Here is a 229,152-nt window from a genome sequence, read left to right as displayed (position 1 = left end):
GGGATGGGGCGCGACATGGCGGTGATTTGGCCTGGCTGTGAACCGAAATATTTTCGAGAAGAGGGCTGGACACCAGAATCGCAGAACAGCCGGTCAGGCAAATCAGCCCGTAGCAACCATTAAATACGATCGTCATTCCGGACGATGCGAAGCGGCGATCCGGAATCTCGAGATTCCGGGTCTGGTCCTTCGGACCATCCCGGAACGACGAAGGCTAGATTCAGCCCGTCGGGCAGATTGAGCCGAAGGCGTAATCCGCCAACTCGGCGACTGTAAGGGCGGAATACGCGATCGCTATTCCGCCCTACGATCCGGTTGCATTTTCGGCCCGACTCTCACGGCATCCAGAACCCCGGCAGCGCCTGTTCCAGCCGGCCGCCGACCCGCACCGGCGCGATGCGCAGTGCCAGACCGGTGGCATCGTCGGTCTCGACCGCAACGCCGCTGAGCGTCGCAGCCCCCAGCGCCGGCTCGAACCGCCCGGACGGAATGCCCGAGGTGAAGCGACGCAACGGCTCCTCCTTCTGCATGCCGATAACCGAATCATAATCGCCGGTCATGCCGGCATCGGTCATGTAGCCGGTGCCGCCGGGCAGGATCTGATGATCGGCGGTCGGCACATGGGTATGGGTGCCGACGACGAGGCTGGCGCGGCCGTCGCAGAAAAACCCGATGCCTTGTTTTTCGCTGGTCGCCTCGCCGTGGAAATCCACCACGATCACATCGGCTGCCATGCCCAGCGGACAGGCCTCGATTTCGCGATGGACGGCTTCGAACGGATCGTCGAACGGCGTCATGAAGACGCGGCCGATCGCGTTGACGACGAGCGCGCGCCTGCCGCTTTTGGTGTCGACCAGCGCAGCGCCGCGGCCCGGCGTGCCCTTCGGATAATTCGCCGGACGAACCAGCCGCGGCGCACGCTCGATAAAGACCAGCGCCTCGCGCTGATCCCAGGAATGATTGCCGAGCGTGACGACGTCGGCGCCGGCGTCGAGAAATTCCTGGTAGATCGCCTCGGTGATGCCGAATCCGCCGGCGGCGTTCTCGCCATTGACGACGACGAGATCGAGCGCCCAGTCACGGACCATGCCGGGCAGATGTTCCGCAAGCGCGGTGCGCCCCGCCCTGCCGACGACGTCACCGACGAAAAGAATACGCAAGTCATCCACTCCGGAAATCGAACACTTTCGCTTCCGTTAGCACATAATCCAGCGCCACGTCGTGCGTCAGCGACGGCACGGCTTCGATTTCCTGCACGGCGAAGGCGATGCCGACCGCCGTGACCGCCTTCGACCGGCGCAATTGCGCCAGGCTGCGGTCGTAATATCCGGCGCCATAACCGATGCGGTGCCCGGCGCGATCGAAGGCCGCCAGCGGAACGAGCAGGATGTCAGGGATAACCTCGGCGGCCTCGGGCGGCGGTTCGAGAATGCCGAACGCGCCGCGCACGAGTTCATCACCGGCGGACCAGGCATGAAATCGCAGCGGCTGATCGCGCCCGGCGATCACCGGCAGCGCCAGCGTTGCACCTTCTGTGGCGAGCCTTTGCAGCAGCGGACCTGGATCGATCTCACTGCGGATCGGCGAATAGCCGGCGACAATTGCGCCGCGCGCAAGGGCGAACGGCAGCCCGCGCGCGGCGATGGCCTGCGCCGCAGCGATGCGCTGCGCGCCGCTCAGCACATCGCGTGCTGCGAGGGCGGTTGCACGGAGTTCTGCCTTTGATCGCTCTATCGACAAGGCTGGCATTCCGCGTCACGCTTTGCAGTCGTCACCCGCGTGGCTGGCGAACACGCGGAAACTCGCAGTGAAAGAGAAAAGTGCGAAGCCACAATGGCCGTTGGAGCGCTCGATCCCGGAGTTCCCTACGAAAGTAGGTGGGCACCATATGTCCGGGTCCACGGACCCGGCCAGGGACAGTTCCCTAAAGGATCGATAAGGCCCCGGGGATATATGGCTCCTGACGTGCGATGCAGCCTCGCCGGACCAATGTAACCACGATGAGCGTAATCCGCCAGCGCTAACGCAGCCATCACCCGATTGCGACGCCGCCGCCGATGGTGCGGTTGATCACTTGCGTCGCTTTCTCGATGCGGTCGGCGGCCGCGTTCAGCGCGTTGGCGACCGCGGCCTGCACCGTCTTGGCGCGATCGGCCGAGGCGGTGCGGACGCCGCGCAGAGCTTCGAGCTCCTGCTCCAGGCTGGTGATGCGATGATTGGCGTCGAGCAATTCGTCGCTGGTCATCAGCGCCGCCATCACGGTGAGGCGGGCGTCGCCGATTTCGCCGAACTTGCCGCGCAGCGATCCGATCCGCTCCTCGAACCCTTCCGCGAGGCTCAACAGCCGCGTCTCCTGCCCGGCCTCGCAGGCCATCCGGTATTGCCGGCCGTTGATGGTGACGTTGACATGGCTCATGGACTCTCTCCCGCATCCAGCACGGCGCGGATCGTGCTGATCGCCGCATCGAGCCGTTCGGCGATCTCGCGATTGGCGCGCTCCAGCCGGCGTGTTTTCACCAGCGATCCGTCGAGTTCGTCGGCGAGCCGCGAGCGATCCGAACCCAGCGCCTGAATCCGGCTCGCCAGCTCGTCCTCGTCGCGATCGGCTTCACGCCGCCGCTCAACCGCGCTTTCCAATGCGTCGAGCGCGGCCATCAGCCGCCGCGTCGCGGCGTCAATGTCCGCCGAAAATGGCTCGGCATGGCCGAGGCCGTTGGAGGAACGATCGCTCATGCAGTCAGCGCAGGCCCTCATCATGCGGCCGCGGGGCGACAAAATACCACGGCTCAGCAAGCGGTTAGAGCACGAAATTTACGTGGCAAGCGAGGCCAACGCAACGCCGCTTGCAAACTATGCACCGCAAAGCAACTTTTCGGCCGAGTTAGGCGTTTCATCGCCTTGGACTCCGGGAACACAGGTGCTATCCAGCCCCCGACTTTCCGTGGGCCCCCACGCCCATATCGCAACCAAGCATCTCATTTCAGACGGATTTTCATCATGACGCAGGTCGATCACACCCGTATGGCCAATGCGATCCGCGGGCTCGCGATGGACGCGGTCGAAAAAGCCAATTCGGGACATCCCGGCCTGCCTATGGGCGCGGCCGACATGGCCACCGTGCTGTTCACGCAGTTCCTGAAATATGACGCCGCCAACCCGGCATGGCCCGATCGGGACCGCTTCATCCTGTCCGCCGGCCACGGCTCGATGCTGCTCTATGCGCTGCTCTATCTGACCGGCAATTCCGAGATGACGCTCGACCAGATCAAGCGGTTCCGCCAGCTGGGATCGCTGACGCCGGGACATCCGGAGAACTTCCACACCAAGGGCATCGAAACCACCACGGGGCCGCTCGGCCAGGGCATTGCGACCTCGGTCGGCATGGCGCTGGCGGAGAAGATGCTGGCCGCCGAATTCGGCAAGAAGATCGTCGATCATCGCACCTATGTGCTCTGCTCCGACGGCGACCTGATGGAAGGCATCTCGCAGGAAGCGATCGCGCTGGCCGGGCACTGGAAACTCAACAAGCTGATCGTGCTGTATGACGATAACGGAATTTCGATCGACGGCCCGACCTCGATCTCCGACTCCGTCGACCAGGTGAAGCGCTTCAAATCGGCCGGCTGGGCTGCCGAGTTGATCGACGGCCAGGATCAAAAGGCGATTGCGGCCGCGATCACGCGGGCGCAAAAATCCAGCAAGCCGTCGCTGATCGCCTGCAAGACCACGATCGGCTATGGCGCGCCGACCAGGGCCGGCACCGCGAAGGCCCACGGCGAAGCGCTTGGCGCCGTGGAACTGAAGGGCGCCAAGGAAAAGCTCGGCATCTCGCTCGAGCCGTTCTCGGTGCCCGACGATGTGTTGAAGGCCTGGCGCGAAGCCGGCAGCCGCGGCGCGGCCGCGCGCCAGGAGTGGGAATCCCGCTTCGCGGAATTGGGCAATCGCAAGCGCGCCGAATTTGAACGCCGGCTGCGGCATGAGCGTCCGGCGTCGCTGGCGAAAGCGCTCAAGGCCCACAAGAAAGCTTTGCTTGAGACACCGCAGAATATCGCCACCCGTAAATCGTCCGAATCCGCGATCGACGCGATCGCGGAGGCGATGCCGCTCGAATTCCTCGCCGGTTCGGCCGATCTGACCGGCTCCAACAACAACAAGGCGAAAACGGCAGTCGATTTTTCGGCCAAGACGCCGAAGGGCCGTTTCGTCCATTACGGCATCCGCGAGCACGGCATGGCCGCGGCGCTGAACGGCATCTTCCTGCATGGCGGCTTCGCGCCGAACGGCGCCACCTTCCTGTGCTTTACCGATTACGCCCGCCCGGCGATGCGGCTGGCCGCGCTGATGGGCACCGGCGTCGTCTATGTGATGACGCATGACTCGATCGGCCTCGGCGAGGACGGCCCGACCCATCAGCCGGTCGAACATCTCGCCGCGCTGCGCGCCATCCCCAACATGCGCGTGTTCCGGCCCTGCGACGCGGTCGAGGTGACGGAGTGCTGGGAGCTGGCGCTGAACCGGATCGACGGTCCGACGGTGCTGGTGCTGACCCGCCAGAACCTGCCGCAACTGCGCACCACTGTACCGAACGACAATCCGTGCAGCCACGGCGCCTATGAGCTGGTCGCGGCCCAGGGCGAGGCGAAAGTATCGTTGTTCGCATCCGGCTCCGAAGTGGAGATCGCGGTCGACGCCCAGAAACAGCTCGCCGCGCGCGGCATCGCGTCGCGGGTGGTCTCGGTGCCCGCGCTTGAGCTGCTGCTTTCGCAGCCAGCCGACCAGAAGCAGGCCATCATCGGCAACGCCCCGGTCAAGATCGCGATCGAGGCGGCGGTGCGCTGGGGTTGGGATGCCGTGATCGGCCCGGATGGCGAATTTATCGGCATGCACGGTTTCGGCGCCAGCGCCCCCGCCAAGGACCTGTTCAAGCACTTCGGAATTACCGCCGAGGCCGCGGTTAACGCTGCCCTGAAGCGGCTTGGCTGAACTCTATAGCGTTTTCGAGCGAAAGCCTGCCCCGGACTTGGATAACGGGGCGGATCCCGGTTCGCGTCGAGAAAACGCGTCAAAATCAGGAATCCAAAGCCCGGTTCTGATTCACCCAGAACCGAAAAGGCTTTGGCCCGGCGGTTGAGGTTGCCCGGAAAAAGGGCTACCTAAACCGCATATTATCCGTTCTCGTCCGGCCGAACCGGGCGATCTGCCTTAAAAATCTCCGTGGCGTGCCGTCCGCGGGGTTGGCACCAGCTATGAGAGGAGAAACGCGAGATGGCAGTCCGGGTCGCAATCAACGGGTTTGGCCGTATCGGCCGCAATGTACTGCGGGCTATCGCGGAATCCGGCCGCAAGGATATCGAGGTGGTCGGCATCAACGATCTCGGCCCGGTCGAGACCAACGCCCATCTGTTGCGCTTTGATTCCGTGCATGGCCGCTTCCCCGGCACCGTGACCGTCGAAGGCGACTCGATCAGCGTCGGCAACGGCAAGATCAAGGTCTCCGCCGAACGCGACCCCACCAAGCTGCCCTGGAAAGAGCTCGGCGTCGACATCGCGCTGGAATGCACCGGCATCTTTACCGCAAAGGACAAGGCCGCCGCGCATCTGACCGCCGGCGCCAAGCGCGTGCTGGTCTCCGCGCCCGCCGACGGGGCCGACGCGACCATCGTCTACGGCGTCAACCACGACACGCTGAACAAGGATCATCTGGTCGTTTCCAACGGCTCCTGCACCACCAATTGCCTGGCGCCGGTGGCGAAGGTGCTGAACGACACCGTCGGCATCGAGACCGGCTTCATGACCACGATCCACGCCTATACCGGCGACCAGCCGACGCTCGACACCCTGCACAAGGATCTCTATCGCGGCCGTGCCGCGGCGATGTCGATGATCCCGACTTCCACGGGCGCGGCCAAAGCGATCGGGCTGGTGCTGCCGGAATTGAAAGGCAAGCTCGACGGCGTCTCGATCCGGGTGCCGACGCCGAACGTCTCGGTGATCGATCTCAAGATCGTCGCCAAGCGCGCGACCGACATCAAGGAAATCAACGAGGCGATGAAGCGCGCCAGCGAGCAGCAGCTCAAGGGCATCCTCGGCTACACCACCGCGCCCAACGTCTCGATCGATTTCAACCACGATCCGCACTCCGCCACGTTCCACATGGACCAGACCAAGGTGCAGAACGGCACGCTGGTGCGGGTGATGGCCTGGTACGACAATGAATGGGGTTTTTCCAACCGCATGGGCGATACCGCGGTGGCGATGGGGAAACTGCTGTAGCGGAGCTTCACCTCTCCCATAGGGAGAGGTCGATTTGCGCAGCAAATCGGATGAGGGGTTCAGGTCTTTCGTAAAAGCCGCGCTCCCTCACCCGGCGCTACGCGCCGACCTCTCCCCACTAGGGGAGAGGTGAACCGAGTCCGCGGAAGACGGTCTGTAAATTTGTGGTACCCGCATGAACAAATTCCGCACCCTCGATGACGTCGACGTAAAGGGCAAGCGCGCCCTGCTTCGCGTCGATCTCAACGTGCCGGCCGAAGACGGCCGCATCACCGACAGCACCCGGATCGAGCGCGTCGCGCCCACAATCACCGAGATCGCCGGCAAGGGCGGCAAGGTGATCCTGCTTTCGCATTTCGGCCGGCCCAAGGGCCGCGATCCGAAGGAATCGCTCAAACCCGTCGCCGCGGCGCTGTCGCAGATCATCGGCAGGCCGGTCGCGTTCGCCGATGATTGCATCGGAGAGCCCGCCGAAGCGGCGGTCGCGGCGATGAAGGACGGCGACATTCTCTGCCTGGAGAATACCCGCTTCCATAAGGAAGAAGAAAAGAACGACCCGGCCTTCGTCGCGGCACTGGCCAGGCTCGGCGATATCTGGATCAACGACGCGTTCTCGGCGGCGCACCGCGCGCACGCCTCGACCGAAGGCCTCGGCCACAGACTGCCGGCCTATGCCGGACGCACCATGCAGGCCGAACTCGACGCGCTTGGGAAAGCACTGGAAGCGCCGACCAAGCCGGTGATCGCGGTGATCGGCGGCGCCAAGGTCTCGACCAAGATCGACCTGCTGGAAAACCTCGTCACCAAGGTCGATGCGCTGGTGATCGGCGGCGGCATGGCCAACACCTTCCTGCATGCGCAGGGCGTCAACGTCGGCAAGTCGCTGGCGGAAAAGGATCTCGCCGCGACCGCGCTACGCATTCTCGAAAAGGCGGAGGCTTCGAACTGCGCCATCATCCTGCCGGTCGATGCCGTCGTGGCGTTCCAGTTCGCCGCCAACTCGCCGTCGCACGCCTACGGCCTCGACGCGATCCCGGCCGAAGGCATGATCCTCGACGTCGGCCCGCGCTCGATCGCGCGGATCCATGCGGCGATCGACGACGCCGCGACGCTGGTGTGGAACGGACCACTCGGCGCGTTCGAGATCGCGCCGTTCGACCGCGGCACCGTGCAGGCCGCCAGGCACGCAGCCGAGCGGACCAAAGCAAAGAAGCTGATCTCGGTCGCCGGTGGCGGCGACACCGTGGCGGCGCTGAACCAGGCCGGCGTGGCCGGTGATTTTACCTATGTTTCAACCGCCGGCGGCGCTTTCCTCGAATGGATGGAAGGCAAGCCGCTGCCCGGCGTCGAGGTTTTGAAAGTAAAATAGATTATCGGGCACAGCCCCAACGCGGAGATATGGATTCATGGCTCGCATCACGTTGCGTCAATTGCTTGACCATGCGGCGGAGCACGATTACGGCGTGCCGGCCTTCAACATCAACAACATGGAGCAGGCGCTCGCCATCATGGAGGCGGCCTCCAGCCTCGATGCGCCCGTCATCATCCAGGCCTCGCGCGGCGCCCGCTCCTATGCCAACGACGTGATGCTGCGGCACATGATGGATGCGGTCACCGAAATCTATCCGCAGATTCCGGTCTGCGTGCATCTCGACCACGGCAACGAGCCCGCGACCTGCATGACCGCGATCCAGGCCAGCTTCACCTCGGTGATGATGGACGGCTCGCTGAAGGCGGACGGCAAGACTCCGGGCGACTGGAACTACAATGTCGGCGTCACCAAAACCGTGACCGACATGGCCCATCTCGGCGGCATTTCGGTGGAAGGCGAACTCGGCGTGCTCGGCTCGCTCGAAACCGGCATGGGCGACAAGGAAGACGGCCACGGCGCCGAAGGCAAACTCTCGCACGACCAGTTGCTGACCAACCCCGACGAAGCCGTCAAGTTCGTGAAAGAGACAAAAGTCGACGCGCTGGCGATCGCGATGGGCACCTCGCACGGCGCCTACAAATTCACCCGCAAGCCGGATGGCGACATCCTGGCCATGAACGTCATCGAGGAAATCCACCGCAAGCTGCCCAACACGCATCTGGTGATGCATGGCTCGTCGTCGGTACCGCAGGATTTGCAGGACATCATCAACGCCAATGGCGGCAAGATGAAGCCGACCTGGGGCGTGCCGGTGTCCGAGATCCAGCGCGGCATCAAGAACGGCGTGCGCAAGATCAACATCGATACCGACAACCGGATGGCGATGACCGGCCAGATCCGGAAAGTTCTGAAGGACAATCCGGAAGAGTTCGATCCGCGCAAATATCTCAAGCCGGCGATGGAAGCGATGACCAGGCTGTGCAAGCAGCGGCTTGAGGAATTCAATACCGCGGGCCAGGCCGGCAAGATCAAGAAGGTTCTCACCACGGCGGAAATGGCCAAACGCTACGCCAAGGGCGAACTCGATCCGAAAGTCGCATGAGATCGCCAGAGGCGGGCCTGTTGCCGCCCCTTTTTTGGCCGCAGTCCGGGGGCAACTAGCCGCATTATGGCCACCAAACCGGTTCCGCCGCGCCCCGTGCCGCGGCTTTATCTCGCGACCCCCGTCATGGACGATCCGTCGCCGTTCGCGGCCAGCCTCGCGGGCGCGCTCGCCGGCGCCGATGTCGCGGCGGTGCTGCTGCGGCTGACGGAGACCGACCCGCGCACCATGATCACGCGCATCAAGGCGCTGGCGCCAATGGTGCAGGCGCGCGGCGCGGCGCTGCTGCTCGACGGTCACGTCGAACTGGTCGCCCGCGCCGGCGCCGACGGCGCCCATCTGACCGGCATCGCGGCCCTGGAGGAAGCTTTGCCGGGCCTGAAACCCGACCGGATCGTCGGCGTCGGCGGGCTGGCGACGCGGCACGATTCGATGACCGCGGGCGAAACCGGGGTCGACTACGTGCTGTTCGGCGAGCCTGACGCCGGGGGGCAGCGGCCCTCGATCGAGGCGATCGCCGAACGCCTGCAATGGTGGGCCGAACTGTTCGAGCCGCCCTGTGTCGGGTTTGCCGCCTCGCGCGAGGAGGCTTACGAATTCGCCGCGGCCGGCGCGGACTTCGTCCTGGTCGGCGATTTCATCTGGGCCGATCCGCGCGGCGCGGAAGCGGCGCTATCGGAAGTGGAGCAGGCGATCCGGCAGGCCCACGCCGTCTCATCCGGAAAAGCCGCGGCCGCACAGGGATAGCGGTGGAAATGAAGATCCTGCATCCCATAGCGATCCTTGCCATAGCGATCCGTGCTATGGCGACCCTCGCCTGCGGCCTGACGCTGGCGGCAAGCGGCGCGGCGGCGCAGATCTCGCTGACGCCCCGTGCCGCCGAACCGCCGCCGGCAACCGGCCAGCCCGCGGCCAAGCCGAAAGCGAAGCCGCGCGAGGTCGCCAAGGAGCCGGTCAGGAAGCCGCCACCGGCCCCCGCCGTGGCGCCGAAGCCGGAACCAATTCCGAAGCCGGCCGCGCCCACAACCGCTACGTCCACGCCTGACGATCCCCATGTCGATCTGGTCTACGGCGCGTTCCAGCGCGGGGACTACAAGGCCACGTTCGATCTTGCGACCAAGCGTGTGCAGGAAAAGGGCGATCCGAAAGCCATGACGATGCTCGGCGAGCTCTATTCCAACGGATTTGGTGTCCCGCGCGACACCGCCAAGGCGATCGAATGGTACCGGCGCGCCTGCGACGCCGGCGACCGCGAGGCCATGTTCTCGCTCGCCATGCTTCGCCTGGCCGGACAAGGCGGCCCGGACGGCGGCACGGAGGCGGCGAAATTGCTGGCGTCCTCGGTCAAGCTCGGCAGCATGAAAGCCGCCTATAACCTGGCGCTGCTCTATATCGACGGACAGACCCTGCCGCAGGATCTCAAGCGCGCCGCGGAACTGCTGCGCCAGGCGGCCGACGCCGGTAGTCCGGAAGCGCAATACGCTCTCGCGACCTTCTACAAGGACGGCAACGGGGTACCGAAAGACATCGAAAAATCGGTGCATCTGTTGCAGGCCGCGGCGCTCGGCGGCAATACCGACGCCGAGGTCGAATATGCCATCGCGCTTTTCAACGGCACCGGCACGCTGCAAAACCGTCCCGCCGCGGTGACGCTGCTGCGCAGGGCCGCCAAGGAGGGCAGCCCGATCGCGCAAAACCGGCTCGCCTGGGTGCTGGTGAACGGACAGGGCGCGCCGATGGACAAGATCGAGGGCCTCAAATGGCATCTCGTCGCCAAAACCTCCGGCAAGGGCGACCCGATGCTCGACGAGGCGCTGGGCGATCTGAGCCCCGAAGACCGTGCCAAGGCGGAAGCGGCGGCGCGCAAATGGCTCGGCGCCAAATGATGCACCTTGACGCCGGAGCCACCGCAAGGCACCCAGTCCCTGTTTCACCTCTCCCCGGTGGGAGAGAAGCGCAGTCTCTGCGTTGAACCACCGCACAAGCCGGGATCATGCTGCATTCAGCCCTCATCAACGTCATGGTCAAGGCCGCGCGCCGCGCCGGCCGCAGTCTTTCGCGCGATCTCGGCGAGATCGAAAATCTTCAGGTCTCGCTGAAAGGGCCCGCCAATTTCGTCAGCCTCGCCGACAAGCGCGCCGAGGAGATGCTTTACACCGACCTCGCCAAGGCACGGCCGGGTTACGGCTTCATCGGCGAGGAAGGCGGCAGCCGCGAGGGCACCGACAAGAGCCACACCTGGATCGTCGATCCGCTCGACGGCACCACGAATTTCCTGCACGGCATCCCGCAATTCGCGATCTCGATCGGTCTGCAGCGCGAGGACACGATCATCGCGGGCGTGATCTACAATCCCGCCAATGACGAGCTCTACATCGCCGAGCGCGGCAAGGGCGCCTTCCTCAACGAGCAGCGGCTGCGCGTCGCCGGCCGCCGCAGGCTCGATGAATGCGTGATCGCCTGCGGCCTGCCGCATATCGGGCGCGGTGACCATGAGCTGTCGCGCCGGGAAATGACCGAGATCCAGAACAAGGTCGCAGGCCTTCGCCGCTTCGGCGCCGCTTCGCTGGACATGGCTTTCGTCGCCGCCGGGCGCCTGGACGGCTATTGGGAACGCAATCTGCAACCCTGGGACATGGCGGCCGGCCAGATCATGGTGCGCGAGGCCGGCGGCGTCGTCAGCGGCATCGTCGGCGACGACGATCCGCTCAAGACCGGCGACGTGATCTGCGGCAATGAATTCGTGCATCGCGAACTGGTGAAGATCCTGAAGCCGCTGGGGTAACAGTCCAGCGATATCGTCATGCCCGGACTTGATCCGGGCATCCATCACACTTCACAAACAGCACTTTCGGGATAACGGATTGCCGGGTCAAAGCCCGGCAATGACGAATCATAGCGTTTTCGAGCGAAGTGGATTCCGGTTCGCGTGAAGAAAACGCGTCCGGTTCCGATTCAATCAGAACCGTAAGGCTTTAGTGAACAGCCCGCGCCGGCGGTCCGTACACCTCACCGGCCGGCGTCGCGACGATCTCGCGGTCCGGTGCAAAAAAGCGCTGCACCGAGACAAAGAATACCGGCACCATCAGCAGCGCAAGGACGACGACGGCGATCATGCCGCCCATGACGCCGGTGCCGAGCGCCTGCTGGCTCGCCCCGCCGGCGCCGCTCGCAATCGCCATCGGCAGCACGCCGCAGACGAAGGCAAGCCCCGTCATCAGGATCGGCCGGAACCGGAGGCTGCAGGCCTCCACCGTCGCCTCGATCAGCGGCTTGCCCTGCGCGCGCAGATCCTTGGCGAATTCTATGATGAGGATGGCATCCTTGGCCGCAAGCCCGATGATGGTGATCAGGCCGACGGTGAAATAAACGTCGTTGGGCAGTCCGCGCAGCATCGCTGCCAGCACCGCGCCGGAGATCCCGAGCGGCACCGTCAGCAAGACCGCCAGCGGAATGGTCCAGCTTTCATACAGCGCGGCGAGACAGAGAAACACCACGAGGGCGGAGAGCGCGAGCAGAAACGGCGCCTGCGAGCCGGACAATTTTTCCTGCAACGATTGCCCGGCCCAATCATAGCCGAAACCGCGCGGCAGCCTGCCCGCAAGCCGTTCCATCTCCTTGATCGCGTCGCCCGACGTGTAGCCCGGCGCGGCTTCGCCGCTGATGCGCACGGACGGATAGTAATTGAACCCGACGATCTGGGTCGGCCCTTTCGACCATTCGACCGATGCAAAAGCGGAAAACGGCACCAGCTGCCCGGTCCTGTTCTTCACATTGTAATTCAGGATATCTTCCGCGTTCATGCGGTCGTCGCGATCGGCCTGAACGATGACGCGCTGCATCCGGCCGCGGTTCGGAAAATCGTTGATGTAGTTGGAGCCGAGATTGGTCGAGATCGTGTTGTTGATGTCCTCGAAGGTGACGCCGAACGCACCGGCCTTTTCCCGGTCGATCACAAGATTGACCTGCGGCGCCGTCGGCAGCCCCTCGATATAGACCTTTTGCAGCACCTCGCTCGCATTGGCCTCCGCGACCAGCCGGTCGGCCGCGTTCATCAGCGCCGCATAGCCCTTCTGGCCGCGGTCCTGCAGGCGGAAGCTGAAGCCCGAGGAATTGCCGAGATTGTCGATCGGCGGCGGTTGCAGCGCCGAGATCTTGGCGTCGCGGATCGACGACAATTCGCTGTTGATGTCGGCCACGATCGCGGCGGCGGAATCCTTTGCCGAACGCTCCGACCAGTCCTTCAGCGAAATGAAAGCCTGCGCCGTGTTCATGCCCTGGCCGAGGAAGCTGAAGCCGGTGAGGAACGTGACATTCTCGACGCCTGCGCGCTGCGCCAGATATTTCTCGACTTTTTCGACCGCGGCTTCGGTGCGTGCATAGGAGGAATCCGATGGCGTCTGCACGTCGGTGGTGATGAAGCCCTGGTCATCGACCGGCAGGAACCCGCCGGGCAGGCGGACGAACGCCCAGGTCAATCCGATCAGCAGCGCCGCATAGATCAGCATCAGCCTTCCCGTGCGCTTCAGCGCCCCCCTCACCGTGCGCGAATAACCGTCGCGGCTGGTTTCGAGCAGCCGGTTGAAGGCCCCGAACACGCCTTTGCGGGCGTGGCCGTGGCCCGCGGCCACCGGCTTGAGCAGCGTCGCGCACAGCGCCGGCGTCAGCGACATCGCCATCAAGGCCGAGAAGCCGATCGCCGCCACCATCGTGACCGAGAACTGCCGGTAGATGATGCCGACCGATCCCGGAAAGAACGCCATCGGCACGAACACGGCGACCAGCACCAGCGTGATGCCGATGATGGCGCCCGATATCTGCGACATCGCCTTGCGGGCCGCCTGCTTCGGCGGCAATCCCTCCTCCGCCATGATGCGCTCGACATTCTCGACCACGACGATGGCGTCGTCCACGAGAATGCCGACCGCCAGCACCATGCCGAACATCGTCAGCATGTTGATGGAAAAACCGGCGAGCAGCAGCACGGCGCAGGTGCCGAGCAGCGCGACCGGGACCACGATGGTCGGGATGATGGTGTAGCGGATGTTCTGCAGGAACAGGAACATCACGACGAACACCAGCACCACCGCCTCGACCAGCGTCGACAGCACCTTCTCGATCGATGCCTTGACCACCGGCGTGATGTTGTAGGGGATGTCGTAGGCGATATTGGCCGGAAAGAACCGCGACAATTCCTTCATCTTGGCCTCGACCGCGCCGGCGGTGGCGAGCGCGTTGCCGGTCGGCGACAACAACACCGACAGGCCGGCGGTGGGCTGGCCGTTGAGGCGGGTGTTGAACTGATAGCTGAGCCCGCCGATCTCGATGCGGGCGACGTCGCGCAGCCGCACCGTCGAGCCGTCGGCATTGGCGCGCAGGATGATCGATCCGAATTCATCGGGCGAACCGAGCTGGCCCTTGACCAGCACCAGCGCGGAGATCCGCTGTTGCGGCGTGCTTGGCTCGGCGCCGACGCTGCCGGACGCGACCTGCGCGTTCTGGGCGTTGATCGCTGTGGTCACGTCGTCGGCGGTCAGGCCGTAGCCGACCAGCCTGTCGGGATCGATCCAGATCCGCAGGCTTCGCTCGGTCGAATAAAGCGTGGCGCGGCCGACGCCGGGAATGCGCCGGATTTCGCCGAGCACGTTGCGGATCATGAAATCGCCAAGGCCGACCTCATCGAGGCTGCCGTCGGTCGATCGCAGCGTGATGATCTGCAACACCGCGCTTGAAGCTTCCTCGACCAGGATGCCCTGCTGGATCACGGCGCGCGGCAACCGCGCCTCGACCCGCTTGAGGCGGTTCTGGACCTCGACCGACGCCGCGCCGGTCTCGGTGCTCGGCACGAAATTGGCGGTGATTTCGACCTGCCCGAGCGAGTCGCTGGTGGATTCGAAATTCAGGATGCCGGACGCGCCGTTGAGCTCCTCCTCGATCAGCCGCGTGACGCTGTTGTAGAGGTTTTCCGGCGATGCGCCGGGATAGCTGGTCGAGATCGAGATCGAGGGCGGCGCGATGATCGGATATTGCGCAACCGCCAGCAACGGAATCGAGATCGCGCCGATCAGGCAGATGAACAGCGCGACCACCCAGGCGAAGATCGGCCTGTCAATGAAGAAGCCCGGCATCGGATGTCACCGGCGCGCCGTTTGCCGGGTCGGTCCCGCATCCGCTTCGGGAACGGCATCGGTGGACGCATCCGCTTCGGTCCAGGCCTGCGGCCTGACCTTGTCGCCGGCGGCGAATTTCTGAAAGCCTTCGACCACGACCCTGTCGCCGGCCTTCAGCCCGTCGGTGACGAACCATTGGCCGTCCTGAAGCGATCCGGTGCGAACGGCCTGCGTCGCGACATGATCGTCGTTCTTGACCACGAAGACTTCGCTGCCGCCGCCGCTGTCGCGCTGGATCGCCTGCTCCGGCACGGCGATGGCATCGGTGTCGATGCCCTGCTCGATCCGCACGCGGACATACATGCCCGGCAGCAATTCGCGCTTCGGATTGGGAAACTCGCCGCGCAGCGTCACCTGGCCGGTCTGCGCGTCAACCTTGGCTTCGGAGAACAAAAGCTTGCCGGGAACCGGATAGACCGTACCGTCGTCGAGGACCAGGCGAACCTTCATGGCGTCGGGCGCAATGCGGTCGAGATCGCCGCTTTCGAAGGCGCGCCGCAACTGAACCAGTTCGGAGACCGATTGGGTGAAATCGGCATAGATCGAATCCAGTTGCTGGATCGTGGCGAGATTAGCCGCTTCGTTCTGCACGACCAGCGCGCCTTCGCTGACCAGCGCGGCGCCGATGACGCCATCGATCGGCGCGCGGATCGTCGCATAGTCGAGATTCAGCCTGGCGCGGGCGACATCGGCCTTGCGTCCCTCGACATCGGCTTCGGCCTGGCGCAGGGACGCGACGGCCTTTTCGTTTTCGGCTTCAGGAGTCGTGCGCTGGGCGGTCAGCGTGGCGATCCGGCGGGCATGCTGCGCGGCCTGTTCGAGCACGGCCCGCGCCCTGGCCAGCGCGGCCTCGTTGGACTGGACCTCCACTTCGAACGGCCGGGGATCGACCTGATAGAGCGGATCGCCGGCCTTCACCTCACTGCCCTGGCTGAACATCCGTTTCACGACGATGCCGGAGACGCGCGGGCGCACGTCCGAAACGCGCGTCGGCGCGATGCGTCCCGGAAGTTCGCGCACGACCGCGCGCGGCTGCGGCTTGACGGCGACGACGCTCACGCTGGGCTCGGACGGCTGCGCCGCCGCCGAAGCGGAATTCGGTTCATCGCATCCCGCGAGCAGAGGGACTGCGGCGGCAAGGACCAATGCAATGCATGCCGACTGCGCGCGAAATTCTGACATTGAAACCATCGCCCCCGATTTGCGTTCGACCGAAAATTGAATTCGCGTGACGCGAAAACGTCCGCGCTCATGGTGACGGCAGGATAGGAAGAGCCTGCTGCAACGCAACGCGTGGAGCGGGCGGCGCAATGTCACACGCCTCTATCGCCCTCATCGAACAACGATTTTACCGCCCGCTAAATTGTCGCGGGGACGGGTTCCCTCGCGCAACGCCGCGTCCTGAGGAGCCGCGGACCATTTAAATTCGCAATGATGAGTCGAAGCGCAAGATCGTGAGTCGGCAACGAATCAGTCCACGGCGCTCAATCCCGCAGGCACCAACACCCGTCCGCCCGCAAGACCGAAGCCGGCGGGCGTCCGCTGACGGCACGACTTCCGCCCGGCTTTCATGTTGACGTTCATGACGCGCGCGGAACAATCGGCTTTTTTCCTAGCGCCGCTGTGCCATATTGGTGCCGGAAAGCATTTCTCCCGCAACAGGTGATGATCAGCCAATGCCTTCAGCTCCCCCTTCCCGCTCGGCGATGGAAATCGAACTGACCAAGCTGTCATCGCCCCGGATCTTCCTGGTGCGGATGCTGGTGTTCCTGGTGCTGTGCGCGCTGGTGGCGGTGGTGCTCTACAAGCAGATCGTGACGGCGTTCTTCGCCAATCCCGGCCTGAACGCCCTGATCGGGCTGGTGCTTTTGATCGGCACCATCCTGGCGTTCCGCCAGGTGATCCGGCTCTATCCGGAAGTGGCCTGGGTCAACAATTTCCGCATCGCCGATCCCGGCCTCGCCATCGAGCGGCGCCCGACCTTGCTGGCACCGATGGCGGTGATCCTGGGCGGCGAACGCAGCGGGCGGATGACGATCTCGCAACAGACCATGCGGCATCTTCTGGATTCGATCGCGACCCGGCTCGACGAGGCCCGCGATATCTCCCGCTACATGACCGGCCTCCTGGTGTTCCTCGGGCTGCTCGGCACGTTCTGGGGCCTGATCGAAACGGTCGGCTCGGTCGGCAAGGTGATCGACGGCTTGAAGGTCGGCGGCGACGCCGGCGCGCTGTTCGACACCCTCAAGGAAGGCCTGGCCGCGCCGCTCGGCGGCATGGGCATTTCGTTTTCGTCGTCGCTGTTCGGTCTTGCCGGCTCGCTGATCCTCGGCTTTCTCGACCTGCAATCCAGCCAGGCGCAAAATCGCTTCTATACCGACCTCGAAGACTGGCTCGCCACCACCGTGCGCGAATATTCCGGCAGCGAAACCGCAGCCGGCACCGGCGGCGAACTGCAAGGCGCGCTCGAGCGGTTGCGCTCGGCGGTGGAAGAAAGCGGCGCCAATCGCGGCACCACGACGGCGATGGCCAATCTCGCCGAGGCCATTCAGGGTCTCGTCGCGCATATGCGGACCGAGCAGCAGATGATCCGCGAATGGGCCGACGGCCAGGGCGAGCAGAACCGCGAGATCAAGAAGCTGCTCGAACGGTTGGCGCGCCAGCCGGAGAAGAATTAAACAGCGGAGACTTCCGATGGCCCTAGCACGTACGCGCCGCGGCGAATCCGCGTTCAACTACTGGCCCGGCTTCGTCGACGCGCTGTCGACGCTGGTGCTGTCGATCGTGTTCCTGCTGTCGGTGTTCCTGGTGGTGCAGTTCTTCCTGTCGCAGCAGATCTCCGGCAAGGACAAGGCGCTGGAGCAGCTCAACGCCAAGATCGCGCAGCTCAACGACATGCTGTCGCTCGAAAAGCTCGGCCAGCTCACGCTCGACGACCAGATCTCGCAGCTGCGCGCCGGCCTCGCCTCCGCCGAGGGGGAGCGCGACCGCATCAAGGGCCTGTATGACGGCCTCGCCAATGCCGGCAACGACGCCGCCGGCCGCACCACCGAACTCAACAAGGCGCTGGAATCCGAAAAGGGCGTGTCGGCGCGCGCCCTGGCGCAGATCGAGGTGTTGACCCAGCAGATCAGCGCGCTGCGCCGGCAGCTCGCGGCGCTGGAGGACGCGCTCGACGCCTCGGAGAAGCGCGACAAGGAATCGCAGGGACGGATCGCCGATCTCGGACAACGGCTGAACGTCGCGCTGGCGCAGCGGGTACAGGAACTGTCGCGCTATCGTTCCGAATTCTTCGGCCAGCTTCGCGCCATCCTCGGCAACCGGCCGGATATCCGCATCGTCGGCGACCGCTTCGTGTTCCAGTCCGAGGTGTTTTTCGACACCGGACAGGCGCTGTTGCTGCCCGAGGGCCGCGCCGAGCTCGACAAGGTGGCGGGCGCCTTGATCGATCTCGACAAGCAGATCCCGGGCGAGATCGCCTGGGTGCTGCGGGTCGACGGCCATACCGATTCCAGGCCGATCAACAGCCCGGTGTTCAAGTCGAACTGGGAATTGTCTTCGGCCCGCGCGATCGCGGTGGTGCAATATCTGATCTCGCTCGGCGTACCGGCGCAGCGGCTGGTCGCGGCTGGCTTTGCCGAATTCCAGCCGCTCGACACCGCCCAGACCGACGATGCCTACAAGCGCAACCGCCGCATCGAATTGAAGCTGACGGAACGGTAGTGGCTACGGCATTTCAGCTTCGTCCCTATCGCGCCGGGGATGAAGACGCCGCCATCGCGCTGTGGCAGCGTAGCTGGCAGCAGGCCTATCCCGCGATCGACTTTGCCGCGCGGCTACACTGGTGGCGCGAACGCTGGCGCAACGAACTGGTGCCGAACGCGGCGATCATCGTGGCGGAACAGGCGGGCATGTTGATCGGATTCGTCACCATCGACGCCTCCGGCTATCTCGACCAATTGGTGGCTGCTCCCGAACAGTGGGGCTCGGCGCTCGGCGATGCGCTCGCCGGTGAAGCAAAGCGCCTGTCACCGAAGCGCGTGACGCTGCTCGTCAACAAGGACAACGCCCGTGCCATCCGCTTCTACGAGCGCAACGGCTTTGTGCATGAAGGCGAGGACGTCAACCCGACCTCAGGCCGGCCGGTGCTGCGGATGGCGTGGAAGCCATAACGATTGCAAAGGTTGTCATTGCCGGGCTTGACCCGGCAATCCATCACTTTGAAGAATTTTTTCGAAGAAGAGGGATGCCCGGATCAAGTCCGGGCATGACGATTTGACTTCTAAATCCCCTCGAACTGCAACCGCGCCAGCCGGGCATAGAGTCCGTTGGCGGCGACCAGCGAGGCGTGGGTGCCCTGCTCGACGATGCGGCCGTGCTCCATCACCAGGATCCGGTCGCAGGACAGCACCGTTGCGAGGCGGTGGGCGATCACCAGCGTGGTACGGTGACGCATCAATTCCTCCAGCGCGGTCTGCACCAGCGTTTCGCTTTCGGCATCCAGCGCGGAGGTCGCCTCATCGAGCAGCAACAGCGGCGCGTCGCGCAGGATCGCGCGCGCGATCGCGATGCGCTGGCGCTGGCCGCCGGACAGCGTCACGCCGCGCTCGCCAAGCTGCGCCTCGAAACCGCCTGGCAGGCGGCGAATGAACTCGGTGGCGTGCGCGAGGCCCGCGGCGCGCTCGACCTCGGCGTCGGTGGCATCCGGCCGGCCGAAGCGGATGTTCTCGCGCGCCGTCGCGGCGAAGGCCACGGATTCCTGCGGCACCAGGGCGATGCGGCTGCGCAAATCATGCGGATCGGCCGCCCTGATCGGCACGCCGTCGAGCGTGATCGTGCCCGATGTGGGGTCGTAGAACCGCAGCAGCAGATGAAACAGCGTGCTCTTGCCGGCGCCCGAGGGGCCGACGATCGCCACCTTCTCGCCGGCGCGGACCGAGAACGAAACGCCGTCAACCGCCGAAGTATCGGACCGCGTCGGATAGGCGAAACTGACATTCTCGAACCCGACGTCGCCGCGCGGCGGCACCGGCAGCGCGCGGGGCGAGGCCGGCGCGGTGATCGCGGATTTGACGCGAAGCAGTTCAAACAGCCGCTCGGCCGCGCCCGACGCCGCCGAAACCTCGCTCCACACCTCGCTGAGCTGGCCGAGTGATGCGGCGGCGAACGCCGTATAAAGAACGAACTGGCCGAGCCGGCCCGGCGTGATGGCGCCGTTCAGCACGTCATGCGACCCGGTCCACAGGATCATCACGACGCTGGTAAAGGCGATGAAGATCACGATCGCGGTCAAAAAGCCGCGCGCCTGCGCCGACGTCCGGGCCGCGTCATAGGCCTGTTCGACTTCGCGGCCGAAGCGCGCATTGGCCAGCCGCTCGCCGGTATAGGCCTGCACGGTGCGGATGGCGCCGACCAGCTCGGACGCATAGGCCGAGGCGTCGGCCAGCGTATCCTGGGCGTTGCGCGACAAGCGCCGAACCCAGCGGCCGAACGCCACCAGCGGCAGCACGATCAGCGGAATCGCCAGCAGCACCAGGCCCGAAAGCCTCGGACTCGTGATCACCATCATCGCGGCGGCGCCCACGAACATCAGCAGGTTGCGCAGCGCGATCGAGGCCGAGGCGCCGGCCGCGGATTTGATCTGGGTGGTATCGGCGGTCAACCGCGAGATCAGTTCGCCGCTGCGCGCGGAATCGAAGAAGGAAGGCGACAGCGCGATCAGATGCGCGAACACGTCGCGCCTGAGATCGGCGACGATGCGCTCGCCGATCGTCATGACCAGATAATAGCGCGACGCGCTGGCAAGGGCGAGGATGGCGACCACCGCGATCATCACGCTGAAATAGCTGTTGATCATGGCGATGCCTTCCGGGGTGAACCCGAAATCGATCATCCGCCGCACCGCAACCGGCACCACAAGCGTCGTGATCGCGGCCACCGTGAGCGAGATCAGGGCCAGAATGGCGCGCCAGCGATACCGCGCCATGTAAGGCGCAAGCTCCACCAGCGGACGCAGCCGCGCCCGGCCTTTCACCGCCGATGCCGCCAGATCGGATTCGACGGAGGTTTCGCCGTTGCCGCCGTCCAACCGTTCCACCACGCTCATGAGATCCGACCTGTCGCTTCCGCCCTGTCGCTTCCAGATAGGCTCCGCCGCCAGCGCTGGCAAATCCGTAGAGATACGACATCGAGCCAGGACGAGTTGGCTTGTTTTACCGGCCCGGCTGCGTTATAGACCCGCCCAAATCCGCACACCCTGAGATCTCTTGGACGGGCGCCGGCGCGCCGAAGGATATGCCATGAAAGCCGAAATTCACCCGGATTATCATACAATTACGGTCGTAATGACCGACGGCACCGAGTACCAGACCCGTTCCACCTGGGGCAAGGAAGGCGACAAGCTGAACCTCGATATCGACTCCAAGTCGCATCCGGCCTGGATCGGCGGCTCCCAGCAGCTGCTCGACCGCGGCGGCCGCGTGTCGCGGTTCCAGAAGAAGTTTTCGGGCTTCCTCAAGAAGGATTGATGCGCTCAATCACTTTCTTTTGAGCCCTGCTTTCTTCCGAGCCCACTGCCTTTGAGCCCAACGCAAAACGCCCCTGGTCAGGGGCGTTTTTGTTTGTCCGTGATCTCTTATGAGGCGCCGCTTACTGCTCGAACGCCTCCTTCAGGCGATTGAGCTGCGGCACCAGCGGATTGCCGACCGCCACCTGTTCCGTCATCTGGGCATGCATGGTGCCGTCGAGACGGCGGACCTTGGTCTGCAGCGCCATCGAACGGGCGATCAGATCCTGCAATTGTTGCGGCAGCTTTTCGATCATGTCGGCCGCGCCGGGATCGGCCGCGCTGAGCTTGACCTTGGTCTTTTCGCGATTGGCCTGAGTCAGCGTCATCTCGCCTTCCTTGACCGCACGATGCAGCAGGAGCCACGACGCCAATTGCATCAGGCGCGTGGTCAGCCGCATGCTTTCCGTCGCGTAAGTAAGGCCGACGGCACGGTCGAGCGCCTTGGCCTCGGTGCGGCCGGCCCCGTCGAGATAGGCCGCGGTTTCCTCGACCAGATCCATGCCTTCCCGGAACAAGGCACCAAACGCCGCGGAATTGGCCAGCCGTTCGCTGAACTGCACGAGAGCGGCTTCTCCTTGCGAACGGTCCGACATGGTTAACGCCTCACGCCACTGGTTACGCGACCGGCTTGGGAAGCGCCGGCTTATGATGAACAAATCATTGCGCGGGTGTGGACGAGAGTCCAGACACAAGACTTTTTATGGTTTCCACGAGGTGCGGTTATTCGAAAACCAACGCCCGGACGTCCGGTTTCGACACAATTTGGCGCGGATGCACCGACGCACAAAAAAGAGCCGCCGTTTCCGGCGGCTTTTGAAGTTGATAACAGGGAGGCGTCAAACAGAGTGGACAGGAGCCACTCGGTGTCCAAAGAGGACGCTTCCAGTCATACTCGGGAAAGCTTAACGGCTCGTAAACGAGCGATTTTCTTCAGGCTTTGTTTGCCATGTCGGCCAGTGGCCGAGTGCGGCATTGTCATGGCACGTTGGGGCTCCAACCCTCGCGACGACATCCGCCTGTGGTCATGGATTCCGGATCGCGTTCGCTCGCGCTCACTTGTCCGGGACGAGACATGGAGAGACCGGGTTCGAGAGATCGGGTTCAAATCGCTCACGACTTGAAAAGGCTGTTCGCCGCATCCTTCGAGGCGCGCTTCTTCGCCGCCGCCTGCCGCAGCCGCTCGATCTCCGACATCAACAGCGCGATCCGCTGGTCCAGTTCCTCGACCGACAACAGCGAAAGATCCTGCCCGATCTCGTGGCTGATTTTTTTCCTCGGCCGGTCGTCATCCTCGATCGCCATGCATCGTCCTCCCTTGATCCTCGTCCTGTCCTGATCCTCCGTTGGCCGACCGAGGCGGTTGTCAGCCGCAGCATGGCTGGCTAAGCAGGTAGCTCTTCCCGAATTCCCGCAAGGACAAATCATGGAAAAGCTGCCTTCGCAAATGACCGTCATCGGCATCAGCAAGCCCGGCGGACCGGAAGTGCTGCTGCCCGAAACCCGCGCGGTGCCGGTGCCCGGTCCGGGCGAAATCCTGGTCAAGGTGGCGGCTGCGGGCGTCAACCGGCCCGATGTGGCGCAACGCTCTGGCAGCTACCCGCCGCCGCCGGGCGCCAGCGACCTGCCCGGCCTGGAAATCGCGGGCGAAGTGGTCGCGATCGGCAGCGGCGCCAAGCGGCACAAGATCGGCGACAAGGTGATGTCGCTGGTCGCCGGCGGCGGCTACGCGCAATATTGCATCGCCCAGGACGGCCAGGCGATGGCGGTCCCGCCGTCACTGTCGATGCAGGAGGCCGGCGCGATTGCCGAAACCCTGATGACGGTCTGGCACAATGTGTTCGAACGCGGCGGGCTGAAGGCCGGCGAGACGCTGCTGGTCCATGGCGGCTCCTCCGGCATCGGCACCATGGCGATCCAGCTGGCCAAGGCCTTCGGCGCCAGCGTGATCGTGACCGTCGGCTCCCAGGAAAAAGCCGACGCCTGCCTCAAACTCGGCGCCGACCACGCGATCAACTACAAGACCCAGGACTTCGTCGCCGAGGTCAAGACCATCACCGGCGGCAACGGCGCCAATGTCATCCTCGACATGGTCGGCGGCGATTACATCGACCGCAATTATGACGCGGCCGCGGTCGAAGGACGCGTGGTCCAGATCGCGTTTCTCAATGGCCAGCCCAAGGCCACCGCCAATTTCGCCAAGCTGATGATGAAGCGCCTGCATCACACCGGCTCGACACTGCGTCCCCGTAGTAATGCGGATAAAGCGGCGATGGTCGCGGCCATCGAGGCCAAGGTGATGCCGCTGCTGCGCGAAGGGCGCATCAAACCGCTCATGGACAGTACATTTCCGCTGGAAAAGGCCGCCGACGCGCATCGGCGCATGGAGACCAGCGAACATATTGGCAAAATTGTGTTGCTGACCTGACGCTTGTGAACCAAGCGTTACTGGAAAGCCTTTGTTTTCCCTCGCTTTCATGTCATTTATCGCAGCAACATTGGGCAACCTGCTTCGCCCATCGCGGTCGTTGAAAGCGGAGAACTGACTTTGCGCCTACTCAGGTGCCTTGCGCCGCTTGCGTTGGGCCTCATGATGTTTGCTGCCACGCCGGCGCGTGCGCTTGACGCCGTCAGCGTCCGCAGCGACGCGCCCGCGATCGATCTGACCGGTGTACTGGAGCATCAGCACAGCGACACCGACCGCATCCAGGTTTCGACCGCGCCCGGCACCGACGGCATCGTCCGGCGCATCGAAGTCCGCGCCCGCGAAGGCGGCCAGAACTGGGTGGTGTTCGCGCTCGCCAACAACACCGACGACCAGCTCGATCGCCTGATCGTCGCGCCGCATTACCGCATCGTGTCGTCGGGACTGCTGTGGCCCGATCTCGGACTGTCGCGCATCGCGACCATCACGCCGTCGGCCGGCGACCGTCCCGAACGCCAGGAAAGCCCGACCGCGGACATCTTCCGCATCACCCTCGACCCCGGCGCCGTCATCACCTTCGTCGCGGAATTGCGCACCGACAAGCTGCCGCAGCTCTATCTCTGGGAACCCGACGCCTACAAGGACAAGGTCAACTCCTTCACCCTGTACCAGGGCATCGTGATCGGCATCTCCGGCCTGCTGGCGCTGGTGCTGACCATCCTGTTCGTCGTCAAGGGCAGCATCATGTTTCCCGCCGCAGCGGCGCTGGCCTGGGCGGTGCTGGTCTATATCGGCGTCGATTTCGGCTTCTGGGGCAAGGTGCTCGACATGTCGAACAACGCCGAGCGCGTCTGGCGCGCCGCCGGCGAAGCGATCCTGGCCGCGACGCTGCTGGTGTTCCTGTTCGCCTATCTCAATTTAAGCCGCTGGCACGTACGCTATTCTCACATCACCATCGGCTGGCTGGTGTTTCTCGGATCGCTGGTGGCGCTGGCGCTGTTCGATCCGGCGGTCGCCTCGGGCATCGCGCGGATATCGCTGGTGCTGATCGCCTTCGCCGGCTTCGCCCTGATCGTCTACCTCTCGACCCACGGCTTCGACCGCGCGGTGCTGCTGATCCCAACCTGGTTCCTGCTGGTGGTCTGGGTGGTGGCGGCCGGCATGACCGTCGCCGGCAGCGTGACCAACGACATCGTCGGCCCCGCTCTGCTCGGCGGCCTGGTCCTGATCGTGATGCTGATCGGCTTCACCGTCATGCAGCACGCCTTCGCCGGCGGCGGCGCCACCAATGGCGTGGTCTCCGATGTGGAGCGGCGCGCGCTGGCGCTGACCGGCTCCGGCGACCTGATCTGGGACTGGGATGTCGCCGCCGACAAGGTCTTTACCAGCCCCGAGACCGAAACAATGCTCGGGCTGAAACGCGGCACGCTGGAAGGCCCCGCCGCGAAATGGCTCGAAGTGCTGCATCCGCTCGACCAGGACCGTTTCCGCGCCGCGCTCGACAGCGTGCTCGACCAGCGCCGCGGCCGGCTGGTGCAGGATTTCCGCCTGCGCACGCCCGACGGGCATTTCATGTGGTTTGCGCTGAAGGCCCGGCCCGTGGTCGGCTCCGACGGCGAAGTGTCGCGCGTGGTCGGCACGCTGACCGACGTGACCGACATCAAGAACGCCGAGGAACGCATGCTGCACGATTCGGTGCATGACAACCTCACCGGCCTGCCGAACCGCAAATTGTTCATCGACCGCCTGAACGCGGTGGCCAATTTCGCCAAGACCATGCCCAGCCTGCGGCCGACGCTGATGGTGATCGACCTCGACCGCTTCAAGCAGGTCAACGATTCCGTCGGCATCGCGGTCGGCGACTCCATTCTGCTGACGCTGGCGCGGCGGCTGACCCGCATCCTGAAACCGCAGGACACGCTGGCGCGGCTGGCCGGCGACCAGTTCGGACTGATCCTGATGTCGGAGCAGGATCCGGCGCGCATCACCGCCTTTGCCGAGACCATCCGCAAGACCATCCGCGCGCCGATCGCCTTCAACGACCGCGAGATCTTCCTGACCGCGTCCATCGGACTGGCGCTGAGCGACCCGCAGACGCAGCTCACCGAAGAGATCATCAAGGACGCCGAGCTTGCGATGTATCATTCCAAGCGGATCGGCGGCGACCGCATCGACGTCTACAAGCCGGTGATGCGCTCGCGCAAGACCGACCGGCTGACGCTGGAATCCGAATTGCGCCGTGCCATCGAGCGCGAGGAAATCTCCATCCTGTACCAGCCGATCGTGCGGCTGGAAGACCGTTCGATCGCCGGCTTCGAAGCGCTGGCGCGCTGGGATCATCCGAAGCTGGGGCGGATGTCGCCGTCGGAATTCATCTCCATCGCCGAAGAAATCGGCCTGATCGTCGATCTCGGCATGTTCGTGATGGACCGCACCGCCAGGCAGCTGTCGATCTGGCAGCGCGCGATGCGCTCGCGCGAGCCGATCTTCGCCAGCGTCAACGTTTCCTCGCGGCAATTGCTGCGGCACGATCTGATCCACGACATCCGCACCGTGCTGTCGCGCTCCTCGGTGGCGCGCGGCACGCTGAAGCTTGAATTGACGGAATCGCTGGTGATGGAAAATCCGGAACATGCGGCGCAGATGCTGACACGAATCCGCGAGCTCGGCACCGGATTGTCGCTGGACGATTTCGGCACCGGCCATTCGTCGCTGGCCTACCTGCAACGCTTCCCGTTCGACACCATCAAGATCGACCAGTCATTCGTGCGCACCACCAACCGCGGCACCAGGCCGGTGATCCTGAAATCGATCATCGCGATGGCCCACGACCTCGGCATGGACGTGGTCGCCGAAGGCGCGGAAACCGATTCCGATGCGGTCGAGCTCTATCAGCTCGGCTGCGAATACGCACAGGGCTTTGCCTTCGGCGAACCGATGGACGCCGACGCCGCGATGCGGCTATTGACCGAAGAACGGCTGGAAGCGGCGAGCTAGAGAGAATGCAAGCTGGATAGAATGGTCGTCATTGCCGGGCTTGACCCGGCAATCCATCCCTTTCGAACGATGCATTTTGCGAAGATTGATGGATACGCAGCTCAAGCCCGCGTATGACAACAACGCCCCTACTTCATCCGCTTGAATTTGACGTTCTTGCCGTCGGCCAGGCGCGTGGCGACATAGCCGCCGGCAAGACAGGCCTCGCGCTGCGGCATTTTTTCCTGCGGACTGCGCAACGTGTCCCACCATGACGCCCGCTGCGCGGCCCGCGGCAGCGCAGCGCCGATGATCTCCTCGATCTGATCGAAGCTCAGGACCAATTCCGGCAGGGTCTGCCGTTTCAGATAATCGCGCAGCGCATCATAGTCGTTCACGTGTATTCCCGAACCGTGTCATGAATTAAAAACCATCGCACGCTGTTGCGCAGCATTGGCGCGGTTACAGCAACCTAGCGTTAACCGATTAATGCGCCGCTGTCGTCACTTTAGCCGTCGGCGACGATTCCCGGTGCATAATGCAGGGGGGATCGGGAGCAATCGATGGCGCTTGGACGGCACAACAATACGGGTAGTCGGCTTTCCAGCCGGCCCCGGCGGCTATCCGCCAAATGGCTGATCCTGTCCTCCATCGTGACGGTGATCGGCTTCTCCGTGATCTGCGCCAGCGTCGTATTCGACATGCGGCGCGGCGAAGAAGCGCTGGCCCGCCAGACGCTCGATAACCTTGCATCGAGCATTGACGCCGATATCAGCCGCAATCTGGAGCTTTACGACGTCTCGCTGCGCGCGGTCGCCGGCAGCCTGGTGATGCCCGAACTCAAGGATGTCAGCAAACCGATCCGGCAGTTGATCCTGTTCAACCAGGCCGCGAGCGCGAAACATTTTGGCGCGATCGAGGTGTTCGACCCGGAGGGACGGCTGACGATCGACGCCTCGACGCTCGATCCGCCCGCCGAAGACCGCAGCGACGAGGAATATTTCTCCATTCATCGCGACCATCCCGACGTCGGCCTGTTCATCAGCCGTCCGATGCTGCATCGCGGCTCCTATGCCATCGTGCTGAGCCGGCGCATCACCGGCGCCGACGGGCGCTTTCTCGGCGTGGTCGTGGGTTCGATCCGTTTCAGCTATTTTCACGAGCTGTTCAGCCGGCTCCGGCTCGGTCCGTCCGACAGCATCACCGTGGTGCGCCGCGACGGCACCGTGATCATGCGAACACCGTTCGACCTCGACGTCATCGGCAAGAACATCGGCGACGTGCCCGGCGTGAAGCGAGCGCTGTCCGAACCGAGCGGATCGTATACAGGCCTGAGCGTGCTGGATAGCGAACGGCGGCTGTATGTCTGGCGCGATAGCACCAATCCGCTTGTCGTTATCGTGGGCAAGCCGTGGCGCGACCTGCTGAACCTCTGGCAGGAGGAAGCTGTCCGCATCGGCGCCACCATGACGGCGCTGGTCCTGTTCATGCTGGCCGTGACGCTGTTCCTCGCGCGCGAGATCGGCCGCCGGGCGCAGGCCGAGGACAAGCTCGAGGAACTCGCGACCACCGACGCGCTGACGGGCCTGAAGAACCGGCGCAAGTTCGACGCCACGATCGACGAGGAATGGCGCCGCGCGATCCGCCAGCAGATGCCGCTCGCGCTCCTGATGATCGATGCCGATCATTTCAAGACCTATAACGATACGTTCGGCCATCAGGCCGGCGACCAGGTGCTGATCGGGATTGCTATCTGCATCTCGGATTCGGTGCATCGCGCCGGCGATTGCGTCGCGCGCTATGGCGGCGAGGAGTTCGCCGTGCTGCTGCCGGGGCTCGCGCCCATGGATGCGCTGACGGTGGCCGAAAAAATCCGGCTCAAGGTCCAGCAATGGTCCGATGGCTCGCAGCAGATCAACACCGTCAGCATCGGCGTCGCCAGCATGATTCCCGGCGCCACGACCGACTGGTGCGACCTGGTGCGGGCCGCCGACAAGGCGCTCTACGCCGCCAAGGCCAACGGCCGCAACCAATCGGCGCTGGCCAGCGTTCCCGAGCTGACATTGGCGGCTTGAGCGGCCGGCCGGCGGATAATGACGGATTGAAAATCCGGCCCCGCGCTACTTCTTCAGATATTTCTCCATTGCGGCACGCAGGCCGTCGCGCAGATCGTCGCGCGCCAGACCGAAGGCGATGTTGGCGCGGAGGAAGCCGGCCTTGGAGCCGCAATCATGGCGCTCGCCCTCGAACTCGACGCCGTAAAATTTTTGTTGTTTGGCGAGCCCGATCATCGCGTCGGTGAGCTGGATCTCGCCGCCGGCGCCGCGCTCCTGAGTCGCCAGGATGTTGAAGATTTCCGGCTGCAGGATGTAACGCCCGGTGATCGAAAGATTCGACGGCGCGGTGCCCTTTGCCGGCTTCTCCACCATGCCGTCGACCTCGAATATCCTGCCGTCGCGCTTGCCGACGCCGCAGATGCCGTATTGATGCGTGAGATGGTCCGGTACGGCCTCCACCGCGATCAGATTCGATTTCTCGCCGAGCTTGTTGGCGGCCTCGATCATCTGGGCCAGGCAACCAGGCGCATTCAGCACCAGTTCGTCCGGCAGCACGACCGCGAACGGCTCGTTGCCGATGATGTCGCGCGCGCACCATACCGCGTGGCCCAATCCGTGCGGCGCCTGCTGCCGCGTGAAACTCACGGAACCGGCCTCCGGCTGGTCGCGCGCCAGGATTTCCATCTCGGTCTTCTTGCCGCGCGCCGCCAGCGTGGTGTCGAGCTCGAACATGCGGTCGAAATGATCCTCGATCACGCCCTTGTTGCGGCCGGTGACGAAGACGAAATGCTCGATGCCGGCTTCCTTCGCCTCATCCACGACATATTGGATCAGCGGCTTGTCAACGATGGTCAGCATTTCCTTGGGCATCGCCTTGGTGGCGGGCAAAACGCGGGTGCCGAGACCGGCGACCGGGAAAACGGCTTTACGGATTTTCATGGGATTATCGTTGTGCCTCGAAAAGCGTACGGAAAACGGGTTTAATGGCATGTTGGTAGCCGTTTTACGGCCATGAACAAAGACGCATGTATGGCTCCCTTTGCCGCAGAGTTAAGGCCGGGCGGGGCCGGACGGGACGACTGACAACAAAAAAACGCCTTTGTTAAGCTGGTGGAAACCGCAGCTGGGCCTCCTGAGGGCGGGGGCGTGTCGGGCGGTGCAGGTGGGAACATGACGCGACGGACGGGACGGTTGGCGAACGGGCGGATGGTTGCGGTCACGCTCGCGGCGGCATTGCTGCTTGGCGGCGAGGCGCAAGCGCAATCGTCCGGCGGCGGCCCTTTCAGTTTCCTCAGCAACATCTTCACCGGTTCGGGCTCGAATGGAGCTCAGCCGACGGCCCCCGTCGGCAACGGCGCAACACAGGCCTGGAGCGGCGAGAACGGCGCTTCCGGCCATCCGCTGATGACCGCAAGCGCGATCCGCGACGCGGCTGCGAATTTCGACAACTGCATCGCCTCGATGTGGCCCGACGCCGCGCGCCGGAACATCTCGCAGGAAAGCTTCCAGCGCTTCACCGCGGGGCTTTCGCCCGACCTTCACATCATGGATTTCCTGGATTCGCAGCCGGAATTCACCAAATCGGTCTGGGATTATCTGGATATTCTGGTGAACGACAACCGTCTCGCCAAGGGCCGCGATATCCTCGCCAAATACAAGCCGCAATTCGACGCCGCGGAAACGGCCTATGGTGTCGACCGCCACGTGATCGCGGCGATCTGGGGCATCGAATCCAATTACTCCACCCAGGTCGGCGACCGCAGCGTGCTGCAATCCACCGCGACGCTGGCCTGCATCGGCCGCCGGCAGGCCTATTTCAAGGATGAATTCCTTTCGGCGCTGGAAATCCTGCACCACGGCGATCTGCGGCCTGAACAGTTGCGCGGCTCCTGGGCCGGCGCGTTCGGGCCAACCCAGTTCATGCCGACCGCGTTCAAGCGCTACGCCGTCGATGCCGATGGCGACGGCCGCCGCGACGTGGTCGACGATCCCGCCGACCTGATCGCCTCCACCGCCAACAACCTCAAAAAGGACGGCTGGCAGCCCGGCGAGACCTGGGGCTATGAGGTCGTGGTACCGCCCGGCTTCAACTACATGCTGGCGGACCGCGCCAAGCTGATGACGCTTTCGCAATGGGAACATCTCGGGCTGAAACATGCCGACGGTAAGCCGTTCCTGCATCCGGCCGAGAAGGCCTATCTGCTGGCGCCGGCCGGCGCCGAGGGCCCAGGCTTCCTGATGCTGCAGAATTTCCGGGTCATCATGAAATACAATCCGGCGGAAGCCTATGCGCTGGCGATCGGCCATTTCGCCGACCGCCTGCGCGGCGGCGCGCCGTTCGTGCAGCCCTGGCCGCGGCAGGAACGCGAATTGTCGCGCGCCGAACGGCTGGAACTGCAACAATTGCTGTCCGAACGCGGCTTCTATCGCGGTACTCCCGACGGCCAATTCGGCGGCGAGACCCGGAACGCCCTGCGCGGGTTCCAGGCCTCCATCGGCGCGCCGGCGGACGGATTTGCCTCCGCCGACGTGCTGGAACGGCTCCGGGGCCACTGAATAAGGCCCGCCGGATTAGCGCTCGAATGCGGGGGCCGGTAACCCTGGAACACACGATGTCTGCGCCACGCCCTTGACGGCCGCGCATACGGCCCGATCTATCGTCTGATGGAACCGCCCGCTTACAGCCAGATTCTGTTAGTATAAAAGCACTCAGACCTTCATCGCCGACCGGTGCGCATGGCCAAGCCCAAGCCCTTTCCGCCCAAGCTTCCGACCGGGTTCTCATCCCGGTCCTTTTTCCGGGTGTTCACCGCAAGCGGCCCGCTGATCGCGTTGGCCGTCGCGACGATGGTGCTGCTCGGAGTGGCCGGACCGGCTTCCGCCCAGTTCTTCGGCTTCGGCGGACCATCGCGGCCACAGCCGCGTGGCGGCGGTTTCTTTGGCGGCGGGGGCTGGTTCGGCGGCGATGTGTTTGCGCCATTCCAGCAGCAGGCGCCAAAGCGAACCGTCCGCGAGGATTATTCCAAGGCGCCGCCGCCGGAGAAACACGACACCGTGCCGGAGCGCAACATCCTGGTGCTGGGCGACGCCATGGCCGACTGGCTGGCCTACGGTCTCGAGGACGCCTATGCCGACCAGCCGGATATCGGCGTCCTTCGCCGGCACAAGACGGTTTCCGGCCTGATCAGATATCAGCCCAAGGGCGATCCCGCGGACTGGGCCGCCGCCGCCAAGGGGATTCTCGCCACCGAGAAGCCGGAGGTCATCGTCGTGATGCTCGGGCTCAACGACCGCATGGCGCTCCGCGAACCGGCGGCCGATAAATCCGACGACAAGTCGACCGACAAAAAGAAGAAAGACGCCCGTGCCAAACCCAACGGACCGGCGGATACCGCGGCGAAGCCGGATGACAAAGACAGCGAATTGTCGCCGGAGGATTCCGACAACGGCGATGTGCCGCCGGCCATCGCGCCGGAGAAGAGCGCGCGCTCACCGAACGGCGTCTATGAGTTTCGCGAGGAACGCTGGGTCGAACTCTACAGCAAGAAGATCGAGGAGATGATCGGCGTCCTGAAGTCGAAAGGCGTGCCGGTGGTGTGGGTCGGGCTGCCCGCGATACGCGGCCCCAAGGGCACATCGGATATGCTGTTCCTGGACGCGCTGTATCGGGACGCCGCCGGCAAGGCCGGCATCACCTATGTCGATGTCTGGGACGGCTTCGTCGACGAAGCCGGCCGCTATTTGCAGCAGGGCCCGGACTTCGAGGGCCAGATGCGGCGCCTGCGCTCCTATGACGGCGTGTTCTTCACCCAGGCCGGCGCGCGCAAGCTTGCCCATTATGTCGAGCGCGAGGTGACGCGGCTGCTGGCGGCCCGCTCCGGGCCGATCGCGCTGCCGACCGAGCCGGGAATCCCCGATGCCAATGCACAGCCCGGACAACCGGCGCCGCGCCCGCTGGCGGGCCCGATCCTGCCGCTGGTCGCCTCTTCGGTCAGCAGCGATCAATTGCTCGGCGGCCCCGGCTCGCGGCCGGCCGCGGTGGACGCGCTGGCGGCACGGACGCTGGTGAAGGGCGAGCCGCTGGCTCCGCCGGCCGGCCGCGCCGATGACTTTACCTGGCCGCGCCGCGAGATCGGACGCGAGCCGGCCAAGGAGCCGGCGAAGGGCGAAGCGCCGGTCGCCTCCGTCGCTCCGGATGCGACGACCGCGGCGGCTCCGGCCGTCACGCCGGCGGGGACTCCTGCTGCCGCGACGCCGCCAAAACCAAAGAAGACGCATGGCCCCGCCGCTCAGTCGGGCCCGCCAGACTCGGCGGGGAATTTCTTCGGATTTGGAAATGGGCCGCGCCAGCCGCAAGGACCGCGATCACCGCGTCCTCCGGAGAATGTCGGCCGCGCGGCATCAGCGCCGGACTTCTTTACGCGGTAGCCGGCTTTTTCAAGCGATCGCGGTTTTCCGCAACGACAGATCTCCGCGCGCGGCGGGCTTGTTGCGCGTTGACATCGTTCAACCGGAGAGTAGCTTTTAACGAAACGGAGCGGAACAAACCGCCCGACTCGGCCGGGAGAGACGCCATGCCTGTCGCGATCCGCCAGCTTCATCCGCATTTCGTCGGCGAGGTCAGTGGCGTCGATCTGCGGCAGAAGCTGACGCCGCGGGAGGCCGCCGATATCGAAGCCGGCATGGACCAATATGCCGTGCTGATTTTCCACGGCCAGGACATCACCGACGAACAGCAATTGGCTTTCGCGCGCCATTTCGGCGAGCGCGAAAATGCGCATGGCGGCAATGTGACCAGGAAGGAAGATTACCGGCTCACCTCCGGCCTCAATGACGTCTCCAACCTCGGCAAGGACGGCAGGCCGCTGCCCCGCGACCACCGCACCCATCTGTTCAATCTCGGCAACTGTCTGTGGCATTCCGACAGTTCGTTCCGGCCGATTCCGGCAAAATTCTCGCTGTTGTCGGCGCGCCTCGTGAACCCCAAGGGCGGCAACACCGAATTCGCCGACATGCGCGCGGCCTATGACGCGCTCGACGACGAAACCAGGGGCGAGATCGAGGAGCTGATCTGCGAGCACTCGCTGATATATTCACGGGGATCGCTGGGCTTCCTCGACTACAGCGAGGAAGAGAAGCGGCTTTTCAAGCCGGTGCTGCAACGCCTGGTCCGCACCCATCCGGTGCATGGCCGCAAGTCGCTGTATCTGTCATCGCATGCCGGCGGCATTATCGGGATGACGATGCCGGAAGCGCGGCTGCTGCTACGCGATCTGACCGAACACGCCACGCAGCCGGAATTCGTCTATGTCCACCGATGGACGCTGCACGACCTCGTGATGTGGGACAACCGCCAGACCATGCACCGCGTCCGCCGCTACGACCAATCCCAACCGCGCGACATGCGCCGCGCGACCGTTGCCGGCACCGCGCCGACGGTCGCGCAGCAGGCGGCGGAATAGACATAGACTCGGGCCATAGCGTTTTCGAGCGAAGTGGACACCGGTTCGCGTGAAGAAAACGCATCAAAACAAATATGAGAGCCCGGTTCTGTTCAGTCAGAACCGATAAGGCTCTAAGACGAACGGTGCGGCGACACGTCCGATGTCATACGCGGGCTTGACCTGCGTATCCATCTTCAAAAACGCATCTTTCGAATTGGATGGATTGCCGGGTCAAGCCCGGCAATGACGAGCAAAGCCAAGTGGCCCGAAAGCTACGCGTGCCCCGCATTGGTGGACAGCATGCCCGGATCGACGCCGATCTTGCGCAGCGCCCGGATATATTTTTCCTCGATGTCGCCGCCGAAGATCAGGTCAGGATCGGCGTCGCAATGCAGCCAGCCATTGTGCTGGATTTCATTTTCGAGTTGCCCCGCCGCCCAGCCGGCATAACCCAGCGCCAGGATCGCGTGCTTGGGCCCGACGCCCTTTGCGATCGCCTTGAGAATATCCACGGTGGCGGTCAGGCTGATTCCGTCATCGATGTTCAGCGTCGCGTCGTCGATGTAGAAATCGCTCGAATGCAGCACGAAGCCGCGGCCGGTCTCGACCGGGCCCCCCTTCATCACCCGCATGGTCTCGGCGTTTTCCGGCAGCGTGATCTGGTCGGCCTGGTCGATGATGTCGAGCTGCACCAGCAGGCCGGGAAAATCGATGCTGCCGGCCGGGCGATTGACGATGATGCCCATCGCGCCCTCGGAAGAATGGGCGCAGAGATAAATCACCGACCGCTCGAAACGCGGATCGTCCATGACCGGCATGGCGATCAGAAGCTGGCCATCGAGATAGCCGCAACCCGGCGGATTCTCGCCACGGATGGCGACCTTCCGGCCAGACGTCCTCGGTCTTTTTCCTTCAGGATTCATCCGAAGGCCCTCTTGCTGATTCATATCCTGATATTGGGTGACGGCGCTGTCAATCAAGCACTGGGCCGCCTTTAGTCATACATCACACGCAATTCAGTGGTCTGCGACGCTATCGACCTTTAGAGAATGTCACATGATCACCATAGTTCCCAGGCGCGCCGCACTTGGTTTCATCGCGACGCTGTTGGCGTCTTTGCCGGCGATCGCGGTACACGCCCAGGATGCCTCGCCGTGGCAGGCCGACGGACATTCCGCGGTTCGTCTGCTGGCGGGTTCGCGCAGCGGCTCGGTGCTGCTCGGCGGCATCGCCTTCCAGCTTCAGCCGGGATGGAAAACCTATTGGCGGACTCCCGGCGATTCCGGCGTACCCCCGCGCTTCGACTTTTCCAAGTCCGAAAATATCGAAGCCGTGACCATTCTGTGGCCGGCCCCGACCAAGTTCGACGATGGCGCGGGCGGTCACTCGCTCGGCTATCACAATCAGGTCGTGCTGCCGCTGCGGATCGTCGCGAAAAACACCGACAAGCCGGTGACGCTTCGCGCCGCCATCAATTACGCGGTCTGCGAGAAGCTCTGCATTCCCGTCGAGGCCAATGCCGAACTTCCCTTTACCAGCGTGGCGAGCACCGAGGACAATGCGCTGTTCGCCGCCCTCGACACCGTGCCGAAGCCTGCCAATGTCGGCGATCCCAATCCGCTGACCATCCGCGACGTCAAGCGCGACGGAAAATCAGCCGTACTGGTCGACGTGGTCGCACCGCCGGACGCCAAGGACGTCAATCTGTTCGTCGAAGGACCGACGCCGGAATGGGGATTGCCGGTCCCGAAACTGCTCGAACATGGCCCGCCCGGCATCAAACGTTTCTCCTTCGAGCTCGACGGACTGCCTCCGGGCACGAATCCCGACGGCGCGGCGCTCAAGCTGACGCTGGTCGGCGACGAACATTCCTACGAATTTAATATCAATCTGGAGTAGGCCCATCCCAGATGGGCTCTCCTCTATCGTCATTCCGGGGCGATGCGTCAGCATCGAACCCGGAATCCAGAGGTTCCGGGTTCAGCCCTACAGGGCTGCTCCGGAACGCCGCGCGAGAAGGCACCCAACCGAATCTTAAGGAATCGTTGCTAGGCCGGGCCGTCGCCGCTTCCGGCGGCAGCTCTTCGGAATTTGTTCTGTCGACGTGATGGATGCGCAATCCGCAGCAACTTTGCCGACCGGCGCGATCGCGCGGCTGCGTTCGTTGCTGCGCGGCCTGCTCGACGGGTCGAGCGAAGCGTCGGTAACGAAACGGCTTGCCGGCACCATCTTCATCATCCGTGTCCTGAGCGCCGGCCTTGCCTATCTGTCGCAGATCCTGCTCGCGCGCTGGATGGGCGGTTCGGACTACGGCATCTATGTCTATGTCTGGACCTGGGTGCTGCTGCTCGGCAGCATGATGGATTTCGGCATCTCGGCGTCGGCGCAAAAGATCATTCCGGAATACCGCACCGGCGGCCAGCATGCACTGCTGCGCGGCTTCCTGTCCGGCAGCCGCTGGATGACGTTTTGCGTATCGGGCGCCATCTCGCTCCTCCTGGCCGCAATCGTGAAAAGCCTGTCGCCGTGGATCGGCGGCGGTGAGATCGTGCCGCTCTATGTCGGCTGCCTGACGCTGCCGGCCTTCGTGGTCGCCAATACCCAGGACGGCATCGCACGCTCGCACGACTGGATGCGGCTCGGCCTGATGCCGCAATTCATCGTCCGTCAGGCGCTGATCATCGGATTGACCGCGGGCGCCTTCGCGCTCGGCTTCCACCTCGGCGCCACCGTTGCGATGCTCGCCAGCGCCGCCGCGGTGTGGATCGCCATGATCGGGCAGATGATCGTGCTGAACCGCAGGCTCGGCCGCCATATCGAGCCGGGACCGAAGGCCTATGATATACGCGGCTGGCTCGCGATTTCGCTGCCGATCCTGCTGGTGGAAAGCTTTTATCTGCTGCTCTCCTACACCGACGTGCTGGTGTTGCAGCAATTCCGCTCGCCGGAGGAAGTCGGCGTCTATTTCGCGGTGGTGAAGACGCTGGCGCTGGTGTCCTTTATCCACTACGCGATGTCGGCGACGACGGCGCACCGTTTCGCCGAATATCACGCGCTCGGCGACAAGGAACGGCTGTCCGCCTATGTCGCGTATGCGATCAAATGGACGTTCTGGCCGTCATTGGCCGCGACCGCCGTGCTGCTGGCGCTGGGCAAACCGCTGCTGTGGTTGTTCGGATCGCGATTCGTCGGCGGCTACGACATCATGTTCGTCGCCGCCATCGGCCTGGTGGTCCGCTCCGCGATCGGCCCGGTCGAGCGGCTGTTGAACATGCTCGGCCATCAGAAAATCTGCGCATTGGCCTATGCGCTGGCCTTCGTCATGAATGTCGCGCTCTGCGTCGCGCTGGTGCCGCGTTTCGGCGGTCATGGCGCGGCAGCCGCGACCTCGATCTCGCTGACGTTCGAGACCATGATGCTGTTCTGGATCGTGCGGCAGCGGCTCGGGCTGCACGTGCTGGCGTTCGGGAAGAACTGAGCCTCGCAGCGTCATGCCCGGACTTATTCCGGGCATCCATATTTTCCAATTGCTGCAGAAACGAAGTCGTGGATGGCCGGGTCAAGCCCGGCCATGACGATGTTCGGGCTACTCCGCAGTCCAGCCGCCGTCGATCGACAGGTTGGCGCCGGTGATCTGCGCCGCGTCGTCGCCGCACAGGAACAGGGCCAGCGCGGCGACCTGCTCGGACGTCACGAATTCCTTGGTCGGCTGCGCATCCAGCAGCACGTCCTTGATGACCTGTTCCTTGGTCATGTTGCGCGCCTTCATGGTTTCCGGGATCTGGTGCTCGACCAACGGGGTCCAGACATAGCCCGGGCTGATGCAGTTGCAGGTGATCTTGAAGGTCGCGACTTCCAGCGCCACCGTCTTGGTCAATCCGGCGATGCCGTGCTTGGCCGACACATAGGCCGACTTGAACGGCGAGGCCACCAGCGAATGCGCCGATGCGGTGTTGATGATGCGGCCCCAGCCGCGCTTCTTCATGCCGGGCACGGCGGCGCGGATGCCGTAAAACGCCGACGACAGGTTGATCGCGATGATCGCTTCCCATTTCTCCGGCGGAAATTCCTCGATCGGCGACACGAACTGGATGCCGGCATTGTTGACGAGAATATCGACCGAGCCGAAGGTCTTTTCGCCGAGCGCAACCATTTCGGCGATCTCGGCCGGCTTGGTCATGTCGGCGGGCGAATGCACCGCCTTGACCTTGAAATCGGTCTCGATGCCGGAGCGTTCCTTCTCGATGTCGGCGGGCACGCCCATGCCGTTGAGGACGATATTGGCGCCTGCGCCTGCAAAGGCGCGCGCATAAGCCAGCCCGATGCCGCTGGTCGAACCGGTCACCACCGCAGTCTTGCCTGTCAACGTACCCATCATTTCCGCTCCTGTTTGTCTTCGGGGCTCACGGTACCATCCCCCGTCAGATCGTAAGTCACCATGGTTTCGCCGGTTTGAGGCCGTTCTAGCCATTCTTCATGACGCATTGACAAATGAACGTCGCGAACGCCCGCGCCCCAATGCTCGACCATTCCGAAATGGGAAAAATCATAATCCTTGGAAGAGGATTCGTAATTCTTGCTGCGATAGATCAGATGTACCACCGTGACGGTGTTTTCCTTGGCGGCTTCGCGCAGATAAACCACCGACGGATCGTTTTTCAGATCCTCCGGCAATTTGCCGATCAGCTCGCGCAACGCCTTGCGGGCGTTATGAACCTGCTTGTTCTTGTCGGTGTTCATGCGCGTGCGGCTGGAAAAGCGGATGTCCTTTTCGCGCTCCGCCGCTTCCAGTATCGAGGTCGGCAACGGCCCCCGCGCGCTGAACAGGTCGACCTGGAAAATCAAGAGATCCTCGCTGGTCTCTTCATCCAGCACATAGTCGAGCGGCGTGTTGGAGGCGATGCCGCCGTCCCAATAATGCTCGCCCTCGATCTCGATGGCGGGAAAGCCCGGCGGCAGCGCGCCGGACGCCATGATGTGTTCCGGGCCGATCTTCTTGCCGATCTTCTTGAACTCGATGTTATCAAAATAGGTGAAATTGCCCGTCGTAACGCTGACCGCGCCGACGCTGAGCCGGGTCTTGAGATCGTTGATCCGGTCGAAATCGACCATGCGCTCCAGCGTCTTTTTCAGCGGCGCGGTATCGTAATAGCTCAGGCCTTGCGAACTGCCCTGCGGCCACAGCGGCGCCGGCGGAATGCGCGGGGTGAAGAAGCCGGGAACCCCGAAGGTTGCGATCAGGGCGGCGCTGGCCTCGTTGAAGACCGTGCGCCCGCGGTCGCTTTTCACGATCGGATTCCAGGGCACCGGCGACGACACCAGTTCCCAGAATTCCTTCAGGCGCGCGACGCGTTTTTCCGGCGCATTGCCGGCGATGATCGCGGCGTTGATGGCGCCGATCGAGATCCCGGCGACCCAATCGGGCTCGAAATCAAAATGAGACAGCGCCTGATAGGCGCCGGCCTGATAGGAGCCGAGAGCGCCACCGCCTTGCAGAACAAGCACACGCCGCGCCTTGGCGGGCGTCCTTGCCGGGGCTGGGTCGGAAATATCCGTCATTACTTCCGATTAAATATCCAAAGACAACGTACCGTGGCGACAGTTCTCGCCGGCGTCAATCCGTGAAAAATCACGGGGATCACGCGAAAGTCATCGCTGGTCGGTTGATGCAAGAATGAGCGTCCAGAACACCTTGTATTTGGTATTGGGAGCATAGCTGGCAGCAATGCCCATTTTTGTGACACCGTTTTTAAGCATGTTTTCCCGGTGCGGCGGCGAATCGCGCCAGCCCGAGAAAGCCTCCGCCATGGTGTGGTAGCCGGCCGAGATGTTTTCGACCGCAAGCGTCGCCGGATAGCCGGCCTCGCCCAGCCGCTTGGACAGCGGTGCCCTGACATCGTGATCCATCTTGTTCTTGGCCGCCATCGCCTGTGATTGCGATTCCGCAAGCTGCATCAGCGCGGGATCGATCGTCACGCCGCCGAGGCCGTTATTCTGCCGGTATTGCGAAATCATCGACGCCGCCACCTGCGCATCGAGCTTCGCGCCCGGCTCGGCCATATTGGCATACATCGCCGGCTGTTCGGTGACGGTGTTGTCCGCGGCACAGCCGCCAAGCAAGAGAGTTACGAGAATCGCCGCCGCAGCCCGCATGAACCAGCCCCAAATTGACGGGCCGTTGTTGCATACCAACCATGGCTGAATAGTGAACGCGAGGGGCCGATCTCCCCGCCGTCATTCCGGGACAATGCAGAGCATCGAACCCGGAATCTAGGAATTGTGGCGCGAAATTCCCCGATACGCAATTGCGCATCTGAGGCCTGGTCCTTTCGGAGCATCGCGGAATGACGAATGGTCAATCCTGGGCCGCGAAAATCCGGTAACGGCGGGGTTGCAGGCCGATCAGATCGCCGGCTTGCAGCGCCCGGTCCCGCGGCGCATCGATCTCGATCACCGTTTTGCCTTCGCCGGCGCAAAGCGCGACTTCGGCCCGCTGCACCGGGCCGAAGCTGCGGACATGCGCGACCGTACCCTCCAGCGAACCGCTGCCGGCCGGACCGACCTGCATGTCGTGGCGGCGGATGAACAGTTTCGAGGCCCCGCACGCCGCGCCGTCGGCGGAAATATCCAACAGCGGCCTGCCGCCCAGCCGCACACAGCCCTGGCTGACCTCCACCGGCAGCACGATCGATTCGCCGATGAAGCCGTGGACGAAGGCCGTCGCCGGATTGTCATAGACCTCGCTGGGGGTTCCGATCTGCACGATCCGGCCCCTGTCCATCACCACCACCCGGTTGGCGACTTCCAGCGCTTCTTCCTGGTCATGGGTGACGAAGATCGATGTCACGCTGATTTCCGAATGCAGCGAACGCAACCACTGCCGCAATTCCTTGCGCACCTTGGCGTCGAGCGCGCCGAACGGCTCGTCCAGCAGCAGAATGCGCGGCTCGATCGCCAGCGCGCGGGCCAGCGCGATGCGCTGGCGCTGGCCGCCGGAGAGCTGGTTCGGGTAGCGATCCGACAGCCAGCCGAGCTGCACCAGGTCCAGCAATTCCTTCACCCGCGCGCGAATGCCGGCCTCGTTCTTGCGAATGGCGCGCGGCTGTACGCGCAGCCCGAAGGCGATATTTTCGAATACCGTCATGTGGCGGAACAGCGCGTAATGCTGGAACACGAAGCCGACATGGCGCTCGCCGGCGCCCTGGGCCAGCGCGTTCTCGCCGTTGAACGAAACCTCGCCGGCGTCCGGCCAGTCGAGGCCTGCGATGATCCGCAACAGCGTGGTCTTGCCGGAACCTGACGGCCCCAGCAGCGCCAGCAACTCGCCATCCGCGACCTTGAGATCGACGCCGTCGAGCGCGGTAAACGCGCCGAACTTCTTCACGATATGCTTGAGTTCAATCGTCACGCAGCAACTGTCCTTCGTCCAGACGCCGCTCCAGAACGGTCTTCGCCACCAGCGTCACCAGAGCCAGCATGGCCAGCAGCGAGGCGATCGCGAACGACGATACGAACTGGTACTCGTTATAGAGGATCTCGACCAATAGCGGCATGGTATTGGTCTCGCCGCGAATATGGCCGGAAACGACGGATACCGCGCCAAATTCGCCCATCGCCCGCGCATTGCACAACAGCACGCCATAAAGCAGGCCCCATTTGATATTGGGCAGAGTGACGCGGAAGAAGGTTTGCAGGCCGGACGCGCCAAGCGAGATCGCGGCTTCCTCTTCCTGGGTGCCCTGCTCCTGCATCAGCGGAATCAGCGCCCGCGCCACGAACGGAAACGTCACGAAGATCGTGGCCAGCGTGATGCCGGGCACCGCGAACAACACGTGAATGTCGTGGCCTTGCAGCCACGGCCCGAAATAGCCCTGCGCGCCAAACAGCAGCACGAAGACAAGACCCGAAATCACCGGACTCACCGAGAACGGCAGATCGACCAGCGTGATCAGGAAGGTCTTGCCGGAAAAGTCGAATTTGGCGATCGCCCAGGCCGCCATCACGCCGAACACCAGGTTGGAACCGACCGATATCGTCGCGACCAGGAGCGTCAGCCGGATCGCGGACAGTGCTTCCGGATCGGACAGCGCCGCAACATAGGCGCTGACTCCCCTGGAGAACGCCTGTGCAAACACGACCGCCAGCGGCAGCACGACGAACACGGTGAGAAAGATCAGCGCAGTCGCGATGATGACGATGCGCATCGGTCTCGGCTCGGTACGCAAATCCACCCGCGGCGCGGACACTGTCAATTGTTGCAGGCTCATCCGGGACAGCTCTCAATGCGTGGGGATTCGGGTTTGCGCCCAGCGCTGCAACCGGTTGACCGCAAAGATGATCAGGAACGAGGCCACCAGCATCACCACGGCGATCGCGGTCGCATCCGCATAGCGGAATTCCGACAGCCGGATCACGATCAACAGCGGGGCGATTTCCGAGACGTTCGGCAGATTGCCCGCAATGAAGATCACCGAGCCGTATTCGCCGATCGCGCGGGCAAACGCCAGTGCGAAGCCCGTGAGCAGCGCCGGGATCAGGCTCGGCAGGATCACCCGGAACACCGTGTGCCAGCGGCTAGCGCCGAGGCTCGCCGCCGCCTCCTCGATTTCGGGATCGAGGTCGATCAGCACCGGCTGGACCGTCCGCACCACGAAAGGAATGCCGATGAAGATCATGGCGATGAAAATCCCGATCGGCGTGAACGCGACCTTGATGCCAAGCGCCGCCAGCGGCGCGCCGAGCCATCCCTGCTGCGCGAACAGCGAGCTCAGCGCGACGCCCGCGACCGCGGTCGGCAGCGCGAACGGAATATCGACGATGGCGTCGAACAGGCGGCGGGCCGGAAAGCGGTATCGCACCAGCGCCCAGACGATCACCGTTCCCATCACCAGATTGACGAGGGCGGCGGCGAATGAAAGCCCGAACGATATCTTCAGCGCGTTCAGCGTGCGGCGGCTGGTGACGATGCCCCAGAACTGATCGAGGCTCAGTTCAAACGTCTTGAGGAAGAGACCGGCGAGCGGGATCAGGATGATGACGGAAAGCCATGTCAGCGTCAGTCCCATGGTGAGACCGAACCCCGGCAAGGTGCTGCGTCGTCCGGCCGTTGCGCTCACGACGATTCCCGTTTCCCTGCCCTATCGTCTACCCTGGATCAGTTCTTGTAAATCTGGTCGAAAACACCGCCTTCGCTGAAATGTTCCTTCTGCGCCTTGGTCCAGCCGCCGAATACGTCGTCGATCGTGAACAGTTCGACCTTGGCGAACGATGCCTCGTATTTTTTGGCGATTTCGGGATCGCGTGGCCGGTAGGAGTTGCGCGCCGCAATCTCCTGACCTTCCTTGCCATACCAGTATTTCAAATAGGCCTCGGCGACGGCGCGGGTGCCTTTTTTATCGGCAACCGTATCGACGACCGCCACCGGCGGTTCTGCGAGAATCGACAGCGGCGGCGCCACGATCTCAAACTTGTCCTTACCGAATTCGCGCTGGGCGAGGTAGGCCTCGTTCTCCCATGCCAGCAGCACGTCGCCGACCCCGCGCTCCACGAAGGTGACGGTCGAGCCGCGCGCGCCGGTATCCAGCACCGGCACGTTCTTGTAGACATCGGCGACGAATTGCTTCGCCTTGTCGGCCGAACCGTATTTCTTCAGCGCGTAGCCCCAGGCGGCCAGATAATTCCAGCGCGCGCCGCCGGATGTCTTCGGATTCGGCGTGATGACGCTGACGCCGGGCTTGATCAGATCGTCCCAGTCCTTGATGCCCTTCGGATTGCCCTTGCGCACCAGGAACACGATGGTCGACGTGTAGGGCGAGGCGTTCTGCGGCAGCCGTTTCTGCCAGTCGGCCGCGATCAATCCCTTGGCCGCGATGGCGTCGATGTCATAGGCGAGCGCCAGGGTGACGACATCGGCCTGCAATCCGTCGATCACGGCGCGCGCCTGCGAGCCGGAGCCGCCATGCGACTGCTTGATCTCGACGCTCTTGCCGGTTTCCTTCTGATAGGCGGCCGCGAACGCCTTGTTGAAATCCACATAGAGCTCGCGGGTCGGATCGTAGGACACGTTGAGCAGCGTGATATCCGCGGCGAACGCCGAACCGGCCCACAGCAATCCCGCGACGATGAACAAAATACGGCGCATCATTTCCATCTCCGTCAACTGACGACCGACCTGTCGTCGCACGCGGTGAAACTCGTGGCGAAGCCGCTTCAAGTCAACGAAACCGGATTCCTTTGTTTGCCGCGTCGCAGTGACATTGTTCCAAGAAAGTCTCGCTCTAGGAAATCCGGGCCGTATGGATGCCGCATTCCGTCTTGGCCCGGCCACGCCAGCGGCCGGCGCGCGCATCCTCATCCGGCGCGGCGCGGCTGGTGCAGGGCATGCAGCCGACCGACAGATAGCCTTGGGCCGCGAGCGGATGCGGCGGCAATTTCTCCAGCGCGTAGATCGCAGCCAGCTCTTCGCGCGAGACATTGGCGAACGGGTTGAATTTCAGCCTGGCGCCATCGTTCTCGACCACCGGAATGGCAACGCGGGCCCCGCCCTGAAAACGCTTGCGGCCGTTGATCCAGGCGGCGAACGGCGCCAGAGCGCGCGCCAGCGGCTCGACTTTCCGGATTCGGCAGCAGGCATCGGGATCCGAAAACCACAATTCGCGGTTCGCGTCCTCGCGCGATAGCGTCTCCTCGAGCGGCTTAATCGAACGGACATCGCGCAAGCCGAGTTGCGCGATCAGCGCGTCGCGATAGGCCAGCGTCTCCTCGAACAACTGCCCGGTATCGAGAAAGATCACCGGGATCGCCGGATCGACATCCGCCATCACCTTGAGCAGCGCGGCCGACTCCGTGCCGAATGACGACACCAGCGCCAGCCGCGCTCGGCCGACCGCCTGCAAGGCCGCCGCGATGACTTCCGCGGGCGTGGCGTCGCGCAGCGTATGGTCGAGCGTTTCGGCCGATGGCGAGACCGATGAGCCATCCGCAGGTTCCGGCGACAAATCGGCGGACAGGCTCACTGGCCGGCGCTTTCGGAATGACGCAATTGCATGCGCCGGTTCAGCGCCGTGATCCGGCCATCGCCGGTCGGCTGGTAAAACACCGAATAGCGCTTGGCGGTCGCGGCAAAGGCTTCGGCGTCGCTTTCCTTCTTGACCTCGAAGGTATCGAATCCGGCCCGCAGCATGAACACGAACTGGTCGCGCAACACCTGGCCGGTGGCGCGCAATTCGCCGCGATAGCGATGGCGCTCGCGCAGCAACCGCGCTTGGCTGTAGGCGCGGCCGTCACGGAAGCTCGGGAACACCAGCGCGACGGCAGCGAGCCGGTCGAGATAGGGCACGAGGTCGTCGATATCGCGATTGTTCGGCCAGACCACGCCGGTCTTCCCGGCCCGGCGCAACAGCGTTTCGGGATCTTCGAGGAACCGGGCCGCCGGGATCAGGATCGCGCCGTCGGCCGGCAGTTCGGCACCGTCGGCGACATGGACAAACGGGTCGTCGCTGATCTGTCCGTTCTTAACGAGTGGCATAGACCCGCTCCCTGAAAGGTTCGACGCCGAGGCGCTTGACGGTGTCGATGAACAATTCATCGGGGTTCGCGCGCAGCGCCAGATAGGCCTCGACGATATCCTCGATCACGTCGGCAACCTCGCCATAGCGCACGGCGGGGCCGATCAAGGTGCCGACGACGGCATGTTCGTCGGCACGGCCGCCGATCGTGATCTGGTAGAATTCCTCGCCGTTCTTCTCGACGCCGAGAATGCCGATATGGCCGACATGGTGGTGGCCGCAGGCGTTGATGCAGCCGGAGATATTGATGTGCAGCCGCCCGATCAGATTGGCGGTCTCGTGATTGGCAAAGCGCCGTGTGATCTCCTGCGCGATCGGGATCGAGCGCGCATTGGCGAGCGAGCAATAGTCCAGTCCCGGGCAGGCGATGATGTCGGAAACCAAATTGATGTTCGGGGTCGCGACGCCGATCCTGTCGAGCGCGCGCCACAGCATCGGCAGGTCGCGTTTGGCGACATGCGGCAGCGCCAGATTCTGCTCGTGGCCGACGCGAATCTCGCCAAAGGAATATTTCTCGGCAAGGTCGGCGATCGCATCCATCTGCTCGGCGGTGGCGTCGCCGGGCGGTCCGCCCACCGGCTTCAGCGACAGCGTCACGATCGCATAGCCGGGCACCTTGTGCGGAAACACCGAGTTCTTGCGCCACGCCTCGAACTTCGGGTCATGCGCGGCCTTCTTCAATTCTTCCGGCAAGTTCGGAAGGTTTTCGTACACCGGATAGGTGAAGCGCGAGCGGACCTCCTCGATCACGGCGTCGTCCAGCGCCAGCGCGCCGTCGCGGATCTGCAACCACTCTTGCTCGACCTCTTTCGCGAACTTCTCGATCCCGAGTTCATGCACCAGGATCTTGATGCGCGCCTTGTAGATATTGTCGCGGCGGCCGTACTGGTTGTAGACGCGCAGGATCGCCTCGACATAGCTCAGGAGATCGCGCCCGGCGACGAACGGCTTGATGGTCTTGCCGATGAACGGCGTGCGGCCGAGCCCACCGCCGACCAGCACCTCGAAACCGGTCTCGCCTTGCGCATTCTTGTGCAGGCGCAGGCCGATGTCATGCACCTTGATCGCGGCGCGGTCGTGCTCGGAAGCGGTGATCGCAAATTTGAACTTGCGCGGCAGGAACGAGAATTCCGGATGCAGCGTGGTGTATTGCCGCAGCAATTCCGACCAGATGCGGGGATCCTCGATCTCGCCGGGCGCGACGCCCGCCCACTGGTCGGAGGTGACGTTGCGGGTGTTGTTGCCCGAGGTCTGCATGGCGTGGATGCCGACCTCGGCGAGATCGGCCAGCGCGTCCGGCAGATCGGTCAGCTTGATCCAGTTGAACTGGATGTTCTGCCGCGTGGTGAAATGCCCGTAGCCGCGATCATAGCGCCGCGCCACATGCGCCAGCTGCCGCAACTGCTTCGACGACAGCGTGCCGTAGGGAATCGCCACCCGGAACATATAGGCGTGCAATTGCAGATAGACGCCGTTCTGCAGCCGCAGCATCTTGAATTCGTCCTCGCTCAGTTCGCCGGACAGCCGGCGCCTGACCTGATCGCGGAATTCTGAAACACGCTCATTGATGAGCGTGCGGTCGAGTTCGTCATATGCATACATGTGAGCTAAGCCTTATGCCGGCACTGGAAGGCCGATGGTGAGGCCTTCGGACCGGATCTGTTCACGCAAATTGCCGGGCTCGATCGCGCCGTCATCCCCGATTTCGACCGGCGCGATATAGGCGCCGATGGCGCCGAGATCGTCGGCCGCCGCTTCCGCCAGCAGCGCACGCGCCTCGTCTACCTCACGCACAATCGCCGCTTCGGACAGATCGGTTGTCCAGTTCTTCGCGGCCGTGCGGTAGATCACAACGCCATCCCAGGTGCGGTTCGCGGTCACCACCGACGGCCCCGTGATCTTGATTTTTTGTTGCAGCGGAGAGGTCATTCGGCGGCTTCCAGCATTCTCGAGATCATCTGGTTGAAGTTTTGACGGCTCCACGGCGCGGAATGCGCGACCACGTCGCCGATCACGAGGATCGCGGGCCCGTTGTCGATGCGTTCGACCAGGCCGGGCAATTCGTCCAGCGTTCCAACCGCGGCCTGCGCGTCGAGCCATGTCACGCGCGCGAACACGCCGACCGGCGTTTGCGGCGAGCGGCCCGCGGCGAGCAACCCGGCACGCACCGAGACGGCGGCGGTCATGCCCATATAGACGACCACGGTCATCTTCTCGTCGGTCAGCGTCGACCAATCGACGGCTTCGGCATCCCTGGCCTTATGCGCGGTGAGAAAGGTGATGCGCAGCGCCTCGTGGCGAAATGTCAGCGGCACTTCGAATTGCGCGGCGGCGCCAAGGCCTGCGGTAATTCCCGGCACCACCGAATAGGCAATGCCGGCCTTGCGCAGCGCCTCGATTTCCTCGCCGCCGCGGCCGAAGATAAGGGGATCGCCGCCCTTCAGCCGCACCGCGCGCTGTCCCGATCGCGCCGCCTCGATCAGCAATTTGTTGATCGCCAGCTGGCCGATGCCGGGCTTTCCAACCCGTCGCCCGACTGCGATGCGCGCCGCGTCGCGTCGCGCGCGGTCGAGAATTTCAGGCGAGACCAGTTCATCGTAAAAAACGACGTCGGCATCCTGCAGCGCCCGCAAGGCCTTGATCGTCAACAGGTCCGGATCGCCCGGACCGGCGCCGACCAGCGTCACCCGGCCCTCGGCTTCGCCCGACGCCGTGGCGCCGGCAAAGGTCGACGCATCGCCGATCTCCGTCAGCGCCTGCTCGGCCTCGTTGCCGCGGCCGGCGAGAACCAGCGCGCCGATCGGACCGTCGACCACGCGCTCCCAGAAGCGGCGGCGCAAAGCGAGTTCGGGAATACGCGTGTGAATCTGCTTGCGCCAGCGGCCGATAAAACCGGCGAGATCGCCGATGCGCGCCGGCAGCATCGCCTCGATCCGCTCGCGTACGCGGCGCGCTACCACCGGCGAGGCGCCGCCGGTGCCGATCGCGACCACCACGTCGCCGCGATCGACGATCGCGGGAAAAATGAAGGTCGAATGCGCAAGCTCGTCCATGACATTCACGGGCAGGCCGGCGGCTTTCGCCCGCACCGACATCGCCGGACCGGTCTCGCCGGCGCCCGCGCACACCACCGCGATCACGCCACCAAGATCGGCGCTCAGGGGATCGCCGTCCGCGCATTCGATATGTGCGGCGTCCTTTGCATCCAGCCAACCGAGATCGCGGTTGCCGTCGGTTGCAAACCAGCGGACGCGCGCGCCAGCCGCCGCCAGCAGGCGCAATTTCGTCCGCACCGGATCGCCGGCGCCAACAACCAGCACCGCTCCGCTTTGCAGATCGAGAAATACCGGCAGGAATCGCATGCGCTACTCTCTTCCCCGCTTTCGGGGTTGACTGGAATTATTTTCTATATATCTCTCTTTAAAAGCCTGCAAAGGGAAAATTATTTCTTCTTGATTGCTGCGCAACTGTAGAATTTTCGCCTTCGGAGGCCTCAGTCGATAGATGCATCTTCTCGATAACGATTCAGTCGGAGACCGGTTGCCTGATGCGAACCAGAATGAAGCAAATTCAGCACCATTCACCCCGAGCGAAGGGCGATTGTCCGCGCCTTCGATGGACCATCTCGACGAGCTCGAGGCCCAGAGCATCTACATTCTGCGCGAGGCTTTCGCCCGGCTGAAGAAGCTGGCGCTGCTGTGGTCGCTGGGCAAGGATTCCAACGTCATGATCTGGCTGGCGCGCAAGGCTTTTTTCGGCCGCGTGCCGTTTCCCGCGCTGCATGTCGACACCGGCAAGAAATTTCCGGAGATGTATGCGTTTCGCGATCGCTACGGCAAGGAATGGGAGCTCGATCTCAGGATAGAGCCCTGCCCGCCGATCGACGCCGTCGATCCGACCCTGCCGCCGGCCGCGCGATCCGCCGCTCGCAAGACCGAGGGGCTGAAGCTCGCGCTGACCAAATATGGTTTTGACGGCCTGATCGCCGGCATTCGCCGCGACGAGGAGGCGACCCGCGCCAAGGAGCGCGTGTTCTCGCCGCGCGGTACCGAGGGCGAGTGGGACGTGCGCGACCAGCCGCCGGAATTCTGGGATCAGTTCAACGCCTCGCCGCCGCCGGGCGCGCATCTGCGCATCCATCCGATCCTGCATTGGACCGAGGCCGACATCTGGGCCTACACCAAGCGCGAGAACATCCCGATCATCCCGCTCTATCTGGCCAGGGACGGCAAGCGCTATCGCTCGCTCGGCGATGCCGACATCACCTCTCCGATCGCGTCATCGGCCTCCAGCGTCGATGAAATCCTGACCGAGTTGGCGCTGACAAAGGTGCCCGAACGCGCCGGACGCGCGCTCGATCACGAAACCGAGGACGCCTTCGAGCGGCTGCGCGTCGCCGGCTATCTCTGAACGGCATGAATGACGAATTGAGCAGTGTGATGAGTGCGCCCGTCCCCACCATGATAGCAGCGATGCCGAACGGCACTACCCGGCCGCAGGTCCGCATCGTCATCGTCGGCCATGTCGACCACGGCAAGTCCACTTTAGTAGGCCGCCTGTTGTTCGAGACCGGCAGCCTGCCCGAAGGCAAGCTGGAGATGCTGAAAGAGGTCAGCGCCCGGCGCGGCATGCCGTTCGAATGGTCGTTCCTGCTCGATGCGCTGCAGACCGAGCGCGACCAAGGCATCACTATCGACACCACGCAAATCCGCTTCCGCACCCGCTCCCGCGACGTGGTGCTGATCGACGCGCCCGGTCATGCCGAATTCCTGCGCAACATGATCACCGGCGCTTCGCAGGCGGACGGCGCGGTGCTGATCATCGACGCGCTGGAAGGCGTGCGCGACCAGACCAGACGTCACGGCTATCTGCTGCATCTGCTCGGCGTCAAACAGGTCGTCGTGGTCGTCAACAAGATGGACCGGGTCAGTTTTGCCGCGGCCCGCTTCAAGGAAATCAGCGACGAGATTTCAGCGCATCTGACCGGCCTCGGCGTCACGCCGAAAGCGATCATTCCGATCTCGGCGCGCGACGGCGACGGCGTTGCCGCGCATACGACGAACATTCAATGGTATGACGGACCGACCGTGGTCGAGGCGCTCGACGCGCTGGAACCGGCCCGGCCGCTGGAACAGATGGCGTTACGCCTGCCGGTGCAGGCGATCTACAAATTCGACGACCGCCGCATCGTCGCCGGCCGCATCGAATCCGGACATCTTGCCGCCGGCGACGAGATCGTGATCATGCCCGCGGGTAAGATCGCCAGGATCCGCACCGTCGAAAGCTGGCCGGTTACGCCGCTCACGGGAAAACAGACCGCCGGACGATCGGTCGGCATCACGCTCGACCGCGAGCTCTTCATCGAGCGCGGCGACGTGATCGCGCATGCCGGATCGGGCCCGCGCGATACCAGGCGAATTCGCGCGCGCATTTTCTGGCTGCACGACAAGCCGCTGTCGAAGGGCGATCAGATCCTGATCCGCCTCGGCACAAGGGAAACGCGGGCCACCGTGGTTGCGATCGAGAAGGCCGTCGACCCCGGCAAGCTCGCCAACGAGGAAACGGCGTCGATCGCCCGCAACCATGTCGGCGAAATCGATCTCTCGCTGGCGCAGCCGGTCGCCGCCGATCCGCACCGAGACAATCCGCGCACCGGCCGCCTCGTGATCGAGGTCAATGGCCGGATCGCCGGCGGCGGCCTGGTGCTGTCGGTCGATGCCGGACAGCGCGCCATACCGGTCGATATCGTGCCGGTGGAATCCGCGCTGCGTGCCGACGAGCGTTCGGCGCGCTACCATCATCATGGCGCGGTGGTCTGGCTCACGGGCCTGCCGGCATCGGGAAAATCGACGCTGGCGCGCGCGCTGGAGCGCCGGCTGTTCGGCATCGGCGGCTCGCCGATCCTTCTGGACGGCGACACCCTGCGCGCCGGTCTCAACAACGACCTCGGCTTCGCGCCGAAGGACCGTTCCGAAAACATCCGGCGGCTGGCGGAAGTCGCCACCCATCTCGCCCGCAACGGACATATCGCCATCGTCGCCGCGGTGTCGCCGGCCGCCGAAGATCGCGCCGCGGCGCGCCGCATCGCAGACAGCGCGTTCCGCGAGATCTATGTCGCGACGCCGGCGGAAGTCTGCGAGAGCCGCGATCCCAAGGGGCATTACGCCAAGGCCCGCGCCGGCGTGCTGCCCGCGTTCACCGGCATCGGCAATGACTACCAGCCGCCGCGGGCGAGCGAATTGAGCATCGACACCTCGACCCGCTCGGTTACCGGGGCAATCGAGGAGATCGAGCGGATGCTGATCCGGTCGGGCATCCTGTTCGACGAGCCGGCCGACCTGGCCGCCAATATCTGACTTTTCGGCGCCTATCGGAGACGCGCTCCCTTTTCCCGCTTGCGGGAGAGGTGAAGTGAGTCCGGAGCAGACCATCGCCGCAACGAGCGTCCCGGCTTTACGCCCTTTTGATGGGCATTGAATGTTAAGGGGCATCGAAGGCCCGTCAGGGGCCTTCTCACGGCCTTGGCTTTAGCGGTAAAAGGGATCGAGGCCGCTATTGGCGGCGTTCCCTGTGATTTTGTCCCCTCAAGCTGCGCCTGGCCGCGGTTTCTCGCGAGAAAAGCCCATCATGAAGCGTATCGAAGCTCACGGATTGAAGATCGCCCCGGTTTTGTTCGACTTCATCGCCAAGGAAGCGAGTCCCAAGACCGGGATCACGCCCGACGCGTTCTGGGCCGGCCTTGCGGCCATCCTCCGCGATCTCGGCCCCAAAAATCGCGAACTGCTCGCCTTCCGCGACAATTTGCAGGCAAAAATCGACGACTGGCATCGCGCCCACAAGGGCAAGCCGTTCGACATCAACGCCTATACGGCGTTCCTGAAGGAGATCGGCTATCTCCAGCCGGAGCCTGTGACCCACAAGGTCGAGACGGCGAATGTCGATGAAGAGATCGGCAAGATCTGCGGACCGCAGCTGGTCGTCCCCCTCACCAATGCGCGCTACGCCCTGAACGCCGCGAATGCGCGCTGGGGCAGCCTGTACGACGCTTTCTATGGCACCGACGCGATCCCGCATGAAGCCGGCGAAGGCGGCAAGGGCTACAACAAGGCCCGTGGCGACAAGGTGATCGCCAAGGCCAAGGCCTTGCTCGATTCGGCCGCGCCGCTGGCGACCGGCAGCCACACCGATGTCACTTCCTACAGCGTCATCGCCGGCCAGCTTGCCGTGAAACTGAAGAGCGGCAACGCCACCGCGCTGAAAAATAGCGCACAGTTCGCCGGCTACCTGGGCGACGCGGCGGCGCCTTCCGCGATCCTGCTGGTCAATAACGGCCTGCATATCGAAGTCAGGATCGACCGCAGCCACGTGATCGGCAAGGACGATTCCGCCGGCGTCGCCGACATGGTGATCGAATCCGCGGTCAGCACCATTCTCGACATGGAAGACAGCGTCGCCACGGTCGACGCCGAGGACAAGGTGCTGGTCTATCGCAACACGCTGGGGCTGATGGACGGCACGCTGTCGGCCGATTTCGAGAAGGGCGGCAAGACGCTGACCCGCGCGCTCAATCCCGACCGCGTCTACAGGACGCCGGACGGCAAGGAACTCAAATTGCACGGCCGCAGCCTGCTGTTGATGCGCAATGTCGGCCATCACATGTTCACCGACGCCGTGCTCGACGACAAGGGCGAGGAGATTCCGGAAGGCATCCTGGACGCCGCCGTCTCCGGCCTGCTCGCGATCCACGATCTCAAGGGCGCAGGCAAGACCCGCAACAGCCGCACCGGGTCGGTCTATATCGTCAAGCCGAAGATGCATGGCCCCGACGAGGTGACGCTGACCTGCGAAATGTTCGGCCGCGTCGAGCAGATGCTGGGCTTGCCGGAAAACACCATCAAGGTCGGCATCATGGACGAGGAGCGCCGCACCACTGTCAACCTGAAGGCCTGCATCCAGCGCGCCTCGAAGCGCATCATGTTCATCAACACCGGCTTCCTCGACCGCACCGGCGATGAGATCCATACCTCGATGGAAGCGGGTCCGATGATCCGCAAGAACGACATGAAGAGCCAGCCCTGGATCAAGGCCTATGAGGACTGGAACGTCGATACCGGCTTGGTCGACGGCCTGCCCGGCCATGCCCAGATCGGCAAGGGGATGTGGGCCGCGCCCGACAAGATGGCGGACATGCTGGTGCAGAAGGTCGGTCATCCGCAGGCCGGCGCCACCACCGCCTGGGTGCCGTCGCCGACGGCGGCGACGCTGCACGCGCTGCATTACCACCAGGTCAATGTGCTGGCGCGGCAGCAGGAACTGGAGAAGGGCGGCCCGCGCGCCAAGCTGTCCGACATCCTGACCATTCCGGTGTCGCAATCGAACTGGGCACCCGACGATGTGAAGCAGGAGATCGACAATAATTGCCAGGGCATTCTCGGCTATGTCGTGCGCTGGATCGACCAGGGCGTCGGCTGCTCCAAGGTGCCCGACATCCACGACGTCGGCCTGATGGAAGACCGCGCCACCTTGCGTATCTCGAGCCAGCATCTGGCCAACTGGCTGCATCAGGGCATCATCACCGAAGCCCAGGTGATGGAATCGCTGAAGCGCATGGCGGTCGTGGTCGACGGCCAGAACAAGGGCGATCCGCTCTACCGGCCGATGGCGCCTTCGTTCGACGGCACAGCCTTCAAAGCCGCCTGCGACCTGATCTTCAAGGGACGCGAGCAGCCGAACGGTTATACCGAATTCATCCTGACGGCGCGGCGCCGGGAAGCCAAGGCGGCGGGCTAACCGCCAACCCAGCCGAAGCCACGATGCCGCAGCGCGGAACGTCCCGCGGCGCGGCCCGTTGAAAACCATCTCACCTGAAAAGGAGATGGCGATGGATTGGAATCGGTTTGAAGGAAACTGGAAGCAGTTCAAGGGCGCCGCCAAGGAAAAATGGGGCAAGCTCACCGATGACGACCTCAACGTGATCGAGGGCCGGCGCGAGCAGCTCGAAGGCAAGCTGCAGCAGCGCTACGGCTTCGCCAAGGACCAGATCCGCAGAGATGTCGATGCGTGGTTCAAGACATTGAAATAGATTGCTGGCGAACAAAAAGCCCCGGCCCTTAGCCGGGGCTTTTTGCTGTGGAATAACGCTGCCCTCACGCGCTCGGTTCGCTAGAGCATGATCGGTTCTGATTGAATCAGAACCGAGGCTCCAGATTTTTGTTTTGACGCGTTTTCTTCACGCGAACCGGTATCCACTTCGCTCGAAAACGCTCTAAAACACCGCGATGTATTTCAGCAGCGAGATCACGCCGAGGACAATAACGACCACCCGGCAAATCTGCTTGGCGCGGCCGTCCAGCGGCAGCATGTTGATCAGGTAGAGAATGAGAATAACGACAAGAAATGTGATGAGTACGCTGATAATCATCATTGGCCCCCTGAGCAGGCGATTAACCTGTTGTTAGTGATCGACGGTCTCCTAACGCCCGCGACGCCCGGCCAGTTCCAGCCAGGGAACTTTTTTCCGCAGAAAATACCCCCTATTTTCAATGGTCCATATTTTTATGACAGCCGCGCGCACGGCACCAGGAATCTCTCCGACAACATCACCGGCGTAAAAGCCGATGCGGACGCATCGGCGGCAGCCGCAGCGGACGTCAAGCTTCGCGTCCGAAGCGCTGGAGGCGCAGAGCCAGACTCGGGGCGATCAGGTGACGCAGTTCCTGGGCAATATCCCCACAGCTTAACGAAGTGATTCACCAGCCATCAAGGATGAGTGCCTCCAGACCCTATAAATAAAGCGTTGTGGAGTGAAAATTTACCTTTTTGGCTCTTATTAACCACTCAAACCCGGGGGCTACCCATGCTGAATCGCATCACAGTTTCTGCGTTGCTAAAGTTTGTCATGACCATCATGGCAGCCGGCGTCGTCATCCTTTTGGCCTCCGGAGCATGGGACTCATGGGAGCGGTTGCAAGCCGCCAAGCGCATTTCGGTCATTGCAGACGCTTCGGGGGACGCCTTCCGGGCCATGCATAACCTGCGGACCGACCGGTCCACGACCGCTCGTTCCTTGAACGCCGACGTCCCGATATCCGCCGAAACCGAACAATATCTTCGCGGCCTCCGGGATGGCGAGACTCCGGCGCTGCGGGCAGCGCTTGTCGTGCTGCCGCAGGCAGAGTTCGAGGGCAAGGCTTCGCTGCTTCCCGAATTGCAGCAGCTGAGCCAGAGCCTGTTCGGCCTGCAAACCGAATCCTGGGACCAGATCCACCAGCCCAAGGCGTCACGGCGTCCGTCGCTGGCCAAGGAATATTTCGACAACAACAACGCCCTGATCGCAAACCTGGAAAAGATTTCCGCGGCACTTGCGGCGGCGGTGAATCACCACGATCCGGTGGTCGACCAGCTTCTGGCGATCAAGCAAACGGCATGGTTGCTGCGCTACACCAAGGGCGATATCGCGATCATGCTGTCCAACGCGCTCAACAGCGGCAAGCTTTCGCCGGAACAGCAGAAAGACTATGTGAAGCTTATCGGCGGGACCGAAACCGCGTGGTCCGCACTTGAGCTCTCGGCCTCGGGCATGCAGTTGCCGCCGAGCCTCACCACGGCGTTTGCCGAGGTCAAGGCGGCCTATTTCGACCCGCAGTTTCTGGCGCTCAGCGATCGGCTTGTGAATGCATTGGCCACGGGAGAAAAGCCGGAAATGCCGGCAACCAGCTTTACTCCCCTGATCGTCGGACGCATGAGCAGCGCCGTGAAGCTCGCGGAAAAGGCACTCGACGAGGCCAAGGCCTACACCGATTCACAGATCGCCGCCGCGCAGCAATCGCTGATCCTGCAACTGGTGCTGCTGGCGGGGGCGCTGGGCGTGGCGTTTGTCAGCATGATGGCGGTCAGTCGCCGCGTCATCAGGCCGCTGCACGGGATTCGCGATACGATGCTGAAGGTCGCCGCCGGCGATCTCGCGGTCGATATCGGTTACGCCGACCGGCAGGACGAGATCGGCGCGCTGGCCGGTGCGCTCGAAACCTTCAAGCAACAGGCCGCGGACAAGCTCAAGATCGAAGCCCAGGAGCGCGAGCGCAACGCCGGTGCGGCTGCCCGGCAGCGGGCGATCGAGGCCCTTGTCGGCAAATTCGAAGACCAGGTGCGCCAGACGCTGCAACAGCTCGGTGATGCGTCCGGCCAGATGCGGACGACATCCTCGAGCCTGTCCACCGTCTCGCGTCAGACCAATGAGCGCGTCGAAGTCGCGGAAAAAGCTTCCGGCGAGGCCTCGATGAGTGTCGAGAATGTCGCTTCTGCCTCGGAAGAACTGAGCGCCTCGATCAACGACATCAGCCAGCAGGCGGCCCATGCGGCCGGGATCGCCAGCCGCGCGGTCAATCAGGCGCGGGAGACCGACAGCACGGTGCAGGGACTGGCGAAATCGGCCGGCCGTATCGGCGAGGTGATCGGCCTGATCAACTCCATCGCCGCCCAGACCAATCTGCTGGCCTTGAACGCGACCATCGAAGCCGCCCGAGCCGGCGATGCCGGCCGCGGCTTCGCCGTGGTGGCATCCGAGGTCAAATCGCTGGCGAGCCAGACCGCCAAGGCCACCGAAGACATTTCGGAGCAGATCGCCGACATCCAGAAAGTGGCCAGCGATGCCGTCGACGCCATCAAGGGCATCGGCAACAGCATCGGCGAGGTGAACGAGGTCGCCACCGCGATCGCGGCCGCGGTCCAGCAACAGGGCACCGCCACCCAGGAGATCTCGCGCAGCACCCAGCATGCCGCGCAGGGCACCAAGAACGTCTCCGACAACATCACCGGCGTCAAAGCCGACGCGGACGCATCGGCGGCAGCCGCAGAGAACGTCAGGCTCGCGTCCGAAACACTGGAGGCGCAGAGCCAGGCGCTGGGCGATCAGGTGACGCAGTTCCTGGGCAATATCCGCGCGGCTTAACCCGGCGCTCCATGAGAGCCCGGTTCTGATTGAATCAGAACCGATAAGGCTACTCCCGAGCCACCACCGGCACGTGCCGGTATTTCGCAAGCACGGATGTTGGAACGCGCGAGAAATTCAGCGCCGCCCCGCGCTTGTCCGGATCTCGTTGGACAGCCATCAGCCCGTCAGCGCTGGCGACGATGTCGCCCTTGCGCAATGTCGGATCGCTGCCGATGTCGACATGAGCAAGACCGAACTGGTCCTTGCCGTTGCAGGTGCAGCCCGCAACGATCTCGTTGCGATAGCGAAAGGCATTCGGCAGTTCGGAATATGGCTTGCCGCTCTCGGTCGCTGCCTCGTCGATATTGCTGCCATAGACCACCCTGGTTTCGCTCGCCGGGCAGAAGCTGTTGCACGACGCCGCCCGGCTCTCATTGTCGGATCCCACGATCGGGAAATAGCGCCCATCGCAGCTGCGCACGCAATAGGCCTGGCCGCCTGCATAGCGCGAACGTGTCTGGCCCTGCGGAACAGCGGGACGGCCGTTGCCCTCATTGGCGAAGGGTAATGGAAGCGCGGGCGCATGCGGCTGGCCACCGCCAAATGTATCGAATAACGCGGAGAAAAAATCCCCGGCTTCCGCGGTGCTCGCCGGACACAGAATGCCGGCAAAGCCGCATACGATAGCCGCCGCCCAAAATCCCAGCCGCTTCTCGGATCGACTACGCATGTTCGCCTCCGGAAACCGGTCGCCGGCCTCAATCAACCGGCGAGACCGCAAGGTTCATCGCCTCGCGGCCCGATGGCAGCCTGGTTACCACGGGACGCGCAACGGTGGCGGCACGATCCGGCATCGCCGCCCTCGCCTCGATATGCGGCCCGTTCTTCGGCAGCACCACGACCCTGGCGCCGACTCCGACGCGGCTGAAAAGATCCTCGACATCTTCGTTGGTCAGACGAACACAACCGCTGGAGACGAACTTGCCGATAGTCGAGGGATCGTTGGTGCCGTGAATGCGATATTCGCTGGCACCGAGATACATGGCGCGTGCGCCGAGCGGATTGCCGCGACCGCCGGCCATAAAGCGCGGCAGATAAGGCTGGCGCGCAATCATTTCAGCCGGCGGACGCCAATCCGGCCACTCCGCCTTGCGCGAGATCGTCTGCGTGCCGGACCAGGTAAAGCCCTGGCGGCCGACGCCGATGCCATATCGAATGGCCTGGCCGTGACCGAGCACGTAATAGAGCGTGGTGTCGCCGGTATCGATGATGACGGTGCCGGGCGCTTCGCGGGTGTCGAGATTGACGATCGCGCGCCGCAGCCGCTCGGGCAGAACGTTTGCCGCTCCGCCATCGCCGTCATCGGTCAGCGCCGGCTGATCGGGTGCCATGATGTTGTCTGACGAAAATGCCGGCTGCGGCGCGGCCGAATAGCCGAGCGCCTGCGCGTTTGCCGTACCGGCAAGAGGCGATAGCAACAACGTGCCGGCAAAGACGAACATACCGGCCGCGCGGACCGACGTCCTGCGAGTGGCTGCAAATAATGGCTGTGTCATGAGACGCCCCTGAACGGATGTGCATCACGCCGATGCACAGACCCAACAAACGCGCACCGGCCCCTCACAGTTCCCCCGCGGCGATTCGTAACACCCCCCTGTCAAGCATAAATGGCTTCACGTCTCTGCGACGGAACCTTCCGCGCGCTTGCGGATTGGAGGGAGGCGCAGGCTTTCGCAATATGCGCGTGCCGGCTGCAGCGCCCTCGATCGAGGGAAGGAGAACCCTCGTGCGTGTCCTTCCCAGTCGTGTCCCTTCCAGTGGACGTTTTCTCTCCGACAAGCGGACAAGCACTCCCGCTCCCGACAGCAAAGGCGCTTTGTCGCCTGTTATCCACCGTGCCGATCTCGTTGCGTTTTCGCTCGCCGTGCTCCTCGTCATTTGTGTCATCGCGGTGCTTTACGTCGCCAAGGCGTTCTTTCTTCCGGTCGTGATGGCGTTCGTGGTCGGCACCATGCTGTCGCCGGCCGCAAGCTTCCTCGAGCGATACCGAATTCCGCGTTCCGTCGGCGCCGTCGTGATCGTCAGCGCCGTCGCAGCAGCCGTGACCTTCATGGTGGGCTTGATTTCCTCCCCGCTGATGGAATGGAGCACGCGGCTGCCTGAACTGGCCACGCGGCTAAGGGACAAGCTTCATTTGTTCGATCGCCCGCTGGCGCTCTGGCAGGACCTGCAGAACATGGTTGGCGCGGCACCGACGCTGACCCCGTTTCAGTTGCCGAAGATCGAATGGGTTCAGCCGACGCTGGAATTTCTGTCGCCGACGCTCACGGAATTTCTGCTGTTCTGCGCGACGCTGGTGTTGTTCATCGCGAGCTGGAAGGATCTGCGGCGCACGCTGATCATGACGTTCGGCGGTCAGGAGGACCGGCTGCGGATGCTGCGCATCCTCAACGCAATCGAGGTGCAGCTCGGCAGCTATCTCCTGACCGTGACGATGATCAACACCGGGGTCGGCATCGCAACCGGCCTGGTCTGCGCGCTCACGGGAATGCCCAACCCGGCGGGACTTGGCGCACTTGCCGCCACGTTGAATTTCCTCCCGATCATCGGGCCGGTCGCGACGTTCGTGATCCTGACGGCGGTCGGCGTCATGGCGTTTCCGACGATCGGCGCCGGGCTGATCGCGCCGCTCGCCTTTGCCGGAATCGCCTTCATGGAAGGCCATTTCGTCACGCCGACCATCATCGGCCGCCGGCTCGCGCTGAACGCGCTCGCGGTGTTCATGGCGCTGGCGTTCTGGACATGGCTGTGGGGGCCGATGGGCGGCTTCCTGTCATCGCCGCTTTTGATCGTGGCGCTCATTCTCAAAGAGCATCTGATGCCGGTGGATGCGCCGCAATTTCCAGCGGATTGATCCGGACCTCGCGGCCAAGGAACTTCCGGGAATCCGGCGCGTTTTTCCATAGTCTATCTTCAATCTCCAGGAGCTTTTGATGTCGAGTACGGATGGCGAAATCGGAATGAAAAACATGACGGATAAAGCAACTTATGAACGCCTCGAAAAGGATGTCACAGCCGTGAAAAACGATATCGCCGCCTTGGCCGACCAGATCACAGAAGTACTCAACAGCTTCGCCGGCACGGCCGGCAAGCAGGCGCGCCGCGGTTACAAGCAGGCCCGAGCCAATGTCGATGCGGCGGTCGATGATATGTCCGAGCGCGGCGCCACCGTGATGGGCGCAGCTCAAGATGCGGCGCATTCGATCGAGGAAACGCTGGAAGATGTCGTCGCGCAGCGCCCGCTCGCAACCATAGGCCTGGCGCTTGGGATCGGCTTTTTGATCGGCGCGACATGGCGCAAATAAACACGCCGCAAGCAGAGATGGCGCAAGTAACCGAACCGAAAATGTGCGGCCGATGACCGCACCCTCGCAGTCGATTGCCTGATTCGAGCGGCGGCGCACACGGCGCAGCCGTCCTGTTTTCCAATATCATTTGCACCTTTACACCGGGGCCTGCGATGTTTCAGCGCATGATCGATGATTTCAAGCAAGCGGCGGGCACGGCGATACGGCTGACATCGCTCGCCGCGATGGCGGCGGCGGCCTTGCTGGTCGTGATATGTTTTCTGTGCGCGGCGGCCTTTATCATCGTGCTTCAGAGATATGGCCCGGTCGAAGCCTGCCTGACGGGCGCGGCCATCTTCTTCGTGATCGCGCTGATCACGGCAGGTTATTACATGGCGCGCAAAAGCCGGATCAGGGCTCGGGCCGCCGAGGCCGCGAAATCCGCGACGCGCTCGCCGCTGGCCGACCCGATGCTGGTGGCGGCGGCCATCCAGGTGGTGCGGGCGGTTGGCATCAGGAGGCTTGTTCCACTTTTGGCCGTCGGCGGACTGGCGCTGGGATTGATGGCCGGCCGCGGCAACGCGCGCGCTTCGGATGACGAAGCGCCGAAGGCCTGATCATTCAGAACTCCTGATCGCTCAGGTCACGCAGCGGCCGGGCTGAAGCTGCTTGGCGACCTCGGTCAGGACGCTGACCACCGGCTCGCAAGCGACCACCGGCTTGTCGCCGCCGGACCTGGTCAGGGCGGCGGGACCCGGGGAGAGGCCATGCGCGTCGCCAGCGATCGGCCAACGAACCAGCACCGACGTATCGGAAAGGCCGTTCAGCCGCAGCGAAATCGTCTGTGTCCGCATCGCAGATACCGGCACGCGCATGGCGCGGTCGGTTTTCGTCGCGCGATTGATGCCGGCGGCCGGACTAAGTTCGGCCGATGATTCGGATTGGCTGAGATCGCGACCGGACGCAAATTGAATCGCGCTAATTGCGCTAAATGTCAGCGAAAGAGCAATCGAACCACAAATTCCCTTGGATAGCTGCGACATGACTATTCATCCCTCGCCCCTTGGCAATCGACAATATTTGGCGATCAGCGGGATAACGCGGTGCGGGATGGCGGGGTTCTCTGCGGCGGCTATCACTTAGGCGTGTACAAAAATAATTTGCGTCAGCGAGGGAACGATCCCGGGGAGCTGCGCGTCATCCCGGCAGCCGGTTATTCCCCCCTGCCCCATTGACCGGCGATGTAGGGCGCGGCTGTGGTGATGCCAGCCGCGCTCTACTTTTTTCCCGTGATTATGGCCTTATAAATTTGACCGCCCCACCATCCGCCCCACCTTATTGCAACCCACGTGAGTACCGAAAGGTATCGAGGGGCGCTTGGCGCGGCGATTGAAGTCACGCCCTAACGGGTTGTCTATCGATCATCCATGCATAGGGGGGCGCTAAGTCGACGTGAGGCTATCAGGCAACCTGCTTTAAGCGCTTGGCAATCTTCGCGATGGTCGCACGGCTACAGCCGGTCACACTCTGAATTGAACCCCATGACTGCTTCGAGGCGAGCATTCGCCCGATCGCCGCGTTCCGTTCCACATCTTCCGGACGCCCCTTATAGCGACCTTCGACCTTCGCCTTCGCTTGACCCTGAGCCTGCCGCCGGCGCCGATCGACGTAGTCCTTACGGGCCACGGCTGCGAGCATGTCGAGCAGCATGCCATTGATGGCCTCGAACATGCGGCCTGTAAATTCATCGCCGGCGTTGGTGGCCATCATCCAGGACGTCGGCAGATCCAACGCGACCACGCGCATGCGTCGCGCCGTCAATTCCGCCTTCAGGCGTTCCCAGTCCTCTGCGGTCAAGCGCGAGAGACGGTCAACCTGCTCGACCAGGAGGATGTCGCCGGGGTGAGCGTCGCCGAGAAGCCGGAACAGTTCCGGGCGGGCGAGCATCGCACCGCTTTCATTCTCGACATACCAGGCGGCGATCGTGAGCTTGCGCTCGGCGGCGAAGGACCGGAGCTGGTCCCGGGCACGGTTGGCATCCTGGTCGGAAGTCGACGCCCTCAGATAAGCCCGAACGAACATTTTGACCCCCTCGGTTCATTTTGGATGGTTCATATAAAATCGGTTCATTTAGAATTGTCAAATCGATTTATTGAACCAATCCATAGCCGGTTCGCTAAGGGTGTACCCAAAACAGACCATCGTTTCGGCGGGCATACGACCAAGGCAACTGGGGCGACACGCCACCACCCGGATTCAGGTCTCGGGTTCGAACTGACCATTTTCCCTAAATATTTTTTCGACTGACGATCGTGCGGAGCGGGCATCCCATAGCAGAGCGATGAAAGCCAGTTCGCCAAACTTAGGGGCGCCGGGCGAGACGGCTCGCGGGTAAGAGGAGATCGGCTTGCCGAAAGATCGATTATCGACCCGGCCGCCGTGCCCACGCTGATTCAGGTTTCTTCGTTAACTCTCCCGGTTTATTCGTTTCAGAAGGGGGGAAGTAACGGGGGGCGTTCACCGAAAATGTGCCTACGCTGGTGCCTACTCTGATCTCAAATTGATCGTTACGCTATTGGGCGCGATGATTGAGCTATTTTGACCAGACAGCGCGTCGTCACATCACTAGATTGTAGAGGTGCAGGCTGGCACCGAACTAACTCCAAGAACTTCTCACCCCCTGCATCGGGACCCTGCCCGTTCCGGTGCAGGGTTTTCTTTGACCCGGCCAAACTGAAGCGCGCCGGCGAACTCGGGCCGACGGACGGATTGAAATGTCACAGGGGGCCGACGCCAAAACTGGTATTCGATCGCTTGCCGAAAGCCAGGCCGTGGAAGCGCCGCAAGCGAACGCCTGGTTGATGACGGTCCGTGTCTTATTTTCCCTTGCGATCCCGGCGTTGACTGCTATCGCGGCCTATCTTGCGATCCGATGGGTGACGGGTGTCCATCTCTAACGTAAACGTCCTGGTGGAGCGGTTTCTGACACCTGATTTACCCCGGTTCCATACCAACCCGAGCGGCTCCCGCGGTATCGATTCGGCGTGGAGTTTGGCAATGGCCTCCCGCTTGGAATCGTCAGCTCTGGCCGTACCAGGCCGGCAGCACAAACGGCGGAAACCAAATCTCGACTCAAGCGTAATCCTGGCAGGCTTGCCGCGCGGCGACACCCCCAGTCCCGGTAGCAGGTCATAGGCCCCGGCGTTTCCCCCAAGCGCCGGGGCCATTATGCTTGTGGAACGGTTCGGACGCTTTGCGCCTTAAGGGCTTGGCGGTGCAGCAGAGACTAGAGCCGGTTCGGAGAGCATCCCATTGATCGTTGTGGGTAGATATTCCGTTTGGTTTAAAACACCGATCGGCGAAGGGGCCGGGGTCGTGGAGCTAGGCTCCAACGGAGAACTTAGCGGCGGCGACAGCGCGTTCTCCTACACCGGAAATTGGGAGCGCGACGGCGAGCGCTTCACCGCCACCGTGTTCGCCAAGCGAATTGCCCCTGGACCGCCCGGCGTATTTGGGGTGGACGAAATCGATATAACTGTGGCTGGCCACTCCGATGGTGGCGTGACCGCTTCATGCACCGGCTTTGCAAAGCAGTCGCCGGGTCTGAAGTTGGAGGTCACGCTGATCCGCATGAGCAATTAGCACCACGTCGGGCCAGAAACCGGCCTCTCGTGAGTCGACGCCAGTTTCTGCTGCGCCCACCCTTAGTTGGTTGGATTTTCGTATGAAGGCTTGGAATACACGGGCACGTTGCCGATCTCACGCCCTTCGTCGTTGATTACAGCGACACGGCGGTCAGGATCGTCTTCAGGCTTATTGAGTGAAACGCCTATGGCGAGCACCGTCGCCCTGACGATTGCATCGGTGTCGTCGTCACAAAGAAAACCTGATGCATCAAAAAGCCTGTGGCCGTCCTTAACATCAAAAAAATAGCGGGGCATTTGGCAACCTCTAGTTTGTCAAGCTCCCCCGGACGATAATGTTCCGAACAGGCGGCCTCAATTGGCGGCCTCTTTCGACAGCGGCACAAACGCCATTGAGTCAGAAAATTTCAGACTGCCCCAACCGCGCAGATACATCACGTATTGTAAAGGTAACGTTGGGCGGATAAACCGCGTGCCGTCGCACAACGCATTTTCGCTGGTCAATATCATTCATTCACGCAAATTTCACGAAGCAGGCGGTGCCGTGGTCATCGACAACTTCGCCAGCTTGATCGAGCCCGAGAGGGCACAGGCAGCGCTACCGCGCGGGAGCACGGTAATCAGCCTACCCCATCTCGACTTCGCCGGAGGAGCCGCACCCTCTCGATTCCGTTACACCGCTCGCAACGATACTGGATCATGTCGCTGCCTCCAGCGTCGGGATCACTTTTCTCAATCTTCATCGTCTCTTTGCAGACTATGCAGCTCAAGAGATTGATCAGCGGGCTTTTATCGTCGTTCAAATGACATCCTTGGGCCGTCGACACTGAGCGCGCCGCGATAAGCGCGCACCCGAACGCCTGGAACGCGCTAGCCATTCTTGAGCATCGCCTTAACCTCTTTGACCGGCCACTTTTCGCTGGTCGGCAACACGCGCACACGGCTGTTGTCGCCGTTGTTTAGGAGAGCGTGCGAACTGACGTCGTCGTCGATGTGAACGAGTTTAAGATCGGTCTCTGGTCGCCAATTAAGCGTGACGTCGAGGTCGCCCGGGAACACCCGCCACGTCGATCCGTCGTCCAGTTCGACGATATGGCTTTCGGAGTGGCGGCGAATTTTCACAGCGCGGCTGCCGTGGCTCTTGTCTCCAAGGCCTTGAGATAAATCAGAGCAGAGACCATTGCTTACATTCCTAATTAGAGTCGAACCGTTTTATCTATCGTTTCCTCGTTGCTTTGGAACACAGCGGGGAAGAGCCTATATCTGGCGCCGACGCCAAGCCCCAACCGGAAGTTCATGCCAAGCCAAGGGTCTCATCACCCTCCCTTATCTCAGGCTTGTCGTGCAGAACGGCGTTCAGCAGCGATTGGTGAACTTGGATCGTGCCGTTGTAGTCGATCCAGCCGAGCCTGCGGAATTTGTTCATGAAGAAACTGACGCGGGATCGGGTGGTACCTATCATCTCGGCAAGCGCTTCCTGGTTGAGAGTAACGGGGATGACTGGTGAACTGCCTTCCTTGCCATAATTTGCGAGAAGCAAAAGAAGACGAGCCAGCCGCCTTTCACTCGAATTAAAAAGTTGGTCAATTATGTCACCTTCAATCCTGCTGTTTCTGCTCAGCAGGTGGCCCATAAAGAATTTGGAGAAGGCAGGCTGATTCTCGAGCGCCTCGAACATCGAATCTTTCTCGATGGACGTTAAACGGCAATCTGTCAGCGTCCTCGTCGTTGCCATCCGATGCGCTTGGCCGCTGAGACAGCCCTCACCGAAAAATTGCCCCGTTTCCAAGATCCCAACGATCGCTTCCTTGCCTTGTTCGGAGGTGACCGTGACCTTCACCCGCCCATCCTGGATGTAGAAGACCGAATCCGCGCCCGCCCCCTGGACAAAGATGTTGGTATTTTTCTTATAATCGGAGGTCGATCTCCCGACGCCGATCTGCGCCAGGAACTTGCGAGGATCGCTTTCGACAGGCCTGACAGGCCGCGGTGGTTTCTGCACTGCGCTTTCCTTGGAAAGGGCGGGAGCGCAAAACTCTCAGTCACCGATGAAAGCCGAGAAAGCGGTGCGGTGATTCAACTAATATGCACCGTGCCGCTCCGGAAAGATGGTCAATTTTGCACGTTCCCTACCTACGGGCTGCGGCAAATTGGCTGCTGACGCCAGTCCTTCCCTCCGGCAGGCATGGAAAAGAAGATCCCGCCGGGTGCTCCACTGCGTGTGCCCTTTACGTTGGCGTCCGCAATTCTCCCCGGAGCCAGGCTGCCGTTTCCGGGGATTTCATCGGATCGATAAGATCGACCACACGCTGATGAACATGATCGCAAGCAGGACATTCGAATGTTCGGATGTCAAAGCTCGCGGAGCCGGAGGTGATATGTACCAGCGCGGCCGCTGTTTGGCATCGAGGACACGGCGGACGTTGATAGATACTCATGGTTCGCGCCTTAACTCAGGCGGGAGCTTACAGAACTCTCAGTCACCGGTGTTTGCCGAGGGAGGACGGTGATGTCGTGAGCTTGCGGCAACACCACGCCTGCCGCCAGTCAATATCGCTCGTTTATGGAATGGATGGCGTTACCCGCACCCCTCCTCCATCATTTCCGACACAAGGCGTCGGGCGGCGGCACCTTCCGTAAATCTTGCACATAGTGAGATTGTTGCGCGCCGGATCCGGAGGCGTTCGGTGGTGAAGAGCAAGGACGCCAGGCACCGACGGCGCGCGACGATGCCCGACGGCTACTGAAATTGATCTAAGTATCTGATATTGCGTGAGGTCTGACGCCTCCGACGGCTCCGACGGCTATTCCCCTCTTCATTCTCATCACGACGTGGCTCCTGGGCCCGTCCTGGGCGGCGGCTGCCTCTCCTTGTTCTATAGAACCCCTTTTCTTAAAAAGAATAGGAGCCGTCGAAGCCGTCGAAGCCGTCGGAAACTCAATAACCACAGGGGTTTTTGGAGAAATGGCAAGCCGTCGGGGGTCGTCGGGAGCCGTCGGGCGGACGCAGCGTCTACTACAATCTGCGATCTCCGTCAGGGAGACGGCATGCTGCCGGTCATTTGGATTCGATGAGATTCAGCTCGCCTCTTTCTCGACGGGCGCGCCGCGGACCCGTCTAAGAGTCCTGGGTCCCAAACCTGAGTCCTGTTGAGTCCCCGGACCGCCCGGCTCAGGACGGTTTCCATCCCCAGGGGATTCATCCTGATTCTGATTGGTAATGTTCGGCAGGGATCCTCAGATCCAAACTGGAACGCAAAATTTCCGTCTACCGACCATAGTGATCGCAGCCAAACTTCCAAAGGATTCCATTGGGATTCCTTGCGCGCGCCAAGCGATTCCAAATGATTCCAACGTCGCCACAATTGACCCGTCACTTGCACAATATGCATAGCCGGCGCTGGTCGCCGACGTGGCGGAGCAGAAAGTCTGACAGGGCGCGGGATAGCAGATGTGTTCCAGGCTGGAGGGATGCAGCCCTATCGACCAACGTTGATTTTCGGGGCTACCCTGCCAAGACGGAAGCGGTAGAGCGTGCTCAAGATGCAAATTTGCATCTTGAACTACGCCATAAGTGGCCGCCCGAGCCGCAAAAGCGCAATACGTTGCGTATTTGAAGATGGCCCGCGCGGTCGGGGAGCGAACCGAAGAGCGAGCGGCCTCCAACTGGGGAATTCCCCAGTCTGGCGCGTTTCTCAAATCCTTCGCATGTGCAGGATTTGCCAAGATCCGAAAATATACCCCTAGATACAATTCCGAGGGCGTCTGCCGCTTCCATGGCGGAAGAGCCTGAAACCGGTTCCGTCAGGGAACCGGTTTCCCCGCGCGATCGGTGGTGCGGCAAATTTGCCGGAGCTCCGGCAATCAAAATCCGCAAGCTACTCTTCCCTCCGGCGGGAAGAGTAAGCCGGCGCTTCCAGAGCATCAAAAGCGACACAGGCGTCGGTGGATCAGTTTAATTGTGGCAGCCGGCGGGGATGGAAAACTACCGATTCCGAGCGCATATTCGGGATCATGCAAATATACATGACCCCAACAGACGTTGCACGGGCGCGAGAAATCCTCGCGGCCCAAATCCCGGCGGTCGACCAGTCTGGCGACTTATCCGATAGGGTTGCTTTGGCCATTGCTCAAGGTATTGCCGAAGGGCGTGCGGAGGGCATCAAGCAGGGCGTCCAGATGACGGCGGCATCCAATGATGCCTAAACGGCCCCAACCCTAACCAATTGGCTAAGGCTATCGGTGGGAAGAGCAGAAGGGAGTGATAGCCGCACCTCGCGCTCGCCGAACTTTCATAACGGGCTCTCTCGTTCCAATAGAACCAGGAACGATCCGGTCAACAGAAAAAGATCAATGTCCCGCCACCGAAGTGAGGCTGATTCAGGTTTCTTCGTTACCTCTCCCGGTTTATTCGTTTCAGAAGGGGGAAGTAACGGGGCGCGTTCACCGAAAAAGCGCCTACACCGGTGCCTACCCTGATTTCAAATTAATCGTTGCTGAAAGACGGCAGATCTCGATTCCCATTCAGATTTCGAGTAGTGGCCTCTTGCCCTCGCCCTGTGGTTGCGAAATGATCGCTCCTCGTCTGGGATGGGCTAGGTTTCAGTTTACTTCAACCCCTAGGTGTAAGATGACAAAATTATTTCCACACAGGAAGCTTTTTGCTTTGATATCGCTTGCTGGAGCATTGGCGGCTAACGCCGCCTCGGCGGATACCGTTTCCTTGCCGAATAGTATTGGTGTGGTTCAGCTAAGCTCCCTTGATACGCATTCGTATGGCGACGACACTTGGTCGCCGGCAACGACGGTGACGATCACCGATGGACCGGACAATTTGAGCACTGCTACTGTGTCTCCGGGGAACCAGACTTCTTCCTCTATCCAACCTCCCTATGCTGCGGCAACAGTTGCCAATCCACCGTACACTTCGATCGGGCAACCCGCCGCCTTTCTGACGTATTACTTCGAGGTTTCTGGACCTTCCAATATCGCCGTGCCAGTGGACGCAACTGGCATAATTCAAGCGAGCGGAGTTGGGGGCAATACGGCCAGTGCCTTCATGGAGGTTTATCCAAGCGGTGGACAACACATTGCAACGGTAGCAGCCTGCAGCTTTTCCGCCGGCTGCACCGGCTATAATCCTCAACCAGGTCCTATTAATCAAATTTTCACGCCGGCCACCGGCTTTGATGGAGCGGCGAATTACAGTGTTGATTTCGACGTTGAATCGAACACAGTGTATGAGATTTTGCTCGGAGCGACAGCCCAAGTACACTCAAGCAGCGCCGAGGCTTACGGCTCATCATCTGTAAATGCCACGCTCGCAATCTCTCCGGATTTCGCAGGCTACACTATCGATTTGAGCCAAGGCATCGCGTCTGCTGTTCCGGAGCCCTCCACCTGGGCGATGATGATTTTGGGCTTCTGTGGTCTCGGCTTCATGGCGTATCGCCGCAAGCAGAGCGGGCCGACGCTTCGCCTCGCCTAACCCTGTCAGACATCGATCCAAAGAGCCGCCTCCGGGCGGCTTTTCTTTTGGGCCATTGCTGATTTAATCAAAGCGCCTCAATCCTGCCCCTGTTACTGCCTGACCTGCGCGCGGCATAGCGCCATCGCAAGCATCATCACCAAGCCGCCGATCTGCGGCAGAAGGACCATACCAGCGATGCGCGCCATGGCGACGTCATCCGGCGTGATCGGCAGAAAGCCCCCGGTGAGCCAGCGGGCGAGTTGTGCAGCGGCGTCGGCCTGGGGATCAGCCTTGGTCACCGCCGGCAGACGCCCGTTCTCCACCGCCAGATCCCGCAGCTCGGCATCGATAGCATCCCGGCGCATGGCCTCGCCGCGGGCCTGGCGCAGCGCGAGGAGTGGCGCGCAGACCTCGCCGGATCTCGGCATCGTCACGTCGGTACAGCCCGTCGTTGCCTTCCACACGGCCGAGGCTCCCGGCCGCGCCATCTGGATCTCGGCATCTATCGCCGCTACCGATCGCAGCTCACGGATAGCGAGACGCTCGGCGCGAAGCTGTTCGAGATTTGCGGCGAGCCGCTGAAGGTCCGAAGCCGTCTTCGTCCGGGCTGCGGTCACGTCGGCGATGTTGAGTGATGCGAAACCGACGCTGGCGATCAGTGCGACGGCCACTGTAAGTACCCACAAGCCCGAGGCTATGGCGGCGGCGCCGATCTGTCGATCGAACCACAGTCGCCGACTCACGGCCGGTAGCAGAAGCGCCAGAACGTCTGCAGCGACCGAAAGCCCTGAAAGCAGCTCCGACGCCTCAGCGGTGCGGCCGAGCGTTGCGCCGTACCACGCGTTGATCCTGATCCCGAACCACGCGATCGCCAGGGCGATTGCGGCAAGAACTGCTGAGATGGTCATCCGGATAATGCGTCCACTGGCACTCCCCGTGTCCGACCGTGCGTCCGGACGTCGCTCCCCCAGGTGGACACAAGATGAAACAGGTCCTGACAGTATCGGCGCAAGCTCTTGAGATTTCTCGTTGTCCGCCCTGTCCACCTCCGTGGACAGGGCGTCCGTGGTGGTGGACACCACACGGTCCTCGGCCACAGAGCCGTCCGTTACGGCGGTTATCAGCCAGCGACCACCCGGCGCGCCACTCTTGGTGATCCGGCCCTCCCGTTCCCATCGCTCAAGCCGACGATACACGCGCGTTCGCCCCCATCTCCAGATGCTTGCGAGCTCGGAGACTGAGGCATCGACGCGGCCCGTTGGCTGCTTCTGGAGCCAAACAAGTGCATCTTGATCGCCGAGCGGATGGCCCAAGCCATCAGCCACACCGCCGCTCATTGTGGGTGCCGGAGGCATGTCGATAATCCTAACCGTTAAGCAGGCGGCGGGATGATTTTAATGGTGCGGACCGTGGATCGCATGCGCTCGACCACAAAACCCTTGTTCCGAAGCAGCGGCGCGATGCGATCGATGCGATTGCCGAGCGCTTGTGCAGTCATCGGCCACGTTCTGGCCTTGCGAATGCCCTCGGCGACTCGATTATTGATCTCGGCAAGCAATTCGGTGGGCGTGCCTTCCCATCCCAGTGGATGATCCTCGATGACGAAGTTCCTGATCGCCACCGCGACGCTATCCGCCTCGAACACTGTCTCCGACACGCCTCGGCGGTTTTCGTTGTAGGCGGCAATGAATTCTCCGGCTTCCCAGCCCAGGCCGGATTCCGCGGCGGTGGTCCATTTCACAAAGTCGGCCATGCGCGGCGACCGCTCGAGCTTGACCTTGTCGACATTCCGCAAAGCTGCCGATACCGCATCACACAGGGCGCTAATGATGCGAGGCCGGGCGGCATCAAACTCAGCCAACAGTTCGTCCTCGGGCCTGCGTTCATTCTCTGGGATAGCCTTGAGATGGATCGTAAGAGCGCGGTCGGCGAGGTCTGGCCGGTCCGTCAGGCTGGGGATACCGTTCAAAATGATCGGCCGGGCTGCCTCGAAGATCGCCTCGGCGTTGTCGGTGTGGAGCATGCGCGTGGCAAAGCCGCTTCCGGTCGCGAGGCGGCAGAGCGCATCCGACAACCACGCCGGGACCGCAGAGAGGTTATCAAACGCCAGCACCCAGGAATTGCCAGCAGACACGACAAGATCGCGGTCATCCTTTGGCACCGCCCGGATTGGCGCCGCACTGGGATCGACAAGCGAACGCAGCATGCGACTGACGACAGACTTGCCGGCCCCCTGTTCGCCGTTCAGCACCAAGATCGGATAAGGTCCATAGTGGCGCAGCGCGGCGACTAGCCAGGCCACAACCATCATGAATTCATCGTCGCTGGTGTTCACGAAACGGCGAAGTTCTTCGATAAGGCCGCCTTGCTCGGGCTGTGCCAACGCGCGCATCGCGGTCGAGCGCATCAATTTGACGGTCGGTTTCTCGACTACGGCCCATGTGGTGCCGGTGATCTCGATGGCTCGCCAATCGTCATGGCAAAGGTCAAGATAAAGCTTCCCGGCTTGATGACCGACCCTAATGAAGCACTCAAACAGCGGGCCATTATTGACGGCTCTCGCTTCAAGGATCCTTATTCCATCCTCGAGCGCCTGGCCGCCGATCGCACCACCGGTCTCTTCATAGTAGCGGCCGGACAACCACATGCGGAAATCCCTCGACCGAATCGGCCAGTTTTCCAGATGGCCGTTGACCGGATAGGTCGCATAGGCGATCCGATTCGCATCGTGCCAAAGCTGCACGAATTCGGTGCATCCGATCAGGATGTCACGTTGAGGCACCCGTTTCCGTTCGCCGTCACCGCCCTCGCGACCTTCGCCTCTACCGGCGTCGGATTTCTTTTCGGTGGCGCTCGCGATGAAGGCTGCAGCGCGCGTTTCGTCCCAGCCTTCGGCCAAGGCATCGGCGGCATCCCAATCGGTTTTGACGCCGCGGGGCGGCACTGCGATGCGAACAGATGTCGCGCCCGCCGCAAGCGCTCGGCCGACGACCTCATTTGCGTATTCATTCCCGGCGGAATCGGCGTCCGGCCATATCGTGATCGAGCAACCCTTAAGCGGACGCCAGTCTGCATGCCTGGCGTTCGTCGCGCCATTTGGACTTGTCACAACCACCGAGGCCGGCAGAAGGACCCTGGCAGCATCGCAGGCCTTCTCCCCCTCGGTGACCACCACCGGCGCGCCCGGGCGCTCGGCGAGTTCCTGCAAGCCATACAGAGGGCGTTTGCCTTGCCAGCTTTCCCACCGCCATGCCGCAGCGCCACCACCTTCGGGGCGGCAATAGGTGAGCGGACGGAATTCCTTCTTACTTGCCGCGTCAAATCGGAGGACGAATCCGATCGGCCTGCCGGCGGCGTCGGTGTAGCTCCAGCGCGCAGTTGGCCTGCCGAGTTTGGGATGAATTGTTGGCGCCGGCGGCGCATCTGCCGGCACCGGGACCACCGTCACCCACTTAGTCTTGCTGCTGGAGGCACCTGACTTGCCCGACGTCACCCCGCCGATCGGCGCGAATGGATTATCATTCATACGCGTCGATTCCGAGCATGTCGGCGATCCGCTTTGCGGCTTCACCCTGATCGAGGCGGTAGATATAGGCGGCAAGCGAGATCAGATCCCCGCCGCGATCGCCGGTGGCAAAATCGCTCCACTTCCCCGACTTGAGGTTGACTTTGAAACTGCCTTTTCGGCTGTCGCCACGCGTCGGATTAAGGGCGACCCATTCGGTTCCTTCACGCTTGCCGTCCGGCAACCACCGCGGCACGATGGCGTCCGCGCGCTGCACAGCAGCTTCGGCGATGCGGCGGAATGCGATGCGGCGGGGCTCAATCAAGATCCCCCTCCCCGCTGGCGTCATCGTCCTCGGGTGTTTCGTTCAATACGATGCGCGCGAGATCACGTGCTTCATCCAGGGAGATGGCCAGGGCCGGCGCTATCTTGACCAGGAAGTTCTCGATCCCACAGCGCATGACGACGCGCGCGGTGACGTTGCGCAGGCGCACGAAGCTCATTTGTCCACCGCCGGCTCGTTCGCCTTTCGGGGGTCGGTTTGCGGAGTCGCGATCGCGGGAAGGTCGCTTACCCAACTCCGGAGATCGGAGGCCAGGATCAGTGTTCGGCGTCCGCGCTTCACAGCGCGGAGCTCGCCCGCCTTGATCGCTTCATAGAGCGACGAGCGGCCGGCACACGCTACGGTGCAGGCCTGCTCGATCGTGTACGCCAGAGGCGTCATCACAATCGCGTCGGATGGTAGAGATGAGAGACTGTTCATAACGGAGTCTCTCAAGAGGCCCGCTGTGCAGTACATCGGGACTCTGCCCAAGCAATACCGGCCTCCAAATGATAGAGAGGTCGCTTGCCCCAATATTTTGCGACTGGCGGCCCCGCGTTGACGCTTGGCAGGCAAACCTTATTGAAATAGCTGGCGGTGATCGGATAGCCGCGCTCATTAAGGAGCTGGCATAATTGCTCGCGGGTCAGCAACGGCGAGTTGGTAGTACATTCGGTCATGGCAGTCTCCGTTCAAATCCACGGAAACGTTGGACCGCTCAAATGCGCAATTCTAATATGGGCAAATTGCGCGCGCCGTTTAAACGCGGGAAGACCCCGACGGCGGCCGTGGAGAAGTGCGGCGGATTTTCTTCCCGGGCGCAGTAGGTTTTTTGACTGGCAACGGCCAGCCTGCTTGTACGCGCGCCTCTTTCAATTTTTTACGAAGTGCCGCGTCGTTGTATTCGGAATAAACGCTGGGACCCTTCTTTAGGATCGCAATAATTTCAGTATCGCTTAGGTTCTTGATGATCCCTGTAGCTCTTTTTGCATTTTGAATTTTGAGACTGTCCTCCAGCAATTTTGAATTCTCTATCATGGTTTTCAATCGAGGTCCGCTCTCGTCCTCAAGATTGAAAAACCCATAGGCTAGATACGTGATCAGAATTCGCCAATGGTACGGGTTCGTTTCGTCAAGTTCAAAAAAATTAAAAGCCTTGCGGACCGGATAGTCATATTTGTTCCAGCCGAGCCACGTCATCTTGTTTGCGATTTTTGCCCGCCGCAGACCCCCGTCGCTCGATTTCTTGCCGTTCACGTCGCCGCCGCCCTTATACCAAGCGTCCGGATCGCCCTTTTCTATCGGGGTGATTTTGTAGAGCGGCCATTTCCGCATTTTCTTTAGGCGTTTTCTGGGATCATCGACGATCAGCGCCGCGGATGCGACGAATGCGATTGCGCGCTTCTCATCCCAGCCGGCGGCGAGTGCATCTGTGACATTCCAGTCGATGGGCAGCGCGTCGTCCCAATCCGCGGCTACATCAGGCGCGATCGTCGCCACCGATGAAGCACCTGCGGCCAGGATGGCCTTGGCAGCCGCCTTGGCAAACGTGAGACCCGCAGCATCGGCATCCGCACCGGCGTTGGGCCAGATCGTCACCGCGCGACCGCGCAGGGGAGACCAATCGGAATCGTTGATATCACCCAGGTTTGTTATAACGGCAAAAGTCGGCAGGAGCCACGCGGCGGCGTCGCAGGCTTTTTTCCCCTCTATAACAAGCACGGGTGCCAAAGGACTCCGGGCAAGTTCCTGGAGCCGGTAGAGGGGACGCGGCGTGGCTTCCGTAGACCGATTATGTGTCATTTCCCCGCCACACCGGGAGTGAGCCACACGAAAACGACGGGGCAACCGAGTGTGGCAATCGGCTTTCGGCTGGCTGGCCTAGCCCCGTGCGAGTCTAGATTTTAATTGAGGAAAGAGGGTTGTGCGAGCGAGTTTGACCAATAGCCCCTAATCTTTTTGGTCCTGGCTACCGCGGAGTTTTCTAGATTCCTGATAGATTTTGAGGATGTTCTTGGTCATTATAAAGGCGCGCGCAGTCGGGAAAAAAGCCCCACGTTCATGCTGAGAACAATTCTGCATATCTTTGTAGGCATCCCGGTCATGGTCGGGTTCTATTTTTTTTGCCGCTGGCTGGCGACGGGAATCAGTGTGGAATTTGGTGAAGGTGTTTTTACAGGAACGTTTTTGACGCTCGGTCTATTGTGGGCCGTCTGGAAGCTCGATCCCCGAGCCTTCTACGGAGAAGACAGCGAATTATAGCCCTTCTGGCCGAGCGTTCGCGTCAGAACATTCGTAACGGTATCTCCCCGGCGAGACAGATTGCTCACCAGGGCATTCGTCCTGCCGGCGCGCTCGACCTGCCTCAGGAATTCTCTCTGTTCGGCTCCCGTCGCGACCAACCCTCTTGCAGTCCCTTCGGTCAGACGATTGAGAGCGTTCGTCGTGAGAGCATTCTTGGCCGCACCATAGGCCGCTCGTCCTGCGAGCGCGGCCATGGCACCGGGACCACCGCCGACGGCTTCACCCACGATGGGAATGGCCGCGCCGACGCCCGGTTCGCTCGAAGGCATATACTTCTTTTGCACAGCCGTTCGTTCCGCCGTTGCCGAATTCTGGGCGACGCGCTGTTCGGTGCCGCGCATCATGGCCTCGGCATGCAGCGCATCGAGTGCTTCCTGCCCGTTGGGAAACAGCAAGTTGAGATTGGCCCGGTTGTTTGTCGATCGGCCGAGAAGCCCCTGAGCCGCCGGGCCCTCGCCACGGCGCGAACTCTGCATGACGTCAGCGATAGATGATCTGGCACCCAATCGAAGCGCCTGGGCCTCTTCCGGAGAAAGCCTGCTGAGTATCCGCGCTAGATCGGCCGGCCGCACATTGCTGCCGAAAATATCCTGACCCTGGCGGAACGCTCGCTGGATATCGTGGGCCCGCGAATAGATGGCGTCGCCTTGCGCAAAACTTGGGTTAGCCTTCACGATCCCGTCGATCTGCGCCCGCAAGTCACCGGCAACGCGCATCGCATTCGGGCCGAGTTTCGCTTCGCCGGTTTCTCGGTTGAACATGATGTCGTCGAGAGCCTGCCGCGCCCCAAGAATGGCTGCAGGATCAGATTTCGGAACGACCATCCCGACTGGGTTGGCCCTCGATGCCATATCGTTCGTCAAGAATCCGCGCACGGAGTTCAACAGGCTCCGGATCCCGCCCGAGGCGTTCGGCAACTGCTGCTCGATGTTCGCGAGCACCGGCGTCACGTCCATCGCCGGACCGCCTCGACCCGCATTGTAAAAAGGGGAAGCTCGCACCGACGCATCGTGCTCGATGCCTGAGAGCGTCGCCTCGGCGTCAGGAGCCGGACCCAACTGTCGTTCCATCAAGTCCGAGACACGGTTATCGACCCGAGCGGCACGGTCCCGCATGGCGCCCTTCAGGATGGAGGTCGGCTGGCCGCCCATCGACGCCAGGCCGCCCGCCTCCGTCGTCAAGGCCGGGTCGAGATCGGCGAGCGTTGCATACGGTCCCATGCTCGACAGGGCATTTCGCGCCTGGTTGGGCGTCATACCGATGTCTGAAAGCACGTTGGACACGTTCCGCGCCGCTGGCGTGGTGTGCGTCAGGACATCGGAAAGCTTGTCGATTCCGGCACCGACAATCTTGCCGCCAACCGGCGCCAATGCGCCAAAAACCCCGCCCGTGATTGCACCGGCTTTCGTCGCATCAATATCCCCTCCGGACCGAATGGCCGAATCCGTCGCGTTCAAGCCCGCGCCCGTCGCGCCGCTCAGGAGTGCATTCGGCAAAAGTCCGGCGCGGCTAATGCCGAATGCCGCCGGCGCAGCCATAACCAACGGCGCCGTACCGGCAACGCCGCCAGCGATGTTAAGCGCGGTATTCGCGACCGGATGCTGTGACGCGAAGTTCGTGTCCATCCCTTCCTGTTGCAGCAGGGCATTACGATATCGATCGCTCCACGTCTCACCCTGAAGCTGATTTTCCTTCGCAAACAGTGGATTGAGAACGGGAGCCAGCAATGCGTTGGTCGCTGCATCGGCCTTGTTGAGCAAGCCGCCGACGATCGGCACGCCGGTTGCCACCGCCCGCGCCGTATCATTGACGCCGATTGGATCGTCCTTCCGGATGTAGACCCTGATGGGAGGCCCGCCGCGCGGTGCCACCTCGAAATCCTTCTCGAAATCTGTGGCGTCGTCTGCCGACGGCGCGGGTGCGGCCTTAATCGGCTTTGAGCCGGGTTTAGGCGCAGCCACCTCGAAATCGCTCAGAAAATCGTCCGATGCCATTTTACGTCCACCGAAATAGGCCTGTTTGTCGATCACCGCCGTGGGTTCGCCCTGCGCCCAGGCAGGAATCTTACGACCCAGCGACACCTGCAGTGACGGATTCAGGAAATTCACCGATCCACTGGTCGGATCGGGAATATCTCCCGCCGTGATTCCCCGCGCGATTTGGTAGGCGGTCTGGTAGTCTGGGGAATTTCTAGAAATTCTAGAAAGCTGCGGTCCCCTGGCGGACCACGATTCGAACGCATTCGGCTGAGAGACCACAGCCGCAACCGAACCGGGATAATCTCCACTCTTCACCCGGTTGAGAATGACATGACCGACCGCAGCGCGCCCTTCCGGCGTTGCCTCCTCGCCGATCATGGTCCGGGCAATCAGATCGAGATCGCCCTCGGAGATGTCATTGGGCATTGGCAGGCGTCACGAAATTGGATTTCTTGAGCTCATCATAGGTCTTGGCGAACTTCTGGTAGGCCGGGCTCTGCTTACTGCCCAGGCTATCGATCAATTCGCGGCGCTCCTCCGGCGCCATCTTGTCGTAGATGAACGCCCGCGGATCGTAATTGCGATAGAAGTTGGCCTTGAAGTCGTTGTAGCTCGCCTTGTCGTTGGCATTCGGGTGCAGCTGGTGAAACAGCACCGGAATCGAGGCATCCGCCTTGTCCATGCCGATCTGATTCCGGATCAGCGCAAGATTGGCCGGCTGGGTCAGATCGAGATTCGGATTCGACGAGATCGCCGCTGAAAGCGCGTGATCGGAGCGCCCTGCATTTTGCGCGCCTTGCGCATAATTGAGCATGTATTTGCCGGCTTCCTGCCTGACCGTGGCATCACTGGTTTTAGGATCGATAGCGCCGGCCATTATCAATGCGCCCTTGATCTTGGCAAATTCAGCCGAACCGGGTCCGAAGTTCGAGTTACCCAATTGCTGTATCAGGGGATAGACGGTTTCCAGTTTGCGCAAATTGGCCTGGGTCGCCGCCGACCGCTCTTGATCCGCGGTGAAGTTCTTCTTGTTGGCCGCAATTACGTCCTCGTTTCCCGGCGGCAGTCCCTTGGGAATACCGCCGGGATAAAGATTCGCCTCACCCCTGCTGATCGTGGTCGGTGCGCCTGTGCTGGTGTCAGGTGGCCCTTCCGTTCTCTGGCTGGTACCAGCGGCACCGAGCGCCATGTTCTTCATGACGCCGACGCCGTGAGCCAGTCCCTGTGGATCGCTCAGTGCGGTTTCCGCCATGCCGTTGATCATCGCCGACGGCACATTCGGAAAATTCCGCTTCATCATCACGGACCAATTCAAGACCTGTTCCTTGGTCGGCTTTGCCGGGTCGATCACGCTGAAGGAGTTCGCAGCAAATTGCTGCATTTTTGCCTGCTGATCGAATTGGGCGGTTGTATTCAATATGGCCTGCCCGGTATTGGATAAGGCTTGTCCTTGCCGCGCCAACGCACCTTGGGATGCCTCGCCAGCCATGAAGCCAGCGTCGGGATTCTCCTTGATGCTTTGCATCAGCGCCCGTGTATCGATCGAACCGTCCGGCTGGATCGCATTCTGATAGGCCTGACCGATCGCCTTGCGCGCATTGAACTGCTGCGAAAAAAGAGCGTTCTGGTTAAGTTGCCCGACAATGCCCAGGATCTTGCTCGGGTCCGAAAGAAGCGCATTCTGAGGCGGCGCTACTGGCTGCGGATAGAGGCTCGATAGTGCGTTTGAATCGGGCATAGTTAGCTCCCAGCCGAGGTATCTTGCGTGCAGGCAGCGAGGATTTGGTCAGCGCCGTGCGTATTTGAGTTTCCTCTTGGGCTCGCCTTCATGCGGATTGCCTTGAACGATTTTTGCACCACGTGCAGCAGTGCATCGCCGATATCGACCATGAGCGGGTCCTTCGAAATCATGGCGATCGGCCCGTAGCCGGCAAAACGTGCCCATCTATTGTAGAGAATCACGCCCTTTTCGGGCTGACCACTGAAGATCATCTCGGCGCATGCACCTACATACCGGTCGTGACATTCTTCGTCTGGATGCCCGTCATCCTCTACGCCATGACGCGCACGCTCTTCATCGAGTTTGCGGTGAAAACCGTTGCCCGTTTCCACAATATGGTCGTCATTTTTTACCCAATCCTCATAGCGCAGACAAAAGAATGACATGTCGACCATGCCGTCTGCGGTTGGCCAAACCGATTTACGTTCGAATTCGAGCCGCCAACCCAGCAATGGCGCGAACACGATCGCCGCCCGGTTGAACGCCGGAATCCTGGTCTGAAGCACCATGCAATCGGTGTGGGTGAACATCCACCTGTATGCATTCTGACAAACGTTCCGGATATGAGGTCCGTTGCTGCTTCGCTCGGGTTTGAGAAAGGCAGTGTGGACCTCATAAATGCCCGGCTCGATCTGGCAAAAAATAATGCCCCCGCCGTCCGCTGTCAGCAGGACATTGCGCGGATCAGCGACCAGATTCGTAACATCAATCTTCTCGAGGCCAGGAACCGAGACGTTCGGAAACACGGTAGGATGGTTGAAAATGGGATTGATGTCTGACGCATCAAAACTGCGACGGACCGCGCAGGATGGCGCCGTGCTAACGTCAGGCTGATCCTCCTGGGTTGAGACTTTTGGTTCTGTCGCATCCATGGCATCAAGCATCAATGCACCATGTTGCCTTGCGGAACGTTGCCGACATGATCGATCGATGCCCGGAATTCGCTGAGAATGAGCGCTTTGGTTTGTTTGACGTTCCGAAGCAGCCCGAGCAGTTCATCCTGCCTCTCGGAAAGGAGCCGCAACGTTTCAACGACTTCGGCGTCGGTAGGACGCGACGACATCAAAGCAATCAACTCGGTCACGACATTTTCATTCATTGCGGCTACCCCGCGGGAAATGCGCCAAGGCGGCATTGACGTCGTCGAAATGACTTTCCGCATTAGACTGGGAACGCTGCATCTCGGTTGCGAGGTCGCCCGTGCCCGGAAAGGCAGCGCTGTGATGGTCCAGGACGTTGTTCATCGCCGCCATGTTGCTTGCCAGTTGCGATTGAGCCCATTTGCGCTGCAACAGTGGCTCGGTCGGAACAGTACTCAACATCGAAACCGCTTGCGCCGGGGTTAGAATCCTTTCGGCAACAAGAGCCACGGCGCCGTCAATAATTTGACGCTTCACACTTGATTTTCCGAGCTCTGGAAGATTCAAAAGTCCCCTTAGTTCCTTCGCTATCGCAGTAGTGTGCCGCAAGACCGCGACCGTTTGTGCGTGCGTCGGCGCCGGAGGCGCCGCTTGCGCAGCCGACTCTCCCGGTCCAGCCGACACCGCGGTCTGCGAAGATGGCATCGCACCCGAGATTAGCGCATTGGTCATGCCTGGCTTCGGGGCTGGCGGCGTTTCTGTGCCGAAGGAGTTGGCCATCGACTAAATCCCGTAGTCAGCCGACGTGAGACCCGATAAGGGATCGGTAGGACTACCGCCCCACGCATCCGTGAGTGCATTTCCTCCGCCGTAAGCGGGCCCACTCAATCCGCCATAGAGGCCGGCGTTATTTAGGCCGCCATTGCTCATATAATTAAACAATGCAGCCGAGCTCAAAGCATTGGTTGCCCCCGTCAGACCGCCGGCAAGAGCATTGGCCGATCCGAGCGTGCCCGCAGCCTGGGCATTGCCAATTCCAGTCAGCGTGGCCGCCTGCGCATTGCCGCTCGCAAGCGCATTTCCTGCCATCGCATTCGCGGCATTGCCGCCGAGGCCGGCAAAGCCCTGCAACGCGTTCACCGTGGCGCCCCACGTATTCTGCGCAAGGCCCTGATTATATTGGGAGAGCGCAGTCGCGACCGGTCCTGCCGAGGCGCCAAGCCCATGCGCCGCGAGCGCATTAGTGGCAGCTATGTTGCCGTATTGCTGCGAAAACTGGAATCCCGGGGTCTGCGATAACAGCGCATTCTGATTCGCACCGGGCGTAATCAAGCCCTGCAAGGTCGGCAGCACACTCTGGCCCGCGCTGATGAACGGATTAAGCGCATTCTGCGCCACGCCAAACATCTGCTGCTGTTGCTGCAAGGCCTGCTGCTGCATTGCAACCTGCTGTTGGGATGCCTGCTGAGAGGCATTCGAATTGATCAACGCTCCACCGACCGCGCCGGCTGCACCGATTGTGGCCCCAATCGGCATTTAGCGGCCCTCCGAGACGCGCGGCGGATCAAAGCGGGGCGTGCTATCCAGGGACAACTCAAGTGCGCTTAGCGCTTCATCGATGAGCCGCGGCAGCGGGTAGCCTGTCTGCGCCTGAATGCGACGGCGGCGCGCGTCTACATCGACACTGACTTGAGTATAAAAATTTACTTTGGGCTGAGCCGGCATGACCGCCTCCAGATTTGAGACAGTCTCCTAAATACTCACATGCAAACATTTGTCAGCAAGAATGTACCTGCGAAATTACTATTTCGCTGTTCGGTTTCGCTTGGTGTTCTGTACAGTCTTTTTGTTAGCATTGAGACCCCAAACTGGCGGGTTCTTGCGCGCAAAGTCCCTGAAATAAGATGGAAGGTTCTGGGCCAAAGTGATCGAATGATCGATGTAGCTCTCAGACACGCCATATGCCTTGATGAGCTTGCTCATCGCTACGTTCCGCGGCTTTTTGGCAGCCCGCAGGGTTAGATACTCCAACCCGATAGCGATCCGATCCTGATTACGTTTCATCTTTCGAGCGAGCCGTGGTGATCGGCTAAACACCAGGCGATCGGCATCCCCCGGGTCCGTTCCCGGATTAAGCATCCGTCCAATGTGCTCACGAATTGAGGGTGGAATCGGAGCGGTCCCGCTAAACAATTCCGCCAAAGGACGCTGATCGCCGCGCTGAACAAGCGCTAGGTAGGCCTGCCGCCACCGTTCGTCGTTGTGGCATCGGCGATCGATTTCGTTCATAGGCGAACCTGTCATTTCCGCTTCCGTTCGGATGTGTGGGCGTCCTGTGCCGATCGCTTGCCTCGCTTCGCTAATCGAACCCCGGCCCCGCCTCCATTCTCGGCAATGAATTCGATACCGGCCTTTTCAAGAGCCTTGCGAAGCTCTCCTATGGTGCGCTCTTGGGCAGCCAATGGCCCTGGCTGCGTTTCTAACCGTTTTATGCTGGGGAGTGACACGCCCGAAGCTTCAGCCAGATCCCTTTGCTCCCAACGAAGCAGCGCTCGTGCCGCCCGAACCTGTTCACTGGTGACAGACAATTTTAATACCTCAGGTATTGACATGGCTACAGCTAAGATTTAATACCTCAGGTATCGCATAATCGAATTCGTAAGGCAATCCCGATGACGAAAACCACCGTTTCAACGGCCGGCGGAGCTATGCCCAAAGTCGACCGTGGCGCGCTTATGCAGCGCGCATGGATGATCTTCCGCAAGACCTACAAGTACCCGCAGATCAAGTTCAAAGACATCGGCCGCAGGTGCTTCGCATGGGCCCTCAAGAAAGCCTGGGCTGAAGCCCGGGAGACCAGACGGCTTGCCGCCTTATCCCAAACCGCCAAAGCCGAACGCATCCAGACCCTACAGGCCCTGATTGCCCGAGCCGATTTCATCGATAGCGGCCCGCAATGGAAGTCCACCGTCGCCTCGTACCGCAACGAAATCCAGCAACTGCGGGCCGACTGATCCGAAAAGCTAACCTCGGTCGTCGCGGCTGTGCCGTGGCGCTGGCATCATCAAGGATTCAAACCCCATGACCATTGAAAGACCAATGTTTCCGCCGCGTGGCGGCTCAGCATTGAGATTAGTTGCCGGCACCGATGTGAGAGCCGGCGAGGCTCCCGACACGCCGCCGCCTAGCCGCGACAAATCTGAGGATCCAGTGTTTGCCGCAATAGAGCGCCATCGCCATGCCCTCCAGTCCTATAACGCCGCGGTGGAAGCAGACAGCGACACATCCGGAAAACGCTGCGATGACATGTTTCTCATGTCGCGGGTGCTGATCCTCACGCGACCCACAACCAGGGCGGGCTTGATCGCATTCGTACGATACCTCGAGACACAATTCGACATTGAGGCGGACTGCTATGGCTGTATGTCGATCGCCGACAAGATCGGTGACCAGCCGTGGCCCCAAGTTTTAATGCGGACATTGGCCCTTTCCCTAAGGGCCATGGCATCTAAGCTACCCAAGGCAGCACGCGTAGGGGGTGTCACCAACGTTACCAAACCCCTCTACAGCGTCGCGCGCAGCGCTCACTCTCGAAAGCCGCGAAAGTCAAAAAACAGCGCTCCTGAAGAACGCGCGGTCAAAGCGGCAGAGCCACCAGCCGGGCCTGTCCCGGAAACATCCCACGGAAAGATCGAAGCGCCGGAAATCCAAGCTGCGAGGCGAGAAATCGAGCGGCTGTTCCTCGATCTCGATCCAAAACTGAAGCCGGTCGCGCTCACTTGGCTGCGCCATCTCGCGACCGAGGGCTCATCGTAGCGCTCTCAAAGAGTTTGTTTCATCGCGGCACATCGACCGCGAGCCTCCCTTCCCAATTCAAATCCAATGGAGACACTCATGTCAAAAACTACTGACCGGCCGACCCACGCGAATTTGTCATCATCACGGATGAGCGACGGCGTTTCTGCGAACGGCACTACAATCCCCGCAGCCGATCCACACACCAATCGTTGTAGCGACTCCGCTAACAAGACCGCGAATCATCCCTCTATCGCGCCACCGGCGCAAACATCGCGTAGAGGGTTTATCATGAACAGCATCGTATCAGCCGCGGCCGTTGCGACTGCCACCGCTATCCCCAATGTCAGCATTCCCGCCTCCGTTGACCCAGTTTTTGCGATAATCGAACGCCACAAAGCTCTGTCTATCGCCTTCGATGCCGCCGTGGACCGCAACGACGTCAGTGACGATCATCCGGAGAAAGCCGCGCTGGACGAAATCTCGCGTCATGCCAGCAGTGAACTGATCGAACACGCGGACATCCTATTTGCTTTCCGGCCGTCCTCGTCGGCTGGTGTAGGGGCGCTGCTTAGGTACATTTCGACCCTTAAGGATTGGCAGATGCCCAGCGATCTTGCGGAGCCTTCCGAAATCAGATGCCTCAAAATGCTTTGCCGATCCCTGTCGATCGCTCTCGCAAGGTCATCGGATACACCAGCGATCAGCCAAGCGCCCGATCCATTGATCGAGATCGGCGACAAATTCGACGAGGCGGCTAAGCAGCAGATCGAAACCGAGGCCCGATCCAATGAACTTTTTGAACCGATCCAGCGTGAGATCGACGCGCAAGCAACTTGGCCAGACGACGATAAAAAGTGGACCGCCGGCGACGCCAGGACTTATCTCGAAACGAAATACCGCATCATCGACGACGTCGGTGCTCCGTGGACCGCCGTCATCAACGAGCTCCAAAACGTGCATCATTGGCGCACTGACGAACTCATGCGGGCGATCTGGGCCGCGCCCGCGCACAGCCTGGCGGGCCTCGGGGTCAAGGCAAAGGCCGCGGCGTTCGCCTGCAACAGCTATTGGGACGAGCCGTTTGACGAATTGAATTGGGACCACAAGGGAACGAGGGCACTTATCGAGGCCGTTCTAGACGTTGCAGGCCTTCCGCCAGCTCCCCAGTTTTTGGGAATAGACTAAGCGTCCTAGTCGAACAGCAACAGACGCGCCATCTTGAAGCCAAGAAGGGTCCGCCAATTGGCGGACCCTTCTTGGTAAGGAGGATAGCTTGCCTGAGCTATCCTCCTTACATCGACTGCGGGTGCTAGAGCCGGAATGTCTGGTTCTAAATCAACAACTAAGCCCCCTTGCGCTCGCCCTCCAGTTGCGCTTGTATTTTCAGCGGGCTTGGGGAGATCTTCACATGCGAAAATTAGGTGCCGCCACGATTTGCGCGGCGCTGGCCGGCTGCGTAACCGCCGGCGAGACCATCTCGTTTCGAACTTCGAATCCTCAACAGCAAGCCATGGTACGCGACGGCCAGCCGGCGCTGGTGTCCCGGCAGAAGAGCTCGCTGGTCATCGTTCGCCCCGCCTCTCGCCAACTTCAGGCAAACGGTCGCCCGGTCTTTATTGTCGGTATCAACAATCTCGGAAAGGAACCGATCAATTTCCAAGTGAGCCATGTCGAGGCCGTTCAGCACGTTTCCGGATCCGACTACGACATGAAGATCGTCACCTATGAGATGCTTGTGCAGGAGGAGAAGAACCGGCAGGTAGCGGCCGCAATCCTGACCGGTGTCGCCGCAGCCGGGAACGCCTATGGCGCATCTCAGGCCGGCTATGGCCACTACACCACACCGAGCGGCCGCACAGGTACGTTCTATAGCCCTACAGCCGCCGCGATCGCGCAAGGCAACGCTACGGCCCAGAACGACGCCATGATCGCAGCGACGGTAGAAAACGGTCAGCGTAACATGGCGACACTGGAGCAATCCGTAATCAAGGACGACACGCTGATGCCCGGCGAATGGTACGGCGGACAACTCCACTTGGCACCCCCCACCGATCAGGCTGGAGGACAGAAGTCCTACACATTTGTCATAACAGTTGGGACCGATCGACATGTGATCGATGTAAATCAGGGACCGGCGGGGACATGAGACGAGCGACTGTAACCGGTCGGATGGCACCCGGACCTATTTGGCCGGCTTCGAAGTGGACCACCGGGACTATTGGAAGCTCGCGGCTTGAAATGGCTTTCGCGCAGATGGCCGTCCGGCCCACTGCCAAAACGTAATCAATAGCTCCTTTCCGACCCACCGGCATATAGGCTCAACCGGAAGAGGCTAAGGTCGGCACGCAAAGAGCCGGTAGGTCGATTTCGTTCTCGCTAGAGGTAAATACCTGCCAGCGGGAGCACCCTTTGCAGGATGGCTGCGAGGCAGATGAGGACTACAAGCAATTTCAAAAGCTGAGCCAGGCGGCGATCATTGGCGAACCTGTCGATTGCCCAAAAACAGATCGCCCCAATGACGACAATAATCAAGACGCCTATCAAGACCGAAATCATCACGCTCCCCTTTACCGTCCGTCACCATCATCGGACGGTAGCCCGGGAATCGATGGCGCGAAAGCTCCTCGTGAATGATGGATAGCGTCACGTCGCATTCGGCCGGCTCGAATGGCTCAATTCGATATCCTTTGATTTATCACCTGGCGTTAGCTTCGCGTCCAGGCTCAAGGGTCCCGCGCCTCGCGCGAGGACGAAGAGGGTACCGCCGACGAGCCCGATGTCCTTCCAGAAATGGATGAATTGGTTCCAGCGTGCGGTGGCGTCGTTGATGATCGACCAGTAGGGATGGCCGATCACCGCGGCAGAGAGATTGAACAGCACCAGGAGCAGGGCGAACTCGCGGGTGCGGAAGCCGAGGACCAGCGCGAGCCCGCTCGCGACCTCAATGGTCGCAGCCAGCATCGCCCAGACATGTACCGAACCGGGCAACCCCGTCATGAAATGGGTGAGCAGCGATTGGTCCCACCAGTGATTGGTCCCCGACATCAGAAAAAGCGATCCGATGCAGACCCGGCCCAACAACAGGATCTGCGGCTCGCTACGCAGAACCAGGGAATCGATAGCCCGCAACGCCATGACGCTCACCCCGAACTTACTCTTGGTCTTGCCTTTTAGTGCATAGATCGGTCGGGCGTTTCCAATCACGATCCAGGCACTCCTGTTGCGCGCGGGTCTATCCATCTCTTCCATTACATACATGGCTGCTTGGTTGAGGCTTACAGTCTTGTGCGACTCCGTCCTCGCGTTGATCGGATGATGACCAGCCCCACTGATGATCACGCGGGGTTCACGCCCCCCTGGTGGCCAAGTGAGCGTGAAATTTCTGTGACTGAGCAGTATTGATCAGCGGACCGGGCTGTACTGCGACATGCTGGCCGGATCATCGAGCTTCACCCTTGGAACAATATGCCGCGGCATAGAGTTTGTCCGAGCGATTTAAGGGCTGCACTTCCTAGGAGATTCTTCCATGGCGGTCCAGATTGTGATGGATCATACCGGCGATAGCCGATTTCAGTTTGATCCTGGCGACATCCAGGCGTTGGCCGCGGCCGAACAGCGCTTCAGGAAATTGACCGAGACAGGATTTACCGCGGCCGTGCGAACAGCGGCGGGGACGTCCCATAGGATCAGTACTTTCGATCCATCTGCCCAGGAAACGTTGTTTTTTCCGCGCCTCGTGGGCGGTTGATTCATCGGATGAGCTTTCTGTCGAGGCTTTGGCGCCGGTCGCCCGAAGCATCGCGCTGGCGTGCGCTCCGCCGATTGTACGCTGCCACACCCGGTCGAAATACCGCCGAAAGCCGCGGCAAGCATCTTTTACGATACTGGCTATCTCCCGAGCAGCTGGGCCAATTTGAGGCTTTCGGCTATTTTGACGTTGTCGGCTGCAACACAAGCAGACGATACCGCATCCACTATGGAGATGCCGCAAACATCGAAGAACTGGACCAGTCCGGCACCCCCAAATTCACATGGTGTTTCGTGCCGGAGGGCTATCTCGTGGCTGGAGATGTAGTGCTTGCACAAAAAATAGCGCTCGAAACAGACGAGCTGAGAGCGCTGGCAGTCGCGAACCGTTTTCTCCCGAAATCTCAACAAAGACACGGAAGCTTTCGGCCGTTTTAGTTGACCGGGGGCTACCGTTTACGCCGATCGCTTTATGGCGACGACGTTGGAGGCGCCTTCGACATACCGAGCCCAGGCATCCATGAGTTGCCTTCTCTTCTTCAGAGCGGTCCCGCGCCGGTAGGCTTGCTCCACCTCGTCGCCGACCTTGTGGGCCAATGCCATTTCCGCGATATCGCGCTCGAAACGTGTTTCGTCGCCGGCCCAATCGCGGAAGCTGGACCGGCATCCATGCGTCGTCATGGCGGGGTAAATGGCCTTGAGGGCATGCAAGACTGCATTTTGGCCGAGGGGCTTCGCGCTATCTTTGGACCATTGTCCGGCGAAGACATAGGCGTCAGGCTGAGCTCCCTTGGGAATGACCGCTTTCAAGATCGCAAGAGCAGGGGCGCTGAGCGGAACTTCAAAATCCGTCCCTTCGGGATCATCTTCCGTTTTCATCCGCTCCGCCGGCACGACCCAAAGCCGCTCCGCGAAATTTACCTCACCAATTCGCATGTAACGGGCTTCGCCGGTCCGCACCGCGGTCAGGATGATGAATTCAGCCGCTCGGTACACCGCTGTGTCGGCGCTTTCGTGCTTGGCACGAAGCGACCGCACGATGCCAGGGATGTCCTTGTAGGGCGCCGCCCTGTGGTGGCGCTTCGACCGCTTGGCCTTCGGAAGCAGCGGCTTCAGCGTTTTCCACATCGCCGGATTCTTGCCAGAGCGGAGGCCCTTGGATTCAGCCGCGTCCAGGACGCGCTCGATCCGGCTCCGGGTTTCTCGCGCGGTGCGGTTGATCGTCATCCACAGCGGCGAAAGAATCGCCAGGATATCGTTGGTGGTTATGTCTCCGAGCCGCTTGGGCCGGATCGCCTTGCACCGCACCTCGAGATCGCGCTTCCAGTCGGCTTCGGCCTTGCGCCCTTTCAGGCCGGGCAGGATCGATTTCAGGTAGGCGTCGGCGAAAGCGCCGAACGTTTCGGCCGAACCGCGTTCGACCCGCTTTTCATTCTTCGGATCCTTGCCCTGCAAAAGCACCTTGCGTGCGTCCGCCGCCTTCGTGCGCGCCTCCGCTAGGGTAAGTCCCGACCGGTTCGGGCCCTTTGCCGAGCCGAGGCCAAGCTCCCTTCGGCGCCCCGTGCCGCGCTCGCGATACATGAACACCCATGCCCGCCTCGAGTGCTCGCCAGCTTCGATTGCGAGATAGAGGCCACCGCCATCGCTGTGGCGCCCTGGCTTCGTCACTGTCTCCGCTTTGCGCGCGGAGAGCTTGTGCAACTGTCTTCCGGCCATAACCGCCCCACCAAACCGCCCCACCATTGGCGCCGGATTACGACAATTTCCGATGGATCGTGACGGATGCTACCGGACTTTCCGTCTACAATAAAGCGCTGTAACTACAATGCATTGGCAGATAGAAGCGCACCAGCGCGAACCATGACGGATGAATGGAGTGTCCGGGGTGATGCCAGCCGCGCTCTACTTTTTTCTAAATAGCCGCTTTCTTGGCAATATGCCCCCGGAGAGTCTGTCCCGGCGGCCCTTTATTTATGGGCTTATGTTTATTTATATGCTTGGCGCGTCAGGCTGGCCCGTTATTAGCTCGGTCGAACCTCATCCGGCCTGCCCGAGATTGCGTGATGTCAACGAGCACGCCGTGATGCGGCAGAGTGACGCGGCCCCAATGATCATGGTGTCTTGGAGCGGAGCGGGCACTGGCTGGCGTCAGGAAAACGTATCAGACAAAATGAGAGAGCCGGCTTCCGATTCAATCAGAACCCGATAGGGATCTAACTAAGTTTGCGCGATTTTTGGAATTCGTCGGGCTTCCGGCCGGCTTGAGCCTGACGGCGACGGCTTCCACGACTGTTCCGAGTTTGCCGGCAGGGGTACGCGGGCTCTTGGCAGAGCCGCGGGCCGCTTACCGGATCAGGAAGCCGCAGCCCGCGGCGCGCGGTTGCGCGAATTGCGCTGGAAGAACAGCGCCTGGCTCGCCACCGCCGACACCATCGCAGGCTGGAACGGCTTGGAGATCAGGAAGGCCGGTTCGGGGCGTTCGCCGGTCAGGAAGCGCTCCGGATAGGCGGTAATGAAAACCACCGGTACCTCGAAGGTCCGCAGCAATTCGTTGACGGCGTCGAGACCCGAACTGCCGTCGGCGAGCTGGATGTCCGCCAGAATCAGGCCGGGCTTCTTGTTCTTTGCCAGCGCCACGGCATCCGAATGGGTGCGGGCCACGCCGATGACGTTATGCCCGAGATTACGCACCAGGCTCTCGAGATCCATCGCGATGAAGGTCTCGTCCTCGATGATCAGCACGTCGGTGGCGATTTCCGCCGCCATTTCCCGGCCTGCCGTGTCGGCAAGCTGGCGGGTCTCGGCAACGTTGGTATTGAGGATGAACGCCACTTCCTCTTCCGAAAAACCTTCCAGCGACAGCAGCAGGAAGGCCTGGCGCGGCAACGGCGTGATGTTCGACAGCCGGCGCTCCGAGGGCATCGGCAGCGTCGCTACTTCGGAATCGTCGTTGATCGCGACCGAATTCCAGATTTGCGTAAACAGCCGGAACAGGCCGGCCCGCGCGCCGTGCTGCTCGTCGAGCAGCGACGGATCCTGCAGCAGGGCTTCAAGCATGGCGCCGACATAAGCGTCGCCCGACGCCTGGTTTCCCGTCAAGGCACGCGCATAGCGCCGCAATAACGGTAAATGTTCAGCAACGAGCTGTGATCGAGACATCCCCACTCCATCGATTGTCTTGGGTCAAAATAGCTGACGGGGTGACCCGGGACTCCCCTGACGTGCGTGACTACGCCTGAACCCGACAAAAGTTCCCAATAATAGTTCCCGCTTGCCGGAACTTTCCGGCGCAGTTCGCATTAGGCAATCATGCGGGTGCCTCACAGGCCTCAGGGACCGAGGACAAATCTTGAAAATTCAGGGACTTAACTCTCGGGGGAGCGTGGATCAGGTCATGAAAGATGTAAAGTCCAAGAATGCCATGCCCGGCAAGCAGGGCGGGCTCAATTCCGAGATTCAGTCGAGGATCGGCCATCAACTCCGCGCCATGTATGACGATGTTGTGAGGCAGGGGGTGCCCGAACGCTTCGCGGAGCTTATCCGAAAGCTTGATGCAGCCGAGCCCAACCCCCACCTAGGGAGTTCGGGCGACCAAGATGACGGGAGGACTTAATGCCTCTCACCGAATCACTTCGCGACGACATTCTGGCGGCGGTTCCCAGTCTGCGCGCGTTCGCAATCTCGCTTAGCGGCAATGGCGACCGCGCCGACGATCTGGTGCAGGAGACGCTGCTTCGGGCGCTGGCCAATATCGACTCATTCCAGCCCGGCTCGAACCTGCCGGCTTGGCTGTTCACGATCTTGCGCAACCTGTTCCGCTCCGATTATCGCAAGCGGCGGAGGGAAGTGGAGGATGCCGAAGGCAGCTACGCCAAAACTCTGAAAACCCAGCCGGCGCAGAACGCGCATCTGGAGTTTGAGGAATTCCGCGTGGCGCTGGACAAATTGCCGCAAGACCAGCGTGAAGCTCTTATTCTGGTCGGCGCTTCCGGCTTCTCCTATGAAGACGCTGCGGCGATCTGCGGTTGCGCGGTCGGCACCATCAAGAGCCGCGTCAACCGCGCGCGGTCGAAACTCAGCGCCTTGCTATATGTCGAGGGCGCCGATGATTTCGGGCCCGATGATACGGTGCGCGCCGTGATCGGGGGCAGCGGTGGCGGAGGCTGATCCGGCCGCCGCCCTGCCACAACGATAACCTGCTCCGATATAAGCCGCTGGAGCTTCGGGTTCTGATTAAGTCAGAACCGAAGCTCCAGCTTTTTGCTTTGACGCGGTTTATTGATGCGAAGCCGGCCTCCATCCAGCTATTCCCAAATCCGGGACAGGGTTTCGTTCGAAAACGCGATAGATCGTCGTCAGCGCCGGGACAGTTGCTCGGTGCGGTCTCTCTCGGTCATGTCGATGACGGTCTCCATCGGCGCCGTAAGCTCGTACACATAGCTCACATCGGTGAAGTAGCGTTTCGAGGTGCCCCCAAGCGCTTCGGGAGCGACGCGGTCGAGCAGGATGACGCCGAAATCGCTGTCCGGCCGCCGCGTCGCCTCGCTGGTGTTGAACTCTTCCCAGCGGAAATGAAACACCGCCTCGGGCTCTTCTCCCGTCACGTCCCAATGCGCGACGATATGCGGGTGCTTGCCGACCAGCGAAAGCCCTTCGTCCGAATGCGACGCCAGTTCGAAAAACAAGAGCGAGAGGCTCTGTGCGGCTCGCGCGCTGACGGCAATATCGGGGCCGCTCACGGCGATGCGCTCCGAGTGAGGAATGGCGCGCGCCTCGAACAGCCCCTGCAATTTCACGCCCTGCCACTGGCTTTCGCTCAACAGCGAGACCACGTTCGACATCGCATGAATACGGCCGATCAGAAGTTCACGGGCAACATCGATGTCCGAGCCGTGACGCAGCGTGCGGGTCACGATCGACTGGATCACCGCCAGGATATTCTTGACCCGGTGATTGAGCTCGTCGATGACGGCGGTCAGCCGGCGCTCGAATCCGATCCGCACCTGGATTTCACGGCTGAGCCGCAAATTATTGTACGCGACATAGCCGAACAGCCCGCAGACGATACCGGTCAGCGCAAGCCCGATCGCAGCCACGATGGCCGCGGTCTGCGCGGCGCGTTTCATCGCATTGGTCTTGGCATAATAATTGAGTGACCAGTCGCGGCCTCCGAAGGTCACGGTCCTTGTCGCCGTCGGCGTCAGTGCGTCGGGACTCACGGCCCTTGACGACACGATGCCCTGGTCATTGGCAATCAGCTCGCCATTGGCGCTGCGGGGATCTTTCAAGGCGACCGAGAACAGCGAAAGATCGTCGTTCGTCAGCATCAGCGGCGCCAACTCATATGAAAAGATCACGAAGCCGGCCGGCGAAGCAACGCCATCCGGCATGACCGGCGTCGCCAGGACAACACCGATCGGCCCATTCGCCCGCAGGAGCGGAAATGGATCCGACGCGACAGGTTTTCCCGCGGCCATCGCTCGTGCAAGCATCGGCCCCAGAATCGGGTGCTGATCGGGCGAGCGGCCGGCTAAAGCCGTCGTCTGCGCATCCCGAGGCTCGACGTCCATCAATATATCGATGGGCTGGTCGGGAGCCCGCATGTCCAACGGAGAATCGTCGTCGTTGCGGATTGTCGGATTGGGGAAACCGGCCTTCACCAGTTCGGCACGCGCGGCATCCAATTCGGTCGGCTTGATTCGTGCAATCCAGGCGGCAACCACGAAGTCCGTCTTGAAAGCGTAGATCGAGGTCCGCAGCGGCCGCAGCATGTCGGCCTTGATCACCGACGGCGTGTGAAACAGGCCGGACGCGACGCGCGCCAGCAATTCGCGCTCGGTCAGCCGGTCCTGAACCAGGCTGGCGTGAACGTCGATCGCGCGCGCCATCGCGATGCCGTCGAGCGTCAATTCCTGATCGTGAACACGATAGGCGGCAAGACCGGAGATCAAGACCCCGATCAGTGCGATAAAACCAATGATAAATCCCAGCCGAACCACTCGTTTACCCGGAAATGAGGGGTTGGCGAAGCAATCGATCAAACATGTGACATTCGCGGCGGCGGCAACAAACTGAAACAGATTGCGGGCCAACCGCCGGGCATAATGAAGGAGCGATCATCGGTACGCAACCGCGGTGGACGATTAGGGCTAAATACGTGGCTTAAGCGTGATGCCGGAGGGACCGGAGTGAGTTAATCGCGGCGGATGAATTTTGTTCCCGCCGATTGGCTCAAAGTCTATAGCGTTTTCGAGCGAAGTGGATTCCGGTTCGCGTGAAGAAAACGCGTCAAAAGTATAGCCCGGTTCTGATTCAATCAGAACCGATAAGGCTCCCGGAAGCGTGCGGGCCGCAAGGCCACACGAGCTAAGAAGGTTAACGAATCCGGTCGACCCGCCTCATCTCTTAACCCGCCTTGCCTCGCGCCACGCCGAGACCGCCTTTGGCCTCGATGAATCCGATAATCCGATCCAGCCCCTCGCTCTTTTTCAGATTGGTCATGACAAAGGGCCGTTCACCGCGCATCCGCCGGGCGTCGGTGTCCATCTTTTCCAGCGACGCGCCGACATAGGGCGCAAGGTCGATCTTGTTGATGACCAGAAGATCCGACCGGGTGATGCCAGGCCCTCCCTTTGACGGAATTTTGTCACCGGCGGCGACATCGATGACATAGATCGTCAGATCGGCCAGCTCGGGCGAAAATGTCGCAGCGAGGTTGTCCCCGCCGGATTCGATCAATACCAGATCGAGATCGGGAAACCGCGCGCGCATGTCGGCGACCGCGGCGAGATTCATCGAGGCGTCCTCGCGGATCGCCGTATGCGGGCAGCCTCCGGTCTCGACACCCGCGATACGATCGGGCGTCAGCGATCCCGACCGCACCAGGAACTCGGCATCCCATTTGGTGTAGATATCGTTGGTGATCGCCGCGATGTCATAGCGCTCGCGCATCGTCTTGCAGAGCAAATCCATCAACGCGGTTTTTCCCGATCCGACGGGGCCGCCGATGCCGATCCGAAGCGGGCCATGAGCATTGGGCATTGTCAGAATATTCCTTCGTTGCCGTCATCCCGGCGAATGCCGGGACGACGCGTGGAAAGCGCATCGCGCACATTCATGACCTGAACAACCTTGTGTACTGCGTCTCGTGCCGCATGCTGGCAAGGTCCGCACGAAAGGTGGCGCTGCCGAGATCGTCGAGCGACGCGTCGAGCGCACGCATCGCCGTTGCGGCAACGACCGGCTCCAGCGCAGCCAGTACACGCTGGCTGTCGGTCTGTCCCAGCGGAATGAGCCGGGCGCCGGCGGAGATCCAGTTCGAGGTCAGCGCGTGAAGAAAGCCATGAACCGTGAGCGCGAGAGGAACCGCATGCGCCGCGCTGACGAGGCCGACCGCCACGGGATAGACGATGATTCCATTGCAGCACGAGACCAGATGATCCAGACCCTCGCCATTCCAGGCCGCGCGCGCGATGTCGATGAAGGCGCGGCCTTGTGCCGCAGTCTCGAGATGACGCTCGCGGGACGGCACGAACGCCGCCGCAAGTTCGGAGATTTCCGAAAGAGCCGTGCTGTCACCCGCCAAGGCAGCGCGGTGTACCTGCGCCAGGAACACGCCGTCGCAAAATCCGGGCCCGTCCGCGAGCATCGCACCGAGCCAATCGCGCAACGACGCCGCATCGACGATATCACCGGCTTCGACCGCCCACTCGATGCCGCTCGAATAGGAAAAGGCGCCGACCGGGAATGACGGCGACAGCCAGGTCATCAACCGGTACAGCGCCGCGGTCTCGCCGATCTTCACCTCGCCTCGATCGCCGACCGGGCGCACGGCGGCATCTCCGCTTGCGCCGGCTTTCATCGCTGCGCGCCGTCGTGGTTTTGCCGGCGGCTTATTTGTGGTCATGAGCATGGGTATGGCCGTGCTGATGCCCATGATCGCCGTGCTCGTCATGGGGATGGTGGTCATCATCATGATGATGACCGCCATGATCGTGCGACGCATGATCATGGGCCGCATGGTGGTCATGGGGATGACCTTCGGGCGCGTGACCGTGCCCGCCGCCGGCATAGGCGCCGCCTTCCGGATCGAACGGCGCTTCGATCTCGATGACGCGCGCGCCAAGCCCCTTCACCATCGCCTCGATGACATGATCGCGACGGATGCGCAGGCCCTTCGCCATGATCTGCGTCGGCAAATGACGGTTGCCGAGGTGCCAGGCGACCCGGATCAAATGATGCGGATCGCTGCCGCGAATCTCGACTAGCGGCTCCGGCGCCGCGACCACTTCGATCAAGCGCCCATCGTCAAGCACCAGCGCGTCGCCGCCGCGTAACGCCACGGCGTTTTCGAGATCGAGCAGGAATTCGAGCCCGCGGGTTCCCGTCATCGCCATCCGCCGCCGGTGACGATCGTCGAAATCGAGCACGACGGTATCGACCGGCGTTTCGGTCCAGCGGGGCTGCGGCCTGACTTGCGTGGCGCGGATCATATGCTAGCGGACCTCGACCTTTTCCGGCGTGATGACCTCGATCCGCGGCGGCGATGTCATGCATTTCACGGCGACGCGGCCGAACGCTTTCATGTGCTCGGCGCTGCGGTGCGGCACCAGCGCTTCGGCGTTTTCCCACTGCTCGACGAACACCATTTTCGCGGGATCTGTCACGCTCTCGTGCAGATCGTAGGCGATATTGCCGGGTTCCTTGCGGGTTTCCTTGATGCAGGCGGTGGCGGCGGCGATGAACTCGGCGCGAGTTTCAGGCTTCACGGTCAGTGTGGCAACGACATAAATCACGAAGAATCCTCCCGGCTTTGCTTTGGCTACGATGGCCGGGAGCGATCCTAGAACATGAAATAGCGCTGCGCCATGGGCAGCACCTCGGCCGGCGCGCAGGTCAGAAGCTCGCCGTCGGCGCGCACCTCATAGGTCTCGGCGTCAACCTCGATCTTGGGGGTGGCGCTATTATGGATCATGCTCTTCTTGGAGATGCCATCACGGGTGTTCTGGACTGCATAAAGCTTCTTGTCGATACCGAGTTTCCGCGCCAGCCCTGACGTCACCGCGGCCTTGGAGGTGAACACCACCGAGGAAGCGGTCAGCGACTTGCCGAAAGCCGCAAACATCGGCTGGTAATGCACCGGCTGCGGCGTCGGAATCGACGCGTTGGGATCGCCCATCGGCGCCGCGACGATCGAGCCGCCCTTGATGATGCAATCGGGCTTGACGCCGAAGAAGGCGGGCGACCACAGCACGAGGTCGGCGAGCTTGCCCTTCTCCACCGAGCCGATCAGTTTCGAGACGCCATGCGCGATCGCGGGATTGATGGTGTATTTGGCGATGTAGCGCTTGACGCGAAAATTATCGTTGTTGCCCTTCTCCTCCGGCAGCGAGCCGCGCTGCTTCTTCATCTTGTCGGCGGTCTGCCAGGTGCGGATGATGACCTCGCCGAGCCGCCCCATCGCCTGCGAATCCGATGACATCATCGAGAGCGCGCCAAGATCGTGCAGGATGTCCTCCGCCGCGATGGTCTCCTTGCGGATGCGGCTTTCGGCGAAGGCAAGATCTTCGGCGATCGAGGGATCGAGGTGATGGCAAACCATCAGCATATCCAGATGCTCGTCGATGGTGTTGCGGGTAAAGGGCCTTGTCGGATTGGTCGAGGACGGCAGCACGTTTTTCAGGCCAGCAATTTTAATGATGTCCGGCGCGTGGCCGCCGCCAGCGCCTTCGGTGTGGAAGGCGTGGATGGTGCGTCCCTTGAACGCCTTCACCGTATCCTCGACGAATCCGGATTCGTTCAGGGTGTCGGAATGGATCATCACCTGGACGTCGTAATCGTCGGCGACCGACAGGCAATTGTCGATCGCGGCAGGCGTGGTGCCCCAGTCCTCATGCAGCTTGAGCGCACAGGCGCCCCCCTTGATCATCTCCACCAGCGACGCCGGCCGCGAGGCGTTGCCCTTGCCGGAAATGCCGAGATTGACCGGGAACGCGTCGAACGACTGGATCATCCGCGCCATGTGCCAGGGACCGGGCGTGCAGGTGGTGGCAAAGGTGCCATGCGACGGGCCGGTGCCGCCGCCCAGCATCGAGGTGACGCCACTCATCAGCGCGTGCTCGATCTGCTGCGGACAGATGAAATGGATGTGGCTGTCGAAGCCGCCCGCGGTGAGGATCTTGCCCTCACCCGCGATGATATCGGTACCGGGACCGATCACGATGGTCACGCCGGGCTGGATATCCGGGTTGCCGGCTTTGCCGATGGCGCTGATGTAACCTTCCTTGATCGCGACATCGGCCTTGACGATGCCCCAGTGATCGACGATCAGCGCGTTGGTGATGACGGTGTCGGCCGCGCCCTGCTTGTTGGTGGCTTGCGACTGGCCCATGCCGTCGCGGATCACCTTGCCGCCGCCGAATTTCACCTCCTCACCGTAGGTGGTGAAATCCTTTTCGACCTCGATGATGAGATCGGTATCGGCGAGCCGCACCCGGTCGCCGGTCGTCGGCCCGAACATATCAGCATAGACGGAACGTTTTATCTTGACGGACATGTCGTGCTCCAGCCTTCAAAAAATAGGCGGTTATTTGCAAAGGTGGGAAATGGCAGGCATGGGGGACTCGCGGCTACCCCTTCCCCAACAAGGGGAGAGGGAGAATGACGGCGGCGATCGTATCCAAAGAGATCACAGCTTGCCCATCACCTCGCCGCGAAAGCCATAGACGGTGCGCTTGCCGGCCAGCGCCACAAGCTGCACGTCGCGGGTCTGTCCCGGCTCGAACCGCACCGCGGTGCCGGCCGCGATATCGAGCCGCATGCCGCGGGCTTTCTTGCGGTCGAATTTCAGCGCCGGATTGGTCTCGAAGAAATGATAGTGCGAGCCGACCTGAATCGGGCGATCGCCTGAATTGGCGACGGTGAGCATCACCGTCTTGCGGCCGGCATTGAGCTCGATCTCGCCGTCCTGGATAAACAATTCACCGGGGATCATGGTCTATTCTCCTGGGTCATTCCGGGGCGCGTCGAAGACGCGAACTATGATGTGCAATTGCAGATCGGAGAATCTCGAAATCAAGAACCTCTGGATTCCGGCTTCGGCCGCTTTGCGGCCGCCCCGGAACGACATTGATGTCACCGGATCGGCTCATGCACGGTCACGAGCTTGGTGCCGTCCGGAAACGTCGCTTCCACCTGGATGTCATGGATCATTTCCGAAATGCCCGGCATCACCTGCGCCCGCGTCAGCACCTGCGCGCCGGCCTGCATCAATTCGGCGACGGTACGGCCGTCGCGCGCGCCCTCGACAATGAAATCGGAAATGATCGCGATGGCTTCGGGATGGTTGAGCTTGACGCCGCGCTCCAGCCGCCGTCGCGCCACGATGGCGGCCATCGAAATCAGAAGCTTGTCCTTTTCACGGGGAGACAGATTCATACATGCACTCTGATAGTTTTATCGACCTAATTGAGCCAGGACCTAATTGAGCCAGAGCCGTGGCAGCGCTGAACCGCTGGCGCGGCCGAGCACCGCCATTATATCGGCGCGAAGCCGCGTCGCATCTTGGGCACAGAAACGGACCATTGCAAACCCATTCCAGGCGGACACGCCGACCTCCCCACCGAACGATTCGGAAAGTTCGCGAATCCGCTCCACCAGCGCCTCATCGCCCGGTACGATCAGCACGGTGCCGATCGCCACCCCGCCTCCTGCAATCGCCGGACGATTGAGTTTTTCGCCGATATCGCCATCGAGCCGGACGGTTTCCGCAAACACCAGCCGGCCGCCGCGCCGAACGCGCCAACGGTCGATGAATTCGCCTTGCAGCATGCGCTCGCCCATCGCCGCACGACCGAACACCACGATCTCGCACAGCAGAAGCGACGCGCTGTCCGCCAGATCAATATCGATCTTGCGCGAAATCCGCGCCCGGTCGAACAGGATGGTTTCCTGCGGAAGCCAGGCCAGATGCGAGCCCGCCGCAGCCTTCAAGGCAATGTTGAGCTGCGCCGCCGCCCCTTGCGCACGGTAGACTTTTTCCGCCGCCGCCGTCGTCACCGCGAGCCGCGCCCCCTCACCGGTGGCGATGTCGATGTCGAACCGGTCGCCGCCGGCGACACCACCCGCGGTATTGACGAACACCGCCGAAAGGCCTTCCGCCTCGGGCGAAGGAAAGCGAACCCGCAGCGAGCCGGATTCGTGCAGATGGCGGCGGCGGGTAACGCCCTCGGCCCGATGCACGTCGAACGTCACCGCGCCTTGCGCGCGGTTGGCCGCGAAGATCGCCGAAGCCGCGCTCGTGATATCGGTCTGCATTGGCCCCCCGGTGCGCGACCCAGCCGGCCGCCTGACAAAGCTTGGGTTAAAGCGCCATCTGGCGGCTGATTTCGGCGGGATCCATCGCGCTGCGGTCGCAGGCATATTTCACCGCACCGCGATCCATCACCGCAAAATTGTCGCCGAGTTCGCAGGCAAAGTCGAGATATTGTTCGACCAGGACGATCGCGATGTTGCCGAGATTGCGCAAGTAGGAGATGGCGCGGCCGATATCCTTGATGATCGACGGCTGAATGCCTTCGGTCGGCTCGTCGAGCAGCAGCAGTTTCGGCCGCATCACCAGCGCGCGCCCGATCGCCAATTGCTGTTGCTGGCCACCGGACAGGTCGCCGCCGCGGCGGCCGAGCATCGAGTTCAGCACCGGAAACAACGAGAATACGTCATCGGGAATGTTGCGGTTTTCGCGCTTCAACGGGCCGAAGCCGGTCTTGAGATTTTCCTCCACCGTCAACAGCGGAAAAATCTCGCGGCCCTGCGGCACGAAGCCGATGCCGCGCCGCGCCCGCTCATAAGGCTTGAGGCCGGTGATGTCGGCGCCGTCGAAGGTGATCGAACCGGAGGAAATCGGATACTGGCCGACCAGCGCGCGCAGCAGGCTGGTCTTGCCGACGCCGTTGCGGCCGAGCACGCACGTCACCTTGCCGGGCTCCGCCGAGATCGAAACCCCGCGCAGCGCCTGCGCCGCGCCGTAATAGAGGTTGATGTCTTTTACGTCCAGCATCGTGAGTGCCTCTTCGGGCGAACGGTGAGCAGCGAATAGTTAGAAAAAGGAATTTCCATTCGCTATTCGCCACTCCCTCTTCGCTCTCTTCATCTTCCCAAATACACTTCGATCACCCGCTCGTTGGACGACACCTGATCGATGGTTCCTTCGGCGAGCACCGTACCTTCGTGCAGGCATGTCACCTTGACGCCGAGCTCGCGGACAAAGGTCATGTCGTGCTCGACCACCATGATCGTCTTGTCGCGATTGATTTCCCGGAGCAGTTCGGCGGTCTGATGGGTTTCGACGTCGGTCATCCCGGCGACGGGCTCATCGACCAGAAGCAGCTTCGGATCCTGCGCCAGCAACATGCCGATCTCCAGCCACTGCTTCTGCCCATGCGACAGGCTCCCGGCGAGGCGATCGCGCGCATCGGTCAGGCGGATGGTTTCCAGCACGCGATCGATGCGTTCGGATTCGGGCTTGGTCTCGCGCCAGAACAGCGTGCCCTTGACACTGTGATCGACGTTGAGCGCAAGCAGCAGGTTGTCCTCGATGGTCTGGCTTTCGAACACCGTGGGCTTCTGGAATTTCCGGCCGATCCCGAGTTCGGCGATACGCGTCTCGTCGAGCCGGGTCAGGTCGGTGACGCCGTCGAACAACACCGTGCCCTCGTCCGGCTTGGTCTTACCGGTGATGATATCCATCATCGTCGTCTTGCCGGCGCCGTTCGGGCCGATGATGGCGCGCATTTCGCCGGGCGCGAGCGTCAGCGACAGATTGTTGATGGCGTGAAAGCCGTCGAACGAGACGTGTACGCCGTCGAGATAGAGCAACGCCGAAGTGGCGCGGGTGTCCATGACGTTCATCCGCTCACTCCGCCATGTTCGGTTCGCTGACGCCGTCTTCGCGGGCGGCGCTCGCGGCATTGGCCGCGAGGCGGCGCGCCTTCCACGGCTCCCACCAGGAATTGAAGGTGCCGATGATCCCCTTGGGCAATAGCAGCGTCACCAGGATGAACATGGCGCCCAGCATGAACAGCCAATACGGCGCCAGCGCACCGGAGGTGAAATAGGTCTTGGCATAGTTCACGACCACCGCGCCCAGCGCCGCGCCGATCAGCGTGCCGCGGCCGCCGACGGCGACCCAGATCACCGCCTCGATGGAATTGCCCGGCGCGAATTCCGATGGGTTGATGATGCCGACCTGCGGTACATAGAGCGCGCCGGCAACGCCGGCCATGCAGGCCGACAGCGTGAACACGAACAGCTTGTAGGATTCGACGCGATAGCCGAGGAACCGGGTGCGCGATTCCGCGTCGCGCACCGCGATCAGCACCTTGCCGAGCTTCGAAGTCACCACCGCGCGGCAGATCAGGAAGCCGACGATCAGCCCGAGACAGCTCAGCGCGAACAATGCGGCGCGGGTACCGTCGGCCTGGACGTTGAAGCCGAGGATGTCCTTGAAATCGGTCAGGCCGTTATTGCCGCCGAAACCGAAATCGTTGCGGAAAAAGGCGAGCAGCAGCGCATAGGTCATCGCCTGCGTGATGATCGAAAGATAGACGCCGGTGACGCGCGAGCGGAACGCCAGCCAGCCGAAGCAGAACGCCAGCAAGCCTGGAACGACAAGGACCATCAGGCAGGCGAACCAGAACATGTCGAAGCCGTGCCAGTACCACGGCAGCTTGGGATAGTTCAGGAACACCATGAAATCCGGCAGCAGCGGATTGCCGTAGACGCCGCGGCTGCCGATCTGGCGCATCAGATACATGCCCATCGCGTAGCCGCCGAGTGCGAAGAAAGCGCCGTGACCGAGCGAGAGGATGCCGCAATAGCCCCAGATCAGATCGATCGCGAGCGCCAGGATGGCGTAGCAGACATATTTTCCGAACAGCGAGACCAGATAGGTCGGCACCTGAAACAGCGATCCGGCCGGTAGCAGCAGGTTCGACAGCGGGATCAACACGCCGCACGCAACGACCGCCATCAGAAAGACGGTCGCGCTGCGATCCAGCGAACGCGTGAGCACGTGCGGCATCATGCTTCCACCGCCCGCCCCTTGAGCGCAAACAGGCCGCGCGGACGCTTCTGGATAAAGAGGATGATCAGCACCAGGATCGCGATCTTGCCGAGCACCGCGCCCGCGACCGGCTCTAGGAATTTGTTGGCGATGCCGAGCGTGAACGCGCCGACCAGCGTACCCCAGAGATTACCGACGCCGCCGAACACCACCACCATGAAGGAATCGATGATGTAGCTCTGGCCGAGGTTGGGGCTGACATTGTCGATCTGCGACAGCGCCACACCGGCGATCCCGGCGATCCCGGAGCCGAGACCAAAGGTCAGCGCGTCGACGCGCGAGGTGGCGATCCCCATCGACGCCGCCATGCGCCTGTTCTGCGTCACCGCGCGCATCTCCAGTCCCAGCGCGGTGTAGCGCAGCATCGCCAGCAGGATCACGAACACCGCCAGCGTGAAACAGAGAATCCAGAGCCGGTTATAGGTGATCGTGATCTGTCCGAGCTGGAATGCGCCGCTCATCCAGGAGGGGTTGGCGACTTCCTGGTTGGTCGGGCCGAACAGGGAGCGGACGGCCTGTTGCAACACCAGCGACAGGCCCCAGGTCGCGAGCAACGTTTCCAGCGGCCGGCCATACAGAAAACGGATGATGGTGCGTTCGATCAGGATACCGATCGCGCCCGCCACGATGAAGGCCGACGGCACCGCGATCACCAGCGCGTAGTCGAACAATCCCGGAAAACTGTTGCGGATGACCTGCTGCACCACGAAGGTGACATAGGCCCCGATCATGACCATCTCGCCATGGGCCATGTTGATGACGCCCATGACGCCGAAGGTAATGGCAAGCCCGATCGCGGCAAGCAGCAGAACCGAACCGAGCGACAGGCCATACCAGGCATTCTGCACCGCCGACCAGATCGCGAGCCGGCTTTGGATGGCCGCGATCGCACTGGCCACGGCGTGCGTCACCGCTGGCGGCTGGTCGGCCGGCACATCGCTCAGCATCGCCAGCGCCTCCTGGTCGCCGCGATCGCGGATCGCCGCGATCGCGTCCAGCTTCTGGGCCTCGGTGGCGTCGTCCTTGAACAGCAGGATCGCCCCGCGCGCTGCGGTAAACGCCTGCTTGGCGTCCTTGTTGGTTTCCTTTGCGAGCGCGCCTTCGATCGCGAGCAGCATCGCTTCGTCATGGGTCTTGAAGATCGATTGCGCCGCCTCGATGCGCTTGCCGGCATCGGGCGACGACAACGTCAGGCCGCTCATCGCGGCTTCGACGCTGCGGCGCAGCCGGTTGTTGAGGCGCACCGCGCTCGCGCTGTCGGGCACGCTTGCGACCGGCGCGCCGGTTTCGGCGTCGATCGATTTGCCGTCGGGCTGCGTGACATAGACTTTCTTGGCGTCGGCATCGAACATCAGCCGGCCGTCCTGCAACGCGCTGATGACGGTAAAGGCGAGCGGATTGCCGCTGGTCGCGATCGCGTTGATCGCCTCTTCGGTGTCGGAAAAGTCGTCGGTGGTGAATTTGCCGATCGCGTCTTCGAACGGCCCGGCCAGAACCGGGAGTACAGTCGCCAAAATGATCAGCAATGCGAATGGTAGTGCGCGGACGTTTCTAAGGACCTTGGTAAGCACTGGCAGACCCCGGCAGGAGCAACGGGAAGGCGGCGGGCATTGCCGCCTTCCCTTTTTTGTTGGAGGCGTCAGGAAGACTTCAGGAGTCCGACCTCAGGAGCCTTGATCTCAGGAACCTTGGCCGAGACACTTGTTGGTCTTGGTGTTGTAGTTGCCGCACTTCTTGCCGACCCAATCGCCGATCAGGTCCTTGGAGTCAGGCAATTCCTTCGACCAGGCGTCGCCGGCAACCAGGCCAGGCGTTTTCCACACCACGTCGAACTGGCCGTTGCCCTTGATCTCGCCGATATAGACCGGCTTGGTGATGTGATGGTTCGGCAGCACCTCGGCCACGCCGCCGGTGAGGTTCGGCGTCTTGGTGCCCGGCAGCGCGTCGATTACCTTGTCGGGATCGGTCGACTTGGCCTTTTCAACCGCCTTCACCCACATGTTGAAGCCGATGTAAGTGGCTTCCATCGGATCGTTGGTCGTGCGCTTCGGATTCTTGGTGTAGGCCTGCCATTCCTTGATGAACTGCTCGTTGGCCGGCGTTTTGATCGACTCGAAATAATTCCAGGCGGCGAGATGGCCGACCAGCGGCTTGGTGTCGATGCCGGCGAGTTCTTCTTCACCCACCGAGAATGCGACGACCGGAATATCGGTTGCCTTGATGCCCTGGTTGCCGAGTTCCTTGTAGAAGGGAACGTTGGCGTCGCCATTGATGGTCGAGACCACCGCGGTCTTCTTGCCGGCCGAGCCGAACTTCTTGATGTCGGCGACGATGGTCTGCCAGTCGGAATGACCGAACGGCGTATAGTTGATCATGATGTCTTCGTCCTTGACGCCCTTCGACTTCAGATAGGCTTCGAGGATCTTGTTGGTGGTGCGCGGATAGACGTAGTCGGTGCCGGCCAGCACCCAGCGCTTCACCTTTTCTTCCTTCATCAGGTAATCGACCGCAGGGATCGCCTGCTGGTTCGGCGCGGCGCCGGTATAGAACACGTTGCGCTCGCTCTCTTCGCCTTCATACTGCACCGGATAGAACAGGATGTTGTTCAGCTCCTTGAACACCGGCAGCACGGATTTGCGCGACACCGAGGTCCAGCAGCCGAACACGACCGCGACCTTGTCCTTGGTGATCAACTCGCGGGCCTTTTCGGCGAACAACGGCCAGTTCGATGCGGGATCGACGACCACGGCTTCGAGTTTCTTGCCGAGAACGCCGCCCTTTTTGTTCTGCTGGTCGATCATGAACAGGACGGTATCCTTCAGCGTGGTCTCGCTGATGGCCATGGTGCCGGAAAGTGAATGGAGAACGCCGACCTTGATGGTGTCGTCGTCCGCCCTGGCCGCCGAAAAGCCGGCCACTCCAAGCGCGAGCCCGGCGATACCCGCCAGCCAGCTCCGCCGGGTCAACGGCTTCACAATTTCATGCGTAAGTTTTTTGGTAACCATAAAATTTCATCTCCCTGACGCAGACGTTGGACGCTGCGAAACGGCCCCACGGCCGCCTTGCGCGCGATCAGAATCGCAAGAACCATGCCACGATGCATAGGGACCCTAAGCATATGGCATGGCTAATAAATCCATCCTGCCGCGGGAGACGGCGAGAACATATGCACAAAATTAAGGCTGAAAAAATGTATACGTTACAAGCAAACAGTTTACTCAATAGGCAATTGCGGCATAATGTCTAAATTTCCGGCAGATGCTCATAGGGCGGCCATAGGCGGGATGTAACTCTTTGTTCCTGCGCCATTTTTTCTGTGCAACCGACCGCGAATTGGCGCCGCTGCCGCCGGCACCCGCCTTGTTTCACAATTCACCTTGAAAGCGCCGCGTTCGTGTTCCATATGATCACGTAAGACCCTGGGAATCACCGGGTCACTGCGAGCTGCGTGTTCTGGGCCGTTCAACGGTTTCTGGCTTGCCCTTTTTAGCTAACCAAAACCGACGCCCCAAACACGCGGGTGTCTCTGACACCCTCGCGCGCTCCTGGCCAATGTCGCCGGGCGCCTGCTTTTTCATAGAAAGAAACATCCTTTTGACCTCCTTTCAGGATTTCGGCCTCGCCGATCCCATTTCGCGTGCGCTTCAGGAAGAGAATTACGTAACGCCGACGCCGATCCAGGCCCAGACCATTCCCCTTGCCCTCGCCGGCCGCGACGTCGTCGGCATTGCCCAGACCGGCACCGGCAAGACCGCTTCCTTCGCCATCCCGATTCTGAATCGCATTCTGGAAAACCGCATCAAGCCACAGCCCAAGAACTGCCGTGTGCTGGTGCTGAGCCCGACGCGCGAATTGTCGGGACAGATTCTCGACAGCTTCAACGCCTATGGCCGTCACATGCGCCTCAGTTCGGCGCTGGCGATCGGCGGCGTACCGATGGGACGCCAGGTCCGCGCGCTCATGCAGGGCGTCGAAGTCCTGGTCGCCACCCCCGGCCGCCTGCTCGATCTCGTACAGGGCAACGGTTTGAAGCTCGGCCAGGTCGAGTTTCTGGTGCTCGACGAAGCCGACCGTATGCTGGACATGGGCTTCATCAACGACATCCGAAAGATCGTCGCAAAATTGCCGGTCCGGCGGCAGACGCTGTTTTTCTCGGCGACGATGCCCAAGGACATTGCCGAGCTGGCCGAAGCGATGCTGCGCGATCCGGCGCACGTGGCCGTGACGCCGGTGTCCTCCACGGTCGAGCGCATCAACCAGCGCATCATCCAGGTCGATCATGCCTCCAAACCCGCCTTCCTGGCGCAGCTCCTCAAGCAGGAGCCGGTGGACCGCGCGCTGGTCTTTACCAGGACCAAGCACGGCGCCGACAAAGTGGTGAAAAGCCTGGAAAAGGCCGGCATCCGCGCCGACGCCATTCACGGCAACAAGTCGCAGAACCACCGCGAGCGGGTGCTGGCGGCGTTCCGTTCCGGCCAGATCCGCACGCTGGTCGCCACCGACATCGCCGCCCGCGGCATCGATGTCGACGGCATCAGCCATGTGGTGAATTTCGATCTCCCGAACGTGCCCGAGACCTATGTCCATCGCATCGGCCGCACCGCACGTGCCGGCGCCGAAGGGACCGCGATCTCGCTGGTCGCGGGCGGCGAAGAGCTGGCCTATCTGCGCGACATCGAACGGCTGATCCGCGTCACGCTGCCGCGCGAAGACCGCCGTACGCCGGGCCAACGCGATCAGGCGCCAGCCGCCCCCTCGCCGCATCGGGGCGGACGATCCGCGCCGCATACCCATGCGGCAAGAACAAATGAAACGGCGCCCGGTTCAAAAGGCCCTCGCCGCCGCCGCCGTGTCGGTGGTAGTAATGCCGCCCCGCAAACCAACCGGCAGGAACGTCCGCCACAAGGCGGCGGCAAGGCCGAAGACCTGAAGGCTGAAGGCATGCAAGGCGTTGCTTTTTTGCACCGCGAAAGCCGTCCCAACACCCGCCCCAATCGCACCCAAGGACCACGCTAGCCGCTGATCGATCTGGAGATAATTGATGGCTAAAGAAGAGCTGATCCAGTTCGAAGGACTGGTCACCGAAATCCTTCCCGATGCGCGCTACCGCGTGCAGCTCGATGCCGGGCATGAAATCGTCGCCTATACCGCCGGCAAGATGAAAAAGAACCGGATCAAGACGCTAGCGGGCGACCGGGTGACGATCGAGATGTCGCCCTATGACCTGGAAAAGGGCCGCCTCATATTCCGCCACAAGGACGAACGTCCGGGCGGCGGCTCGGCCCCGCGCGGCGCACCGCCACGCGGACAATTCCGCCGCCGCTGAACGCGGCTTCCGCCGCTCGATATCGCCAGACGCCACGATGCCGGCGTCCGGCGACGGGGTGATATGGGCCTATTCGGGTCGATCAAAAAATCATGCACCTCAGGATTGTTTTGGAGACCCGATTCCCATAATATGGGCCATCGATTTTCGGCCGGACGACATGAGCTAACCACCGGTATAGCCGGTTTAGACGCTGACGACCCTTCCAAAAATTCGATCTCACCAGCCCGCAAAAATGTGGGTTTCGACATTTGATATCTGAGAAGGGACTATCCCGTGAGCATGGGAACGGTAAAGTGGTTTAACGCGACCAAGGGCTATGGCTTCATTCAGCCCGACGACGGCGGCAACGATGTGTTCGTGCATATCAGCGCGGTCGAACGCGCCGGGCTTGGAACGCTACGCGAGGGCCAGAAGATCTCGTACGAGATCGTGGCAGATCGCCGCTCCGGCAAGTCATCGGCCGACAATCTGCGCGCCGCCGGCTGAGCGAATTCATTTGGTCCCGGCTTTCATGGAAGCTGGGATTTTCAAAATGCAATCCGCGTCGAATTAAAAAGGCCGCGCGGATTGCGCGGTCTTTTGCTTATGGCTGGCGGCTAGGTGGTGCGGCCCAGGGAAGTGTTTTCACAGCGCTTCCGAGCGTAAGCCCGCCCGGTATCCGGCTTGATCCGAGATTGATTCCGGTTCGTGTGAAGAAACCGCGTCATGACCAGGACCGGAGCCCCGGCACGGCCTCGATCAGAACCGATACAACTTCAGGACGTCGGGCAGGTCGGGTTGCCTGACGTCGCTTCCGGATAATAGACGCAATTGTACTGGCGAGGCCGCGTATAGGCAACGTGGCTCAGCGTAATGCCAGCTTTTGACATCACATAGCCCACGGTCGGCGTATAGAGATAGCTGACCTCGCTCAAAATCAAATAGCTGCCGTCAACCGCAAGGGCCGCCGGAAGCGCGTACGCCGATTTCGTCGCACGCACCGCCCCGCCTTGATATCCCTTGCTCCATTCCACCCGCGCCTTATGCGTCGTCGGATCGACATAGAGTTCGGAAATGACAATCTTTAACGGCGTTGTCGAGTACGGCGTCATGATCGCCTGGCTTGCCTGAAAGAAAGAGGTGAAGTCGGCATCACTGACCCCAAGCGTCGGCGACTGCGACGTCAAATCGGACATCGTTCGCGCCAGCAGCGTGACCTTGCGGTCAATCGCGATGCCGGAAGAAAACTCAACCGTCCCAAAAAACAGCACCAGCATGATCGGCACGATCATGGCGAATTCAACCGCAGCAAGCCCGCGACGGTCCCGGATCAGCCTGAGAACGGAAGCCCGCGCCCGGCGCCGGATCTCCGATACCGGTTTCATCGCCCGGCTCATGAGCACGCCCCATTGTAAGGTTCGTTCCTGAACGCGGCACTCGCGGAAAGCAGCCGCTTGTTTCCGGAAAGGGTCGAAATGTTGTAGCCAAGACCGGTGACGTAGAGCGGCCATTGATAGAACAGCCTTACGAAAACGAGGTCGCAGGGACCGCCGGTGTTGTACTGCATGTTGTCGATGAAATTACCGGAGCCGTCGATCTGGCTGGAGATGGTCACGGGCCAGGACGATGGAGAGCTCTCAACATCGACATAAAGCTTGGCGCAACTGAACAAGGCCGGAATCTGATTACAGACGTAGGTCTTGAATTGCGCCTGCGTGAGGGCCGCGGTCTGCGTCGGCGAGATGCCTCCCGGCATCATCGCCTGACCGGTCTGGATGACGCGTGCGGAATCCTGGGTGATGGTTTCCAGCACTTGGCTCGCGAAAAACACGGTCGCCGTTTCGATGATGGCAAACAGCAGCGCGAAAAATAGCGGCGCCACCAGCGCGAATTCAACGGCAGCCGACCCCTGCGGGTTACGGCGAAAGCGCCGCAAGACATTTCTGACGGAGACGGTTGAAGCAATAGACGACAACATCGAGAAATCCTTGCGGCGGCGGCAATGATCTGAGTGGGACAATTACCTCAAAGTGATTGTTGAATTGTTTCGTCGAATTGAAGCAGCCCCGGCCGGGCGATTAACCTCGCGCTAACCGTCATTCCCAGCCTTAATCGGTTCTGATGGAATCAAAACCGAAGTTCCGGATTCCCGTCATGACGGGTTTTCTTCACGCGAACCGGCCCCCCTTCGCTCAAAACGTCATAGAATGGCTTTTGCGAAAGCATGAAATTCGCGCGCCGTGCCGCATGCTCGCTGCGAGGCCTTGGGCGGTGCAGGCTTAATTGTTCGACTTGCTCGCCCCGCCGGCTTGGCCGGACAAGGTGCCGGCCTGATCGAGCGCCGCTTTGAAATAGCCGTCGCCATCGCCAAGCGTGACTCGTCGCTGGCAGATCGGCATGCAGCTATAGGATTCGCGTTCGGCCCCGCGATAGACGGTGATCAACTGGTCGGAGGGACCTTCAACCTGGATCAGGCGGTCCACCAGCACCTCGCCGCTGCGGTCCATGGCGATGAAATTGGTCGCGCCGTAGCCCTTGCCGGTCACCACAACAACGCCGCCGTTCTGCAGCGTGACGTCCGCAATCAGCGGGTTTCCGACCACGATGGTCGCAACGCGCGCGGGAAGCTTGACGAGCTTCGCCTGATCGACATTGACCGCGATGGCATCGGGAGACGGTTCGGCCAGTGCGACTGCCGGCAGCAACAGAACGGCCGCCGCCAGCGCGCGCAATCCGGAAAATGCGCGTATCCGCGCAGGCAGGCACTTGAACGACATACTCTAACTCCGGAGCGTTGAACCTGCTCACACATACATAGCGAAGCCGGCGTCTGACCGGACCAAACTGACTTCAATTTGTGAATGAACCGCAAAATGAAACGGGCAAATTGCTCGTGGTTGGACACGTCGATCGGCAGGATGCGGCCGCCACAGATATTCTCGGGAGCAGGTCCACCGGCCGGCGTCATGAACATGAATGTCGAAGACGGCGCTGCGCCGGGCTTGATCGCGACGCACACGCTTCGGCCATTGCCTGATCCGGCATCTCGACAAGATACCAGAGTAAACTCAGCATGAACGTTTCGTCCGACAGCAGATACCCGCAGATTACCTGCTGTTATCTAAGAAGCGATCGAGAAGGCGGGTCGAATGCGTCGACACCCTTTATCATGAGGACATGATCGAAAGCCCGATTGTCTTTGGTTGGACCCCTTAATTCCAAATTTACTCTGCTCAAGAACAGCTCGCCTGAGCTGCGTTTATGCGATCGAATTAACTACGCTGCAATTCTACGACCCTAGGGTGGCCCACGGTCTCACGGTGCTGAGAACGCCGGCAAGACCAAACGTTAGTCGACCAGCCACGCGTACATGGAGTTAGTAATGAAGAATCTGATTACCCGTTTCGTGAAGGACGAGTCCGGCGCCACCGCTATCGAATATGGCCTGATTGCAGCAGGTATTGCTCTCGCGATCATCGCCGTCGTCAACGGCCTCGGCTCCACCCTGAAGGGTACGTTCACTTCGATCAACAGCGGCATCGCCGCCGCCCCCGCCGCCGGCGGTTAGTAGCCGTAACGGCCGACATCAAGGCCCCGGCCACAAGCCGGGGCCTTTTTTCTTTTCACCGGACAAGGCGGCAGCGCGAATATGCATAAATCGAACGCCGCCCTGGCTGCGGCAAGAAAGGCGCGATGGGCGCACCACCGCGTCGAAACGCCCGAAAAACTGGTATGCGTGGCACTGGCGCTTGCGGTTCTTGTCCTCGCCCTGCGCATCGTAAGCGTCTGGTGATTCTAGGTCCTGTTTCCCGATTGTTCATATCTGGAAGCTAGAAGCGGCTGTTATTCCGATCCCGCTTCAACAGCACAAGCTGTAGTCCTATGGCCCTCGACATCGCGCGGCTCCTGCTGTTTCCGGCCCTGATGGCGTTCGCGGCCGCCAGCGATCTCTTCACCATGACGATTTCCAACCGGGTGTCGCTGATCCTTGTGGCCGGTTTCCTGGTTCTTGCCCCCTTGAGCGGCATGGGAGCTTCTGACATCGCCTCGCATATCGGAGCCGGCGCCAGCGTGCTGGTGGTCGCCTTTGCCTGTTTTGCCCTGGGCTGGATCGGCGGCGGGGATGCCAAGGTTGCGGCCGCCGCCGCGCTCTGGTTCGGCTTCGGCCATCTCCTGGAGTATCTGCTCTATGCCTCGCTGTTCGGTGGCGCGCTGACGCTGCTGCTGCTTCAGTTCAGGCAATGGCCGCTGCCATACGCCTTGGCCGGTCAGGCGTGGCTGCTTCGGCTGCACGCCAAGGACAGCGGCATTCCCTACGGCATCGCGCTCGCGACCGGCGCATTGATGGTCTATCCCGAGACGGATTGGATCACGGCGATCAACCTCGCTCATTTCGCCATCCATTGATTCCGTCGGATAAACCTGGCGTTAAGGCGATTTAGATACGCCTCATTAACCATGCTTTGACGAATAACTGGTCAACTCCCATCACGGCGACGGAAGCGTCGCAGCGTAATGTGGAAAGTGAAGCGTATGAATACCGCTCTTGTCGTCCTGACCAGCGCTGTCAGCGCCAACGGCGCAGCTGCGTATCTCGCGAGCGGCAGCGGGTCCGACGATAACTCCCCGCCCACCACACGCTTGCCGACAATAGACGGACTCGTTGCAAAGTCCGGCAGCGGCCAGACAGTCAAGCCCAAAGGCATATGGCGCCAGAGCGGGCGCGCAGCAGCGAACATCGCGGCCGGCAAGGCCGTCACACCGGCGCCGCGCAACAGCACCGACATCGATCTCATCGAGACCCGTGCCGACGACCAGGCTTGCAGACATAACGGCAGCATCAACGTCGTTCGTTACGACGTGCCGACCCAGGCGACACAGAAGTGAGCAAGAGGACGACGGAAATGACGTGCAGGGGAAATCAGCCGATCATGCGGACCTTTCTGGTCCGCGCGCTGTCGTTCTCGGCCGTCGTGGGGTTAGCGCTCAACCCGATCTTTGCCCCGGTCGTCGCGGCCGACTATGGCCTCGCAGGTTCATCCGCGCCGGTCGCCGCCGACGGACAGATGAACGCGCATTCCCTGTCGCTCGGCATCGGCAAGTCGACGGTGATCGATCTGCCGCGCGACATCAAGGATGTGCTGGTCGCCGATCCCAAGATCGCCAATGCCGTGGTCCGCTCGTCACAGCGGGCTTACATCATCGGCGCCGCCGTCGGTCAGACCAACATCGTGTTTTTCGATTCCGCCGGCCAGCAGATCGCCGCCTATGACATCGCCGTCAAGCGCGACCTCAACGGCTTGCGCGCGGCGATCAAGCAGTTGATGCCGAACGCGGATATCCAGATCGACGGGCTCGGCGACGGCGTGATGCTGACCGGCTCGGTATCGAACCCGATCGAAGCGCAGCAGGCTGGCGATCTGGCCACGCGGCTGGCGGGGGGAGCCGACAAGGTCGTCAACTCGATCGTCGTCCGGGGCCGCGATCAGGTGATGCTGAAAGTCACCGTCGCCGAGGTCGCGCGTTCGATCGTCAAGCAGATGGGCATCGACCTCAGCGCCAACCTGAGTTACGGCAGTTCGGTCGTAACCTTCAACAACACCAACCCATTCACGGCGAACGGCGGACCGCTGGTCGGGACCAACGCGCTTACGACCTCGTTCGGCTCGACGCCGTCGGTCTCGGCGACGCTGCGGGCGATGGAAAGCGCGGGTGTAATTCGCACCCTGGCCGAACCGAACCTGACCGCGATCTCGGGCGAGTCCGCGACCTTCATCGCCGGCGGCGAATTTCCAGTGCCTACCGGTGTCACCTGCCAAACGCTGGCGTCGGGAGCCGTTGGGCAATGCGCGCCGTCGATCTCGTTCAAGAAATTCGGCGTCTCGCTCAATTTCACGCCGATCGTGCTGACCGAAGGCCGGATCAGCCTGCGGGTGATGACCGAAGTCTCCGAAGTATCGAACGACAATTCGATCAATATCAGCGGCATTTCGGTGCCGTCGATCAAGACCCGCCGTGCGGAAACCACGCTGGAGATTCCGTCGGGCGGCGCGATGGCGATGGCCGGCTTGATTCAGCAGCAGCAGAAGCAGGCCATCAATGGACTGCCGGGCCTGTCGACGCTGCCGGTGCTCGGCGCGCTGTTCCGCAGCCGCGACTTCGTCAACAACCAGACCGAACTGATGGTCCTGGTGACGCCCTATGTCGTTCGGGCCGTCGCGCCAAAGGATCTGTCGCGTCCGGATGACGGGTTTGCGGCGGCGGCCGATCCCCAGGCCGATCTGCTGGGCAGCATCAATCGCATCTACGGCGTTCCAGGCCACACGGAGCCGTCACAGAGCTATCGCGGCACTTACGGCTTTATCACGGACTGAGACGGGACAAGGACCAGGACGATGACAACCCAAATACCCGTCAATCGCAATCGCGCCTTCCGCATGGCGGGATCGCTTGTCGGCATCGCCGTCATGCTGGGAGCTTGCACGCATACCACGGATGGAGAGGCGACAGCGCGCATTCCGGACGATTACCGTCAGCGCCATCCGATCGCGGTTCACGAATCGAACCAGTCGATGGTGATCTTCATCGGTCGGGGACGCGGCGGCCTTTCGGCGTCCGACCGGGCCGAGGTGATGGGACTGGCGCAAGGCTGGCGTAATGACGCCACCGGACCGATCGTCGCCGACATACCTGTCGATACCCCCAACGCCGCCGCAGCCGCGGATGCGTTCCGGGAAGTGCAGTCGCTGCTGGCGGCCGCCGGCGTTCCGCCGCGCGGCATCACGGAGCATCGCTATCGCCCGGATAATCCGCGCCAGATGGCGACGGTCCGGCTCACCTATCCGAGGATGTCGGCGGTCGCCGGTCCCTGCGGCCTGTGGCCCGAAGACCTTGGTCCCTCGATCAAGGACAAGACCTATATGCAGAACCAGGAATACTACAATTTCGGCTGCGCCTATCAGCGCGACATGGCGGCGATGATCGACAATCCGTCGGACCTCGTGCAACCGCGGTCTGAAACGCCCGCCTACACGGAGCGGCGCACGGAAGGATTCGAGAAGTATCGCAAAGGCACCTCGTCAGCCACCATCTATCCGGAAGCCGAAAAGGCCAAACTCAGCGACACAGGCAAATGATCAGCTACGCCCGTCAAGATTCAGAAGAACGGCCGGACGCCTTGCTGCCCGCGGACGATCACATCGCCCCCTCGCCGCGGGTCTCCGTGCAGGCCTTTTGCGAGACCGTGGAAACCGCTGCGGCCGTGCAATCGGCCGGCGAGGATCGCCGCCTCGGCAAGGCCCATCTGAAGATTCAAATGGGCGGCATGGCGGCTGCCGTCGAAGCCTATCGCACCGCGCCGACGCCGAACGTCATCATCGTGGAAACCGACGGTCGCGGCGACATCCTGGCCGGTCTCGACCAGCTCGCCAGCGTGTGCGATTCCGGCACCCGCGTCATCGTGATCGGCCGTATCAATGATGTCGCGCTCTATCGCGAACTTGTACGTCGCGGCGTCAGCGATTACGTGATTGCGCCGACCAACGCCCTCGACGTGGTGCGTTCGGTTTGCGGCCTGTTCTCCGCGCCCGAGGCAAAGGCGGTCGGCCGCATCATCGCTGTCGTCGGCGCCAAGGGCGGCGTCGGCGCGTCCACCATCGCTCATAACGTGGCCTGGGCGATCGCGCGAGATCTCGCGCTTGACGCCGTTGTCGCCGATCTCGACCTCGCATTCGGCACCGCCGGCCTCGACTATAACCAGGATCCTCCGCAGGGGATCGCCGATGCGGTATTTTCGCCGGATCGCATCGACACGGCTTTTATCGACCGCCTGCTGTCGAAATGCACCGACCATCTCAGCCTGCTGGCCGCGCCGGCGACGCTCGACCGGGTCTACGACTTCGGTGCCGAAGCCTTCGATGCGGTGTTCGATACGCTGCGATCGAGCATGCCCTGCATCGTACTTGACGTTCCCCATCAATGGTCGGGATGGGCCAAGCGCGCGCTGGTGAACGCGGACGATATCCTGATCGTCGCGTCTCCCGACCTCGCCAGCCTCCGCAACACCAAGAACATTTTCGATCTGTTGAAGGCGTCGCGTCCCAACGACCGGATCCCGATGTACTGCCTCAACCAGATCGGCGTGCCGAAGCGGCCGGAAATCAACGCCAGCGAATTCGCCAAGGCCATCGAGAGCCCGCCGATCGTCTCCATTCCGTTCGAGCCGCAAATATTCGGCTCGGCGGCCAACAACGGCCAGATGATCGCGGAAATCTCCGCCAACCATCGCACCACCGAAATGTTCCTGCAAATCGCACAGCGACTGACCGGCCGCGGTGAAACCAAGAAGCCGCGCGGTTCGTTCCTGTCACCTTTTCTAGAGAAGTTGCGGGCAAAATAGGCCGCCCAGGTGGAGCATCGTCGTGTTTGGTAAGCGTAGCGGACTGGAAAACGAATCGCGGGCGGTGAAACCCGCTGCCACATTGGAAGCGCCTCCCAGCGCCGCGGCTCCTGTCGTGCGCGACTCGGCTCCCCCTCCCGCTATTCCCTCGCCCCCGCTCGCGCCGGCCAGGCCGGTGCCGCCGCCCCCCACCGTCGACTCGCGGCGGTCGGACAATTATTACCAGGTCAAAGCCACCATCTTCGGCGCCTTGATCGAAGCGATCGACCTTGCCCAGCTTTCCAAGCTCGACGGCGAGTCCGCGCGCGAAGAAATCCGCGATATCGTCAACGAGATCATCGCCATCAAGAATATCGTGATGTCGATCGCCGAGCAGGAGGAGTTGCTCGATGACATCTGCAACGACGTCCTCGGCTACGGCCCGCTCGAGCCGCTCCTGTCGCGCGACGACATCGCCGATATCATGGTCAACGGCGCCGGCACGGTGTTCATCGAAGTCGCCGGCAAAATTCAGCGCACCGGCATCCGCTTCCGCGACAACCAGCAATTACTGAATATCTGCCAGCGAATCGTCAGCCAGGTCGGCCGCCGTGTCGATGAATCCTCGCCGATCTGCGACGCTCGCCTCGCCGACGGCTCCCGCGTCAACGCAATCGTTCCGCCGCTGGCGATCGACGGCCCGGCACTCACGATCCGCAAATTCAAGAAGGACAAGCTGACGCTCGACCAGTTGGTCCGGTTCGGCGCGATCACGCCGGAAGGCGCGGAGATTCTCAAGATCATCGGCCGCTGCCGTTGCAACGTCCTGATCTCCGGCGGCACCGGCTCCGGCAAGACCACGCTGCTGAATTGCCTCACCAACTATATCGACGATGACGAGCGCATCATCACCTGCGAGGACGCCGCCGAACTTCAACTCCAGCAGCCGCATGTGGTGCGCCTCGAAACCCGCCCGCCGAATATCGAGGGCGAGGGCCAGGTCACGATGCGCGAACTGGTGCGAAACTGCCTGCGCATGCGCCCTGAACGCATCATCGTCGGCGAAGTCCGCGGACCGGAAGCCTTCGACCTGCTGCAGGCCATGAACACCGGTCACGACGGATCGATGGGAACGCTGCACGCCAATAATCCCCGCGAAGGCCTGTCGCGCTGCGAATCCATGATCACGATGGGTGGATTTTCACTACCGTCGCGCACCATTCGCGAGATGATCTGTGCCTCGATCGATGTGGTCATCCAGGCCGCGCGCCTGCGCGACGGCTCTCGCCGCATCACCCACATCACCGAGGTGATGGGCATGGAAGGCGACACCATCATCACGCAGGATCTCTTCATCTACGACCTGGTTGGCGAGGACGCCGACGGCAAGATCATCGGCCGGCACCGCTCGACCGGCATCGGACGGCCCCGATTCTGGGATCGGGCGCGATATTACGGCGAAGAGAAGCGGCTTGCCGCGGCGCTCGACGCCGCGGAAGTCAAGACCTAAGGGGGGGAAGCGAGCCATGAAAACCCAAACACTCGCGCTGGCTTTTCTCGCCGCCACCGCCATCGGCGGCATTGCATGGGTTTTCATTTACCCCTTGCTGTCGGGCGAGAGAAAGGCCGAATCCCGCCGCGCGTCGATTGCGCGATCCGAACCGGCCGCGCGCCAGACCGAGAAAAGTCAGCGCTCGCGCCGCGAACAGGTCGAGGGAACGCTGAAGGAGCTCGAGGCGCGGCGGCAAAAGGACAGTAAATTGTCGCTGGGCGGCCGCCTCATGCAGGCCGGGCTGGACTGGTCCACGCAGAAATTCATAACGGTTTCCGCTGTTGTCGGAGCGGTATTCTTTGTCGTCACATTCATGCTCGGAGGCGGCTTTCTCGGCGCGATCGGCATGGGTTTCGCCGGTGGTTTTGGCCTGCCGCGCTGGGTGCTGAATTTCCTCAAGAAACGCCGGGAAAAGAAGTTTCTCGCCGCGCTGCCTGACGCCGTCGACGTGATCGTTCGCGGCATCAAGGCGGGCCTGCCGCTGTTCGAATCGATCAAGGTCGTCGCGGCGGATTCGCCCGAGCCGCTGAAGGGCGAATTCCTGGCCATCATCGAGACCCAGGCCGTCGGCATGCCGCTCGGCGACGCCTGCGCGCGGCTGTACGAACGGATGCCGGTACCGGAGGCGAATTTCTTCGGGATCGTCGTCGCGATCCAGCAGAAATCCGGCGGCAACCTGTCCGAGGCGCTCGGCAACCTGTCCAAGGTGCTGCGGGACCGCAAGAAAATGGCCGAGAAGATTCAGGCCATGTCGATGGAAGCGAAGGCTTCCGCCGGCATCATCGGCTCGCTGCCGCCGATCGTCATGCTGCTCGTCTACCTTACAACGCCCGGCTACATTTCTGTGCTGTGGACAAATCCGACCGGCCAACTGATGCTAGTCGGCTGTGTGACGTGGATGTCTATCGGCATCATGGTCATGAAGAAGATGATCAATTTCGATTTCTGACGGTGGATCCATGATTGATTTTCTGGTCACTAAGCTCCACGACGTTCGCTTCATGACGATGGTGCTCGCAGCTCTTGCGGCGAGCGCCACCGCGTACACCCTGATCACGCCATTGCTGGTAGGTGACAGCCTTACCAAACGCATGAAAGCGGTCGCGAACGAACGGGAACGGATCCGGCAGCGCGAACGCGAACGTCTCAACAGGTCGGAGAAAGTGTCGCTGCGGCAGACGCCGAAGCAGTTCATCTCCAAGGTGGTGGAAGACTTCAATCTCGGAAAATGGCTGGCCCAGGAATCTGCGCGCGAAAAACTGATCATGGCCGGCTACCGCGGACACGCCCCCTATATCACGTTTCTTTTTTTCCGGCTGGTAACGCCCGCGCTGCTGTTCGTAGCGTCGGTGTTGTACGTTTTCGTGATCGCCCACATGGAAAAATCGCTACCGATCAAGATCGGCATATGCGTCGCCACCGCCTATGTGGGATTGCAGGCGCCGATGCTGTTCCTGAGGAACGCGATCTCCAAACGCCAGCTCTCGATCAAGCGCGCATTTCCCGATGCGCTCGACCTCCTGCTGATCTGTATCGAGTCGGGCATGTCGATCGAAGCCGCGTTCCGCAGGGTCAGCGTCGAGATCGCGAAGCAGTCCGTCGCGCTGTCCGAAGAATTCACCCTGACCACGGCCGAGCTTTCATATTTGCAGGATCGCAAGGTCGCTTATGAAAATCTGGCCAAGCGCACCGGCCTCGATGGCGTGAAATCGGTCTGCCTGGCGTTACAGCAGTCGGAACGTTACGGAACGCCGCTCGGCCAAAGCTTGCGGGTCATGGCGCAGGAAAATCGCGACATGCGCATGAGCGAGGCGGAGAAGAAGGCCGCGTCGCTACCGCCGAAGCTGACGGTGCCGATGATCCTGTTTTTCCTGCCGGTGCTGTTCGTGGTGATCCTGGGGCCGAGCGTCATCAAGATTACCGAGATGCACTGAGCCCGCAGCGCGCCTGACAACGACCCGGCGACATACCAAGAAAGCCTATCGGTTCTGATTGAATTAAGAACCGGGCCTTCGCATTTTTTCTTGGCGCGTTTTCTTATCCATCCCGGACTTCGTCCGGGGCAGGCTTTCGGCTCGAAAACGGTATAAGCGGAACGGCCCGGTTCAGATCGTTACTCGGGCTGGCCGAGCGAGGCCATCGGCACCGGCTTGGCCGTCGTGCGCGGCGCATCCTTGTGACTTAACATCTGCTTGAGATAGGCGACGTTCGCCGCGGCCTCGTCCGGCGGCAGATCCGCTTTGGCAATGCCTTCGGCTTCCGCGAAGCGGCCTTGCAGGCCGACCACCAGCGCCAGATTTTGCCGCACCCGGGAATCGGCCTTGCCGCTGGCATAGGCTTGGCGCAGCGTCTCTTCCGCCTTCGGCAGATCCCTGGAAAGCATGTAGGACAGGCCGAGATTGGATAGCACCGAGGGCTCGTCGGGCACGATCCTCAACGCGCTGATATAATAGCCGCGCGCTTCATCGTGACGGCCCAATTGGTCGAGCACAGTCCCCTGCACCGACAGAATTCGCCAGTCAGGATTGTCGGGCGTATGCGCGCGCGACAGCACGTCGAAGGCCGCCTGAAAATTACCGTTGTCCGCCAGCGCCCGGCCGTAAGCCGCGAGCAGCGGCTTGTTGCCGGGATGGGCGATAGTGGCCTGCTCGAGTACGGCGGCGGCCTGGCTGCGCTGGCCGCTGGTGCGGAGCGCCTGGCCATAGGCCAGCGCGGCGTCCGCGTCCTTGGGGTTGGCACGATAACGCTCGCCGGCCATTTCCGTCATGCGCCGCGGATCGGAATCGGTATCGGCCTTCGACGTCAGCGAGCCCGTGATGTCGGACATCGTCTGGCAGCCGCCAAGCCCAGCGGCAAACACGGCCGCTACCGCCGCGGATGTAAGATACCGGGCAACGCTGGACTGTCGACGCATGGCACTCTGGCTCGCAATATCGGGCGAATGGATCGAACTGAATGTGCCAGCAATAGACTGTTAACCCTAACGTCCGGTTAATTGGGTATAACCCCAGCTTATGGGACGCCTCCGTGCAAAGCGGAAATTGGCACTTCGGAAAAGCCTCTGTCCTTTCACAGCGATGCAGCGGCGGGTCCGATCTGGCAAAAGTTGGATCGGCGTCCGGTATCCCGAGTCCGGAATTCGCGACACGCCAATATAATTCCGGCGACTCCCGAACCTGAACAGCCCGCGGAACTATCGGTCCAAACGCCGATGACAGCGAACGCCCGACCGATATGGGTCGCGATCGCCGCGAGATGTTACAATCCCGACTATGCGTGATGCTTACTTGTGGTGCTTGCGCAAATAAGCGTGCAGCGACTCCAGGCCGGTCTCGGCAAGCAGCGTCTTGAGCATCATGTCCTTGCGGCGGCCGGCTGCAAAATGCTCGCCGTAAGTCTTGCGCAACGATCCAATGCGCGTATTGCCATGCTTCTTATCGATGCGGCCGGTCGTGTCGCGATGCCGGCCGTCGAGACTCTTGCCTTTCTTAGCCATCGAACCGAACCCTCCTCGTGCGATATAGGGAACCTATCACAATCCCGTGGCAGTGTGTAGCGCCGCGGATTTCAGCCGGAGTCTCCGGAAGATTGCGGGCCTGCTAAAATTCTGCGAAGTCTGATCCGTCCAACGGCTCACCACGCCGGCATCAAGGCTGAAGCCGGCATCTACATCGAAGAAGAGCGAAGCATGCATTCCGTGTTCGAGACCGCACCGGCCGCATCAAGCATTCCCATTACCTTTGCAACCAAAGCGACATGGGAAGCGATCCGCGACAGCCTCCCGCCGCCGGCCCGGCAGTTCGCACTCGCCAACGGCTTTGCTGCGAAGCCCGGAAAATGCCTGACCTTGCCGTCAGCCGATGGCCACGTTGCGCAGGTCGTTTTCGGCCTCGACGAGGAGAGCAGCAAATCCAATGATCTGTTCAGGCCCGGATCATTGCCCGGCCTGCTGCCGCCGGGTACCTATCGCTTCGCCAACGCACCACATGACACCCGTCTCGCCGTGCTTGCCTTCGCGCTCGGCAGCTATCGCTTCGGCCGTTACCGCAAGACAGATATGCCCGACGTCAGGCTGGTGCCGCCCGACGGTATCGATGTGACGGATATCACGCGCATGGCGGAAGCCGTGAGTCTCGCCCGCGATCTCATCAATACGCCGTCCAACGACATGGGCCCCGAGCAACTGGCGCAGGCCGCGCGCGAGCTTGCCGCGCGCTTCGGCGCCAGCTTCCATTGCACGGCAGGCGACGAACTTGCGCAGAACTTTCCGCTGATTCACGCGGTCGGCATGGCATCGACGCGCGCGCCGTGCCTGATCGATATCGGCTGGGGTGACCCCGCTCACCCCAAGGTGACGCTGGTCGGCAAGGGCGTCTGCTTCGATACCGGCGGGCTGGACTTGAAGCCTTCCAGCGGCATGCTGATCATGAAGAAGGACATGGGCGGAGCCGCCAACGTGCTGGCGCTGGCGTCGATGGTGATGGACGCCGGCCTGAAGCTACGGCTCCGGGTCCTGATTCCCGCGGTCGAGAACGCGGTCGCCGGCAATGCGTTTCGCCCGCTCGATATCTTCAAATCGCGCAAGGGCCTGACGGTCGAGATCGGCAACACCGACGCCGAAGGCCGGCTGGTCCTCGCCGATGCGCTGGCGCTGGCCGACGAGGAAACGCCCGACCTGCTGATCGATATGGGAACGCTGACCGGCGCGGCCCGCGTGGCGCTGGGGCCGGATTTGCCGCCCTTTTATACCGATGATGAGCGGTTGGCGCTGGACGTCGCACGTTGCGCGAAACAGGAAAACGATCCGTTGTGGCGATTGCCGCTATGGCCGGCCTACGATAGCTGGCTGGATTCGAAGATCGCCCATATCAACAACGCGCCGTCGGGCGGATTTGCCGGCTCGATCACCTGCGCGCTGTTCCTGCAACGTTTCGTCGAAGCCGCCAAAAGCTGGCTGCATGTCGATATCTACGGCTGGACGCCGTCGGCGAAACCGGCGCGGCCCGAAGGCGGTGAATGCCAGGCGGCGCGGGCGATCTACAAATTGCTAGGCGAGCGCTATGGATGATCCCCGCCTGACTCCGGCGCGGCCCGATCTCGCCGCGAAATATCTGGAAGGCAAGGTCGAGGCCGCGCGTTTTGTGACCGGCGAGGAGTTCGAGGTGACGGACGCCATCGCGCCGCTGCGCGAAGCTCCGTCGGCGCAAGCGATGCTGGCGACGCAGGCGCTGAAGGGCGAACGCGTGACGGTCTACGATCGCAACGGCGAAGGCTGGGCCTGGGGCCAGTTGAACGGCGACGGCTATGTCGGCTGGCTGCCGGACCGCGCGCTGGCGCCGCCTGCCGCGCCACCGACCCACAAGATCACCGCGATCCGGACCTTTGCGTTTCCCGGCCCCTTGATCAAGCTGCCGCCCGCCGCGACACTCGTGATGGGATCGACGCTTGCGATATTGCGCGAGGATGGCGCTTTCGCGGTAACGTGCGAGGGTTGGCATTTGCCGCTGCGGCATGTCGGCCGCATCGACAATTATGAGGACGATTTCGTCGCGATCGCCGAGCGGTTTGTCGGCACGCCCTATTTGTGGGGCGGCAAGAGCAGCCTCGGGATCGATTGTTCCGGCCTGGTTCAGGTTTCGCTAAGCGCCGCGGGCACCGGCTGCCCGCGCGACAGCGACATGCAGCGGGACGGGCTCGGCAGAACGCTGGACGCCGCGGAATCGAAGAAATTGCAGCGCGGCGACCTGATCTTCTGGAAAGGCCATGTGGCGATCGTGCGCGATGCCCGCAGCATCGTTCACGCCAACGCGCATCACATGGCGACCGTGATCGAAAACACAAACGACGCCATCGCGCGCATCAAGGCCGGTGGAAGTGAGATCACGGCGATCAAGCGGCTCGCTTGAAACGAATCAGACGGCGCCACCCGGCGCGGCCTCGAGCCGGAACGCGGCGGCGAACAGCGCGCGGGTGTAATCGGTCTTCGGAGTCTTGAACAATTCCGCAGCCGCCCCCTCCTCGACCACCTTGCCATGTCGCATCACGATCAGATGGCTCGCCAGCGAAGCGACCACGCGCAAATCGTGCGAGATGAACAGGTAGGTCAGGTCGCGCTTGCGCTGCAATTCACGCAACAAATCGACCATCTGCGCCTGGAACAGCATGTCGAGCGCGCTGGTCGGCTCGTCCAGCACGACGAAACTCGGCTCCAGCACCACCGCGCGCGCAATGCTGATGCGCTGGCGCTGGCCGCCGGAAAATTCATGCGGATAGCGGAATCGCGTCGCCGGATCGAGGCCGACATCGTTGAGCGCCTTGACCACGCGCGCTTCGCGCTCTCCGTCCGAAAGCGAGCCCTGATGCACGCTCAAGCCTTCGGCGATGATGTCCCCGACCGACATGCGCGGGCTGAGCGCGCCGAACGGATCCTGAAACACGATCTGCATGTCACGCCGAAAGGGGCGCATTTCCTTGAAGCGCAGGCCCTGGATGTCTCTCCCCAGAAAAACGATCGGCCCTTCCGACGAGATCAGCCGGAGCAGCGCCAGGCCCAGCGTGGTCTTGCCGGAGCCGGACTCGCCGACGACGCCGAGCGTCTCGCCCTTGCGCACCGCGAGGCTGACGCCGTCGACCGCCTTGATATGTCCGACCGTGCGGCGGAGCAGGCCGCGCTTGACCGGAAACCAGACCTTCAGATCGTCGGCCGACATCACGACCGGCGATTGGGGACGGGGCGGCGCCGGATCCGGCCTTGGTTCGGCCGCGAGCAATGCCCGGGTGTAGGGATGTTTCGGCGCGGTAAAGACCTGCTCGACCGGTCCCTGCTCGACAATCTTGCCGCTATTCATGACGCAGACCATATCGGCGATGCGGCGCACGATGCCGAGATCGTGGGTGATGAACAACAGGCTCATGCCGAGCCGGGCGCGAATCTCGGCCAGCAGAGCCAGGATCTGCGCCTGCACGGTGACGTCGAGCGCCGTGGTCGGCTCATCCGCGATCAACAGGTCCGGTTCGTTGGCAAGCGCCATCGCGATCATCACCCGCTGGCGCTGGCCGCCGGACAATTGATGCGGATAGCTGGCAAGCCGGGTTTCCGGATCGGGAATGCCGACCTGGGTGAGCAGTTCAAGCGTTCGGGCCCGCGCCATCGCGCCGCGAACGCCGCTGTGAAGCTGCAGGATCTCGACGATCTGGGACTCGATCGTGTGCAGCGGATTGAGCGACGTCATCGGCTCCTGGAAGATGATCGAAATATCGTTGCCGCGAATGCCGCGCATCTCGCGCTCCGGCAGCGTCAGCAAATCGCGTCCATTGAAATGGATACTGCCCGACGGGTGCGACGCGGTCGGATAGGGCAACAGTTTCAGGATCGACAACGCGCTGACGGATTTTCCGGAGCCGGATTCGCCGACCAGCGCCACGCACTCGCCGCGCCTGATGTCGAACGAGATGCGGTCCACCGCGACCGACGTGCCGCTCGGCTGGTGAAACGCCACCGATAGATCGCGGACCTGAAGCAGCGGCTGGTTGATGGCGTCCATGTCGGTCAACCTATCGGAACGTCTTGCGCGGATCGAAGGCGTCGCGCGCCGCCTCGCCGATGAAGATCAGCAGCGACAGCATGATGGCGACCGCGAAAAAGCCGGTAAAGCCGAGCCACGGCGCCTGAACATTGGCCTTGGCCTGTGACAGCAATTCGCCGAGCGACGGCGAGCCCGGCGGCAATCCCATGCCGAGGAAATCGAGCGCGGTCAGGGTCATCACCGACGAGGAGACGATGAACGGCAGGAACGTCATGGTCGCTACCATCGCGTTCGGCAGCAGATGTCGGAACATGATCACGCCATTGGATACGCCGAGCGCCCGCGCCGCCTGGATGTATTCGAAATTGCGGCCGCGCAGGAATTCCGCCCGCACCAGGCCGACCAGCGAGACCCATGAAAACAGCAGGAGGATGCCGAGCAGGATGAAAAATCCCGGCGGTAGCACCGCCGATATGATCAGCAGCAGATACAGCGAGGGGATCGCGTTCCATATCTCGATCAGGCGCTGGAAGAGAAGATCGGTCCAGCCGCCGAAATAGCCCTGGATGCCGCCGGCGGCGACGCCGATGATCGACGAGACGATGGTCAGCGTCAGGCCGAACAGGACCGAAATGCGAAAACCATAGATCAGGCGCGCGACGACGTCGCGGCCCTGGTCGTCGGTACCGAGCCAGTTGTATTCGAGATCGCGGCAGCTCTTCAGGCCCTTGCGCTGGACCACGTCCTTGCACTGCGCCTCCGTCAGCATCCAGGTCGGCGGCGACGGCGCGGGCGTCGGCAGGTCGAGATTATGCGTATCGTAAGAATAACGGATCAATGGCCAGACGATCGCGCCGCCCTTGTCCGCGATCAGCTTCTGCAAATAGGGATCGCGATAGTCCGCAGCTGTCTGGAAATCTCCGCCAAACGCGGTCTCGGGATAGGTGACGAAAGCCGGCCAATACAGATGCCCGTCATATTTGATCAGGAACGGACGGTCGTTGGCGATCAATTCGGCAAACAGGGACACGACGAACAGGACCAGGAAAATCCAGAACGACCAATAACCCCGGCGGTTCGATTTGAAATTCTGCCAGCGGCGGCGGTTGAGCGGCGACGGGCCGAAGCGATGGCGTGTCACCGGCACGGCTTCGCCGAGCGGCGATTGCGTCGAGGTTTCGATCGGGGGCGGCGCAATCATGCTCATCAGACTTCCCGCGCCTCGAAATCGATCCGCGGATCGATCCACATATAGGCGAGGTCGGAGATCAGATTGACGACGAGACCGACCAGCGAGAAAATGAACAGCGTGCCGAACACCACCGGATAGTCGCGGTTCAGCACGCTTTCGAAACCGAGCAGGCCCAGGCCGTCGAGCGAAAAGATGGTTTCGATCAGCAGCGAGCCGGAAAAGAAGGCGTGGATGAAGGCACCGGGGAATCCGGCGATCACGATCAGCATGGCGTTGCGGAAAACGTGATTATAGAGCACCTGGTGCTCGGTGCAGCCCTTGGCGCGCGCGGTCATCACATATTGCTTGCGGATCTCGTCCAGGAACGAGTTCTTGGTCAAAAGCGTCATGGTGGCGAAAGCACCGAGCGCCATCGAGATCAGCGGCAGAGTGATGTGCCAGAAATAATCGATGATCTTCCAATACCAGGGGAATTGCGACCAGCCGTCCGAGGTCAATCCGCGCAACGGGAAAATATTGAAGAACGAGCCGCCGGCGAACAGGATGATCAAGAGGATCGCGAACAGGAATCCGGGTATCGCAAATCCGACGATGATGACGGCGGAGGTCCAGGTATCGAATCTGGAGCCGTCCTGCACCGCCTTGCGAATGCCGAGCGGGATCGAAATCAGATAGGTCAGGAGCGTCATCCAGATTCCGAGCGACATCGAAACCGGCAGCTTTTCCTTGATCAATTGCAGCACGCTGACGTCGCGGAAATAGCTCTTGCCGAAATCGAAGCGGGCATAATTCCACAGCATCAGGAGAAAGCGTTCCGGCGCCGGCTTGTCGAAGCCGAACTGCTTCTCGAGGCTTTTTACGAATTCAGGATCGAGGCCCTGCGCGCCCCGGTATTTCGACCCAACGGAATCGCCGGATATATTGGCCTGGCCGCGCGCGGCGAAATCGCCGCCACCACCGGAAATCCGCGACGTGCCTCCGGTATCCGCGCCGGAGAGCTGCGCGATCACGCGCTCCACCGGGCCGCCCGGCGCGAACTGCACCACCACGAACGACACGAACAGGATTCCCAACAAGGTCGGGAACATCAGCAGAATGCGGCGGGCGATATAGGCGCTCATGAACTATTTCGCCTCGACCTTGGCGGCCTTGATGGGATCCGACCACCAGTTTTCCGGCGCACCTACCCCGCCCGAATAACGCGGCGGCTTTTCCGGATGCGCGAACAGGTCCCAATAGGCGATCGGATGGTTGGCACGATACCATTGCGGCACCCAATAACGCCCGGCACGAAACACCCGGTCAAAGGCGCGGCACGCAAAGGTCAGGTCGGCGCGATTGCCGGCGCCGATAATCTTCTCGATCAGCATATCCAGGACCGGGTCTGATATCCCGGCGAGATTATACGAGCCCTTGGTGGCCGCGGCCTGCGAGGAGAAGAACGGGCGCATCGCATCGCCGGGCGTGGCCGACATGCTGAAACGCTCGACCGTCATGTCGAAATCGAAATCCTCCACCCGGGCGCGGTATTGCACGGCGTCGACGATCCGCAGCGTGGCAGCGATCCCCAAAATCTCGAGATTTTTGATGTAGCGCGCATGATGCGGTTCAAAACTCGGCTCGTCGATCAGAAATTCGATCTGAAAGACCTCGCCGTTCGGCAGCAGCCGCTTGCCGTCCTTGACGGGCAACCCGGCGTCGGTGAACAGTTGCGAGGCCTTGCGCAACAGCGCCCGGTCCTGCCCCGATCCATCCGACACCGGCGGCACGAACGGTTCTCCGAACACTTCGTCGGGCAGCTTGCCGCGGAACGGTTCGAGCAGCTTGAACTCCTCGGGCCCGGGCGGCCCGTCCGCCATCATGTCCGAATTCTGGAACGGCGAGTGGGTGCGCTTGTAGGCGCCGTACATGATGGTCTTGTTGGTCCATTCGAAGTCGAAGGCCAGGATCAGTGCTTCACGCACGCGCGAATCCTTGAACTTCTCGCGGCGGATGTTGATGAACCAGCCCTGCGCGCCTGACGGCGTATCGTCCGGCAAGGTCTCCAACTTGACGCGGCCGTCCTTGACCGCCGGGAAATCGTAGCGCGTGGCCCATACCCGCGAGGTGAACTCCTCGCGAAACAGATAATTTTTGGCCGAGAAACCCTCGAAGGCGACCTCGCGGTCGCGATAGAATTCGTAGCGCACGATGTCGAAATTAAAGGAGCCGCGCGCGACCGGGAGATCGGCGCCCCACCAGTCCTTCACCCGTTCGAACTCGATGTAACGGTTGACCTCGAATTTCCCGACCTTGTACGGCCCGGATCCCAGCGGCGTGTCGAGCGTCGATTCATCGAACGGCCGGTTGGCGTAATAGGCTTGCGAGAAAATCGGCAGGCCCGCGACATAGAGCGGCACGTCGCGTCCGCGCTTTTCGGCGAAGGTGACGACGACCGTCGCGTCATCGGGCGCTTCGGCCTTCACCATGTCGCGCATCTGCTCGACGATCAACGGATGGCCTTTGGTCTTGAGCGCATTCAGCGAGAACGCCGCATCGCGCGCCGTCAATTTCGAGCCGTCGTGAAATCTCGCCTCGGGGCGCATCGTGAAACGATAGGTCAGCCTGTCGGGTGAAACCTGCACCGATTTGGCCGCGAGGCCGTACATCGCATCGGGCTCGTCGTTGGCGCGCACCATCAGCGCCGCGAACGTCATGTCCATGCCCTGCGCGCCTTCCCCCTTCAGGATGTAGGCGTTGAGCGAATTGAACGTGAAGTAGGACTGGTTATAGGCCCGGCCCGAGGGAATGAATGAAAACACGCCACCCTTCGGCGCGGCCGCATTGACATAGTCGAAATGCGGGAAGTCGGCTGGATATTTCAGATCGCCGAACGCCGATATGCCGTGAACCTCGGTGCCGGCGTCAGCCGTAGCCGTTTCAGCCGCAGCCATTGCAGACCGAAACTTTGCGGCGCTCCATGCTCCGACGCCTAGAGCGAGCAGGTGCCTGCGGGAGAGCAGCGTCATGCGCGTAGGCCCAATCAAGATTTGCCGACCTTGGCGGCCTTCTCGGTGTCCCACCACCACAGCGATGGCAGACCGGAGCGGCCATATTTCGGCAGCGGCTCGGCATGGCTGAACCGGTCCCAGCGGGCGTAACGCATGTAAGGATAGGTGAATTGCGGTACGACGTAGAAGTTCCAGAGCAGGACCCGATCCAGCGCCCGGGTCGCTGCGACAAGGCCGGCGCGGTCCTTGGCGAAGATGACATGATCGATCAGCGCGTCGACGGCCGGGTTTTTGATGCCGACACTGTTTCTCGAGCCAGCCTGATCGGCGGCCTGCGAGCCCCAGAACTCGCGCTGTTCGTTACCGGGCGACAGCGATTCACCCCAGACCTCGATGACGATATCATAATCGAAACTGCGCAGCCGGTTTTCATATTGCACGTCGTCGACCATGCGCACGGAGGTGGTGACGCCGATACGTTCCAGCGACGGCTTGTAAAACAGCGCGATCCGCTCCGAGGATGGATCCTGCACCAGGATCTCGACACTGATCTGCTTCCCGGCGGGATCGAAAAGCTTCTGATCCCGGATCTCGAAGCCTGCGTCCTTCAAGAGTTTCATCGCCTCGCGCAAATTCGCGCGTACCGCCTCCGGATTGCCGCCGACCGGATTGGCGTAAGGCGTCGTGAATACTTCGGGCGGCACCTTGTCGCGCACCGTCTCGAGGATTTGCAGTTCCTGGCCTTCCGGAAGACCCGAGCAGGCAAGCTCCGTTCCCTCGAAGTAACTGTTGATGCGCTTGTATTGCCCGTAGAACAATTGCTTGTTCATTTCCTCGAAATCATAGGCGCAGTTGAAAGCCCGGCGCAGCCGCGCGTCCTTGAACTGATCGCGGCGAAGGTTGAGGGCAAACCCCTGCATCCGGCCGGAATCGCTGATCGGGAATTCTTCCTTGACCACACGCTTGTCGGTGACGGCGGAGAAATCATAGGCCGTGGCCCATTGCTTCGCCGAATTCTCGGCAATCCAGTCGGCCTGATCGGCCTTGAACGCTTCGAGCGCGACGAGATTGTCGCGAAAGAACTCGAAGCGCAGTTCATCGAAATTATTCTGGCCGATCTGGGCGGGAAGATTTGCGCCCCAATAATCCTTCACCCGTTCCAGTACGACCGAACGGCCGGCGACAAATTCCTTGATCCGGTAGGGGCCGGAGCCGACGGGCTTCTCCAGCGTTGTTGCGGAAACGTCACGCTTGCGACCCTGACTGTCCGTGCCCTCCCACCAGAGCTTCGGCAGCACCGGCAGTTCCCCGACGATGCTCGGCAATTCGCGGTTGCCGGGAGCATCGAAGGTGAATTTGACATCGTGCTCGCCGGCCTTTTCGGCTTTGACCACGTGGCGATAATAGGACGCATAAAACGGACTTTGCTTCTTCAGCGTCTCGATCGAGAAGATCACATCATCCGGCGTCACCGGGCTGCCGTCGTGCCAGCGGGCTTCGCCGCGCAACCGATAGACCACCCAGGAAAAATCATCGGGATGGGAGGCGGACTCGGCCAGAAGTCCGTATTCGGTGGCGACCTCGTCCTGCGAGCGCGTCATCAACGTTTCGTTGATCATCATCGCGGCCGGCGCGATATTGCCCTTAACGCCGGCGACCGCGATGTTGAAATTGTCGTAAGTCCCGATCGATATCATCCGCACCACGCCGCCTTTGGGTGCGTCGGGATTGACGTAATCGAAACGCTTGAAGCCGGCCAGGTATTTGATGTCCCCGAACAGGGAGAGCGCGTGACGCCAGGCTGGCTCGCCCGCGGCTTGCGGTTGCGCCGATTGCGCATGGGCCGCATCGATCGCCGGAAGCCCTGCCGCAAGTCCGAGCGCCGGGGCAATGGCGGCGGAAGTGGCGCTCTGCAAGAGGTGTCGTCGGGTAATGGCCAAGTCAGAATTCCCTATGGATACGGCGTACTAGTGAGGACGCAATATAAGGCAAGCTTTCGACCTGTGATGTTGCTTTTTCCTCATCTTGGCCCCCGGTGAAGGGATCCGGTGCGGCGAAAGGTCCCGATAACAAGGGCGCGAGGCGCGAAACGAAAACGGCCAGGCGATGCCTGGCCGTTCCGGACGAAAATCCCACCGTCAGGACGTTACTTCGCCGCGGTCGGAAGCGGCGCCGGGTTATCCGACAGCGTGTTGAGATAGGCGATCACGTCGGCACGCTCGCTGTCCTTCGGAATACCGGCAAAGCCCATCGCGGTGCCCGGCACAAAGCCCTTGGGATTGGCGATGAACTGGTTGAGGTCGTCGATGGTCCAGGTGCCGCCCTTGGCCTTCATGGCGGCCGAGAAATTGAACCCGCGGCCCTCGCCCCTCTGGTCGCCGACAATGCCGTAGAGGTTCGGGCCGACGCGGTTGGGGCCGCCCTTCTCGAAGGTGTGGCAGGCCTGGCATTTCTTGGCGGACGCGGCCCCCTTGTCGACCGAGGCGCTCTGCAGCAGCGTCTCGATCGGGACCGACGGCGCGGGCGCGGCGGCCTGACCGCCGGCCGGGGCTTCTTCCTTCACGGCGATTTCGAAACCCGGCTTTTCCGGTAGCTTCGGGGTAAAGACGGCGCCAGCCGCGAAGCTCGTTGCCAAGACAACAAGACAGGTGCCAAGAACGGCGCCCAAAATTTTATTGAGTTCGAAGGAGTCCATTCGGATCAGGCTCCAGCCCTTTACAGGTCGACTTCAGGCCGACTGAACGGCCCCTCCCAGATTGGCACGCGGAATCAGGCTTTCGTACCGTTCCCGTACAGGAATTGAGATATCGGTTTGCCCGCGCTCTGGCAACCCGTATAAGCAGGCCCGCTTTCGCCCAATCTCATCATTTCCGGCTGGATATTGACCGGCCTTTCGAGCGCTGCCCGGATGACCGAAAACCGCACTCTGGTGCTCATTCCTGCCCGCATGGCGGCCACGCGACTGCCCGGCAAGCCGCTCATGGACATCGCGGGGTTGCCGATGATCGTGCATGTGCTGCGCCGGGCGGAGGCGGCGAAAATCGGCCGCGTCGCGGTCGCAACCGACACGCCGGAAATCGCGGCCGCGGTGCAAGCCCATGGCGGCGAGGCGGTGATGACCCGCGCCGACCACCCTTCCGGTTCGGACCGGATCCACGAGGCGCTGGGCCGGCTGGACCCCGACGGCCGCACCGAGATCGTGGTCAATCTGCAGGGCGACTTCCCGACCATCCGCGTCGATAACATCGCCGACGTGCTCGCTCCCCTCGCTGACCCTGCGGTCGATATCGCGACGCTGGCGGCGGAAATCCATACCGAGGAGGAGAGCACCAATCCGAACGTGGTCAAGGTGATCGGCTCACCCTTGAGCTCAAATCGGCTCCGGGCGCTGTATTTCACCCGCGCCACCGCACCCTATGGCGACGGGCCGCGCTACCATCACATCGGCCTTTACGCCTATCGCCGCGCCGCGCTGGAACGTTTCGTGGGGCTCAAACCCTCGACGTTGGAACAGCGGGAAAAGCTCGAACAGCTTCGGGCGCTGGAGGCCGGAATGCGGATCGACGTCACCGTGGTGGACACGGTTCCGCGCGGCGTCGACACCCCGGCCGATCTCGAAACCGCCCGGCGCATACTGGCGAAAACCTAGGCTGCTGGTACAAGGCGCGGTATGAGTAAAGCCATGAAAATCGCATTCCAGGGCGAGCCGGGCGCGAATTCCCATATCGCCGTCGTCGAAGCCTATCCCGGGGCCGAGCCGCTGCCCTGCGCGACCTTCGAGGACGCGCTGGCCGCGATCTCCTCGGGCGAAGCCGATCTCGGGATGATCCCGATCGAGAACTCGGTCGCCGGGCGCGTCGCCGACATCCATCACCTGCTGCCGGCTTCCGGTCTCTTCATCGTCGGCGAATGGTTCTTACCGGTGCATCATCAGTTGATGGCGCCGCGCGGAGCGAAGCTGTCCGACATCAAGACCGTCGAGAGCCATGTTCATGCGCTCGGGCAATGCCGCCGCATCATCCGCAAGCTCGGCATCAGGCCGATCGTGTCCGGCGACACCGCCGGAAGCGCGCGCATCGTGGCCGAACGCGGCGACAACAGCTGCGCCTCGCTGGCCTCACGGCTGGCCGCGGAAATCTATGGCCTCGATATCCTGGCCGAGGATGTCGAGGATGAAGCCCACAACACCACGCGCTTCGTGGTGCTGGCGCGCGAGCCGAAATGGGCCAGCCAAGGCTCGGGGCCGCTGGTCACCACCTTTGTCTTCCGGGTGCGCAATCTGCCCGCCGCGCTCTACAAGGCGATGGGCGGTTTCGCCACCAACGGCGTCAACATGACCAAGCTCGAAAGCTACATGGTCGACGGCAATTTCTTCGCCACGCAATTCTATGCCGATGTCGACGGCCATCCCGACGACAAGAATCTCGCCTTCGCGCTGGAGGAATTGAAATTCTTCTCGCGCGAATTCCGCATCGTCGGCGTCTATCCGGGCCACCCGTTCCGCGCCACCTTCAGCGAGCAGCGGGAGTAGCACATCGTCATTCCGGTTCGCGCGTCAGCGCGAACCCGAAATCCGGAGTTGACTGGCGCGAGATTCCGGGTTCGACGCTTTGCATCGTCCCGGAATGACGGCATAGGCGACGCCGCGACCTCACCTCAGCGAAGCCGGAATCTCGCGCACGGCGCCCCGCGCGGCGCTGGTGGTAAGCGCGGCATAGGCCTTCAGCGCCGTCGTCACATTGCGCTTGCGCGGCTTGGCCGGCTTCCATGCATCGGTGCCCTTGTGCTGCATCGCAGCGCGGCGGCGGGCAAGCTCTTCGTCGGAGACGACCAGCCTGATGGTGCGGGCGGGAATGTCGATCTCGATCCGATCCCCGGCCTCGACCAGGCCGATCGTGCCGCCCTCGGCGGCTTCGGGCGAGACGTGCCCGATCGACAGGCCCGACGACCCCCCGGAGAAACGGCCGTCGGTGACCAACGCGCAGGCTTTGCCGAGGCCCTTCGATTTCAGATAGCTGGTGGGGTAGAGCATTTCCTGCATGCCCGGGCCGCCACGCGGCCCCTCATAGCGGATCAGCACGATATCACCCGGCTGGATCTTGCCGGTCAGGATGGCGGTGACCGAATCGTCCTGGCTCTCGAACAGTTTCACCGGCCCTGCGAATTTCAGGATGCTGGAATCGACGCCCGCGGTCTTCACGATGCAGCCGTCCTCGGCCAGATTGCCGTAGAGAACCGCAAGCCCGCCGTCCTTGGAGAACGCGTGCTCGACATCGCGGATCGCGCCGCCGGCGCGGTCTTCGTCCAGCTCTTCAAAGCGCGAGGCCTGGCTAAATGCGACCTGGGTCGGAACGCCGCCCGGCGCCGCGCGGAAGAATTCGCGCACCGACGCGCCGGCGCCGCGCTTGATGTCGTTGCGATCGAGCGCCGCGGCCAGCGTCACCGCATGTATCATCGGCGTTTCGCGGTTGAGCAATCCGGCGCGGTCGAGTTCGCCCAGGATGCCCATGATGCCGCCCGCGCGATGCACGTCTTCGACGTGAACGTCGGGCACCGACGGGGCGACCTTGCACAGAACCGGGACGCGGCGCGACAGCCGGTCGATGTCGCTCATGGTGAAATCGACGCCGCCCTCATAGGCGGCAGCGAGCAGATGCAGCACGGTATTGGTCGAGCCGCCCATCGCGATATCGAGCGTCATCGCGTTTTCGAAGGCGCCGAAATTGGCGATGGCGCGCGGCAGCACGCTTGCGTCGTCCTGCTCGTAATAGCGGCGCGCCAGATCAACCACGAGGTGCCCCGCCTCGACGAACAGCCGCTTGCGGTCGGCATGCGTCGCGACGATCGTGCCGTTGCCGGGCAGCGCGAGTCCGAGCGCTTCGGTCAGGCAATTCATCGAATTGGCGGTGAACATGCCGGAGCAGGAGCCGCAGGTCGGGCAGGACGACCGCTCGATCACCGCGACGTCGGCGTCGGAAACCGCCGCATCGGCGGCCGCCACCATCGCGTCGATCAGGTCGACCTTCCTGACCTTGCCGGCGACCGTGACCTTGCCGGCCTCCATCGGGCCGCCGGAGACGAACACCGCCGGGATATTGAGGCGGAGCGCCGCCATCAGCATGCCCGGCGTGATCTTGTCGCAATTGGAGATGCAGACCAGCGCATCGGCGCAATGGGCGTTGACCATGTATTCGACGCTGTCGGCGATGATCTCGCGGCTGGGCAACGAATACAGCATGCCGTCATGGCCCATCGCGATGCCGTCGTCGACCGCGATGGTGTTGAACTCCTTGGCGACGCCGCCTGCCTTCTCGACTTCGCCCGCGACCAGCTGGCCGAGATCCTTGAGATGAACGTGGCCGGGCACGAATTGCGTGAAGCTGTTGGCGATTGCGATGATCGGCTTGCCGAAATCGCCGTCCTTCATGCCGGTCGCGCGCCAGAGGCCGCGAGCGCCCGCCATGTTGCGGCCGTGGGTGGAGGTGCGCGAGCGATAGGCGGGCATGGGACTGGACCTTGATAGTTGGGCGGCACGCTTGCCGCGAAAGGGGGGCTCTTTTCGCAAATCGCGGCGGGCGCAGCAACCTCGGCGAGCGCCTTTCCGAGGATCTAAGCCGCCGCCTGCTTTCCCAGCCCGAATGCTTCCGCCAGCAGGCTGTAGGATTTCTTGCGCGCTTCGTGGTTGTAGACCGCGGTGATGACCATCAGTTCGTCCGCCTCGCTCGCCGCAATCATCGGTTCCAGCTTCGCCGTCACGGTGGCCGGACTGCCGACGAATAGCCGCGAGCGGTTGCGCGCGATCGCGGTGCGCTCGGCGTCGGTGTAGGGATAGGCCAGCGCCTCCTCGACGCTTGCCAGCGGCGAATATTCGCCGCGATCGCGGCGAAGCCGGTTGAGATCCATCGAGGACGCCAGCCGCTCGGCTTCCGCATCGGTTTCGGCGGCGACCACGGCGACGGCGAGGATCGCATAGGGCGTCGAACGCCAGCCCGACGGCTTGAAGTGCCGGCGATAATTGGTCAGCGCCGTGATCGCATCAAACGACGCGAAATGATGCGCGAACGCAAAACCCATCCCGACCTGTGCGGCCAGTTCCGAACTGTAATCGCTGGAACCAAGCAGCCAGATCGGCGGCAGCGGCACGTCGTCGGGCATCGCCACCACCTTGTTATAGGGATGGTTGGCGGGAAAATCGCGGGTTTCCCACAAGGTCAATTCATGCAGCCGCTCGAGAAAGTCGTCGCCTTCGCGGCGATCGAGCCGGCTGCGCAGCGCATGGGCCGTGGCGCCGTCGGTGCCCGGCGCGCGGCCGATGCCGAGATCGATCCGGCCCGGAAACAGCGCCTCCAGCATCTTGAAGCGCTCGGCCACCACCAGCGGCGCATGGTTCGGCAGCATCACGCCGCCGGAGCCGACCCGGATGTGGCTGGTTACCGCCGCGATCTGCCCAATCATCAGGTCGGGCGCGGGGCTCGCCACGGAGGCGAGGTTATGGTGTTCGGCCAGCCAATAACGGGTGTAGCCGAGCCGGTCGACATGGCGCGCCAGATCGATGCTGTTGCGCAGCGCCGTGGCGGGCTTGGTGCCGGTGGTGACGACGGAAAGATCGAGGACGGAGAGCGGGGTCATGGCTTCAACCTAATGTGCCCCGGCCGTTCCACAAAGAGTGCGATCGCGCAGATCAGACGCACGGCGAACGCTCAGGGAATCGTTGTCGGAACGCTTTCATTGGGATGAATGTATTGTGAAATCCAATATCATCATCCTGCCCACCGAGCGGGACGGACATTTTTAATGCCTGTATAGCATTTATCATAAAAATACCTATGTTTTTGGATTGGTCTCCTAAACTCATCTTGCCCACTAATCTTTAATTTGCGCCTTAAATCGAAATCTTATTGCATAAATTGGGCAATTTCCCATCCCCGATGGGCTGTTTGATTCGCCCGATCTGGCTTAGTTTGTGCGGGTGCTGCTGAAATCCAATTCCCGGACCGGCAAGGGAAGCTTCAAGGGAGCTTGTGGGACCATGACCGAGACGACGCCTTCCGCGCCCAATGCGCCCCACACGCCCGCGATCTCGTTTGAGTTCTTTCCGCCGAAAACCGACGAGATGGAGCGCAGCCTGTGGGAGACCATCAGCCGGCTGGCGCCGCTCGCCCCCAAATTCGTTTCGGTGACCTATGGCGCCGGCGGCTCGACCCGCGAGCGCACCCATTCCACCATCACCCGGATCCTGGCCGAGACCAGCCTGACCCCGGCCGCCCACCTCACCTGCGTCGATGCGCCCCGCGCCGACGTCGATGACGTGGTGGCGCGCTATCACGAGGCCGGCGTCCGCCATATCGTCGCGCTGCGCGGCGATCCCACCAGCGGCATCGGCGGCGTCTACGCCCCGCATCCGCAAGGCTACAAGAGCTCGGCCGATCTGGTCGCCTCGATCAAGCGCCGCCATGGCGATATCGAGGTGACGGTGTCGGCCTATCCGGAGAAGCACCCCGAAAGTGCCAGCTTCGAGGCCGATCTCGACATGCTCAAGGCCAAGGTCGATGCCGGCGCGACGCGCGCGATCACGCAATTCTTCTTCGATAACGACCTGTATTTCCGCTACCTCGACCGGGTCCGCGCCCGCGGCATCGAAATTCCGATCGTGCCGGGCATCCTGCCGGTGCAGAATTTCAAGCAGACCGCGAATTTCGCCAAGCGCGCCGGCGCCAGCATGCCGGCTTGGCTGGCCAGCAAGTTCGACGGCCTCGACGACGACCCCGAGACCCGCAGGCTGGTGGCGGCGGCGGTTGCCGCCGGCCAGGTGCAGAAACTCGCCAAGCACGGCGTCGATACCTTTCATTTCTACACCATGAACCGCGCGGACCTCGTGTTCGCCATCAGCCATCTGCTCGGCATCCGCCCGCAGGGCGCACAGAAAGCCGCCTGATCGATGACCACACCCGTTTCGCTCAAGCGTACCGCCCTGCTCGCCGCTGCCCGCGAGCGCATCCTGGTGCTCGACGGCGCCATGGGCACCATGATCCAGGGGCTGCAATTCGACGAGGCAGCGTTTCGCGGCGAGCGCTTCAAGGACTTTCATCGCGACGTCAGGGGCAACAACGATCTGCTGATCCTGACCCAGCCGCAAGCGATCGAGAACATCCACGCCGCTTATCTGCGCGCCGGCGCCGACATCGTCGCCACCAACACCTTCTCCTCGACCTCGATCGCGCAGGCCGACTACGACATGTCGGACCTCGCCTATGAACTCAATCGCGAAGGCGCGAGGCTCGCCCGCAACGCCGCCGAGCGCGTCGCCGCCGAGGATGGCAAACCGCGCTTCGTCGTCGGCGCGATCGGACCGACCAACCGCACCGCCTCGATCTCGCCAGACGTGGCCAACCCCGGCTACCGCGCCGTCACCTTCGACGACCTGCGCAAGGCCTATGGCGAGCAGATCAACGGACTCCTGGACGGCGGCGCCGACCTGTTGCTGGTCGAAACCATCTTCGACACGCTGAACGCCAAGGCGGCGCTCTACGCCATCGCCGAAATCGCGGAAGCGCGCGGCATCGATGTGCCCGTGATGATTTCCGGCACCATCACCGACAAATCCGGCCGACTGCTCTCGGGTCAATTGCCCGAGGCGTTCTGGAATTCGGTGCGGCATGCCAAGCCGATCACCATCGGCTTCAACTGTGCGCTCGGCGCGGAGGATTTGCGCGCCCATATCGCCGATATCGGCCGCGTCGCCGATACGCTGGTCTGCGCCTATCCGAATGCCGGCCTGCCCAACGAATTCGGCCAGTACGACGAGAGCCCGGAATATATGGCGCGGCTGATCGGCGAGTTCGCCAGTGCCGGTCTTGTCAACATCGTCGGCGGCTGCTGCGGCACCACGCCCGACCATATCGCGGCGATCGCGGCTGCCGTCGCGCCGCACCGGCCGCGCACGATCCCCGCGATCGAGCCGCGGCTGCGGCTGTCGGGCCTCGAACCCTTTGCGCTGACGGCGGACATTCCCTTCGTCAATGTCGGCGAGCGCACCAACGTCACCGGCTCGGCCAAATTCCGCAAGCTGATCACCGCGGGCGATTACACCGCGGCGCTCCAGGTGGCGCGCGACCAGGTCGAGAACGGCGCCCAGATCATCGACGTCAACATGGACGAGGGACTTCTGGACTCGGAAGCGGCGATGGTGACGTTCCTCAATTTGATCGCCGCCGAGCCGGATATCGCCCGCGTTCCGGTGATGGTCGACTCCTCGAAATTCGTCGTGATCGAAGCCGGGTTGAAATGCATCCAGGGCAAGCCGGTCGTCAATTCGATCTCGATGAAGGAAGGCGAGGAGAAATTCATCAACGAAGCCCGGATCGCGCGCCGTCACGGCGCCGCCGTGGTGGTGATGGCGTTCGACGAAGCCGGCCAGGCCGATACGTTCGCCCGCAAGACCGATATCTGCAAGCGCGCCTACGATATCCTGGTCAACCGGCTCGACTTCCCGCCCGAGGACATCATCTTCGACCCGAACATCTTCGCGATCGCGACCGGCATCGAGGAACACAACAATTACGGCGTCGATTTCATCGAGGCGACGCGCTGGATCCGCCAGAACCTGCCGCACGCGCATATTTCCGGCGGCGTCTCCAACCTCTCGTTTTCGTTCCGCGGCAATGAGCCGGTGCGCGAGGCGATGCATTCGGTGTTCCTGTATCACGCCATCAAGGCCGGCATGGACATGGGCATCGTCAATGCCGGGCAGATGATCGTCTATGACGACATCGATCCCGAGCTGCGCCAAACGTGCGAGGACGTCATCCTCAACCGCGATCCGGGCGCGTCCGAGCGCCTGCTGGCGCTGGCGGAAAAATTCCGCGGCAAGGAGAGGCAGGCCAGGGAACAGGATCTCGCCTGGCGCGAATGGCCGGTCGACAAGCGGCTGTCCCATGCGCTGGTACACGGCATCACCGAATATATCGACGCCGACACCGAGGAGGCGCGCAAGCTCTCGACACGTCCGCTCGACGTGATCGAGGGACCGCTGATGGCCGGCATGAACGTGGTCGGCGACCTCTTCGGCGACGGCAAGATGTTCCTGCCGCAGGTGGTGAAATCGGCGCGGGTGATGAAGCAGGCGGTGGCCTATCTGATGCCGTTCATGGAAGAGGAGAAGGCGCGCAACCTCGCCAACGGCGTGGCCGGCGACGGCCGCAGCTCCGCCGGCAGGATCGTGCTCGCCACCGTCAAGGGCGACGTGCATGACATCGGCAAGAACATCGTCGGCATCGTGCTGCAATGTAACAATTTCGAGGTGATCGACCTCGGCGTCATGGTGCCGGCGGCCAAGATCATCGAAACCGCGAAGCGTGAGGGCGCCGATATCATCGGGCTTTCCGGCCTGATCACGCCCTCGCTCGACGAGATGAGCTTCCTGGCCGGCGAGTTGCAGCGCGAAGGCATGAACGTGCCGCTTCTGATCGGCGGCGCCACCACCAGCCGCGTCCATACGGCCGTGAAGATCGACCCGAACTACCGCAACGGCCCGGTGGTGCATGTCAACGACGCCAGCCGCGCCGTCGGTGTCGCCTCCTCGCTGCTGTCGCCCGACCGGCGCGATGCCTATGCCGCCGACATCCGCGCCGACTACGCCAAGATCTCCGCGGCGCATTTCCGCGCCCAGGCCGACAAGAAGCGGCTGAAACTGACCGATGCCCGCGCCAACGCGCCAAAACTCGATTTTACCAAGACGCCGCCTAAGAAGCCCGCCTTCCTCGGCATCAAGACCTTCAGGGAATACGACCTCGCCGAACTGGCCGACTACATCGACTGGACGCCGTTCTTCCAGACCTGGGAACTGACCGGGCGCTTTCCGGCCATTCTCGACGATCCCAAGATCGGCGACGTCGCGCGCTCGCTCTATGACGACGCCCGCAAGATGCTGGACCGCATCGTCAAGGAAAAATGGTTCAAGGCGCAGGCGACGATCGGCTTCTGGCCCGCCAATGCCGAAGGCGACGACATCGCCGTCTATGCCGATGACACGCGGAAACAAAAGATCGCGACCTTGCACACGCTGCGCCAGCAGCTGGAGAAGCGCGAGGGCCGCTTCAACGCCGCGCTGTCGGATTTCATCGCGCCCGCCACGTCCGGCATGCCGGATTATATCGGCGCCTTCGTGGTCACCGCCGGGATCGGCGAGGACATCATCGCCGACCGCTTCAAGAACGCCAATGACGATTACTCCTCGATCCTGTGCAAGGCGCTGGCGGATCGCCTCGCCGAGGCCTTCGCCGAGCGGATGCATGCGCGGGTACGCCGCGAATTCTGGGGCTACGCGCCGGATGAGGCGCTCACGCCCGGGCAACTGATCCTGGAAGAATATCAGGGCATCCGCCCCGCGCCCGGCTATCCCGCGCAGCCCGACCACACCGAAAAGGCGACGCTGTTCGCGCTGCTCGACGCCGAGAACACCGCCGGTGTGAAACTGACCGAAAGCTATGCGATGTGGCCGGGCTCCTCGGTCTCCGGGCTCTATTTCAGCCATCCCGACAGCTATTATTTCGGCGTCGGCAAGATCGAGCGCGACCAGGTCGAGGATTACGCCGCGCGCAAGGGCATGAGCGTCGCCGAGACCGAACGCTGGCTGGCGCCGGTCTTGAACTATATCCCCGCGCAGGATCAATCGGCCCAGGATCGCGCGGTGAGAGAGGCGATGCCGACACTGGCGCCAACAACGACTCCGCCCGCCAACGACGTTGCAGGCAAGGAATTATCCTCGCATCCGCCGGGCTGCAACTGCGCGGTGCATCTGGCCTATCGCAAGAAGGCGGCAAGGGCGGGCTGATACCAGATCTCGTCAACCGTTGATACCGAATCTCCTCAACCGTCATGGCCGGGCTTGTCCCGGCCATCCACGTCTTGCAATATCTCCGCATGACAGGCGGGTACGTTTACATTCTGACAAATCGTCCGAACGGCACTCTCTACGTAGGCGTGACAAATGACCTCGTCCGCCGCGTATTCGAGCATCGTTCCGGCTTCGTCGAAGGCTTCACCCGACGATATGGATTGAAGCGACTCGTTTATTTCGAGAGATTTGAGAACATTCGGGATGCAATCCAGCGCGAGCACAATATCAAGCATTGGTCCCGCGCTTGGAAGGTCCGTTTGATCGTCGCGACAAATCCAGATTGGGACGATCTTTACGATGCTTGCACAAAGTGACGACGTGGATGGCCGGGACAAGCCCGGCCATGACGGGCCTTTGTACATTTAAAACAGCCGAAAGACACACTTCCACATTCCCGCGGCGCGACGCGCCCGGATTCTGCATCGACATCGCCCCTCAAAAACGAGGGCGCAGGGAATGCCGGACGCTCGACGCGTCCGCAGCCGCGTGTGTAGTGGTAGAAAGCACACGCGTTAGTCACCACGGTCACGCCGGAAACGTCCGGCATTCCCCGCGCAATGGTTTTAACGGTTTCCTTCGCGCTCTCCCCGGTGACCGGGCTTTCTTGCCACCGTCGCCAGCGGATCACTCCGCCGACTTGACGCCAGCGTCGGGGCGTCAGGACCACACGACTTCGCCGTCCGCGTCCGCGCGCTTCGTCTTGCGCGCCGCCGCGTCCATCGCATTCCGTGCCCAACGTCCGTGACGATCGCGAAACGCCCCTCGTTCGGGACGGAATGGAATGGCTATGCGGGTGATTTTAGCGGACGGTGAAGCGAAAAATTTTGCATGGGCGCACTGGACAGGAGGGAATCATACCGGCCAGTCGGGAGCGTCTTCGCCACATTTTCAACTCGTCATTGCCGGGCTTGACCCGGCGATCCATCTTTCACGAAGATTCTTGTGAAGCTGGATGCCCGGATCAGGTCCGGGCATGACAACTCCTGCACGCGGCAACAGCGGCAACTATCCCTCCCCCTCATCGCTCGCCAACACGCCCCTCACCGCGCGCGCCCAGCCCGCCAGCTTCCGCTCGCGCGTGGCCTGGCTCATGTTGGGCTTGAAGCGGTGTTCGAGCCGCCAGTTGTCGGCAAACTTTGACGGTTCGGGATAGATGCCGGCACTCAACCCCGCGAGATAGGCGGCCCCTAACGCGGTGGTTTCCTGGATCGTCGGGCGGTCGACCGGCGCGTCGAGCAGATCCGCGAGGCGCTGCAAGGTCCAGTCCGACGCCGTCATGCCGCCGTCGACGCGCAGCACAACGTTGGCGGCGTCGGCCTCCGGCCAGTCGGCGCGCATCGCGGCCCACAGATCGAAGGTCTGGTAGCAGACGCTTTCCAGCGCGGCATACGCCAGTTCGGCCGGGCCGGTGTTGCGCGTCAACCCGAACAGCGCGCCGCGCACGCGGGGATTCCAGTAGGGCGCGCCCAAACCGACGAAGGCCGGCACCAGATAGACGCTTTGGCTGGAATCGGATTGCTCGGCGAGCGGGCCGGTCTCGGAGGCCTGCCCGATGACGCCGAGGCCGTCGCGCAGCCATTGCACCGCGGAGCCGGCGACGAAGATCGAGCCTTCCAGCGCGTAGGTGCGCTGGCCGTTCAGCTGATAGGCGATGGTGGTGAGCAGCTTGTTGTTCGAGACGACCGGCGTCGCGCCGGTGTTGAGCAGCGCAAAGCAGCCGGTGCCGTAGGTCGATTTGATCATGCCGGGCGTAAAGCAGGCCTGGCCGATGGTGGCCGCCTGCTGGTCGCCGGCGATGCCTGATATCGCGATGGCGCCGCCGAACAATTCGGGCACGCTGTCACCGAAATGGTGCGAGGAATCCTTGACCTCCGGCAGCATCGAGCGCGGCACCCGCAGGATGTCCAGCAGTTCATCGTCCCACGCCCCGGTGTGGATGTCGAACAGCAGGGTGCGCGAGGCGTTGGTGGCGTCGGTCGCATGCACCTTGCCGCCGGTGAGCCGCCACAACAGGTAGCAATCGACGGTGCCGAACAGAAGTTCGCCGCGCTCCGCGCGCGCCCGTGCGCCGGGCACATGATCGAGGATCCAGGCGACTTTGGTGCCGGAGAAATACGGATCGACGATCAGACCGGTCCTGGCCGAGATGATCGGCTCGTGGCCTTCGCTCTTCAGTCTCGCACAGAGATCGGCGGTGCGGCGGTCCTGCCAGACGATGGCGCGATGTACGGCCTGGCCGGTGGCGCGGTCCCAGACCATTGCGGTCTCGCGCTGGTTGGTGATGCCGATCGCGGCGATATCCCTGGCGGTGAGGTTCGCCTGGTTCAGCGCCTCGCGGCAGGTCGCGAGCGTCGAGGTCCAGATGTCCTCCGGCTCGTGCTCGACCCAGCCGGAGGCCGGAAAATGCTGCGGCAATTCCGCCTGCGCCGACGCGGCGATCGAGATGTCGGAGCGGAACACGATGGCGCGCGAGGACGTGGTGCCCTGATCGATGGCCAGCACGAAAGACATGGTGTTGGTTCTCTGGCGTTGTTCCTGGCGTTGCGTCCCACGATGTTGGTTGCGCAAGGCAACCGGATCAGGAGGTGAAGGTCAAGTCGGCAGTGCTCGTCCCTGCGAAAGCAGGGCCCCATAGCCACGGACGTTCATGCTGCGAAGAACGTCGACCACATCGCTTCAACCGGGAGCACAACGCGGTATGGGTCCCGGCTCAAGGCCGGGACGACATGTGGATCAATTGCGGCAGGAAACTCACGCCGACGCGGTGGTCACGCCGCCGTCGACCACGATGGTCTGGCCGGTCATGAAGGTCGAGGCGTCGGAGGCGAGATAGGCCACCGCGCCGGCGATCTCGTCGGGCTCGCCGATCCGCCGCAAGGGCGTGGTGGCGCAGCGCTGCTTCAAGCGCTCCTCGTCCTCCCACAGCGCGCGGGCGAAATCGGTCTTGACCAGGCCCGGCGCCACGCAATTGACGCGCACGCCCTTCGGGCCCCACTCGCCGGCGAGGCTGCGGCACAGCGAGAAATCCGCCGCCTTGGAAATCCCGTAGGCGCCGATCACCGTCGAACCGCGAAGGCCGCCGATCGAGGAGATGATGACGACCGAACCGCCGCCGCGCGCGGCCATCTGCGGGATCGCCAGCGAGCACAGCCAGATGTTGCTCTTGACGTTCGAGCCCATGATCTTGTCGAAGGCTTCGTCCGTGATGTCGAGCAGCGGGCCGTAATAGGGATTGACCGCGGCGTTGCAGACCAGGATGTCGACCTTGCCGTAATGCTTGGTCGCGCCCGCGATCAGCGCCTCGACCTCGGCGCGGCGCGAGATGTTGCAGGCGATGACATGGGCGTCGCCGCCGGCCTTGGTGATGCCGTCGGCGACTTCCTGGCAGGCATCGGCCTTGCGGCTGGAGATCACGACTTTCGCGCCGAGCTTTGCCAGCAGCTCGGCGGAGGATCGGCCGATGCCGCGGCTGGAGCCGGTGACGACGGCGACTTTGCCGGTAAGATCGAACGGGGTGTTTTTCATTTTTCTCTCCCTGATTCCTGTCCTGCCCCTGCAATCACTCGTCATGCGCGGGCTTGACCCGCGCATCTATCTTTTCAAAAATGATGGATTGCCGGGTCAAGCCCGGCAATGACAAGAAGTGTATGGCTGCACACGTTTCCAAGCTGGCTCTCTGTTTCGTCATTCCGGGATGGTCCGAAGGACCAGACCTCCGATGCGCAATTGCGCATCGGGGAACTTCGAGATTCTCCGACGTGAAATTGCACATCGTCGTTCGATGCTTCGCATCACCCCGGAATGACGGGACTACACCAGCCCGCCCTGGTCGGTGACGCGGCGCAGATGGTAGTCGGTATCGCCAAAGGTGTTCTCGATCATGGTCAGCCGCTTGAAGTAATGGCCGATCTTGGCCTCCATGGTCATGCCGATGCCGCCGTGAAGCTGGATCGACTGCTGGCCGACGAATTTCAGCGACTTGCCGACCTGCACCTTGGCGGCCGCGATCGCGGTAGCGCGCTCTTTGGCGTCGTCGAACTCGGAGGCCATGGTGGCGAACATCGACATGCTGCGGGCCTGTTCGAGCGCGACGAACATGTCGGCGGCGCGGTGCTGCAGGGTCTGGAAGCTGCCGATCGGCACCCCGAACTGCTTGCGGGTTTTCAGATATTCCACCGTCGTCTTCAGCGATTCATCCATCGCGCCGACGGCCTCGGCGCAGAGCGCGGTGCGGGCTTCGTCGACAACCCGCTCGATCAGGGCGAGGCCATTTTCGGGATCGCCGATCACGGCGTCAGCGCCGACCTCGACGCCGGTAAAGGTGATATCGGCGGCGTGCAGGCCGTCCTGGGTCGGATAGGCTTTTTTCGCGATGCCCTTGGCGTTGCCGGGCACCAGAAATACGCCGATGCCGCTCCTGTCGCGCTGGCCGCCCGCGGTTCGCGCGGTCACGATCAGCGTGTCGGCGTTCTCGCCGTTGAGCACGACGAATTTCTCGCCGTCGATGATCCAGCCCGCCCCCTTCTTCTTGGCCGTGGTCGCGACGTCGAACAGATCGTAGCGTGAATTCTTCTCGAGCTGCGCGAAGGCGAAGGTCTTGCTGCCGTCGATGATGCCGGAAATATGCGCGGCCTTCTGCCCGGCCGAGCCGCCGTGGCGCAGGAAGCCGCCGCCGATCACCACCGTCGCGAGATAAGGCTCCAGCACCAGCGCCTTGCCCAGCGCCTCCATCACGATCATGGTCTCGACGCCGCCGGCGCCGAAGCCGCCGTCGGATTCCGTAAACGGCAGGCCGAGCAGACCCTGCTCGGCCAGCTTGCTCCAGACGGCTTTGCTCCAGCCGCCCTTCTCCGCCATGTATTTCTTGCGCTGCTCGAAATCGTAGGCATCGGTCAACAGACCATCGACGCTTTCCTTGAGCAGCCGCTGCTCCTCGGACAGATCAAAATCCATTTTTGTTTCCTCAATATTCCGAGGCGCTTTCCCCGGTCCGGACCAACCAGTTTGTCATTCCGGGGCACGCGCAAGCGTGAACCCGGAATCCATGTTTGCTACGACTGCGTCATTCCGGGTTCATCGCTACGCGATGCCCCGGAATGACGATCACAACCCCAGCACCGCCTTGGTGATGATGTTGCGCTGGATCTCGTTGGAGCCGCCGTAGATCGAGACCTTGCGGTTGTTGAAATAGCTCGGCGCGATCTGCGCGGTCCAATCCATCGCCTCGTTGGAGCCGTCGTCGCCATGCTCGTCATAGGGCGCGGCGAACGGGCCAATCACTTCCATCAGCAGTTCGGTGGTGGCCTGCTGGATTTCCGAGCCCTTGATCTTCAGCACCGAGGACGCCGGGTTGGGCTTGCCCTTGCCGTGCTTGCCTTCGTCGGCGACGACGCGCAGTTGCGTCAACTCCAGCGCCTTCAATTCGATCTCGACCGCGGCGAGCCGCTCGCGGAAACCCTGGTCCTGCAGCACCGGCTTGCCGCCGGACTCGACCTTGGAGGCAAGTTCCCGAATGCGGCGAATCCGCTCCTTGGAAACGCCGACGCGGGCGATGCCGGTGCGCTCATTGCCGAGCAGGAATTTGGCGTAATCCCAGCCCTTGTTCTCTTCGCCGATCAGATTCTCAACCGGCACCTCGACATCGTCGAAGAATACTTCGTTGACCTCGTGGCCGCCGTCGATGGTCTGGATCGGGCGCACCGTGACGCCTTTCGACTTCATGCTGAACACGATGAAGGAGATGCCCATCTGCTTCTTGGCGGCGGGATCGGTGCGGCACAGGCAGAAGATCATGTCGGCATATTGCGCCAGCGTGGTCCAGGTCTTCTGGCCGTTGATGATGTATTTGTCGCCCTTGCGCTCGGCCTTGGTCTTGAGCGAGGCGAGGTCGGAGCCGGAGCCGGGCTCCGAAAAGCCCTGGCACCACCAGTCGTCGACACTGGCGATGCGCGGCAGATACTGCTTCTTCTGCGCCTCGTTGCCGAATGTGTAGATCACCGGGCCGACCATGCTGACGCCGAAGGCCAGCGGCTGCGGCGCCGGATGGGCTTGCAGTTCCTCGTTGAAGATGTAGTGCTGGACGCTGCTCCAGCCGGTGCCGCCATATTCCTTCGGCCAGTGCGAGACGCCCCAGCCCTTCTTGTTCAGGATCCGCCACCAGGTCACCATCTCGTCCTTGGAGAGATGCCGGCCCTCGACCATCTTGCGCCGGGTCTCCGGCGGCACGTTGTCACGGAAGAACGCCCGCACTTCCTCGCGAAACGCCACCTCTTCCTTGCTGAAGCTGAGATCCATCGGATCCTCCTGTGAGCGAATTTCAGATCAAACGATATATCCACAGCGCAAGCGCGCTCCCTCTCCTTTTGGGAGAGGGCTGGGCTGAGAGGTTACGGTCTAACGAGGAAACGTAAGCCCTCACCCGGATCGCACTGGACGATGCTAACGCATCGCCAGGAGCGATCCGACCTCTCCCCGCGGGAGAGGTCGAGACCGCGTTTGCGGCTACATCTCAATTCAATGCACCACCTCGAACAAACCGGCCGCGCCCATGCCGCCGCCGACGCACATGGTGACGACCGCGTATTTCGCCTTGCGGCGGCGGCCTTCGATTAGGGCATGGCCGGTCAGCCGCGCGCCCGACATGCCGTAGGGATGGCCGACCGCGATCGCGCCGCCGTCGACATTGATCTTCTCCGGATCGATGCCGAGCTTGTCGCGGCAATAGAGCACCTGCACCGCGAAGGCCTCGTTCAATTCCCAGAGGTCGATGTCGTCGACCTTGAGGCCGTGGCGCTTGAGCAGACGCGGCACCGCGAACACCGGCCCGATGCCCATCTCGTCCGGCTCGCAGCCGGCGGCGACAAAACCGCGGAAGATGCCGAGCGGCTTCAGGCCGCGCTTGGCGGCTTCCTTGTCGCTCATGATCACCGTCGCGCTGGCGCCGTCCGAGAGCTGGCTGGCGTTGCCGGCGGTGATGGTGAACCCGTCGCCGCGCACCGGCTTCAGGCCGGCAAGCCCTTCGGCAGAGGTCTCGGGGCGCGGGCCTTCGTCCTTTGACAGCGTGATGTCCTTGAAGGTGACTTCGCCGGTCGCCTTGTCGGTGACGCCCATTTTCGTGGTGATCGGGGCGATTTCGTCGTTGAACCTGCCGCCCTGCTGGGCGGCCGCGGTGCGGCGCTGGCTCTCCAGCGAATATTCGTCCTGCCGTTCGCGCGAGATGTTGTAGCGCTTGGCCACCACCTCGGCGGTGTCGATCATCGGCATGTAGACCTCGCCCTTGATCTTCAACAGCGCCGGATCCTGGGCGTGGAACGTGTTGGCGTGATCGTTCTGCACCAGGCTGATGGATTCGCCGCCGCCGCCGACCGCGATCCCGACGCCGTCGAACAGCACCGAACGCGCGGCGAGCGCGATCGCCTGCAGGCCCGAGGCGCATTGCCGGTCGATCGTGGTGCCGGCCACCGTCACCGGAAGCCCCGCGCGCAAAAGCGCCTTGCGCGCGAGGTTGCCGCCGGTTGAGCCCTGCTGCAACGCCGCGCCCATCACCACGTCCTCGATTTCCTTGGGGTCCACCTTGGCGCGGGCGACCGCTTCGCCGATCGCATGGCCAAGCAGGGTCGCGCCTTCGGTGGCGTTGAGCGCGCCGCGATAGGCCTTGCCGATCGGGGTTCGGGCGGTGGAAACGATGACGGCGTCGGTCACGGGCGGCCTCCTGTTGCGAGTTGTTGTTTGGGTGATGCGGTTTGCGGTGAAGATTTCTGCTGGTTGCGCAGCTCGTGGCGCGACAGCTTGCCGACCGGCGTGCGCGGCAATTCGTCGACGAAGTCGAGCGCGGCGGGCAGCTCATGCTTGCCGAGCTTGCCGGCCAGGAACGCGCGCAGCTCTTCCAAAGTGAATGGCTTCGCGCCATCGCGCAGCTTGATGAAGGCCTTTGCCGCCTCGCCGCGATAGTCGTCAGGGATTCCGATCACGATCACTTCCTGGACGGAGGGATGCATGTAGATCGCCTGCTCGATCATCTGCGGGTAGACGTTGAAGCCGCCGGAGATGATCATGTCCTTCTTGCGATCGACCAGATAGAAATAGCCGTCGCTGTCCATGTAGCCGATATCGCCGGTCAGGAAGCGGTCGCCGACAAAGGCTTCCGCGGTTTCCTTCGGCTTGTTCCAGTAGCCTTTGGTCACGTTGGGGCCGCGAATGCGGATTTCGCCGACCTCGCCGACCGGCATCACCTGCTTCGGGTCGTCCAGCGAGACCACATCCAGCTCGATACCCGGCAGCATCAGCCCGATCGAGCCCGGCTTGTCCGGTCCCTCCAGCGGATGGCTGGTGCCGGGCGAACAGGTTTCGGTCATGCCCCAGCCGCTCTTCAGCTTCTGGCCTACCTTGCGCTCGAAGATTCGCGCCACTTCGACCGGCAGCGGCGCGCCACCCGAACCGCAACTCACCAGCGACGACAGGTCGCGCCTGTCGAGATCGGGCAGGTTCGCGATCGCGATCCACATCGTCGGCACGCCGGGGAATACGGTCGCGCGCTTGACCTCGATGTCGCGCATCACCGCCTCAACGTCGAAGCGCTGGTGCAGCGAGATCAGATTGCCGCGCTCGAGGTTGGAGAGCAGGACCACGGTCAGCGCGTAGATATGAAACAGCGGCAGCACGCAGATCACGCGCTCGATCGCATCGCGCCTGGCCCGCACCGGCCGGCCCCAGACCTCGTAGATCGACACCGCCGACGTCAAATTGCCGTGGCTGAGCATGGCGCCTTTGGGAAGACCGGTGGTGCCGCCGGTATATTGCAGCACCGCGACATCATCGGCATTGATCGCGGGCCATTGCTTGGGCTTCACCGCGCCATCGACGAATTGCCCGCAGGTGACGACCGCAGGATGATCCGGCAGCGGCGCTTGCGGGGTGCCGACCTTGCCCCAGCGGTCGTCCTCACAGACGATCAGGCGATCGATCAAGCCCTTGTCGAGGAATTTCAGCGCGGTCGGCAACAGCGCCGAGAGATTGCTGGTGACGAGCACGCGCGCGCCGGAATCGGTGAGCTTGTGCGACAGCGCGATCTCGCCGTCGAGCGGCGATAGATGCACCACGCGGGCGCCGGCCTTGAGCGCGCCGAAGAAATTGACCGGATGATCCGGCGTGTTGCCGAGGAACAGCGCGACCGAACTGTCCTTGCCGTAGCCGGCGCGCAGGAACGCGGCGGCCGCCGTCTCGACCATCGCTTCCAGCTCGACGAAGCTGACCGGACGGTCGCGGAATTCGATCGCGGTGCGCGAACCGAAATCGGCCGCCGCCTTCGACAGCAGATCGGGCAACGTGCCACGCGCGATCGGATCGTCCCAATGGACGCCTTCCGGATAGAATTGTTCGCCGGGATGCATCTTCAGGGTCTCAGGGTTCGGTGAGCCCCCTCTCCCGTGGGGAGAGGGTTGGGGTGAGGGGGTACGGTCTATCGGTATGCTGTCCCCCCTCACCCGGATCGCAAAAGCGATCCGACCTCTCCGCGTGGGAGAGGTAAGATGGAGCGCGGAGACACGACATCATTTCCAATGGCATCAACCTGCCTTCGACGCCGTCAGCGACGCGAAGGTCTTGCCTTCGGCGGCGAGGCGCTTCAGCAGCGGCGCGGGCTCCAGGCTCGGATCGTTGGTCTCCTTGGCGTAATAGGCCAGCCGATCGGCGATCTGCTTCAGCCCGACCTGGTCGGCCCAGAACATCGGGCCGCCGCGATAGATCGGCCAGCCATAGCCATAGAGCCAGACCACGTCGATGTCGCTCGGGCGCGCCGCGATGCCCTCTTCGAGGATCCGCGCGCCCTCGTTGATCATCGGATACATCATGCGTTCGAGGATCTCGTCATCGGAAACCACGCGGCGCTTGCGTCCGAGCCGCTGCAGGGTTTCGTCGATCAGCTTCTCGACCTCGGGATCGGGCAGCGGCGCGCGCGAGCCGCCTTCATATTTGTAGTAGCCCTTGCCGGTCTTCTGGCCGAGGCGGCCGGCCTCGCACAGCGCGTCCGCGATTTCCGCCCTGATGCCGCGGTCCTTGCGCGAACGCCAGCCGATATCGAGACCGGCGAGATCGCCCATCGCGAACGGCCCCATCGGCATGCCGAATTTGGTCACGACGGCGTCGACCTGCTGCGGCAGCGCGCCTTCGAACAGCAGCTTTTCCGCCTGCTTGCCGCGCTGCGACAGCATCCGGTTGCCGACGAAACCGTCGCAGACGCCGACCACGGCCGGCACCTTTGCAATCTTGCGTGCGATCGAAACCGCCGTCATCAGCGCGTCCGGCGCGGTCTTTTCCGCGCGCACGATCTCGCACAGCTTCATCACATTGGCCGGGCTGAAGAAGTGCATGCCCAGCACATCCTGTGGGCGCGAGGTCTCCTTGGCGATGTCGTTGATGTTGAGATAGGAGGTGTTGGAAGCGAGCACCGCGCCCGGCTTGGCGTATTTATCGATCGCTCCGAACACTTCCTTCTTCACCGCCATGGTCTCGAACACGGCTTCGATGACGAGATCGGCGTCTTTCACGTTCTCCAGCCCGACCACGCCCTTGATCAGGCCCATGCGCTTGGCCGGCGCATCCGCCGGGATGCCGCCGCGCGCGGCGGTGGCCTCGTAATTCTTCTGCATCACGCCGAGGCCGCGCTTGAGCTGCTCCTCGCCGGTCTCGATCAAAGTCACGGGAATCCCGGCATTGGCGAACGACATCGCGATGCCGCCGCCCATGGTGCCGGCGCCGATAATGGCGACGCGCTCGATGGCGCGCGGCTTGGTGCCTGCGGGCACGCCCGAAACCTTGGCCGCCTCGCGCTCGGCGAAGAACGCGTAACGCTGCGCCTTCGACTGATCGCTCGCGACCAGTTTAAGGAAGCTCTCGCGCTCCTTCTTCAGACCCTCGTCGAACGGCAGATCGATGGCGTAGCCGACCGCGTCGGCCGCAACGAACGGCGCTTCCAGCCCGCGCGCCCGTTTCGTCATGGCGGCGACCGCGTTGGTAAAGATCGAGCGGTCGGCCTTGGCGGCGGCCAGCTTGGCGTTGTCATCGCGCAATTTGTGCAACGGGCGCTTCTCGGCCAGCACCTTGCGGGCGAACGCCTCGCCGCCGACGGCCGGATCCTCGACGATCTCCTCGATCAGGCCGTTCTTGAGCGCCTCGGGGGCGCTGATCGGATCGCCGCCGACGATCATCTTGACCGCGAGCTCGGGTCCCACCGCGCGCGGCAGGCGCTGCGTGCCGCCGGCGCCCGGCAACAGGCCGAGCTTCACTTCCGGCAGGCCAAGCCTGGCGTCCTTGGTGGCGACGCGGAAGTGGCAGGCCAGCGTCACTTCCAGACCGCCGCCGAGCGCGGTGCCGTGGATCGCCGCGACGACCGGCTTCGGGCTGCTCTCGATCACGGCGAGCACGTCGTTGAGAATCGGAGGCTTCGGCGGCTTGCCGAATTCGGTGATGTCGGCGCCGGCGATGAAAGTGCGGCCGGCGCAGGTCAGGACGATCGCCTTGACTTCGGGATCGGCGATCGCGCTCTTGATGCATTCCAGGATGCCGCCGCGCACCGCGGCGCTCGATGCGTTGACCGGCGGATTGTCGACCGTGACGATGGCGACGACATCATGACGCTCAAGCTTGACCACTTCGCTCACGGCAATCTCCTTGGATACTTGTTCTTATCAATTTCGCACTGCGGAATTTAATTCCACATCTTGACACGGAGGGTTATTTTGAAGCACGTCCCTTGTCAACGAGGCTCGCACAACCGCAATCGATGAAACGTCCAGGCAAGAAAGTGGCGACCGATCGCAGCTTCGTCGTCGCGCTCGCCCGCGGTCTCGATGTGTTGCGCGCATTCCACCCCAATGACGGGCTTCTTGGCAATCAGGAGATTGCGGCCCGCACGAAATTACCGAAGCCGACCGTTTCACGGCTGACCTATACGTTGACCAAACTGGGATACCTTACGCCAGTCCCGCGGTTCGAGAAATATCAACTTGCGCCGGCGGCGATGGCGCTCGGCTACGCGGCGCTTGCCAATCTCGGCGTTCGGCATTTGTCCGAACCCTATCGCGAGGAGGTCATGCGCGCGACCGAAGGCGCGGTGGCGGTCGGCGGCCGCGACCGTCTCAGCATGGTTTACTTCGGCCAGAGCCGCAACGGATTGACGCTCGGCGTCCAGCTGGATGTCGGCTCGCGGATTCCGATAGCGACCACCGCGATGGGCCGGGCGTATATCTGGGCACTGCCCGAAGACGAGCGTGCCTCTTTGTTACGCGAACTCCGCGACCATTATGGCAGCCGCTGGTCCAAGATGCGTGACGGTATCGAGCGTTCCGGCGAAACCGTGGCGCGGCATGGTTTCGCGATCTCGGCCGGCGAGTGGCAGGTCGACGTGCATGCGGTCGGCGTCGCCCTGAATCTCAATGACGGAACCGGCCCTTACGCCTTCAATTGCGGCGCGCCCGCGTTCCGCTTCACGGAAGACCGGTTGCGCCGCGATATTGGGCCCCGTCTGGTGGCGATGGTAAGAAAGATCGAAGCGGCGCTCGGTGGCGCGACCGTGTCGCAACCACACATAAAGCCAGCCCCCATCAAAAAAGAAGAAAGCAAGAGGATGAAACCGGGAGGAAAAGCTGCGCGCATGGTCGAGGAGATCAGATAGCCCGTATCGGGATGATTTGCGGGCAGCTTCGCGTGGTTATTCCGGCCTGACGAGACCTCCTGGCGGAACACAATGACGCAGGCGGAGGTCCGCAGGGACAGCCCCCCGCTCGCGATGTGCGACGTCGGTGTCGTGATCGGCGCTGTTGATCCTCTTGCCGGCCGTTCGCGAAGAATTCCATCATCTTCCGGATCGCGATGCTGCCGGCCTGCGGCAATCGCCACCCTCGCGACGGCGGTGATCGCTTCCGCTACAGGGGTTTTCTTTTGCTTCAATTGGATGGATAACCGGCGTCTCTTTAATTTCCGCTCAAATTCCGTGAAGCGATGACCGACCGACGCCCTTTCCTGCGCGCCCTCTTCGACGCCGCCGTTGCCGCCGCCCACCCCGACGTCGTGCTCGCCGCGCATCTGCGCCCGCTGCGCAAGGGAAACCTGACGGGCCGCGTGATCTGCTTGGCCGCCGGCAAAGGCGCCGCCGCGATGGCCGTCGCCGCCGAACGTTATTATCTCGATGAATGCAAACTCGATCCGTCGCGGCTGGTGGGCATCGCCACCACCCGGCACGGCCACGGCCTGCCGACACGGCGGATCAAGGTGGTCGAAGCCGGCCATCCCGTGCCCGACGAGGCCGGACTGAAAGGCGCGGAGGACACGTTGAAGCTGGCGCAAAGCGCCGGGGCCGACGATCTGCTGCTGGTGCTGCTCACGGGCGGCGGCTCGGCCAACTGGATCGCGCCGGTCGAAGGCATCAGCTTCGCGCAGAAACAGCAGGTGACGCGCGCGCTGTTGCGCTCGGGCGCGCCGATCGGCGAGGTCAACACCGTGCGCAAGCATTTGTCGCGGATCAAGGGCGGCCGGCTGGCGCGCGCCGGCCAACGCGCCGAGATCGTCACGCTGGCGATCTCGGACGTTCCGCATGACGATCCGTCGGCGATCGCGTCGGGACCGACGGTGCCGGATCCGACCACGCTGGCCGATGCCCGCGCCATCGTCGCCAAATATGACCTCAAGATCGACGACGCCGTCCGCCGCGCGCTCGACGATGTCCATAACGAAAGCTGCAAGCCCGGCGATCCCGCTTTTGCCCGCGCCCGGTTCGAGCTGATCGCCAGACCGAGGGCGTCGCTCGATGCCGCAATCAAGCTGGCGAGGGACGCCGGCTACGAAATCATCGATCTCGGCGCCGATCTCGAAGGCGAAGCGCGCGACGTCGCAGCCGGTCACGCGCGGCTGGCGCTCGACGCGCACGCCAAAGGCAAGCGCGTCGCGATCCTGTCGGGCGGCGAACTCACCGTGACCGTGCGCGGCAACGGCCACGGCGGCCCCAACCAGGAATATGCGCTGGCGCTGGCCGGCCTGCTCAACCAGACGCCCGGCCTGTCGGCGCTGGCGGCCGACACCGACGGCGCCGATGGCGGCGCCGGCAATGCGACCGATCCGGCCGGCGCAATGATCGATCAAACAACCTTCGACAAGATGAAGTCGCTTGGCCTCGAGCCCGGAGCTTATCTCGCCAACAACGACGCCACCGCTTTTTTCGCGGCGACCGGCGATCTGTTGCTGACCGGCCCGACCCTGACCAATGTCAACGACATCAGGGTGATCTTGGTGGACTAAATTCGCCGTCATTCCGGGATGGTGCGTAAGCGCCAGACCTCGGATGCGCAATTGCGCATCGGGGAATCTCGCGCCACGAACTCGAGATTCCGGGTCTGCGCCTGGCGGCGCATCCCGGCATGACGGCGTGTGCAGGACGAGCTCAAAACTCGTTTGCGATTTTCGCCAACATCGCGAGCAGCGCGGCGCGGTTAGCAGAGCCGAGCAATTCATTGAGGCGCGCTTCGTGCTTGGCGGCGACGAGTTTCTTGGCGCGGGCCAGCACCGCGCGGCCCTTGTCGGTGAGGACGAGAATATGGGAACGCCGGTCGCTGGTGGAACGGATCCGCGCGCAGAGGTCGCGGCTTTCCAGGCTGTCGAGCATCGCCACGAAATTCGGTCTGAGGATGCCGAGCGTGCTGGCGATCTCGGTCTGGTTGCGTCCGGGATTGCGGTCGACCAGCAACAGCACCGAGAATTGCGCCGGCGTCAGTTGCAGCGGCGCGACGCAACGCAGGAAATCCTCGAATATCCTGAGCTGCGCACGCTTCAGCGAGTAGCCGAGCAGTTCGGACAATTCGCCCATCTGCAGCGCGGGCGTTTCGGCCGCGGCCTGTTGCTTGATCCGTTCCTTGCGGGCGAGACGCGGTGGCCTGGCGGGGACGGCGGGTCTGGAAACAGTCATCGCTCGCGGCCCGCAATCCCTGTAAGTTGAAACGGCGCTGCCGCGAGGGGCGCGGAGCTTGAGATTATAATTGATAATTGTTATCCACCATACCAAATGCCGGCAGCATGCTTCAACTGCTGTCATCGGTCCGCCGGACAGCCCTGTCGGCGCGCGACCGGTTTGGGGTCTGTAGGGGGAGCGCCCGGTCTTGAACACGACGATCATGCTGTTCCTGGTGCAGGACGGCATCACCAACGGCGCGATCTATGCGCTGCTCGGGCTGGCGCTGGTGCTGGTGTTCGCGGTGACGCGCGTGATCCTGATTCCGCAGGGCGAATTCGTCACCTATGGCGCGCTCACCTATGCCTCGCTGTCATCAGGCCACGTTCCGGGCACCGCGCGGCTGGCGGTGGCGATGGGCGTCGTGGCGTTCTGCCTCGACCTCTATGCCGGCCGCCGGTCGCTGCATCGCAGGCTGGTCGGGCGCGCGGTCGCGGTCAACATCATCCTGCCGTCGATCGTCCTCGCGCTGACCTCATGGACGGCCGGCCACCCAAGCGGCATCGCGATCAACATCGCGCTGTCGCTCATGATCGTGGCCGTGATCGGCCTGTTTCTCTACCGCATCGCGTTTCAGCCGATCGCGCAGGCCTCGGTGCTGGTGCTGCTGATCGCTTCCGTCGGCTGCCATCTCGCCATGCAGGGCTTCGGCCTGGTGTTTTTCGGCGCCGAAGGCCAGCGCGCGCCACCGCTTTCGACCGCCTCATTCACCGTCGGGCCGCTGCGCTTCACCGGCCAGAGCATCGCGGTCTACGTCATCACGGCGGCGCTCATGATCGGGCTGTGGCTGTTTTTCGGCACCACGCTGACCGGCAAGGCGCTGCGCGCCACCGCCGTCAACCGCCTCGGCGCCCGCCTCGTCGGCATCCGGACCTCGCTCGCCGGACAGATCGCTTTCCTGATGGCCGCGATGATCGGGGCGATCTCGGGAATCCTGATCGTGCCGATCACGACGCTTTATTACGACACCGGATTCCTGATCGGCCTGAAAGGTTTCGTGGCCGGCATCATCGGCGGCCTCGTCAGCTACCCCTTGACCGCGATCGCGGCGCTTTTCGTCGGACTCGTCGAATCCTTCTCCTCGTTCAGCGCCAGCAATTTCAAGGAGGTCATCGTGTTCACGCTGATCATCCCGGTGCTGGTGCTGCGCTCGCTCGCGGCGCCCGCGGTCGAGGAAGACAAGGATTGACCGCGATGGCGGAACGATTGCCGATCTTTCTGTTCGCGCTGGTGATGGCGGCGATCCCGTTCATTCCGGGCATGCCGCCGTTCTGGATCGCGCTGCTGGACAATATCGGGCTCTCCGCGCTGGTGGCGATGGGGCTGGTGCTGCTGACCGGCGTCGGCGGCCTCACCTCGTTCGGCCAGGCCGCGTTTTGCGGCTTCGGCGCCTACACCACGGCGGTGCTGACCACGGCTTACGGATTGTCGCCGTGGCTGAGCCTGCCGCTCTCCCTCATCGTCAGCGGCATCGCCGCGGTCGTACTCGGGCTGATCACGGTGCGGCTGTCGGGCCATTATTTGCCGCTCGGCACGCTGGCCTGGGGCATCGGCCTGTTCTACCTGTTCAGCAAGCTCGAATTCCTCGGCCGCAATGACGGGATTTCCGGCGTACCGCCGCTGTCGATCGGCTCGCTCAAAATGATCGATCCCGGCACGATCTATTTCGCGATCTGGATCGCGGTGCTGCTCAGCGCGCTGCTCACCGTGAACCTTCTGGACTCGCGCACCGGCCGCGCCATCCGCGCGCTGCGGCGCGGCCACGTCGCCGCCGAAGCCTTTGGCATCCACACGCCGCGCGCCAAGCTTCTGGTCTTCATCCATGCGGCAGTGCTGGCCGGCCTCTCCGGCTGGCTCTATGCGCATTTCGAACGCACCGTGAATCCGACGCCGTTCGGGGTGCAGGCCGGCATCGAATATCTTTTCATCGCCGTGGTCGGCGGCGCCGGTTACGTCTGGGGCGGCGTGCTGGGCGCCGCCATCGTCGTCATCCTGAAGGAGATCCTGCAGAGTTACCTGCCCTATCTGTTTCACGGCGAGGGCCAGCTCGAGACCATCGTGTTCGGCATCCTGCTGGTCATGCTGCTGCAACTGGCGCCGACCGGCGTGTGGCCGTGGCTGACGGCGCGCTTGCCCGGCAAACCCGGCCGCAAACGGCCGGACACCTCGCTGACCTTGCCGGCGCGGCCGCAGGCCGCGGCAACGGCGGCGGTGCTGCTTCGGATCGACAACGCGCGCAAGCAATTCGGCGGCGTGGTCGCGGTCAACAATGTTTCGTTCGACGTGCATGCCCGCGAGATCGTCGCGCTGATCGGACCGAACGGCGCCGGCAAAAGCACGACCTTCAATCTCGTCACCGGCGTGCTCACTTCCTCGGGCGGACGGATCTCGGTGCTCGGCAAGGACATCCACAATGCGCCCCCGCAGGAAGTGGTGAAGCTCGGCGTCGCCCGCACCTTCCAGCACGTCAAGCTGGTGCCCGACATGACCGTGCTGGAGAATGTCGCGATCGGCGCCCATCTGCGCGGCCATGCCGGCGCGGTCTCCAGCCTGTTGCGGCTCGACCGCGCCGATGAAGCAAGGCTGCTGGCGGAAGCCGCGCGCCAGATCGAGCGCGTCGGTCTCGGCGACCAGATCGACCAGCTCGCCGGCAATCTCTCGCTCGGCCAGCAGCGCATCGTCGAGATCGCGCGGGCGCTGTGCGTCGATCCGATCCTGCTGCTGCTCGACGAGCCCGCCGCCGGATTGCGGCATATGGAAAAGCAGCAGCTCGCGGCACTGCTGCGTCAATTGCGCGACGGCGGCATGTCGGTGCTGCTGGTCGAACATGACATGGGATTTGTAATGAACCTCGCGGACCGCATCGTGGTGCTGGATTTCGGCACCAAGATCGCCGAAGGCACGCCGGCCGATATCAAGGCCCATCCCGATGTCATCAAGGCCTATCTCGGAGCGGTCGCATGAATCCTGACGGGAATGCGCTGCTCGAGGTCGCCGACGTCCATGTCGCCTATGGCAAGGTCGAAGCCGTCCGCGCGGTCTCGCTCCACGTCGCCGAAAACGAGATCGTCACCATCGTCGGCGCCAATGGCGCCGGCAAGACCACGCTGCTCAACGCCATCATGGGCATCCTGCCGCTGAAAGGCCGCACCCTGTTCGCGGGCGAGGACATGGCGCGGCTCGATATCGAGGATCGCGTCGCGGCCGGCCTGAGCCTGGTGCCGGAACATCGCGAATTGTTCGCCACCATGAATGTCGAGGACAATCTCAAGCTCGGCGGATTCCGGATGACGAAGGCCGCCAACGCAGCCTCGTTCGAGCGGGTCTATAGCCTGTTTCCGCGGCTGAAGGAGCGGCGCAAGCAGTTCGCCGGCACGCTGTCGGGCGGCGAGCAGCAGATGCTGGCGATGGGCCGCGCCTTGATGGGCGCGCCCAAGCTGTTGATGCTGGACGAGCCGAGCCTGGGCCTGGCCCCGATCATCGTCGCGGATATTTTCCGCATCATCGGCGAGTTGCGCGCCAGCGGCGTCTCGGTGCTGCTGGTCGAGCAGAACGCGCAAGCCGCCCTGCAAATCGCCGACCGCGCCTATGTGATGGAGCTCGGCGAATTCATCCTGAACGGACCGGCCGGCGAGATCGCCGCCAACCAGCGCGTCGCCGCCAGCTATCTCGGCTTCCAGCACGAGGGCGAAAGCCCGGTTTAGATCGCCGCTTGCATTTATACTACGCTGCGGTTCACTTCACCCTCCCCTGGAGGGGGAGGGTGAAAAGCGCAAACTGATCGAACAGAGTTACGGCCCGCCGCTCACTGCGCCGGAACGTATTTTCCGTTCTTCACCGTGAGCAGGATGCGCGAGCGGTCGTCGAGGCCGTAGCGGTCCTTTTCGGTGAAATTGTAGACGCCCTGGGTCGCCGCGATTTCGCGCTCGCTCAGCAGCGCCTGGCGGATCGCCTCGCGGAATTCCGGCGTGCCGGGCTTGGCCGTCTTCAAGGCCACCGGAACGACGCGCTCCAGCACCTGGAAGGCATCATAGGAATGACCGGCGAACTGGCTGCGGCTGTTGGCGCCATATTTGGCTTCATAGGCGGTGTTGAGCGCCAGTCCCGGCTTCTTGGTCAGGGCGCTGTCGGGCTGGTCTTCCGGATCCATCACCGGGCCGGACGCCATGATCACGCCTTCCGCCGCCGGACCCGCGATGCGGATGAAGTCCATGCTGGCGGCGCCGTGGGTCTGGTAGATCAGGCCCTTGTAGCCGCGGTCGCGCAATTCCTGCTGCGGCAATCCCGCCGCGGTGCCGGAGGCGCCGATCAGGATCGCGTCGGGATTGGCGGCGACCAGTTTCAGCACCTGGCCCGTGACCGACGTATCGGGCCGCGCGAAGCGTTCTTCGTCGACCAGCGTCATGCCCATCGGAATGCCCTGGCTCTCGAGATCCTTGAACCAGAGATCGCCGTAGGAATCGGAAAAGCCGATATAGCCGACGGTCTTGATGTTATGCGCCTTCATATGCTCGTACAGCACCTTGCCCATGATCGACACCGATTGCGGCATATCGACCGACCACTTGGCCCGCTGCGGCGGAATCGGAAACGGCGCCAGCGAAATGTGCGGAATTCCGGCCTCGTTGGCGACATCGGAGATCGCGATCGAGGGCGGCGTCGTCGATGAGCCGATGATAACGTCGGCCTTGGACTCCGTGACGAAACGGCGGGCGTTGGTGGTGGCGTTGGCCGGATCGCCGCCGTCGTCGAGCACGATCAGCTTGAGCGGCACGCCGCCGATTTCCTTGGGCACGAATTCGAGCGCATTGCGCTCGGGAATGCCGAGCGCCGCGGCCGGGCCGGTGGTCGAAATCGAGATGCCGACGGTGATTTCATTGGTCTGCGCCCGGGCCGAAAGGCCCGGCAGCGCCAGCGCCGCCGCGATCGCCGCGGCGGACAGGTGAACGAGTTTCATTGACTTCCTCCCTTGGATATTCCCTTGAATCTTATGTCTCAAAGCAAAATTCGACTGCTCATTCAGCCCCCTCTTTAGGCGATGTGGCCGCCCGAGTCAGCCCGGCAAAACGGCTTTGGCGGCGCACGAAATTACGGCCTCCTCCGGCCAGTGGAGGAGACCGCGCGGCGCCCCGCGAATTTCATGCCGGCAGGGCGCTCCTAGCGCGGTGCCATCCGGAGCGAGGCGTCCAGCCGCACCACTTCGCCGTTGAGATAGGGATTGTCGATCATGTGCAGCGCCAGCGAAGCGTATTCGTCGGCATGCCCGAGCCGGCGCGGGAACGGGATCGCCGCGGCGAGGCTATCCTGCGCCTCCTGCGGCAGACTGGCCAGAAGCGGCGTGAGGAACAGGCCGGGCGCGATCGTCATGACGCGAATGCCGAACTGCGCCAGCTCGCGCGCGATCGGCAGCGTCATGCCGACGATGCCGCCCTTCGAGGCCGAATAGGCCGACTGCCCGATCTGGCCATCATAGGCCGCCACCGACGCGGTGCAGATGACGACGCCGCGCTCGCCGGTCGACAGCGGCTCCAGCTTCGACATTTCCGCCGTCGCCAGCCGCAGCATGTTGAAGCTGCCGATCAGGTTGACCTTGATGATCTTCTCGAAGTCGCCGAGCGGCATCGGCCCCTCGCGGCCGAGCACCCGTTTGGCGACCGCGATGCCGGCGCAATTCACCAGCACCCGCGCCGGGCCGTGGGCTTTCGCGGCCTGAGCAACAGCGGCTTCGGCGGACGCCGCATCGGCGACATCGCAGACCACCGCAACGCCGCCGATCTCGGCGGCGACGGTTTCGGCCAGCTTGGCGTTGAGGTCGCAGACGGCGACCTTGGCGCCTTGCGCCGCGAGCTTGCGCGCGGTGGCAGCCCCCAGTCCCGATGCGCCGCCGGTGACGATGGCGGCCTGATCTTTCAATTGCATGATGTCTCTCCCTGTCGAACAACTCTCGGAATGGGCTAAAGCGTGATCACCTTTGCCGCCGGCGCCGGCGAGTATAGCTCGTCGATCAGGCGGCTGCGATACTCCAGCACGGCGCGCTGGTTGATCGAGCCCTTGTCGGTGACTTCGCCGCGGTCGATCGACAATGGCGTGTCGAGCAGGATGGCACGGGTGATGCGGTTCGAGGACCCGGTCGATGCCGCGAAGAAACGAACCAGCCGGTCGCGAAACGCGTCGCGGATGGCTGCATCGGACGCCGCGGCCGCGATGTCGTCCGTGACCAGCGCCGGATTGATCTGGCGGCAACCGTCGGGATCGAGCACCACCAGCGCGGACACCTCATCGCGGTTGATGCCGGCAATCACCACGTCGCGCACCATCGGTGCGCAGGCGGCGATGAAGCGCGCGCGCAGCGGGCCGACGCTGACCCAGGTGCCGCTGGCGAGCTTGAAATCCTCGGCGATGCGGCCGTCGAAATCAAAGCCTGAGCTAAAATCATCCGCCGCTACGGGCTTGAGCGCGTCGCCTAACTTGTAAAAGCCCTCCTCATCGAACGCGGCCGCGGTCAATTCCGGCTGGCGCCAATAGCCGGGCGTGACGTTCGGTCCCCTGGCGCGAATTTCCAGCTTGCCGTTGTTCGGGACCAGCTTGGCGTCGCTGCCCAAGACCGGAAGACCGACATGGCCGGAGCGGCTGGTATCGGGCCGCACCGACATGAAAAACGGCGCGGTCTCGGTGGCGCCAAGCCCGGTCAGCATCGGCACCCGATAGCCTTTCTGCTGCGCCGAGAGTTCATCGAGGCTGTTCCAGACATAGGGCGACATCGCCGCGCCGGAGAAGAACATCGCGTGCAGACGGTGAAAGAATTTCTCACGCAACGCCCGATCGTCGCGCAAATAGGGCAGCAGCGATTCATATCCCTTCGGCACGTTGAAATACGCCGTCGGCGAAATCTCGCGAAGATTGCGCACGGTTTCCTCGATGCCGCCGGGCACCGGCTTGCCCTCGTCGAGATACATCGAGCCGCCGTTGAACAGCGTCAGACCGACATTGTGATTGCCGCCAAAAGTGTGATTCCACGGCAGCCAGTCGACGATGACGGGCGGCTCGTCCTTCAGGAACGCCAGCGTCTCGCGCAGCATCACCTGGTTGGCGCAGAGCATGCGCTGGGTGTTGATGACCGCCTTGGGATTACCGGTCGAGCCCGACGTCAGCAGGAATTTGGCGATTGTGTCCGGGCCGATCGCCTCATGCGCCGCATCGAGGCCGGGATGTTCCGGCGCCGCCAGCAGATCGGCCAACCCTGTCACGTCGCGGCCGGGCACTGCACCGCGCGAGGCCGCGATCTCGACCGTATCGGGGACATTGGCGGCCAACGCGTCGGCGAATTTGTCCGCGTCGTCGGCGAACACCAGCCCCGGCGTCAGCAGCTTCATCGCAAAAGCAAGCTTGCCGTAATCCTTCGAGATCAGCGAATAGGCGGCCGAGACCGGACAAAACGGAATGCCGGCATACAGCGCGCCGAACGCCAGCACGGCGTGATCGATCGAATTGCCTGAGAGAATGACAACCGGCCGCTCCGCCGACAGGCCGCGGGCGAGCAGCGCCGATGCGATATGCCGGCTCGAATCCAACAATTGCGCATAGGTGACCCGGCGCCAGCCGGCGCCATCGCGCTCGGCCATGAACACGCGACCCGGCGCAGCCTTGGCCCAATGATGCAGGCGGTCGGTGAGCCGCACCGGATAGCCGCCGAGCTCAGCCTTGGGCCGCAGATAGACGGTGCCGTCATGGCGGCGCTCGACCGACACCGCGGGATCGCCGAACGAAATCGCGCGCAACGGCGCGCTGCTTTTCCCGGCGGGGACCGCGGTATCGGGTTTCGCGCTCATGGGGCGGGTTTCACCTTGGCGGTCTTGCGGTCGAGAAATGCGCGGATCCGGCGCTTGGCCTCCTTGTCGCTCTGCGCCACCGTCGCCATCAGGGACTCCATCAACAGCCCCGCCTGCGGATTGGCTTCCGCGATCATCGGCAGCGCCTGCAACACCGCGAAATTCGTCAGCGGCGCGTTGCCCGCGACTTTTTCGGCAAGCTCCATCGCCTTGGGCAGACCGCCGCCCGCCTCGGTGAGATATTGCGTAAAGCCGTACAAGGCCCCCTCGGCCGCCGCATACACCCGCCCGGTCAGCATCATGTCCGCCATCCGCGCGACGCCGATCAGCCGCGGCAGCCGCACCGATCCGCCGCCACCGACGAAAATGCCGCGCTGGCCTTCCGGCAACGCGAAATAGGCCGAGGGCTCGGCGACGCGAATGTGGGCGGCGCAGGCCAGTTCCAGCCCGCCGCCGATCACCGCGCCCTTCAGCGCGGCGATGACCGGCACGCGGCTATATTGAATCCGGTCGAACACCCGGTGCCACATTTGCGAATGCCGCAACCCTTCGGTGGCGTCGTGCTCGGTCAGTTCGGAAAGATCGAGGCCGGAAGAGAAATGATCGCCGATACCGTGAAGGACGACGGAGCCGATTCCCTCCGGAAGATTCGCGAAGCAATCCTGGAGCGCCAGGATGAGGCCGTCGTTCAGCGCATTGCGCTTGGCCGGACGGTTGAGGCCCACGGTCAAGACCGGGCCTGACAGCTCGACCTTGAGCAGCCCGGCCCGATCGGCGGCAGCAGCGGCGTTTCCCATGGGCTTATTATGTCCTACCCAGAATAGTTATGTTTTATAATTATTTACGGAGGAGTCAATGACAGGATGGCGCAGGTTCACGGGTGGAGGCGCTTGGCCGTTGCGTCCCTGACGAGGCGATCATCGTTCAGGACCGTAAAGCCCGAAGCGTTCGCCGTTTGTCACCGCCTGCTTGATCAGCCGCAGCCGAACCGGCGTCACGCGATGCGGTCCATCGCCAACGGCTTTTTCTCGTGGGCAGTATCTCCCTCCCCGGCATGGCGCTTTGAATGCTCTTTGCGGGCATTGTTATATGATATAATCATCACGGCAAGGCTGCGCGGCGACACCCGCGAAGCCCACAATAATGAAGCCTTCAAGAATCCGGGAGCGAGCGTTGCGGACAAAAGTGGCGATCATTGGCGCGGGGCCGGCGGGATTGCTGCTCGGGCAACTGCTTCACGTTTACGGAATCGACAACGTCATCCTGGAACGGCAAACGCCGGACTATGTGCTCGGCCGCATCCGCGCCGGACTGCTCGAGGAAGGCACGGTGGCGCTGCTCGACGAAGTCGGCGCGGGCGAGCGCGCGCATCGCGAGGGGCTGGTCCATCACGGCGTCGAGCTGGCTTTCGGCGGCGTGCGCCATCGCATCGACATGCATGCCGCCACCGGCAAGACCGTGATGATCTACGGCCAGACCGAAGTCACGCTCGACCTGATGAACGCGCGCAAGGCGGCCGGGCTTGCGACGGTCTATCAGGCCAGCGACGTCACGCCGCTCGATTTCGACGGCGATCGCCCGCGCGTCACTTACGTCAAGGATGGCGTCAGCCATGAGATCGCCTGCGACTTCATCGCCGGCTGCGACGGATTCCACGGCGTCAGCCGCGCCAGCCTGCCTTCATCCGCGATCCGGACCTTCGAACGGATCTATCCGTTCGGCTGGCTCGGCATCCTGTCGGAAACGCCGCCGGTGTCGCCCGAACTGATCTACAACAACCATGCGCGCGGCTTTGCGCTCTGCACCATGCGCTCGACCCACCGCAGCCGCTATTACGTGCAATGCCCGCTCGACGACCATATCGACCAATGGCCGGACGAGCGGTTCTGGGACGAGTTGAAGCGCCGGCTGGATGAAAGGGCGGTCGATGAACTCGTCACCGGGCCGTCGATCGAAAAGAGCATCGCGCCGCTGCGCAGCTTCGTCGCCGAGCCGATGCGGTTCGGAAAGATGTTCCTGGCCGGCGACGCCTCGCATATCGTGCCGCCGACCGGGGCCAAGGGACTCAACCTCGCCGCCAGCGACGTGCATTACCTGTCGCGCGCGTTGCGCGAATATTACGACGAGAAATCCTCCGCCGGGATCGACGCCTATTCGGGCACGGCGCTGGCGCGGGTCTGGAAGGCGGTACGCTTCTCCTGGTGGATGACCTCGATGCTGCACAAATTCCCCGACCAGGGCGAATTCGGCGCCCGCATCCAGCTCGCCGAGCTCGATTACCTCGTCAGCTCGAAAGCCGCATCGGCCTCGCTGTCGGAGAATTATGTCGGACTGCCGTTCTAGGCATTTGCTGTCTTAGTCATTGCGAATAATTGCCGTCGTTCCGGGGCGATGCAACGCATCGAACCCGGAACCTCGAGACCCGGGTTCACGCTTCGCGTGCCCCGGAATGACATGCATGTGTCTAGGTTTCAAACACCTCGGCAAATCCTGTTTAAAACTTTGTAGGCGGTGAAACCGTCACGGGTTTCGCGTTCAATGGTGGTATCCGCCACCCTGCGAGCCGAACATGACCGCACCCGACATCCCCGAAGGCTTCGAGCGTCACTTCCGGCAGAGCCCGCTCACCGATCCCTGGGAGCCGCTTTATTCGAAACGCACCGACAAGGCCGTCATCATCGGCTTGCGGCTGGCGAGAGCGCACACCAACGCCCGCGGGCTGATCCATGGCGGCCTGATCGCGGCGCTTGCCGACAATGCAATGGGCCATAGTTGCGCACTGCAGATAGGAGGGACCTCGTCGCTGGTGACGATCGGCCTGGCGGTCGATTTCGTCGGCTCCGCGAAAATCGGACAATGGCTGACGGTGGAAAGCGACGTGATCCGGACCGGCAGCACGATCTGTTTCGCGCAAAGCCTGGTCAAGGCGGATGATGCCGTTATCGCCCGCGCCAATGCGACGTTTCGCGTGGTGCCGAAGCGGGAAGAGCCCGCGTCAACTTCCGCCGTCATGCCCCGCGAAAGCGGGGCATCCAGTACGCCGCGGCCCTCGTAAATATCGAGACAGCTGCGTTTACCGGATCACCCGCTTTCGCGGGTGATGACATAGAACGCGGAATGACGGCATCAACCTGGAGCATAATCGGTTCTGATTGAATCAGAACCGAAGCTCCAGATTTTTGTTTTGACGCGTTTTCTTCACGCGAACCGGTATCCACTTCGCTCAAAAACGCTCTAGCCGAAATGCCAATCGCTGGCTTCGACCACGAGATCGATGAAGGTACGCACCTTGGCCGACAACAGCCGCGACGTCGGATAGACGATGTGGATCGGCAGCGCCGGCGGCTCGAATTTCGCCAGCGCGATTTTGAGGCGGCCGCGCCTGATCGCCTCGGCCGCCTGATAAGCCAGCACCCGCGTCAGGCCGCCGCCCTGTTCGGCATACTGGATCGCGGCGTCGGCGCTGTTGGTGACGAAGCGCGGCGCGACCGTGACGCGAAGCTCGCGGCCATCCCGGACAAAACGCCAGTCCGGCGGCATTGAGACCGCACCGAACTGAATCGTCTGATGTCCTGCGATCGCCTCCGGCGTCTTCGGCTCGCCATGCTGCTTGAGATAACGCTGGGAGGCGACCACGATCCGCCGCATCTCGCCGACATGGCGCGCAACCAGGCTGGAATCGGCGAGATGGCCGATCCGGACCGCAAGATCGACGCCGTCTTCGACCAGGTTGATCACGCGGTCGGATAGCCGCAATTCGCCGGTCACCTCGGGATAGCGTTTCAGATAGGCCGACATCACCGGGCTGACATGCAGACGGCCAAAACCCATCGGCGCCGAAACCACCAGCCGCCCGCGCGGCCGGGTCCGCTCGCCTTCGGCAGAGCCTTCGGCTTCCTCGACATCGGCAAGGATGCGCCGGACCCGCTCCAGATAGCGCGTACCGGCGTCGGTCAGCGCAACCTGCCGCGTGGTGCGCTGGAGCAGCCGCGCGCCGAGACGATCTTCCAGCGCCGCGATCAACCGGGTCACGGCCGAGGGCGACAGGCCGAGCTTGCGCGCCGCCGGCGCGAATCCCCTGAGATCGGCGACCGCGGCAAAAGCCTGCATGGCATCGAGACGGTCCATGACATTATTTCATATCCTGCAACAATGAAGTGTCAATCCAGCCGATTGTGGAAATAACGGAAACGTCCATGTTTTACGTAAGGCGCGGGCTTCAGCGCGCCGGATGAACTTCAACCGAGGACCTTCCGATGTCAGACCCACAGGGCTATTCCAGCGACGTGGCGTTCACGCCGGCAGTGAAGGCGATGCAAACGCGCAAGGGCTCGCGCGATGCCTATGCCCATGTCGAACAAAACGGCGGCTGGCGCACCGAGATCGACGACAAGCTTGCGGGCTTTTTGGCCGAGACTAACAGCTTCTATCTCGCCACCGCGAGCCGGGACGGCCAACCCTATATCCAGCATCGCGGCGGGCCAAAAGGCTTTGTCAAAATCCTGGACAAGAACACGCTGGCCTTCGCCGATTACAACGGCAACCGGCAATACATCACGCAGGGCAATCTCACCGAAAATCCCAAGGCCCATATTTTCGTGATGGACTATGCCCATCGCCGCCGCGTCAAGATCTGGGGCGAGGCGCGGGTAGTCGACGACGATCCGGCGCTGACACGCTCGCTGATGCCGCAAGGCTACAAGGCGCGGCCCGAGCAGGCGATCCTGTTCAGGATCGCCGCGTGGGACACTAACTGCCCGCAGCACATCCCGCAGAAATTCGACGCCGCGGATGTCGCGGCGGCGCTTGCCTCGCGCGACGTGCGCATCGCGGAACTGGAAGCGGAGCTGGCTGCCCTGAAGGGCCAGCCCTCTCCCGCGCACTGAGTTTCTTCAGGCCGCCTGCCGCAACGGCGTCCAGGCGAAGTCCGGATAATAATGGAGCATCATGCGGTCGACATAGGCGACAAGATTTTGAAACTGCTCGGCGCGTTCGCGCAGTTTCGACTCAAAGAACGGCGTCAGGATTCCGGCCAGTGCGCCGAAGGCGGCGGCATCGGCGCCGCAGGGCGTGTCGCCCATCAGATACAGCTTGTCTCCGAGTTGAACCGACAATGCGAACAACGAGCGCATGGCGAGATCGACGTCGTCATCCGGGGCGTGACGGCCAAGACCGCTGATGAGATAATTCTCGGCGACGCGGAGTTGCGCGTCCTCGCGCAGCTTCTCCCGGACATTGTCCGGCGCGCCATCGAAGAAATGCGCCGGCCCCTTGGCAAAATTGTCGGCATCGACCCAGCGCGCGCCAATCAGCGCCCAATAGATGTGATGCTCGATCATCCGCTCGAATGCCCAGGCCTGCGCCCGCTGTTGCAGATCAAGCCCAGTGTCGAAATCGAAACCGTATTTGCGCTCGATATGGGCGCGGATGAAGGTGGAATCGGCGATGCGCTCGGAATCATCCTCGATATAGGGCAACTGCCCTTTGGGAGACGCCGGCGGCATCGACCTCTGCTTGCGATAGGCAAGACCCGCCATCTTCAACTGGACTTCGGTCTTGGTCACGAATGGGCTGATTTCCGGCAGTCCAAAACCTGCCCCCAAACCGTACAGCGTAATCATCATAAGCTCCTGATCGACTGGACCGACGCGAGAGGCTACCTGTCCCCTGCTGCCACCATGGTGTCAGCAGCGGTCATGACGGCGGCAAAACGCGCTCCCCGCCAGGCGCGGCGCATGATATTTTGCGCCCACGAGGCCAGAAGCCGGTGCGCGACGACCTGCAATGCGGCCAACCCGCGCAAGACCTGTGCAGCGATCGCCCAGCGGACATCCCCGGAGCCGCCGTGAACGGAAATCAGGCATTCCGCGGCCCAGGCCTGCGCCCGCCAGAACGGCTGGAATCTTGCGAAGCCATCGAGAATCACCATGGACAAATTCCCTTCAGTTGAAATGTTGTCCCGTTATAGAAACCGCCTGCTGCCAACATGCTGTCAGCATCGGTAAGCCCATCCGTCATTGAGAGAGAGCCGACATGAGACGCGCCGACCGGCTGTTTCAGATCATTCAGGTGCTCCGGCGCAGCCGCAGGCCGCTGACCGCGGACTCCATCGCCGAAGAGCTCGAGACCTCGAAGCGGACGATCTATCGCGACATCGCCACCCTGATCGGACAGCGCGTACCGATCCGCGGCGAGGCCGGCATGGGCTATATCCTGGAGAAGGGATTCGACCTGCCGCCACTGATGCTGACGCCCGATGAGATCGAAGCCGCCGTGCTCGGCGCGCAATGGGTGGCGACACATGCCGACCCGGTGCTGGCGCGCGCCGCCGACGACCTGATCGCAAAAATCGCCGACACCGTTCCCGAACGGCTGAGACCTTTCGTGCTGGAGCCGGCCAGCCGCGCCCAGACGGCCTGGAACAGGGAACCTGACCGCATCGACATGGTGCGAACGCGGGTACAGATTCATGAAGGAAAGAAAATCGCGTTGCGCTATCGCGACGAGCGCGGCCGCGATAGCGAACGCACGATCTGGCCGATCGCCATCGGCTATCTCGAGGCGGTGCGGCTGCTCGCGGCCTGGTGCGAGCTGCGCGGCGATTTTCGCAGTTTTCGCACCGACCGCGTCGTCGGCGCGGACTATCTCGGCGAAAAATATCCGGAGCGGCGCGACGTGCTGCGGGCCAAGTGGCGGCAAAGCCTGATCTGGGAACGGCCGGGCGATAATTGAGGCTGGCGGGGTGCCGGCTGGGCGCGAACCGGTTTCCACTTCGCTTGAAAACGCGATAGAGCTTGTTTTGACGCGTTTTCTTCACGCGAACCGGTTTCCACTTCGCTTGAAAACGCGATAGACCGACGGCATGGAAGCCAACGATCAGGCCGTCGCCGCCGAGACCCTCCGTGAGCAGAATCCCTGCCAGTCCTGCGGGGCGTGCTGCGCCTATTCCGCGAACTGGCCGCGTTTCAGCACCGAGGACGACGCCGCGCTTGAATTGATCCCCGAACAATTCGTCAACGCGACGCTTTCGGGCATGCGTTGCGAGGGCGAGCGATGTTCGGCCCTGTCCGGCCAGGTCGGCATCAAGACCGCCTGCACGATTTACGCGGCGCGCCCCGAGGTTTGCCGGACCTGCATGCCGGGCGATGCCGAATGCCGGATGGCGCGGCGGCGGCACGGCCTGCCGGCGCTGATTTGATCCCTCTTGCGTCATTCCGGGACGCGCCGGGATCCATACGCCGTGCATCTTGCGCGAAGGCACCATGGCAGCGCCTGCTGCGACGACTAAAGCCGATGGTTATGGGTCGCCGCTTTCGCGGGGACGACGTGAAGAAAAATCAGGCGTAACGACGCTTAAGCCGGAACAATCCGCAGGGCGGGCAAAGGCGCATCTCGCGCCGTGCCCACCATTCGCACCATACGGTGGGACTGCGGTGGGCACGCTTCGCTTTGCCTACCCTACCAAGCTGCCGGTGTTGATTTAGGCCGGAACGGCTTCGACGAAATCCTCGTCGTCCAGTTCGTCGAGCGGCGCGAAGGTCGAAAGCGGCTTGGTCGACAATGTGATCGGCTTGCGGTGGCCGTCGGACGATGGCGCGGCCCGCCTCGCCGGTCCGCGGGACAGCGCATAGAGGGCCGAGCCGGCGCGTCCGCCCGCCTCGATCAATTCGCGTTCGCTGCAACTGGCCGCGACCGACAGCGCCAACGAATGCAGATGGCTTCTGCGGTAGCAGAACAGCGCCAGCATGGCCCGGACCTCGGAAGAGACGCCCGCCACCAGCCTGCTCAGGCTATGTTCGTTAGCGCGGTACATTTCGCCGAGCAGTTCGTCTCGGACCGGGCAGAAATCGTTCTCGAAGGCTTCGCGGCTTGAAAACATTATCGTTCTCCCTTGTCATGGAAGATGCAATGCAATTCTCTAACGCAAGGTTAACCACGGAAACTGGTAGTTGTACGGAGACGTTGCCAGTTGCGCGCGAATCGGAACCGCGCGAGCGTGATCGGACACACTTCCATGCCGCAGTGCTTTTCAAGTTCCGGGCTGTCAATTTCTGACCTGCGCCAACGGCCGGAATTTTTCGATATCGTCGCCGACCGGATCTGGCGGGCATGGTGGAAGGAGAGCGGCCATCCGCTTGGCTATATCTCCGACCGGCTTCGCGAAAACATCGACGCGACGCCGATTCCGTTCGCGCTGGTCGCGCATGACGGCGCAACGTTTCTCGGCACCGTCTCGGTGATTGCCTCGGATCTGGCGGAGCGCCCGCAATTCACGCCCTGGGTCGCGGCGGTGTGGGTCGAGCCGCCAGCGCGCCGGCGCGGTGTCGGCGCGGCGCTGGTCGAGCGCGCCACGCGCGTCGGTTTCGCGCTTGGCGTCGGCCGCCTCTATCTGTGTACCCGGCCCTCGCGTTCAGATTATTACGAGCGAATGGGCTGGACCGTGATCGAACGCGAGATCGGTCCGCACCAAATGAGCGTGCTGGTCCGGGATGAGGCCGGCCGGATCAATTCGCCGCCATGAATATCGACAGGCCGAATCCGGTGAGATGATGCAGCGCCTGGTCGACCCCGATCAGGGTCCAGAACCACGGATGCTCCACCGTCACATCGAAGGTCGACGCCACCAGCCCCTTGGCGCGGTCGATCACGATGTGAATGGCGAAATCGATCAGAGCGAGAAACCAGAAGCGCGGCGCAAGGACCAGGATCAACGCCATTGCAACCGCAAGATGTACCAGGCAGTGCGCCAGCAGCGGCAGCGCCCATCCGGTCTTCTGGTCCTTGCCGAGCGCCATCCAGGAATTTTGCAGAACAAAATCGGCGATGACGTGCTTGAAGGCGAGAACGAGCATCCATCCGACAAGCGCGCCTACCGGAACCGAGGATGACAATGCAGGAAACGACAAGCTAACGCCTTTTGCTGGGACTGATCTGAAACGACAACACGGGAACAGGAAATCTAGGGCGTCAGCACAATATTTTCTCAAAGCGGATCATTCGATGCCTGTATTTATGACATCTCCGGTGCCGGAATGCACCTGTGAGGTATTCAAAAACCGTGGAGTGTGGCCGAACGGCGATAGCGACGCTGGCGCCCATCCGGGCTGCCCCCCAGGTTGGCATCGAAGAGCCAACATCGCCGCCGGTCCCGGATAGCGGCGAAGGTGGGAAAAATTGTTTTTTTCTAGAGCCTTACCGGTTCTGATTGAATCAGAGCCGGGCTCACCTCTTTTGTTGTGACGCATTTTCTTCACGCGAACCGGAATCCACTTCGCTCGAAAACGCTATCGGTATTTACGATCGCGCAAGGCGATCGCTCCAGGGATTACTGCGGCGCAGCGGGCGGGCGTGGCGCGCCTGGACAAAATGTCGCAATCCTCGAAGCCACGCGAAGCACCTGACCGCCGGCACTACGCCGCGGTGTTTGCCGGTTCGGTTGCGGACTGCGCGCGCGCCCTGATCTCCGCGATCCGGTGCTTGAGCGCGATCTGTCGCCGATCAGACTGCACGGCCCCGCGCGCCTCGGCGATCGCACCGGCCAGATCGGTCAGCGGCAGCACGCCGTCGAAGGTCGGCTTGACCAAGCCGTCGATGATCGCATGCCAGTCCGCAAGCCCCTGGCGATAGACGTGGCCATAGCCCTGAATCATGGCCGCGGTCTGAACGACCGCCAAGGCGGCCGCCGGCTGTTTGGCCAGGCTGCGATCGATCATGTGCAGCCAGCGTTCGACCCAGACCCGCTCCCTGGCATAGCGCACCGAAAACAGCCGCCATCGCTTCAGCCCCGCCTCGATTTTCAGGCGGCGAATGCCCCAGCGGCCGGCGGCGCTGTAGCGGATCGAGACCGGCGCATGCGCCCAGTTCAACCGGTCGAGCAGGTCGATCACCGGTTCGGCGATGACAGCCGGAAGCGCGCCGATCAATTCATCGATCCGGAATTTCCTGCGGTCGCCGCCCGGCTGCCGTCCGGTCAGCTTCAACTGCGCGATCCGGATCGGATCCTCATAGCTCATGCGCATCGCCATCAGTTGAGCGATCTCGCCGAACATCGCGGCATCGACGCCCGGCCTGCCGGCAAAGCGCCGCAGCCGCTCGACGTAAAGCTGCGCATAGCTGGTGCTCTGATAATCGATCAGCCGGTCGATTCCGGCGCTGACGATGGCCGCCGTCCCGTCGGGCACATCGTCGGGCAGGCCGGGCGCCACGTCATCATCGTCGCCGATGATGTCGGCGAACAGATAATGTAACGAGGAAAGGACGCCGTCTTCCACGCAGCCGCCCCCGGTTCTTCAGGCCGGTTTCGGCGCGGCAGCCGGCACAGTTTGCTGCGCCAGCCGCTGCTCGAGCGCGCCGATGTTCTGAAACAGCCGCGCGCTTGCCAGGCGAAGGAAATAAAAGCCGAAGGCCGGGTTCTGCACGTAGAGCTCCTCGACCTTGTTGTAGCTGACGCTCAGGATCAGGCCGGACTCGATGCACTCCAGCGTCTGGGTTCGCGCTTTCTGCGGCGACAACATGCCAAGCTCACCGACGATGGCGCCCACCGGCAATTCGATTCCGGATTCGACCAGCCTGAACCGGCCGCTGACAATGTAGAGCATGTCCTCGGCCTTCTCGTCCTTGTAGAACAGGATCTCGCCCGCGTTGCATTTGCGCTCGGTCATGAACGGCTTCAGCCATTCCATCGACAGATCGCTGTTAACGGATCGCTTCACGTCGCGCACCAATTGCAGCATCTGGTGCAGGCGATAGGAATTGAGCACCAGCACCAGGGTCTGCACCAGGATGACCAGATAATTATGGCTCGGAATCGCGGTCGTGATCAGAACGATGTTGGTGAGAATGGCGAAGACCCGCAACGGGATCATCGTCCGCATCGTGGTGGTGGCGACGACGAAAACGGAGGCGAACAACGTACCTGCGGTGCCGGCGTGCTCTGCGAGATGTGAGGTATCCATCGGTGCCAACCAATTTCAGGGCAAATAAATCTGGGCGTCGGATTTCGACATCGGATTCCGGCGCGCCCTATCATAAGGCGCGCGCCGGCTTTTGGTATAAGGCGAAAAGCCGATGTTTTGTCGTGAATTCCAGGCCAGGCCGGCCAAATCCGCGATCCGGTCCCGTTACCCGGATCGCCGGGCGGATCGTTCTATTCCCGGACCTTGGCGCCGGAGGTCTTATTCCGGGCCGTTCACCGCTATTTCTGCGATAGCTCTGTTTGCGATAACTCTGTTTATACCCCCTCGTTGACGGCCCCCTCCCGCGCGGGCACCTTGCCGGGCCTGTCATGCCGCGCCCGGCCGGACAAGACCTTTTCACCGACAAACGCCGCTCCCCGATGTCAAAGCCGCCCTCCTCTCCTGCCCTGGCGCAGTTCGTGGCCGCAACGGCCGGCCGCAACATGACGCAGCCGGCCTATATCGCGGTGGCGACCGGCGTCGCCATGATGATGCTTCTCACCGTCGAGCCCGCCTACGACGTATTGTATCGCTGGATCGGTGCGCTGCTATGGGCGTGTCTGGCGTTCTTCGTGTTCGAATGGGGGGTGCGGCTGCGCCATGCCATCCTGGCGCAGACCGTATGGAGCTATGTCGTGTCGCTCCGGGGACTGGTGGATGCCGCCGGCGCATTGGCGGTGCCGCTGGCGCTGGTGTCCGGCGCCGCTCCAAAGACCGCGTGGCTGCTCGGCGTGCTCTGGCTCCTGAAGGTGCTGCCGGGCGTCCGCGGCTTGCGGCAGTTGCGCCGGGTGCTCGTGCAGGAATCCGGGCCGCTGCTCAGCGTGCTGGTGATCTTCCTGGTGGTGCTGTTCGTCGCCTCGGTCGCGGTCTATTTCCTCGAGCGCGACGCGCAGCCGGCGGCCTTCGACAACATTCCCGCCGCCCTGTGGTGGGCGGTCGCGACCCTGACCACGACCGGCTATGGCGACGTGGTGCCGATCACGCCGCTCGGCCGTCTGGTCGCGGCCTTCGTGATGATCTGCGGCCTCGGCGTATTCGGCCTCTGGACCGGCATTCTCGCCACCGGCTTCGCCGCGGAAACCCGGCGCGACAATTTTCTCAAGACCTGGGAATCCGTCAGCAAGGTGCCGTTCTTCGCCGCGCTCGGTCCGGCCGCGATCGCCGATGTCACGCACATGCTGCGCACGATGGATTTGCCGCCGCGCACCACGATCATCCGCAAGGGCCAGGCCGGCGACTGCATGTATTTCATCGCGTCCGGCGAGGTCGAGGTCGATTTGCCGGGCAAGAAGGTCAGGCTCGGCGAAGGCGCGTTCTTTGGCGAGATGGCACTGCTCGGCAACCATCTGCGCTCCGCCAACATCGCGACCACGCGGCTATCCAAGCTGCTGGTACTCGATCTGGTCGACTTCCGCGTGTTGATGGCGCGGCATCCCGATCTGTCGCAGACCATCGATGCCGAAGCCAAGCGTCGCGAATTGGAAAACCAATAGATATGACCCGACGGAGACAGCCATGACCGAAGCGGCCGAGACCGCGAGCGCGCCCATCCTCGACATCGACGGCGCGCGCGCCACCATCCGCCTCAACCGGCCCCGGCATCTGAACCGGCTGCAAGCCGACGATCTCGCCGCGCTCACAAAACTGTTCGAGCGGATCGAGGCCGATCCGGCGGTGCGGGTATTGGTGTTGACCGGCACCGGCCGCGCCTTCAGTGCCGGATATGATCTCAACTCGGTCGCGGAGCGCGCCACCAGCGCCGTCGAGCAGGAGAGCGGCGGATCGGCGTTCGAGGCCGTCGTCAACCGGCTCGAGGATCTCGGCGTTCCCACGATCTGCCGGCTCAACGGCGGCGTCTATGGCGGCGCCACCGATCTGGCGCTGGCCTGCGATTTCCGCATCGGCATCGACAGCGCCGAGATGTTCATGCCGGCGGCGCGGCTCGGGCTGCATTATTACAAGAGCGGCATCATGCGCTACGTGTCGCGGCTCGGCGCCGACAACGCCAAGAAACTGTTCCTGACCGCGCAAAAGATCGACGCAAGCGAGATGCTGCGGATCGGCTATCTCACGGCAGTGGCGTCCGCCGATACGCTCGACCGGGAGGTCGACCGGCTCGCGACGATTCTCGCCGGCAACGCGCCGGTCGCGATGCGCGGCATGAAGCGCGCGATCAACGAATTCGCCCGCGGCCAGCTCGATGGCGAAGCCGCCGACCGCCGCCACCGCGACAGCATGCGCGGCGACGAGATCAAGGAAGGCATCAAGGCGTTCGCGGAAAAGCGGCCGCCGCGGTTTTAGAACGCCGTTACTCGTCCACGAAGGTCACGGTGTCGGCGAGACTGGCGCGCGAGGTGCGGTAGCTGTTGACCTTGTGGGCGCTGTCCGCGTAGCCGAATGAAATTCCGCAGACCACGCGGCGGTCGTCGCCGAGTTTGAAGTGGCGGCGGATCAGGCCGGAATGACGCGCCAGGGCGGCTTGCGGAATGGTGCCGAGACCGAGCGCCTGCGCCGCCAGCATGAAATTGCCGACATAGGCGCCGCAATCGATCGCGCCGTAGGTTCCGAGCGCTTCGGTCGAATGAATGATCGCGACATGCGGCGCGCCAAAGAAATTGTAGTTCTCCAGCGCCTGTTTGGCATAGGCGGCCTTGTCGCCTCTGACAATGCCCAGCGTATTGTAAAGCTGGAATCCGCTTTCACGGCGGCGGTCGAGATAGACGCCGAGATATTCCCGCGGCGGTGGCAGGTCATAGTCGTCCCCGGCGCCCGAAATAGCCTCGGCATAGATCAATTTGCGAAACCGCTCCTTCGCCTCGCCGCTGGCGATCACGACCTGCCAGGGCTGGCTGTTGCACCAGGATGCTGTGCGTTGCGCCGCCGTCAGGATGCGTTCGATGATCGGGCGCGGCACGGGCTGCGGCAGGAAGGCACGGACGGAGTAACGCTCGTGCAGCAGTTCCTCCAGCACGTCGATGCGGTCCTCGGTCGAATGATGCGCTTTCGGCGGTTGCGCGGTGGCATCCTGCATCTCTGTCGTCCTCCCTGCTCGAATTCCTGCAAAAACACCGACAAGCATACCGATTTGACCTGCCCGCGGCCTGCCTTTATATAGTTTAGAATTATTCTAATTCTAAAAAGGCCGGAAGCGTGAAGAATTTCTCCGATCTGACCGAGCGGGAAGTGCTCGCGGTCGCGATCTCCTCGGAAGAGGAAGACAGCCGCATCTACATGACCTTCGCCGAGGACCTGGCCGGACGCTATCCGGATTCGGCAAAACTGTTCGAGGAGATGGCCGAAGAGGAAACCGGCCATCGCCACCGGCTGCTGGAACTGTACGAGCAGCGTTTCGGACCGCATTTGCCGCCAATCCGTCGCGAGGATGTCCGGGGATTCTTGCGCCGCCGTCCGATCTGGCTCACCAAGAACCTGCCGCTCGACACCATCCGGAAAGAGGTCGAGACGATGGAATTCGAGGCCGAGCGGTTTTACGTCAAGGCTGTCGAGCTGGCCCAGGATGTCGGCGTCCGCCGGCTGCTGGGCGACCTCGCGGAGGCGGAAAAAGGCCATGAACGGCTTGCGGAGCAGCTGACCGACAAGATCCTCAGTCCGGACGTTCGCGCCAACGAGGACAGAACCCGCCAGCGCGTCTTCGTGCTGCAATATGTGCAGCCAGGTCTCGCCGGATTGATGGACGGCTCGGTTTCGACACTCGCCCCGTTGTTCGCCGCGGCCTTCGCGACGCATCAGAACTGGCAGACCTTCCTGGTGGGATTGGCCGCCTCGATCGGCGCCGGCATCAGCATGGGATTTGCCGAAGCGCTCTCCGACGACGGATCTCTGACCGGACGCGGCTCGCCCTGGCTGCGCGGCGCGGCCAGCGGCATCATGACCGCCATCGGCGGCCTCGGTCACTCCCTGCCCTATCTCGTGCCGGATTCATGGCCGAACGCGTTCTGGATCGCGACCGCGATCGCGGGCATCGTCGTGTTCTTCGAATTATGGGCGATCGCCTTCATCCGTTCACGCTATATGGACACGCCGTTCCTGCAGGCGGTATTCCAGATCGTGCTGGGCGGCGTCATCGTGCTGGGCGTCGGCATTCTGATCGGAGCGGCATAGGCCTGTCACCCCGGCAACGGTCACATCCCTGTAACAATGCCGAAAACAGGCGCCGCACGATTAGAACATTTCTAGTCAATGCCCGACCCCGACGTACTGAAAGCGTTGCACTTCTAGCATAAGAGAAAATGCGGCCTCCGACCTGACGAGAAATCATGACCGATCGTTTGCAATATGGGACCACCGCCAAGGTGTTCCACTGGCTCATCGTGGCGCTTCTGCTGATTCAATATCCGATTGGCTGGCTGATGCCGGACGTCCACCGCGGCATGACGCCCGGAGACGCCATGACCTGGCATATCTCGATCGGCGTCGTGATTCTCGCGCTTATCGTGCTGCGGCTGGTATGGCGGCTGACGCATCCGGTGGCGCCGGAAAGTTCGCTTGCACCGTGGCAGCGGCTGACGTCGGAGGCGGCGCACTGGCTGCTCTATCTGCTGGTGCTGGCCACGACCATCAGCGGCTGGCTGTTCGCATCGTTTCGCGGCTGGTCGATCTCGTTCTTCTTCGTGACACCGCTGCCGATGCTGGCCTCGGAAAGCTCGACCGCGATTCGCGCCATCAATCATTGGCACCAGAAATTCGAATGGGCGCTGCTGATCCTGATCGGCCTTCATGTGGCGGCGGCGCTGGCCCATGTTTTCGTGTTCCGCAACCGCGTGATGCAGCGGATGTTGCCGGGATAGCGACCTCCTTGCTCTTTGCGATATCTGCAATCTCGCGCGCCGCCTTGCAGGCGGTGCCGGAACCGAGCATCATCGGTTCCGGTATGCGCATGATGGCAGGAGAGACGCCTTGGCGAAATCGCAATGGAGCTTCAGGAGCGCGACGGAATTATCGGCCGCGCTGGCCACGAAAAAAGTCTCCGCCGTCGAACTAACGCAGGACGCGATCGACCGGATCGAACGTCACGACGGCAAGATCAATGCGGTCTGCGTCCGCGATTTTTCCCGCGCGCTCGACGCCGCACGCGCCGCCGACGCCGCCTTGGCGCGCGGCGAAAGCAAGCCGCTGCTCGGCATCCCCCTGACCGTCAAGGAATCCTATAATGTCGGCGGGCTGCCCACGACCTGGGGCTTTCCGGCGCAGAAGGATTTCGTGGCGCCGGAGGATGCACTGTCGATTGCACGGGTGAAAGAGGCCGGCGGCGTGGTCTTGGGCAAGACCAATGTGCCGATCGGGCTCGGCGACTGGCAGAGCTACAACGAGATCTACGGCACCACCAACAACCCCTACGATCTTGGCCGCACGCCGGGCGGCTCTTCCGGCGGATCGTCCGCGGCGCTGGCCGCGGGTTACGGGCCGCTCTCGCTCGGCTCCGACATCGGCGGCTCGCTGCGCGTGCCGGCGTTCCATTGCGGCGTCTATGCCCACAAGCCGACATTCGGCCTGGTGCCGCCGCGGGGCCATACGCCGCCGCCCTTGCCGCCGCTGCCGTTCGAGCGCGATCTCTCGGTGATCGGGCCGATGGCGCGCTCGGCCGCGGACCTTTCGCTACTGCTCGACGTGATCGCAGGCCCCGATCCGCTGGAAGCCGGCAAGGCCTACCGGCTCGCCCTGCCGGCGTCGCGTCACAGCGAGATGAAGCAGTTTCGCGTGCTTTTGATCGATACCGATCCGGTCCTGCCGACCGATACGGCGGTGCGTACCGCCATCGAGAGACTGGCGGCGAACCTCGGCAAGGCCGGCGCGACCGTGACCCGCGAAAGCCCGCTGTTGCCGGATTTTGCGGCCTCGACCCGGCTCTATATGCGGATGCTGCTGTCATTCCTCGCGGTGTCGTTCCAGCCGGAGATCTATGAGGGCGCAAAGGAAGCGGCGGCCAGGCTCGCGGCTGACGACATCAGCCTCGCCGCGGAGCGCTTGCGCGGCGTCATGCTGAGCCATCGCGACTGGCTGATGGCCGATAGCGGGCGCACGCGGCTGCGGGCGCAATGGCGCGAATTGTTCAAGAGCTTCGATGTGGTGATCTGCCCATTGATGCCGACGCCGGCCTTTCCGCACGACCATTCGCCGGACCAGGAAAAGCGCCGCATCCGTATCGACGGCAAGGACCATGCCTATGTCGACCAGTTGGCATGGCCGGGCATCGCGACGCTGCCCGGACTGCCGGCCACCGCGATCCCGATCGGCCTTTCGCCGCAAGGACTGCCGATCGGTGTGCAGATCCTCGGCCCCTGGCTGGAAGACCGCACGCCGCTCAAGCTCGCCGAATTGATCGAACGCGAGTTCGGCGGTTTCGTCCCGCCGCCGATGTTCGACGACTAAACGGCCCCTCCTGCCGAGGAGCGCGTTTGCGCGCGTCTCGAAGCATGAGACACGTCGGCCTCATGCTTCTCAGGCGATGCGAAGCATCGAGCCCGGAATGACAGACGATCAGGCATACTCGCACCCCCACGACGAGAAAGAACTGAAATCGTGCCCGCGGCGACATTGAGCCCGGGCGATTATCTTTGAACGGGTGCATTGAAAGCCCTCGTTCGTTTCCTCATCTGTTATTTGATCGTCATCGCATATCCGGTGCTGGAATGTCGCCCTCCATCCTGCCGCCTCTTCCGTTATCCTGGCCACAGAGACAGCCTTGGGACGCCGAAACCCACCCGCAACCAATCAAGGAAAGCCGTCCATGGAAACGCCGAAATACAAGACCGCTCTCATTGTCGGCACCGGCCCCGGCCTGAGCGCGTCGCTCACGCGCCTGTTTGCCCGCGAAGGCATTCGGGTCGCGCTGGCGGCGCGCAGCATCGAAAAGCTCGGCGCGCTTTGCACGGAGACCGGCGCCCGCGCCTTTGCCTGCAACGCCACCGACGCCGACGAGGTCGAACGGCTGTTCGGCCTGGTCGAGCGCGAGATCGCCACGCCGGATCTCGTCGTCTACAACGCCAGCGCACGGGCGCGCGGCGCGTTCACCGAACTGGTTCCGGCAGAGGTCGCCAATGCGATCGCGGTCAGCGCCTTCGGCGGCTTTCTGGTGGCGCAGCAGGCCGTGAAGCGGATGCTGCCCCATAAACACGGCGCGATCCTGTTCACGGGAGCCTCGGCCAGCGTCAAGGGCTATCCGCAATCGGCGCCGTTCGCGATGGGCAAGTTCGCGCTGCGCGGGTTGGCGCAGAGCATGGCGCGCGAATTGTCGCCGCAGGGTATTCACATCGCGCATTTCGTCATCGACGGCGGCATCCGCAGCGCCGCGCGCACGGAAGACGCCGGCCGCCCGGATTCGCTGCTCGATCCCGACGCGATCGCTTTGAGCTACTGGAACGTGCTGCAACAGCCGCGCAGCGCCTGGACCTGGGAACTGGAACTGCGGCCCTGGGTGGAGAAGTTTTAGGTATCGCCGTCATTCCGGGGCGATGCGAAACATCGAACTCCGATGTGCAATTGCACATCGAAGAATCTCGAGATTCCGGATCGCCGCGGAGCCTGTCATCGGGCCGCGCTTTGCGCGGACCCGTTGACGTCGTCCGGGATGACGATTGTACGGAGCCACACAATAAGGGGCCATGAGGAAACGAAATGACCACCGAGACCAGCATCGACACCGGCACTGAAGAGCTGTTGTGCGTGATCCGCAGCCGCGTCGCGGTGATGACGCTGAACCGGCCGCAGGCGCGCAATTCCCTTTCCGACCATTTGACCCCGGCCTTGCGCAGGATGATCAAGCATTGCGGCGAGAGCCGCAACGTCGGCGCGCTGCTGATCACCGGCGCCGGCACGGCGTTCTGCTCGGGTGGCGACATCAAGGGCATGGGCGCGAACCGCGATCGGACCAAGCTCGACCTGCCTTATGAAGAGCGGGTCGCCGATCTGCGGGAGCGGCAGCGGCTCCTGACCGGGGCGCTGGTCGCGGTGCGCAAGCCGACCATCGCGGCATTGCCGGGACCCGCGGCCGGCGCGGGACTGGCGCTGGCGATGGCCTGCGATATCCGCATCGCCGCGCAATCGGCCTTCGTGTCCACCGGTTATCTGCGCGTGGCCTTGAGCGGCGATTACGGCATCGCATGGCTGTTGACGCGACTGGTCGGCACCGCACGGGCGCGCGAATTGATGTTTACCGCCGAGAAGGTCGACGCGGCGCGCTGCGAGGCGATCGGCCTCGTCAACCGCGTGGTGCCTGACGACAGGCTCCAGGACGAAGCCTTCGCGCTCGCCAGATCCTTTGCCGACGGACCGGCGCTCGCCCTGCACTACATGAAGGACAATCTCGACGAGGCCCTGCAATTCGATTTCGCCACCGCGCGGGACCACGAGGCCGAGCGCCTGATCCGGCTGACTGCGACCGCCGATCACCGCGAGGCGGTGCAGGCCTTCATCGAGAAGCGCAAGCCGGTGTTCACGGGAAATTAGAGCGAGATGAAATTACGTTTCTCGTTAGACGCGCGCGCCCTCGCCCGATTTGCTGCGCAAATCGACCTCTCCCCGCCGGGGAGAGGTAAACTGAATCCGCGGATAAACCGATTCAATTAAAGCCATCTCGCTCTCGGCTATTTGGCTGCGGCTTTGACGAAGTCGACAAAGGCGCGTAGCGCCGCCGGGAGTTGACGGCGGCTCGGATAATACAGAAAGAATCCGGGATAGGCGGGGCACCAATCGGCCAGCACGCGTACCAGTTTGCGCCTGGCGATCAGTTCCTGTGCCTGCACCTCGAACACGAAGGCAAGGCCGGCGCCATCCAGCGCGGCGTCGAGCATCAGATCCTGGCCGTTCAGCGTCAGCGGCCCCTCGACATCGATATCGACCTCGATGCCGCCGCGCTCGAATTCCCAGCGATAGAACGCGCCGCTCGAGAAGCGGTAACGGATGCAGGGCATGCCCTTGAGATCGTGCGGCGTCACCGGCGGCTTGTGCCGCTTGAAATAGTCGGGCGAGCCGACCACCGCGAAACGATGCCGCGGGCCGATCGGCACCGCGATCATGTCGGCGGCAATGGTCTCGCCGAAGCGGACACCGGCATCGAAGCCGGCTGACACCATGTCGATCAGCGCGTCGTTGACGGCGATCTCGACATTGACGTCGGGAAAGCTTTTGAGAAACCGCGTCACGATCGGCAGCAGCACCAGTTGCGCCGATTGCCGCGCCGCGTTGAAGCGCAGCGTGCCGGCCGGCTTGCCGCGGAAATTATTGAGATCCTCCAGCGCGTCGTCGATGTCCTGAAACGCCGGGCTGATGCGCGCGAACAGACGCTGCCCCGCTTCCGTCAGCGCGACGCTGCGGGTGGTGCGGTTGATGAGCCTGAGATCGAGCCGCGTCTCGATATTGCGCAGGGCGTGGCTTAACGCGGACGCCGATACGCCGAGCTCGGTTGCCGCCGCACGAAAGCTGCGGTGCCGGGCGATCGCCAGGAAGGTCGCAAGATCGGAAGGATCGATCCTCATTGATGAATTTTACTCAGTAGCTTGTGGATCATATACCGGATTATCTCAGCTATGGCGAGCCGCTATCTTTCACGGATCAGCCTGGCCGGTCCGCCGGGCCCAACGCGAAAAGGACGACATCATGCGTGTCTGGTTCATCACAGGGGCCTCGCGGGGATTCGGCGCCTTGATTGCGGAGGCTGCCCTGGCCGCGGGCGACGCCGTGGTCGCCACCGCCCGGGATCCGTCGGCCGTTACGGCCCGCCTCGGCCCGCATCCGCAACTGCTGGCGACACGGCTCGATGTCACCAGCGAAGCCGAAGCCCAGCAGGCGGTCGGTCAGGCGATCAAGCAATTCGGCCGCATCGATATCCTCATCAACAATGCCGGCTACGGCTTGTTGGGCGCGATCGAGGAAGCCAGTGCCGCCGAAGCCGTGAAACTATTCGCCACCAACGTGTTCGGCCTGCTCGGCGTCACCCGCGCGGTGCTGCCGCATCTGCGCCGGCAACGCTCGGGCCACATCATCAATCTCTCGTCGGTCGGCGGCTACACCGGCTATCCCGGCTGGGGCGTCTATAGCGGCACCAAATTCGCGGTCGAAGGCATCAGCGAGGCGCTGGCCGCCGAAGTGGCGCCGCTCGGCATCCATGTCACCGTGGTCGAACCCGGATTTTTCCGCACCGACTTCCTTGACGAGACTTCGCTGGGGCACACCGCGCAACAGATCGACGATTATCGGGAGACCGTCGGCAAGACCCGCGCTATTGCCGCCGATTTCAATCACGGCCAGCGCGGCGATCCGCGCAAGCTGGCCCAGGCGTTCATCATGCTGGTGAACGCGAAAAGCCCACCGCTCCGCCTGCCGCTCGGCAGCGACACGGTCGAACGCATCGAAAACAAGAACGCCTTTGTCGCGCGGGAGCTCGCCGCGTGGCGAGCGGTCTCGACCTCGACCGACTTCAGCGAGAAGACCGCATGATGCTGCTGCAATCGATCCTCGACTGCGGCGCATTGGTCGGACCCTTATGGATTTCGATGAAAGGCCGACTGATGCGCCGGAGATGCAAGCGGCGGCGATGATCGCATCAAGCGCAAAGCCCGGCCCGAACAGGGCCGGGATCTTTTCTCACACTGGCGACGCCACCGCCGGATGCCGGGAGGCCGCCGCGAGTTGCCAACTGGCGCAGGGAATGCCTTGCGGAGCGGCATCGATGGTTTTTTCGAAGCGCACCAGCTTCCAGTCGTCGGAATTGCGCGCAAGGGCGTAGCCCGATTTGCGGGCGAGCCCGATCATGACGCCGTTGGAACGCAACGTGTCGCCGAACAGACGACCCGCGCCGAGCGCGGCGGCGCGGCATTCGAGATTCTTCAGCAAGGCCGTGCCGATGCCCCGGCCTTGCCAGCGGTCGTCGATCGACAGCCCGAATTCAACATTGTCCGTGCCGGCATGGAAGGCGTAGCGAGCTTCGCCGATGATGGTGTCAAACCCGTCGATCCTCACGGTCGCGACGACGCTGAATTCGTCGCGCTCGCCGACCCGCATGAAACGATCGAGCAGGTTGCGCGGCAGCTCCCTGATCGCGCCGAGAAAGCGGTTGTAGCGGGAATAGATCGACAGCGAACGGAAATAGTTCTGTAATTCCTCCGCATCGCCCGGCTCGACGAAACGCAGCGTGACCTGATCTCCCCTGCGCAAGCGCAGGATATCGGAATGTTGCCTGAAATCGTCGATCCGCAGAGCCGTCATCGTGCGCTCCTGCAAAGTCCGAAAAGTCTGCCGGCGCCCCTCGGACGAGGCGGCGCCGGCAGCGCATGATCCGCCAAAACGCGAGCGGTTTGGCGACAGGATCCATGCGCCATTTGTTTTGCGCCATTTACTTTCAGAGGCGCGGCCGGACTCAAAACCGACATCCGGTTGGCTCGCGCGTCGTGCTGCTCAACCCCGCCAGAACGGCTTCCCGGTCTCGCGAACGAGGTCGCTCCAGGAGAGACCGACATCGTGCAGGTCGCGTTCGGTCCAATGAGTCAGTTCCCGGCGTTGCCGCCGACGCTCCCGCCACTGATGCAGCGCCTCGCCGAGCAACGCTAAAAGCCCGGTATCATGATGATTTATCATCCGATGATGCGGCTGGATGGACATTGAAGCCTCCAAAAGCTAACCTTCTATCTCAAATATCTGTCCTATTTCGCATCTGCACAAACGACACTTTCTATTCGTTCAGATGAGATAACTTCATGTATCTGACAGCCTTGACCTAGCGCGGGGAGCGGCAAATGAGCGCGAGGCTGCCTTCTCTCAACGGGTTGCGCGCATTCGAGGCCGCGGCCCGGCATTTGAGCTTCACCCACGCCGCGTCCGAACTGAACGTCACCCAAACCGCGATCAGCCATCAGATCCGGCGGCTCGAAGAGGAATTGGGCGTTCGGCTGTTCATCCGGCAGAACCGCGCGCTGACACTGACGCCGGAGGCCAGGGATTACCTGCCGGGGATACGCGCCGCCTTCAACGACCTGCGGCTGGCGACCGACCGGCTGCTGCGCAGGGACAATGAGCAGGTGCTGACGATCTCCACGCTGGCATCGTTCGCCGCGAAGTGGCTGCTGCCGCGGCTTTCATCGTTTCAGGCAGCGCATCCGGACATCGATGTCCGCATCACCACCTCGACCGCGCTGGTCGATTTCCGGAATGGCGATGTCGACGCTGCGATCCGCTACGGCCGCGGTCACTGGACCGGCTTGCGCGCCGACTGGCTGATGGGCGATGAATTGTTTCCGGTATGCAGCCCGGCGCTATTGAAGGGCAACAGGCCGCTGAAGCGCCCGCAAGATCTGTTTCATCATACCCTGCTGCACAGCAGCGGCGGCTATGACGATGATTGGCGGCTATGGCTCACCGCCGCCGGGCTGCCGGCCGATATCTCGAAACAGCCGGGGCTGACCTTCGACCTGATCTTCATGACCGTGCAGGCCGCGATCGACGGCATCGGGGTGGCGATGGGCCGAACCACCTATGTCGCGGGCGATATCGCCAAGGGCCGGCTGGTGGTTCCTTTCAAGATCGCGCTGCCGGTGGATGCGGGCTTCTATCTGGTCTCGCCGGAGGCCAAAGCGGATTCGCCCAAGCTGTCGGCCTTCCGGCAATGGCTCGCCGCGTCGGCGCAGAACAAACCCTGAAAAACATCCGCGCGGGCGCCTGTCCGGTCGAACCGGTGTTTTCCGGTTGGTCGCGCCGCGCCGGCATGGCAAATTGATTTTTCAAGAGCAATGGCCGGCTGGCGATGGGCCTTTCCGCACAGGCCGCTTCGACACCGGGAGAGACTCGCCAATGTCGCAAACGTCCACGTCCCAGCCGCCCGCGATCAAGTCCCGCCTCGGCGCCATCCTGCGCGCGACCAGCGGCAACTTCCTCGAACAATACGATTTCTTTCTGTTCGGCTTTTACGCCAGCGCGATTGCGAAAGCGTTCTTTCCGGCCGAGAACGAGACCGCCGCTTTGCTTAACGCCTTCGGCGTGTTCTGGCTGGGCGCCTTGATGCGTCCCGTCGGCGCGATCGCGCTCGGCGCCTATATCGACAAGATCGGCCGCCGCACCGGCTTGATCGTTACGCTCGGCATCATGGCCATCGGCACCGTGGTAATCGCGTTTTGCCCGAGCTATGCCACCATCGGGATCGCAGCGCCGGTCATCGTGGTGCTGGGCCGGCTGCTGCAAGGGTTTTCGGCTGGTGTCGAGCTCGGCGGGGTCTCGGTCTATCTGTCGGAGATTGCCACCCCCGGCAACAAGGGCTTTTACACCTCGTTTCAATCCGCCAGCCAGCAGGTGGCGATCTTTGTCGCCTCCATCATCGGCTTTGTGCTGAGCGAAATGATGCCGGCCGCCACCGTCGCGGCGTGGGGCTGGCGCATTCCGTTCTTCATCGGCTGCCTGATCATTCCCGTTCTTTTCGTGCTGCGGCGAACGCTGGAAGAAACGCCTGAATTTCTCGCCATGAAGAAACATCCGAACGCCTCCGAGGTGTTCGCTTCGGCGATCGCGAACTGGCGCATCGTCGTGCTCGGCATGCTGATGGCGATCCTGACCACCGTGACGTTCTATTTCGTGACCGTCTACACGCCGACCTTTGGCAAGAACGTGCTGCAGCTTTCGAGTCAGGACAGCCTGCTGGTCACGGTGATGGTCGCCGTCACCAACTTCATCTGGAATCCGGTCGGCGGCGCGGTGTCGGACCGGCTCGGCCGCAAGCCGGTATTGCTGACGATCGCGATCCTGTCCTTCGTAACCGCCTATCCGGCGCTGCATTGGCTGATCGCCGCGCCGACCTTCGGCAAGATGCTCGCGGTCGAATTGATGTTCTCGTTTTATTTCGGCACCTATAGCGGCACCATGCTGGGCTCGCTGGTCGAAGTTGTCCCGGCGCATGTCCGCACCACCTGTTTCTCGCTCGCCTTCGCGCTGGCCGCGGGCCTGTTCGGGACGTTCACACCGTTTGCGTCGACCTGGCTGATCGAACATACCGGCGACAAGGCGTCCCCCGGCTACTGGCTGATGTGCGCGGCGGCGCTCGGGATCTTTGCTGCGCTCGCGATCTATCGCGGCGGCGAAACCATCCAGGCCCGCGAAGCCGTTGCGGCCTGATGCCATATCCAAAGGCCGGTCAGCCATTCGCGGCCGGCTGGTTTTGATTTTACATCCAAACACGATAACAACAGCGCATGGTCGATTTAGCCCGAAGATTTGACGTGCTGGTGATCGGCGGCGGCAACGCCGCGCTGTGTGCCGCGATCAGCGCGCGGCGGGCCGGTGCCTCCGTGCTGGTGCTGGAAGGCGCGCCGAAATTCTACCGCGGCGGCAATACCCGCCATACCCGCAACATGCGCTGCGCTCATGACGCGGCGACCGACATCCTGACCGGCCCCTATACCGAACAGGAATTCTTTGACGATCTGCTGCGCATTACCGGCGGCCAGACCGACGAAGAACTCGCCAGATTCATGATCCACGAGTCGAAGGACATATTGAACTGGATCGTCGAACAGGGCGTGCGCTGGCAGCCCTCGCTCGGCGGCACGCTCAGCCTCGGCCGGACCAATTCGTTCTTCCTCGGCGGCGGCCGGGCGATGCTGAACGCGCTCTATCTCACCGCCGAACAGCTTGGCGTCGATATCCTGTACGACGCCGAAGTCACCGACCTCATCATCGAACACGGCATGTTCCTCTCGGCGATGCTGAAGCAGCCGGCCGGCGACATCGCGGAAGTGCGCGCCGCGGCGCTGGTGGCGGCGGCCGGCGGTTTCGAGGCCAATATCGAATGGCTGAAGGAATATTGGGGCGAGGCCGCCGATAATTTCCTGATCCGCGGCACGCCCTATAATCGCGGCTCGATCCTGAAGATGCTGCTCGCCAAGGGCGTCCAGGAAGTCGGCGATCCCACGCAATGCCATGCGGTCGCGATCGACGCCCGCGCGCCGAAATTCGACGGCGGCATCATCACCCGCCATGATTCGGTGGTGTTCGGCATCGTCGTCAACAAGCATGCGCAGCGCTTCTACGACGAAGGCGAGGACATCTGGCCGAAGCGTTACGCGATCTGGGGACGCCTGGTTGCCGCGCAGCCGGACCAGATTGCCTATATTATTTTCGATTCATCGGTGCTGACCAGTTTCATGCCGACGCTGTTTCCGCCGATCAGGGCCGACACCATCGCCGAATTCGCAGGCCAGTTCGAGCTCGATCCGGCCGCCCTGGAAAAGACCGTCGCCGATTTCAACGCGGCGGTGCAACCCGGCACCTTCGACCACACCATTCTCGACGATTGCCGCACCGACGGATTGACGCCGCCGAAGACGCATTGGGCGCGACGGATCGAGACGCCGCCTTATTACGCCTATCCGGTGCGGCCCGGCATCACCTTCACCTATCTCGGTACCCGCGTGAACAGGCAGGCGCGGATGCTGATGAAGGATGGCAAGCCTTCCGCCAACATGTTCGCGGCCGGCGAGATCATGGCGGGCAATGTGCTGGGCAAGGGCTACGCGGCCGGCATCGGCATGACCATCGGCAGCGTATTCGGACGGATCGCGGGGCAGGAAGCGGCGCAAAATGCACGGAACTAAGATTCTCGAGGAGGCCGACCGGCTGATGACGGTCTGCAACTCCTGCCGCTATTGCGAAGGCCTGTGCGCGGTATTCCCGGCGATGGAGATGCGCCGCTCGTTCTCGGACGGCGACCTCAATTATCTCGCCAATCTCTGCCATGCCTGCGGCGCCTGCTACACCGACTGCCAGTTCTCGCCGCCGCACGAATATAACGTCAACGTCCCGCAGACGCTGGCGATTGCGCGCGCCGAATCCTATGCCGCCTATGCCTGGCCGCGGACATTCTCGGGCCTGTTCGCGCGCAACGGACTTGCGATCAGCCTGATCGCCGCGTTGAGCGTGGCGGCGTTCATCTACGGCTTTGCCGCGTTCAACGATCCGCAAGTGCTGTACGGCATCCACACCGGCCCCGGCGCCTTCTACCAGTTGATGCCGCACAACGCGATGGCCGCGCTGTTCGGCGCCGCGTTCGTGTATGCGATGCTGGCGCTATCGATGAGCCTGCGCGCGTTCTGGCGTGATATCGGCGAGCCTGTCGGCATGAAGGCGGATGCAGGCTCCTTGTTCCAGGCGATGCGGGATGCCGGTGAGTTGCGCTATCTCGACGGCGGCGGCGTCGGCTGCTTCAATGAGGACGACCACCCGACCGACCGGCGCAAGATGTTTCATCACCTCACCTTCTACGGTTTCCTGCTGTGCTTCGCCGCGACCTGCGCCGGCACGCTCTACCACTACCTGCTCGGACGCGAGGCGCCCTATGCGTGGTGGGATCTGCCGGTCGTGCTCGGCACGCTCGGCGGCATCGGCCTGCTGATCGGGCCGATCGGATTGCTCGCGGAAAAAGCCAAGCGCGATCCCGTGCTGGTGGATCGGGCGCAAACCGGCATGGATACAGCCTTCATCCTGATGCTGTTCCTGACGGCCCTGAGCGGGCTTGCGCTGTTGCTGTGGCGCGACACCACGGCGATGGGCCCGCTGCTGGCGCTTCACCTCGGCGTGGTGTTCGCGCTCTTCATCACCCTGCCCTATGGCAAGTTCGTCCACGGACTCTACCGCTACGCCGCGCTGGTGCGCTATGCACGGGAGCGGCGGATGGTGGGGCATGGTGCGTAAGACACTCGTCGCCATCATTCCGGGGCGCGCGGCAGAGCGAACCCGGAATCTCGCACCGATGTCCTCTGGATTCCGGCTTCGTTCGTTTCACTCGCGTCCCGGAATGACGATGATACAAATCCACCGCCGCGTAATCATGTTCGACGCTAGCCGCGACGGCCTCAGCTTTCTTCTACCCGCGCGGGGTTTCGATCACGGCATCTTGTTGGCCGCGCCGCTTGGTTCTTGACCCGCATTCAAGCAGGGTCGCGGGCAGCCCGCAGATCGGCCAACGATGCGGTGCTGTGCCAGGGAATTTGCAAAATACGCGATGGGAGATTTGAAATGCTTCGGATTGGAATCGCAACGATCGCCGCCACCATGCTGGCCGGGGCAGCCATCGCCCAGCAACCGGCGCCCGCCGCACCGCCGCCGCCCGACTTCTCCAAGGTCGAGATCAAGACCACCGATCTCGGCGATCATATGTACATGCTGGAGGGCCAGGGCGGAAATATCACCGTGGCGGTCGCCGGCGACGGCATCATCATGGTCGATGGAGAATTCGCGCCGCTGCATGACAAGATCAAGGCGGCGATCTCGGCGGTTTCCAACCAGCCGGTCAAATATCTCATCAACACCCATTTCCACGGCGATCACACCGGCGGCAACGCGCTGTTTGCCAAGGACGGCGTCGCCATCGTCGCCCATGTTAATGTCAAGAACAGGCTGGCCGCCGGCACCACCAACTGGCTGACCGGCGTCAAGACGCCGCCGGCGCCGGCGGACGCACTACCGACGAAAACCTATACCGACGCCTATCACATCAGGCTCCGCGGCCGCGTCGCCGATCTCAAACATATCGCCAACGCGCATACCGACGGCGACACCTATGTCTGGTTCAGGACCGCCAACGTGCTGTCGACCGGCGATACCTTCACCAACGGACGCTACCCCAATATCGATTTCGCCAATGGCGGAAACATCAAGGGCATGATCGCGGCCACCGATGCCTACCTCAAGATCGTCAACGACAAGACCCGCATCGTGCCGGGCCACGGACCGCTCGGCGACAAGGCGGCGCTGGTGGAATACCGAAAGATGCTGGTCACGGCGCGTGACCGCATGGCGAAGCTGGTCAAGGACGGCAAGAGCGAGGACGATGTCGTGGCGGCAAAACCGTTCGCCGATCTCGACGCGAAATGGGCGATGAACGATCTTGCCGGCAAGAACTTCATTCGCGTCGTCTATCATTCCCTGGCCGACAAGAACGACGCAAGGACAGACAACAGGAAAGGCGCATCATGAAGGATCTGGTTATCATCGCCGAGCGGATCGCCGCCAAACTGGTCGAGCGAAAACAGACCATTGCGGTCGCGGAATCCTCAACCGGCGGCCTGATCTCGGCCGCGCTGCTCGCTGTACCGGGCGCGTCGGCCTATTTCCTTGGCGGTGCGGTGGTCTACACCCGCGACGGCCGCCGGATCCTGATGGACATCCAGGACGACGTGATGAAAGGGCTTCGCCCGTCATCGGAGCCCTACGCCAAATTGCTGGCGGACCGGGTGCGCGAGCGCTTTTCCGCCGATTGGGGATTGTCCGAAACCGGCGCGACGGGGCCGACGGGAAATCGCTACGGCGACGCCGCCGGCCATAGCTGCATCGGCATCGCAGGGATCGAGACGGTTGCGATGACGCTCGAAACCGGCAGCAGCGACCGGCTCGGCAACATGCAGGTGTTTGCCGCGACGGCGCTCAATTTCCTGCTGAAAAACCTGTCGCGGTGAAACGAGGCTTGTTTCAAGAAGAGCTGAATCCGTGGTGAGAGGTTACGCTCTATCGATGGATAGCAACCCCTCACCCGGATCGCTAACGCGATCCGACCTCTCCCTACGGGAGAGGTAAACGAGCGTTGGCTACGTTTTTCGATTCCCATCGGGAAATTACCTTTCCCGGAACGCGCGCATCAACTGGTCGCGCAGCGGCTTGACGAGATAGGACAGCATGGTGCGGTCGCCGGTCTGCACAAAGGCTTCCGCCGGCATGCCGGGGATCAGTTTGACTTCGCCGAGACGCGCGACCTGTTCCGGCGGCATCGAGACGCGGATGGTGTAATAGGACTGTCCGGTGCGCTGATCGGTGGTGACGTCGGGCGAAACGCGGGTGACGACGCCGTTCAGTTCCGGCGTGGTGCGCTGGTTGAAGGCCGACAGCCGCAGCAGGGTTTTTTCGCCAATCTGCAATTTGTCGATGTCCTGCGGATTGACCTTGGCTTCGACCTGGAGATCGTCGGCCTGCGGAACGATCATCATGATGGCGTCGCCGGCCGAAATCACCCCGCCGACGGTATGAACCGTCGATTGCTCGACCATGCCGTCCTGCGGCGCGCGGATGTCGACCCGGCGCAACTGGTCCTCGGCCGTCACCTTGCGCTCGACATATTCGCCGATCTTGTCGTTGGTCTCGCGCAAATCCTTGGAGACGTCGCTGACCATGTCCTTGTCGACCTGGATGATCTGCAATTCGGTCTCGGTGATCTTGCCCTTGGCCTGGGCCTTCGAGGCAATGTACTGCGCCCGTTCGCCCGCCAGCCGGGCACCGTCGCGTTCGAGCGTGGTCAGGCGCGTCAACTGCACGAGATGCTGATCGTAGAGCGAGCGAACCCCGACCAGTTCCTGATTCACCAGTGCGATTTCCTGATCCTTGGCTTTTTCCTGCGCGTCGAGGCCGGCGATCTCCTCATTGAGCTGCGTGATCCGTTCACGCAATTGCGCCTTCTGTCCGGCCCGGCCCGTGGTGCGGACCTCGAACAATTTGGCCTCGCTCGCCATGACATCCTTGACGTCAGGGTCATCGGCGCGATCGAGCAGGGCTGCGGGAAACGTGATCTCGTCGCGGCCCTGCTGCTCGGCCTCGAGCCGGGCAGCCCGCGCCAACGAAGCATTGAGATTCTTGGTGACGATCGCGAGGTTGGCCTTGGTCACGGTGTCGTCGAGCCGCACCACCACCTGGCCGGATTTGACGATATCGCCATCGCGCGCCAGCAACTCGCCGACCACGCCGCCGGTCGGGTGCTGGACCTTCTTCACGCTGGATTCGACGACGATCTGTCCCGGCGCGATCAGCGCGCCCGAAATCTCGGCGGTCGACGCCCAGCCGCCGAGGCCGCCGGCAAGCAGGACCACCAAAGTCAGGCCGACGATCAAATGCAGCCGGATCGAGGCACGCGCTCCCAGCGTTTTGCTGCCGCTCATGATTTGGCGACTCCGCCTTCGGAAACGATCTTGATCGGCGGCGGCGGCGCAACCCGCAGCACCTGGCCCAAAACCGTCTCCTTCGGCCCGAAGGCGTGCATACGGCCTTCCCGCAGCACCAGAAGCTGATCGACCGCCTCGATCCCGATCGGCCGGTGCGCCACCACCACCACAATGGCGCCGCGCTCACGCGCCGCACGGATGGCCCGCGTCAGCGCCTCGTCGCCTTCGGTATCGAGATTGGAGTTCGGCTCGTCGAGCACGATCAGGAACGGATCGCCATAAAGCGCGCGCGCCAGCGCCACGCGCTGGGCCTGACCGGCCGACAACGCGGTACCCTGCTCGCCGACCTGGGTATCGTAGCCGTCGCGCATCTTGACGATGATCTGATGCACGCCCGCTTCCTTGGCGGCCGCGATGATCTTGTCCGAACTTGCCTCGGGATCGAAACGGGAAATATTCTGGGCGACGGTGCCGGCGAACAGTTCGACATCCTGCGGCAGATAGCCGATGTGACGGCCGAGCGCGTCCGACGACCATTGGTCGAGCGCCGCGCCGTCGAGCCGCACCTTGCCGCGAAACGGCTGCCACACGCCGACCAGCGCGCGCACCAGCGAAGACTTGCCAGATCCGCTCGGCCCGATCACGCCCAATCCTTGCCCGGCCTCGAGCGCAAAGGTGATGTCCTGCAAGATGACCTTCTGATCGCCCGGCGGCACGATGCTGACGCCCTCGACCGACAACCGGCTCGACGGATCCTGCAGCTGCATTTGCCCGGACCGCGCCGGCATCTGCTCGAGCAGCCGGCTGAGGCGATGCCAGCTTTGGCGCGCGGCGACGAAACCTTTCCAGTGTGCGATCGCCAGATCGACCGGAGCCAGCGCCCGCGCGCTCAGGATCGAGCCGGCGATGATGATGCCCGCGGTGGCTTCCTGATGAATCACGAGATAGGCGCCCACGGCAAGCACCGCCGATTGCAAGGTCATGCGCAGCACCTTGGCGATGGCGCCGAGACCTCCCGTGATGTCGCTGGCGCGCTGATTGCCGGCCAGATAATTCTGGTTGGCCCCGATCCAGCGGCTGGTCATGCGCCCGGACATTCCCATCGCGACCAGCACCTCGGCATTACGCCGGCTGGTGGCGGCGAGATCGTTGCGGCGCGCCGCCAGCCCGGTCGCCTCGCGTGCCGGCGCGCGCGACATGTATTCGGTGACGATGGTGAGGCTGACGAGAATGATGGCGCCGACCAGCGCCGTCAGGCCGATCATGACATGGAAGGCGAAACAGATCGCGAGATAGAACGGCAGCCACGGAAGATCGAAGAAGGCGCCGGGCCCCATGCCCGAGAGGAAGGAGCGAACGGCGTCCAGATCGCGCAACGGCTGCAAGCCGTCGTTACGGCCGCCGACGGTGAGTGGCAGGCGGACGACGGTCTCGAACACCCGGCGATTGAGTGATTCATCCAGCGCGGTTCCGACACGGCCGAGAATTCGCCCACGGATCAGATCGAGAACACCCTGGAAAAAATACATGCCGCCGGCGAGGATCGCCAGACCGATCAGCGTCGGCACGCTCCGGCTCGGAAGCACCCGGTCATAGACCTCCAGCATGAACAGCGAGCCGGTCAGATAGAGCACATTGATCATGCAGCTCATGATGCCGACGCCGATGAAGGCGCTGCGGCAGGCCCGCAACGCATCACCGAGTTCGGAGCGCCGGACACCGGGAGCGGCTGCCATCTACTGAAATCTCTTCAATAAAATACTGGAACCCCATTTTACCGGGGTTTCCGGTCAGCGTCCATTTAAGTCGAATTAACCTAAATGCGGCGAACGGCTCCAACCGGTTTAAGGCTCTTGGAAGGAACTGATCGGGCCTGGATCGCTTGTATCCCGACCTCAACGCAGACCGGGAGATATCATGATCCGCCGCTTTATCGGAATTACCGTCCTTGCCGCCACCATCGCACTTCCCGCCGTCGCGCAAGCCCAGGGGGTTCCTGGCGGAATTGAACGAGGCTCAAGAGAAGGCGACCGCGCCGCCGGTCCTGTCGGCGCCGTGGTCGGCGGTGTCGTGGGAGGCGTGGTGGGTGGCGTCGCCGGGGTTCTGGGCGTCGATCAACGGCCGCGTTTTCGCAGCTATGTCGTCGAACGGCACGTCCCCTCCTACCATTATGGCGAGGATGTACGGGTTGGCGCCGTGCTTCCTGAAGCCGGCGTCACCTATTACGACGTGCCGCCGGAATATGGCGTCCATGACTATCGCTATACTGTCGTGAACGACCGCACGGTTCTGGTCGACCCGCGGACCCATCGCATTGTCGAGATCGTCGAATAGCACGATCGCCGATGTGAAAAATCAATCGGGGCCGTCCTTCCGGACGGCCCCTTTTTCAACTGAATGCGTGAGCGACGGAGGCGCGCCGCCGGATCAGAAACGGCGCAAGAGCCGCACGATCAACAACAGCAGGACCGCGCCGATCGCGGAATAGATGATTTCCGAGACGAGACCCGCCCCCAGATGGATGCCGAGCCGGGGAAACAAATAGCTTGCGACCAGCGCGCCGGCGATACCGATAAGAATATCGCCGATGATGCCGAAACCGGTTCCGCGCACGATCTTGCCGGCCAGCCAGCCCGCGACCAGACCGACGAACAGAATAACGAGAAGACCTTCATTCGATATGTACATAAAGTTCCCCCTGCACGCGCCGCACCGGCGCGCGGCGGCAAACTAGCCATAATCGCCTGACGTGACGACCCCCATCGCGCGAATTTCGGTGGGGTCGAGGATGTCTTCCACAGCGTAGGCCGGCCCATTTTCAATGAAGGCGAAACTTTGGCGCGGCTTCGGCGTTATCCCGGCATGACGCAACCGGATATTTGGTACGTGGCCTTTGGGCCGGACAAGGATGCGGACAGCGGCACAACAGAGCCATGTGCGCGATCGACACGGACGTTCAAGTCGGAAATCGACGCCAAGCTGTTCGCCATGCAGATCCTGGCAAAGGGCTGGACCGCCAGTGCGGGGACGATCAATCCGCATCAACCGAAATGCGTCGTCGGCGCTTCCGAGATAGAACGCTGGGCCGATTCCTGCCTTGCCGGCCGATATTAGCGATGCGGCCCATCCGCGATGCTACGTCGCGGCGGCGATAGCCCCGGAAGCTTCAGCCAGGATACATCTTGCGCGTCGTCCCGGCCCGATCTCCACATCGGGCGGAAGCTGCTCGACGCAGCGCGGCTGGACGAAACCGCAGCGGGGTGCGAACGCGCAACCTGCCGGCGCCGTGTCAAGCGACGGCGGCGTCCCCGGAATGGTTTCCAGGCGCTCGCCTCGCTTGGCGCCGTGGATGGTCGAGGCCAGCAAGCCCCGCGCGTAGGGATGAACCGGCGAGCGGACGATCTGCCTGAGCGTACCCTGCTCGACGATCTGGCCCGCATACATCACCGCGACACGGTCGCAGATTTCGATCGCCACGCCGATATCGTGGGTCACGAAAATGACCGACATGCCGAATTCGCGCTGCAACTCGCGCAGCAACAGCAGGATCTGGATCTGGACCGTGGCGTCCAGCGCCGTCGTCGGCTCGTCCGCCAGCAGGATTTTCGGCTTGCAGGCCAGCGCCAGCGCGATCATCGCGCGCTGCCGCATGCCGCCGGACATCTCATGCGGATAGGCATCGAGCCGGCGTCTGGCCGACGGGATGCGAACCACTTCCAGCATTTCGAGCGCGCGCGCCGTGGCCTCGGCGTGGCTCTTGCCTTCATGGCGCATCACGGTCTCGGCGATCTGCTGGCCGATGGTGTAGACGGGATCAAGCGCCAGCGCCGGCTCCTGGAAGATCATCGAGACGGTCCGGCCGCGAAAGGCCGAAAGCTGCTCCTCGTCGAGCGCCAGCACGTCGCGCCCGAGCACGCTCAGCTGCCCCGAGATCTGCGTCCGCTTCTTCGGCAACAGCCGCATCAGCGCACGCAGGGTCACGCTCTTGCCCGAGCCGGATTCGCCGAGCAGCCCCAGCACTTCGCCCTCGCCGAGCGAAAGGCTCAAATCGTTCACGGCATGAACGGTGCGTTCGCCGACGAAGCGAATGTTGAGATTGCGGATGTCGACGAGCCCGGTCATGCGCGCTTCGGCACCCGGTCGTGGAAATCGGTCGCGCGCTGGAACGCGGCACCGATCCGCAGCAGCAGGGCCTCGTCGAAGGAGCGGCCAATCAATTGCATCCCAACGGGAAGGCCGCCGCGGGTAAAACCGCAGGGAATCGCCAGCGACGGCAGACCGAGATAGTTGACAGGCCGCGTGAAGCGCGTGAGCCGCTGGATCACCGCTTCGGCGCCGGGACCGCCGCCGACATCGCTTTCGGCAATGGTCGGAGCCGGCACCGGCGAGACCGGCGCGATCACGGCATCGACGCCGGCGGTCGCTGCCGTATGCGCGGACACAGCCGGCCCGCGCCAGCGCATCGCTTCGAGATAGGTGATCGCGGGGATAGCAAGGCCGTTCTCCAGCCGCATCCGGACCTGCGGGCTGTAATCCTCCAGCCGTTCGATCATCCAGCGCTTGTGAAAGGCGGCCGCTTCGACCGCAAGGACCAATTGAGCCGCCGACGAAAGCTGGCGCTGATCGGGCAGTTCGACCTGCACGATCTCGACGCCCTCGCGCTTGAAGGTGGCAATGGTCTCGTCGAGCACCCGCGCGACCTCCGGGTCGAGATCGTCGACGTAGAAGGCGGTCGGCACTCCGATGCGCAACCCTTGCAACGATCCCCCGGTCGCCGCCACGTAATCCGGCACCGGCAGGGCGATCGCGGTCGGGTCTTCGGGATCGGCCCCGGCCAGCAGGCCCATCAACAGCGCGCAGTCCTCCGCGCTTTGCGCCAGCGGCCCGACGGTGTCGAGCGACTGCGACAATGGCATCGCGCCGGCGCGGCTGACCCGGCCGACGGTCGTCTTCAATCCGGTCACGCCGCAGAAATGCGAGGGCATCCGGATCGAACCGCCGGTGTCCGAACCCAGCGCCGCAAAGGTCAGCCGGGCTGCGACCGCGGCGCCCGATCCCGACGACGAGCCGCCGGTGATGTGATCGACATTCCACGGATTATGCACCGGGCCGAAATGCGAATTGTGCCCGGTCGGCCCATAGGCGAATTCGGCCATCTGCAACGAGCCGAGCCGGACCGTGCCGGCATCCTTCAGACGCTGCAACGCCGTCGCGGTGGTGGTGGCCGTGAAATCACGCCGGATTTTCGAACCGCAGGTCACCACCTTGCCGGCGTCGTAATACATGTCCTTGTGCGCCAAGGGCACGCCGTGCAGTACGCCGCGACGATTGCCCATTGCCAGCGCCTTGTCGGCATCATCGGCCGCCGCCAGCGCCGCTTCGGCCTCGATCGCCATGAAGGCGTTGAGGCGCGGCTGCCACTGATCGATCCGGTCGAGACAGGACTGGGTGACTTCGCGCGAGGAAAACCGCTTTTCGGCGATCGCCTTTGCGATCGACGTCAGCGACATCAAGGCCGGTTCAGCACTCATTTCGAAACCTTCGCGGTTTGCGCGAGAATAAAACTTGCGGGCTCGAGATCGAACGGCAGCGTGCCGGAGATCGGCGCAAAACCTTCGAGGGCCGGACCGATCGAATTGGCGATGCGCGTCGCGACCTCGGCGCTCACGGGCACGCCGGCCACGTCCGCCATTGTCTTGATCTCCTTGGGGCTCGGTCTCGTCATGCTGCGTTGGCTCCTTTCGCCGGGGCGCGGCTGTGACCTGAACCGGGAATGGCCATGTAGCACGCCGCCTGATGGCCCATTGTATCGAGGACGGTCAATTTTGGCGCGGCATTTGCGCAGAGCGGCTCCGCAAACGGGCAGCGGGTGTGAAACCGGCAACCGGGAGGCGGATCGATCGGATTGGGCGGATCGCCCGAGATCGGCGGCGTCTCGGTGCGGTGGTCGGGATCGGACGACGGCATCGCCGCCAGCAGCGCCCGCGTATAAGGATGCGCCGGCGCGTCCCACACCAGATCGACCGGTCCCAGCTCGACCACCTCGCCGAGATACATCACCAGCACGCGATCCGAGATATAGCGGACGACATTGAGATCGTGGCTGATGAAGAGATAAGTGAGCCCGAACTCGCGCTTGAGGTCGGCCAGAAGATTGAGCACCTGCGCCTCGACCGATTTGTCCAGCGCCGAGACGGCCTCATCGAGAATCACGAGCCGCGGCGACAAAGCGAGCGCGCGCGCGATATTGACGCGCTGGCGCTGGCCGCCCGAAACCTCGTGCGGATAGCGGTTGGCGAAGACTTCCGGCCGCAAGCCCACCTTGCCGAGCAGTTCGCGCGCCAGCGCGCGCGCCGCCGCGTCGGCCATGCCGTGGACCTTGGGACCGAAGGCGATCGACTGCTCGATCGTGAGACGGGGATTGAGCGAGGCATAGCTGTCCTGAAACACCATCTGCATGCCGCGACGCAGTTCGCGCAGCGACAAAGCGCGCCCGACCGTCATGCCGTCATAGATGATTTCGCCGTCATCGCGCTTCATCAGATGCATCAGCAGCCGCGCGGTGGTCGACTTGCCGCAACCGGACTCGCCGACGATGCCGACCGTTTCGCCCTTGGCGACGGAGAACGACACGTCGTCGACCGCGCGCACGGTCTTGCGCGCGCCGAACAAGCCGCCGCGCACCGGAAAATGCTTGGTCAGTCCGACGACCTGCAACAGCGGCTGTGCCGCGCCGCCGACATCCTCAACCGGCTCCAGCCGATCGACGGGCGAGATCGTTTCGTTGATGGCGTCAGTCATGGCATCAGTTCCGGATATCCATGGCACCGCGCATGCCGTCGCTGAGCAGGTTGAAGCAGATCGACACCGCGAAGATCATGACGCCGGGCAACGCCGCCACCCACGGATTGACGTAGATCGCGGTGCGCAGCGTATTGAGCATCAGGCCCCATTCCGGCTCCGGCGGCTTGGTGCCGAGACCGAGGAAGGACAGGCCGGCCGCCAATATCATCGATACCGAGATCAGGCCGGTGGCATAGACGAAGATCGGCCCCAGCACATTGCCCAGCATGTGTACGCGCATGATGGTGAAGGGGCCGGCGCCGGAGGCCCGCGCCGCCTCGACGAAATCCATGTTGCGCACGCCGGTGGTGACGCTTTCGGCCACGCGCGTGATCTGCGGCACGAACACGATCGTCAGCGAGACGATCGAATTGACGATGCCGGCCCCGAGCGCGCCGGAAATCGCGATCGCCAGCAGCACCGACGGAAAGGCGTAGAACACGTCGACGGTGCGCATGATCGCGGTGTTGACCTTGCCGCCGGCGTAACCTGCGATCAGGCCGAGCGAAGTCCCGATCAAGAAGCCAAGGATCACCGGCAATATGCCGATGATCAGCGACAGCCGCCCGCCATAGACCAGGCGCGCCAGCATGTCGCGGCCGAGTTCGTCGCTGCCGAGCGGATAGCCCGGCGTGGCGATATGGCGAAGACGGTGGATCATCGAGCCTTGATAAGGGTCGGCGAGCCCGAGCCACGGCGCCAGCACGGCCGAGAGAAAAATCAGGGCCAGAATGACGGCGCAGGCCATGCTGACCTTGTCGCGTGAAATGCGGCGGCCAACGGTTGTCCAGTAGCCGCGCGCCTTGTCGGCGGGAGCGGCTTGCAGGGCGGCATCGGTGATCGCGCTCATGGCCTTGTCCTCATCGGTCAGGTCCGCTTGATTCGCGGATCGATCGCGGCCTGCACGACGTCAACGATGAGATTGAGGAACACGAAAAACAACGCCAGCACCAGGATCGTGCCTTGCAGCAGCGGAAGATCGCGCTGGAAAATCGCCGAATTGAGCAGCAGCCCGGAGCCCGGCCAGGAGAACACGGTTTCGATCAGGATCGAACCGCCAAGCATGTAACCCAATTGCAGGCCCATCACGGCGAGCGCCGTCGGCGCGGCGTTCTTGAGGACGTGGCGGAACACATGGGTCTCGCGCAGGCCCTTGGCGCGCAAGGCCTCGACGAAATCCTGGCTCAGGATATCGCCGGTCAGCGAGCGCACCGTGCGCGTGACGATTCCCATCGGGATCACCGACGTCGTTACCGCCGGCAGGATCAGATAGCGGATGTGATCCCAATCCCAGCCCCAGGCGCTGGAGCCGCCGGGGCCGGCGCCCACGGCCGGCAGCCAGTTCAGCTCCACCGAGAAGATGATCACGAGCACCATGCCGAGCCAGTAATGCGGCACCGAGACGCCGGCGATCGCGATCGACGTCGCGACCCTGTCGATCCATGTGCCGCGGAAATAACCGGCGATCAGGCCGAAAAACAGTCCCAGCGTAAAGCCGATGATCGCAGCCGCGATCGCCAGCGTCACGGTGTTGCCGACCGCGCGCAGGACTTCGGTCAGCACCGGACGCCCGGTGGCGATGGAATGGCCGAGATCGCCATTGAGCGCTTTCCACAGCCACAGCCAGAACTGGACCGGCAGCGGGCGATCGAAGCCATAGGCGGCGCGCATCTGGTTCGCGAGCTCCTGCGACGCGTCTGCGGGGAGGATCGCGACCAGCGGATCGCCCGGCGTGATATGCACCAGCATGAAGCACACCAGCGCCACGCTGAGCACGATCGGGATCACATAAACGATGCGCCTGGCGATATAGACGAGCACGGTGGTCCCTGTTCTTTCCTTCTTCCCGCGTGGGAGGAGGCAGCCGCAGGCGGCCTCCGGCCGCCAATTTAATCCAAAACCAATTTAATCCGGCACCCATGCTTCGCACCTTTTATGCGAAGCGAAGCCACCCCCTCCCACAAAGGGAGAGGGTGAATAGCGATTACGCCCGCTTACGGCGTTATCGTCATGGTCGAGAAGTCGACCAACCAGCTTTTCGGCTGCACGAAGCCCGTGATCTTGGGACTCAGCGCCCGCGGACCGACGTCGTGCGCGACGTAAAGAAACGCCGCATCGTCGACCGAGGCCGCGTGCAATTCCGCCAGCGCCTTGTCGCGCTCGGCCGGGTCGAAGGTCTGGCGCGCCTTCTTAACCATCTCGTCGAATTTCGGGTTGTTGATATAACCCCAATTGTTCGATACCGGCGGCGCCATTCCCGACTGCAGGAAGCGCACCAGCGCGAAGAACGGGTCCATCGCCGAATAGGTCACGTTGATCGCGTTGGAACCCGTCGCAGACGGATCCTTGGCGCCCTTGCGCCAGTTGACGCTAAACAGCGTATTCCATTCGACCACGTCGATCTTGACGTCGAAATAGCACTCGGCCAGCGCCTGTTGCAGATACTCGTTCATCGGCAACGGCAGCATCTGACCGGAGCCCGATGTCGAGGTCTGGACCTTGACCGACAACTTCTTGTTCGGGCCGTAGCCGGCCTCCTGCATCAGCTTCTGCGCGGCCGGCAGATCATACTTGATCTGGAAGGCCGGATTGCCGCGCCAGGGGTGGCCCGGCTCGTAGGTGCCGGTGGCCGGCACCATCAAGCCGGCCAGCAGGCCGTCTTTCATGCCTTCGCGGTCGATGCAGAGGTTGGCGGCCTTGCGGACGCGGATGTCGTTCCAGGGCGAGCCTTCAATCCGCGAAAACTGCCACGGCCAGACATGCGGCTCTTCATTGGCGTAAATCTTGAAGCCGCGCTGCTTGATCTCCGCGACCGCATCGGGCGCCGGCGCCTCGATCCAGTCGACTTGACCGGACAACAACGCCGCGGTGCGCGCGTTGGGCTCCGGCATCGGCAACAACAGCATCTTGTCGACCTTGGGAACGCGTGCCTTGTCCCAATAATTTTCGTTCTTGACGAGCTCAAGCCGTTCGCGCGGCGTGAAGCTCGACATCTTCCACGGGCCGGTACCCGAGGCGTCGCGTGCGAACGCGGCCCAGGCGGCCTGCGATTTCGCCTTGGCATCGGCGCCTTCAGCCGCGTCGTAGAATTTCTGCCATTTGACCGGGCTCGCCATGTACAGATTGACGAGATTGATCGGCAGGAAGCTGTCCGGCTCGGAGGTCGTCAGTTCGACCGTCATGTCGTCGATCTTGCGCGCCGAAACCAATGTCGGCATCCGCGATGCGGTGACACCGACCTGGCTAACGTCGAATTGCGGCGCCTCCTTGTTGAGCACCTTGTCTACATTCCAGACCACGGCATCCGCATTGAACGGCGAGCCGTCATGGAATGTGACAGCGGGACGAAGCTTGAAGATCCACTTGGTGTGATCCTTGTCATCCACGTGCCATTCCGTTGCGAGGCCCGGAATGATCACACTGGGCTTATCCGCCGACGACAGATCCCACATCGTCAGTCCGTCATACATGGTCCCGCCGGCGAAGCGGTTGCCCTCCAACCCCTGATCCGGTTGACCCAGGGTGCGCGGAATATCCGCCGCGGTCATGCCGATGCGCACGACGGATTCGGCGCGACCGCTACACGGAAGCGCTGCCATCGCCGCAACCGCCAACATGGCGGTCGCAAATAACTGGGCTTTTGAATTTATTCCGATACGCATCGATCACTTTTCCTTTTGAATCACGTGACTATTTCTTATGCAATCGTATGCAACCGTTGTGCCAACGACTGATAGCGATCGCAAATTGTCCCTGCCGCCGCAACTCTTTGCCGCAGCCGGGCTGGAAAGAAACACATCTGCCTATTCTGGCATCAACCTTGCACGTTCATATCCGAAATTCATGCCACGGAGTCTAGTTGATGCGCGTTCGAAATTCGATGCTTCTGGCCGTTATGGCCATTGCCTTGTCCGCGTTTTCGGCGCGCGCGGAATCGGTGGTCCGCTATGGCATCTCGATGGCGGATATTCCGCTTACGACCGGCCAGCCCGACCGCGGCGCCGGCGCCTATCAATTCACCGGATATACGATTTACGATCCGCTGATCTCGTGGGACATGAGTGTCGCCGACCGGCCCGGCAAACTCGTGCCCGGCCTCGCCACCGAATGGAAAGTCGACGGCAACGACAAGACCAAATGGCGATTTACGCTGCGCAGGAACGTCAAGTTCCATGACGGCAGCGATTTCAACGCCGACGCCGTGATCTGGAATCTCGACAAGGTGCTGAACGACAAGGCGGCGCAATTCGACCAGCGCCAGAGCGCGCAGGTGAAGACGCGGCTGCCATCGGTCGCGAGCTATCGCAAGCTCGACGATTTCACGGTCGAGATCACGACCAAGACCGTCGATTCGTTCTTTCCCTATCAGATGCTGTGGTTCCTGGTCTCCAGCCCCGCGCAATATGAAAAGGTCGGCAAGGACTGGGATAAATTCGCCAGCCAGCCTTCCGGCACCGGACCGTTCAAGCTCACCAAGCTCGTGCCGCACGAACTGGCCGAACTGTCGAAGAACGAGGACTACTGGGACAAAAAGCGGATTCCGAAAGTCGACAAACTGGTCCTGATTCCGATGCCGGAGGCGCTGACGCGGACCAATGCGCTGCTGGCCGGACAGGTCGACCTGATCGAGACGCCGGCGCCCGACGCCGTGCCGCAACTCAAGGCGGCCGGCATGCGGATCGTCGACAACATCACGCCGCATGTCTGGAATTATCATCTCAGCGTGCTGCCGGGCTCGCCCTGGACCGACATCCGCCTGCGCAAGGCGCTCAATCTCGCCATCGACCGCGACGCTGTGGTCGGATTGATGAACGGCCTCGCCAAGCCCGCCAAGGGCCAGGTCGATCCGTCGAGCCCATGGTTCGGCAAGCCGACCTTCGACATCAAATACGATCCGGCCGAAGCCAAGAGGCTGGTCGAGGAAGCCGGCTATTCCAAGGAAAAGCCGCTGAAGACCACCTTCATCATCGCACAAGGCGGTACCGGGCAGATGCTGTCGCTGCCGATGAACGAATTCCTGCAGCAGAGCTTCAAGGAGATCGGCATCGACATCGACTTCAAGGTGGTCGAACTCGAAACGCTCTACACGGCGTGGCGAAAAGGCGCGGCCGATCCGAGCAACGCCGGCATCACCGCCAACAATATCGCCTATGTGACCTCCGACCCGCTTTACGCCATCGTCCGCTTCTTCGCCTCCGACCAGATCGCGCCGGTCGGTGTCAACTGGGGCGGCTACAAGAACCCGAAGGTCGATGCGCTGATCAACGAGGCCAAGCAGACCTTCGATCCCGCCAAGCAGGACGATCTGATCGCGCAGGCCCATGCGCTGATCGTCGACGACGCTGTCCTGGTGTGGGTGGTCCACGACACCAACCCGCATGCGCTGTCGCCGAAGGTCAAGCAATTCGTGCAGGCGCAGCACTGGTTTCAGGATCTGACCACGATCGGCGTGGAGTGAGCGAGCAGCAAGCTCACGTTGTCATTGCCGGGCTTGACCCGGCAATCCCTCACCTTGGGACAAACTTCTTCATGATGGATGCGCGGGTCAAGCCCGCGCATGACAGTCCGAGTTGAGGCGCGCTACTTCGTCAACAGCGCGAAGGCGCCGTTCCAATCGGCCGGCGGCGGATTGTTGCGGTAGTTGAGGATGCGCGCCTCGTAGAGATGGTAGAGCAGTTCGAGCGCATGCGCCTCGTCGGTCCGCCGCCCGCGCTCGATCGCGGCGAGCGCGCCGTCCCAGTCGCGACTGCGATAGCAGGCCAGCATCTCGATGGTGAGGTTGCGCAGCCTTTGGAAACGGCCGGACTGCGCGATGTCCTCGCGGCCGGCGATGGCATAGATCACCTCCGGCTCCTTCTTGCCTTTGACCATGATGAAATCGAGTTCGAGGATCGCGAACTTGTCCTTGACCGCCAGCGCGGTCTTTGAGCCGACGATGATCGGAAATCCATATTCTTTCGATTGTCCTTCCAGCCGCGACGCCAGATTGACGCTGTCGCCCAGCACCGAATAATCGAACCGCAGGTCGGAGCCCATATTGCCGACGACGCAGGTCCCGGTGTTCAATCCGACGCCGACATTGAGCGGGATATAGACGTGGCCGCCCTGCTGCGCCTCCAGCTCGCGCTGCCGGTTGAGCTCGTCGATCCGCTGCAACATATCGACCGCGGCTTCGCAGGCGTTGAGCTGATGCTGCGCATCGTCCAATGGCGCGTTCCAGAACGCCATGATCGCGTCGCCCATATATTTGTCGATGGTGCCATTGCGCGCCAGGATCGCATTGGTCAGCGGCGTCAGGAACCGGTTCATCAGCGCGGTCAGGCCCTGCGGATCGTGCTTGTAGGATTCCGAGATCGAGGTGAAGCCGCGGACGTCGGAGAACATGATGGTCATTTCGCGCTCCTCGCCGCCCAGCACGAGCTTTTCCGGCGAATGCGCGAGCTGCTCCACCAGCGCGGGCGACAGATATTGGCTGAACGCGGAGCGGATCTGCCGCCGCTGCGCCTGCTCCCGCACGAAGCTCGAGAAGATGAGCGTCAGATAGATCGCCGTCGTCGATAGCAGCGGATAGGTGAAATCAATCAGCAGCCGGTGTTGCGTGTAGAAGTACCAGGAAGTCCCGGCCAGCACGGACGCGAACAGCGCGCCGACCGTGACCAGCATGACCGGTCCGAGATTCGGCAGGAACGTGATGATCAGAAGCCCGAGCAGCAGCGCGGCGAAAAGTTCGATCACGATGGCATAGTTCGGCCGTGCGAGCGCCGCATGGGTCAGGGCGCTCTCCAATACCTGGGCATGGATTTCGACGCCCGGCATCGCCGGCGATACCGGCGTGGTCTTGATGTCGTTCAATCCGACCGCCGAGGTGCCGATCAGCACCAGCTTGCCCGAGATCTTGTCGAGCGGCACGCTGCCATCGAGAACATCGGCCGCCGAGACATAGATCGACGGATCCTGCCGCGCGAAATGCACCCAGAGCTGGCCGTTCCTGTCGGTCGGGATCTCCAGACCCCTGACCGCGATGCTCCTGATGCCGGCCTTTTCAGCTTTGATAAGCAGCGTCGGAGTGGACGTAATGACCCGCAATATTTCCAGGCTCAGCGACGGCATGATGGCGCCCTGGGCGCGCAGGACCATCGGGACACGCCGGATGATGCCGTCGCGCTCGGTCCTGATCGTGAACAGGCCGCGGCCCGCGGACGCCTGCTCCAGGGCCGGAACGTTTCGCAACAACCCGGGAAATTCGAACAGAAACGGCTCCGCCTCCCCGCCCAGGGTCGCGAATCCGGTCATGGGAAGCGAACTGTCGAGTTTCGAGATCGCGGTCGCCAGCCCGGTTTCGCCGAGCACCACCCGCGAACGCCGGATGGCATCAGCCAGAATCTGGTCGTTGCTCGGCAAGCCGCGCAGCTTGGCTTTGGTCGCTTCGTCCAGATAGCGCATCGTGCCCGCAGCGACATCCGGATTCAGCCGGTCCGGCTCCGAGAACACCACGTCGAAAGCAATCGCGACGGCGCCGAGATTGGTCAGGTTGATGATCAGATCCGCGAGATAGGTTCGCGGCCACGGCCACTGGCCAAGCTTTGCCAAGCTCTTTTCGTCGATATCGATGATGGTGACCGGCCTTGCGGTCTTCACGCGCGGCTCGATGTGCTGGAAGGTGTCGAAGGTTCTGTCGCGAAGCTCCTCGACCGGGGCCGGGTCGACCACGCGCAACGCCGCGAGCCCGATCAGGAGCGCCAGGCACGCCAGCCGATCGTAGCCGAACCTCCGCGCGAACCAGCGCCGCCATATCCTCAATCGATTCATAGGGGCTGAATATCAGGTTGAAGCCCGCGAAGCATCCAGTTCTGATTGCCGCCCGTCATCTGTCCGGCGACACAGCCGCTAGATCAGATGGAAGTCGTTTGGATGCGCCTGAAGCTGCGCAAGGGTTACGCCGGTCAGCGTGATCTTGTCGTGAGCCGCGTCCGTGATGATGGTGTCGTGACCGAAATTCGCCGGGTGGGCGCTGGCCAGGATCGCCGATACGCTCGCAAACAGCGAGTGATCGATATCGATCGTATCCTTGTTGACATCGAAATCGGCGAGTGTTGCGCTGTGGAAGTTCTCGTTGAACACGAAACTATCCTGGCCACCCTTGCCGAAAATCGTGACGCCACCGCCGACGTCGACAAAGGTATCGTTCTGCGGCGTTCCTTTGACGATCGATCCGCCGGCCCCGACCACGGTGACGGTAAGCGGCTGGTCGCCGGTAATAACGTGCCCATCGCTCACCTGCGCATCGAAGGTGAGGGTCAATGTGTCGCCGGGCTTCAGGAAGTCGAAACTGGCGCTGCCGGAGTTATAGGCCCAATCCAACACATCCGAACCGCCGTCCGACGTCACACTATCGAACGTCAGCGTCTTCGGGTCGATCAGCGCGGCGATATCCGCGTTCGGCGGCAGGACCGTCGAACCATTATATTCAGCGACGGCATCGCCGGTCACCGATGCCGTCAGCGTATCGCCAATGTCGGCGTCGCTGACGGTAAGCGTGCCGGTGATCGGGTCTGTAAGGTGGATATGAGAATCCGAAACATGTCCCGTGTGGAAGTGATCGAACGTCTCGATGAACCAGCCGAACGGGTTCAGACCTGCACCGCCGTCATGGACATCCGGCGACCGTTGCAGGATGACCGTCTGCACCGACGGGTCGGTCTCGCCCACGATCACCGGCGCATGGTCGGGCGGCGCGGCGATGACGCCGCCCGGCTCGGTGACCTGCTCGGTGATTCCGCCCTCGGTGAACCCGATGACGACATCCAGGGTCTTGCCGAGATCGGCCGCCGGCGGCGTGAAACTAGGAGAGTTTTGGCCCGGAATCACCTGGCCGTTTTCCAGCCATGTGTAGGTGATGTCGGCCGCATCCGGATCCGTCACCGCAGCGGTGAGTATCGTGCCTGCGACCGCGTTGCCGTTGCTGTTGAGGACGCCGAGCGCCACCGGCGCATCGTTCCACAACACCTCGGTATGGCCCGAGCCGTCCTGCGCCAGCGCGAAATCATTCTGGCTGTAAGTACCTGCGAGCTTGAGAACCTCCGTCTGCGTGCCGTTGCTGATGGTCAGCGTGTTGTCGGCACCGTTCCAGACGGCGGTCTCGCTGGCCGAGTAGGCAAGATCGGCAAGCTTGATCGTGTCGCCGTCGCTCATGCCGGCGATGGTCCCGCCGAAGGTCGAACCCACGCTTAGCGTATCGTGGGTGCCCGCAAGGGTAATAGTGCTGCCGGCGGCGACCACCCCGCTCAGCGTCAGCGTCTGGCCGCTGTCGACCGTCACATGGGCATTGTTCAGGACGGCGTTGTCGATCGTGCTCGATCCGGCGATCTCGAGCGAGCCGATGACTTCCACCGCGCCCCCGACGATCGTGGCGCCGTTCAACGTCAGCGTATCGCCGCTGTCGACATGGATCGTGGCGCCGGCTTTCGCGGTGTCGTCGAAATTCGTGCCGGTTACCGTGACATTGTCGAGCGTCAGCGTCTGACCGCCTTCGATCGTCACATCGCCCCGGTTCAGGCTGGCGTCGCTGATCGTGCTTGATCCGGTGATGTCGATATGACCGGCGACGGTCTTGCCCGAGACGGTGCTGTAATCGTCGATCGCGCCGCCGGTGATGGTTGCGTCATAAAGCCTCAGCGTATCGCCGCCGTCGATCCGGATGATGCTGCCCGCCGCGGTGTCGTCAAAGCTCGTATAGCTTACGGTGACATTATCCAGCGTCAGCGTCTGGCCGGCATCGATCGTCACATCGCCGTGGTTCAGGCTGGCATCGCTGATCGTGCTTGATCCTGTGATATCAATATGACCGGCGACGGTCTTGCCCGAGACGATGCTGTAATCATCGATCGCTCCGCCGGTGATGGTCGCGTCATAAAGCGTCAGCGTATCGCCGCCGTCGATCCGGATGATGCTGTTCGCCGCGGTCTCGGTGATGCCGGTATAGCTGACCGTAACATTGTCCAGCGTCAGCGCCTGGCCGGCATCGACCGTCACCTGGCCTCCGGTCATGCCGGCGCTGTCGATGGCGCTGTCGCCGGTGACATGGATCATGCCGTTGTCGGCGATCGTCCCACCGCTGATGCTGGCATCGTTCAGCGTCAGGGTTCCGGTGCTGTCGACCGTGACCGTGCCTTTGTTGGCGACGGTCGTGCCGGCAGCAAGCGCGAGAAGGCTTGCGGCGAACACCTCGATCGAATCGTCATTGGTGACGCGGACATTGTTCAGCGTCGCGCCCGCGGCGCTCTTGACCGCCAGCGTTCCGACCGGGCCCATCGTCAGCTTGCCGCCAGTCACGGTGGTGCCATTCTGCAAAGTCAGCGTTGTCGGCGATATGGCGATGTCCACCTGAATGGTGCCGGAACCGGTGACGGTGACGCCGTCGAGCGTCGCGCCCGATGAACCCTCGATTCCGACCATGCCAGAATTGGTCAGCGCGCCGCCGGTGACGGCGGCGCCATCCAGCGTCAGCGTCGCCCGCTGATCAACAATCACCCGGCCGGAATTGGCGATATCGACCTCGACGTCGAGCGTACCGGCGGCGATTTCGATCGTTCCCGTGCCGGCATTCGAAATAGTGCTCTGGTCCGTGAAGTCGCCGCCCTGTTCAAGCGTAAGAGCGCCGAAGTTATGCACCACGCTCTGATCCTGCACCTCCATCAGGCCGCCGACGGTGATGGCGCCATGATTCTCGACAACCGCATCGGCGCTCATGTTGAACGCGCCGCCGACGGTCAGCGTGCTGTCGTTGATCAATTTCGGCGCCGACGACCCGAAATCGTTCATGGTCAGGCTCTTTGCGTCGGCCGCGGCGTCGATGGTGACCGGATAGGATGGCGTCAGGCCGATCAGCTGATTGGTGATGATGACGACGTCGTCGTTCGCTGTCGGGGCCGTTCCGGTTTCCCAGTTCGCCCCATCGCGCCATAACCCGCCCGAGGGCGAGCCCTGATCAGTCGTGGCGATCCAGACCACCGCCGACGCGTCGGTGCCGGTAATCGTGACCGTGATGTCCTGCGGCGTCGAGGTGGCGCCCTGCGAATCCGTCACCGTCACCGCATAGGTGAGCGTCAGCGTTTCTCCCTTGGGGATGAAGTCTCCCAGATAGGCAGGAAGATCGGCGAGTTGCCAGTTGATCGTACCGCCGCCGGTATCGGTGCTGTCGGCCGCCAGCGACGCCGAAAGCGCCGCCTCCAGTATCTTGAGGGGAGTCGGCGGCAAGGTCACGGCGTTTCCGTCCAGCACCGTGCCTACCAGTTCGGCGGAAACCGTATGGGTATCGGTCAGATCGGGATCGGAAAACGACATCGTCCCCGACGTCGGCCCTTGCGCGACCAAATTGCCGCCCGTAACGCTCGTGCCGTCGTCAAACGCGATCGCCTGCGGCACGCTGGAAGTGATGACCGGAACGTCGTTGCTGCCACGGGTGATCGTGATCGTGAACTGCTGGAAACCCGCCTCGTCGTTCGGAGCGTAGTTGTTGTCGACCCGCGCCATATAGGTCAACGTCAACGTCTCGCCAGCGGCGATGAAGTCGAAGGCGCTGTCCGGAACGCTGTAGGTCCAGGTCGCCGAACCGTTATTGGTGTTGCCGGGATCCTGCTCCACCGCAAGCTTGACCGCCACCGCCTTGATGTCGGCGAGCTGCTCGGCCGTCAGCGTCGCGGTGACGTCCTGGTGCTGAGCGTTCTCGTAGGTGAACGCATTGTCGAATGTCACGCTTACCGTCGGACGATCGCCGGCGTTGACATCGAGGAAGCTGATCTTGCCGGACACCGTGTCCAGCGCGGAATCGCCGGTAACGCCGATGCGCTCGATCAGCGCGCCATCATGAGCCGCGACGGCCGGCGCACCGGGAATGTGCTGGAGCAGACTCGACAGAGGCCCCGACTCCGTGAACGGGCCGCTGACGATGTTCATCACAAGGACGACTTGCGGCACGTTCGGCGTGTTGGCGAACTTGAAGGGCGTGAACAGCAGCGGAACGATCGTATCGGTAAAATGATCGGAGGACTTGGTGTTCGGGTTGGTATTGTCGGTAAATTTGATCGCGAAAACATCGGTGATGAGCTTTTGCAGCTCCGGCGACAGCCCGTTCGTCGAATAGGTGACGGCGCCGTGGTTGATGTTCACCTGGTGTCCGGCCTGATTGACGGTCGCGATCGGATCAAGCGTCGTCTTGTCGTACAGGATGTATGAGCCGGTGTGGCCGTCCGGCTCGACCAGAACCTGGAATTTCGCATCCGGCGTACCGCCCGGAAAGTCGAAGTCGATCTGCACCAGCACCGCGGTGCCGCGGATGCCCATAGTCGCGACCGGCGTATCGACTTTCATGTCGCCGTGTTTTGCCGTCTCGCCGGCGACAAAGGAGATGGTGCCCTGTACCAGGCTGAGCAGCGAGGAATTATTGGACCCGTTGGGGTCATAGACCAATTCGTTGACCACCATCCTCGCATTCGACGACAGGCCGAACACGGTGCCATCGACGAAAGTCACGCCGAGCGTCGAGTCGGCCCCGGACTGCAGCACGTCGCCCTTGTCGACGTTGTCGCCTTGATTGAGGATGATCGAGACGCCGTTGCGGATCGCGCTCGCGCTGCCGATGAGCTTGGTGACATGGCCGACAACGACAGCGGCCGCGGCGCTCGCACCGCCGGCCTGGGCATATTCGACATGGCCGGTCAGCGCATTGACGATGTCGCCGGTGAGATGAGCGCCGCCATCGGGCGACGCCAGAGCCGCGCGCGTCTCGCCCTTGAAGTAATCGTGCAGGACAAATTCGCGATCACCGTCGGACAGGATCAGGTCGACGCCGGACCGCTTGTAGTCGCCGCCGAACAGCAAATGGGCATCCGGGACGATGATGGCGTCCGCGGGGGCGTGGATGGCGCTGGAATCGACATGAAAATGCGTTCCGGAATGGACATCCGGGCCATCGACGGACAGCTTGCTGTCGAATTTGCCGACGAAATTCAAAAGACCACCGTGAAATGCTAAATATTTGTATAAATTTTCGGTCTAAGGTTCACTATCATTAGGAAGTGCATCGCGGAACTGTCTCTTGCCCGCGAAAATCCAGACAAGCGGCCCAAAGCCGCGTCCGATGCGTAGAAATTAACCCTTAAAATCTGTTAACCGACAAGTATTCGGTATCGAACGATAAGTAAAAATGTATTTCTTCTGACGCTATCTGCGCTCTTTAAAGTCATTTGACGTATAGAATCAGACGTCAATACTTCTACCAATTTCCATTGGCATCCGGTGGCAGCACATTGCCCCAATTCTTGAGTTAAAGCTGTAATTTAGATTACAGAAACAGCTACTGCTGCAAATTAGCCATAGCTGGATAAATTTATACAACTCTTTAAATTTGCATAAAATTTAATCAGAAAAAGACCGTCCCGTAAAATTTTCAGCAAATCGGCGAGACGGATTTTAGCGTGTTTAGCGCTTTCCGCCGCCGAACCGCCGCCGTTAAGCGGAATAAAAGTCGCGCTCCCCATCCTCGCCGGTGAAAACGATCCGGTCACGTGAGGCCATCCGGTCCCGCCGATGTCCGGACATGGGGTGTCAGATGGGGATTTTCGGTCGTTCGCACGCTTTTCGTGCCATCGTCATGGCGTTGGGATTCACTTGGTTGGTCGCTGCGGCGGATGTTCAGGCCGCGACGCTGCTTTCGCCCGGCACCGCCACGCTGGTCAGGCGCTCCGCCGAACCGTTCGGCCGGTTTGCGGCCATCCTGAGCGATGGGGGCCTTCGGGAAAAGTGGCTTGGCGTCGCGCGCCAGCTCGATGACGAACGGGTGCAACTGGCGCTGTGCGACGGGGACCGCGACGGCTGTGTTTCGCCGGCCGCGCTGCAACTGCTCGCCATCGTCGACACCGCCAGAACACGCGAAGGACGGGCTCGCCTCGGCGAGATCAATCGCGCGATCAATCTCGCGATCCGGCCGATGAGCGATCTGGCTCAATATGGCGAGATCGACGTCTGGACTTCGCCGCTCGTCACCTTCGCACATGGTGCGGGGGATTGCGAAGATTATGCGATCGCAAAGCTTGTCGCCTTGCGACTGGCCGGCGTCGCCGACGACGACCTGCGGATCGTGGTCCTGCACGATACCGTCAGCGGCGAGGACCACGCCATCGCGGCCGCACGGCTGGAGGGGCATTGGCTGATGCTGGATAACCGCCGCATGGCGATGGTCGAGGATGCCGATGCGCGCAATATCCAGCCGCTGTTCGTCATCGACCGGCACGGCGTCATGCAATATGCCGGCACGCCGCTGGTGGCATTCGATGCAGCCGCCGCACCCGCCCTGGTTTCGTTTCGCTAGCGCGCCGGTTCTGGTCGCATCGTCACGGCAGGCAAAGGTTCCAGCCTTGTCCAGGCATCGACCCGATTTGCGGTCGCCGATTCACCGCCCCGAAAGTTCTTGAGTTCAAGGTTCTTGGGTTCATGGTCACAGCCGACTCCGAAGTCAGGATACCGCGTCCCTCATGACACCAGCCGTGCCATCATCGCCCGCACTACAAGTGCGAGGGTTAACCAAGCGTTTCGACCGACCCGCGGTCGACGCGCTCGATCTCACGGTTCGCCCCGGAGAGTTCTACGCGCTGCTCGGACCCAACGGCGCCGGCAAGACCACCACACTGCGCATGGTCGCGGGCCTGCTGCGGCCCGATGCGGGCTCGGTGTCGGTGCTCGGCATCGACGCGCTCGCCGATCCGATCGCAGCCAAGCAGATCATGGCATGGGTCTCGGACGAGCCGATGATCTACGACAAACTCACGCCACTGGAATACCTCGCCTTTGTTGCCGGCCTCTGGGGCATCGATCCCGGAATATCCGGACCGTCCGCGCATGATCTGCTGGTCTCACTCGGGCTCGAACCGCATCTGCACGAGCGCTGCGAAGGATTCTCCAAGGGCATGCGCCAGAAAGTGGCGTTGGCCGGCGCCCTGGTACACGATCCCAGGCTGATCATCCTGGACGAGCCGCTCACCGGCCTCGACGCGCTCTCCGCGCGTCACGTCAAGGGCCTGCTGGGAGACCGCGTGCGCGCCGGCTGCACCGTGATCATGACCACCCATATTCTCGAAGTCGCCGAACGCATGGCCGACCGGATCGGCGTCATCGCCTCGGGACGACTCGTCGCCGAGGGCACGCTCGAGGAATTGCGTCAGCAGAATGGACGCAACGACACCAGCCTCGAAGACGTGTTCATCGCGCTGGTCAACGTCGAGACCGCCGCCGCATGAGTTCCGCAGCCGCCCTGACCTGGTTCGCGCGTCACGAAATTCGGCTGGCCTGGCGCGAATGGCTCGCGATGATGACGGGCGGCCGGCGCAAGCACAAACGCGCGGTCATCGGTCTCATCCTGTTTGCCGCCTTCATGCACCTGCCGGCCTATGCGGTGATCGGCCGGTTCGCCAGCTTGCGCATGCCGCTCGACAAATCGTCGCTGATCGTGATGTCGGCAAGCATCTTCCTGGCCTGGGCCTTGATGCTGTCGCAGGCGATCGAGTCGGTGACGCGGGTATTTTACGCCCGCGCCGATCTCGACCTGATCATGTCCTCGCCGGCTTCGCTGACCAACGTGTTCTCGGTCCGCATCGCCGCAATCGCACTGACAGTCACCGGCATGGCGCTGGTGCTGTCGACGCCCTTCATCGACGTTCTCGTGATCGGGGGCGGACTCCGGTGGCTTTCGGCGTATGGCGTCGTCGTCGCCATCGGCCTGTCGGCCGCGGCGGTCGCGATCGCGGTCACGGTGGCGCTGTTTCGCCTGATCGGTCCGAGCCGGACACGGCTGGCGGCGCAGATCCTCGCCGCGGTCATCGGCGCCGGCTTTGTCATTGCGTTGCAGATCGCAGCCATCCTCTCGTATGGCACGCTGTCGCGGTTTGCGGTTCTGACTTCGGATTCAGCGGCGGCCTATGCACCCGACGCCGACAGCATCGTCTGGTGGCCGGCGCGCGCAGCCCTCGGCGATGGTCAAATATTGCTGCGCTTGCTGGCCGGCGGCTTGATCCTGCTCGGCTTCGTGATGGCTGTTTTCTCGGACCGGTTTGCCGACACCGCCGTCCGGGTTTCGGCGAGCGGAGCGCGGACCAGAAGCGGTTCCGGCACCGCGGCCTTTCGTCCCCGTTCCCGGCAACAGGCGTTGCGCTGGAAGGAATTCAAGCTGCTGCGGCGCGATCCGTGGCTGATATCGCAGACCCTGATGCAGCTATTGTATCTGGTGCCGCCGGCGCTGATGCTGTGGCGAAGTTTTTCCGACAGTTCCACCGCCATCGTGCTGGTCACGCCCGTCATCGTCATGGCCGCGGGCCAGCTCGCCGGCGGGCTGGCGTGGCTGACGATCTCGGGCGAGGATGCCGCCGATCTGGTGACGACCGCACCGCTTTCGCCTTCGCGCGTGATCCGTGCCAAGGTCGAGGTGGTGCTGATGGCGATCGGCGTGACGTTCGCACCGCTGGTCCTGGCGCTGCTGTTTGCGTCGCCGTTTCAGGCCGCGGTGACCGCCGCCGGCGTTGCCATCGCAACGATATCGGCCGCCGCCATTCAGCTCTGGTTCCGCGTGCAGGCAAGGCGCAGCCAATTCCGCCGCCGCCAGACCTCGTCGCGGCTTGCGACGTTTGCGGAGGCGTTTTCATCGATCGGCTGGGCCGCGACCGCGGCGCTGGCCCTGACTTTCCCCCTCGCCGCCATCGTCTCGGGACTGATGACCGCCGGCATCATGGCCGCGACCTGGAAGATCAGCCCGCGGCACGGGTGATAAGAAGACCGTGAAATTGATGGAAGCCCAAGGCGAGGCCGCACGGCTGCTGTCCTGAGATACCGCGGCAGACCGTTCTGCGCGTTACGCCTTTACCAGCTCCATCACCGCGGCCGCGAAGGCTTCCGGCGCTTCCTGCGGCAAATTGTGACCGGCATTCGGGATCACGCGATGGGTGCGGCGGCCGGTGAATTTTGCGGCGGCCGCGCTGCCGTCGGTGGCGGGAACGACACCGTCCGCGCCGCCATCCAACGTCATCACAGGCACGCCGATCGCGGGCAACTCCGCCAGCCGCCGTTGCAGCTCCGCATAATGCGGATCGCCCTCGACAAGACCGAAGCGGTGACGGTAGCTGTGGATCACGACATCGACATAGTCGGGGTTGTCATGCGCGATCGCAGTCCGCTCGAAGGCCGCATCGTCGAACGATCAGCTCGGCGACCACTGCTGCCATAATATCCTGGCGATCTCGCGCCTATTGGCGGCGAGCCCAGCCCGGCCGCGTTCCAGTTGAAAATAATATTGATACCAGAGCGGCACCTCATGCTGCGGCTTGGCGGGGACCATCGCCCCGGCGATATTCTGGATCAGATAGCCGTTCACCGACACCAGACCCGTGCAGCGATCTGGCCATAACGCGGCAGCCACGCAGGCGGCGCGCCCGCCCCAGTCATAGCCCGCCAACACCGCGCGCTTCACGCCAAGCGCATCCATCAGCGCGATCAGATCCGCTCCCATCGCGGCCTGCTCTCCCGAACGCGGCGTGGCCTGATCGCGGAAGCGCGTGGGACCATAGCCGCGCAGATAGGGAACGATGGTTCGGCAGCCCTGTGCGGCCAGCATCGGCGCCACGTCGACGAAGGAATGGATGTCATAGGGAAAACCATGCATCAGCATCACCACCGGTCCATCCGCGGGTCCGGCTTCGTAATAGGCGATGTCGAGGACGCCGGCGTCGACATGACGCAATGGCTCCAGCCGCTGCGTCGAGGAAGCGCGCGCAAGCGTCGGCGTCAATTTCATGGCTCACTCCTGCAAGACCGGTCCGGGGACAGGGCGGTACTGACGAGCTGTTGATCGAGACATGATAGTTCACGCCATCATTCAGCGATACACTGCGATTGCCGGGGTCACCAAAACGGGGGCCTGTTCATTGATGCTGCGATCCTTTGCCGCCATTCTCGCTGTGCTGGGTTCACTGACCGCGCCCGTTGCCGCGCAAGACGCGTCACGCCAAGACACCTCTCGCCAGGACACCTATCGCAGCGAATGCCAGGCGGTCTCGAACGCCGGTCCCCGCGCCATGCCGGTCAGCCTGCGCCGGGCGGCCGCTGATACCAACGAAGTTGCGATCACCTATGCGGGCCATTCGACCTATTTCATCGATACGCCCGGCGGAATCCGGATCGCGACCGACTATAGCGGCGACTACCAGATCGGCCGCCTGCCCGATGTCGTCACCATGAACCACGCCCACAGCACGCATTACACGCTGTTTCCCGATCCGCGCATTCCCCACGTGCTGCATGGCTGGCGCGACGACGGGCAGCCCGCACAGATCGCCAAACAGATCGGCGACGTGTATATCCGCAACGTAACGACCGACATCCGCCGTTATCCCGGCGACGAGTCGAGCGCCGATATGATCAGGGACGGCAATTCGATCTTCATCTTCGAGGTCGCCGGCCTGTGCATCGGCCATCTCGGACATCTGCATCATGCCCTCGACGACGCCCGTTTCGCGGCGATCGGCCGGCTCGATATCGTGATGGTGCCGATCGACGGCACCTATACGATGTCGCTCGACGGCATTTCCGATATTACCCGGCGCTTGCGCGCTTCCGTGGTGCTGCCGATGCATCGCTTTGCAACGCCGCTCGAGGAATTCATGCACCGGATCGGCAAGCAATTTGCGATCGATGTCCGCACCGAACGCACTTTGCGCATCTCGCGGGACACGCTGCCGGACAGTCCGACGGTCATCATCCTCGACGGAATTTGAACCCGCTGCGCCGGGCGAACCCGTGAAATCTCAGGAAGAGCCCATCAGGCTCGTGGCCTGGCGTTCACCGGGAGGCAGGAAAATCTTCCTGAGCTTCAGAAAAACCCGCAGGGCGAAACCGAGCCAGACCGGCTGGGTCTTGCGGCAAAACGCGAGCTTACGGACATGACCCTCGACGCGCCATCTGGCATGTGCGCCGTCCCTGAAAAAGATCACGTCGCCCGCCGCATAGCGGGTCGGCGGCATGGCTTCATTTTCAAGGATGATCGCGCCTTCGAGAATCAGGACCGTCTCGTCGAAATCATAATACCAGTTGAACCGGCCTTCGCTGCATTCCCACACCATGGTCGACGCCAGCCCGTCCGCGCTGGTCGATAGAACGCAGCATTGCGCAACCGGATTGCCCTCGATGATCCAGCTCGGCTCGATCGGCTGCGGCGTCAGGTTGACGGCAAGGTTGGTGGTTTCGATCAGGGCACGGGACATCATGACCTCAAGGTGGACGGCTTCACAAAAATTGGATTTTATTCAAAAGGATGTGATCAGGCGACGTGGGGGCAAGCTAGGGGCGAGTTTTTAAGCATTCGTTACCGTTTTCAACGGCTGCGAATCGGACGCTGGCCGGAGTTCGCGCTCCCGGCCCAAAAGGCTGCGTCAGATGCCATCAGATGATGATGCAACCAGACAGTGCGAGGTAAATTCAGGGAACGGCCAGGTTGATCACGTTGCGGTCGAATTTCGCCAGCCCCTCGCGGGCCATCGATTCGATCATCGGCCAGTTCTGCCGGAAGAATTGCGTCGCATCGTGAATATTGGGCGCCTGCACCTTGACGCTGCAAGCCTGCCTTCCACCCCTGTTCGTGATTTGGAAGTGAAACGTGTAGCCGACCCTGTCCCCGGTATCGTCGGCAGGCTGAAGTTCCTGGCGCATGCAGCGTCCCCTCTGTCTTGCGTCGAACTGGGACAGCTTTGTTTGCGATTTTGCCTTTCGTGCGGCGTGATTGTGACATGACTGAGCGGACATCCGCATCCATGTCACAGACGTGGTTCCAGTCACAATATTGGCCGAAGTGACGTCACATTTGCTTCATGCAGGCGACGCGGAGATTTTTTGCCTTGAGCGGGGACGAGGCCTTGTCGCGAATTTGTCAGGCCCATTCGCCCTTGCGGAACACGGGAACATGGCGGCCGTCGGCGTGAATCCCGTCGATGTCGATCTGGTCCGAGCCGATCATCCAGTCGATATGGATCAGGCTCTTGTTGCCGCCTTGCGCGGCGATCTGCTCGGGTGTCAGCCTGTCGCCATTGACGAAGCATTTGGAATAGCACTGGCCGAGCGCGATGTGGCAGGCGGCGTTCTCGTCGAACAGAGTGTTGAAGAACAGCAATCCGCTTTTCGAGATCGGCGAGGAATGCGGCACCAGCGCCACTTCTCCGAGCCTTCGCGCGCCCTCGTCGGTATCGAGCACCTTGTTCAGCACTTCCTCGCCGCGCGAGGCCTTGGCCTGGACGATGCGCCCCTCTTCGAACTTGACCGCGATGTTGTCGATCAGCGAGCCCTGATAGGACAGCGGCTTGGAACTGACGACGTGCCCCTCGACCCGCCTTGCATGCGGCGTGGTGAACACTTCCTCGGTCGGGATGTTGGCGTTGCAGGTGATGCCGTTCCTGGCCGTGGAAGCACCTCCCTCCCATTCATGGCCGTCGGCAAGCCCGATCGTGAGATCGGTGCCCGGCCCCGAATAATGCAGCGCGCTGAATCGCTGGCCGTTCAGCCATTCGGTCCGGCTGCGCAGCATGGCGTTGTGCTTGTCCCAGGCCGCAATCGGATCGTCGCCGTTCACGCGCGAGGCGGCGAAGATGGCGTCGGCCAGTTTCGCCACCGCGACGTCTTCCTCGTCGTCGGGGAACACCTGCCTGGCCCAGGACGGTCCCGGATAGGCAACGATGTTCCAGTTGATATCGAAGGTGACGATCTTCTCGAGCGCCGGCTTGTAGGCCACGGAGTTGGCCTTGCTCGCACGCGCGACCTTGGCGGGATCCTGGCCGGAAAGCAGCATCGGATCGTCGCCGACGATGGCCAGCCGCGCGGTATTGGCGGCGAAGGCTTTCGACATCCCGTCATAGAGCCAGCCGGCGGCGCGGTCGAAGCTGTGATCCTGGGCGAACTGGTAGCGCGACAGCGTAACCGCTTCATCCGAAAAGATCGACGTGACGAGGCCCGCGCCGGCCTTGTAGGCATGTTCGGCGATCTTGCGAACCAGCGGCAGCGCCAGCGTCGGCGCCGTCACCAGGAGATCCTGCCCTGGCTGCAAACGCAACCCCACTTTCACCGCCACCTGGGCCAGACGATCGAGCCGCACCGGATCGATCGGAGTCGGAAAATTGCGCTGGTGTGCGGTCATGGCTTGCCCTCGTTTAAAATTGGCCGTTGATGCAGAGATAGGCGAACTGACCGCGCCGTTCAACGTTTTGCAGCGGACAGCACCCGATCGACCATTTCGGGCGCGAGGCCGAGATAGTTCCGCGGCGACGTCAACCGGTCGATGGTCGCGCGATCGATGCGTCCGGACACTTGCGGGTTCGCCGAAAGCGCATCCGCAAGCGTCATCCGCGTCTCGTTGGCGAGCCGGCAAGCATCGTAGACCACGTCATGCGCCTCCTGCCGGCCGATCTGCGGCGCAAGCCCCATCATGACGGCTTCGGCGACAATCAGGCCTCGGCTGATATCGAGGTTCTCAGCCATCTTTTTCTCATCGACGGTCAGTCCGCCCAGCGCGAATTTCGCCTGATGCAGCGCGCTGGCGGTCAGCACGAAACTTTCCGGAATGGCCATCCATTCGGCGTGCCACGGCCCGGTGGCGCGCTCGAAATCCTGCACCATCGCGTCCAGCATCAGGCCTGCGTGCTGCCGCACGCCCTTGCAGGCGGCCAACATCAACTCGGACGAGATCGGGTTGCGCTTCTGCGGCATGGTCGAGGATGCGCCGCGTCCCTTCACGAAGGGTTCATACAGTTCGGCGAATTCGGTCGAGGCCATGATCATGATGTCGAGCGCGATCTTGCCGAGCGAGCCGGTGACGAGGCCGAAGAAATTCACCACCTCGGCAAGGCCGTCGCGCGCGACATGCCAGGTCGAGACGGGAACGCCGAGACCGAGTTCTTCGCAAAGCGCCTTCTGGACATCGAAACCCTTGTCGCCGAGCGAAGCCAGCGTGCCGGCGGCGCCGGCAAACTGGCCGACCAGCACGCGGGGCTTCAATTGTTCGAGCCGTTCGGCATGGCGGTCGAACGCGGCCAGCCAGATCGCGGTCTTGTAGCCGAACGTCACCGGCAGCGCCTGTTGAAGATGGGTGCGGCCGGCCATCGGCGTGTCGCGATAGCGCCGCGACAGATCGGCAAGGATGCCGCGCAGGGTATCGATATCCTCCCCGACAATCTTCAGGCCCTCGCGAACCTGGAGGATGACGGCGGTGTCCATGATGTCCTGCGTGGTCGCGCCCCAATGGACATAACGGCCCGCTTCGCCGCACTGCTTCGCCATCTGCTGCACCAGCGGCAGGATCGGATAACCGACAATATCGGTCTCGCGGCGCAACAGATCGAAATCGAGTGAGGAAACGTCGGTCCGTTGCGCGATCTCCGCCGCCGCCTCGGCCGGAATGACGCCACAGCGCGCTTCGGCTTGGGCCAGCGCGATCTCGACCTCGGCATAGCGGGAGATCAAGGCATGATCGGAAAACATCTCGCGCATGCGCGGCGTACCAAAGGCGTCACGGTATAAAATGGAATCGAAGACGGTTGTCACGGTCGGAAAAGCAGTCATGTCGTTTCCCTCTTCCCGGCCACAACGGTTTGTCCCATCGTTGACGTGATTTGGACTCATGCTGTGGCGGGTTGGTGCTGTGGCGGATTGGAAATTGCCATCAGGTCCCTTGCGCGGGACAACCATATCGGCCGCTCTTGCGGACGGCAAACCGCATGGTCACGGCAGGGATCGGCCGCGCGCGATTCCATCCGCGCCGGCCCATCTACGTGTGTTGTCGAGGATCAACAGCATGCCGAACGCAATGGTGTCGAGCGCCTTGCCCCGGCGGATTAGCGAGGCCCGGCCGCCAATCTTACTGCGATTCCAGTTGAGTCGATGATGGCGTCCTGGCTTTGGCCTTTGCTTCCACGGCAGCCGGAAACAGTTCGGAGACATTCCTTGGAAGGGTGATCGGCTTGAGCTTCTGAAATACCGTCTTTGGCGCAAGCGGCCCGTTTGCCAGCATATAGGCGACCTGCGTCCTGTTGCTCGCATGCAGCTTGGACATGATGTTGCGCAGATGGACTTTCACCGTGCTTTCAGCAATGCCGAGTTCGTAGGCGATCGCCTTGTTCTGCATGCCCCGGCGCAGATGCGTCAGAAGCGCGATTTCACGCTTTGTAAAATTTCCCCGGATGGAGAATTTCGAATCGTCAGGAACATCCGCCCCGACGGGACTCTGATATCGAGAAATCTCCTCCTGACCGGCCTGAAGATGGATTTTTGTTATCATGTGCGATCCTCCGGCCATGACGAGATTGATGGCCGCCAGCGCAAGCTTCACCGACAGATATCCCTGAACGATCGCAACGAGACCGGCATCCACAAGTTCATGCGGCACTTCCCGGTCGGAATGCTCGATCAACGCCATCGCCGGAACGCCCGCCAGGAGATCCCGCACTTCATAGGCGCGTTGCCGGGCGGCCGCGACGCCATCCGGCTCATCGGCGTTCATGAAAATGACGATCAGCTTGATGCCTTCGAGCACAGCCTGCAACGGATCTCCCAGCGAATGCAGAACGGTGTCATAGCCACATTCGCGAAGCGCCTTGATGAGGCAATCACCGACCAGTCCCGGGCGGCTGATCAGCAAAAGGCGCCGGTCCGACGCCCTGACGCCACGATCCTGCTGGTCCGGCCCGATGTTCGGTAGTTTTCCCGGACCGGAAACAGACCGATCACGGGCAATCTGATTTTTCGACGGGCGCCTTGTCGCGCGTAAAAGACACGGATCCGGCTTTCGCATGGCGCTACCCCAAAATTCGTTGATGTCGCGATCGATCTGGAACCTGGCCAGCCTTATCTCTCTTCCCCTGAGAGCGCCGCGAAGCAATTCAGACAAATGACATCGGTGGCCGCATTGCCACCCGCACTTACAAAAACCACTTTTCTTCTCGCTCCGAAACGTGAAGCCAATATTATTATGTTCGAGTAACGGTCTTTTGGTTCACCCCATCGGGAGCACTCGCGCTCGAATCAGTCAGCCTTGCTGAACATAAATAGCTGTCTGAAAAACCGTCAAATGTGCGGCGCTTCACAGCGAGCGTCTTAATTGCTCGATCGATTTTCGATTTCGCGATTCCGAAAGCGGTATCAAGCTGCGACAAAGTGGATAGCTATCGCACCAACTTCCGCGACAATCATGCAACCTCACTCGCCATGCGTGTGATGAAGGAGCAAATCCGACCGCGAGACCGCCGATGGGGTTTCTGTCAGCCGCGTTGCCATACTGGCGCTAAGCCTTAGCATTTTCGAGCGAAATAAATTCCGGTCTGCGTGAGGAAACGCGTCAAAACAAAATATGGGAGCGCGATAATGATTCAATCAGAACCGATAAGGCTCTAAATACAACGATAGTGCGTGCGAAGAATTTTTCCCTTCGCGCGGCCATGTTGTGCGGCTCTCCGGCCAGCATGACAGACTGCGATGAATTGCCTGACCTTTGTGGGTTCGCGCCGCCTTCGCCGGCAAACGAGGTTCCATGGCCGTTCATCGTCAGGTTCGAAAGCGAGTTCGCCAATCAGAGCAGCGCTCCTGCCGATACCCGAACAAGACCGAAGCGGACGGCGCCGGCGCCGCGCTCAGTCAGGCTCAAAGCCGGGTCGGACGGCCCACGTTCGGCTTCATTGCAGCTTCGACAAATCTTCCTTCTTGGCGTCAAGGATGACGTCGGCACGGTCATAGGCGTTGATGTCGTCGATAAACTGGCCGGTGATGACCCGATCAACGGGCACCGCCGCAGGAAGGATCTTCTGGTCGACGAAGAACTGGATCAGCCGGCTCCAGTCGGCATCGACCAGTGTGCCGTGCTTGTCACCGATCTTCGGCGAATTCCAGATGCCGAGCCTCGCCTGATTGACGGCCACGCCTTCCTTGAGCGCGGCG

The 229,152-nt window shown here is 62.6% G+C and carries 209 protein-coding genes, 1 other RNA gene and 2 pseudogenes; 91 read left to right on the top strand and 121 right to left on the bottom strand.

Translation table 11 applies throughout. The features are described 5' to 3' along the window. Window positions 1-335 precede the first annotated feature (335 nt). The 5 genes from HB630_RS17410 to HB630_RS17390 form a co-directional block, all read right to left on the bottom strand. The gene (locus HB630_RS17410; RefSeq protein ID WP_213773498.1) at window positions 336-1,160 is read right to left on the bottom strand and encodes a TIGR00282 family metallophosphoesterase; all 825 of its coding nucleotides are present in this window, start codon (window positions 1,158-1,160) and stop codon (window positions 336-338) included. 1 nt (window position 1,161) lies between these two features. Next, window positions 1,162-1,734, bottom strand: a complete 573-nt coding sequence (locus HB630_RS17405) for a 5-formyltetrahydrofolate cyclo-ligase (RefSeq protein WP_346656108.1) — start codon at window positions 1,732-1,734, stop codon at window positions 1,162-1,164. Between the two features lie 87 nt (window positions 1,735-1,821). Continuing rightward, window positions 1,822-1,982, bottom strand: a non-coding RNA gene (gene ssrS / locus HB630_RS17400) — 6S RNA. A gap of 50 nt (window positions 1,983-2,032) precedes the next feature. Then, window positions 2,033-2,416: a cell division protein ZapA gene (locus tag HB630_RS17395; protein WP_213773496.1), complete on the bottom strand. Its 384-nt coding sequence runs from the start codon at window positions 2,414-2,416 to the stop codon at window positions 2,033-2,035. Beyond that, window positions 2,413-2,733 carry a DUF4164 domain-containing protein gene (locus HB630_RS17390; RefSeq protein ID WP_213773495.1) on the bottom strand — a complete coding sequence of 107 codons (321 nt, stop codon included), beginning with the start codon at window positions 2,731-2,733 and terminating at the stop codon, window positions 2,413-2,415. Before HB630_RS17390 ends, HB630_RS17395 begins: the two co-directional genes overlap by 4 nt. A 264-nt stretch (window positions 2,734-2,997) precedes the next feature. On the opposite strand from HB630_RS17390, the gene tkt reads away from it, so the two are divergent. From tkt to HB630_RS17355, 7 genes are all read left to right on the top strand, one after another. Continuing rightward, entirely contained in the window at window positions 2,998-4,983 is a 1,986-nt protein-coding gene (tkt, locus tag HB630_RS17385; RefSeq protein ID WP_213773494.1) for a transketolase, read from the top strand. Between the two features lie 282 nt (window positions 4,984-5,265). After that, complete coding sequence (gene gap / locus HB630_RS17380) at window positions 5,266-6,273, top strand: type I glyceraldehyde-3-phosphate dehydrogenase (protein ID WP_213773493.1); 1,008 nt, start codon at window positions 5,266-5,268, stop codon at window positions 6,271-6,273. Window positions 6,274-6,448: 175 nt separating this feature from the next. Continuing rightward, complete coding sequence (locus HB630_RS17375; RefSeq protein WP_213773492.1) at window positions 6,449-7,642, top strand: phosphoglycerate kinase; 1,194 nt, start codon at window positions 6,449-6,451, stop codon at window positions 7,640-7,642. A 37-nt stretch (window positions 7,643-7,679) separates the two neighbouring features. Then, entirely contained in the window at window positions 7,680-8,747 is a 1,068-nt protein-coding gene (gene fba / locus HB630_RS17370) for a class II fructose-bisphosphate aldolase (protein WP_213773491.1), read from the top strand. Window positions 8,748-8,813: 66 nt separating this feature from the next. Beyond that, window positions 8,814-9,494 (top strand): thiamine phosphate synthase, encoded by a 681-nt coding sequence (locus HB630_RS17365; protein ID WP_213773490.1) that lies wholly within the window; start codon window positions 8,814-8,816, stop codon window positions 9,492-9,494. A gap of 56 nt (window positions 9,495-9,550) precedes the next feature. Beyond that, a complete protein-coding gene (locus HB630_RS17360) occupies window positions 9,551-10,633 on the top strand; it encodes a tetratricopeptide repeat protein (RefSeq protein WP_213773489.1) in 1,083 nt (360 codons plus the stop codon). Between the two features lie 107 nt (window positions 10,634-10,740). Continuing rightward, window positions 10,741-11,532 (top strand): inositol monophosphatase family protein, encoded by a 792-nt coding sequence (locus HB630_RS17355; protein ID WP_213773488.1) that lies wholly within the window; start codon window positions 10,741-10,743, stop codon window positions 11,530-11,532. A 190-nt stretch (window positions 11,533-11,722) separates the two neighbouring features. Here the strand turns inward: HB630_RS17355 and HB630_RS17350 are convergent, their stop codons facing one another. Together HB630_RS17350 and HB630_RS17345 are read right to left on the bottom strand one after the other, a co-directional pair. Continuing rightward, window positions 11,723-14,875: a multidrug efflux RND transporter permease subunit gene (locus HB630_RS17350; protein WP_213773487.1), complete on the bottom strand. Its 3,153-nt coding sequence runs from the start codon at window positions 14,873-14,875 to the stop codon at window positions 11,723-11,725. Window positions 14,876-14,881: 6 nt separating this feature from the next. Further along, a complete protein-coding gene (locus tag HB630_RS17345) occupies window positions 14,882-16,099 on the bottom strand; it encodes an efflux RND transporter periplasmic adaptor subunit (protein ID WP_213773486.1) in 1,218 nt (405 codons plus the stop codon). 494 nt (window positions 16,100-16,593) lie between these two features. On the opposite strand from HB630_RS17345, the gene HB630_RS17340 reads away from it, so the two are divergent. From HB630_RS17340 to HB630_RS17330, 3 genes are read left to right on the top strand one after another with little or no spacing between them, the layout of a single operon-like run. Further along, entirely contained in the window at window positions 16,594-17,595 is a 1,002-nt protein-coding gene (locus HB630_RS17340; RefSeq protein ID WP_213773485.1) for a flagellar motor protein MotA, read from the top strand. 16 nt (window positions 17,596-17,611) lie between these two features. Beyond that, the gene (locus HB630_RS17335; protein WP_213773484.1) at window positions 17,612-18,640 is read left to right on the top strand and encodes a peptidoglycan -binding protein; all 1,029 of its coding nucleotides are present in this window, start codon (window positions 17,612-17,614) and stop codon (window positions 18,638-18,640) included. Beyond that, on the top strand, window positions 18,640-19,089 hold the full coding sequence (locus HB630_RS17330) for a GNAT family N-acetyltransferase (protein ID WP_213773483.1): 450 nt from the start codon (window positions 18,640-18,642) through the stop codon (window positions 19,087-19,089). The genes HB630_RS17335 and HB630_RS17330 overlap by 1 nt, the downstream gene beginning before the upstream one ends. Window positions 19,090-19,199: 110 nt before the next feature. On the opposite strand, the gene HB630_RS17325 is transcribed toward HB630_RS17330, so the two are convergent. Beyond that, window positions 19,200-21,023, bottom strand: coding sequence for an ABC transporter transmembrane domain-containing protein (locus HB630_RS17325; RefSeq protein WP_213773482.1), 1,824 nt, complete (start codon window positions 21,021-21,023; stop codon window positions 19,200-19,202). Window positions 21,024-21,216: 193 nt separating this feature from the next. Between HB630_RS17325 and rpmE the strand changes: the two genes are divergently transcribed. After that, entirely contained in the window at window positions 21,217-21,444 is a 228-nt protein-coding gene (rpmE, locus tag HB630_RS17320; protein WP_213773481.1) for a 50S ribosomal protein L31, read from the top strand. Between the two features lie 121 nt (window positions 21,445-21,565). On the opposite strand, the gene HB630_RS17315 is transcribed toward rpmE, so the two are convergent. Continuing rightward, on the bottom strand, window positions 21,566-22,078 hold the full coding sequence (locus tag HB630_RS17315; protein ID WP_213773480.1) for a DUF1465 family protein: 513 nt from the start codon (window positions 22,076-22,078) through the stop codon (window positions 21,566-21,568). A 517-nt stretch (window positions 22,079-22,595) separates the two neighbouring features. Next, complete coding sequence (locus HB630_RS17310) at window positions 22,596-22,787, bottom strand: DUF1192 domain-containing protein (protein WP_213773479.1); 192 nt, start codon at window positions 22,785-22,787, stop codon at window positions 22,596-22,598. A 121-nt stretch (window positions 22,788-22,908) separates the two neighbouring features. On the opposite strand from HB630_RS17310, the gene HB630_RS17305 reads away from it, so the two are divergent. Then, window positions 22,909-23,910, top strand: a complete 1,002-nt coding sequence (locus HB630_RS17305; protein ID WP_213773478.1) for an NAD(P)H-quinone oxidoreductase — start codon at window positions 22,909-22,911, stop codon at window positions 23,908-23,910. A gap of 120 nt (window positions 23,911-24,030) precedes the next feature. Further along, the gene (locus HB630_RS17300) at window positions 24,031-26,904 is read left to right on the top strand and encodes an EAL domain-containing protein (RefSeq protein ID WP_213773477.1); all 2,874 of its coding nucleotides are present in this window, start codon (window positions 24,031-24,033) and stop codon (window positions 26,902-26,904) included. 128 nt (window positions 26,905-27,032) lie between these two features. Here the strand turns inward: HB630_RS17300 and HB630_RS17295 are convergent, their stop codons facing one another. Then, entirely contained in the window at window positions 27,033-27,281 is a 249-nt protein-coding gene (locus HB630_RS17295) for a hypothetical protein (protein WP_213773476.1), read from the bottom strand. 165 nt (window positions 27,282-27,446) lie between these two features. On the opposite strand from HB630_RS17295, the gene HB630_RS17290 reads away from it, so the two are divergent. After that, on the top strand, window positions 27,447-28,958 hold the full coding sequence (locus HB630_RS17290; RefSeq protein WP_213773475.1) for a diguanylate cyclase: 1,512 nt from the start codon (window positions 27,447-27,449) through the stop codon (window positions 28,956-28,958). 45 nt (window positions 28,959-29,003) lie between these two features. Here the strand turns inward: HB630_RS17290 and galU are convergent, their stop codons facing one another. Next, on the bottom strand, window positions 29,004-29,879 hold the full coding sequence (galU, locus tag HB630_RS17285) for a UTP--glucose-1-phosphate uridylyltransferase GalU (RefSeq protein ID WP_213773474.1): 876 nt from the start codon (window positions 29,877-29,879) through the stop codon (window positions 29,004-29,006). 267 nt (window positions 29,880-30,146) lie between these two features. Between galU and HB630_RS17280 the strand changes: the two genes are divergently transcribed. The 3 genes from HB630_RS17280 (at window position 30,147) to HB630_RS17270 (ending at window position 34,402) form a co-directional block, all read left to right on the top strand. Continuing rightward, complete coding sequence (locus HB630_RS17280; protein WP_213773646.1) at window positions 30,147-31,496, top strand: lytic murein transglycosylase; 1,350 nt, start codon at window positions 30,147-30,149, stop codon at window positions 31,494-31,496. A gap of 180 nt (window positions 31,497-31,676) precedes the next feature. After that, window positions 31,677-33,368: an SGNH family hydrolase gene (locus tag HB630_RS17275; protein WP_213773473.1), complete on the top strand. Its 1,692-nt coding sequence runs from the start codon at window positions 31,677-31,679 to the stop codon at window positions 33,366-33,368. 146 nt (window positions 33,369-33,514) lie between these two features. Next, window positions 33,515-34,402, top strand: a complete 888-nt coding sequence (locus HB630_RS17270) for a TauD/TfdA family dioxygenase (RefSeq protein WP_213773472.1) — start codon at window positions 33,515-33,517, stop codon at window positions 34,400-34,402. A gap of 254 nt (window positions 34,403-34,656) precedes the next feature. Here the strand turns inward: HB630_RS17270 and HB630_RS17265 are convergent, their stop codons facing one another. After that, window positions 34,657-35,307: a YqgE/AlgH family protein gene (locus tag HB630_RS17265; RefSeq protein WP_213773471.1), complete on the bottom strand. Its 651-nt coding sequence runs from the start codon at window positions 35,305-35,307 to the stop codon at window positions 34,657-34,659. 133 nt (window positions 35,308-35,440) lie between these two features. Between HB630_RS17265 and HB630_RS17260 the strand changes: the two genes are divergently transcribed. Both HB630_RS17260 and HB630_RS17255 read left to right on the top strand, forming a co-directional pair. Next, window positions 35,441-36,283 carry a protein-disulfide reductase DsbD domain-containing protein gene (locus HB630_RS17260; RefSeq protein WP_213773470.1) on the top strand — a complete coding sequence of 281 codons (843 nt, stop codon included), beginning with the start codon at window positions 35,441-35,443 and terminating at the stop codon, window positions 36,281-36,283. A gap of 208 nt (window positions 36,284-36,491) precedes the next feature. Next, the gene (locus HB630_RS17255; RefSeq protein ID WP_213773645.1) at window positions 36,492-37,862 is read left to right on the top strand and encodes an oligosaccharide flippase family protein; all 1,371 of its coding nucleotides are present in this window, start codon (window positions 36,492-36,494) and stop codon (window positions 37,860-37,862) included. Between the two features lie 108 nt (window positions 37,863-37,970). Here HB630_RS17255 and HB630_RS17250 read toward each other — a convergent pair whose 3' ends face one another. The 12 genes from HB630_RS17250 to cysG form a co-directional block, all read right to left on the bottom strand. Further along, entirely contained in the window at window positions 37,971-38,759 is a 789-nt protein-coding gene (locus HB630_RS17250) for a 3-hydroxybutyrate dehydrogenase (RefSeq protein WP_213773469.1), read from the bottom strand. Further along, on the bottom strand, window positions 38,759-39,943 hold the full coding sequence (locus tag HB630_RS17245; protein ID WP_213773468.1) for a DUF3734 domain-containing protein: 1,185 nt from the start codon (window positions 39,941-39,943) through the stop codon (window positions 38,759-38,761). The genes HB630_RS17250 and HB630_RS17245 overlap by 1 nt, the downstream gene beginning before the upstream one ends. A 90-nt stretch (window positions 39,944-40,033) precedes the next feature. Beyond that, window positions 40,034-40,537: a CAP domain-containing protein gene (locus HB630_RS17240; protein ID WP_213773467.1), complete on the bottom strand. Its 504-nt coding sequence runs from the start codon at window positions 40,535-40,537 to the stop codon at window positions 40,034-40,036. A gap of 202 nt (window positions 40,538-40,739) precedes the next feature. Beyond that, window positions 40,740-41,792 (bottom strand): TOBE-like domain-containing protein, encoded by a 1,053-nt coding sequence (locus tag HB630_RS17235; RefSeq protein WP_213773466.1) that lies wholly within the window; start codon window positions 41,790-41,792, stop codon window positions 40,740-40,742. After that, window positions 41,782-42,651 carry a sulfate ABC transporter permease subunit CysW gene (cysW, locus tag HB630_RS17230; protein WP_213773465.1) on the bottom strand — a complete coding sequence of 290 codons (870 nt, stop codon included), beginning with the start codon at window positions 42,649-42,651 and terminating at the stop codon, window positions 41,782-41,784. Before cysW ends, HB630_RS17235 begins: the two co-directional genes overlap by 11 nt. A gap of 12 nt (window positions 42,652-42,663) precedes the next feature. Beyond that, a complete protein-coding gene (gene cysT / locus HB630_RS17225) occupies window positions 42,664-43,500 on the bottom strand; it encodes a sulfate ABC transporter permease subunit CysT (RefSeq protein ID WP_213773464.1) in 837 nt (278 codons plus the stop codon). Window positions 43,501-43,538: 38 nt separating this feature from the next. Beyond that, entirely contained in the window at window positions 43,539-44,528 is a 990-nt protein-coding gene (locus HB630_RS17220) for a sulfate ABC transporter substrate-binding protein (RefSeq protein WP_213773463.1), read from the bottom strand. Between the two features lie 133 nt (window positions 44,529-44,661). Next, window positions 44,662-45,393 carry a phosphoadenylyl-sulfate reductase gene (locus HB630_RS17215; RefSeq protein WP_213773644.1) on the bottom strand — a complete coding sequence of 244 codons (732 nt, stop codon included), beginning with the start codon at window positions 45,391-45,393 and terminating at the stop codon, window positions 44,662-44,664. 2 nt (window positions 45,394-45,395) lie between these two features. Continuing rightward, the gene (locus HB630_RS17210) at window positions 45,396-45,911 is read right to left on the bottom strand and encodes a DUF934 domain-containing protein (protein WP_213773462.1); all 516 of its coding nucleotides are present in this window, start codon (window positions 45,909-45,911) and stop codon (window positions 45,396-45,398) included. Then, window positions 45,898-47,553 (bottom strand): nitrite/sulfite reductase, encoded by a 1,656-nt coding sequence (locus HB630_RS17205; protein WP_213773461.1) that lies wholly within the window; start codon window positions 47,551-47,553, stop codon window positions 45,898-45,900. Before HB630_RS17205 ends, HB630_RS17210 begins: the two co-directional genes overlap by 14 nt. A 12-nt stretch (window positions 47,554-47,565) precedes the next feature. Further along, a complete protein-coding gene (locus HB630_RS17200) occupies window positions 47,566-47,880 on the bottom strand; it encodes a DUF2849 domain-containing protein (RefSeq protein WP_213773460.1) in 315 nt (104 codons plus the stop codon). Continuing rightward, on the bottom strand, window positions 47,877-49,313 hold the full coding sequence (cysG, locus tag HB630_RS17195) for a siroheme synthase CysG (protein ID WP_213773459.1): 1,437 nt from the start codon (window positions 49,311-49,313) through the stop codon (window positions 47,877-47,879). The genes HB630_RS17200 and cysG overlap by 4 nt, the downstream gene beginning before the upstream one ends. 253 nt (window positions 49,314-49,566) lie before the next feature. On the opposite strand from cysG, the gene cysD reads away from it, so the two are divergent. From cysD to HB630_RS17175, 4 genes are all read left to right on the top strand, one after another. After that, window positions 49,567-50,361: a sulfate adenylyltransferase subunit CysD gene (gene cysD, locus HB630_RS17190; RefSeq protein ID WP_249780904.1), complete on the top strand. Its 795-nt coding sequence runs from the start codon at window positions 49,567-49,569 to the stop codon at window positions 50,359-50,361. Window positions 50,362-50,390: 29 nt separating this feature from the next. Then, entirely contained in the window at window positions 50,391-52,307 is a 1,917-nt protein-coding gene (cysC, locus tag HB630_RS17185) for an adenylyl-sulfate kinase (RefSeq protein WP_213773457.1), read from the top strand. 271 nt (window positions 52,308-52,578) lie between these two features. After that, window positions 52,579-54,741 carry a malate synthase G gene (locus HB630_RS17180; protein WP_213773456.1) on the top strand — a complete coding sequence of 721 codons (2,163 nt, stop codon included), beginning with the start codon at window positions 52,579-52,581 and terminating at the stop codon, window positions 54,739-54,741. A gap of 91 nt (window positions 54,742-54,832) precedes the next feature. Next, on the top strand, window positions 54,833-55,033 hold the full coding sequence (locus tag HB630_RS17175) for a CsbD family protein (protein ID WP_213773455.1): 201 nt from the start codon (window positions 54,833-54,835) through the stop codon (window positions 55,031-55,033). Window positions 55,034-55,216: 183 nt separating this feature from the next. On the opposite strand, the gene HB630_RS17170 is transcribed toward HB630_RS17175, so the two are convergent. Beyond that, window positions 55,217-55,372 carry a Thivi_2564 family membrane protein gene (locus HB630_RS17170; protein ID WP_213773454.1) on the bottom strand — a complete coding sequence of 52 codons (156 nt, stop codon included), beginning with the start codon at window positions 55,370-55,372 and terminating at the stop codon, window positions 55,217-55,219. A gap of 435 nt (window positions 55,373-55,807) precedes the next feature. Here HB630_RS17170 and HB630_RS17165 point away from each other — a divergent pair, with 435 nt between their 5' ends. Continuing rightward, complete coding sequence (locus HB630_RS17165; protein WP_213773453.1) at window positions 55,808-57,901, top strand: methyl-accepting chemotaxis protein; 2,094 nt, start codon at window positions 55,808-55,810, stop codon at window positions 57,899-57,901. Between the two features lie 49 nt (window positions 57,902-57,950). Here HB630_RS17165 and HB630_RS17160 read toward each other — a convergent pair whose 3' ends face one another. Together HB630_RS17160 and HB630_RS17155 are read right to left on the bottom strand one after the other, a co-directional pair. Beyond that, window positions 57,951-58,613, bottom strand: coding sequence for a DUF2865 domain-containing protein (locus tag HB630_RS17160; protein ID WP_213773452.1), 663 nt, complete (start codon window positions 58,611-58,613; stop codon window positions 57,951-57,953). Between the two features lie 28 nt (window positions 58,614-58,641). Beyond that, entirely contained in the window at window positions 58,642-59,439 is a 798-nt protein-coding gene (locus tag HB630_RS17155; protein ID WP_213773451.1) for a L,D-transpeptidase, read from the bottom strand. Window positions 59,440-59,669: 230 nt separating this feature from the next. Here HB630_RS17155 and HB630_RS17150 point away from each other — a divergent pair, with 230 nt between their 5' ends. From HB630_RS17150 to HB630_RS17140, 3 genes are all read left to right on the top strand, one after another. Then, complete coding sequence (locus HB630_RS17150; protein ID WP_346656105.1) at window positions 59,670-60,797, top strand: AI-2E family transporter; 1,128 nt, start codon at window positions 59,670-59,672, stop codon at window positions 60,795-60,797. 79 nt (window positions 60,798-60,876) lie between these two features. Further along, window positions 60,877-61,248: a DUF883 family protein gene (locus tag HB630_RS17145; protein WP_213773449.1), complete on the top strand. Its 372-nt coding sequence runs from the start codon at window positions 60,877-60,879 to the stop codon at window positions 61,246-61,248. Between the two features lie 155 nt (window positions 61,249-61,403). Beyond that, window positions 61,404-61,847: a hypothetical protein gene (locus HB630_RS17140; protein ID WP_213773448.1), complete on the top strand. Its 444-nt coding sequence runs from the start codon at window positions 61,404-61,406 to the stop codon at window positions 61,845-61,847. A 21-nt stretch (window positions 61,848-61,868) separates the two neighbouring features. Here the strand turns inward: HB630_RS17140 and HB630_RS17135 are convergent, their stop codons facing one another. Together HB630_RS17135 and HB630_RS17130 are read right to left on the bottom strand one after the other, a co-directional pair. Next, window positions 61,869-62,273, bottom strand: a complete 405-nt coding sequence (locus HB630_RS17135) for a hypothetical protein (RefSeq protein WP_213773447.1) — start codon at window positions 62,271-62,273, stop codon at window positions 61,869-61,871. A 418-nt stretch (window positions 62,274-62,691) separates the two neighbouring features. After that, window positions 62,692-63,312, bottom strand: a complete 621-nt coding sequence (locus HB630_RS17130; RefSeq protein ID WP_213773446.1) for a recombinase family protein — start codon at window positions 63,310-63,312, stop codon at window positions 62,692-62,694. Window positions 63,313-64,542: 1,230 nt separating this feature from the next. Here HB630_RS17130 and HB630_RS17125 point away from each other — a divergent pair. Beyond that, the gene (locus HB630_RS17125; RefSeq protein WP_213773445.1) at window positions 64,543-64,872 is read left to right on the top strand and encodes a hypothetical protein; all 330 of its coding nucleotides are present in this window, start codon (window positions 64,543-64,545) and stop codon (window positions 64,870-64,872) included. 62 nt (window positions 64,873-64,934) lie between these two features. On the opposite strand, the gene HB630_RS17120 is transcribed toward HB630_RS17125, so the two are convergent. The 4 genes from HB630_RS17120 to HB630_RS17105 form a co-directional block, all read right to left on the bottom strand. Further along, window positions 64,935-65,171, bottom strand: coding sequence for a hypothetical protein (locus HB630_RS17120; protein WP_213773444.1), 237 nt, complete (start codon window positions 65,169-65,171; stop codon window positions 64,935-64,937). A gap of 57 nt (window positions 65,172-65,228) precedes the next feature. Then, window positions 65,229-65,378 (bottom strand): hypothetical protein, encoded by a 150-nt coding sequence (locus HB630_RS17115; RefSeq protein WP_213773443.1) that lies wholly within the window; start codon window positions 65,376-65,378, stop codon window positions 65,229-65,231. 366 nt (window positions 65,379-65,744) lie between these two features. Next, the gene (locus HB630_RS17110) at window positions 65,745-65,996 is read right to left on the bottom strand and encodes a hypothetical protein (RefSeq protein ID WP_213773442.1); all 252 of its coding nucleotides are present in this window, start codon (window positions 65,994-65,996) and stop codon (window positions 65,745-65,747) included. A gap of 172 nt (window positions 65,997-66,168) precedes the next feature. After that, window positions 66,169-66,876, bottom strand: coding sequence for a cyclic nucleotide-binding domain-containing protein (locus HB630_RS17105; protein WP_213773441.1), 708 nt, complete (start codon window positions 66,874-66,876; stop codon window positions 66,169-66,171). Window positions 66,877-68,900: 2,024 nt separating this feature from the next. On the opposite strand from HB630_RS17105, the gene HB630_RS17100 reads away from it, so the two are divergent. Continuing rightward, the gene (locus tag HB630_RS17100; RefSeq protein WP_213773440.1) at window positions 68,901-69,080 is read left to right on the top strand and encodes a hypothetical protein; all 180 of its coding nucleotides are present in this window, start codon (window positions 68,901-68,903) and stop codon (window positions 69,078-69,080) included. Window positions 69,081-69,504: 424 nt separating this feature from the next. Further along, window positions 69,505-70,362 (top strand): PEPxxWA-CTERM sorting domain-containing protein, encoded by an 858-nt coding sequence (locus HB630_RS17095; RefSeq protein WP_213773439.1) that lies wholly within the window; start codon window positions 69,505-69,507, stop codon window positions 70,360-70,362. Window positions 70,363-70,454: 92 nt separating this feature from the next. Here HB630_RS17095 and HB630_RS17090 read toward each other — a convergent pair whose 3' ends face one another. The 7 genes from HB630_RS17090 to HB630_RS17060 form a co-directional block, all read right to left on the bottom strand. After that, window positions 70,455-71,423 (bottom strand): hypothetical protein, encoded by a 969-nt coding sequence (locus tag HB630_RS17090; RefSeq protein ID WP_213773438.1) that lies wholly within the window; start codon window positions 71,421-71,423, stop codon window positions 70,455-70,457. A gap of 293 nt (window positions 71,424-71,716) precedes the next feature. Further along, entirely contained in the window at window positions 71,717-73,870 is a 2,154-nt protein-coding gene (locus tag HB630_RS28425) for an ATP-binding protein (protein WP_249780897.1), read from the bottom strand. Beyond that, window positions 73,863-74,198: a hypothetical protein gene (locus HB630_RS17080; protein WP_218626156.1), complete on the bottom strand. Its 336-nt coding sequence runs from the start codon at window positions 74,196-74,198 to the stop codon at window positions 73,863-73,865. Before HB630_RS17080 ends, HB630_RS28425 begins: the two co-directional genes overlap by 8 nt. Further along, the gene (locus HB630_RS17075; protein WP_213773437.1) at window positions 74,167-74,352 is read right to left on the bottom strand and encodes a hypothetical protein; all 186 of its coding nucleotides are present in this window, start codon (window positions 74,350-74,352) and stop codon (window positions 74,167-74,169) included. Before HB630_RS17075 ends, HB630_RS17080 begins: the two co-directional genes overlap by 32 nt. Next, window positions 74,349-74,573, bottom strand: a complete 225-nt coding sequence (locus tag HB630_RS17070) for a helix-turn-helix domain-containing protein (RefSeq protein WP_249780896.1) — start codon at window positions 74,571-74,573, stop codon at window positions 74,349-74,351. The genes HB630_RS17075 and HB630_RS17070 overlap by 4 nt, the downstream gene beginning before the upstream one ends. A gap of 50 nt (window positions 74,574-74,623) precedes the next feature. Then, window positions 74,624-74,851 (bottom strand): hypothetical protein, encoded by a 228-nt coding sequence (locus HB630_RS17065; protein ID WP_213773436.1) that lies wholly within the window; start codon window positions 74,849-74,851, stop codon window positions 74,624-74,626. Window positions 74,852-74,930: 79 nt separating this feature from the next. After that, complete coding sequence (locus HB630_RS17060; protein ID WP_213773435.1) at window positions 74,931-75,902, bottom strand: hypothetical protein; 972 nt, start codon at window positions 75,900-75,902, stop codon at window positions 74,931-74,933. A gap of 330 nt (window positions 75,903-76,232) precedes the next feature. On the opposite strand from HB630_RS17060, the gene HB630_RS17055 reads away from it, so the two are divergent. After that, window positions 76,233-76,433, top strand: coding sequence for a hypothetical protein (locus HB630_RS17055; RefSeq protein ID WP_213773434.1), 201 nt, complete (start codon window positions 76,233-76,235; stop codon window positions 76,431-76,433). Here HB630_RS17055 and HB630_RS17050 read toward each other — a convergent pair. The 7 genes from HB630_RS17050 to HB630_RS17020 all read right to left on the bottom strand — a co-directional run bounded on the left by HB630_RS17050 (window position 76,409) and on the right by HB630_RS17020 (window position 83,383). Next, window positions 76,409-78,880, bottom strand: coding sequence for a cell wall hydrolase (locus HB630_RS17050; protein ID WP_213773433.1), 2,472 nt, complete (start codon window positions 78,878-78,880; stop codon window positions 76,409-76,411). The two genes, HB630_RS17055 and HB630_RS17050, sit on opposite strands and share 25 nt — an antisense overlap. After that, complete coding sequence (locus HB630_RS17045; RefSeq protein ID WP_213773432.1) at window positions 78,870-80,192, bottom strand: hypothetical protein; 1,323 nt, start codon at window positions 80,190-80,192, stop codon at window positions 78,870-78,872. Before HB630_RS17045 ends, HB630_RS17050 begins: the two co-directional genes overlap by 11 nt. A gap of 2 nt (window positions 80,193-80,194) precedes the next feature. Then, window positions 80,195-81,121: a hypothetical protein gene (locus tag HB630_RS17040; protein ID WP_213773431.1), complete on the bottom strand. Its 927-nt coding sequence runs from the start codon at window positions 81,119-81,121 to the stop codon at window positions 80,195-80,197. Next, window positions 81,118-81,318 (bottom strand): hypothetical protein, encoded by a 201-nt coding sequence (locus HB630_RS17035; RefSeq protein ID WP_213773430.1) that lies wholly within the window; start codon window positions 81,316-81,318, stop codon window positions 81,118-81,120. The genes HB630_RS17040 and HB630_RS17035 overlap by 4 nt, the downstream gene beginning before the upstream one ends. Window positions 81,319-81,325: 7 nt before the next feature. Beyond that, window positions 81,326-81,874 carry a hypothetical protein gene (locus HB630_RS17030; protein ID WP_213773429.1) on the bottom strand — a complete coding sequence of 183 codons (549 nt, stop codon included), beginning with the start codon at window positions 81,872-81,874 and terminating at the stop codon, window positions 81,326-81,328. Between the two features lie 3 nt (window positions 81,875-81,877). Further along, a complete protein-coding gene (locus tag HB630_RS17025) occupies window positions 81,878-82,630 on the bottom strand; it encodes a hypothetical protein (protein WP_213773428.1) in 753 nt (250 codons plus the stop codon). A 267-nt stretch (window positions 82,631-82,897) separates the two neighbouring features. After that, a complete protein-coding gene (locus HB630_RS17020; protein ID WP_213773427.1) occupies window positions 82,898-83,383 on the bottom strand; it encodes a hypothetical protein in 486 nt (161 codons plus the stop codon). A 383-nt stretch (window positions 83,384-83,766) separates the two neighbouring features. On the opposite strand from HB630_RS17020, the gene HB630_RS17015 reads away from it, so the two are divergent. The 5 genes from HB630_RS17015 (at window position 83,767) to HB630_RS16995 (ending at window position 87,526) form a co-directional block, all read left to right on the top strand. Then, a complete protein-coding gene (locus HB630_RS17015) occupies window positions 83,767-84,108 on the top strand; it encodes a hypothetical protein (protein WP_249780894.1) in 342 nt (113 codons plus the stop codon). A 67-nt stretch (window positions 84,109-84,175) separates the two neighbouring features. Next, complete coding sequence (locus HB630_RS17010) at window positions 84,176-84,910, top strand: hypothetical protein (protein WP_213773426.1); 735 nt, start codon at window positions 84,176-84,178, stop codon at window positions 84,908-84,910. A 78-nt stretch (window positions 84,911-84,988) separates the two neighbouring features. Next, window positions 84,989-86,077: a hypothetical protein gene (locus HB630_RS17005; RefSeq protein ID WP_213773425.1), complete on the top strand. Its 1,089-nt coding sequence runs from the start codon at window positions 84,989-84,991 to the stop codon at window positions 86,075-86,077. Window positions 86,078-86,300: 223 nt separating this feature from the next. Further along, the gene (locus HB630_RS17000; RefSeq protein WP_213773424.1) at window positions 86,301-87,038 is read left to right on the top strand and encodes a hypothetical protein; all 738 of its coding nucleotides are present in this window, start codon (window positions 86,301-86,303) and stop codon (window positions 87,036-87,038) included. Window positions 87,039-87,301: 263 nt separating this feature from the next. Next, complete coding sequence (locus tag HB630_RS16995; RefSeq protein ID WP_213773423.1) at window positions 87,302-87,526, top strand: hypothetical protein; 225 nt, start codon at window positions 87,302-87,304, stop codon at window positions 87,524-87,526. 9 nt (window positions 87,527-87,535) lie between these two features. Here HB630_RS16995 and HB630_RS16990 read toward each other — a convergent pair whose 3' ends face one another. Further along, a complete protein-coding gene (locus tag HB630_RS16990; RefSeq protein ID WP_213773422.1) occupies window positions 87,536-88,141 on the bottom strand; it encodes a DoxX family protein in 606 nt (201 codons plus the stop codon). Between the two features lie 277 nt (window positions 88,142-88,418). Between HB630_RS16990 and HB630_RS16985 the strand changes: the two genes are divergently transcribed. Then, a complete protein-coding gene (locus HB630_RS16985; RefSeq protein ID WP_213773421.1) occupies window positions 88,419-88,640 on the top strand; it encodes a hypothetical protein in 222 nt (73 codons plus the stop codon). Window positions 88,641-88,648: 8 nt separating this feature from the next. Then, window positions 88,649-89,077, top strand: coding sequence for a hypothetical protein (locus tag HB630_RS16980; RefSeq protein WP_213773420.1), 429 nt, complete (start codon window positions 88,649-88,651; stop codon window positions 89,075-89,077). Between the two features lie 18 nt (window positions 89,078-89,095). On the opposite strand, the gene HB630_RS16975 is transcribed toward HB630_RS16980, so the two are convergent. Both HB630_RS16975 and HB630_RS16970 read right to left on the bottom strand, forming a co-directional pair. Beyond that, entirely contained in the window at window positions 89,096-90,355 is a 1,260-nt protein-coding gene (locus HB630_RS16975; RefSeq protein ID WP_249780893.1) for a site-specific integrase, read from the bottom strand. A gap of 636 nt (window positions 90,356-90,991) precedes the next feature. Next, the gene (locus HB630_RS16970) at window positions 90,992-91,798 is read right to left on the bottom strand and encodes a response regulator (RefSeq protein WP_213773418.1); all 807 of its coding nucleotides are present in this window, start codon (window positions 91,796-91,798) and stop codon (window positions 90,992-90,994) included. 235 nt (window positions 91,799-92,033) lie between these two features. Between HB630_RS16970 and HB630_RS16965 the strand changes: the two genes are divergently transcribed. Both HB630_RS16965 and HB630_RS16960 read left to right on the top strand, forming a co-directional pair. Continuing rightward, window positions 92,034-92,252: a NepR family anti-sigma factor gene (locus tag HB630_RS16965; protein ID WP_213773417.1), complete on the top strand. Its 219-nt coding sequence runs from the start codon at window positions 92,034-92,036 to the stop codon at window positions 92,250-92,252. Then, window positions 92,252-92,806, top strand: coding sequence for a sigma-70 family RNA polymerase sigma factor (locus HB630_RS16960; protein ID WP_213773416.1), 555 nt, complete (start codon window positions 92,252-92,254; stop codon window positions 92,804-92,806). Before HB630_RS16965 ends, HB630_RS16960 begins: the two co-directional genes overlap by 1 nt. Window positions 92,807-92,994: 188 nt before the next feature. On the opposite strand, the gene HB630_RS16955 is transcribed toward HB630_RS16960, so the two are convergent. From HB630_RS16955 to urtA, 14 genes are all read right to left on the bottom strand, one after another. Next, window positions 92,995-94,638 (bottom strand): HWE histidine kinase domain-containing protein, encoded by a 1,644-nt coding sequence (locus tag HB630_RS16955; RefSeq protein ID WP_213773415.1) that lies wholly within the window; start codon window positions 94,636-94,638, stop codon window positions 92,995-92,997. Between the two features lie 406 nt (window positions 94,639-95,044). Further along, a complete protein-coding gene (gene ureG / locus HB630_RS16950) occupies window positions 95,045-95,680 on the bottom strand; it encodes an urease accessory protein UreG (protein WP_213773414.1) in 636 nt (211 codons plus the stop codon). A gap of 73 nt (window positions 95,681-95,753) precedes the next feature. After that, window positions 95,754-96,407 carry an urease accessory protein UreF gene (locus HB630_RS16945; protein ID WP_249780902.1) on the bottom strand — a complete coding sequence of 218 codons (654 nt, stop codon included), beginning with the start codon at window positions 96,405-96,407 and terminating at the stop codon, window positions 95,754-95,756. A gap of 124 nt (window positions 96,408-96,531) precedes the next feature. Further along, a complete protein-coding gene (locus HB630_RS16940) occupies window positions 96,532-97,131 on the bottom strand; it encodes an urease accessory protein UreE (RefSeq protein ID WP_213773413.1) in 600 nt (199 codons plus the stop codon). A gap of 3 nt (window positions 97,132-97,134) precedes the next feature. Then, entirely contained in the window at window positions 97,135-97,434 is a 300-nt protein-coding gene (locus HB630_RS16935) for an antibiotic biosynthesis monooxygenase (RefSeq protein ID WP_213773412.1), read from the bottom strand. Window positions 97,435-97,481: 47 nt separating this feature from the next. Beyond that, the gene (ureC, locus tag HB630_RS16930) at window positions 97,482-99,194 is read right to left on the bottom strand and encodes an urease subunit alpha (protein WP_213773411.1); all 1,713 of its coding nucleotides are present in this window, start codon (window positions 99,192-99,194) and stop codon (window positions 97,482-97,484) included. A 132-nt stretch (window positions 99,195-99,326) separates the two neighbouring features. Beyond that, window positions 99,327-99,632, bottom strand: coding sequence for an urease subunit beta (locus HB630_RS16925; protein WP_213773410.1), 306 nt, complete (start codon window positions 99,630-99,632; stop codon window positions 99,327-99,329). A 140-nt stretch (window positions 99,633-99,772) separates the two neighbouring features. Continuing rightward, window positions 99,773-100,075 carry an urease subunit gamma gene (locus HB630_RS16920; protein ID WP_213773409.1) on the bottom strand — a complete coding sequence of 101 codons (303 nt, stop codon included), beginning with the start codon at window positions 100,073-100,075 and terminating at the stop codon, window positions 99,773-99,775. Window positions 100,076-100,117: 42 nt separating this feature from the next. After that, entirely contained in the window at window positions 100,118-100,954 is an 837-nt protein-coding gene (locus HB630_RS16915) for an urease accessory protein UreD (protein WP_213773408.1), read from the bottom strand. A 46-nt stretch (window positions 100,955-101,000) separates the two neighbouring features. Further along, window positions 101,001-101,696: an urea ABC transporter ATP-binding subunit UrtE gene (gene urtE / locus HB630_RS16910; RefSeq protein WP_213773407.1), complete on the bottom strand. Its 696-nt coding sequence runs from the start codon at window positions 101,694-101,696 to the stop codon at window positions 101,001-101,003. Between the two features lie 89 nt (window positions 101,697-101,785). Further along, complete coding sequence (urtD, locus tag HB630_RS16905) at window positions 101,786-102,547, bottom strand: urea ABC transporter ATP-binding protein UrtD (RefSeq protein ID WP_213773406.1); 762 nt, start codon at window positions 102,545-102,547, stop codon at window positions 101,786-101,788. Window positions 102,548-102,551: 4 nt separating this feature from the next. Then, window positions 102,552-103,721, bottom strand: coding sequence for an urea ABC transporter permease subunit UrtC (gene urtC, locus HB630_RS16900; protein ID WP_213773405.1), 1,170 nt, complete (start codon window positions 103,719-103,721; stop codon window positions 102,552-102,554). Then, window positions 103,718-105,280 carry an urea ABC transporter permease subunit UrtB gene (gene urtB, locus HB630_RS16895; protein ID WP_213773638.1) on the bottom strand — a complete coding sequence of 521 codons (1,563 nt, stop codon included), beginning with the start codon at window positions 105,278-105,280 and terminating at the stop codon, window positions 103,718-103,720. Before urtB ends, urtC begins: the two co-directional genes overlap by 4 nt. Before the next feature lie 159 nt (window positions 105,281-105,439). Then, complete coding sequence (gene urtA / locus HB630_RS16890; RefSeq protein WP_213773404.1) at window positions 105,440-106,765, bottom strand: urea ABC transporter substrate-binding protein; 1,326 nt, start codon at window positions 106,763-106,765, stop codon at window positions 105,440-105,442. Window positions 106,766-107,354: 589 nt separating this feature from the next. On the opposite strand from urtA, the gene HB630_RS16885 reads away from it, so the two are divergent. The 3 genes from HB630_RS16885 to HB630_RS16875 all read left to right on the top strand — a co-directional run bounded on the left by HB630_RS16885 (window position 107,355) and on the right by HB630_RS16875 (window position 109,575). Next, entirely contained in the window at window positions 107,355-108,776 is a 1,422-nt protein-coding gene (locus HB630_RS16885; protein ID WP_213773403.1) for a DEAD/DEAH box helicase, read from the top strand. A 25-nt stretch (window positions 108,777-108,801) separates the two neighbouring features. Beyond that, window positions 108,802-109,086, top strand: a complete 285-nt coding sequence (gene infA, locus HB630_RS16880) for a translation initiation factor IF-1 (RefSeq protein ID WP_213773402.1) — start codon at window positions 108,802-108,804, stop codon at window positions 109,084-109,086. A gap of 276 nt (window positions 109,087-109,362) precedes the next feature. Continuing rightward, window positions 109,363-109,575 (top strand): cold-shock protein, encoded by a 213-nt coding sequence (locus HB630_RS16875; RefSeq protein ID WP_002714433.1) that lies wholly within the window; start codon window positions 109,363-109,365, stop codon window positions 109,573-109,575. Between the two features lie 269 nt (window positions 109,576-109,844). Here the strand turns inward: HB630_RS16875 and HB630_RS16870 are convergent, their stop codons facing one another. The 3 genes from HB630_RS16870 to HB630_RS16860 form a co-directional block, all read right to left on the bottom strand. Beyond that, the gene (locus HB630_RS16870) at window positions 109,845-110,453 is read right to left on the bottom strand and encodes a TadE/TadG family type IV pilus assembly protein (RefSeq protein WP_213773637.1); all 609 of its coding nucleotides are present in this window, start codon (window positions 110,451-110,453) and stop codon (window positions 109,845-109,847) included. 8 nt (window positions 110,454-110,461) lie between these two features. After that, window positions 110,462-111,046 (bottom strand): TadE/TadG family type IV pilus assembly protein, encoded by a 585-nt coding sequence (locus HB630_RS16865; protein WP_213773401.1) that lies wholly within the window; start codon window positions 111,044-111,046, stop codon window positions 110,462-110,464. A gap of 301 nt (window positions 111,047-111,347) precedes the next feature. Further along, on the bottom strand, window positions 111,348-111,845 hold the full coding sequence (locus HB630_RS16860; RefSeq protein WP_213773400.1) for a pilus assembly protein N-terminal domain-containing protein: 498 nt from the start codon (window positions 111,843-111,845) through the stop codon (window positions 111,348-111,350). A gap of 605 nt (window positions 111,846-112,450) precedes the next feature. Between HB630_RS16860 and HB630_RS16855 the strand changes: the two genes are divergently transcribed. The 9 genes from HB630_RS16855 to HB630_RS16815 all read left to right on the top strand — a co-directional run bounded on the left by HB630_RS16855 (window position 112,451) and on the right by HB630_RS16815 (window position 120,931). After that, window positions 112,451-112,636 carry a Flp family type IVb pilin gene (locus tag HB630_RS16855; protein ID WP_213773399.1) on the top strand — a complete coding sequence of 62 codons (186 nt, stop codon included), beginning with the start codon at window positions 112,451-112,453 and terminating at the stop codon, window positions 112,634-112,636. Window positions 112,637-112,950: 314 nt separating this feature from the next. Next, the gene (locus HB630_RS16850; protein ID WP_213773398.1) at window positions 112,951-113,475 is read left to right on the top strand and encodes a prepilin peptidase; all 525 of its coding nucleotides are present in this window, start codon (window positions 112,951-112,953) and stop codon (window positions 113,473-113,475) included. A gap of 126 nt (window positions 113,476-113,601) precedes the next feature. Continuing rightward, entirely contained in the window at window positions 113,602-113,955 is a 354-nt protein-coding gene (locus HB630_RS28655; protein WP_213773397.1) for a hypothetical protein, read from the top strand. Window positions 113,956-113,972: 17 nt separating this feature from the next. Further along, window positions 113,973-115,442 (top strand): type II and III secretion system protein family protein, encoded by a 1,470-nt coding sequence (locus HB630_RS16840; protein WP_213773396.1) that lies wholly within the window; start codon window positions 113,973-113,975, stop codon window positions 115,440-115,442. Window positions 115,443-115,463: 21 nt separating this feature from the next. Continuing rightward, window positions 115,464-116,204, top strand: coding sequence for a CpaD family pilus assembly protein (locus tag HB630_RS16835; protein WP_213773395.1), 741 nt, complete (start codon window positions 115,464-115,466; stop codon window positions 116,202-116,204). Next, window positions 116,201-117,466: an AAA family ATPase gene (locus HB630_RS16830; RefSeq protein ID WP_213773394.1), complete on the top strand. Its 1,266-nt coding sequence runs from the start codon at window positions 116,201-116,203 to the stop codon at window positions 117,464-117,466. The genes HB630_RS16835 and HB630_RS16830 overlap by 4 nt, the downstream gene beginning before the upstream one ends. A 22-nt stretch (window positions 117,467-117,488) precedes the next feature. Then, the gene (locus HB630_RS16825; protein ID WP_213773393.1) at window positions 117,489-118,955 is read left to right on the top strand and encodes an ATPase, T2SS/T4P/T4SS family; all 1,467 of its coding nucleotides are present in this window, start codon (window positions 117,489-117,491) and stop codon (window positions 118,953-118,955) included. Window positions 118,956-118,971: 16 nt separating this feature from the next. Next, window positions 118,972-119,946, top strand: coding sequence for a type II secretion system F family protein (locus HB630_RS16820; RefSeq protein WP_213773392.1), 975 nt, complete (start codon window positions 118,972-118,974; stop codon window positions 119,944-119,946). Between the two features lie 10 nt (window positions 119,947-119,956). After that, window positions 119,957-120,931, top strand: a complete 975-nt coding sequence (locus tag HB630_RS16815; protein ID WP_213773391.1) for a type II secretion system F family protein — start codon at window positions 119,957-119,959, stop codon at window positions 120,929-120,931. 179 nt (window positions 120,932-121,110) lie between these two features. Here the strand turns inward: HB630_RS16815 and HB630_RS16810 are convergent, their stop codons facing one another. Together HB630_RS16810 and HB630_RS16805 are read right to left on the bottom strand one after the other, a co-directional pair. Continuing rightward, on the bottom strand, window positions 121,111-121,911 hold the full coding sequence (locus tag HB630_RS16810) for a tetratricopeptide repeat protein (RefSeq protein ID WP_213773390.1): 801 nt from the start codon (window positions 121,909-121,911) through the stop codon (window positions 121,111-121,113). 369 nt (window positions 121,912-122,280) lie between these two features. Continuing rightward, window positions 122,281-122,493: a hypothetical protein gene (locus HB630_RS16805; protein ID WP_213773659.1), complete on the bottom strand. Its 213-nt coding sequence runs from the start codon at window positions 122,491-122,493 to the stop codon at window positions 122,281-122,283. A gap of 192 nt (window positions 122,494-122,685) precedes the next feature. Between HB630_RS16805 and HB630_RS16800 the strand changes: the two genes are divergently transcribed. Both HB630_RS16800 and HB630_RS16795 read left to right on the top strand, forming a co-directional pair. Then, entirely contained in the window at window positions 122,686-124,065 is a 1,380-nt protein-coding gene (locus HB630_RS16800; RefSeq protein WP_213773389.1) for a leucyl aminopeptidase family protein, read from the top strand. Then, window positions 124,058-124,903, top strand: a complete 846-nt coding sequence (locus HB630_RS16795; RefSeq protein WP_213773388.1) for an NlpC/P60 family protein — start codon at window positions 124,058-124,060, stop codon at window positions 124,901-124,903. The genes HB630_RS16800 and HB630_RS16795 overlap by 8 nt, the downstream gene beginning before the upstream one ends. 6 nt (window positions 124,904-124,909) lie before the next feature. On the opposite strand, the gene HB630_RS16790 is transcribed toward HB630_RS16795, so the two are convergent. The 6 genes from HB630_RS16790 to HB630_RS16765 form a co-directional block, all read right to left on the bottom strand. After that, window positions 124,910-126,541, bottom strand: a complete 1,632-nt coding sequence (locus tag HB630_RS16790) for an ABC transporter ATP-binding protein (protein ID WP_213773387.1) — start codon at window positions 126,539-126,541, stop codon at window positions 124,910-124,912. A gap of 10 nt (window positions 126,542-126,551) precedes the next feature. Then, complete coding sequence (locus HB630_RS16785) at window positions 126,552-127,730, bottom strand: ABC transporter permease (protein WP_213773386.1); 1,179 nt, start codon at window positions 127,728-127,730, stop codon at window positions 126,552-126,554. Further along, window positions 127,730-128,836: a microcin C ABC transporter permease YejB gene (locus HB630_RS16780; RefSeq protein WP_213773385.1), complete on the bottom strand. Its 1,107-nt coding sequence runs from the start codon at window positions 128,834-128,836 to the stop codon at window positions 127,730-127,732. Before HB630_RS16780 ends, HB630_RS16785 begins: the two co-directional genes overlap by 1 nt. A gap of 3 nt (window positions 128,837-128,839) precedes the next feature. Beyond that, window positions 128,840-130,723, bottom strand: a complete 1,884-nt coding sequence (locus HB630_RS16775) for an extracellular solute-binding protein (RefSeq protein ID WP_213773384.1) — start codon at window positions 130,721-130,723, stop codon at window positions 128,840-128,842. Window positions 130,724-130,737: 14 nt separating this feature from the next. Next, on the bottom strand, window positions 130,738-132,645 hold the full coding sequence (locus tag HB630_RS16770; RefSeq protein ID WP_213773383.1) for an extracellular solute-binding protein: 1,908 nt from the start codon (window positions 132,643-132,645) through the stop codon (window positions 130,738-130,740). A 206-nt stretch (window positions 132,646-132,851) separates the two neighbouring features. Next, window positions 132,852-133,400 (bottom strand): cytochrome c family protein, encoded by a 549-nt coding sequence (locus HB630_RS16765; protein ID WP_213773382.1) that lies wholly within the window; start codon window positions 133,398-133,400, stop codon window positions 132,852-132,854. A gap of 213 nt (window positions 133,401-133,613) precedes the next feature. On the opposite strand from HB630_RS16765, the gene HB630_RS16760 reads away from it, so the two are divergent. Further along, on the top strand, window positions 133,614-134,354 hold the full coding sequence (locus tag HB630_RS16760; protein WP_213773381.1) for a 3-deoxy-manno-octulosonate cytidylyltransferase: 741 nt from the start codon (window positions 133,614-133,616) through the stop codon (window positions 134,352-134,354). Window positions 134,355-134,375: 21 nt separating this feature from the next. Beyond that, a complete protein-coding gene (locus HB630_RS16755; RefSeq protein WP_213773380.1) occupies window positions 134,376-135,236 on the top strand; it encodes a prephenate dehydratase in 861 nt (286 codons plus the stop codon). A gap of 120 nt (window positions 135,237-135,356) precedes the next feature. On the opposite strand, the gene ilvD is transcribed toward HB630_RS16755, so the two are convergent. Beyond that, the gene (gene ilvD / locus HB630_RS16750) at window positions 135,357-137,210 is read right to left on the bottom strand and encodes a dihydroxy-acid dehydratase (protein ID WP_213773379.1); all 1,854 of its coding nucleotides are present in this window, start codon (window positions 137,208-137,210) and stop codon (window positions 135,357-135,359) included. A 104-nt stretch (window positions 137,211-137,314) separates the two neighbouring features. Continuing rightward, a complete protein-coding gene (locus HB630_RS16745; RefSeq protein WP_213773378.1) occupies window positions 137,315-138,334 on the bottom strand; it encodes an LLM class flavin-dependent oxidoreductase in 1,020 nt (339 codons plus the stop codon). A 400-nt stretch (window positions 138,335-138,734) separates the two neighbouring features. Here HB630_RS16745 and metF point away from each other — a divergent pair, with 400 nt between their 5' ends. Genes metF through HB630_RS16730 form a run of 3 tightly spaced genes read left to right on the top strand, consistent with a single transcriptional unit; the run spans window position 138,735 to window position 143,917 of the window. Further along, on the top strand, window positions 138,735-139,640 hold the full coding sequence (gene metF, locus HB630_RS16740; protein WP_213773377.1) for a methylenetetrahydrofolate reductase [NAD(P)H]: 906 nt from the start codon (window positions 138,735-138,737) through the stop codon (window positions 139,638-139,640). A gap of 3 nt (window positions 139,641-139,643) precedes the next feature. Further along, window positions 139,644-143,537: a methionine synthase gene (metH, locus tag HB630_RS16735; protein ID WP_213773376.1), complete on the top strand. Its 3,894-nt coding sequence runs from the start codon at window positions 139,644-139,646 to the stop codon at window positions 143,535-143,537. Between the two features lie 44 nt (window positions 143,538-143,581). After that, entirely contained in the window at window positions 143,582-143,917 is a 336-nt protein-coding gene (locus HB630_RS16730) for a GIY-YIG nuclease family protein (RefSeq protein ID WP_213773375.1), read from the top strand. 691 nt (window positions 143,918-144,608) lie between these two features. Here HB630_RS16730 and glpK read toward each other — a convergent pair. The 7 genes from glpK to HB630_RS16695 all read right to left on the bottom strand — a co-directional run bounded on the left by glpK (window position 144,609) and on the right by HB630_RS16695 (window position 155,260). Beyond that, the gene (gene glpK, locus HB630_RS16725) at window positions 144,609-146,114 is read right to left on the bottom strand and encodes a glycerol kinase GlpK (protein ID WP_213773374.1); all 1,506 of its coding nucleotides are present in this window, start codon (window positions 146,112-146,114) and stop codon (window positions 144,609-144,611) included. 240 nt (window positions 146,115-146,354) lie between these two features. Then, window positions 146,355-147,128: an SDR family oxidoreductase gene (locus HB630_RS16720; protein ID WP_213773373.1), complete on the bottom strand. Its 774-nt coding sequence runs from the start codon at window positions 147,126-147,128 to the stop codon at window positions 146,355-146,357. Between the two features lie 285 nt (window positions 147,129-147,413). Then, on the bottom strand, window positions 147,414-148,556 hold the full coding sequence (pimD, locus tag HB630_RS16715) for a pimeloyl-CoA dehydrogenase small subunit (RefSeq protein WP_213773372.1): 1,143 nt from the start codon (window positions 148,554-148,556) through the stop codon (window positions 147,414-147,416). 150 nt (window positions 148,557-148,706) lie between these two features. Then, the gene (gene pimC / locus HB630_RS16710) at window positions 148,707-149,897 is read right to left on the bottom strand and encodes a pimeloyl-CoA dehydrogenase large subunit (RefSeq protein WP_213773371.1); all 1,191 of its coding nucleotides are present in this window, start codon (window positions 149,895-149,897) and stop codon (window positions 148,707-148,709) included. Between the two features lie 219 nt (window positions 149,898-150,116). Beyond that, a complete protein-coding gene (locus HB630_RS16705) occupies window positions 150,117-151,304 on the bottom strand; it encodes an acetyl-CoA C-acyltransferase (protein WP_213773370.1) in 1,188 nt (395 codons plus the stop codon). Then, a complete protein-coding gene (gene pimA / locus HB630_RS16700; RefSeq protein ID WP_213773369.1) occupies window positions 151,301-152,992 on the bottom strand; it encodes a dicarboxylate--CoA ligase PimA in 1,692 nt (563 codons plus the stop codon). The genes HB630_RS16705 and pimA overlap by 4 nt, the downstream gene beginning before the upstream one ends. A 174-nt stretch (window positions 152,993-153,166) precedes the next feature. Continuing rightward, complete coding sequence (locus HB630_RS16695; protein ID WP_213773368.1) at window positions 153,167-155,260, bottom strand: 3-hydroxyacyl-CoA dehydrogenase NAD-binding domain-containing protein; 2,094 nt, start codon at window positions 155,258-155,260, stop codon at window positions 153,167-153,169. A gap of 122 nt (window positions 155,261-155,382) precedes the next feature. Here HB630_RS16695 and HB630_RS16690 point away from each other — a divergent pair, with 122 nt between their 5' ends. Continuing rightward, window positions 155,383-156,273 carry an IclR family transcriptional regulator gene (locus tag HB630_RS16690; RefSeq protein WP_213773367.1) on the top strand — a complete coding sequence of 297 codons (891 nt, stop codon included), beginning with the start codon at window positions 155,383-155,385 and terminating at the stop codon, window positions 156,271-156,273. Between the two features lie 326 nt (window positions 156,274-156,599). Continuing rightward, the gene (locus HB630_RS16685) at window positions 156,600-157,892 is read left to right on the top strand and encodes a glycerate kinase (protein WP_213773366.1); all 1,293 of its coding nucleotides are present in this window, start codon (window positions 156,600-156,602) and stop codon (window positions 157,890-157,892) included. A gap of 142 nt (window positions 157,893-158,034) precedes the next feature. Here the strand turns inward: HB630_RS16685 and HB630_RS16680 are convergent, their stop codons facing one another. Further along, the gene (locus tag HB630_RS16680; protein ID WP_213773365.1) at window positions 158,035-158,556 is read right to left on the bottom strand and encodes a MarR family transcriptional regulator; all 522 of its coding nucleotides are present in this window, start codon (window positions 158,554-158,556) and stop codon (window positions 158,035-158,037) included. Between the two features lie 190 nt (window positions 158,557-158,746). Between HB630_RS16680 and HB630_RS16675 the strand changes: the two genes are divergently transcribed. From HB630_RS16675 to HB630_RS16665, 3 genes are read left to right on the top strand one after another with little or no spacing between them, the layout of a single operon-like run. Continuing rightward, window positions 158,747-159,787 (top strand): branched-chain amino acid ABC transporter permease, encoded by a 1,041-nt coding sequence (locus HB630_RS16675; RefSeq protein WP_213773364.1) that lies wholly within the window; start codon window positions 158,747-158,749, stop codon window positions 159,785-159,787. Window positions 159,788-159,792: 5 nt separating this feature from the next. Then, window positions 159,793-161,562: a branched-chain amino acid ABC transporter ATP-binding protein/permease gene (locus HB630_RS16670; protein WP_213773363.1), complete on the top strand. Its 1,770-nt coding sequence runs from the start codon at window positions 159,793-159,795 to the stop codon at window positions 161,560-161,562. Beyond that, window positions 161,559-162,302: an ABC transporter ATP-binding protein gene (locus HB630_RS16665; protein WP_213773362.1), complete on the top strand. Its 744-nt coding sequence runs from the start codon at window positions 161,559-161,561 to the stop codon at window positions 162,300-162,302. The genes HB630_RS16670 and HB630_RS16665 overlap by 4 nt, the downstream gene beginning before the upstream one ends. A gap of 101 nt (window positions 162,303-162,403) precedes the next feature. On the opposite strand, the gene HB630_RS16660 is transcribed toward HB630_RS16665, so the two are convergent. The 4 genes from HB630_RS16660 to HB630_RS16645 form a co-directional block, all read right to left on the bottom strand. Beyond that, the gene (locus HB630_RS16660; RefSeq protein ID WP_213773361.1) at window positions 162,404-163,555 is read right to left on the bottom strand and encodes an ABC transporter substrate-binding protein; all 1,152 of its coding nucleotides are present in this window, start codon (window positions 163,553-163,555) and stop codon (window positions 162,404-162,406) included. Between the two features lie 200 nt (window positions 163,556-163,755). After that, complete coding sequence (locus HB630_RS16655; protein ID WP_213773360.1) at window positions 163,756-164,517, bottom strand: SDR family NAD(P)-dependent oxidoreductase; 762 nt, start codon at window positions 164,515-164,517, stop codon at window positions 163,756-163,758. A gap of 35 nt (window positions 164,518-164,552) precedes the next feature. After that, the gene (locus tag HB630_RS16650; protein ID WP_213773359.1) at window positions 164,553-166,427 is read right to left on the bottom strand and encodes a feruloyl-CoA synthase; all 1,875 of its coding nucleotides are present in this window, start codon (window positions 166,425-166,427) and stop codon (window positions 164,553-164,555) included. Next, window positions 166,424-167,224 carry a crotonase/enoyl-CoA hydratase family protein gene (locus HB630_RS16645; RefSeq protein ID WP_213773358.1) on the bottom strand — a complete coding sequence of 267 codons (801 nt, stop codon included), beginning with the start codon at window positions 167,222-167,224 and terminating at the stop codon, window positions 166,424-166,426. The genes HB630_RS16650 and HB630_RS16645 overlap by 4 nt, the downstream gene beginning before the upstream one ends. 376 nt (window positions 167,225-167,600) lie before the next feature. On the opposite strand from HB630_RS16645, the gene pobA reads away from it, so the two are divergent. Next, window positions 167,601-168,770, top strand: a complete 1,170-nt coding sequence (pobA, locus tag HB630_RS16640; RefSeq protein ID WP_213773357.1) for a 4-hydroxybenzoate 3-monooxygenase — start codon at window positions 167,601-167,603, stop codon at window positions 168,768-168,770. A 226-nt stretch (window positions 168,771-168,996) separates the two neighbouring features. Continuing rightward, window positions 168,997-169,410 (top strand): annotated as a pseudogene (locus HB630_RS16635) (PaaI family thioesterase); the annotation flags it as partial. A gap of 251 nt (window positions 169,411-169,661) precedes the next feature. On the opposite strand, the gene HB630_RS16630 reads toward HB630_RS16635, so the two are convergent. Further along, window positions 169,662-170,555, bottom strand: a complete 894-nt coding sequence (locus HB630_RS16630; protein ID WP_213773355.1) for a LysR family transcriptional regulator — start codon at window positions 170,553-170,555, stop codon at window positions 169,662-169,664. Between the two features lie 128 nt (window positions 170,556-170,683). On the opposite strand from HB630_RS16630, the gene HB630_RS16625 reads away from it, so the two are divergent. Next, on the top strand, window positions 170,684-171,313 hold the full coding sequence (locus HB630_RS16625) for a pyridoxamine 5'-phosphate oxidase family protein (protein ID WP_213773354.1): 630 nt from the start codon (window positions 170,684-170,686) through the stop codon (window positions 171,311-171,313). 6 nt (window positions 171,314-171,319) lie between these two features. On the opposite strand, the gene HB630_RS16620 is transcribed toward HB630_RS16625, so the two are convergent. Together HB630_RS16620 and HB630_RS16615 are read right to left on the bottom strand one after the other, a co-directional pair. Further along, complete coding sequence (locus HB630_RS16620) at window positions 171,320-172,048, bottom strand: glutathione S-transferase family protein (RefSeq protein WP_213773353.1); 729 nt, start codon at window positions 172,046-172,048, stop codon at window positions 171,320-171,322. A 35-nt stretch (window positions 172,049-172,083) separates the two neighbouring features. Further along, window positions 172,084-172,356, bottom strand: coding sequence for a hypothetical protein (locus HB630_RS16615; protein WP_213773352.1), 273 nt, complete (start codon window positions 172,354-172,356; stop codon window positions 172,084-172,086). Between the two features lie 104 nt (window positions 172,357-172,460). On the opposite strand from HB630_RS16615, the gene HB630_RS16610 reads away from it, so the two are divergent. Together HB630_RS16610 and HB630_RS16605 are read left to right on the top strand one after the other, a co-directional pair. Beyond that, entirely contained in the window at window positions 172,461-173,159 is a 699-nt protein-coding gene (locus HB630_RS16610; protein WP_213773351.1) for a YafY family protein, read from the top strand. A gap of 130 nt (window positions 173,160-173,289) precedes the next feature. Then, window positions 173,290-173,625, top strand: coding sequence for a YkgJ family cysteine cluster protein (locus tag HB630_RS16605; RefSeq protein WP_213773350.1), 336 nt, complete (start codon window positions 173,290-173,292; stop codon window positions 173,623-173,625). 282 nt (window positions 173,626-173,907) lie between these two features. Here HB630_RS16605 and HB630_RS16600 read toward each other — a convergent pair whose 3' ends face one another. Further along, on the bottom strand, window positions 173,908-174,306 hold the full coding sequence (locus tag HB630_RS16600) for a hypothetical protein (RefSeq protein ID WP_213773349.1): 399 nt from the start codon (window positions 174,304-174,306) through the stop codon (window positions 173,908-173,910). A gap of 135 nt (window positions 174,307-174,441) precedes the next feature. Between HB630_RS16600 and HB630_RS16595 the strand changes: the two genes are divergently transcribed. After that, window positions 174,442-174,948, top strand: coding sequence for a GNAT family N-acetyltransferase (locus tag HB630_RS16595; protein WP_213773636.1), 507 nt, complete (start codon window positions 174,442-174,444; stop codon window positions 174,946-174,948). On the opposite strand, the gene HB630_RS16590 is transcribed toward HB630_RS16595, so the two are convergent. The 3 genes from HB630_RS16590 to HB630_RS16580 all read right to left on the bottom strand — a co-directional run bounded on the left by HB630_RS16590 (window position 174,932) and on the right by HB630_RS16580 (window position 177,382). Then, window positions 174,932-175,279, bottom strand: coding sequence for a DUF3307 domain-containing protein (locus tag HB630_RS16590; protein WP_213773635.1), 348 nt, complete (start codon window positions 175,277-175,279; stop codon window positions 174,932-174,934). The genes HB630_RS16595 and HB630_RS16590 overlap by 17 nt on opposite strands. A gap of 558 nt (window positions 175,280-175,837) precedes the next feature. Beyond that, a complete protein-coding gene (locus HB630_RS16585) occupies window positions 175,838-176,698 on the bottom strand; it encodes a DUF6537 domain-containing protein (protein WP_213773348.1) in 861 nt (286 codons plus the stop codon). Window positions 176,699-176,716: 18 nt separating this feature from the next. After that, window positions 176,717-177,382, bottom strand: a complete 666-nt coding sequence (locus HB630_RS16580) for a cyclic nucleotide-binding domain-containing protein (RefSeq protein ID WP_213773347.1) — start codon at window positions 177,380-177,382, stop codon at window positions 176,717-176,719. A gap of 380 nt (window positions 177,383-177,762) precedes the next feature. Here HB630_RS16580 and HB630_RS16575 point away from each other — a divergent pair, with 380 nt between their 5' ends. Both HB630_RS16575 and HB630_RS16570 read left to right on the top strand, forming a co-directional pair. Next, complete coding sequence (locus tag HB630_RS16575; RefSeq protein WP_213773346.1) at window positions 177,763-178,875, top strand: cyclic nucleotide-gated ion channel; 1,113 nt, start codon at window positions 177,763-177,765, stop codon at window positions 178,873-178,875. Between the two features lie 22 nt (window positions 178,876-178,897). After that, entirely contained in the window at window positions 178,898-179,683 is a 786-nt protein-coding gene (locus HB630_RS16570) for an enoyl-CoA hydratase/isomerase family protein (RefSeq protein ID WP_213773345.1), read from the top strand. Window positions 179,684-179,690: 7 nt separating this feature from the next. On the opposite strand, the gene HB630_RS16565 is transcribed toward HB630_RS16570, so the two are convergent. Beyond that, the gene (locus HB630_RS16565) at window positions 179,691-180,413 is read right to left on the bottom strand and encodes a nitroreductase (RefSeq protein ID WP_213773344.1); all 723 of its coding nucleotides are present in this window, start codon (window positions 180,411-180,413) and stop codon (window positions 179,691-179,693) included. A gap of 119 nt (window positions 180,414-180,532) precedes the next feature. On the opposite strand from HB630_RS16565, the gene mbfA reads away from it, so the two are divergent. The 5 genes from mbfA to HB630_RS16540 all read left to right on the top strand — a co-directional run bounded on the left by mbfA (window position 180,533) and on the right by HB630_RS16540 (window position 185,848). Continuing rightward, window positions 180,533-181,504: an iron exporter MbfA gene (mbfA, locus tag HB630_RS16560; RefSeq protein ID WP_213773343.1), complete on the top strand. Its 972-nt coding sequence runs from the start codon at window positions 180,533-180,535 to the stop codon at window positions 181,502-181,504. 155 nt (window positions 181,505-181,659) lie between these two features. After that, complete coding sequence (locus HB630_RS16555) at window positions 181,660-182,190, top strand: cytochrome b (protein WP_213773342.1); 531 nt, start codon at window positions 181,660-181,662, stop codon at window positions 182,188-182,190. Window positions 182,191-182,299: 109 nt separating this feature from the next. Beyond that, entirely contained in the window at window positions 182,300-183,772 is a 1,473-nt protein-coding gene (locus HB630_RS16550) for an amidase (RefSeq protein ID WP_213773341.1), read from the top strand. A gap of 358 nt (window positions 183,773-184,130) precedes the next feature. After that, on the top strand, window positions 184,131-184,832 hold the full coding sequence (locus HB630_RS16545; RefSeq protein WP_213773340.1) for an SDR family NAD(P)-dependent oxidoreductase: 702 nt from the start codon (window positions 184,131-184,133) through the stop codon (window positions 184,830-184,832). 185 nt (window positions 184,833-185,017) lie between these two features. Beyond that, the gene (locus HB630_RS16540) at window positions 185,018-185,848 is read left to right on the top strand and encodes an enoyl-CoA hydratase-related protein (protein WP_213773339.1); all 831 of its coding nucleotides are present in this window, start codon (window positions 185,018-185,020) and stop codon (window positions 185,846-185,848) included. 137 nt (window positions 185,849-185,985) lie between these two features. Here the strand turns inward: HB630_RS16540 and HB630_RS16535 are convergent, their stop codons facing one another. Beyond that, window positions 185,986-186,876 carry a LysR family transcriptional regulator gene (locus tag HB630_RS16535; RefSeq protein WP_213773338.1) on the bottom strand — a complete coding sequence of 297 codons (891 nt, stop codon included), beginning with the start codon at window positions 186,874-186,876 and terminating at the stop codon, window positions 185,986-185,988. Between the two features lie 121 nt (window positions 186,877-186,997). Here HB630_RS16535 and HB630_RS16530 point away from each other — a divergent pair, with 121 nt between their 5' ends. Beyond that, window positions 186,998-187,837, top strand: coding sequence for an oxidoreductase (locus HB630_RS16530; protein ID WP_213773337.1), 840 nt, complete (start codon window positions 186,998-187,000; stop codon window positions 187,835-187,837). Window positions 187,838-187,984: 147 nt separating this feature from the next. Here HB630_RS16530 and HB630_RS16525 read toward each other — a convergent pair whose 3' ends face one another. Continuing rightward, window positions 187,985-188,605 (bottom strand): GNAT family N-acetyltransferase, encoded by a 621-nt coding sequence (locus HB630_RS16525; RefSeq protein ID WP_213773336.1) that lies wholly within the window; start codon window positions 188,603-188,605, stop codon window positions 187,985-187,987. A 189-nt stretch (window positions 188,606-188,794) separates the two neighbouring features. Continuing rightward, window positions 188,795-188,998: a DUF1127 domain-containing protein gene (locus HB630_RS16520; RefSeq protein ID WP_249780892.1), complete on the bottom strand. Its 204-nt coding sequence runs from the start codon at window positions 188,996-188,998 to the stop codon at window positions 188,795-188,797. Between the two features lie 134 nt (window positions 188,999-189,132). On the opposite strand from HB630_RS16520, the gene HB630_RS16515 reads away from it, so the two are divergent. From HB630_RS16515 to HB630_RS16490, 6 genes are all read left to right on the top strand, one after another. Further along, window positions 189,133-190,032 (top strand): transcriptional regulator GcvA, encoded by a 900-nt coding sequence (locus tag HB630_RS16515; protein WP_213773335.1) that lies wholly within the window; start codon window positions 189,133-189,135, stop codon window positions 190,030-190,032. Window positions 190,033-190,183: 151 nt separating this feature from the next. Then, on the top strand, window positions 190,184-191,494 hold the full coding sequence (locus HB630_RS16510; RefSeq protein WP_213773334.1) for an MFS transporter: 1,311 nt from the start codon (window positions 190,184-190,186) through the stop codon (window positions 191,492-191,494). Window positions 191,495-191,571: 77 nt separating this feature from the next. Continuing rightward, window positions 191,572-192,972, top strand: coding sequence for an FAD-dependent tricarballylate dehydrogenase TcuA (gene tcuA, locus HB630_RS16505; RefSeq protein ID WP_213773333.1), 1,401 nt, complete (start codon window positions 191,572-191,574; stop codon window positions 192,970-192,972). Beyond that, window positions 192,959-194,068 (top strand): tricarballylate utilization 4Fe-4S protein TcuB, encoded by a 1,110-nt coding sequence (tcuB, locus tag HB630_RS16500; protein ID WP_213773332.1) that lies wholly within the window; start codon window positions 192,959-192,961, stop codon window positions 194,066-194,068. Before tcuA ends, tcuB begins: the two co-directional genes overlap by 14 nt. A gap of 324 nt (window positions 194,069-194,392) precedes the next feature. Continuing rightward, a complete protein-coding gene (locus tag HB630_RS16495) occupies window positions 194,393-195,352 on the top strand; it encodes an MBL fold metallo-hydrolase (protein WP_213773331.1) in 960 nt (319 codons plus the stop codon). Then, entirely contained in the window at window positions 195,349-195,831 is a 483-nt protein-coding gene (locus HB630_RS16490) for a CinA family protein (RefSeq protein ID WP_213773330.1), read from the top strand. Before HB630_RS16495 ends, HB630_RS16490 begins: the two co-directional genes overlap by 4 nt. A 156-nt stretch (window positions 195,832-195,987) precedes the next feature. Here the strand turns inward: HB630_RS16490 and HB630_RS16485 are convergent, their stop codons facing one another. Together HB630_RS16485 and HB630_RS16480 are read right to left on the bottom strand one after the other, a co-directional pair. Beyond that, window positions 195,988-197,298: an HlyD family type I secretion periplasmic adaptor subunit gene (locus HB630_RS16485; RefSeq protein WP_213773329.1), complete on the bottom strand. Its 1,311-nt coding sequence runs from the start codon at window positions 197,296-197,298 to the stop codon at window positions 195,988-195,990. Continuing rightward, window positions 197,295-199,037 carry a type I secretion system permease/ATPase gene (locus HB630_RS16480; RefSeq protein ID WP_213773328.1) on the bottom strand — a complete coding sequence of 581 codons (1,743 nt, stop codon included), beginning with the start codon at window positions 199,035-199,037 and terminating at the stop codon, window positions 197,295-197,297. Before HB630_RS16480 ends, HB630_RS16485 begins: the two co-directional genes overlap by 4 nt. 181 nt (window positions 199,038-199,218) lie before the next feature. On the opposite strand from HB630_RS16480, the gene HB630_RS16475 reads away from it, so the two are divergent. Next, window positions 199,219-199,635, top strand: a complete 417-nt coding sequence (locus tag HB630_RS16475; RefSeq protein WP_213773327.1) for a DUF1236 domain-containing protein — start codon at window positions 199,219-199,221, stop codon at window positions 199,633-199,635. Window positions 199,636-199,728: 93 nt separating this feature from the next. Here HB630_RS16475 and HB630_RS16470 read toward each other — a convergent pair whose 3' ends face one another. Further along, window positions 199,729-199,989, bottom strand: a complete 261-nt coding sequence (locus HB630_RS16470) for a GlsB/YeaQ/YmgE family stress response membrane protein (protein ID WP_213773326.1) — start codon at window positions 199,987-199,989, stop codon at window positions 199,729-199,731. 174 nt (window positions 199,990-200,163) lie between these two features. On the opposite strand from HB630_RS16470, the gene HB630_RS16465 reads away from it, so the two are divergent. Further along, window positions 200,164-200,415 (top strand): hypothetical protein, encoded by a 252-nt coding sequence (locus HB630_RS16465; protein ID WP_213773325.1) that lies wholly within the window; start codon window positions 200,164-200,166, stop codon window positions 200,413-200,415. Window positions 200,416-200,436: 21 nt separating this feature from the next. On the opposite strand, the gene HB630_RS16460 is transcribed toward HB630_RS16465, so the two are convergent. The 7 genes from HB630_RS16460 to HB630_RS16430 form a co-directional block, all read right to left on the bottom strand. Then, the gene (locus HB630_RS16460; protein WP_213773324.1) at window positions 200,437-201,423 is read right to left on the bottom strand and encodes an ABC transporter ATP-binding protein; all 987 of its coding nucleotides are present in this window, start codon (window positions 201,421-201,423) and stop codon (window positions 200,437-200,439) included. Then, entirely contained in the window at window positions 201,420-202,832 is a 1,413-nt protein-coding gene (locus HB630_RS16455; RefSeq protein WP_213773323.1) for an amidase, read from the bottom strand. Before HB630_RS16455 ends, HB630_RS16460 begins: the two co-directional genes overlap by 4 nt. Next, window positions 202,829-203,026 (bottom strand): hypothetical protein, encoded by a 198-nt coding sequence (locus HB630_RS16450; RefSeq protein ID WP_213773322.1) that lies wholly within the window; start codon window positions 203,024-203,026, stop codon window positions 202,829-202,831. Before HB630_RS16450 ends, HB630_RS16455 begins: the two co-directional genes overlap by 4 nt. Then, on the bottom strand, window positions 203,023-204,090 hold the full coding sequence (locus HB630_RS16445; protein ID WP_213773633.1) for an oligopeptide/dipeptide ABC transporter ATP-binding protein: 1,068 nt from the start codon (window positions 204,088-204,090) through the stop codon (window positions 203,023-203,025). Before HB630_RS16445 ends, HB630_RS16450 begins: the two co-directional genes overlap by 4 nt. Before the next feature lie 16 nt (window positions 204,091-204,106). Beyond that, window positions 204,107-204,994, bottom strand: a complete 888-nt coding sequence (locus HB630_RS16440; RefSeq protein WP_213773321.1) for an ABC transporter permease — start codon at window positions 204,992-204,994, stop codon at window positions 204,107-204,109. 17 nt (window positions 204,995-205,011) lie between these two features. After that, window positions 205,012-205,965 (bottom strand): ABC transporter permease subunit, encoded by a 954-nt coding sequence (locus tag HB630_RS16435; RefSeq protein WP_213773320.1) that lies wholly within the window; start codon window positions 205,963-205,965, stop codon window positions 205,012-205,014. Between the two features lie 173 nt (window positions 205,966-206,138). Continuing rightward, window positions 206,139-207,806 (bottom strand): ABC transporter substrate-binding protein, encoded by a 1,668-nt coding sequence (locus tag HB630_RS16430; RefSeq protein ID WP_213773319.1) that lies wholly within the window; start codon window positions 207,804-207,806, stop codon window positions 206,139-206,141. Window positions 207,807-208,006: 200 nt separating this feature from the next. Between HB630_RS16430 and HB630_RS16425 the strand changes: the two genes are divergently transcribed. Continuing rightward, window positions 208,007-209,602 carry an ABC transporter substrate-binding protein gene (locus tag HB630_RS16425; protein WP_213773318.1) on the top strand — a complete coding sequence of 532 codons (1,596 nt, stop codon included), beginning with the start codon at window positions 208,007-208,009 and terminating at the stop codon, window positions 209,600-209,602. Window positions 209,603-209,724: 122 nt separating this feature from the next. On the opposite strand, the gene HB630_RS16420 is transcribed toward HB630_RS16425, so the two are convergent. After that, window positions 209,725-211,953: an adenylate/guanylate cyclase domain-containing protein gene (locus HB630_RS16420; protein ID WP_213773317.1), complete on the bottom strand. Its 2,229-nt coding sequence runs from the start codon at window positions 211,951-211,953 to the stop codon at window positions 209,725-209,727. 78 nt (window positions 211,954-212,031) lie between these two features. Then, window positions 212,032-217,155 (bottom strand): FecR domain-containing protein, encoded by a 5,124-nt coding sequence (locus tag HB630_RS16415; RefSeq protein ID WP_213773316.1) that lies wholly within the window; start codon window positions 217,153-217,155, stop codon window positions 212,032-212,034. Window positions 217,156-217,795: 640 nt separating this feature from the next. Between HB630_RS16415 and HB630_RS16410 the strand changes: the two genes are divergently transcribed. The 3 genes from HB630_RS16410 (at window position 217,796) to HB630_RS16400 (ending at window position 220,957) form a co-directional block, all read left to right on the top strand. After that, window positions 217,796-218,512, top strand: a complete 717-nt coding sequence (locus HB630_RS16410; RefSeq protein ID WP_249780901.1) for a transglutaminase-like cysteine peptidase — start codon at window positions 217,796-217,798, stop codon at window positions 218,510-218,512. 163 nt (window positions 218,513-218,675) lie between these two features. Next, window positions 218,676-219,437 (top strand): ABC transporter ATP-binding protein, encoded by a 762-nt coding sequence (locus tag HB630_RS16405; protein ID WP_213773314.1) that lies wholly within the window; start codon window positions 218,676-218,678, stop codon window positions 219,435-219,437. Then, window positions 219,434-220,957, top strand: a complete 1,524-nt coding sequence (locus tag HB630_RS16400) for a permease (protein WP_213773313.1) — start codon at window positions 219,434-219,436, stop codon at window positions 220,955-220,957. The genes HB630_RS16405 and HB630_RS16400 overlap by 4 nt, the downstream gene beginning before the upstream one ends. An 84-nt stretch (window positions 220,958-221,041) precedes the next feature. Here the strand turns inward: HB630_RS16400 and HB630_RS16395 are convergent. Beyond that, window positions 221,042-221,980 (bottom strand): annotated as a pseudogene (locus HB630_RS16395) (alpha/beta hydrolase). A gap of 133 nt (window positions 221,981-222,113) precedes the next feature. Between HB630_RS16395 and HB630_RS16390 the strand changes: the two are divergent. Beyond that, the gene (locus HB630_RS16390; RefSeq protein WP_213773312.1) at window positions 222,114-222,959 is read left to right on the top strand and encodes an MBL fold metallo-hydrolase; all 846 of its coding nucleotides are present in this window, start codon (window positions 222,114-222,116) and stop codon (window positions 222,957-222,959) included. Between the two features lie 30 nt (window positions 222,960-222,989). Here HB630_RS16390 and HB630_RS16385 read toward each other — a convergent pair whose 3' ends face one another. The 7 genes from HB630_RS16385 to HB630_RS16355 all read right to left on the bottom strand — a co-directional run. Then, window positions 222,990-223,445 (bottom strand): cupin domain-containing protein, encoded by a 456-nt coding sequence (locus tag HB630_RS16385; RefSeq protein WP_213773311.1) that lies wholly within the window; start codon window positions 223,443-223,445, stop codon window positions 222,990-222,992. A 214-nt stretch (window positions 223,446-223,659) separates the two neighbouring features. Continuing rightward, window positions 223,660-223,890: a hypothetical protein gene (locus tag HB630_RS16380; RefSeq protein ID WP_213773310.1), complete on the bottom strand. Its 231-nt coding sequence runs from the start codon at window positions 223,888-223,890 to the stop codon at window positions 223,660-223,662. A gap of 217 nt (window positions 223,891-224,107) precedes the next feature. Then, window positions 224,108-225,364: an aminopeptidase gene (locus HB630_RS16375; protein ID WP_213773309.1), complete on the bottom strand. Its 1,257-nt coding sequence runs from the start codon at window positions 225,362-225,364 to the stop codon at window positions 224,108-224,110. A 59-nt stretch (window positions 225,365-225,423) separates the two neighbouring features. Next, complete coding sequence (locus HB630_RS16370; protein ID WP_213773308.1) at window positions 225,424-226,785, bottom strand: adenylosuccinate lyase family protein; 1,362 nt, start codon at window positions 226,783-226,785, stop codon at window positions 225,424-225,426. 295 nt (window positions 226,786-227,080) lie between these two features. Next, window positions 227,081-227,860 carry a response regulator transcription factor gene (locus tag HB630_RS16365; protein WP_213773307.1) on the bottom strand — a complete coding sequence of 260 codons (780 nt, stop codon included), beginning with the start codon at window positions 227,858-227,860 and terminating at the stop codon, window positions 227,081-227,083. A 696-nt stretch (window positions 227,861-228,556) separates the two neighbouring features. Further along, on the bottom strand, window positions 228,557-228,787 hold the full coding sequence (locus HB630_RS16360; protein WP_213773306.1) for a hypothetical protein: 231 nt from the start codon (window positions 228,785-228,787) through the stop codon (window positions 228,557-228,559). A 103-nt stretch (window positions 228,788-228,890) separates the two neighbouring features. Beyond that, window positions 228,891-229,152 (bottom strand): hypothetical protein (locus tag HB630_RS16355; protein WP_213773305.1); only part of this gene is annotated, 262 nt, incomplete at its 5' end.

The organism is Bradyrhizobium sp. dw_78, assembly GCF_018449525.1.
Taxonomy (GTDB): Bacteria; Pseudomonadota; Alphaproteobacteria; order Rhizobiales; family Xanthobacteraceae; genus Bradyrhizobium.
The sequence above is the reverse complement of the archived record's forward strand: the minus strand, read 5'-3'. Positions and strand labels throughout refer to the sequence as shown.

What these genes read in the sequence shown, in the direction of transcription:
- HB630_RS17395 (WP_213773496.1), bottom strand. Translation starts at nt 2,416, where the DNA reads ATGAGCCATGTCAACGTCACCATCAACGGCCGGCAATACCGGATGGCC.
- HB630_RS17390 (WP_213773495.1), bottom strand. Translation starts at nt 2,733, where the DNA reads ATGAGCGATCGTTCCTCCAACGGCCTCGGCCATGCCGAGCCATTTTCG.
- tkt (WP_213773494.1), top strand. Translation starts at nt 2,998, where the DNA reads ATGACGCAGGTCGATCACACCCGTATGGCCAATGCGATCCGCGGGCTC.
- gap (WP_213773493.1), top strand. Translation starts at nt 5,266, where the DNA reads ATGGCAGTCCGGGTCGCAATCAACGGGTTTGGCCGTATCGGCCGCAAT.
- HB630_RS17375 (WP_213773492.1), top strand. Translation starts at nt 6,449, where the DNA reads ATGAACAAATTCCGCACCCTCGATGACGTCGACGTAAAGGGCAAGCGC.
- fba (WP_213773491.1), top strand. Translation starts at nt 7,680, where the DNA reads ATGGCTCGCATCACGTTGCGTCAATTGCTTGACCATGCGGCGGAGCAC.
- HB630_RS17365 (WP_213773490.1), top strand. Translation starts at nt 8,814, where the DNA reads ATGGCCACCAAACCGGTTCCGCCGCGCCCCGTGCCGCGGCTTTATCTC.
- HB630_RS17360 (WP_213773489.1), top strand. Translation starts at nt 9,551, where the DNA reads ATGGCGACCCTCGCCTGCGGCCTGACGCTGGCGGCAAGCGGCGCGGCG.
- HB630_RS17355 (WP_213773488.1), top strand. Translation starts at nt 10,741, where the DNA reads ATGCTGCATTCAGCCCTCATCAACGTCATGGTCAAGGCCGCGCGCCGC.
- HB630_RS17350 (WP_213773487.1), bottom strand. Translation starts at nt 14,875, where the DNA reads ATGCCGGGCTTCTTCATTGACAGGCCGATCTTCGCCTGGGTGGTCGCG.
- HB630_RS17345 (WP_213773486.1), bottom strand. Translation starts at nt 16,099, where the DNA reads ATGTCAGAATTTCGCGCGCAGTCGGCATGCATTGCATTGGTCCTTGCC.
- HB630_RS17340 (WP_213773485.1), top strand. Translation starts at nt 16,594, where the DNA reads ATGCCTTCAGCTCCCCCTTCCCGCTCGGCGATGGAAATCGAACTGACC.
- HB630_RS17335 (WP_213773484.1), top strand. Translation starts at nt 17,612, where the DNA reads ATGGCCCTAGCACGTACGCGCCGCGGCGAATCCGCGTTCAACTACTGG.
- HB630_RS17325 (WP_213773482.1), bottom strand. Translation starts at nt 21,023, where the DNA reads ATGAGCGTGGTGGAACGGTTGGACGGCGGCAACGGCGAAACCTCCGTC.
- rpmE (WP_213773481.1), top strand. Translation starts at nt 21,217, where the DNA reads ATGAAAGCCGAAATTCACCCGGATTATCATACAATTACGGTCGTAATG.
- HB630_RS17315 (WP_213773480.1), bottom strand. Translation starts at nt 22,078, where the DNA reads ATGTCGGACCGTTCGCAAGGAGAAGCCGCTCTCGTGCAGTTCAGCGAA.
- HB630_RS17310 (WP_213773479.1), bottom strand. Translation starts at nt 22,787, where the DNA reads ATGGCGATCGAGGATGACGACCGGCCGAGGAAAAAAATCAGCCACGAG.
- HB630_RS17305 (WP_213773478.1), top strand. Translation starts at nt 22,909, where the DNA reads ATGGAAAAGCTGCCTTCGCAAATGACCGTCATCGGCATCAGCAAGCCC.
- HB630_RS17290 (WP_213773475.1), top strand. Translation starts at nt 27,447, where the DNA reads ATGGCGCTTGGACGGCACAACAATACGGGTAGTCGGCTTTCCAGCCGG.
- galU (WP_213773474.1), bottom strand. Translation starts at nt 29,879, where the DNA reads ATGAAAATCCGTAAAGCCGTTTTCCCGGTCGCCGGTCTCGGCACCCGC.
- HB630_RS17280 (WP_213773646.1), top strand. Translation starts at nt 30,147, where the DNA reads ATGGTTGCGGTCACGCTCGCGGCGGCATTGCTGCTTGGCGGCGAGGCG.
- HB630_RS17275 (WP_213773473.1), top strand. Translation starts at nt 31,677, where the DNA reads ATGGCCAAGCCCAAGCCCTTTCCGCCCAAGCTTCCGACCGGGTTCTCA.
- HB630_RS17270 (WP_213773472.1), top strand. Translation starts at nt 33,515, where the DNA reads ATGCCTGTCGCGATCCGCCAGCTTCATCCGCATTTCGTCGGCGAGGTC.
- HB630_RS17265 (WP_213773471.1), bottom strand. Translation starts at nt 35,307, where the DNA reads ATGAATCCTGAAGGAAAAAGACCGAGGACGTCTGGCCGGAAGGTCGCC.
- HB630_RS17260 (WP_213773470.1), top strand. Translation starts at nt 35,441, where the DNA reads ATGATCACCATAGTTCCCAGGCGCGCCGCACTTGGTTTCATCGCGACG.
- HB630_RS17255 (WP_213773645.1), top strand. Translation starts at nt 36,492, where the DNA reads ATGGATGCGCAATCCGCAGCAACTTTGCCGACCGGCGCGATCGCGCGG.
- HB630_RS17250 (WP_213773469.1), bottom strand. Translation starts at nt 38,759, where the DNA reads ATGGGTACGTTGACAGGCAAGACTGCGGTGGTGACCGGTTCGACCAGC.
- HB630_RS17245 (WP_213773468.1), bottom strand. Translation starts at nt 39,943, where the DNA reads ATGACGGATATTTCCGACCCAGCCCCGGCAAGGACGCCCGCCAAGGCG.
- HB630_RS17240 (WP_213773467.1), bottom strand. Translation starts at nt 40,537, where the DNA reads ATGCGGGCTGCGGCGGCGATTCTCGTAACTCTCTTGCTTGGCGGCTGT.
- cysW (WP_213773465.1), bottom strand. Translation starts at nt 42,651, where the DNA reads ATGAGCCTGCAACAATTGACAGTGTCCGCGCCGCGGGTGGATTTGCGT.
- HB630_RS17220 (WP_213773463.1), bottom strand. Translation starts at nt 44,528, where the DNA reads ATGATGCGCCGTATTTTGTTCATCGTCGCGGGATTGCTGTGGGCCGGT.
- HB630_RS17210 (WP_213773462.1), bottom strand. Translation starts at nt 45,911, where the DNA reads ATGCCACTCGTTAAGAACGGACAGATCAGCGACGACCCGTTTGTCCAT.
- HB630_RS17205 (WP_213773461.1), bottom strand. Translation starts at nt 47,553, where the DNA reads ATGTATGCATATGACGAACTCGACCGCACGCTCATCAATGAGCGTGTT.
- HB630_RS17200 (WP_213773460.1), bottom strand. Translation starts at nt 47,880, where the DNA reads ATGACCTCTCCGCTGCAACAAAAAATCAAGATCACGGGGCCGTCGGTG.
- cysG (WP_213773459.1), bottom strand. Translation starts at nt 49,313, where the DNA reads ATGCGATTCCTGCCGGTATTTCTCGATCTGCAAAGCGGAGCGGTGCTG.
- cysD (WP_249780904.1), top strand. Translation starts at nt 49,567, where the DNA reads ATGGACCATCTCGACGAGCTCGAGGCCCAGAGCATCTACATTCTGCGC.
- cysC (WP_213773457.1), top strand. Translation starts at nt 50,391, where the DNA reads ATGAGTGCGCCCGTCCCCACCATGATAGCAGCGATGCCGAACGGCACT.
- HB630_RS17180 (WP_213773456.1), top strand. Translation starts at nt 52,579, where the DNA reads ATGAAGCGTATCGAAGCTCACGGATTGAAGATCGCCCCGGTTTTGTTC.
- HB630_RS17175 (WP_213773455.1), top strand. Translation starts at nt 54,833, where the DNA reads ATGGATTGGAATCGGTTTGAAGGAAACTGGAAGCAGTTCAAGGGCGCC.
- HB630_RS17170 (WP_213773454.1), bottom strand. Translation starts at nt 55,372, where the DNA reads ATGATTATCAGCGTACTCATCACATTTCTTGTCGTTATTCTCATTCTC.
- HB630_RS17165 (WP_213773453.1), top strand. Translation starts at nt 55,808, where the DNA reads ATGCTGAATCGCATCACAGTTTCTGCGTTGCTAAAGTTTGTCATGACC.
- HB630_RS17160 (WP_213773452.1), bottom strand. Translation starts at nt 58,613, where the DNA reads ATGCGTAGTCGATCCGAGAAGCGGCTGGGATTTTGGGCGGCGGCTATC.
- HB630_RS17155 (WP_213773451.1), bottom strand. Translation starts at nt 59,439, where the DNA reads ATGACACAGCCATTATTTGCAGCCACTCGCAGGACGTCGGTCCGCGCG.
- HB630_RS17145 (WP_213773449.1), top strand. Translation starts at nt 60,877, where the DNA reads ATGTCGAGTACGGATGGCGAAATCGGAATGAAAAACATGACGGATAAA.
- HB630_RS17140 (WP_213773448.1), top strand. Translation starts at nt 61,404, where the DNA reads ATGTTTCAGCGCATGATCGATGATTTCAAGCAAGCGGCGGGCACGGCG.
- HB630_RS17135 (WP_213773447.1), bottom strand. Translation starts at nt 62,273, where the DNA reads ATGTCGCAGCTATCCAAGGGAATTTGTGGTTCGATTGCTCTTTCGCTG.
- HB630_RS17130 (WP_213773446.1), bottom strand. Translation starts at nt 63,312, where the DNA reads ATGTTCGTTCGGGCTTATCTGAGGGCGTCGACTTCCGACCAGGATGCC.
- HB630_RS17120 (WP_213773444.1), bottom strand. Translation starts at nt 65,171, where the DNA reads ATGCCCCGCTATTTTTTTGATGTTAAGGACGGCCACAGGCTTTTTGAT.
- HB630_RS17100 (WP_213773440.1), top strand. Translation starts at nt 68,901, where the DNA reads ATGACCCCAACAGACGTTGCACGGGCGCGAGAAATCCTCGCGGCCCAA.
- HB630_RS17095 (WP_213773439.1), top strand. Translation starts at nt 69,505, where the DNA reads ATGACAAAATTATTTCCACACAGGAAGCTTTTTGCTTTGATATCGCTT.
- HB630_RS28425 (WP_249780897.1), bottom strand. Translation starts at nt 73,870, where the DNA reads ATGAATGATAATCCATTCGCGCCGATCGGCGGGGTGACGTCGGGCAAG.
- HB630_RS17080 (WP_218626156.1), bottom strand. Translation starts at nt 74,198, where the DNA reads ATGACGCCAGCGGGGAGGGGGATCTTGATTGAGCCCCGCCGCATCGCA.
- HB630_RS17075 (WP_213773437.1), bottom strand. Translation starts at nt 74,352, where the DNA reads ATGAGCTTCGTGCGCCTGCGCAACGTCACCGCGCGCGTCGTCATGCGC.
- HB630_RS17070 (WP_249780896.1), bottom strand. Translation starts at nt 74,573, where the DNA reads ATGACGCCTCTGGCGTACACGATCGAGCAGGCCTGCACCGTAGCGTGT.
- HB630_RS17065 (WP_213773436.1), bottom strand. Translation starts at nt 74,851, where the DNA reads ATGACCGAATGTACTACCAACTCGCCGTTGCTGACCCGCGAGCAATTA.
- HB630_RS17055 (WP_213773434.1), top strand. Translation starts at nt 76,233, where the DNA reads ATGCTGAGAACAATTCTGCATATCTTTGTAGGCATCCCGGTCATGGTC.
- HB630_RS17050 (WP_213773433.1), bottom strand. Translation starts at nt 78,880, where the DNA reads ATGCCCAATGACATCTCCGAGGGCGATCTCGATCTGATTGCCCGGACC.
- HB630_RS17045 (WP_213773432.1), bottom strand. Translation starts at nt 80,192, where the DNA reads ATGCCCGATTCAAACGCACTATCGAGCCTCTATCCGCAGCCAGTAGCG.
- HB630_RS17030 (WP_213773429.1), bottom strand. Translation starts at nt 81,874, where the DNA reads ATGGCCAACTCCTTCGGCACAGAAACGCCGCCAGCCCCGAAGCCAGGC.
- HB630_RS17025 (WP_213773428.1), bottom strand. Translation starts at nt 82,630, where the DNA reads ATGCCGATTGGGGCCACAATCGGTGCAGCCGGCGCGGTCGGTGGAGCG.
- HB630_RS17020 (WP_213773427.1), bottom strand. Translation starts at nt 83,383, where the DNA reads ATGAACGAAATCGATCGCCGATGCCACAACGACGAACGGTGGCGGCAG.
- HB630_RS17015 (WP_249780894.1), top strand. Translation starts at nt 83,767, where the DNA reads ATGACGAAAACCACCGTTTCAACGGCCGGCGGAGCTATGCCCAAAGTC.
- HB630_RS17010 (WP_213773426.1), top strand. Translation starts at nt 84,176, where the DNA reads ATGACCATTGAAAGACCAATGTTTCCGCCGCGTGGCGGCTCAGCATTG.
- HB630_RS17005 (WP_213773425.1), top strand. Translation starts at nt 84,989, where the DNA reads ATGTCAAAAACTACTGACCGGCCGACCCACGCGAATTTGTCATCATCA.
- HB630_RS17000 (WP_213773424.1), top strand. Translation starts at nt 86,301, where the DNA reads ATGCGAAAATTAGGTGCCGCCACGATTTGCGCGGCGCTGGCCGGCTGC.
- HB630_RS16990 (WP_213773422.1), bottom strand. Translation starts at nt 88,141, where the DNA reads ATGGAAGAGATGGATAGACCCGCGCGCAACAGGAGTGCCTGGATCGTG.
- HB630_RS16985 (WP_213773421.1), top strand. Translation starts at nt 88,419, where the DNA reads ATGGCGGTCCAGATTGTGATGGATCATACCGGCGATAGCCGATTTCAG.
- HB630_RS16980 (WP_213773420.1), top strand. Translation starts at nt 88,649, where the DNA reads ATGAGCTTTCTGTCGAGGCTTTGGCGCCGGTCGCCCGAAGCATCGCGC.
- HB630_RS16975 (WP_249780893.1), bottom strand. Translation starts at nt 90,355, where the DNA reads ATGGCCGGAAGACAGTTGCACAAGCTCTCCGCGCGCAAAGCGGAGACA.
- HB630_RS16970 (WP_213773418.1), bottom strand. Translation starts at nt 91,798, where the DNA reads ATGTCTCGATCACAGCTCGTTGCTGAACATTTACCGTTATTGCGGCGC.
- HB630_RS16965 (WP_213773417.1), top strand. Translation starts at nt 92,034, where the DNA reads ATGAAAGATGTAAAGTCCAAGAATGCCATGCCCGGCAAGCAGGGCGGG.
- HB630_RS16960 (WP_213773416.1), top strand. Translation starts at nt 92,252, where the DNA reads ATGCCTCTCACCGAATCACTTCGCGACGACATTCTGGCGGCGGTTCCC.
- ureG (WP_213773414.1), bottom strand. Translation starts at nt 95,680, where the DNA reads ATGCCCAATGCTCATGGCCCGCTTCGGATCGGCATCGGCGGCCCCGTC.
- HB630_RS16945 (WP_249780902.1), bottom strand. Translation starts at nt 96,407, where the DNA reads ATGACCTGGCTGTCGCCGTCATTCCCGGTCGGCGCCTTTTCCTATTCG.
- HB630_RS16940 (WP_213773413.1), bottom strand. Translation starts at nt 97,131, where the DNA reads ATGATCCGCGCCACGCAAGTCAGGCCGCAGCCCCGCTGGACCGAAACG.
- ureC (WP_213773411.1), bottom strand. Translation starts at nt 99,194, where the DNA reads ATGTCCGTCAAGATAAAACGTTCCGTCTATGCTGATATGTTCGGGCCG.
- HB630_RS16925 (WP_213773410.1), bottom strand. Translation starts at nt 99,632, where the DNA reads ATGATCCCCGGTGAATTGTTTATCCAGGACGGCGAGATCGAGCTCAAT.
- HB630_RS16920 (WP_213773409.1), bottom strand. Translation starts at nt 100,075, where the DNA reads ATGAATCTGTCTCCCCGTGAAAAGGACAAGCTTCTGATTTCGATGGCC.
- HB630_RS16915 (WP_213773408.1), bottom strand. Translation starts at nt 100,954, where the DNA reads ATGCAGACCGATATCACGAGCGCGGCTTCGGCGATCTTCGCGGCCAAC.
- urtE (WP_213773407.1), bottom strand. Translation starts at nt 101,696, where the DNA reads ATGCTGGACGTAAAAGACATCAACCTCTATTACGGCGCGGCGCAGGCG.
- urtD (WP_213773406.1), bottom strand. Translation starts at nt 102,547, where the DNA reads ATGAACGTCATGGACACCCGCGCCACTTCGGCGTTGCTCTATCTCGAC.
- urtC (WP_213773405.1), bottom strand. Translation starts at nt 103,721, where the DNA reads ATGATGCCGCACGTGCTCACGCGTTCGCTGGATCGCAGCGCGACCGTC.
- urtA (WP_213773404.1), bottom strand. Translation starts at nt 106,765, where the DNA reads ATGGTTACCAAAAAACTTACGCATGAAATTGTGAAGCCGTTGACCCGG.
- infA (WP_213773402.1), top strand. Translation starts at nt 108,802, where the DNA reads ATGGCTAAAGAAGAGCTGATCCAGTTCGAAGGACTGGTCACCGAAATC.
- HB630_RS16870 (WP_213773637.1), bottom strand. Translation starts at nt 110,453, where the DNA reads ATGAAACCGGTATCGGAGATCCGGCGCCGGGCGCGGGCTTCCGTTCTC.
- HB630_RS16865 (WP_213773401.1), bottom strand. Translation starts at nt 111,046, where the DNA reads ATGTTGTCGTCTATTGCTTCAACCGTCTCCGTCAGAAATGTCTTGCGG.
- HB630_RS16860 (WP_213773400.1), bottom strand. Translation starts at nt 111,845, where the DNA reads ATGTCGTTCAAGTGCCTGCCTGCGCGGATACGCGCATTTTCCGGATTG.
- HB630_RS16855 (WP_213773399.1), top strand. Translation starts at nt 112,451, where the DNA reads ATGAAGAATCTGATTACCCGTTTCGTGAAGGACGAGTCCGGCGCCACC.
- HB630_RS16850 (WP_213773398.1), top strand. Translation starts at nt 112,951, where the DNA reads ATGGCCCTCGACATCGCGCGGCTCCTGCTGTTTCCGGCCCTGATGGCG.
- HB630_RS28655 (WP_213773397.1), top strand. Translation starts at nt 113,602, where the DNA reads ATGAATACCGCTCTTGTCGTCCTGACCAGCGCTGTCAGCGCCAACGGC.
- HB630_RS16840 (WP_213773396.1), top strand. Translation starts at nt 113,973, where the DNA reads ATGACGTGCAGGGGAAATCAGCCGATCATGCGGACCTTTCTGGTCCGC.
- HB630_RS16835 (WP_213773395.1), top strand. Translation starts at nt 115,464, where the DNA reads ATGACAACCCAAATACCCGTCAATCGCAATCGCGCCTTCCGCATGGCG.
- HB630_RS16830 (WP_213773394.1), top strand. Translation starts at nt 116,201, where the DNA reads ATGATCAGCTACGCCCGTCAAGATTCAGAAGAACGGCCGGACGCCTTG.
- HB630_RS16820 (WP_213773392.1), top strand. Translation starts at nt 118,972, where the DNA reads ATGAAAACCCAAACACTCGCGCTGGCTTTTCTCGCCGCCACCGCCATC.
- HB630_RS16815 (WP_213773391.1), top strand. Translation starts at nt 119,957, where the DNA reads ATGATTGATTTTCTGGTCACTAAGCTCCACGACGTTCGCTTCATGACG.
- HB630_RS16810 (WP_213773390.1), bottom strand. Translation starts at nt 121,911, where the DNA reads ATGCGTCGACAGTCCAGCGTTGCCCGGTATCTTACATCCGCGGCGGTA.
- HB630_RS16805 (WP_213773659.1), bottom strand. Translation starts at nt 122,493, where the DNA reads ATGGCTAAGAAAGGCAAGAGTCTCGACGGCCGGCATCGCGACACGACC.
- HB630_RS16800 (WP_213773389.1), top strand. Translation starts at nt 122,686, where the DNA reads ATGCATTCCGTGTTCGAGACCGCACCGGCCGCATCAAGCATTCCCATT.
- HB630_RS16795 (WP_213773388.1), top strand. Translation starts at nt 124,058, where the DNA reads ATGGATGATCCCCGCCTGACTCCGGCGCGGCCCGATCTCGCCGCGAAA.
- HB630_RS16790 (WP_213773387.1), bottom strand. Translation starts at nt 126,541, where the DNA reads ATGGACGCCATCAACCAGCCGCTGCTTCAGGTCCGCGATCTATCGGTG.
- HB630_RS16785 (WP_213773386.1), bottom strand. Translation starts at nt 127,730, where the DNA reads ATGAGCATGATTGCGCCGCCCCCGATCGAAACCTCGACGCAATCGCCG.
- HB630_RS16780 (WP_213773385.1), bottom strand. Translation starts at nt 128,836, where the DNA reads ATGAGCGCCTATATCGCCCGCCGCATTCTGCTGATGTTCCCGACCTTG.
- HB630_RS16775 (WP_213773384.1), bottom strand. Translation starts at nt 130,723, where the DNA reads ATGACGCTGCTCTCCCGCAGGCACCTGCTCGCTCTAGGCGTCGGAGCA.
- HB630_RS16765 (WP_213773382.1), bottom strand. Translation starts at nt 133,400, where the DNA reads ATGGACTCCTTCGAACTCAATAAAATTTTGGGCGCCGTTCTTGGCACC.
- HB630_RS16760 (WP_213773381.1), top strand. Translation starts at nt 133,614, where the DNA reads ATGACCGAAAACCGCACTCTGGTGCTCATTCCTGCCCGCATGGCGGCC.
- HB630_RS16755 (WP_213773380.1), top strand. Translation starts at nt 134,376, where the DNA reads ATGAGTAAAGCCATGAAAATCGCATTCCAGGGCGAGCCGGGCGCGAAT.
- ilvD (WP_213773379.1), bottom strand. Translation starts at nt 137,210, where the DNA reads ATGCCCGCCTATCGCTCGCGCACCTCCACCCACGGCCGCAACATGGCG.
- HB630_RS16745 (WP_213773378.1), bottom strand. Translation starts at nt 138,334, where the DNA reads ATGACCCCGCTCTCCGTCCTCGATCTTTCCGTCGTCACCACCGGCACC.
- metF (WP_213773377.1), top strand. Translation starts at nt 138,735, where the DNA reads ATGACCGAGACGACGCCTTCCGCGCCCAATGCGCCCCACACGCCCGCG.
- metH (WP_213773376.1), top strand. Translation starts at nt 139,644, where the DNA reads ATGACCACACCCGTTTCGCTCAAGCGTACCGCCCTGCTCGCCGCTGCC.
- HB630_RS16730 (WP_213773375.1), top strand. Translation starts at nt 143,582, where the DNA reads ATGGCCGGGCTTGTCCCGGCCATCCACGTCTTGCAATATCTCCGCATG.
- glpK (WP_213773374.1), bottom strand. Translation starts at nt 146,114, where the DNA reads ATGTCTTTCGTGCTGGCCATCGATCAGGGCACCACGTCCTCGCGCGCC.
- HB630_RS16720 (WP_213773373.1), bottom strand. Translation starts at nt 147,128, where the DNA reads ATGAAAAACACCCCGTTCGATCTTACCGGCAAAGTCGCCGTCGTCACC.
- pimD (WP_213773372.1), bottom strand. Translation starts at nt 148,556, where the DNA reads ATGGATTTTGATCTGTCCGAGGAGCAGCGGCTGCTCAAGGAAAGCGTC.
- pimC (WP_213773371.1), bottom strand. Translation starts at nt 149,897, where the DNA reads ATGGATCTCAGCTTCAGCAAGGAAGAGGTGGCGTTTCGCGAGGAAGTG.
- pimA (WP_213773369.1), bottom strand. Translation starts at nt 152,992, where the DNA reads ATGCATCCCGGCGAACAATTCTATCCGGAAGGCGTCCATTGGGACGAT.
- HB630_RS16690 (WP_213773367.1), top strand. Translation starts at nt 155,383, where the DNA reads ATGAAACGTCCAGGCAAGAAAGTGGCGACCGATCGCAGCTTCGTCGTC.
- HB630_RS16685 (WP_213773366.1), top strand. Translation starts at nt 156,600, where the DNA reads ATGACCGACCGACGCCCTTTCCTGCGCGCCCTCTTCGACGCCGCCGTT.
- HB630_RS16680 (WP_213773365.1), bottom strand. Translation starts at nt 158,556, where the DNA reads ATGACTGTTTCCAGACCCGCCGTCCCCGCCAGGCCACCGCGTCTCGCC.
- HB630_RS16670 (WP_213773363.1), top strand. Translation starts at nt 159,793, where the DNA reads ATGGCGGAACGATTGCCGATCTTTCTGTTCGCGCTGGTGATGGCGGCG.
- HB630_RS16665 (WP_213773362.1), top strand. Translation starts at nt 161,559, where the DNA reads ATGAATCCTGACGGGAATGCGCTGCTCGAGGTCGCCGACGTCCATGTC.
- HB630_RS16660 (WP_213773361.1), bottom strand. Translation starts at nt 163,555, where the DNA reads ATGAAACTCGTTCACCTGTCCGCCGCGGCGATCGCGGCGGCGCTGGCG.
- HB630_RS16655 (WP_213773360.1), bottom strand. Translation starts at nt 164,517, where the DNA reads ATGCAATTGAAAGATCAGGCCGCCATCGTCACCGGCGGCGCATCGGGA.
- HB630_RS16650 (WP_213773359.1), bottom strand. Translation starts at nt 166,427, where the DNA reads ATGAGCGCGAAACCCGATACCGCGGTCCCCGCCGGGAAAAGCAGCGCG.
- HB630_RS16645 (WP_213773358.1), bottom strand. Translation starts at nt 167,224, where the DNA reads ATGGGAAACGCCGCTGCTGCCGCCGATCGGGCCGGGCTGCTCAAGGTC.
- HB630_RS16630 (WP_213773355.1), bottom strand. Translation starts at nt 170,555, where the DNA reads ATGGACCGTCTCGATGCCATGCAGGCTTTTGCCGCGGTCGCCGATCTC.
- HB630_RS16625 (WP_213773354.1), top strand. Translation starts at nt 170,684, where the DNA reads ATGTCAGACCCACAGGGCTATTCCAGCGACGTGGCGTTCACGCCGGCA.
- HB630_RS16620 (WP_213773353.1), bottom strand. Translation starts at nt 172,048, where the DNA reads ATGATTACGCTGTACGGTTTGGGGGCAGGTTTTGGACTGCCGGAAATC.
- HB630_RS16615 (WP_213773352.1), bottom strand. Translation starts at nt 172,356, where the DNA reads ATGGTGATTCTCGATGGCTTCGCAAGATTCCAGCCGTTCTGGCGGGCG.
- HB630_RS16610 (WP_213773351.1), top strand. Translation starts at nt 172,461, where the DNA reads ATGAGACGCGCCGACCGGCTGTTTCAGATCATTCAGGTGCTCCGGCGC.
- HB630_RS16605 (WP_213773350.1), top strand. Translation starts at nt 173,290, where the DNA reads ATGGAAGCCAACGATCAGGCCGTCGCCGCCGAGACCCTCCGTGAGCAG.
- HB630_RS16600 (WP_213773349.1), bottom strand. Translation starts at nt 174,306, where the DNA reads ATGTTTTCAAGCCGCGAAGCCTTCGAGAACGATTTCTGCCCGGTCCGA.
- HB630_RS16595 (WP_213773636.1), top strand. Translation starts at nt 174,442, where the DNA reads ATGCCGCAGTGCTTTTCAAGTTCCGGGCTGTCAATTTCTGACCTGCGC.
- HB630_RS16590 (WP_213773635.1), bottom strand. Translation starts at nt 175,279, where the DNA reads ATGCTCGTTCTCGCCTTCAAGCACGTCATCGCCGATTTTGTTCTGCAA.
- HB630_RS16580 (WP_213773347.1), bottom strand. Translation starts at nt 177,382, where the DNA reads ATGGATACCTCACATCTCGCAGAGCACGCCGGCACCGCAGGTACGTTG.
- HB630_RS16575 (WP_213773346.1), top strand. Translation starts at nt 177,763, where the DNA reads ATGTCAAAGCCGCCCTCCTCTCCTGCCCTGGCGCAGTTCGTGGCCGCA.
- HB630_RS16570 (WP_213773345.1), top strand. Translation starts at nt 178,898, where the DNA reads ATGACCGAAGCGGCCGAGACCGCGAGCGCGCCCATCCTCGACATCGAC.
- HB630_RS16565 (WP_213773344.1), bottom strand. Translation starts at nt 180,413, where the DNA reads ATGCAGGATGCCACCGCGCAACCGCCGAAAGCGCATCATTCGACCGAG.
- HB630_RS16555 (WP_213773342.1), top strand. Translation starts at nt 181,660, where the DNA reads ATGACCGATCGTTTGCAATATGGGACCACCGCCAAGGTGTTCCACTGG.
- HB630_RS16545 (WP_213773340.1), top strand. Translation starts at nt 184,131, where the DNA reads ATGGAAACGCCGAAATACAAGACCGCTCTCATTGTCGGCACCGGCCCC.
- HB630_RS16540 (WP_213773339.1), top strand. Translation starts at nt 185,018, where the DNA reads ATGACCACCGAGACCAGCATCGACACCGGCACTGAAGAGCTGTTGTGC.
- HB630_RS16535 (WP_213773338.1), bottom strand. Translation starts at nt 186,876, where the DNA reads ATGAGGATCGATCCTTCCGATCTTGCGACCTTCCTGGCGATCGCCCGG.
- HB630_RS16530 (WP_213773337.1), top strand. Translation starts at nt 186,998, where the DNA reads ATGCGTGTCTGGTTCATCACAGGGGCCTCGCGGGGATTCGGCGCCTTG.
- HB630_RS16525 (WP_213773336.1), bottom strand. Translation starts at nt 188,605, where the DNA reads ATGACGGCTCTGCGGATCGACGATTTCAGGCAACATTCCGATATCCTG.
- HB630_RS16520 (WP_249780892.1), bottom strand. Translation starts at nt 188,998, where the DNA reads ATGTCCATCCAGCCGCATCATCGGATGATAAATCATCATGATACCGGG.
- HB630_RS16515 (WP_213773335.1), top strand. Translation starts at nt 189,133, where the DNA reads ATGAGCGCGAGGCTGCCTTCTCTCAACGGGTTGCGCGCATTCGAGGCC.
- HB630_RS16510 (WP_213773334.1), top strand. Translation starts at nt 190,184, where the DNA reads ATGTCGCAAACGTCCACGTCCCAGCCGCCCGCGATCAAGTCCCGCCTC.
- tcuA (WP_213773333.1), top strand. Translation starts at nt 191,572, where the DNA reads ATGGTCGATTTAGCCCGAAGATTTGACGTGCTGGTGATCGGCGGCGGC.
- tcuB (WP_213773332.1), top strand. Translation starts at nt 192,959, where the DNA reads ATGCACGGAACTAAGATTCTCGAGGAGGCCGACCGGCTGATGACGGTC.
- HB630_RS16495 (WP_213773331.1), top strand. Translation starts at nt 194,393, where the DNA reads ATGCTTCGGATTGGAATCGCAACGATCGCCGCCACCATGCTGGCCGGG.
- HB630_RS16490 (WP_213773330.1), top strand. Translation starts at nt 195,349, where the DNA reads ATGAAGGATCTGGTTATCATCGCCGAGCGGATCGCCGCCAAACTGGTC.
- HB630_RS16485 (WP_213773329.1), bottom strand. Translation starts at nt 197,298, where the DNA reads ATGAGCGGCAGCAAAACGCTGGGAGCGCGTGCCTCGATCCGGCTGCAT.
- HB630_RS16480 (WP_213773328.1), bottom strand. Translation starts at nt 199,037, where the DNA reads ATGGCAGCCGCTCCCGGTGTCCGGCGCTCCGAACTCGGTGATGCGTTG.
- HB630_RS16475 (WP_213773327.1), top strand. Translation starts at nt 199,219, where the DNA reads ATGATCCGCCGCTTTATCGGAATTACCGTCCTTGCCGCCACCATCGCA.
- HB630_RS16470 (WP_213773326.1), bottom strand. Translation starts at nt 199,989, where the DNA reads ATGTACATATCGAATGAAGGTCTTCTCGTTATTCTGTTCGTCGGTCTG.
- HB630_RS16465 (WP_213773325.1), top strand. Translation starts at nt 200,164, where the DNA reads ATGACGCAACCGGATATTTGGTACGTGGCCTTTGGGCCGGACAAGGAT.
- HB630_RS16460 (WP_213773324.1), bottom strand. Translation starts at nt 201,423, where the DNA reads ATGACCGGGCTCGTCGACATCCGCAATCTCAACATTCGCTTCGTCGGC.
- HB630_RS16455 (WP_213773323.1), bottom strand. Translation starts at nt 202,832, where the DNA reads ATGAGTGCTGAACCGGCCTTGATGTCGCTGACGTCGATCGCAAAGGCG.
- HB630_RS16450 (WP_213773322.1), bottom strand. Translation starts at nt 203,026, where the DNA reads ATGACGAGACCGAGCCCCAAGGAGATCAAGACAATGGCGGACGTGGCC.
- HB630_RS16440 (WP_213773321.1), bottom strand. Translation starts at nt 204,994, where the DNA reads ATGAGCGCGATCACCGATGCCGCCCTGCAAGCCGCTCCCGCCGACAAG.
- HB630_RS16430 (WP_213773319.1), bottom strand. Translation starts at nt 207,806, where the DNA reads ATGCGTATCGGAATAAATTCAAAAGCCCAGTTATTTGCGACCGCCATG.
- HB630_RS16425 (WP_213773318.1), top strand. Translation starts at nt 208,007, where the DNA reads ATGCGCGTTCGAAATTCGATGCTTCTGGCCGTTATGGCCATTGCCTTG.
- HB630_RS16420 (WP_213773317.1), bottom strand. Translation starts at nt 211,953, where the DNA reads ATGAATCGATTGAGGATATGGCGGCGCTGGTTCGCGCGGAGGTTCGGC.
- HB630_RS16410 (WP_249780901.1), top strand. Translation starts at nt 217,796, where the DNA reads ATGGCGTTGGGATTCACTTGGTTGGTCGCTGCGGCGGATGTTCAGGCC.
- HB630_RS16405 (WP_213773314.1), top strand. Translation starts at nt 218,676, where the DNA reads ATGACACCAGCCGTGCCATCATCGCCCGCACTACAAGTGCGAGGGTTA.
- HB630_RS16400 (WP_213773313.1), top strand. Translation starts at nt 219,434, where the DNA reads ATGAGTTCCGCAGCCGCCCTGACCTGGTTCGCGCGTCACGAAATTCGG.
- HB630_RS16390 (WP_213773312.1), top strand. Translation starts at nt 222,114, where the DNA reads ATGCTGCGATCCTTTGCCGCCATTCTCGCTGTGCTGGGTTCACTGACC.
- HB630_RS16385 (WP_213773311.1), bottom strand. Translation starts at nt 223,445, where the DNA reads ATGTCCCGTGCCCTGATCGAAACCACCAACCTTGCCGTCAACCTGACG.
- HB630_RS16380 (WP_213773310.1), bottom strand. Translation starts at nt 223,890, where the DNA reads ATGCGCCAGGAACTTCAGCCTGCCGACGATACCGGGGACAGGGTCGGC.
- HB630_RS16375 (WP_213773309.1), bottom strand. Translation starts at nt 225,364, where the DNA reads ATGACCGCACACCAGCGCAATTTTCCGACTCCGATCGATCCGGTGCGG.
- HB630_RS16370 (WP_213773308.1), bottom strand. Translation starts at nt 226,785, where the DNA reads ATGACTGCTTTTCCGACCGTGACAACCGTCTTCGATTCCATTTTATAC.